The organism is Pseudomonas japonica, assembly GCF_013522925.1.
Classification (GTDB): Bacteria; Pseudomonadota; Gammaproteobacteria; order Pseudomonadales; family Pseudomonadaceae; genus Aquipseudomonas; species Aquipseudomonas japonica_A.
Map to the genome: position 1 here is coordinate 115344 of NZ_JAAMQU010000003.1, position 228299 is coordinate 343642.

202 protein-coding genes, 3 tRNA genes, 6 pseudogenes and 1 riboswitch (2 of these 212 cut by a window edge) are annotated in these 228299 nt (G+C 62.3%); of the genes and pseudogenes, 110 read left to right on the forward strand and 101 right to left on the reverse strand.

The genetic code is table 11. The annotated features are described in order from the left end of the window. From G7016_RS05675 to G7016_RS05685, 3 genes are all read right to left on the reverse strand, one after another. A protein-coding gene (locus tag G7016_RS05675) for an extracellular solute-binding protein (protein ID WP_181111873.1) crosses the window boundary here: on the reverse strand, positions 1–1415 show its 5' portion. Its footprint begins 436 nt before the window's first position; only the first 1415 of its 1851 coding nucleotides appear in the window; its start codon is at positions 1413–1415; its stop codon lies beyond the left edge, outside the window. Between the two features lie 131 nt (positions 1416–1546). Beyond that, positions 1547–1828, reverse strand: a complete 282-nt coding sequence (locus G7016_RS05680) for a peptidylprolyl isomerase (protein ID WP_181111874.1) — start codon at positions 1826–1828, stop codon at positions 1547–1549. Positions 1829–1902: 74 nt separating this feature from the next. Further along, on the reverse strand, positions 1903–2979 hold the full coding sequence (locus G7016_RS05685; protein ID WP_181111875.1) for a 3-deoxy-7-phosphoheptulonate synthase: 1077 nt from the start codon (positions 2977–2979) through the stop codon (positions 1903–1905). 522 nt (positions 2980–3501) lie between these two features. Between G7016_RS05685 and G7016_RS05690 the strand changes: the two genes are divergently transcribed. Next, positions 3502–3957, forward strand: a complete 456-nt coding sequence (locus tag G7016_RS05690) for a GNAT family N-acetyltransferase (RefSeq protein WP_181111876.1) — start codon at positions 3502–3504, stop codon at positions 3955–3957. 269 nt (positions 3958–4226) lie between these two features. Then, positions 4227–6314 (forward strand): putative bifunctional diguanylate cyclase/phosphodiesterase, encoded by a 2088-nt coding sequence (locus G7016_RS05695; RefSeq protein WP_181111877.1) that lies wholly within the window; start codon positions 4227–4229, stop codon positions 6312–6314. Between the two features lie 146 nt (positions 6315–6460). On the opposite strand, the gene G7016_RS05700 is transcribed toward G7016_RS05695, so the two are convergent. After that, the gene (locus G7016_RS05700) at positions 6461–7846 is read right to left on the reverse strand and encodes an MFS transporter (protein WP_181111878.1); all 1386 of its coding nucleotides are present in this window, start codon (positions 7844–7846) and stop codon (positions 6461–6463) included. Between the two features lie 189 nt (positions 7847–8035). Then, a complete protein-coding gene (locus G7016_RS05705) occupies positions 8036–8239 on the reverse strand; it encodes a hypothetical protein (RefSeq protein WP_181111879.1) in 204 nt (67 codons plus the stop codon). A 63-nt stretch (positions 8240–8302) separates the two neighbouring features. Between G7016_RS05705 and G7016_RS05710 the strand changes: the two genes are divergently transcribed. Further along, positions 8303–8803 (forward strand): MgtC/SapB family protein, encoded by a 501-nt coding sequence (locus G7016_RS05710; RefSeq protein WP_181112186.1) that lies wholly within the window; start codon positions 8303–8305, stop codon positions 8801–8803. A 7-nt stretch (positions 8804–8810) separates the two neighbouring features. On the opposite strand, the gene G7016_RS05715 is transcribed toward G7016_RS05710, so the two are convergent. The 4 genes from G7016_RS05715 to G7016_RS05730 all read right to left on the reverse strand — a co-directional run bounded on the left by G7016_RS05715 (position 8811) and on the right by G7016_RS05730 (position 12432). Then, complete coding sequence (locus G7016_RS05715) at positions 8811–9605, reverse strand: class I SAM-dependent methyltransferase (protein WP_181111880.1); 795 nt, start codon at positions 9603–9605, stop codon at positions 8811–8813. A 140-nt stretch (positions 9606–9745) separates the two neighbouring features. Continuing rightward, a complete protein-coding gene (locus G7016_RS05720; protein WP_181111881.1) occupies positions 9746–10654 on the reverse strand; it encodes an AraC family transcriptional regulator in 909 nt (302 codons plus the stop codon). 74 nt (positions 10655–10728) lie between these two features. After that, positions 10729–11634, reverse strand: a complete 906-nt coding sequence (locus G7016_RS05725) for a MurR/RpiR family transcriptional regulator (protein WP_181111882.1) — start codon at positions 11632–11634, stop codon at positions 10729–10731. 399 nt (positions 11635–12033) lie between these two features. Further along, complete coding sequence (locus G7016_RS05730; RefSeq protein ID WP_181111883.1) at positions 12034–12432, reverse strand: response regulator; 399 nt, start codon at positions 12430–12432, stop codon at positions 12034–12036. A 218-nt stretch (positions 12433–12650) separates the two neighbouring features. Between G7016_RS05730 and G7016_RS05735 the strand changes: the two genes are divergently transcribed. The 5 genes from G7016_RS05735 to G7016_RS05755 all read left to right on the forward strand — a co-directional run bounded on the left by G7016_RS05735 (position 12651) and on the right by G7016_RS05755 (position 19228). Next, a complete protein-coding gene (locus G7016_RS05735) occupies positions 12651–16136 on the forward strand; it encodes a response regulator (protein WP_181111884.1) in 3486 nt (1161 codons plus the stop codon). Positions 16137–16177: 41 nt separating this feature from the next. Then, positions 16178–16999, forward strand: a complete 822-nt coding sequence (locus tag G7016_RS05740; protein ID WP_181112188.1) for a CheR family methyltransferase — start codon at positions 16178–16180, stop codon at positions 16997–16999. 13 nt (positions 17000–17012) lie between these two features. After that, complete coding sequence (locus G7016_RS05745; RefSeq protein ID WP_181111885.1) at positions 17013–17591, forward strand: chemotaxis protein CheB; 579 nt, start codon at positions 17013–17015, stop codon at positions 17589–17591. Beyond that, on the forward strand, positions 17585–18781 hold the full coding sequence (locus G7016_RS05750; RefSeq protein WP_181111886.1) for a hybrid sensor histidine kinase/response regulator: 1197 nt from the start codon (positions 17585–17587) through the stop codon (positions 18779–18781). The genes G7016_RS05745 and G7016_RS05750 overlap by 7 nt, the downstream gene beginning before the upstream one ends. Positions 18782–18850: 69 nt before the next feature. Next, the gene (locus tag G7016_RS05755; protein ID WP_181111887.1) at positions 18851–19228 is read left to right on the forward strand and encodes a response regulator; all 378 of its coding nucleotides are present in this window, start codon (positions 18851–18853) and stop codon (positions 19226–19228) included. Positions 19229–19236: 8 nt separating this feature from the next. Here the strand turns inward: G7016_RS05755 and G7016_RS05760 are convergent, their stop codons facing one another. From G7016_RS05760 to G7016_RS05800, 9 genes are all read right to left on the reverse strand, one after another. Continuing rightward, positions 19237–20487, reverse strand: coding sequence for an ATP-binding protein (locus G7016_RS05760; RefSeq protein ID WP_181111888.1), 1251 nt, complete (start codon positions 20485–20487; stop codon positions 19237–19239). Between the two features lie 111 nt (positions 20488–20598). Next, positions 20599–21654: a tetratricopeptide repeat protein gene (locus tag G7016_RS05765; RefSeq protein WP_181111889.1), complete on the reverse strand. Its 1056-nt coding sequence runs from the start codon at positions 21652–21654 to the stop codon at positions 20599–20601. A 78-nt stretch (positions 21655–21732) separates the two neighbouring features. After that, entirely contained in the window at positions 21733–23358 is a 1626-nt protein-coding gene (locus G7016_RS05770) for an NADP-dependent glyceraldehyde-3-phosphate dehydrogenase (RefSeq protein WP_181111890.1), read from the reverse strand. Positions 23359–23426: 68 nt separating this feature from the next. Further along, positions 23427–24602 carry an MFS transporter gene (locus G7016_RS05775; protein ID WP_181111891.1) on the reverse strand — a complete coding sequence of 392 codons (1176 nt, stop codon included), beginning with the start codon at positions 24600–24602 and terminating at the stop codon, positions 23427–23429. A gap of 5 nt (positions 24603–24607) precedes the next feature. Further along, entirely contained in the window at positions 24608–25837 is a 1230-nt protein-coding gene (locus G7016_RS05780; protein ID WP_181111892.1) for a hypothetical protein, read from the reverse strand. Further along, the gene (locus G7016_RS05785; protein WP_181111893.1) at positions 25824–26942 is read right to left on the reverse strand and encodes an aminotransferase class I/II-fold pyridoxal phosphate-dependent enzyme; all 1119 of its coding nucleotides are present in this window, start codon (positions 26940–26942) and stop codon (positions 25824–25826) included. Before G7016_RS05785 ends, G7016_RS05780 begins: the two co-directional genes overlap by 14 nt. Next, positions 26939–27931: a C-terminal binding protein gene (locus G7016_RS05790; RefSeq protein WP_181111894.1), complete on the reverse strand. Its 993-nt coding sequence runs from the start codon at positions 27929–27931 to the stop codon at positions 26939–26941. The genes G7016_RS05785 and G7016_RS05790 overlap by 4 nt, the downstream gene beginning before the upstream one ends. After that, positions 27913–28515: a hypothetical protein gene (locus G7016_RS05795; protein ID WP_181111895.1), complete on the reverse strand. Its 603-nt coding sequence runs from the start codon at positions 28513–28515 to the stop codon at positions 27913–27915. Before G7016_RS05795 ends, G7016_RS05790 begins: the two co-directional genes overlap by 19 nt. A 72-nt stretch (positions 28516–28587) precedes the next feature. Continuing rightward, on the reverse strand, positions 28588–29049 hold the full coding sequence (locus G7016_RS05800) for a hypothetical protein (RefSeq protein ID WP_181111896.1): 462 nt from the start codon (positions 29047–29049) through the stop codon (positions 28588–28590). A gap of 218 nt (positions 29050–29267) precedes the next feature. Between G7016_RS05800 and G7016_RS05805 the strand changes: the two genes are divergently transcribed. Then, positions 29268–30692, forward strand: coding sequence for an aminotransferase-like domain-containing protein (locus G7016_RS05805; RefSeq protein ID WP_181111897.1), 1425 nt, complete (start codon positions 29268–29270; stop codon positions 30690–30692). A gap of 98 nt (positions 30693–30790) precedes the next feature. Continuing rightward, a complete protein-coding gene (locus G7016_RS05810; RefSeq protein ID WP_181111898.1) occupies positions 30791–31636 on the forward strand; it encodes an NAD-dependent protein deacetylase in 846 nt (281 codons plus the stop codon). Here the strand turns inward: G7016_RS05810 and G7016_RS05815 are convergent. Then, positions 31618–31859 (reverse strand): annotated as a pseudogene (locus G7016_RS05815) (DNA-binding protein). The gene G7016_RS05810 and the pseudogene G7016_RS05815 sit on opposite strands and share 19 nt — an antisense overlap. Positions 31860–31939: 80 nt before the next feature. On the opposite strand from G7016_RS05815, the gene G7016_RS05820 reads away from it, so the two are divergent. The 7 genes from G7016_RS05820 (at position 31940) to G7016_RS05850 (ending at position 36152) form a co-directional block, all read left to right on the forward strand. After that, the gene (locus tag G7016_RS05820; protein ID WP_181111899.1) at positions 31940–32296 is read left to right on the forward strand and encodes a helix-turn-helix domain-containing protein; all 357 of its coding nucleotides are present in this window, start codon (positions 31940–31942) and stop codon (positions 32294–32296) included. 97 nt (positions 32297–32393) lie between these two features. Further along, positions 32394–33038, forward strand: coding sequence for a response regulator transcription factor GacA (gene gacA, locus G7016_RS05825; protein WP_181111900.1), 645 nt, complete (start codon positions 32394–32396; stop codon positions 33036–33038). A gap of 3 nt (positions 33039–33041) precedes the next feature. After that, positions 33042–34865 (forward strand): excinuclease ABC subunit UvrC, encoded by a 1824-nt coding sequence (gene uvrC / locus G7016_RS05830; RefSeq protein ID WP_181111901.1) that lies wholly within the window; start codon positions 33042–33044, stop codon positions 34863–34865. A 32-nt stretch (positions 34866–34897) separates the two neighbouring features. After that, complete coding sequence (gene pgsA / locus G7016_RS05835) at positions 34898–35455, forward strand: CDP-diacylglycerol--glycerol-3-phosphate 3-phosphatidyltransferase (RefSeq protein WP_181111902.1); 558 nt, start codon at positions 34898–34900, stop codon at positions 35453–35455. 67 nt (positions 35456–35522) lie between these two features. Continuing rightward, positions 35523–35598, forward strand: a tRNA-Gly gene (locus tag G7016_RS05840). Between the two features lie 37 nt (positions 35599–35635). Continuing rightward, positions 35636–35709, forward strand: a tRNA-Cys gene (locus G7016_RS05845). Between the two features lie 260 nt (positions 35710–35969). Next, positions 35970–36152 carry a hypothetical protein gene (locus G7016_RS05850; RefSeq protein ID WP_181111903.1) on the forward strand — a complete coding sequence of 61 codons (183 nt, stop codon included), beginning with the start codon at positions 35970–35972 and terminating at the stop codon, positions 36150–36152. 69 nt (positions 36153–36221) lie between these two features. Here G7016_RS05850 and G7016_RS05855 read toward each other — a convergent pair whose 3' ends face one another. Continuing rightward, a complete protein-coding gene (locus G7016_RS05855) occupies positions 36222–37388 on the reverse strand; it encodes an MFS transporter (protein ID WP_308812144.1) in 1167 nt (388 codons plus the stop codon). Positions 37389–37639: 251 nt separating this feature from the next. On the opposite strand from G7016_RS05855, the gene G7016_RS05860 reads away from it, so the two are divergent. The 7 genes from G7016_RS05860 to G7016_RS05890 all read left to right on the forward strand — a co-directional run bounded on the left by G7016_RS05860 (position 37640) and on the right by G7016_RS05890 (position 45499). Further along, positions 37640–38533, forward strand: coding sequence for a LysR family transcriptional regulator (locus G7016_RS05860; RefSeq protein WP_181111904.1), 894 nt, complete (start codon positions 37640–37642; stop codon positions 38531–38533). A gap of 81 nt (positions 38534–38614) precedes the next feature. Continuing rightward, positions 38615–38995, forward strand: coding sequence for a MerR family transcriptional regulator (locus tag G7016_RS05865; protein ID WP_181111905.1), 381 nt, complete (start codon positions 38615–38617; stop codon positions 38993–38995). Positions 38996–39055: 60 nt separating this feature from the next. Further along, positions 39056–40237 (forward strand): isovaleryl-CoA dehydrogenase, encoded by a 1182-nt coding sequence (locus G7016_RS05870; protein ID WP_181111906.1) that lies wholly within the window; start codon positions 39056–39058, stop codon positions 40235–40237. Positions 40238–40269: 32 nt separating this feature from the next. Further along, positions 40270–41877: a carboxyl transferase domain-containing protein gene (locus G7016_RS05875; protein ID WP_181111907.1), complete on the forward strand. Its 1608-nt coding sequence runs from the start codon at positions 40270–40272 to the stop codon at positions 41875–41877. Between the two features lie 37 nt (positions 41878–41914). Further along, positions 41915–42718: an enoyl-CoA hydratase-related protein gene (locus tag G7016_RS05880; protein WP_181111908.1), complete on the forward strand. Its 804-nt coding sequence runs from the start codon at positions 41915–41917 to the stop codon at positions 42716–42718. Continuing rightward, the gene (locus G7016_RS05885; protein ID WP_181111909.1) at positions 42715–44616 is read left to right on the forward strand and encodes an acetyl/propionyl/methylcrotonyl-CoA carboxylase subunit alpha; all 1902 of its coding nucleotides are present in this window, start codon (positions 42715–42717) and stop codon (positions 44614–44616) included. The genes G7016_RS05880 and G7016_RS05885 overlap by 4 nt, the downstream gene beginning before the upstream one ends. Then, complete coding sequence (locus G7016_RS05890) at positions 44603–45499, forward strand: hydroxymethylglutaryl-CoA lyase (protein ID WP_181112193.1); 897 nt, start codon at positions 44603–44605, stop codon at positions 45497–45499. The genes G7016_RS05885 and G7016_RS05890 overlap by 14 nt, the downstream gene beginning before the upstream one ends. 38 nt (positions 45500–45537) lie before the next feature. Here the strand turns inward: G7016_RS05890 and G7016_RS05895 are convergent, their stop codons facing one another. Further along, the gene (locus tag G7016_RS05895) at positions 45538–45807 is read right to left on the reverse strand and encodes a helix-turn-helix domain-containing protein (RefSeq protein WP_181111910.1); all 270 of its coding nucleotides are present in this window, start codon (positions 45805–45807) and stop codon (positions 45538–45540) included. A gap of 100 nt (positions 45808–45907) precedes the next feature. Further along, positions 45908–45993, reverse strand: a tRNA-Leu gene (locus G7016_RS05900). Positions 45994–46218: 225 nt separating this feature from the next. On the opposite strand from G7016_RS05900, the gene G7016_RS05905 reads away from it, so the two are divergent. After that, the gene (locus tag G7016_RS05905) at positions 46219–47076 is read left to right on the forward strand and encodes an SDR family oxidoreductase (protein ID WP_181111911.1); all 858 of its coding nucleotides are present in this window, start codon (positions 46219–46221) and stop codon (positions 47074–47076) included. A gap of 111 nt (positions 47077–47187) precedes the next feature. Here the strand turns inward: G7016_RS05905 and G7016_RS05910 are convergent, their stop codons facing one another. Next, positions 47188–47412: a DUF6555 family protein gene (locus G7016_RS05910; protein ID WP_181111912.1), complete on the reverse strand. Its 225-nt coding sequence runs from the start codon at positions 47410–47412 to the stop codon at positions 47188–47190. 202 nt (positions 47413–47614) lie between these two features. Between G7016_RS05910 and G7016_RS05915 the strand changes: the two genes are divergently transcribed. The 4 genes from G7016_RS05915 to G7016_RS05930 all read left to right on the forward strand — a co-directional run bounded on the left by G7016_RS05915 (position 47615) and on the right by G7016_RS05930 (position 53156). After that, the gene (locus G7016_RS05915) at positions 47615–49861 is read left to right on the forward strand and encodes an ATP-binding protein (protein WP_181111913.1); all 2247 of its coding nucleotides are present in this window, start codon (positions 47615–47617) and stop codon (positions 49859–49861) included. 31 nt (positions 49862–49892) lie between these two features. Beyond that, positions 49893–50354 carry a response regulator gene (locus tag G7016_RS05920; protein ID WP_181111914.1) on the forward strand — a complete coding sequence of 154 codons (462 nt, stop codon included), beginning with the start codon at positions 49893–49895 and terminating at the stop codon, positions 50352–50354. A 20-nt stretch (positions 50355–50374) separates the two neighbouring features. Next, a complete protein-coding gene (locus G7016_RS05925; protein WP_181111915.1) occupies positions 50375–52777 on the forward strand; it encodes a response regulator in 2403 nt (800 codons plus the stop codon). A gap of 70 nt (positions 52778–52847) precedes the next feature. Further along, positions 52848–53156 carry a hypothetical protein gene (locus G7016_RS05930; protein WP_181111916.1) on the forward strand — a complete coding sequence of 103 codons (309 nt, stop codon included), beginning with the start codon at positions 52848–52850 and terminating at the stop codon, positions 53154–53156. Positions 53157–53207: 51 nt separating this feature from the next. On the opposite strand, the gene G7016_RS05935 is transcribed toward G7016_RS05930, so the two are convergent. The 4 genes from G7016_RS05935 to G7016_RS05950 all read right to left on the reverse strand — a co-directional run bounded on the left by G7016_RS05935 (position 53208) and on the right by G7016_RS05950 (position 60129). Beyond that, positions 53208–54635 carry an efflux transporter outer membrane subunit gene (locus tag G7016_RS05935; RefSeq protein ID WP_181111917.1) on the reverse strand — a complete coding sequence of 476 codons (1428 nt, stop codon included), beginning with the start codon at positions 54633–54635 and terminating at the stop codon, positions 53208–53210. Next, on the reverse strand, positions 54632–57817 hold the full coding sequence (locus G7016_RS05940; RefSeq protein WP_181111918.1) for an efflux RND transporter permease subunit: 3186 nt from the start codon (positions 57815–57817) through the stop codon (positions 54632–54634). The genes G7016_RS05935 and G7016_RS05940 overlap by 4 nt, the downstream gene beginning before the upstream one ends. Positions 57818–57829: 12 nt before the next feature. Beyond that, complete coding sequence (gene mexE / locus G7016_RS05945) at positions 57830–59065, reverse strand: multidrug efflux RND transporter periplasmic adaptor subunit MexE (RefSeq protein WP_181111919.1); 1236 nt, start codon at positions 59063–59065, stop codon at positions 57830–57832. Between the two features lie 182 nt (positions 59066–59247). Further along, complete coding sequence (locus tag G7016_RS05950) at positions 59248–60129, reverse strand: LysR substrate-binding domain-containing protein (RefSeq protein WP_181111920.1); 882 nt, start codon at positions 60127–60129, stop codon at positions 59248–59250. A 95-nt stretch (positions 60130–60224) separates the two neighbouring features. Here G7016_RS05950 and G7016_RS05955 point away from each other — a divergent pair, with 95 nt between their 5' ends. From G7016_RS05955 to G7016_RS05975, 5 genes are all read left to right on the forward strand, one after another. Further along, positions 60225–60674, forward strand: a complete 450-nt coding sequence (locus G7016_RS05955) for a PACE efflux transporter (protein WP_181111921.1) — start codon at positions 60225–60227, stop codon at positions 60672–60674. Between the two features lie 18 nt (positions 60675–60692). Continuing rightward, a riboswitch (cobalamin riboswitch) is annotated at positions 60693–60902 on the forward strand. 88 nt (positions 60903–60990) lie between these two features. Beyond that, positions 60991–62055 (forward strand): cobalamin biosynthesis protein CobW, encoded by a 1065-nt coding sequence (gene cobW / locus G7016_RS05960; RefSeq protein WP_181111922.1) that lies wholly within the window; start codon positions 60991–60993, stop codon positions 62053–62055. Between the two features lie 3 nt (positions 62056–62058). Next, a complete protein-coding gene (gene cobN, locus G7016_RS05965) occupies positions 62059–65835 on the forward strand; it encodes a cobaltochelatase subunit CobN (protein ID WP_181111923.1) in 3777 nt (1258 codons plus the stop codon). A gap of 1 nt (position 65836) precedes the next feature. Next, positions 65837–66838 carry an ATP-binding protein gene (locus tag G7016_RS05970; RefSeq protein WP_181111924.1) on the forward strand — a complete coding sequence of 334 codons (1002 nt, stop codon included), beginning with the start codon at positions 65837–65839 and terminating at the stop codon, positions 66836–66838. A gap of 89 nt (positions 66839–66927) precedes the next feature. Continuing rightward, positions 66928–67491: a vWA domain-containing protein gene (locus G7016_RS05975; RefSeq protein ID WP_181112195.1), complete on the forward strand. Its 564-nt coding sequence runs from the start codon at positions 66928–66930 to the stop codon at positions 67489–67491. Between the two features lie 75 nt (positions 67492–67566). On the opposite strand, the gene G7016_RS05980 is transcribed toward G7016_RS05975, so the two are convergent. The 3 genes from G7016_RS05980 to G7016_RS05990 all read right to left on the reverse strand — a co-directional run bounded on the left by G7016_RS05980 (position 67567) and on the right by G7016_RS05990 (position 69321). Next, positions 67567–68256 (reverse strand): DUF421 domain-containing protein, encoded by a 690-nt coding sequence (locus tag G7016_RS05980; protein ID WP_181111925.1) that lies wholly within the window; start codon positions 68254–68256, stop codon positions 67567–67569. A 37-nt stretch (positions 68257–68293) separates the two neighbouring features. Beyond that, on the reverse strand, positions 68294–68572 hold the full coding sequence (locus tag G7016_RS05985) for a hypothetical protein (RefSeq protein ID WP_181111926.1): 279 nt from the start codon (positions 68570–68572) through the stop codon (positions 68294–68296). A 212-nt stretch (positions 68573–68784) separates the two neighbouring features. Continuing rightward, complete coding sequence (locus G7016_RS05990; RefSeq protein WP_181111927.1) at positions 68785–69321, reverse strand: AAA family ATPase; 537 nt, start codon at positions 69319–69321, stop codon at positions 68785–68787. A gap of 229 nt (positions 69322–69550) precedes the next feature. Here G7016_RS05990 and G7016_RS05995 point away from each other — a divergent pair, with 229 nt between their 5' ends. After that, on the forward strand, positions 69551–70381 hold the full coding sequence (locus tag G7016_RS05995) for an undecaprenyl-diphosphate phosphatase (protein WP_181111928.1): 831 nt from the start codon (positions 69551–69553) through the stop codon (positions 70379–70381). Between the two features lie 182 nt (positions 70382–70563). After that, positions 70564–71601 (forward strand): alpha/beta hydrolase family protein, encoded by a 1038-nt coding sequence (locus G7016_RS06000; RefSeq protein ID WP_181111929.1) that lies wholly within the window; start codon positions 70564–70566, stop codon positions 71599–71601. 1 nt (position 71602) lies between these two features. On the opposite strand, the gene G7016_RS06005 is transcribed toward G7016_RS06000, so the two are convergent. The 3 genes and pseudogenes from G7016_RS06005 to G7016_RS24990 form a co-directional block, all read right to left on the reverse strand. After that, positions 71603–72799, reverse strand: coding sequence for an MFS transporter (locus tag G7016_RS06005; RefSeq protein WP_181111930.1), 1197 nt, complete (start codon positions 72797–72799; stop codon positions 71603–71605). 95 nt (positions 72800–72894) lie between these two features. Beyond that, a complete protein-coding gene (locus tag G7016_RS06010; RefSeq protein WP_181111931.1) occupies positions 72895–74481 on the reverse strand; it encodes an ABC-F family ATPase in 1587 nt (528 codons plus the stop codon). Between the two features lie 5 nt (positions 74482–74486). Then, positions 74487–74702: pseudogene (locus G7016_RS24990) on the reverse strand (site-specific integrase); the annotation flags it as partial. Positions 74703–74799: 97 nt separating this feature from the next. Between G7016_RS24990 and G7016_RS06015 the strand changes: the two are divergent. Beyond that, on the forward strand, positions 74800–75039 hold the full coding sequence (locus G7016_RS06015) for a hypothetical protein (protein ID WP_181111932.1): 240 nt from the start codon (positions 74800–74802) through the stop codon (positions 75037–75039). Positions 75040–75147: 108 nt separating this feature from the next. Here the strand turns inward: G7016_RS06015 and G7016_RS06020 are convergent, their stop codons facing one another. From G7016_RS06020 to ku, 6 genes are all read right to left on the reverse strand, one after another. Beyond that, positions 75148–76428, reverse strand: coding sequence for a TRAP transporter large permease (locus G7016_RS06020; RefSeq protein ID WP_181111933.1), 1281 nt, complete (start codon positions 76426–76428; stop codon positions 75148–75150). Beyond that, on the reverse strand, positions 76429–76956 hold the full coding sequence (locus G7016_RS06025; protein ID WP_181111934.1) for a TRAP transporter small permease: 528 nt from the start codon (positions 76954–76956) through the stop codon (positions 76429–76431). A 60-nt stretch (positions 76957–77016) separates the two neighbouring features. Continuing rightward, on the reverse strand, positions 77017–78000 hold the full coding sequence (locus G7016_RS06030; protein WP_181111935.1) for a TRAP transporter substrate-binding protein: 984 nt from the start codon (positions 77998–78000) through the stop codon (positions 77017–77019). 237 nt (positions 78001–78237) lie between these two features. After that, entirely contained in the window at positions 78238–78657 is a 420-nt protein-coding gene (locus G7016_RS06035) for a response regulator (protein ID WP_181111936.1), read from the reverse strand. Positions 78658–78807: 150 nt separating this feature from the next. Continuing rightward, on the reverse strand, positions 78808–79074 hold the full coding sequence (locus G7016_RS06040) for a hypothetical protein (RefSeq protein WP_181111937.1): 267 nt from the start codon (positions 79072–79074) through the stop codon (positions 78808–78810). A 130-nt stretch (positions 79075–79204) separates the two neighbouring features. After that, the gene (gene ku / locus G7016_RS06045; RefSeq protein ID WP_181111938.1) at positions 79205–80089 is read right to left on the reverse strand and encodes a non-homologous end joining protein Ku; all 885 of its coding nucleotides are present in this window, start codon (positions 80087–80089) and stop codon (positions 79205–79207) included. Positions 80090–80429: 340 nt separating this feature from the next. Here ku and G7016_RS06050 point away from each other — a divergent pair, with 340 nt between their 5' ends. Next, positions 80430–80702: a DUF1652 domain-containing protein gene (locus G7016_RS06050; protein WP_181111939.1), complete on the forward strand. Its 273-nt coding sequence runs from the start codon at positions 80430–80432 to the stop codon at positions 80700–80702. 172 nt (positions 80703–80874) lie between these two features. On the opposite strand, the gene G7016_RS06055 is transcribed toward G7016_RS06050, so the two are convergent. Further along, a complete protein-coding gene (locus G7016_RS06055) occupies positions 80875–81150 on the reverse strand; it encodes a peptidylprolyl isomerase (RefSeq protein WP_181111940.1) in 276 nt (91 codons plus the stop codon). Between the two features lie 66 nt (positions 81151–81216). Beyond that, a complete protein-coding gene (locus G7016_RS06060; protein ID WP_181111941.1) occupies positions 81217–83346 on the reverse strand; it encodes a hybrid sensor histidine kinase/response regulator in 2130 nt (709 codons plus the stop codon). A 106-nt stretch (positions 83347–83452) separates the two neighbouring features. On the opposite strand from G7016_RS06060, the gene G7016_RS06065 reads away from it, so the two are divergent. Then, the gene (locus G7016_RS06065) at positions 83453–84613 is read left to right on the forward strand and encodes a PilT/PilU family type 4a pilus ATPase (RefSeq protein ID WP_181111942.1); all 1161 of its coding nucleotides are present in this window, start codon (positions 83453–83455) and stop codon (positions 84611–84613) included. Positions 84614–84620: 7 nt separating this feature from the next. On the opposite strand, the gene G7016_RS06070 is transcribed toward G7016_RS06065, so the two are convergent. Both G7016_RS06070 and G7016_RS06075 read right to left on the reverse strand, forming a co-directional pair. Then, a complete protein-coding gene (locus G7016_RS06070) occupies positions 84621–85442 on the reverse strand; it encodes an aldo/keto reductase (protein WP_181111943.1) in 822 nt (273 codons plus the stop codon). Between the two features lie 18 nt (positions 85443–85460). After that, positions 85461–86366, reverse strand: coding sequence for a LysR family transcriptional regulator (locus G7016_RS06075; protein ID WP_181111944.1), 906 nt, complete (start codon positions 86364–86366; stop codon positions 85461–85463). A 115-nt stretch (positions 86367–86481) separates the two neighbouring features. On the opposite strand from G7016_RS06075, the gene G7016_RS06080 reads away from it, so the two are divergent. From G7016_RS06080 to G7016_RS06090, 3 genes are all read left to right on the forward strand, one after another. Continuing rightward, a complete protein-coding gene (locus G7016_RS06080; protein ID WP_181111945.1) occupies positions 86482–87180 on the forward strand; it encodes a CoA transferase subunit A in 699 nt (232 codons plus the stop codon). Between the two features lie 26 nt (positions 87181–87206). Next, entirely contained in the window at positions 87207–87863 is a 657-nt protein-coding gene (locus tag G7016_RS06085; protein ID WP_181111946.1) for a CoA transferase subunit B, read from the forward strand. 108 nt (positions 87864–87971) lie between these two features. Next, positions 87972–89390, forward strand: a complete 1419-nt coding sequence (locus tag G7016_RS06090; RefSeq protein WP_181111947.1) for a short-chain fatty acid transporter — start codon at positions 87972–87974, stop codon at positions 89388–89390. Positions 89391–89465: 75 nt separating this feature from the next. Here G7016_RS06090 and G7016_RS06095 read toward each other — a convergent pair whose 3' ends face one another. From G7016_RS06095 to G7016_RS06110, 4 genes are all read right to left on the reverse strand, one after another. Then, positions 89466–89627, reverse strand: a complete 162-nt coding sequence (locus tag G7016_RS06095; protein WP_181111948.1) for a hypothetical protein — start codon at positions 89625–89627, stop codon at positions 89466–89468. 12 nt (positions 89628–89639) lie between these two features. Then, positions 89640–89954, reverse strand: a complete 315-nt coding sequence (locus tag G7016_RS06100; protein WP_181111949.1) for a hypothetical protein — start codon at positions 89952–89954, stop codon at positions 89640–89642. Positions 89955–90122: 168 nt separating this feature from the next. Next, entirely contained in the window at positions 90123–91475 is a 1353-nt protein-coding gene (locus tag G7016_RS06105; RefSeq protein WP_181111950.1) for a GntP family permease, read from the reverse strand. A 3-nt stretch (positions 91476–91478) separates the two neighbouring features. After that, complete coding sequence (locus G7016_RS06110; RefSeq protein WP_181111951.1) at positions 91479–92072, reverse strand: gluconokinase; 594 nt, start codon at positions 92070–92072, stop codon at positions 91479–91481. Between the two features lie 238 nt (positions 92073–92310). Here G7016_RS06110 and G7016_RS06115 point away from each other — a divergent pair, with 238 nt between their 5' ends. From G7016_RS06115 to G7016_RS06145, 7 genes are all read left to right on the forward strand, one after another. Beyond that, the gene (locus G7016_RS06115; RefSeq protein WP_181111952.1) at positions 92311–93327 is read left to right on the forward strand and encodes a LacI family DNA-binding transcriptional regulator; all 1017 of its coding nucleotides are present in this window, start codon (positions 92311–92313) and stop codon (positions 93325–93327) included. A 133-nt stretch (positions 93328–93460) separates the two neighbouring features. Then, the gene (locus G7016_RS06120) at positions 93461–94102 is read left to right on the forward strand and encodes a hypothetical protein (protein ID WP_181111953.1); all 642 of its coding nucleotides are present in this window, start codon (positions 93461–93463) and stop codon (positions 94100–94102) included. Positions 94103–94146: 44 nt separating this feature from the next. Beyond that, complete coding sequence (locus G7016_RS06125) at positions 94147–94557, forward strand: phage holin family protein (RefSeq protein WP_181112197.1); 411 nt, start codon at positions 94147–94149, stop codon at positions 94555–94557. After that, entirely contained in the window at positions 94554–95429 is an 876-nt protein-coding gene (locus G7016_RS06130; RefSeq protein WP_181111954.1) for a DUF3618 domain-containing protein, read from the forward strand. The genes G7016_RS06125 and G7016_RS06130 overlap by 4 nt, the downstream gene beginning before the upstream one ends. Positions 95430–95700: 271 nt before the next feature. Further along, a complete protein-coding gene (locus G7016_RS06135) occupies positions 95701–97425 on the forward strand; it encodes a type I secretion system permease/ATPase (RefSeq protein WP_181111955.1) in 1725 nt (574 codons plus the stop codon). Beyond that, the gene (locus tag G7016_RS06140; RefSeq protein WP_181111956.1) at positions 97418–98770 is read left to right on the forward strand and encodes an HlyD family type I secretion periplasmic adaptor subunit; all 1353 of its coding nucleotides are present in this window, start codon (positions 97418–97420) and stop codon (positions 98768–98770) included. The genes G7016_RS06135 and G7016_RS06140 overlap by 8 nt, the downstream gene beginning before the upstream one ends. A 42-nt stretch (positions 98771–98812) precedes the next feature. Continuing rightward, a complete protein-coding gene (locus G7016_RS06145; protein ID WP_258195098.1) occupies positions 98813–100105 on the forward strand; it encodes a TolC family outer membrane protein in 1293 nt (430 codons plus the stop codon). 3 nt (positions 100106–100108) lie between these two features. Here G7016_RS06145 and G7016_RS06150 read toward each other — a convergent pair whose 3' ends face one another. After that, positions 100109–101098, reverse strand: a complete 990-nt coding sequence (locus G7016_RS06150) for a threonine/serine dehydratase (protein ID WP_181111958.1) — start codon at positions 101096–101098, stop codon at positions 100109–100111. Positions 101099–101274: 176 nt separating this feature from the next. Between G7016_RS06150 and G7016_RS06155 the strand changes: the two genes are divergently transcribed. After that, on the forward strand, positions 101275–101427 hold the full coding sequence (locus G7016_RS06155; protein WP_181111959.1) for a hypothetical protein: 153 nt from the start codon (positions 101275–101277) through the stop codon (positions 101425–101427). A gap of 19 nt (positions 101428–101446) precedes the next feature. Here the strand turns inward: G7016_RS06155 and G7016_RS06160 are convergent, their stop codons facing one another. After that, complete coding sequence (locus G7016_RS06160) at positions 101447–102505, reverse strand: hypothetical protein (protein WP_181111960.1); 1059 nt, start codon at positions 102503–102505, stop codon at positions 101447–101449. A gap of 361 nt (positions 102506–102866) precedes the next feature. Here G7016_RS06160 and G7016_RS06165 point away from each other — a divergent pair, with 361 nt between their 5' ends. The 4 genes from G7016_RS06165 to G7016_RS06180 all read left to right on the forward strand — a co-directional run bounded on the left by G7016_RS06165 (position 102867) and on the right by G7016_RS06180 (position 107560). Then, positions 102867–104216, forward strand: coding sequence for an MFS transporter (locus tag G7016_RS06165; protein WP_181111961.1), 1350 nt, complete (start codon positions 102867–102869; stop codon positions 104214–104216). Between the two features lie 23 nt (positions 104217–104239). After that, positions 104240–105793: a galactarate dehydratase gene (gene garD, locus G7016_RS06170; protein WP_181111962.1), complete on the forward strand. Its 1554-nt coding sequence runs from the start codon at positions 104240–104242 to the stop codon at positions 105791–105793. A gap of 114 nt (positions 105794–105907) precedes the next feature. Further along, positions 105908–107059 carry an MFS transporter gene (locus G7016_RS06175; protein ID WP_181111963.1) on the forward strand — a complete coding sequence of 384 codons (1152 nt, stop codon included), beginning with the start codon at positions 105908–105910 and terminating at the stop codon, positions 107057–107059. A 27-nt stretch (positions 107060–107086) separates the two neighbouring features. Continuing rightward, positions 107087–107560 carry a GFA family protein gene (locus G7016_RS06180; protein ID WP_181111964.1) on the forward strand — a complete coding sequence of 158 codons (474 nt, stop codon included), beginning with the start codon at positions 107087–107089 and terminating at the stop codon, positions 107558–107560. On the opposite strand, the gene qhpR is transcribed toward G7016_RS06180, so the two are convergent. After that, positions 107561–108610, reverse strand: a complete 1050-nt coding sequence (gene qhpR / locus G7016_RS06185; protein WP_308812138.1) for an AraC-like transcriptional regulator QhpR — start codon at positions 108608–108610, stop codon at positions 107561–107563. Between the two features lie 242 nt (positions 108611–108852). Between qhpR and eat the strand changes: the two genes are divergently transcribed. From eat to eutC, 3 genes are read left to right on the forward strand one after another with little or no spacing between them, the layout of a single operon-like run. Next, positions 108853–110214 carry an ethanolamine permease gene (gene eat / locus G7016_RS06190; RefSeq protein WP_181111965.1) on the forward strand — a complete coding sequence of 454 codons (1362 nt, stop codon included), beginning with the start codon at positions 108853–108855 and terminating at the stop codon, positions 110212–110214. 3 nt (positions 110215–110217) lie between these two features. Continuing rightward, complete coding sequence (locus G7016_RS06195) at positions 110218–111612, forward strand: ethanolamine ammonia-lyase subunit EutB (RefSeq protein WP_181111966.1); 1395 nt, start codon at positions 110218–110220, stop codon at positions 111610–111612. A 23-nt stretch (positions 111613–111635) separates the two neighbouring features. Continuing rightward, positions 111636–112472, forward strand: a complete 837-nt coding sequence (eutC, locus tag G7016_RS06200) for an ethanolamine ammonia-lyase subunit EutC (RefSeq protein WP_181111967.1) — start codon at positions 111636–111638, stop codon at positions 112470–112472. A 24-nt stretch (positions 112473–112496) separates the two neighbouring features. On the opposite strand, the gene G7016_RS06205 is transcribed toward eutC, so the two are convergent. After that, complete coding sequence (locus G7016_RS06205) at positions 112497–113159, reverse strand: HAD family hydrolase (protein WP_181111968.1); 663 nt, start codon at positions 113157–113159, stop codon at positions 112497–112499. 162 nt (positions 113160–113321) lie between these two features. Between G7016_RS06205 and G7016_RS06210 the strand changes: the two genes are divergently transcribed. The 4 genes from G7016_RS06210 to G7016_RS06225 all read left to right on the forward strand — a co-directional run bounded on the left by G7016_RS06210 (position 113322) and on the right by G7016_RS06225 (position 121363). Beyond that, a complete protein-coding gene (locus G7016_RS06210) occupies positions 113322–114974 on the forward strand; it encodes a VRR-NUC domain-containing protein (RefSeq protein WP_181111969.1) in 1653 nt (550 codons plus the stop codon). Beyond that, complete coding sequence (locus tag G7016_RS06215) at positions 114971–117241, forward strand: ATP-dependent DNA helicase (RefSeq protein WP_181111970.1); 2271 nt, start codon at positions 114971–114973, stop codon at positions 117239–117241. The genes G7016_RS06210 and G7016_RS06215 overlap by 4 nt, the downstream gene beginning before the upstream one ends. Before the next feature lie 81 nt (positions 117242–117322). Further along, positions 117323–118966, forward strand: coding sequence for a phosphoglucomutase (alpha-D-glucose-1,6-bisphosphate-dependent) (gene pgm / locus G7016_RS06220; protein ID WP_181111971.1), 1644 nt, complete (start codon positions 117323–117325; stop codon positions 118964–118966). 339 nt (positions 118967–119305) lie between these two features. Further along, the gene (locus G7016_RS06225; RefSeq protein ID WP_181111972.1) at positions 119306–121363 is read left to right on the forward strand and encodes a UvrD-helicase domain-containing protein; all 2058 of its coding nucleotides are present in this window, start codon (positions 119306–119308) and stop codon (positions 121361–121363) included. Positions 121364–121372: 9 nt separating this feature from the next. Here G7016_RS06225 and G7016_RS06230 read toward each other — a convergent pair whose 3' ends face one another. Then, positions 121373–121633: a DUF1652 domain-containing protein gene (locus tag G7016_RS06230; protein ID WP_181111973.1), complete on the reverse strand. Its 261-nt coding sequence runs from the start codon at positions 121631–121633 to the stop codon at positions 121373–121375. A gap of 326 nt (positions 121634–121959) precedes the next feature. On the opposite strand from G7016_RS06230, the pseudogene G7016_RS25490 reads away from it, so the two are divergent. Both G7016_RS25490 and G7016_RS06235 read left to right on the forward strand, forming a co-directional pair. Further along, positions 121960–122502 (forward strand): annotated as a pseudogene (locus tag G7016_RS25490) (MCP four helix bundle domain-containing protein); the annotation flags it as partial. Between the two features lie 21 nt (positions 122503–122523). Next, positions 122524–123585, forward strand: a complete 1062-nt coding sequence (locus tag G7016_RS06235; protein ID WP_375139681.1) for a methyl-accepting chemotaxis protein — start codon at positions 122524–122526, stop codon at positions 123583–123585. A gap of 36 nt (positions 123586–123621) precedes the next feature. Here G7016_RS06235 and G7016_RS06240 read toward each other — a convergent pair whose 3' ends face one another. Both G7016_RS06240 and G7016_RS06245 read right to left on the reverse strand, forming a co-directional pair. After that, on the reverse strand, positions 123622–123786 hold the full coding sequence (locus G7016_RS06240) for a hypothetical protein (protein WP_181112219.1): 165 nt from the start codon (positions 123784–123786) through the stop codon (positions 123622–123624). Positions 123787–123795: 9 nt separating this feature from the next. After that, on the reverse strand, positions 123796–124098 hold the full coding sequence (locus G7016_RS06245; protein ID WP_181111975.1) for a DUF1883 domain-containing protein: 303 nt from the start codon (positions 124096–124098) through the stop codon (positions 123796–123798). Between the two features lie 119 nt (positions 124099–124217). On the opposite strand from G7016_RS06245, the gene G7016_RS06250 reads away from it, so the two are divergent. From G7016_RS06250 to gorA, 3 genes are all read left to right on the forward strand, one after another. Continuing rightward, positions 124218–124571 carry a hypothetical protein gene (locus G7016_RS06250; protein ID WP_181111976.1) on the forward strand — a complete coding sequence of 118 codons (354 nt, stop codon included), beginning with the start codon at positions 124218–124220 and terminating at the stop codon, positions 124569–124571. Positions 124572–124715: 144 nt separating this feature from the next. Beyond that, on the forward strand, positions 124716–125552 hold the full coding sequence (gene galU / locus G7016_RS06255; protein ID WP_181111977.1) for a UTP--glucose-1-phosphate uridylyltransferase GalU: 837 nt from the start codon (positions 124716–124718) through the stop codon (positions 125550–125552). A gap of 69 nt (positions 125553–125621) precedes the next feature. Continuing rightward, complete coding sequence (gene gorA / locus G7016_RS06260) at positions 125622–126977, forward strand: glutathione-disulfide reductase (protein ID WP_181111978.1); 1356 nt, start codon at positions 125622–125624, stop codon at positions 126975–126977. Between the two features lie 8 nt (positions 126978–126985). On the opposite strand, the gene G7016_RS06265 is transcribed toward gorA, so the two are convergent. Then, positions 126986–127624: a response regulator transcription factor gene (locus G7016_RS06265; protein ID WP_181111979.1), complete on the reverse strand. Its 639-nt coding sequence runs from the start codon at positions 127622–127624 to the stop codon at positions 126986–126988. Between the two features lie 35 nt (positions 127625–127659). Beyond that, positions 127660–127902: a response regulator transcription factor gene (locus G7016_RS06270; protein ID WP_181111980.1), complete on the reverse strand. Its 243-nt coding sequence runs from the start codon at positions 127900–127902 to the stop codon at positions 127660–127662. A gap of 423 nt (positions 127903–128325) precedes the next feature. Between G7016_RS06270 and ahpC the strand changes: the two genes are divergently transcribed. The 4 genes from ahpC (at position 128326) to G7016_RS06290 (ending at position 131647) form a co-directional block, all read left to right on the forward strand. Continuing rightward, the gene (gene ahpC / locus G7016_RS06275; RefSeq protein WP_181111981.1) at positions 128326–128889 is read left to right on the forward strand and encodes an alkyl hydroperoxide reductase subunit C; all 564 of its coding nucleotides are present in this window, start codon (positions 128326–128328) and stop codon (positions 128887–128889) included. Between the two features lie 142 nt (positions 128890–129031). After that, positions 129032–130594, forward strand: a complete 1563-nt coding sequence (gene ahpF, locus G7016_RS06280; protein WP_181111982.1) for an alkyl hydroperoxide reductase subunit F — start codon at positions 129032–129034, stop codon at positions 130592–130594. Positions 130595–130792: 198 nt separating this feature from the next. Next, positions 130793–131065 (forward strand): DUF1652 domain-containing protein, encoded by a 273-nt coding sequence (locus G7016_RS06285; RefSeq protein ID WP_181111983.1) that lies wholly within the window; start codon positions 130793–130795, stop codon positions 131063–131065. Positions 131066–131317: 252 nt separating this feature from the next. Continuing rightward, positions 131318–131647, forward strand: coding sequence for a hypothetical protein (locus tag G7016_RS06290; RefSeq protein ID WP_181111984.1), 330 nt, complete (start codon positions 131318–131320; stop codon positions 131645–131647). A gap of 19 nt (positions 131648–131666) precedes the next feature. Here the strand turns inward: G7016_RS06290 and G7016_RS06295 are convergent, their stop codons facing one another. After that, positions 131667–132455: an SOS response-associated peptidase family protein gene (locus tag G7016_RS06295; protein WP_308812139.1), complete on the reverse strand. Its 789-nt coding sequence runs from the start codon at positions 132453–132455 to the stop codon at positions 131667–131669. A gap of 79 nt (positions 132456–132534) precedes the next feature. Between G7016_RS06295 and G7016_RS06300 the strand changes: the two genes are divergently transcribed. Continuing rightward, a complete protein-coding gene (locus G7016_RS06300; protein ID WP_181111986.1) occupies positions 132535–132771 on the forward strand; it encodes a hypothetical protein in 237 nt (78 codons plus the stop codon). Positions 132772–132776: 5 nt separating this feature from the next. Here G7016_RS06300 and G7016_RS06305 read toward each other — a convergent pair whose 3' ends face one another. The 3 genes from G7016_RS06305 to G7016_RS06315 form a co-directional block, all read right to left on the reverse strand. After that, positions 132777–133562 carry a sulfite exporter TauE/SafE family protein gene (locus G7016_RS06305; protein WP_181111987.1) on the reverse strand — a complete coding sequence of 262 codons (786 nt, stop codon included), beginning with the start codon at positions 133560–133562 and terminating at the stop codon, positions 132777–132779. A 272-nt stretch (positions 133563–133834) separates the two neighbouring features. Then, on the reverse strand, positions 133835–134785 hold the full coding sequence (locus G7016_RS06310; protein ID WP_181111988.1) for a LysR substrate-binding domain-containing protein: 951 nt from the start codon (positions 134783–134785) through the stop codon (positions 133835–133837). Between the two features lie 90 nt (positions 134786–134875). Beyond that, positions 134876–136363 (reverse strand): MFS transporter, encoded by a 1488-nt coding sequence (locus tag G7016_RS06315; RefSeq protein ID WP_181111989.1) that lies wholly within the window; start codon positions 136361–136363, stop codon positions 134876–134878. Between the two features lie 168 nt (positions 136364–136531). On the opposite strand from G7016_RS06315, the gene G7016_RS06320 reads away from it, so the two are divergent. Continuing rightward, on the forward strand, positions 136532–137746 hold the full coding sequence (locus G7016_RS06320; RefSeq protein ID WP_181111990.1) for a maltoporin: 1215 nt from the start codon (positions 136532–136534) through the stop codon (positions 137744–137746). Between the two features lie 4 nt (positions 137747–137750). Here G7016_RS06320 and G7016_RS06325 read toward each other — a convergent pair whose 3' ends face one another. Then, entirely contained in the window at positions 137751–139157 is a 1407-nt protein-coding gene (locus G7016_RS06325) for an MFS transporter (RefSeq protein WP_181111991.1), read from the reverse strand. Between the two features lie 313 nt (positions 139158–139470). On the opposite strand from G7016_RS06325, the gene G7016_RS06330 reads away from it, so the two are divergent. Further along, positions 139471–139752 carry a hypothetical protein gene (locus G7016_RS06330; RefSeq protein WP_181111992.1) on the forward strand — a complete coding sequence of 94 codons (282 nt, stop codon included), beginning with the start codon at positions 139471–139473 and terminating at the stop codon, positions 139750–139752. A gap of 88 nt (positions 139753–139840) precedes the next feature. On the opposite strand, the gene G7016_RS06335 is transcribed toward G7016_RS06330, so the two are convergent. The 8 genes from G7016_RS06335 to G7016_RS06370 all read right to left on the reverse strand — a co-directional run bounded on the left by G7016_RS06335 (position 139841) and on the right by G7016_RS06370 (position 147158). Then, positions 139841–140482 (reverse strand): PqiC family protein, encoded by a 642-nt coding sequence (locus G7016_RS06335; RefSeq protein ID WP_181111993.1) that lies wholly within the window; start codon positions 140480–140482, stop codon positions 139841–139843. Then, positions 140479–142152, reverse strand: coding sequence for a PqiB family protein (locus G7016_RS06340; RefSeq protein WP_181112201.1), 1674 nt, complete (start codon positions 142150–142152; stop codon positions 140479–140481). The genes G7016_RS06335 and G7016_RS06340 overlap by 4 nt, the downstream gene beginning before the upstream one ends. After that, positions 142121–142759, reverse strand: a complete 639-nt coding sequence (locus G7016_RS06345) for a paraquat-inducible protein A (protein WP_181111994.1) — start codon at positions 142757–142759, stop codon at positions 142121–142123. Before G7016_RS06345 ends, G7016_RS06340 begins: the two co-directional genes overlap by 32 nt. Next, positions 142756–143403, reverse strand: coding sequence for a paraquat-inducible protein A (locus G7016_RS06350; protein WP_181111995.1), 648 nt, complete (start codon positions 143401–143403; stop codon positions 142756–142758). The genes G7016_RS06345 and G7016_RS06350 overlap by 4 nt, the downstream gene beginning before the upstream one ends. A gap of 91 nt (positions 143404–143494) precedes the next feature. Further along, complete coding sequence (gene rarD, locus G7016_RS06355; RefSeq protein ID WP_181111996.1) at positions 143495–144376, reverse strand: EamA family transporter RarD; 882 nt, start codon at positions 144374–144376, stop codon at positions 143495–143497. A 42-nt stretch (positions 144377–144418) separates the two neighbouring features. After that, positions 144419–145993, reverse strand: coding sequence for an EAL domain-containing protein (locus tag G7016_RS06360; RefSeq protein ID WP_181111997.1), 1575 nt, complete (start codon positions 145991–145993; stop codon positions 144419–144421). Between the two features lie 122 nt (positions 145994–146115). Beyond that, positions 146116–146364 carry a hypothetical protein gene (locus G7016_RS06365; RefSeq protein WP_181111998.1) on the reverse strand — a complete coding sequence of 83 codons (249 nt, stop codon included), beginning with the start codon at positions 146362–146364 and terminating at the stop codon, positions 146116–146118. After that, complete coding sequence (locus G7016_RS06370; RefSeq protein ID WP_181111999.1) at positions 146361–147158, reverse strand: CSS-motif domain-containing protein; 798 nt, start codon at positions 147156–147158, stop codon at positions 146361–146363. Before G7016_RS06370 ends, G7016_RS06365 begins: the two co-directional genes overlap by 4 nt. A 248-nt stretch (positions 147159–147406) precedes the next feature. Between G7016_RS06370 and G7016_RS06375 the strand changes: the two genes are divergently transcribed. After that, positions 147407–149419, forward strand: a complete 2013-nt coding sequence (locus G7016_RS06375; protein ID WP_181112000.1) for a hybrid sensor histidine kinase/response regulator — start codon at positions 147407–147409, stop codon at positions 149417–149419. On the opposite strand, the gene G7016_RS06380 is transcribed toward G7016_RS06375, so the two are convergent. The 4 genes from G7016_RS06380 to G7016_RS06395 all read right to left on the reverse strand — a co-directional run bounded on the left by G7016_RS06380 (position 149401) and on the right by G7016_RS06395 (position 153808). Continuing rightward, complete coding sequence (locus G7016_RS06380; RefSeq protein ID WP_258195101.1) at positions 149401–150378, reverse strand: lysylphosphatidylglycerol synthase domain-containing protein; 978 nt, start codon at positions 150376–150378, stop codon at positions 149401–149403. The genes G7016_RS06375 and G7016_RS06380 overlap by 19 nt on opposite strands. Before the next feature lie 89 nt (positions 150379–150467). After that, on the reverse strand, positions 150468–151703 hold the full coding sequence (gene clsB / locus G7016_RS06385; protein WP_181112002.1) for a cardiolipin synthase ClsB: 1236 nt from the start codon (positions 151701–151703) through the stop codon (positions 150468–150470). Then, the gene (locus G7016_RS06390) at positions 151700–152512 is read right to left on the reverse strand and encodes an endonuclease/exonuclease/phosphatase family protein (protein WP_181112003.1); all 813 of its coding nucleotides are present in this window, start codon (positions 152510–152512) and stop codon (positions 151700–151702) included. The genes clsB and G7016_RS06390 overlap by 4 nt, the downstream gene beginning before the upstream one ends. A 381-nt stretch (positions 152513–152893) precedes the next feature. Beyond that, positions 152894–153808: a LysR family transcriptional regulator gene (locus G7016_RS06395; RefSeq protein ID WP_258195086.1), complete on the reverse strand. Its 915-nt coding sequence runs from the start codon at positions 153806–153808 to the stop codon at positions 152894–152896. 203 nt (positions 153809–154011) lie between these two features. On the opposite strand from G7016_RS06395, the gene G7016_RS06400 reads away from it, so the two are divergent. From G7016_RS06400 to G7016_RS06430, 7 genes are all read left to right on the forward strand, one after another. Beyond that, positions 154012–155034 (forward strand): zinc-dependent alcohol dehydrogenase family protein, encoded by a 1023-nt coding sequence (locus tag G7016_RS06400; protein WP_181112004.1) that lies wholly within the window; start codon positions 154012–154014, stop codon positions 155032–155034. Positions 155035–155215: 181 nt separating this feature from the next. Further along, positions 155216–156670: a hypothetical protein gene (locus G7016_RS06405; RefSeq protein ID WP_181112005.1), complete on the forward strand. Its 1455-nt coding sequence runs from the start codon at positions 155216–155218 to the stop codon at positions 156668–156670. A 15-nt stretch (positions 156671–156685) separates the two neighbouring features. After that, a complete protein-coding gene (gene lexA, locus G7016_RS06410; protein WP_181112006.1) occupies positions 156686–157306 on the forward strand; it encodes a transcriptional repressor LexA in 621 nt (206 codons plus the stop codon). After that, on the forward strand, positions 157303–157932 hold the full coding sequence (gene imuA / locus G7016_RS06415) for a translesion DNA synthesis-associated protein ImuA (protein ID WP_181112007.1): 630 nt from the start codon (positions 157303–157305) through the stop codon (positions 157930–157932). The genes lexA and imuA overlap by 4 nt, the downstream gene beginning before the upstream one ends. Positions 157933–157939: 7 nt before the next feature. Then, the gene (locus G7016_RS06420; RefSeq protein ID WP_181112008.1) at positions 157940–159355 is read left to right on the forward strand and encodes a Y-family DNA polymerase; all 1416 of its coding nucleotides are present in this window, start codon (positions 157940–157942) and stop codon (positions 159353–159355) included. After that, the gene (locus tag G7016_RS06425) at positions 159352–162429 is read left to right on the forward strand and encodes an error-prone DNA polymerase (RefSeq protein ID WP_181112009.1); all 3078 of its coding nucleotides are present in this window, start codon (positions 159352–159354) and stop codon (positions 162427–162429) included. The genes G7016_RS06420 and G7016_RS06425 overlap by 4 nt, the downstream gene beginning before the upstream one ends. Before the next feature lie 81 nt (positions 162430–162510). After that, positions 162511–163146 carry an HAD family hydrolase gene (locus G7016_RS06430; RefSeq protein ID WP_181112010.1) on the forward strand — a complete coding sequence of 212 codons (636 nt, stop codon included), beginning with the start codon at positions 162511–162513 and terminating at the stop codon, positions 163144–163146. On the opposite strand, the gene G7016_RS06435 is transcribed toward G7016_RS06430, so the two are convergent. Then, positions 163143–164492, reverse strand: coding sequence for a cation:proton antiporter (locus tag G7016_RS06435; protein ID WP_181112011.1), 1350 nt, complete (start codon positions 164490–164492; stop codon positions 163143–163145). The two genes, G7016_RS06430 and G7016_RS06435, sit on opposite strands and share 4 nt — an antisense overlap. Positions 164493–164541: 49 nt before the next feature. After that, a complete protein-coding gene (locus G7016_RS06440; protein ID WP_258195087.1) occupies positions 164542–165417 on the reverse strand; it encodes a bifunctional transcriptional activator/DNA repair enzyme AdaA in 876 nt (291 codons plus the stop codon). Between the two features lie 193 nt (positions 165418–165610). On the opposite strand from G7016_RS06440, the gene G7016_RS06445 reads away from it, so the two are divergent. From G7016_RS06445 to G7016_RS06455, 3 genes are read left to right on the forward strand one after another with little or no spacing between them, the layout of a single operon-like run. Further along, positions 165611–167050 carry an ATPase domain-containing protein gene (locus G7016_RS06445; protein ID WP_181112013.1) on the forward strand — a complete coding sequence of 480 codons (1440 nt, stop codon included), beginning with the start codon at positions 165611–165613 and terminating at the stop codon, positions 167048–167050. 19 nt (positions 167051–167069) lie between these two features. Next, positions 167070–167438, forward strand: coding sequence for a response regulator (locus G7016_RS06450; RefSeq protein ID WP_181112014.1), 369 nt, complete (start codon positions 167070–167072; stop codon positions 167436–167438). Between the two features lie 27 nt (positions 167439–167465). Beyond that, a complete protein-coding gene (locus G7016_RS06455; RefSeq protein WP_181112015.1) occupies positions 167466–169271 on the forward strand; it encodes a monovalent cation:proton antiporter-2 (CPA2) family protein in 1806 nt (601 codons plus the stop codon). Here G7016_RS06455 and G7016_RS06460 read toward each other — a convergent pair. From G7016_RS06460 to G7016_RS06480, 5 genes are all read right to left on the reverse strand, one after another. After that, complete coding sequence (locus tag G7016_RS06460) at positions 169268–169594, reverse strand: DUF202 domain-containing protein (protein WP_181112016.1); 327 nt, start codon at positions 169592–169594, stop codon at positions 169268–169270. The two genes, G7016_RS06455 and G7016_RS06460, sit on opposite strands and share 4 nt — an antisense overlap. Further along, on the reverse strand, positions 169591–169983 hold the full coding sequence (locus tag G7016_RS06465; protein WP_181112017.1) for a YidH family protein: 393 nt from the start codon (positions 169981–169983) through the stop codon (positions 169591–169593). The genes G7016_RS06460 and G7016_RS06465 overlap by 4 nt, the downstream gene beginning before the upstream one ends. 64 nt (positions 169984–170047) lie before the next feature. After that, positions 170048–170485, reverse strand: a complete 438-nt coding sequence (gene aroQ / locus G7016_RS06470; protein WP_181112018.1) for a type II 3-dehydroquinate dehydratase — start codon at positions 170483–170485, stop codon at positions 170048–170050. A gap of 74 nt (positions 170486–170559) precedes the next feature. Next, positions 170560–172575 (reverse strand): mechanosensitive ion channel family protein, encoded by a 2016-nt coding sequence (locus tag G7016_RS06475; RefSeq protein WP_181112019.1) that lies wholly within the window; start codon positions 172573–172575, stop codon positions 170560–170562. Between the two features lie 150 nt (positions 172576–172725). Beyond that, complete coding sequence (locus G7016_RS06480; protein ID WP_181112020.1) at positions 172726–173793, reverse strand: NAD(P)-dependent alcohol dehydrogenase; 1068 nt, start codon at positions 173791–173793, stop codon at positions 172726–172728. A 311-nt stretch (positions 173794–174104) separates the two neighbouring features. Here G7016_RS06480 and G7016_RS06485 point away from each other — a divergent pair, with 311 nt between their 5' ends. Together G7016_RS06485 and G7016_RS06490 are read left to right on the forward strand one after the other, a co-directional pair. After that, positions 174105–174530, forward strand: a complete 426-nt coding sequence (locus G7016_RS06485) for a response regulator (RefSeq protein WP_181112021.1) — start codon at positions 174105–174107, stop codon at positions 174528–174530. Positions 174531–174629: 99 nt separating this feature from the next. Then, positions 174630–175301 carry a DJ-1/PfpI family protein gene (locus G7016_RS06490; protein WP_181112022.1) on the forward strand — a complete coding sequence of 224 codons (672 nt, stop codon included), beginning with the start codon at positions 174630–174632 and terminating at the stop codon, positions 175299–175301. 11 nt (positions 175302–175312) lie between these two features. On the opposite strand, the gene G7016_RS06495 is transcribed toward G7016_RS06490, so the two are convergent. The 3 genes from G7016_RS06495 to G7016_RS06505 are packed head-to-tail and all read right to left on the reverse strand — an operon-like array spanning position 175313 to position 179152. Then, positions 175313–176677, reverse strand: coding sequence for an LLM class flavin-dependent oxidoreductase (locus G7016_RS06495; RefSeq protein WP_181112023.1), 1365 nt, complete (start codon positions 176675–176677; stop codon positions 175313–175315). A gap of 12 nt (positions 176678–176689) precedes the next feature. Continuing rightward, on the reverse strand, positions 176690–177907 hold the full coding sequence (locus tag G7016_RS06500) for an SfnB family sulfur acquisition oxidoreductase (RefSeq protein ID WP_181112024.1): 1218 nt from the start codon (positions 177905–177907) through the stop codon (positions 176690–176692). A 3-nt stretch (positions 177908–177910) separates the two neighbouring features. Beyond that, positions 177911–179152, reverse strand: coding sequence for an SfnB family sulfur acquisition oxidoreductase (locus tag G7016_RS06505; protein ID WP_181112025.1), 1242 nt, complete (start codon positions 179150–179152; stop codon positions 177911–177913). Between the two features lie 187 nt (positions 179153–179339). Between G7016_RS06505 and xth the strand changes: the two genes are divergently transcribed. The 3 genes from xth (at position 179340) to G7016_RS06520 (ending at position 180707) form a co-directional block, all read left to right on the forward strand. Continuing rightward, positions 179340–180116: an exodeoxyribonuclease III gene (xth, locus tag G7016_RS06510; RefSeq protein ID WP_181112026.1), complete on the forward strand. Its 777-nt coding sequence runs from the start codon at positions 179340–179342 to the stop codon at positions 180114–180116. A gap of 77 nt (positions 180117–180193) precedes the next feature. Continuing rightward, positions 180194–180550 carry a hypothetical protein gene (locus G7016_RS06515; protein WP_258195088.1) on the forward strand — a complete coding sequence of 119 codons (357 nt, stop codon included), beginning with the start codon at positions 180194–180196 and terminating at the stop codon, positions 180548–180550. Then, positions 180537–180707 carry a hypothetical protein gene (locus tag G7016_RS06520; RefSeq protein WP_181112027.1) on the forward strand — a complete coding sequence of 57 codons (171 nt, stop codon included), beginning with the start codon at positions 180537–180539 and terminating at the stop codon, positions 180705–180707. The genes G7016_RS06515 and G7016_RS06520 overlap by 14 nt, the downstream gene beginning before the upstream one ends. 45 nt (positions 180708–180752) lie before the next feature. Here the strand turns inward: G7016_RS06520 and modC are convergent, their stop codons facing one another. The 3 genes from modC to modA are packed head-to-tail and all read right to left on the reverse strand — an operon-like array spanning position 180753 to position 183287. Then, positions 180753–181838 (reverse strand): molybdenum ABC transporter ATP-binding protein, encoded by a 1086-nt coding sequence (gene modC / locus G7016_RS06525; RefSeq protein WP_181112028.1) that lies wholly within the window; start codon positions 181836–181838, stop codon positions 180753–180755. Further along, a complete protein-coding gene (gene modB / locus G7016_RS06530; RefSeq protein ID WP_375139682.1) occupies positions 181835–182518 on the reverse strand; it encodes a molybdate ABC transporter permease subunit in 684 nt (227 codons plus the stop codon). The genes modC and modB overlap by 4 nt, the downstream gene beginning before the upstream one ends. Continuing rightward, complete coding sequence (modA, locus tag G7016_RS06535) at positions 182514–183287, reverse strand: molybdate ABC transporter substrate-binding protein (RefSeq protein ID WP_181112030.1); 774 nt, start codon at positions 183285–183287, stop codon at positions 182514–182516. The genes modB and modA overlap by 5 nt, the downstream gene beginning before the upstream one ends. A 133-nt stretch (positions 183288–183420) precedes the next feature. Between modA and G7016_RS06540 the strand changes: the two genes are divergently transcribed. Next, positions 183421–184158 carry an alpha/beta hydrolase gene (locus G7016_RS06540; protein ID WP_181112031.1) on the forward strand — a complete coding sequence of 246 codons (738 nt, stop codon included), beginning with the start codon at positions 183421–183423 and terminating at the stop codon, positions 184156–184158. A 174-nt stretch (positions 184159–184332) separates the two neighbouring features. On the opposite strand, the pseudogene G7016_RS06545 reads toward G7016_RS06540, so the two are convergent. Beyond that, positions 184333–186792: pseudogene (locus G7016_RS06545) on the reverse strand (glycosyl hydrolase family 28-related protein); the annotation flags it as partial. A gap of 405 nt (positions 186793–187197) precedes the next feature. Here G7016_RS06545 and pvdP point away from each other — a divergent pair. The 6 genes and pseudogenes from pvdP to G7016_RS06570 all read left to right on the forward strand — a co-directional run bounded on the left by pvdP (position 187198) and on the right by G7016_RS06570 (position 194557). After that, the gene (gene pvdP / locus G7016_RS06550; protein ID WP_181112033.1) at positions 187198–188805 is read left to right on the forward strand and encodes a pyoverdine maturation tyrosinase PvdP; all 1608 of its coding nucleotides are present in this window, start codon (positions 187198–187200) and stop codon (positions 188803–188805) included. A 305-nt stretch (positions 188806–189110) separates the two neighbouring features. Next, positions 189111–190331 carry a putative DNA modification/repair radical SAM protein gene (locus G7016_RS06555; protein WP_181112034.1) on the forward strand — a complete coding sequence of 407 codons (1221 nt, stop codon included), beginning with the start codon at positions 189111–189113 and terminating at the stop codon, positions 190329–190331. Then, a complete protein-coding gene (locus G7016_RS06560; protein ID WP_181112035.1) occupies positions 190328–191197 on the forward strand; it encodes a TIGR03915 family putative DNA repair protein in 870 nt (289 codons plus the stop codon). The genes G7016_RS06555 and G7016_RS06560 overlap by 4 nt, the downstream gene beginning before the upstream one ends. Before the next feature lie 90 nt (positions 191198–191287). Continuing rightward, a pseudogene (locus G7016_RS25495) lies at positions 191288–192325 on the forward strand (HAMP domain-containing protein); the annotation flags it as partial. Between the two features lie 93 nt (positions 192326–192418). Next, a complete protein-coding gene (locus tag G7016_RS25500) occupies positions 192419–193180 on the forward strand; it encodes a methyl-accepting chemotaxis protein (protein WP_375139683.1) in 762 nt (253 codons plus the stop codon). Between the two features lie 90 nt (positions 193181–193270). Further along, the gene (locus G7016_RS06570) at positions 193271–194557 is read left to right on the forward strand and encodes an MFS transporter (RefSeq protein WP_181112037.1); all 1287 of its coding nucleotides are present in this window, start codon (positions 193271–193273) and stop codon (positions 194555–194557) included. A gap of 1 nt (position 194558) precedes the next feature. On the opposite strand, the gene G7016_RS06575 is transcribed toward G7016_RS06570, so the two are convergent. After that, positions 194559–194981 (reverse strand): DUF4124 domain-containing protein, encoded by a 423-nt coding sequence (locus G7016_RS06575; protein WP_181112038.1) that lies wholly within the window; start codon positions 194979–194981, stop codon positions 194559–194561. Between the two features lie 72 nt (positions 194982–195053). Here G7016_RS06575 and G7016_RS06580 point away from each other — a divergent pair, with 72 nt between their 5' ends. Then, a complete protein-coding gene (locus tag G7016_RS06580; RefSeq protein WP_181112039.1) occupies positions 195054–195800 on the forward strand; it encodes a DUF72 domain-containing protein in 747 nt (248 codons plus the stop codon). Positions 195801–195804: 4 nt separating this feature from the next. Here G7016_RS06580 and G7016_RS06585 read toward each other — a convergent pair whose 3' ends face one another. The 3 genes from G7016_RS06585 to G7016_RS06595 form a co-directional block, all read right to left on the reverse strand. Then, entirely contained in the window at positions 195805–196995 is a 1191-nt protein-coding gene (locus G7016_RS06585) for an MFS transporter (protein ID WP_181112040.1), read from the reverse strand. Positions 196996–197105: 110 nt separating this feature from the next. Further along, positions 197106–197378, reverse strand: coding sequence for a DUF3253 domain-containing protein (locus tag G7016_RS06590; RefSeq protein ID WP_181112041.1), 273 nt, complete (start codon positions 197376–197378; stop codon positions 197106–197108). Beyond that, the gene (locus G7016_RS06595; RefSeq protein WP_181112042.1) at positions 197375–198532 is read right to left on the reverse strand and encodes an aldose epimerase family protein; all 1158 of its coding nucleotides are present in this window, start codon (positions 198530–198532) and stop codon (positions 197375–197377) included. The genes G7016_RS06590 and G7016_RS06595 overlap by 4 nt, the downstream gene beginning before the upstream one ends. Before the next feature lie 207 nt (positions 198533–198739). Between G7016_RS06595 and G7016_RS06600 the strand changes: the two genes are divergently transcribed. The 4 genes from G7016_RS06600 to araH all read left to right on the forward strand — a co-directional run bounded on the left by G7016_RS06600 (position 198740) and on the right by araH (position 203296). After that, the gene (locus G7016_RS06600) at positions 198740–199630 is read left to right on the forward strand and encodes an SMP-30/gluconolactonase/LRE family protein (protein ID WP_181112043.1); all 891 of its coding nucleotides are present in this window, start codon (positions 198740–198742) and stop codon (positions 199628–199630) included. A gap of 126 nt (positions 199631–199756) precedes the next feature. Then, entirely contained in the window at positions 199757–200761 is a 1005-nt protein-coding gene (locus G7016_RS06605) for a substrate-binding domain-containing protein (RefSeq protein WP_225774054.1), read from the forward strand. 23 nt (positions 200762–200784) lie between these two features. Continuing rightward, on the forward strand, positions 200785–202335 hold the full coding sequence (gene araG, locus G7016_RS06610; protein WP_181112044.1) for an L-arabinose ABC transporter ATP-binding protein AraG: 1551 nt from the start codon (positions 200785–200787) through the stop codon (positions 202333–202335). Then, positions 202328–203296: an L-arabinose ABC transporter permease AraH gene (araH, locus tag G7016_RS06615; RefSeq protein ID WP_181112045.1), complete on the forward strand. Its 969-nt coding sequence runs from the start codon at positions 202328–202330 to the stop codon at positions 203294–203296. Before araG ends, araH begins: the two co-directional genes overlap by 8 nt. A gap of 9 nt (positions 203297–203305) precedes the next feature. On the opposite strand, the gene G7016_RS06620 is transcribed toward araH, so the two are convergent. Continuing rightward, complete coding sequence (locus G7016_RS06620; protein WP_181112046.1) at positions 203306–205921, reverse strand: GAF domain-containing hybrid sensor histidine kinase/response regulator; 2616 nt, start codon at positions 205919–205921, stop codon at positions 203306–203308. Positions 205922–206131: 210 nt separating this feature from the next. Between G7016_RS06620 and G7016_RS25335 the strand changes: the two genes are divergently transcribed. After that, a complete protein-coding gene (locus tag G7016_RS25335) occupies positions 206132–208699 on the forward strand; it encodes a M10 family metallopeptidase C-terminal domain-containing protein (protein ID WP_181112047.1) in 2568 nt (855 codons plus the stop codon). 50 nt (positions 208700–208749) lie between these two features. On the opposite strand, the gene G7016_RS06630 is transcribed toward G7016_RS25335, so the two are convergent. The 4 genes from G7016_RS06630 to G7016_RS06645 all read right to left on the reverse strand — a co-directional run bounded on the left by G7016_RS06630 (position 208750) and on the right by G7016_RS06645 (position 213227). Beyond that, complete coding sequence (locus G7016_RS06630; protein WP_181112048.1) at positions 208750–211260, reverse strand: ATP-binding protein; 2511 nt, start codon at positions 211258–211260, stop codon at positions 208750–208752. A gap of 20 nt (positions 211261–211280) precedes the next feature. Beyond that, positions 211281–211586 carry a DUF6482 family protein gene (locus G7016_RS06635; RefSeq protein ID WP_181112049.1) on the reverse strand — a complete coding sequence of 102 codons (306 nt, stop codon included), beginning with the start codon at positions 211584–211586 and terminating at the stop codon, positions 211281–211283. An 82-nt stretch (positions 211587–211668) separates the two neighbouring features. Continuing rightward, a complete protein-coding gene (locus G7016_RS06640; RefSeq protein WP_181112050.1) occupies positions 211669–212766 on the reverse strand; it encodes a tartrate dehydrogenase in 1098 nt (365 codons plus the stop codon). A gap of 131 nt (positions 212767–212897) precedes the next feature. Beyond that, positions 212898–213227, reverse strand: coding sequence for a hypothetical protein (locus G7016_RS06645; protein WP_181112051.1), 330 nt, complete (start codon positions 213225–213227; stop codon positions 212898–212900). A 483-nt stretch (positions 213228–213710) separates the two neighbouring features. Between G7016_RS06645 and G7016_RS06650 the strand changes: the two genes are divergently transcribed. After that, the gene (locus G7016_RS06650; protein WP_181112052.1) at positions 213711–215174 is read left to right on the forward strand and encodes an aminotransferase-like domain-containing protein; all 1464 of its coding nucleotides are present in this window, start codon (positions 213711–213713) and stop codon (positions 215172–215174) included. On the opposite strand, the gene G7016_RS06655 is transcribed toward G7016_RS06650, so the two are convergent. Beyond that, complete coding sequence (locus G7016_RS06655) at positions 215165–215614, reverse strand: acyl-CoA thioesterase (RefSeq protein ID WP_181112053.1); 450 nt, start codon at positions 215612–215614, stop codon at positions 215165–215167. The two genes, G7016_RS06650 and G7016_RS06655, sit on opposite strands and share 10 nt — an antisense overlap. 208 nt (positions 215615–215822) lie before the next feature. Between G7016_RS06655 and G7016_RS06660 the strand changes: the two genes are divergently transcribed. Both G7016_RS06660 and G7016_RS06665 read left to right on the forward strand, forming a co-directional pair. Further along, positions 215823–217235: a serralysin family metalloprotease gene (locus tag G7016_RS06660; protein ID WP_181112054.1), complete on the forward strand. Its 1413-nt coding sequence runs from the start codon at positions 215823–215825 to the stop codon at positions 217233–217235. Continuing rightward, the gene (locus G7016_RS06665; RefSeq protein ID WP_181112055.1) at positions 217228–217602 is read left to right on the forward strand and encodes an AprI/Inh family metalloprotease inhibitor; all 375 of its coding nucleotides are present in this window, start codon (positions 217228–217230) and stop codon (positions 217600–217602) included. The genes G7016_RS06660 and G7016_RS06665 overlap by 8 nt, the downstream gene beginning before the upstream one ends. Before the next feature lie 14 nt (positions 217603–217616). On the opposite strand, the gene G7016_RS06670 is transcribed toward G7016_RS06665, so the two are convergent. Beyond that, positions 217617–218804, reverse strand: a complete 1188-nt coding sequence (locus G7016_RS06670) for an MFS transporter (protein ID WP_258195089.1) — start codon at positions 218802–218804, stop codon at positions 217617–217619. Positions 218805–218988: 184 nt separating this feature from the next. Between G7016_RS06670 and G7016_RS06675 the strand changes: the two are divergent. Beyond that, positions 218989–219725: pseudogene (locus G7016_RS06675) on the forward strand (SDR family oxidoreductase). Between the two features lie 9 nt (positions 219726–219734). Here the strand turns inward: G7016_RS06675 and G7016_RS06680 are convergent. Then, positions 219735–220841, reverse strand: coding sequence for an SMP-30/gluconolactonase/LRE family protein (locus tag G7016_RS06680; protein ID WP_181112056.1), 1107 nt, complete (start codon positions 220839–220841; stop codon positions 219735–219737). 363 nt (positions 220842–221204) lie between these two features. Here G7016_RS06680 and G7016_RS25505 point away from each other — a divergent pair, with 363 nt between their 5' ends. Both G7016_RS25505 and G7016_RS06690 read left to right on the forward strand, forming a co-directional pair. Then, complete coding sequence (locus tag G7016_RS25505) at positions 221205–221396, forward strand: helix-turn-helix domain-containing protein (protein WP_375139222.1); 192 nt, start codon at positions 221205–221207, stop codon at positions 221394–221396. Next, positions 221386–222645, forward strand: a complete 1260-nt coding sequence (locus G7016_RS06690; RefSeq protein ID WP_181112058.1) for a type II toxin-antitoxin system HipA family toxin — start codon at positions 221386–221388, stop codon at positions 222643–222645. The genes G7016_RS25505 and G7016_RS06690 overlap by 11 nt, the downstream gene beginning before the upstream one ends. 226 nt (positions 222646–222871) lie before the next feature. Here the strand turns inward: G7016_RS06690 and G7016_RS06695 are convergent, their stop codons facing one another. After that, positions 222872–223867, reverse strand: coding sequence for a hypothetical protein (locus tag G7016_RS06695; protein WP_181112059.1), 996 nt, complete (start codon positions 223865–223867; stop codon positions 222872–222874). Positions 223868–223949: 82 nt separating this feature from the next. On the opposite strand from G7016_RS06695, the gene G7016_RS06700 reads away from it, so the two are divergent. Then, positions 223950–224294, forward strand: a complete 345-nt coding sequence (locus tag G7016_RS06700; RefSeq protein ID WP_181112060.1) for a hypothetical protein — start codon at positions 223950–223952, stop codon at positions 224292–224294. A gap of 437 nt (positions 224295–224731) precedes the next feature. Here the strand turns inward: G7016_RS06700 and G7016_RS06705 are convergent, their stop codons facing one another. Then, entirely contained in the window at positions 224732–225151 is a 420-nt protein-coding gene (locus tag G7016_RS06705; protein ID WP_181112061.1) for a hypothetical protein, read from the reverse strand. Between the two features lie 452 nt (positions 225152–225603). Between G7016_RS06705 and G7016_RS06710 the strand changes: the two genes are divergently transcribed. After that, positions 225604–228299: the 5' portion of a hypothetical protein gene (locus tag G7016_RS06710; RefSeq protein WP_181112062.1), read on the forward strand. 484 nt of this gene lie beyond the right edge of the window; the window shows 2696 of its 3180 coding nt (coding positions 1–2696); its start codon is at positions 225604–225606; the stop codon falls past the right edge of the window.

Here is a 228299-nt window from a genome sequence, read left to right on the forward strand (position 1 = left end):
TCGATGCGGCGGATTTGAAGGTCGATGCCGATTTGCGCCAGTGTGCGTTTGTACGGCAGTAGCAGGCGCTCGAGGCTGCTTTGGGCATTGAGAAAGGTAAACGTGAGGGGTTCGCCGCTGGCATTTACCAGCCGATCGCCGTCCGGGTGCCAGCCCGCGTCGGCCAGTAGCTGCAGCGCTTGCAATTGCTTGTCGCGAATGAAGCCTGTGCCGTCGGTTTTCGGTGCCTGGAACGCCGCCCCGAATACTTCGTCCGGCACTTGCCCGCGCAGGGGTTCAAGAATCTTCAGCTCGGCGGGCGTCGGCGGCTGGGTGGCTGCCAGAGGGCTGTTGGAAAAGAAGCTTTGCTGGCGGATGTACACGTTGCGCATCAGTTGACGGTTGCTCCACTCGAAATCCCAGAGCATGGCCAGCGCGCGGCGTACCCGGCGGTCCTGGAACACTGGCCGGTCGAGGTTGAACACGTAGCCCTGTGCCGGCTGTAAACCCTTGGGGGCCAGGTGTGCCCGTTGCAGGCGGCCATCGTCCAGGGCAGGCCCGGCATAACCGATGGTGTAGGCCGTGGCGGAAAATTCCCGGTTATAGTCGAAGCCGCCGCCGCGCAATACTTGCCTGGCAACTTCGATATCACCGAAGTATTCCACGCTGAAGTGGTCGAAGTTGTACATGCCGCGGGCCACTGGCAGGTCCTTGCCCCACCAGTCCGGATTGCGTTCAAAGGTGATGCTGCGGCCGTTGTCTACCTTGCCCACCCGATAGGGGCCGCTGCCCACGGGGGCTTCAAAACCTCCGCCATTGGCAAAATCCCGGGTTTTCCACCAATGCTCCGGGAACACCGGCAAAGCGGCCACGTCCAGTGGCAGCGTACGGCTGTCACGGTTCTTGAAGTCAAAGCGCACCTGGCGCTCGCCTTCCACCACTACCTCGCTTACGTCCGCGAACTGCGCGCGGTAACGCAGGCTGCCTTGGGTCATCAGCAGGTTGAAGGTGTAACGTACGTCTTCGGCGGTAATTGGCGTGCCGTCGGCGAAGCAGGCATTCGGGTCGAGGTAGAAGCGCAGGGTCAGGCCGTCGGGGCTCAGCTCCATCGCCTTGGCCACCAGGCCGTAAACGGTATAAGGCTCGTCCAGCGAGCGGGTGGCGAGCGGTGAGTACACCAGCCCGTCGATCTGGGAAACGCCGATGCCCTTGTCGATGTAGGGCATGAGGTGGTCGAACTGGCCGATGTCCGTGGCCGAGCGCCGGAAGCTGCCGCCCTTGGGCGGATCAGGGTTTACGTACTCGAAGTGTTTGAAGCCCGGAGGGTATTTGGCCGGTTCGCCGTAGACCGTCAGCGCTGGCGCGGGTGCTGCGAGGGCGGCATTGGCCGCACACAGCGCAAACATGCAAAGGAAGGAGATGAAAACCGATCGCATTGGCTACCTTGAGCGGGTCCGCGAGAAATGTCCGGTTGCCATCATGCACGTTCGTGTACAGAAACAAAACGGCTTGCCAGCGGCTTGCCAACGGCTCGCCGTTGGCGAGCCGTCATTCAGCGTAGCGGTGATCAGTCCTGGCGGCTGGTCACTTCCAGCAGGTGATAACCGAACTGGGTTTTCACCGGGCCTTGTACGGTGTTGACCGGGGCGCTGAACACCACGGTGTCGAACTCCTTGACCATCTGGCCTGGGCCGAACGAGCCCAGATCACCGCCCTGACGGCTGGAAGGGCAGGTGGAGTTGGCCTTGGCGACTTCGGCGAAATCGGCGCCGCCTTCGATCTGGGCCTTGAGTTCGTTGCACTTGTCTTCGCTGGAAACCAGGATGTGGCGTGCAGTGGCTTTGGCCATGGGGAAGTACCTCTCTATAAATGAACGCAACAGCCTAACCCGCGCGGGCCCCTGAGGCCAGCGCGATCAAGTGTTCAGCTTCGAACACATGCAGCCACCAGCGCGGCTTCGGTGGCTTCCCAGCCCAGGCAGCCATCGGTGATGGACACGCCATAGCGCAATGCGCCCCCCGTGCCTTGCGCGCCCTCGAACAGGTGGCTTTCGAGCATTACGCCGATCAGGTCGCGGTTGCCCTCGCGTCGCTGCCGGATGACCTCGGCAAGCACCTCGGGCTGACGCAGGGGGTTCTTGCCACTGTTGGCATGACTGCAATCCACCATGATCCGAGGCGCCAGGCCCGCCTTGAGCAGCTGCGCCCGGGCCGCTGCCAGGTGCGCCTCGCTGTAATTGGGACCGCCATGGCCACCGCGTAGTACCAGATGGCAATCCGGGTTGCCTTCGCTGCGCAGGATCGCCGGATGGCCGTGCAGGTCCAGGCCGAAGTGGCGATGCGGATGGGCCGCGCTGCGAATGGCATCGCAGGCTACGCCCAGGGAGCCATCGGTACCATTCTTGAAGCCCACCGGCAGCGACAGCCCGCTGACCATTTCCCGGTGCACCTGTGATTCAGTGGTGCGCGCGCCCACTGCGCCCCATGCCAGCAGGTCGTCGAAGTAGGGGGTGGCCATTGGTTGAAGCAGCTCGCCCGCCAGTGGCAGGCCAAGGTCCAGCAGGCCAAGCATCAATTCGCGAGAAAGTGTCAGCCCCAGCAGCATGTCGTCGCTGCCGTCCAGGCGGGGGTCGTACAACAGGCCTTTCCAGCCCACCGTAGTGCGGGGCTTTTCTATATACGCCCGCATCACAATCAAAAGGTCACCTTTCAAGGTTTCGGCGAGCCGGGCGAGGCGTTGGCCGTATTCAAGTGCGCAGGCGGGGTCGTGAAGGGAGCAGGGGCCTGTGATGACCAGAAGGCGGTTGTCGCGGCCGTCGAGAATGTCGCGCACCTGTTGGCGCTGCTCTGCCACGCGTGCGCCCAGCGCGCTGGAAAGCGGCAAGGCCTGGCGTAGCGCGTAGGCGCTGGGAAGTCGCTGGCCGACGCCTTCGTTGCGCTCGGCATCAAGCGTGGGGGCAGCCGTAAGGGCGGTAAGGCACGGGGTAACGAGGGTGTTCATGGGCGATCCTTTTGCCCGCTGCGTTTCAGGCACGCAAGCGGGTAGTCAACGGTGTTCGTAAGCGCAGGTTTGCGCGGGCAAGGGCTTCGCCACCTGATGTGGACCGGTCGGAGGCGGCGTGCTGTACCGAACGGGACGCGCTAAATCGCCAGGCGTAAACAGTGCTGGTGCGGTAGGTGGCGTAATACATGCTGTGAACTCCAAAGTTACAAGGGATGAAAAAGCAAAACCCCCGATCGGGTGGCCGACCGGGGGTTTCGAAAAACGTTGGCAGGCTACCCGGATGCTGGGCGCCTGTATCGGGGAATCAGGCGCGCGTTTGGCTAAACCAGTAACCAAAATACGAGCAGGCATAAGCGGCCGCGGCGCGCACGGCTACGCCGGCCATGATGGCAGCGTGAGCGACAATACGAAGGGCCTTGGGCATGCTAGTGTCTCCTGATGAGGTTTCGGAGCTTACTGGAGCCGATTGGCAATCGCAATGCCCGTAGTCTCTGTTACGGCCAGGCAGTGGAGCAGCGCATGATCGTCGAGTTTCAACCCGCGGCGGAAGCCGACCTGGCGTTCGCCCGCACATTGGCACGGCGCACTATGATGCCGTACTACACCCGTCACGGACTGCTATGGCGCGACAGCGACTTCGATGACGGCTGGGGCTGGCGGGAAAACTACATGCTCCATCATCAAGAGGAGTTGCTGGGCTTCGTCAGCCTCAGCGTAGATGCGCGTGCGTTGTACATCCGCGAACTGCATCTGTTGGAATCGGCACGAGGAAGGGGCGTAGGGTCGGCGGTGCTTGATCGAATGCTGGCGCTGGCCGCGCGCCGACACCTGGGGTTACTGCGCCTGATGGTGTTCAAGGACAACCCCGCGCAGAGGCTCTACGCCCGCAAGGGGCTGCAGGTGGTTGGCGAAGATCCGTGCTTCTGGCGCATGCAGAAGCGCGTGGAGGCACCCGGATCGGTGCTTTCGCTATAAGTGCGATACAAAATACTTCGGTGTACAGGTTGTCGCATTCTGTACAATTCTTGTCGCGCGCCGAGCGCTTTCAGCTACCCTTCAACCGACCGGTGACCCATGTCGCACATACAGTGCGGGCGACCGCGGCCGATAGTACTGATGTAACAAGTATGTCGTCGCGTTCATGTGTGCCGGTGGCTACCTGTTCGCACTGATGTCTGCGTTCCGGGAGCCTACCCGGATCACCGGGCAAGGATGCTTTTCATTTCAGGTTGTCTGGTAGCCGCATGTTGACAGGTATTTATTCTCCCGCTTTGGTGGCGATCTCGTTCGCGGTCGCCATGCTCGCAGCCTACACAGCGCTGGACCTCGCCGGCCGTATCATCAGCACTCACGGCAAGGCCGCTCTGCTCTGGATGGCAGGCGGCTCGTTGGCCATGGGCGTAGGCATCTGGTCCATGCATTTCATCGGCATGCTGGCGTTTCGTTTGCCGATCGAGCTGGGCTATGACCTGGGCCTTACTCTGATTTCCCTGCTGATCGCGATCGGCAGCTCCGGTTTTGCGTTGTGGATGGTCAGCCAGCCAAGCCTGCCGTGGCCGCGACTGGCCTGCGGCGCGTTGATCCTGGGGGCAGGTATCGCGGCCATGCATTACACCGGCATGGCCGCCATGCGTTTGCAGCCGGGCATCGATTATGACCCGCTGCTGCTCGGTGCTTCGTTGGTGATTGCCGTCGGGGCTTCGGCGGCGGCGCTGATCATTGCCTACCGTTTGCGGCGCCACACGCCTTATGTACGCCTTGCCCGGGCCGGCGCTGCGGTGGTGATGGGCTTTGCCATCGTGGGCATGCACTATACCGGCATGGCAGCGGCGCGGTTTCCGGAGGGCTCCTGGTGCGGCGCGTTGGGTGGCGTAAGCCTTACCGGCGACGGCCTTGCCTACCTGGTAGTGGTGACCTCGCTGAGCGTGATTGCCATCGCCCTGCTGACCTCCGTGCTCGATGCGCGCCTCGAAGCACGCACCGCCGACCTGGCCAGCTCCCTTACCGCGGCCAACAAGAAACTCACTCGCCTGGCCCTCCACGATAACCTCACGGGCCTGCCGAACCGTGTGCTGCTGGGTGACCGCATCGCACAGGCCATGCAGAGCGCCAACGAGGCAGAGACGTGCTTTGCGCTGATGTTCATCGACCTGGATGGTTTCAAGCCAATCAACGATGCGTTCGGCCATCATGTGGGCGACCAGTTGCTATTGGGCGTTGCGGAGCGGCTGCGTGCGGGGCTGTCGGCCCAGGACACCCTGGCCCGGATCGGCGGCGATGAGTTCGTGCTGCTGGTCCCGCTGCGTCGGCCGGACGACGCGGTTTCGGTAGCGGCCGCCCAGGTGGCGTTACTTGCAGAGCCTTTCCGCGTCAGCGAGCATGATCTGCAGGTGTCCGCCAGCGTTGGGGTGGTGCTGTACCCCGGCTGCGGCATCGATCAGCATCAGCTGTTGATCAACGCTGACGCCGCGATGTACCACGCCAAAAGCAGCGGCAAGAATAACTACTGCTTCTTTGATGTCTCCATGAACAGCAACGCGCGCAAGCAGTTGCAGCTCATTCAAGACTTACGCATGGCCGAGGCCCGGGGTGAGTTCCGGCTGTTCTATCAGCCCAAGTTCGACGCGGCCAGCGGCCGGCCCGTTGGCGCCGAGGCACTGCTGCGCTGGCAGCATCCTCAGTTGGGGTTGCTTGGGCCGGACAAGTTTATCGAGCTGGCTGAAAAGACTGGCATGATCATCCCCATCGGGGACTGGGTGCTCAACGAGGCTTGCCGCCAGATGGCGCTCTGGGTTCGCGAAGGCTATGACGACTGGCGTGTGGCGGTGAACCTTTCGGCGTTGCAGTTCTGCCATGGGGGCTTGGTGGAAAGCGTGGCGCTCGCGTTGTCCCGGAACGGGTTGGAAGCGCGCAACCTCACGCTGGAAATCACCGAAACCACTGCCATGAGCGATGCGGACGCCAGCATGACGGTGCTGCAGCGGCTCTCGGATATGGATGTGGACATTTCCATCGACGACTTCGGCACCGGTTATTCGAGCCTCATGTACCTCAAGCGGCTGCCAGCGAACGAGCTCAAGATCGACCGGGGTTTCGTTCGCGACCTGGAGCAGGACAGCGACGACGCCGCGATCGTGTCCGCCATCGTGGCACTGGGGCAAGCGCTGGGGTTGCGCATTGTGGCCGAAGGCGTGGAAACCGACACCCAGCAGGCATTTTTGACCCGGCTGGGGTGTGATTCCCTGCAAGGCTACTTGCTTGGCAGGCCGCAACCGGCGGATCGGTTCATCACCGAGATACGCGAGAAAGAGGTTGCGCCGGAGCGGGCTTGAGCCCTGTAGCACAATGGCGAACCCCTTAGGGCCAGCCATGCTCCAGGCGCTGCTCGATCCAAGGGGTGCTCCCGCTAACCTGCAAATAAAGCCCAATAAAAAACGCCGGCATCGAGCCGGCGTTTTTCTATGTCGCGGGAAAGGTATTACACGCGTGGTGCAGCCTGAGCGCGCATTGCGTCGTAGTCGCGTTTTTCCAGCGGTACCGCGTTACGCTTGCCCAGTTCTTCCATCGGGATGCGATAGGTTTCACGAGCGGTATAAGCGGCGAGGGCGGCCACCGCGGTGACGGCGAACGCGATGCTGCCGACGGTCAGCGGGATGTTGTCCGAGCCCGGTGGTGCAACAGCGGCGAACAGCGCAGGGAGCAACGCAGTGATCATGGTGCCCACGTTCTGAGAGATGGCCATCGCCGATACACGGTAACGGGTCTGGAACAACTCAGGATAGAAGCTTGGGAATACCGCGTTATACCCCTGATAAATCACGCCCCACATCAGCAGCGACATGGCAAAGGCCAGCGGTACGCTATGAATGCTGATCGCATACAGGTAACCGAAGGACAACAGGCCTGCGCCCAGCGCGCCACCGATGATCATCGGACGACGGCCAACCCGGTCGGACCAGTTGCCCACGAACGGGATGACCATCACGGCTACCAGGTTGCCTACTACAGGAATCCACAGGTAAACGCTTTTCTCGAAGCCGATGCCGTAGGCCGGTTGCACCGCATAGGCTGCACCAAACACTGTAGCCACTACCGGGATCACGTTCATCAACGCCATACAGGTGACCAGGCCCATGTTCTGCCAGTTTTTCTGGAAGGCTTCTGCAATGGGGGATTTGGTGACCGCACCCTTGGCCTCGGCCTGGGTGAACGCTGGAGTTTCGTGCACTTCGCGGCGGATGATATAGCCGGCGATCAACACGATTGCGCTGAGCAGGAACGGAATGCGCCAGCCCCAGCTATTGAAAGCCTCATCCGGCATGAAGTAAGCCAGAGGCAAGAAGATCGCCGCGGCGAAGATCTGGCCCGCTTGCACGCCCTGAAGAGTATAGCTGGCGTAGTAACCTCGCCGCCCGAAGGGGGCGTGTTCCAGAATCATCGAACTGGCGCCCGAGATTTCACCCGCAACGGCAAAGCCCTGGATCAAACGCAGCACCACCAGCAAGGTAGGGGCAAGCATGCCGACCTGGCTGTAGGTGGGCAGCAGGCCCACGGCCATGGTGGCGAAGCCCATCAGGAACATGCACATCAGCAGTACGTTCTTGCGCCCGCGCGTGTCACCCAAGTGACCCAGCACGAACGCGCCAATTGGGCGCGCTACGTAGCCCACACCGTAGGTTGCAAGGGACGCTACGATTGCTACCTTTGGGTCTGTAGAGGGGAAGAAAATCTGTGGAAAGATCAGCGCCGCCGCTTGGGCATAGATGAAGAAGTCGTAGTATTCCAGGGCGGAGCCGACCCAACCGCTGGCGGTGGCCTTCTTCGTCTGTTGTGAGCCTTGCGAATGGATGTCATGGCTAGCCATGTTTGTCTCCGTTGTTTTTATTATCAAGCGTGGCCGTCGTTGTGCCGGGAGGCAAAACTAACCGGGTGGTACATGAATATCAGCCGCCTTGCGGGGCGTCAACCAGCCCAGGGCGAGGCGCCTGAAATGCGTTCGATTAACGAACGAGGCATTGTGCCAAAGACCCAGGCCCCATACATCCGATTTTGCTTAATTTCCTCGCCCGTCCCGGGCGCCCGCCGCCAACAGGCGTTCCGCCAGTTCTGCAGATACAGGGGCCTCCAACCCGCCCATCTGGGCGCGGAGGTTGGCATCGCTACCTAGCACGCGCACTTCATGAGCGTCGCCAGGCGATAGCTCACCAATGATGTCGATACGGGTAAGGCCTTCATCTTCAAACAACGTAACTGGCATGGGCGCCTCGGCACTTAGCGGTACGGTAGGGAGTCAAACGCAATCATGGCTTGGGATACATACATGGACGGCTGGTGGACAGAAGTACTCAGTGCCCTGCAGGAGGAGTTTGCCGATATCACCGACGTCGAGCAGCTCACCAAGGTAACTGCTCGGCTGCTGATTGCGGCATTGCTTGGTGGCATTCTGGGCTTCGAGCGGGAGAACAAAGGCAAGGCTGCGGGGGTGCGCACGCATATGCTGGTGTCCATCGGCGCCGCGCTTTTTGTGCTGGTTCCGCAAATGGCGGGCTCGCAAGCCGACGCCCTGAGCCGAGTGGTGCAAGGCATTGTTGCCGGTATCGGCTTTCTCGGGGCGGGCACCATACTCAAGGGCAATCGCCTCGATACCCACGATGTGAAAGGTTTGACCACCGCTGCAGGCTTATGGATGACCGCAGCCATCGGAATCGCCGCAGGCATGGGCCGCGAAGCGACCGCTGTTTTGAGCACGGTGCTCGCCTGGGCGGTACTGGCGCTCGGGCCGCTCCTGCTCGAGCGCAGCGAGCACAAAGACGATAAATAAACAGTATTCACGGCAGAATCTTCACCGTCCTTACGGCTCGGGTTTCATAGGGCACGCTTATCTCGGCCTTGCCCGCGAGCTCCGGGTGTTCGGCGATCAGCTTGCGGACCCGCTCCATGATCTGGGTTTTCTGCGGCTCGGGCGCGGCCGCGATGAAGCTGATGGACTTGATCCGGCGTACGATGACGTCTTCAGGGCTGCCGGTGTGCAAGTGTTTCCACGTCGCTTCTTTGAGCGGCGCATAACCGTGCCTGATGCCGTTGTTCAAAGGTTCGCGCCACTTGTTGTCATAGTAGCGCGGGTGGTCGCCGGCGAATTCGTTGACGATTTCCGCCAGCTCATGCACCCAGCCAACGCTGGCATCCCTCACGTTCCAGAACAACCCGAGGTGGCCACCCGGTTTCAGCACCCGGTGGATTTCCCGCATGCTCTGCTCACTGGCGAACAAGTGGAACGACTGTGCGCACACTACGGCATTCATGCTTTGCGACGGCAATGGGATCTCATCGGCGGTGCCGGAGAGCAGGGTGATACCGGGCAGGTTCTTGTGAAAGCGTTCGGCCATGCTCGGCTCAGGCTCTACTGCCGTGACATTGGCATGAAGATCCACCAGCAACCGCGTGAATTTGCCCGTACCTGCGCCCAGGTCCAGCACCGCGGTCTGGTTCTTGATTTCCATTTCTGCGGTGAGCCATTTCTTGATCTCCGGCGGATAACCCGGGCGGCCCTGGTCATAGGTGTCGGAAACAAGGCTGAAACCGTGAAATTTCGGCAGGTGAAGAAACTCAGCGACGGTTTTCATGGTGGTTCCTCGAGCAACTGAGCACAGGCTGCTAACAGCCCAGGCGGAAACGGCGCGACGCCTGATTCAAGCGTAGCGCACCTGCCGCCAGGTGTGAGGCGAGCGACAGCCGCACGTCGCCGCTACCAGCCATGGCGGGCTCAAGCGTGCCGGTTCTGCTCGGTAAGGCGCTGCACCGCAAGACGGCGATAGTGGCTGGGAGTCATGCCCTTGAGTTGTTGAAAGCGCCGATTGAAGTTGGAAATATTGTTAAAGCCGGATTCAAAACACACCTGAGTAACCGGTTTGTCGCCATCGGCGAGCAGCTCGCAGGATTTGCTGATGCGCAGGCGGTTCACGAACTCGACAAAACTTCGCCCGGTTGCTTGTTTGAATACCCGTGAAAAATAAGTGGGCTTCATGCTCAAATGCTCGGCCACTTCTTCCAGCGACAGCTCGCGGCCATAGTTGGCAAAGATGAAGTCGACGGCTCGGTTGGTCCGGTCGACGTTATTCTCGTCGGCCAGGTCGGTGGCACTGGTGGCCGACAATAGAAGGTAATCTTCACTCGCGGCCAATGTTTCCATCAGGATAAGGAAATAACCCAGCCGGGTGACTCCCGTGTGGGCGGCGATCAACTCCATAAGCCGAGTGGCTTCGGCAATAAGGGCGCGATCCCTGAATTCGATGCCATAGCGCGCCCTGTCCAGAAGCGGGGCGAGGGTTTTGAGCTCCATGAATACCAGGTGGCCGGATTCAAACAGGCCGTCGGTGAAATTCACCAACATGTCCCGCTGCGGATAGTGCTCGTTACCGTCTACCTGGCTAATCCAGTTATGAGGGAGGTTGGGGCCCGTCAGGAACAGGCTGCCAGGGTTGAAGTTGCCGATGTAGTCCCCGATGAACACCTTTCCGGAACTGGCTGTGATCAGGTGCAGTTCATATTCCTTGTGAAAGTGCCAGCGAACGAGCGGGCACGGGAAACCGTGTTGCCGATAGATAATCGACAAACCCTCATGGTCATCCATCAACTCATAGGAGGGTTCGCTGCCGCGGGCGGATCTGCTCATCACGGGGCCTGGTCTTGTTATTGATGGCCTAGTTTCCAATATTTACCACGCATTGCAACGTGGTTGTCCAGGCGTCACGACGCAGCGGAGCCCTTGGGCGATGGTTGGCGCAAGCTGTTGACGGCTTCCTGCGCCTGGCGCAGTGCCTGGCTGGCTTTTCCCTCGCACCGATGACGGATAGTGGCTGCAAGCGCTTCGATAAGCGCCACTGCGCTGGTAGTGCTTTCGCCTAGAACAGGGTGACTACCGGGCGCATAAAGTGTAAGGCTTGCATGGCGAGCAAGCGGTGCCGCAGGAGAGTCGGTAATAGCCAGCACCGTGGCCTTCTGGCGCAATGTGTACCGGGCCAGCGCGGTGACTTCCTCGTTATAGGGCGGCAACGCCACTGCCAGCAATGCATCCTGGGGGCCGATCCCCGCCAGCCGATAGGCCGCCGCTTCGCTGCCGCCTTCGTTACTGACCGACATTGCATGGTGGCACACCGGCAAGAAGGCTGTGGCCGCCAGGCTTGCCAGATGATGACAAATACCGAAACCGAGGGTGTACACCCGGTTGGCGCTGACCAGCGCATCGGCCATCCCGTTGAACGTGCTATCGGCATTGGCTGCCAGCGTCGCGTCCAGATTGCCTTTGGAAATTCTCGCCTGTAATTCCAGGGCGAAAGCACGGCCAGGGCGTTGTGCCAGTTCGCTTCGAACCTTGTCTGCGGGCGAGATCAGTGCCAGCAAGTTTTCCACGAGCGCGGCACGAAGGCCGGTGAAACCGGCAAGGTCAATGGCATGAGCCAGCCGATTGACCGCAGCAGTGGAAGCCCCTGTGGCAAGGGCGATTTCATCAATGTTCATAGTGGCCGAGCGCATCGGATTACGCAGGATGAAATCGGCGACCTTTCGCAGGGCGGGCTTGAGTGAGGGAGTGACAGTGACGAGCTTGCGCATGACAGGCGTTTCATAAACCAGGCTGCCGTTAACATTAAGCATGGTCTTACCCTGTGGATGGAACAACTGTGTAGGAAATTTCTACAAGAGTGTAGAGGTAATTCCTAACGGATCCAATAGTGGCGCTCTGAAAGCGAGCTGCTATTGCCATGCTGATAATGCCCCCGCCGTACCCCGCAATCAGGGAAGGCTGGAGACCAAAGGCACTTCAAGGTAAAACTTACAGAGGCATAATCTCAGCGATATCAAGCACTTGCCAGGAGACGAAGGGTGATTTCGGTTCACCGGAAAGGAAGCGCCCGCTAGCCAATCCGGCCAAAAGGCTTATAGCGGAAACATCTTGAACAGAATTAAATGATCGTAGCGGCCGATCAAAGGCGAGGCTGACGAGGAACCACGTAGGGTGCATGGCTCCTGCAATTGTCCACGTCTTGTATAAGGTTAAACGCTGGCGGTGCGTTTTGGCGCTAGTGAATCCTGCACAGTGTCGCGCAGCGTGTCGATGCTGAAAGGCTTGCTAAGGAGTTTTGCGCCATCGGGCAGCGTCAAAGTGTTGCCATAGCCGCTGGCAATAAGCACTGGTATGCCTGGCCGCAGTGTCATGGCTTCCTGAGCGAGGTCGAGCCCGGTTCGCTCTTTCGCATCGCTCAACCCTACGTCCGTGACCAGGAGATCGATAGCCTGGTCATCGGTCAGTGCCGCGATTGCCAGGTCCCAGCCGTCCGCTTCGATGACCTTGAACTTGAGTTCTTCAAGTACGTCCACCATGAGCATACGGACGATGTCGTCGTCCTCGACCACAAGAATGGTATGGTCGGATGGAAGGTCGGATGAAGACATGGATACATCCCATAAAGTGAAGAAACGCTACACGGCCTTAGCCTGGGGGCAACCGGCCACACGAACTGGATGCGAAAACGCAAGGGCCACCGCAGGGGCGTTATCCTACGCCAATTCCCGGCCACGCTTAAGAATTTTCATTGAAGAGGCAAGGAAACGGGACCCGTGGCAAAATTTCCGGCAGACTTCCGCTGTTGTCCTCAAGCCAGGCCATGGATATGACCAAACCGTTTTCCCTCGACGAATTCGCCTTCCGCAAGATCCTGATGCGCAACGTAGCGCTCCCCCTCGGTGTTGGGATAGTCAGCGTGCTCGTGTTCGCCGCGCTGCTCAGCTACCTGATGAATGTCATTGGTTGGGTGGACCATACTGACCGGGTGATCAACAACGCCAACGAAGCGGTCAAGCTTTCGGTGGACATGGAAACCGGCATGCGCGGGTTTCTGCTGACAGGTGACGAGCACTTCCTGGACCCCTATGAAGTTGCCAAACCACGCATAAAGGCAGAGCTCGAAGGCCTAAAGGGGCTGGTGGGCGACAACCCTCAGCAAGTTGACCGGCTGAACCGCCTCCAAGCCCTGCAGGACGCCTGGAATCAGTTCGGCTCGGAAATGATCACCATGCGCCGGCAGAACCTGGATTTTCGCAGCGCGGTACAGGCCGGTCGAGGCAAGCGCCTGACGGATGAAATCCGCAGCGAGTACGACGGCTTTGTCGCGATGGAGCAGCAGCTTCGCATTCAGCGCAGCGAGGAAGTCACCCGGACCACATGGGTCGCGATAACCGTCTACCTGTTGTTCGTGATCATGCTCAGTGGTTTGCTGGCATACCGCGGCCGCCGGGACCTGCTCAATCTTTCTGACCAGTACGGCGACATCCTTGATGCCCAAAACCGCAGCGCTGAGCGTCTGGAGGCTCAGGCTTGGCTGCGCACCGGGCAGACCGAACTGGCGGAGCAGGTGTTGGGGCAGCTTACCGTGCAGGCACTGGGCACTAATGTGCTGAGGTTTTTCTCGCAATACCTGGGGTGTGTGGTGGGCGCGCTTTATGTACGCGACGAGCAAAGTAACCTTCGTCGCGTAGCCACCTATGGGTTTTCCCGCGAACAGGAGGGCCGTGACCATGTAGTGCGAGGGCCGGAGGGTATTGTCGGGCAAACCGCGCAGCAGGGCCGGCTGCACCGGCTGGACGATGTACCCGAGGATTATTTCCGCGTGAGCTCGGGCCTTGGCGAAGGCTTGCCGCGCAGCGTGGCGGTGGTACCGGCCATGAACGACGGCCAGGTCAATGCAGTGATCGAGCTGGGCTTTCTGCGCCCCCTGGGTGATCGAGACATCGCGTTCCTGGAATTGATTGCCGGCAATGTGGGCACGTCCGTTGAAGCCGCCCGCTATCGCCAGCGCCTGCAGGAGGTGCTCGCTGAAACCCAACAGCTTAATGAAGAGCTGCAGGTACAGCAGGAAGAGCTCAAAACGGCCAACGAGGAACTGGAAGAACAGTCCCGGGTGCTGAAGGAGTCCCAGGCGTACCTCGAAACGCAGCAGGCCGAGCTGGAGCAGACCAACGAGCAACTGGCCGAGCGCACCGAAGCCCTGGCCAAACAGCGCGACGCACTGGAGCATGCGCAGATCCAGCTGGAGGAGCGAGCCGATGAACTGCAGCGCTCCAGCCGCTACAAGTCCGAGTTCCTGGCGAACATGTCCCACGAGCTGCGCACACCGCTCAACAGTTCGCTCATTCTTGCCAAACTCTTGGCCGAGAACCCGGACGGCAACTTGTCCAGTGATCAGGTGAAATTCGCCGAATCGATCTATTCGGCGGGCAATGACCTGCTCAACCTCATCAACGACATTCTGGACATCTCCAAGGTGGAGGCGGGCAAGCTCGACGTGCGTCCGGAGAACACCAACGTACACCGGCTTGCGGACAGCTTGCGGGTGATGTTCCAGCCGTTGGCGGCAGACAAAGGCCTGGACTTCCAGGTACGGGTAGACGAGCTGGCGCCGGTTTCGCTGTTCACCGACCGCCAACGGGTGGAACAGATCGTCAAGAATCTGCTTTCCAATGCGCTCAAGTTCACCGAACAGGGGCAAGTAAGCCTGACCGTTACCCGCGAGGGCGAGGACAATATCGCCTTTATCGTGAAGGACTCGGGTATCGGCATTGCGCCGGACCAACAGCAGATCATTTTCGAAGCGTTCCGCCAGGCCGATGGCACCACCAGCCGCCGTTATGGCGGTACCGGCTTGGGGCTGTCCATTTCACGCGACCTCGCCACCCTGCTGGGAGGTGCAATCAGCGTCAGCAGCACGCTGGGCGGTGGAAGCACATTCACGCTGGTGCTGCCGTCGCACTTCGAGCCCGGGGCGCTGCCTACCGTGGGGGCACCACGGATTGCCGCGCATACCGTGCCCGTTGCGCCTGTGGCCGCTCCAACCGCGCCAGCTGCGGCGCCTTCCGTGCAGGCGCCTGTCCGGCCGCCGGCGTTCCCGGATGACCGCGAACTGGCCCCTTCCGATCAGCGCTGCATCCTGGTGATCGAGGATGAGCCCAGCTTTGCGCGGATCCTCTACGACCTTGCCCATGAGCTCAATTACCGCTGCCTTGTCGCCCACGGCGCGGATGAGGGCTTCCTGCTGGCCGAGGAATTCTTACCCGACGCTATCCTGCTGGACATGCGCTTGCCGGACCACTCCGGGCTGACGGTGCTGCAGCGGCTCAAGGAACAACCCGAAACCCGGCACATACCGGTTCACGTGATTTCGGTGGAAGACCGGGTAGAAGCCGCCATGCACATGGGTGCGGTGGGCTATGCCGTGAAGCCGACGTCGCGAGAAGAACTCAAGGCCGTGTTTGCCCGCCTTGAAGCCAAGCTCACGCAAAAGCTCAAGCACATCCTGCTGGTAGAGGACGATGACCTGCAGCGCGACAGCATCGCCCGGTTGATCGGTGACGAGGACATCGAGATTACCGCTGTGGCGTATGCCCAGGAAGCGCTGGACCTGCTGCGCGAGAATATCTACGACTGCATGATTATCGACCTGAAACTTCCCGACATGCTTGGCAACGATTTGCTCAAGCGCATGTCTACGGATGAGATTCGATCGTTCCCCCCAGTGATTGTGTACACCGGGCGCAATCTCACCCGCGAAGAAGAAGCCGAGCTGCTCAAGTATTCCCGCTCGATCATCATCAAGGGCGCACGCTCTCCCGAGCGGTTGCTGGACGAAGTGACCCTGTTCCTGCACAAGGTCGAATCCCAGCTGTCCCACGAACGGCAAAAAATGCTCAAGGCAGCCCGCAGCCGGGACAAGGTGTTCGAAGGTCGCAAGATTCTGGTAGTGGACGACGACGTACGTAACATCTTTGCCCTGACCAGCGCGCTGGAGCAGAAAGGGGCAGTGGTCGAGATCGGCCGTAACGGCCGCGAGGCCATCGAACGCTTGAATACGATTGACGAGATAGACCTGGTGCTGATGGACGTAATGATGCCGGAAATGGACGGTTTCGAGGCCACGCGGGAGATCCGCAAGGACCCACGCTGGCGCAAGCTGCCGATCATCGCCGTGACGGCCAAGGCCATGAAGGATGACCAGGAGCGGTGCCTCAACGCTGGCGCCAATGATTACCTGGCCAAGCCTATCGAGCTCGATCGCCTGTTCTCCCTGATACGCGTGTGGCTGCCACAACTGGAGCGGATTTGAGTGTGCAAGAACGTCCGGATCGCACCGAGGGCGCGCCGTCCATGACTGGCGAGCGCACCCGCGACATCGAGATCAAGCTGTTGATCGAGGCGATCTACTTAAGGTACAGCTACGACTTCCGCAATTACTCCGGCGCTTCCATCAAGCGCCGGATACTTCATGCGCTGCGCCAGTTCGAGTGCCCCAGTATCTCGGCGCTGCAAGAGCGGGTGTTGTACGACCCGGGTGTGTTCACCGAGCTGCTGCAATACCTCACCATCCCGGTCAGCGAGATGTTCCGTGACCCGGAACATTTCCTGGCCATCCGGCGGGATGTTGTGCCACTGCTCAAGACGTATCCTTCCCTCAAGCTGTGGATCGCTGGCTGCAGTACCGGGGAGGAGGTGTATTCGCTGGCCATCCTTTTGCGCGAAGAAGGCCTGCTGGAGCGAACGCTCATCTATGCGACCGACATCAATCCGGTTTCTCTGGAGCGGGCCAAGCAGGGGATCTACTCCCTGGAAGCTATACGTGCCTACACGGAGAACTACCATCGCGCGGGTGGCAAACGCAGCTTTTCGGACTATTACACCGCCGCTTACGATCACGCTATCTTGGATAGCACGCTGCGCGAGAACGTGACCTTTGCCGACCACAGCCTGGCAACGGACAGCGTGTTTTCAGAAACGCATATGATAACCTGTCGCAACGTATTGATTTATTTCAATAAAATCCTTCAGGATCGCGCGTTCGGGTTGTTCCATGAATCCCTTTGCCACCGAGGTTTTCTCATGCTGGGGGCCAAGGAGAGCCTGGATTTTTCCGGCTACGCCGACCGCTTCGAGACCTTGTCCCGACAAGAAAGGATCTACCGGAAGTTATGAAAGGGCCGCTCGCATGAGGCCTGCCTGCGAGGCCGTGGTGGTCGGCGCGTCGGCCGGTGGCGTGGAAGCGCTGCTTACCGTTTTCGGTCACTTGCCTCCCGCCTTCGAACTACCCGTGGTCGTGGTGCTTCATCTGCCGGAGCGGCGCCCCAGCGAGCTGCCGATGGTGCTCGAGCGACGCTTGCGGCGGCCCGTGCAGGAAGCGCGTGACAAGGCGCCGGTGGAGCGGGGCCTGATTTACGTGGCTGGCCCCAGTTATCACTTGTCCATCGAGCGAGACCGTAGTTTTTCCCTTAGCCTGGAGCCCCGCGTGCACTTTTCACGCCCTTCCATCGACCTATTGTTCGACTCCGCCGCCGATGCCTATGGCCCGGCGCTTACGGGTGTGCTTATGACCGGTGCGAGCGAAGATGGCGCGCGTGGCCTCGCCGCCATCCGCCAGGCCGGTGGCCGAACTGTGGTCCAGGACCCGGCCGAGGCCAAAATCGCAACCATGCCCGAGGCAGCGCTGGCGTTGTTTCGGCCTGACCACATTCTTACTTTGCACGGCATCGGCAAGCTACTGGCCGATCTGGAAACAGGCACATGCTAAGTCAAACCCCCGCCAAACTGCTGATTGTCGACGACTTGCCAGAGAACCTTCTGGCGCTCGAAGCCCTGATCAGCCGAAGCGACCGTGAGGTCTACAAGGCGCTCTCGGCCGACGATGCGTTGTCGTTGTTGCTGCAGCACGAGTTCGCCCTGGCCATCCTGGACGTGCAGATGCCTGGCATGAACGGCTTCGAACTGGCAGAGCTGATGCGCAGCACGGAGAAAACCAAGCATATTCCGATTGTCTTCGTGTCAGCTGCTGGTCGGGAGCTGAATTACGCCTTCAAGGGTTACGAAACCGGCGCCGTGGATTTCCTGCAAAAGCCGCTGGATACCTTGGCGGTGAAGAGCAAGGTCAATGTGTTTGTCGACCTGTACCGTCAGCGTAAAACGCTGAACGAGCAGCTCGAAGCGCTCGAGCGCAGCCGGCGACAGCAGGAAACCTTGCTCAAGCAATTGCAGGCGACCCAGGCCGAGCTGGAGCACGCCGTGCGGATGCGCGATGACTTCATGTCCGTGGTTTCCCATGAGGTGCGCACGCCGCTCAACGGCCTCATCCTGGAAACCCAGTTACGCAAGATGCATATCGCCAAGGGCAATGCCGAGGCGTTCTGCCTCGACAAAATGCGCGGGATGGTGGAGCGCGACGAGCGTCAGATTCAAAGCCTTATTCGCCTGATCGAGGACATGCTTGACGTCTCACGCATCCGCACCGGCAAATTGTCGATCCGCCCGGCCAGGTTCGACCTCGCCCAGTTGGTAGGCAATGTGGTCGATCGCTTCATGCCCCAGGCGCTCAACGCGGGTATGGAGATCGAATACAGTGCGGCGGCACCGGTCATAGGAAACTGGGACGAGTTCAGGATCGAGCAGGTGGTGGCCAACCTGCTGACCAATGCCCTCCGATATGGCGGCAAGGGAAAGGTCGAAGTGGCCGTTCGGGCAGAGGGCGACTGGGCTTGCCTGACCGTTCGCGACCATGGGGCCGGTATCAGTGAAGAAGATCAGCGACGTATCTTCCTTCAGTTCGAGCGTGCGTCGAATCGCCATGGCATCGCCGGCCTCGGGCTTGGCTTGTTCATTTCCGAACAGATCGTGTCGGCCCATCAGGGGCGTATCGGCGTGCAAAGTACGTTGGGCGAAGGCGCCTTGTTCAGTGTCCATCTGCCCCGGATCACTGGCGTGGAATAATGAAGCAACCTCTTGTTTTGGCTGCGGTCACATAGGCAGCCCGACATAACATTTTATATAGGCATTGCAATGAGTGGAGACGCGCAAGACGTCGTATTGATCGTCGAGGATGAGCCAGTTATCCGGCAGGTCCTCAACGATTACTTGCGGGGGGAGGGGTATCATGTGCTGGAAGCGGAGAATGGCGTGGAAGCCTTCGGTATCCTTGCCACCAAGCCGCATCTGGATCTGATGATCACCGATTACCGCCTGCCTGGTGGTATTTCAGGTGTGGATATTGCCGAGCCGGCGGTAAAGCTGCGCCCGGAGCTCAAGGTCATTTTCATCAGCGGCTATCCGCAGGAAATCCGCGACAGTACCCACCCCATCGCTCAACGCGCACCCGTGCTGGCCAAACCGTTCGAATTGGACGACCTGCACGCGGCCATTCGCAAGGAACTTGCTTGAGCGCGCCGTCAGGCGCGTGGGAAGTAGAGTTCTACCCGGCTGCCGCGACCGGCCTCGCTGCGCAGGGTGACATGCCCGCCTGACTGCCGGGCGAAGCCATACACCATCGACAGCCCCAGGCCGGTACCCAGCCCCGGGGGCTTGGTGGTGAAGAACGGGTCGAAGGCCCGCCCCAGGGTCTCCCGGTTCATGCCACAGCCGTTGTCTTCCACGCCGATGACAATGTAGTCGCCGGCGGGCAGCGCATGGCTCATGCTGGGTTGGTCTATGCCGACACGCCGATTGGCTGTATCGATCACCAGTCGCCCGCCTTCAGGCATGGCATCCCCGGCGTTGATCACCAGGTTGAGCAAGGCGCTTTCCAATTGCCCGGGGTCTATGCAGGCCGGCCATAAGCCCTCGGCAGGGCGGAATTGCAGTGAAATTTTTCCACTGAGGCTACGTCCCAGCAGCCCGAGGCCCGCTTGTATCAAGCTGTTGACGTCCAGTAGCCGGGCATCGAGGGTTTGCCGACGAGCGAACGCCAGCAGGCGATGGGTGAGGTGCGCTGCCCGTTCGGCCGAGGTAGCACTCAGGTCGAGCAGGCTCTCCAGCTTTGTGTATTGGCCGTTGGCCAGCCGTCGGCGGATAAGGTCCAGGCCGCCGGTGATACCTGTGAGCAGGTTATTGAAATCCTGGGCAATCCCGCCGGTAAGCCGACCGACTGCCTCGAGGCGGGTAGGGGATTCCACGCATTCCGGAGCATTGGGGTCTGCCTGGACACTGTGAAGCTTGTCCCTCATCTGGTATTGCTTGGTGCGGTTGGCCAGGCTGGCCTCAACCAGCATTTCCAGCGAGGCAGGATGGTAGGGACGTTGCAACACCCGCACATTGCCGAGCGCTGCCAGGGACGGCGGTGGAGCGAGCCGGCGCCCGCCGGTCGCGGCAGTCAATACCAATACTGGCAGGTCGGACCACTCTGGCTGGTTCTCTAGCCACGCTTGCAGCGGCGCAAGATCGCCACAGGCCAGGGTTTCGCTGGTGGTAATCAGCAAATCCCCGCCGCGTTCAAGTGTGGGAAACAACTCAGCGGGCGCCACCAACTTATACTCACCGCCTGTGCCGCTGGCGAGCACGGCACACAACTGGTCTCGATCCGGGCCCGGGGCGGCGCACACTAACAGGCTGATGCTGCTGGCTGCGGTTGCACTGGTGCCGTCCAGCGACCAGTGCCCTCTATCGTCGCGCCAGGCGCGGCCACTTTCTGGTTTTGCTGTCATCACCGTTGCCGCCCCCGTCCATGCGCTGTAGTCGCGCCGCAGGCTCCTGAAATTACCGGCGCTAGTTTCTGGACAGCAGGCGCGCCTCGGGGTTCATCCGTGAATCGATTGCTACAACCCTTGCTGGACAGCCGGGTCGTCCGGGTTCTGTTGCTCGAGCTCGGCCAACAGCACCTGAACGTTCTGCAACTGCCCGGACTGTTGCCAATAGTCGATCAGGAGCATGCGCGCCTTGCGGTTCTCCGGGTGGCGGCGCACCAACTGATCAAGCTGGGCCTGGGCGGCGTCTGGCTGGTCCAGGCTATGCAGCGTGGTGGCCAGGTCAAAGCGATAATCGGCGACCTCCGGCGCAAGCTCCACGGCTTTTGCCAATGCCAGCAGCGCAAAGGCCGGTTCGCCATGGCCGAGCAGCCACAGGCCCAGCTCGTGCTGAAGGAAGGCATCGTCAGGGTGCTGGCGCAGAGGTTCGGCCAGCACCGCGCGGGCTTCGTCCGGCTTGCCACGTTGGTCAAGCGCTCTCGCCAACAATACCCTGGCAGGCAGGTGGTCGGGGTGTAGCGCCAGCACCGTACGCGCAGCGGTTTCAGCTTGCTCCGGCGCCCCACGTTGCAGCAGCAGGCGCGCCAGTTGTAGTTGGGCGCTGTAATCGTGAGGCATTGATGCCAACTGGCCAGCCCAGGTATTGAGTACCTCGTCCAGCCGATGTGCATATTCACCAGTGCCCGCCGCTCCCAGCTCGAGCAAAGCCTGAGCCGCGGCTGTACGCACGCTCTCGTCAGGGTCACTGAGCAGAGGGCCGAGGGCGTCTGCCTGGGCGGCGGTGGGCAGCAACCTGACAAGGGCTGTCAGCGCGGCATGCCGAACGACCGGCGCCGGGTCGGTCAGGCCCTGGTGGGCGAATACCAGTGCTCGAGGGCTGGGGTAGTCCGGCAACGGCCCATACAGCGCGGCACGGGCGCCTGGCGCAAGGTCGTCGCGGGCCAGCTGCTGGTATAAACGCCGGGCGGCACCGGGTTCTCCCCCGCGTGCCGCGCGCAGGGCTTCGGTGTAGCTGCGGGGCGCGAGCGATTGAACCTGGGGCTGGGGCGGGGCGGAAAGGAGCCAGATAACCGCGCCTGCCAGCAGGGCCAGGCCAATAATCGAAGACAAGCGTGAGGCGCGGGTCATGCGTGGGTCCGCCAATGCAGGGCCCACAGCTTCGGGCACAAGCCTTGATGAGTCAAACCAAGGCGTTGATCCCGTGGGTCAGAAGATGTAATCGGTACTGAGAAAGCCCGAGCTGCGCGCCTGGATGATGTCGCTGACCAGTTGCTTGTTCGCCCCGTTGAAGCGTGTTGCGACCAGGGTTCGGATGGAAAAGCTGCGCAGGGCATCATGGACGGAAAGCGTGCCCTCGGCCGAATCCTTGCGGCCGTTGAACGGGTACTGGTCGGGCCCCCGCTGGCATTGAGTGTTAAGGTTGATTCGCCCCACCTGATTGGCAAAGGTATCCACCAGACGGCCCAATGTCATTGGATCGGTGCCAAACAGGCTCAGCTGTTGGCCATAGGTGGAGTCCAGCACATAGTCGATCACCTCTTCGATGTCGTCGAAGGGCACCACAGGCACCACCGGCCCGAACTGTTCCTCCACATAGACGCGCATGCCCGGCCCGACGGGGTAAAGCACTGCAGGTTGAAAGAAGGAAGCGCGGGCAGTGCCGCCGCCGGGATTGATCACCTTGGCGCCGTGGGCCTTGGCATCCTCGACCAGGCCGGCCAGGTAGGCCACCTTTCCGGGCTCGGGCAATGGGGTAAGGGTAACGTCGGGGTTCCACGGCATCCCGGCCACTAGCGTGTTCACCCGGGCGCTGAACCGGCCGAGGAAGTCCTCGGCGACGCTGCGATGAACGAAGAGAATCTTCAGCGCCGTACAGCGCTGGCCATTGAACGACAACGTCCCTGTAATGCATTCGCTAACGGCATTGTCCAGGTCGGCATCGGCAAGAATGATGCCGGGGTTCTTGGCATCCAGGCCCAGTGCCGAGCGCAGGCGGTGCGGTTTGGGGTGCAGCTTTTTCAGTTCCGCTGCCGCCTTGTGGGTACCAATGAATGCAAAGATGTCTATCTTGCCGCTTGCCATCAAAGCGCTGACCGTTACCCGACCACTGCCGTAGATGACATTGATCACCCCCGCCGGGAAGCTGTCCCGGAACGCCGCCAATAGAGGACGGATCAGCAACACGCCAAACTTCGCGGGCTTGAATACCACCGTGTTGCCCATGATGAGCGCGGGGATCAAGGTAGTGAAGGTTTCGTTCAGTGGGTAGTTATAGGGCCCCATGCACAGCGCCACACCCATGGGCACGCGGCGGATCTGCCCCAGCGTGCCTTGTTCCAGCTCGAAGCGGCTGGAGCGGCGGTCGAGCTCTTTCAGCGCATTGATCGTGTCGACGATGTAGTCACAGGTGCGATCGAATTCCTTCTCCGCATCCTTCAAAGGCTTGCCGATCTCCCACATCAGCAACTTGACGACCTCGGTGCGTTGTTCGCGCATTCGCGCCAAAAAGCCCTCAACATGATGGATACGTTCGGCTACGCGCATCATCGGCCACACGCCTCGCCCTTTGTCATACGCCCTTACCGCGGCGTCCAGTGCTTGCATGGCGGCTTCGGCATTGAGCCGCGGCGTGCTGCCCAGTTCGGCATGCTGATCGCCCTGCTCGGTGGCTAGGCAAAGAGGGCTCACAACCGGCGCCAGCGGACCTTCCCAGCGTTCGAAGCGGCCGTCGATCAAGTACTCCCGCTGCTCCTGCGGTTCACCGAATTGCCAAGCCGGGGGAATATCGCCAGGCGCAGGAAAGAGTTGAGGCGGAAGAAGGGCGTCGCTCATGGGGCACTCCACTGGAGGGAAAACCCGAACTTTAGCAGCCTGCGCCCGGCCCGCCACGTGAGGCATGTTTAATGCCTCGCCGCCAATGATCGCCCCATCGGCACGCTCGCACCACCGCGCAGGCACAAGAGCGCGATCGTGGCTACCAGCAAACAAGCCCCCGCCGCCAGGGCGAACGTGAGCCAGGCATGGCCCTGCGCCACCAGGTACAGCCCGGTGCCTGTCGCAAGTGCTTCGGCGAGTGCCCAGGTCAAGGTCAACACGGCCATGGCAAACGCGGGCCGGCCTGGGAACAGGCTCAGCGCCATCACCTGATACAGCGGGCCGAACACCATTTCTGCCAGCGTGAGCAGCAGTACAGCCCCTAATGCGACTGCCGGAGTGCCGCTCGCATGAAACAAGGCAAGCATGCCGATACCCATCAGCAGGTTGGAACCTACCATCAGCACACCGCGCCGCAGCCCGGCGAGCAAGCGGGTGAGGGGTAACTGAAGCACCACGATCAGCCCGCTACTAAGGGCGAACCACAGACCTATTGCTTCCGGATCAAGACGCGGCTGGGCGTGTAGCGGAAACACGTTATAGAAATGGCTGAATGCAAAGAACGACAGCGCGTTGATAGCCAGGAACAGGGCCACGCCTGCCGCCGACCCTGCCTTGGGCGTTTGAGAATGGCGCTCGCGTTCGCCATTTTGTTCGCCTTTGGGTGCGCCCAGGCAGAGGCAGAGCGCAACCGTGGCCACGCAATACAGCAGTGGAAACAAGGGGTAGTAAATGGGCCAATGCTTGAGAATCAATGCCGAGGCATACGGCGTAATCCCGGCGCTGAGGTTCAATGCAACGTTCTCCAGCGAAAACGCCTTCACGTGGTCGCTGCCGGTGTGGCCTGCGGCGATGTACGTCAGCTGCGCCAGGGATGCCAGGGAATGCCCCAGGCCGTACAAGCACACCAGCGGCAGCCAGGCAGCAAGGGAATAGTTGCGGGCCGCATGCAGCAGGTAAAGCCCGGCAATTGCAAGGCTGATCAGCGATTGGGTCAGTACCAGCAGATAGCGTATTTCCGTGCGCGCAACCCACCGCACGAACAGCAACGAGCCGGCGCGGTTGCACAGGGCAATGCTCGCCCCCAGCATGCTGATCGCACCTGCCGAAAACGGCGACTCTTCCGACAGCCACACGGCAAAGAAGGAGAACAGCAGGCTCCAGCTGCCCCAGGTGGTGAAGCGGATAAGGTAAATGGCCATTGCGCTCAGTCCAGGTTGTAGGCGGGCAATGCCGGGCCGCGGTCGGTGTAAAGCCGTAGCGTGGCCAGGCTGGCCAGCACTTCCGCCTCCTGCCCGCTGAGCATGCCGACCCAGGCGTAGTCCGAGGTGCCTATGGCCGGAACAGATGCGCCATCCACTGCAAAGCGGGTATGGCGCGCCGAGCAGCACACTACTTCTATACCGCTCAAGACCGCCGCTTCCGGCAGCCCGTACCACACACCAAGGGTGCCCTTGAGCGGCTCGCTCCACCGGGGCAGCGCCGGATAAAAGTGAGCAAGCGGCAACAGCAGCACATGGCCCAGCAGTTCTGCTGGCATCACGTTGCACGCCAGCGCTACCTGCTCCAGTACGGTCGCGCCGCCAATACGGCCCGCATTGGCATCCACCAGGTGAAGCCCGGCGGGGCCGACGATGCACTCGCAGTGAAACCACCCATCCCGGCAACCGCTGCGCTCGAACAGTTGCGTAAGGGAAGCCCAGCCCTGCGCCAGCTGCTCCGGGGCCAGGCTGGCATTGGCGGGAAAACGGTTGGCAACCTCGGTCAGGCCGATGCGGCTGCGGCGCGATACCCCAACCGGGTTCAAACGCCCACCTTGCAGGTAACCCTCGAAGCTGACGAGCACACCTTCAAGCCGCTGCTGGAGAATCCAGCGCTCGGCGTTCAGGTGAAAATGGCGCGCCAGATGCACCCTGATCTTGCCCACGGCGCCCATGCCGCCCGTGATGTGCCCCACAGCTTGGCCACCGGAGCCGCAAGCAGGCTTCACTACCCAGTCGAGCCCCGGCACGGCCAGCACATCCGCCAGTGCTTCCGGGTCACAGGCTGTGAAAGCATGGCTTTGCGGGGACAATTCACCTGCCAGCTCCGCTACCACTGCCTTGTCGCTAAGCCGTGCCAGTGCGGAGCCGGGGTAATCCCAGCCATGCGCCTTCGCAACCGCTTCAACCAAGGGGAACAATTCATCGAACAGCGTTGTAACCGCGCAGATGCTTTCAGCCAGGCCAGCGTGTTGTCGCAGGTACCGCTCCACGGCAGCGTACTCCAACGCCACATCATGGAAGCGCGACAAGGGGAGGTTGTCCCACACTTCGGCCGGCCGCCCGAGGCGATCGCCGAATACCACCGGCTGCAACCCATAGGGCGCCAGTGCTTGTTCGAGGTATTTCAGAGCCACATTGCCTATGCCCAGGATCAGGAGTTTACGGTCGGTCATGGCAGCAACCCCGAAAGCGGAAAAGAATGTCAGCGAGCACCGGGTTGAACAGCTCGGGCTGTAGCGAAACCCTGGCGATGTGGACGTGCCCATTGAGGGCACCCAGGTACAGGCTTGCACCCTGCGCCAGTAGTTGGGTACGCAGGTTTTCGCCGGCCTGCCTGTCGGGCAAGGGGACGGTAACGAAATTGGCGGCCGAGGGAAGGCAGCGAAGCCCACTGGCCGCGGCTTGTTCCAGGAACCAGGCCTTCAGTTCCTCCGTCGCGGCAATCACCGACCGGTGATGCGCCTGGTCGTGGAGGGCCGCCAGCGCCAGGGATTGGGTGACCGTACCGACGCCATAGTGAACCCGAGCGCGATTTGCGACCTCCAGCAGTGCCGGCTCCGCGATGGCGTAGCCGACGCGCATCCCCGCAAGGCCGTATGCCTTGGAGAAGCTGCGCAACCGCACCACGTTGGGCAGGGGATACGCACAATGCTCGCTGCCAAAGGCCTCGTAGGCTTCATCCAGCATCAACAGCGTTCCCGTCGGCAGCGCCGCAGCGAAGGCTTCGATCGCTGCTGCACCATGCTCGCTGCCAGTGGGGTTATCAGGGTTGGCCAGGTACACCACGCGCGCCCTCTGGCGTTTTGCTTCGGATGCCAGGCTTGCCAGGTCCACCTGTGCGCTGCCTTCTGCCACTGCATAGCTCACCGAGTACGGGCGAAGCCCCAGGGAGCGGGCGAAATAGGCCACGGTGGGGTAGGTGCCCGCCGCATGAATCACCACACTGCCTGGATCAGCGAACGCGCGCAGGAAGAGAAAGATCAGCGCGTCGGCGCCGGCATCCACCAACGTAGAACCCACAGGCACCCCATGGTGCACCGAGAGGGCCTCGCGCAGCTCGAAGGCAGCCGGGTCGGGATAACGTCGTGCCTGCTCCAGCAGGGCTTGGCCGTACCGCGCGGTCAGGCCCTGGCTATAGAACGGCAGCGCTTCGTTGGCGCTTAGCCGCGCGGTAACCGGGGCGCCAAGAGTACGTTCGAGCGCGGCAATACCCGGGAACGGGTTGCTACCCGTCGATGACCGTAACGGCCTTGCAGGATGGGGCATCAGAGGGTTCATAGGCGATTCCGATGTTGGCCACTGACCAACAATGTTTTCAGGCAAGCAGCCGCCTTGCGCCGCAGCTCGGGCAGCGCCTGCTCCGAGTAGAACGCGGCATGGGGCGACCACAGTACTTCAGCGGCCATCAACGCCGCCGGCGGTGGGTGTTGTTCGTCCGCGTAGACATCCAGCGCGACGCCCGCCAGTTGGCGCGCACCCACCGCTTCGCACAACGCGGCGGGGTCGATCAGGCCCCCGCGAGCGGTGTTCACCAGGTACTTGCCCTGCAGCCAGCGAAACTCGGCTTTGCCGATGATGTGCTGTGTACGTGGCGTCAGCGGAGCATGCAGGCTAACCAGATCGGCCTCCCGGAGCAGGGCTTGGAGGCTTTCCCTGCGTTCGATTCCCAAGCTTTTTTCCCACCCGCTGTCGCGGGCAGGATCGAAGAACAGCACGCGGCAGCCAAACGCCTTGAAGCGTAATGCCACCGCAGCGCCTATCCGGCCCAGGCCCACCAGGCCAATGGTCAGGCCGCGCAGGCGGGGCACACGGCCCACCTCGCGCCAGTCCCAGCTACCGCCCCGCACGGTGGCATCCGCGCGGGGCAGTCGGCGGATCAGCGCAAGCGCCATCGCCAACGTGTGGTCGGCCACTTCGTCCGTGCCGTAGTCCGGAACATTGGCAATGGCGATGCCCTGCAGCCGCGCTGCTGTCAGGTCTATGTTGTCGACCCCTACCGCTGCCCGCACGATCGCTCGGCATTGGCTCAACCGCGAGAGGGCATCGGCGGGAAGTGGCACCAGGTGCCAGCTGATCGCACCGTCACAAGCCAGTGCTGTGATGGGAAGGTCCGCCACTGTGTCCACATGAACCAGCGTTACCTCCACCCCAGGGCCAAGCACCTCGGCCTCGATGTCCGGCGTGTCCACATAGCTGTTACGGGCAGAATCCAGCACAAGTACCCTGGTCCCTTTCAAACGGTCGCCGACTACTGAGGGAACACGCATGGCTCGCCCTTCCAATTGGTGAAGTGAATGCACTCATTACCTTGGGCGTCCACTTCGAGGCGCGTTGGGGTAGCGCCCAGCTCCAGGGGCACGGTGTGCTTGCCACTGAGGTGGGGTATCACGAATTCGGGGACCGCCAGGTTGGACACGTGGCGCTTGAGTTGCCGCAGGAGGGTGAGCGCGTGTTGAATGGAGGCGGCATAACGGCGGTGCCCAGGAGAGAACGGCATGAACTGGTACAGGTAGTGAGGGGTGACCCCGCCGCGATACAGCCCCATGCAGAGGCCGCGCAACGTAGCCAGTTGATCGTTGACGCCGGCCAATAAAGGAATATTGGCGAAGAGTAGCGGCACGGCGTTTTGCAATACCGCTACGGCAGTGAAAAAGGCTTCCGTCAGCTCGCGAGGGTGAGCCACGTGCAGCCCCACCGCAGTCACCCGATGGCGCGCCAGGGATTGTGCCAAGGCAGGAGTAATCCTGTACGGGTTGAAGGTCAGTGCTCGGGTATGCAGCCGGATCACGATGTCCGGGCGGCACTGGCGGATGCTCTGCAGCAGCCCCTCCAGGCGAGCATCGGACAGCATCAGAGGTTCGCCACCGCTCAGGATCACTTCCTCAACGCCCGAATGGCTGGCCAGATAATCCAGCGTTGCCTGTCAGTCGCTTTTGCGCAGGGCGGGTTTGCCCGGCTGCTTTTCCAATGTGCGCAAGGCTTCGTAGCAGAATTGGCAGTAGGCGTGGCACACGTTGGCGGCACGCACGATCACCCGATTGTCATACTTGTGCTGGCAGATACCAGTGACCATTTCGGCATCGAGCTCCCAATTCTCGGTGCTGCCGTCGTATTCGAAAGCGCTGGCCTGGGTGAACTCCGGGATGGTCTGCGCCCAGATGGGGTCGTTCTCGACCGGGCGCTGCGAGTCATCGCTTTCGATGAGCGCCAGGGCATAAGGGGTGAGCGAAACCTTGCGGGTATCGAACGCCCCCCGAAGGTTTTCAAGCCGTTCACTGTTGGCCAGGCCAGGGAACGCCTGAACCAGCTCTTCGAGTGTGGACACGCTGTTCTGTTGTTGCCATTTCCAGTCGAACCAGCAGGGCTGCGGGATGGCCTGGGTCATAACGCGCCTCCTTGGGCAATGGTGCATTCCTTGTGACGATGAGAAGTCTATGGCGCCGGGCGAGTTGGCGGCCTAACAGCTTGGGCCCCACAACGCCTAACTGTTAGCAAAACGCACCTAACAGCGGCACAACGGGGCTATTTCCCCTGGGGGGGTTATGACCGTTGTGCCCAAAGGGGTACAGTCCGGGGAACACGAGCAAGCGGAACGGCGGGTAAATGATTGCAGGCAGTGGCGACAGCCCAGCGCACAGGGCTTTTCTGGAGATCAGCGAGGCGCTTGCCAGCGGTACTTTCCAGCCAGGCCAACAACTGCCTTCCATCCGCCGATGGGCCTCACGCCCAGGTTTGAGCTTCCATGGCGTGGTACGTGCCTATGAACGCCTCGAAGCGCTTGGGCGCGTGGTTGCAAACCCTGGCCGGGGTTACTTTATGGCTGCGCAAGGCATGGGCGTCGAGGGAATGGCAAGCGTGGGCATGGCGGGTGAGGGCACCGGTTCGCTCATGGCCGCGCCACCAGCCCGGGCGAGCACGGAGATGGACCCGTTCTGGGCCCTTTTCCATGCCTCGGGCACTTCGATGAAGCTGGGTTGTGGTTGGCTTCCGCCAGAATGGACAGACACGCGCTCGCTGGCCCGGGTTATCCGCCGTACCGCGACTTTTGCCCGCAGTTCGCTGGTGGAGTATGGCGATCCTGCGGGCTACCTGCCGATGCGAGAAGCACTGGCCTGTCATCTACGAGGGCGCCACTGCCTGCCGGTAACCGCCTCCCATATCCTCACTACATTGGGTGCGACCCAGGCACTGGACCTGATCATCCGGCTGCTGGTATCGCCCGGCGACCGGGTGCTGGTAGACGACCCGTGCAACAGTAACCTTATCCGCCTGCTGCACTTGCGCGGCGCTGAGGTGATTGGCATAACCCGCCTGAACGACGGCCCAGACCTGGACGCTGTGCGGGCCCGTCTGCAGGAGGGGGCGGTGCGAGCCTTCTTCATCAATGCGCGGCTGCATAACCCGACGGGCACGTCCGTAAGCCCCCGGCAGGCCTGTTCGTTGCTTAAACTGAGCGCCGCGCATGGCATGCTTCTCGTCGAGGACGACGTCTACGGGGATTTCTGTTCAGGGCCGGCACATCATCTGGCCAGTCTCTCGGGATTAACGAACGTGGTGTATGTGGGCAGTTTTTCCAAAACCCTATCGGCCAACCTGCGCGTGGGCTACGTGGCCGCGCCTCCCGGGCTGATTGCTCGGCTGGCAGACCTCAAGCTCTTGACCAGCGTGGCCGTACCCGGGTTTTGCGAGCGTTTCATCGGCGCGATCCTTGCTGATGGCAGCTATGAGCAGCATGTGCGCAAGGCCCGCTTACGGCTGCAAACCGCGCAGGCCACTACCCGCGCTGCGCTTGAGCGGTGGGGCTGGGAGCTCTATTACCCTCCCCGCGAGGGTATGTTCGTGTGGGTACGTCACCCTCGGCTGACATGCACGCAAAGCCTGATCGAGGCGGCGCTCGCGCACCAGGTATTGCTCGCGCCAGGGCGGCTGTTCAGCGCCGACGGCAGGGAAACGCCCTGGTTGCGTATCAACGTTGCGCATTTTGACCTGGCCCGGGCCCAGGCAGTGTTCGAAGCGCTTGTCGATTAAGGGTGTTCGTCGCAATCACCGGCTAAATCGCGCAGCCTGGTTTACCCTTCTTCACTACCCGGCAGGCCTGGTGCCGGGCGTGTCATTGGAGGTTGCGTATGGATCAGACCCAAGCCCTCGAGGCACTTTCCATGCTGTGCCGCAGACTGGCCGGCGCCCCCGTCCTCGCGCTGACCGGGGCAGGCATCAGCACCGCTTCAGGCATCCCGGATTACCGTGATACCGAGGGCGTGCGCCGCGGCAATGCCCCCATGATGCATCAGGAGTTCGTAAGTTCGCTGCAAGCGCGCAAGCGTTACTGGGCCAGGGCGATGGTAGGCTGGCATGGGGTGGAGCAGGCGCGGCCCAACCCTGCCCATGAAGCGCTGGCGCGGCTGCAGGCGGCGGGCCATGTGGTGTCGGTGGTCACTCAGAACGTGGATGGGCTGCACGAGCAGGCCGGTAGCCGCGATGTGATCGAGTTGCACGGCAACCTGCACCGTGTGGTGTGCCTGGATTGCGCCGATACGCTGTCCCGCGCGGCAATGCAAACGGCGCTCGAAGAAGCGAACCCGTCCCTCCAGGACGTGCGCGCGGTGCTGGCTCCGGACGGTGACGCCCAGCTTGCGGCCAGGTTTCTTGAACAGTTCACCTTGCCGCTCTGCCCTGCGTGCGGCGGCAACAGGCTCAAGCCCGACGTAGTGTTCTTCGGTGACGGCGTGGCGACGCATACGGCACGGGCCGCCCTGGAGGCGACCGAGCGCGCCGCAGTGATGCTGGTGATTGGCTCATCACTTATGGCCTATTCCAGTTACCGGCTGTGCCTGGAGATGTCGCGTCAGGGCAAGCCCCTGCTGGCAATCAACATGGGCCGTACCCGCGCTGATGCCTTGCTGGCGCTCAAGGTTCGCCAGCCCTGCGAAGGGGCCTTGCCCTGGCTTGCGGATCAGCTGGGCGCCGCGTGAACATCCCGCCGGGAGGCCTCCATATCGCCAGGTATCACGCCGTCCTTCATGCCAAGCAGTACCGCTACTTGTGAGCCTCCCCCCGTCGGCCCTTCTTGCGCCCTGACAGCACCTGGTAGGTGGTGGCGGGGTCTACATTGTGCTCACGGGCAAATTGTTGAACCGATTTCCCCTGATGATCCAGCCAAGCTCTCGCTTGTGCGGCAGTCCGTATACCGTGCATAGTTCAAGTCCGTTTTTCTAGATTTAATAGTGTTGGATTCCACACCGCTTTGGGTGTTTCGGAAAGGATTATACATTCAAATGACTGCAATTGGTTCTCGCATCCGCGAGGAACGTGAACGCCTGCGACTCACTCAGCGAGCGTTCGGCGAGATAGGCGGGGTAGAGCCTAATGCCCAGGGAAAATACGAAAGCGGGGAGCGCTGGCCCAAGGCCGATTACCTGGCCGCGGTGGCGGATCACGGTGTGGATGTGCTGTACGTGCTTACCGGAGCGCGCGCGGCCGAACCCGCCGATCAACTGAGCGAGGACGAAGCCAGCCTGCTGAGGGGCTATCGCTCGCTGCCGGCACCTGCCCAGGCCGCGCTGGCGGGCATGGCAGAGGCCCTGGTGGCGCTGATACCGGCCAGAAACGCCGATGGCAGGCGAGGGCGCTGAGACCGCCGGTACGCAGTTTTCGTTTAGGCCTAGGTTCGCGTGGTGGAACTTTGTTAATGTACCGTTCTGAATGTAAAGCGTAACGAGAGGTGTCTGCTTGATTAGGGTGCTAGTGGTCGACGATCACGATCTGGTACGCACAGGCATTACTCGCATGCTGTCCGACATCGACGGGCTTCAAGTGGTCGGCCAGGCGGAGTCGGGGGAAGAAGCGCTGAAGGCTGCGCGGGATCTGAAACCAGACGTGGTACTGATGGATGTGAAGATGCCTGGCATCGGCGGGCTGGAAGCCACCCGCAAGATGTTGCGCAGCCATCCGGACGTGAAGGTTGTGGTAGTGACGGTGTGCGAGGAAGATCCGTTCCCCACGCGGTTGCTTCAGGCAGGTGCCGCAGGGTACCTCACCAAAGGCGCTGCGCTTGGCGAGATGGTTCAGGCCATTCGCCTGGTGTTTGCCGGCCAACGCTATATCAGCCCACAGATTGCTCAGCAGTTGGCGCTCAAGTCGTTCCAGCCACAGACCACGGCGTCCCCGTTCGATCTGTTGTCAGAGCGGGAAATCCAGATCGCCCTGATGATCGTTGGGTGCCAGAAGGTGCAGAATATCTCGGATCGGCTTTGTCTCTCGCCAAAGACGGTGAATACCTATCGGTACCGCATTTTCGAGAAGCTTTCCATTACCAGCGATGTCGAGCTGACCTTGCTGGCCGTTCGCCACGGCATGGTCGACGCCAACGCGTAAAACATGACTCAGACTTTCGATCCGTCCGCCTTCCTGGCGACCTGCAGTGGCCGCCCCGGCGTTTATCGGATGTTCGACGAGGGCGGGCGTCTGCTGTACGTCGGCAAGGCTCGTAACCTCAAGAAGCGCCTGGCGAGCTATTTCCGCAAAACCGGCCTGGCGCCCAAGACCGCCGCCCTGGTGGGCCACATCGCCCAGGTGGAAACCACCATCACGGCCAACGAGACCGAGGCGTTGCTGCTCGAGCAGACACTCATCAAGGAGTGGCGGCCGCCTTACAACATTCTTCTGCGCGACGATAAGTCCTACCCTTACGTTTACCTGTCGGACGCCGAGTTTCCGCGGCTGAGCATCCATCGGGGCGCGAAGAAGGGCAAGGGCCGCTATTTCGGCCCTTATCCCAGCGCTGGCGCGATCCGCGAAAGCCTCAGCCTGCTGCAGAAAACCTTCCAGGTTCGCCAGTGCGAAGACAGTTACTTCAAGAACCGCACACGCCCGTGCCTGCAATACCAGATCAATCGCTGCAAGGCGCCTTGCGTGCGAGCCGTGGAAACCCCGGAGTACGCCGAGGACGTGCGCCACTCGATCATGTTCCTCGAGGGGCGCAGCCACCAGCTCACCAATGAGCTGTCTGAAACCATGGAGCGGGCGGCCATGGACCTGGATTTCGAAAAGGCCGCAGAGCTGCGCGACCAGATTGCTGTGCTGCGCCGCGTGCAGGATCAGCAAAGCATGGAGGGCGGCACCGGCGATGTGGACGTGATCGCCGCGTTCGTGAACCCGGGCGGGGCCTGCGTGCACTTGATCAGCGTGCGCGGCGGGCGAGTGCTGGGCAGCAAGAACTTCTTCCCGCAGGTAGGTATTGAAGAGTCCCTGGACGAGGTAATGTCGGCATTCCTGTCCCAATACTACCTGGGCAGTTCCGAACGTGAGCTGCCCACAGAGCTGATCGTCAATACGCTCCCGGAAGACATCGAGGCACTGGTGGAGGCCGTCGCAACCCTGCGAGGGCGTGAACTTGCAGTCAGCCACCGCGTGCGTGGTACCCGGGCGCGCTGGCAGCAGCTGGCCGTGACCAACGCCGACCAGGCACTGGCCGCGCGGCTGGCGAACCGGCAGCACGTGACCGCGCGGTTCGATGCCCTGGCCGACGTGCTGGGGATGGACGAGCCACCGCAGCGGCTGGAGTGTTACGACATCAGCCACTCCAGCGGTGAGGCCACCGTCGCCTCTTGTGTGGTGTTCGGCCCCGAAGGCCCGATCAAGTCGGATTACCGCCGCTACAACATCGAAGGCGTGACCGCGGGCGACGACTACGCTGCGATGCACCAGGCCCTTACCCGCCGCTTCAGCAAGATCAAGAACGGCGAGGGCAAGCTACCGGATGTGCTGCTGGTGGACGGCGGCAAGGGGCAGCTGAACATGGCCCGCGATGTGTTGCAGGAATTGGAGGTGCCCGAGCTGATCCTGATTGGGGTGGCCAAAGGCGTGACCCGCAAGGCCGGTTTCGAAACCTTGTACCTCAATGACGTGGCCAACGAATTTACGTTGAAGGCTGACTCGCCCGCGCTGCACCTGATTCAGCAGATTCGCGATGAAGCACACCGTTTTGCAATCACCGGCCACCGTGCGCGGCGAGGCAAAGCGCGGCGTACGTCAACGCTCGAAGGGATCGACGGGGTAGGGCCCAAGCGCCGCCGCGACCTGCTTAAACACTTTGGAGGGCTCCAGGAATTGTCACGTGCCAGCATCGACGAAATTGCCAAGGCACCTGGCATCAGCAAAAAGCTGGCGGAGTCGATTTATGCCAACCTGCACAGCGAGTAGAATGGCCGCTCAACCCGCTGCCAGTCGTGCCGATGAATATTCCTAATATCCTAACTGTGTTGCGCGTCGCGCTGATCCCGATCTTCATTCTGCTGTTCTACCTTCCGTACCACTGGAGCTACTTGGCGGCGAGCAGCGTGTTCGCCATTGCCGCTGCCACGGATTGGCTCGACGGTTACCTTGCCAGGCGCCTCGAACAGAGCACCCCCTTCGGCGCGTTCCTCGACCCGGTCGCAGACAAGCTCACGGTGGCGGTGGCGCTGGTGCTGCTGGTGCAGGCCCACGCCAATATCTGGCTTACCCTTCCCGCCGCAGTGATCATCGGCCGGGAAATCGTAGTGTCGGCCCTGCGTGAATGGATGGCCGAACTCGGCGCCCGTGCCCAGGTGGCCGTTTCCAGCCTCGGTAAATGGAAAACCGCCGCGCAAATGGTTGCGTTGATCATCCTGCTCGGCAACCCGCCTGCGCTCACCCTCATCGTGCTCGTTGGCTACGGCCTGCTGTTGATCTCCGCGGCGCTCACGCTGTGGTCCATGGTCAATTACCTGCGCGCCGCGCTGCCTCACCTGAGTACTGATGTAAAAAAATAAAACTATTTTTGAATCAAAGGCTTGACGGCCTGCGCCGTTTAGATAGAATGGCGCCCGTCAACACGACGCGGGAATAGCTCAGTTGGTAGAGCACGACCTTGCCAAGGTCGGGGTCGCGAGTTCGAGTCTCGTTTCCCGCTCCAGTTTTCGCATCGGGCAGGTTCCTGTCAGGTGTTTTGAGGCCGAGTAGCAAAGTGGTTATGCTGCGGATTGCAAATCCGCCTACGCCGGTTCGATTCCGACCTCGGCCTCCATCATTGAAAGCCCCGCAGATCAACGGTCTGCGGGGTTTTTCTTTTGTGCTTTCGAAATGCTTTCAGGCTGACATGGGCCAGATCGGGGACACCCCCGCAAGCTGCCGCGTGCGCCTCGGCGTTGATCACGTCACAAGATTTTCAGAGCGCGCTATGCTGCAAGGGTCGTAGGCAATGCCCGCTTGGGCATAGATCATGTACGAAACCTGACCAGCGAGAAGCTTATGGATACTTTGATAGTCCAGCTCCGAGAGGCCAGGGTGAACGGTCGTAATGTATCGCACATTGTAGTTAGGACACCCCCTCTCTGGTACCGCATCGCACTCGATCCGCTGACAGACCGCCAACCCGACGGTATGGCGTTCCTGGGCGTGCCGGTGACCTACCACGAGGCAGAAGAGGAGGGCGACGTCAGCGAATTCAGCCTTGTATTCGAGGAGTAGCGGCATGCCGCTGTGCCAGGCGGGCCCAGGTCAACGGCCCGCCCGGCTGCGGACGCAACCAGGCGGCAGTCAGTTGCGGGCCGCGCGGGCGGCCAGTACAGTGAAGCCCGCAGCGATCACAAGCAGGGCCACGCTCAGGCCAAAGGTGGCCTGGTAGCCGCTGGCGTCGTATAGCAACCCGCCGAGGGTCGCGCCCAGCATGATCGCCAGTTGCACGATCGCCACCATCAGGCCGCCGCCTGCTTCCGCGTCGCGAGGGAGGGTTCGCGACAGCCACGTCCACCAACCCACCGGGGCGGCGGTCGCCATCAGGCCCCATACCCCCAGCAGCACCGCACTGGTACCGAGTGAGGCGCCAATCCAGATCAACGCGCCAGCGATGGCAGCCATCACTACAGGGATCACCACCAGTGTGCCGTACAGGCTCCTTTGCAAAATGCTGCCGATCATGGCGGTACCGGCGAAGCCTGCCACTCCCATCACCAGCAATATCCCCGAAACCGTCTGAACATTAGCGTGGCCTGCCGTTTCGAGGAACGGGCGCAGGTAGGTGAACAGGGAAAATTGCCCCATGAAAAACAGGCTTACGGCGATCATGCCCAGCGAAACGGCGGGCCGTTTCATCAGATGCCATAGTGCCCTTGCCCCTGCGCTACCTTGAGATTGAAGGGCGGGCAGGCTCAGTAACTTCCATACGAACGCGACCATCGCAACGGGGACGACAGCGAAGAATGCCCAGCGCCACCCTATGATCGCGCCCAGGTAACTGCCGAGGGGCGCGGCAATGACCGTCGCCAAGGCGTTCCCCCCATTGACGATAGCCAGTGCCTTGGGTACCTGATGGTCCGCCACCAGGCGCATGGCGGTTGCCGCTGACATGGACCAGAAGCCGCCGATCGCCACGCCGATCAGCGCCCGGCCAACCATGAAGATGCCGTAGTTGGAAGCAGTGGCCACCACGGTGCCGGAGATCACCATCAACAGTGTGAGAGACAGCAGCAGTAGCTTACGGTCCACCCGGCCGGCCAAGGATGAAATAGACAGGCTGGTGATCAGCGCGAAAGCGCCGGAAATCGAGATGGCCTGGCCCGCCGCGCCTTCGGTGATATGAAGGTCGGTAGCAATAGGGGTGAGCAGGCTGACCGGCATGAACTCGGACGCCACCAGGGCGAACGCCCCCAAGGCTAGCGCGAACACCGGGGCCCAGCTGGCTGAGGGTTCGCGTGGCCGGGCAATACCGGGCAGGGAGGGGTGTTCAAGGGTATCTGACACGGTTCGGTCTCAAGCAAGGACGAAGCAGCCATGCTATAGGGGCATACCTTGGAAAAAAATTGCGTGCCCGTTGATGCACTGCTGAATAATCCTCACCAATTGCATGCGTCGTCTGCTTGTCAGTCGCCTTTCACGATCGACTAGGCGCAGCTGACAGCACGGATTACCATCGCCTCGGCGGGTACTCCCTAATCAATCGTGAAGGCAGATCAATAATGGCGCTTCCCAAGATCAGCGACTTGCAAGCTTTTGTGGCTGTGGCCCAGGACCAGAGCTTTACCAAGGCTGCTGCGCGGCTGGGCGTCACGCCTTCTGCGCTCAGCCATACCCTCAGGGCACTGGAAGCTCGGCTGGGTATTCGCTTGCTCACCCGCACCACCCGCAACGTGGCGCCCACCGAAGCAGGGGCCAGGCTATTGCAGGCAGTGGCCCCGCTGTTCGATCAGATTGCCGAGGAGGTGTCGGCGCTGGGGGAGCTGCGCGACAAGCCGTCCGGCAGCATTCGCATAACCTGTTCCGACGACGCCGCGGAACGGTGTATCCGCCCGATGCTGGCGGGCTTTCTGGCTGAGTACCCTGACATCCAGGTCGAGGTCAGTATCGACTACGGCTTCACCAACATAGTGACGGAGCGATTCGACGCCGGCATCCGCCTGGGGGAATCCATCAGCAAGGACATGATCGCGGTGCGCGTGGGCCCGGACTGGAGGCTGGCCGTGGTAGGGACGCCGGCCTATTTCCGCCGGCACACCGCACCGGTACTGCCACAAGACCTGACACAGCACAGCTGCATCAATATTCGCCACTCGGCCAATGGTGCCTGTTACGCCTGGGAATTCGAAAAGGATGGACGCAAGCTCACGACACGGGTGAGCGGTCAGTTCACGGCCAACAGTATCGTGCATGTGATGAATGCGGCGCTTGACGGCATCGGGCTGGCGTATGTCCCTGACTTTCTCGCCCAGCCCTACCTGGAAAGCGGCCGGCTGGTCGAAGTGCTCGCCGACTGGAGCCCCACGTTCGACGGCTTCCACTTGTATTACCCGCACCGCAGCCACGCATCTCCGGCCTTTGCAAAGTTCGTGGAAGCCATCCGATTCCGCGATTGACCAAGGCTGCTGTGGCTACCATTGACAGCACCTCGACCTTACCCTTACGTTAACGTAAAGCAATTGGCTGGAAGCGCTTCCTTGACCACCACCTATACGATTTCCGAGCTGGCCCGTGTGCTGGACGTCACTACCCGAACCATCCGGTTCTATGAAGAGCAGGGCATGCTGACGCCTGAGCGGCGTGGCCAGGAACGGATCTTCTACCCCCGCGACCTGGTGACGCTCAAGTTGATACTCAGGGGCAAGCGAATCGGCTTTTCGCTGGCCGAATGCAAAGAGCTGATTGACCTGTACGACCCCGCTGGCAACCGGCGGCAGCTTGCGCGTTTCCTTGAAAAGATCGAAGAGCGGCGCGGCCAGCTCAAACAACAGATGCTCGATATCGAGCAGATGCATCTGGAACTGGACACTGCCGAAGGGCGTTGCAGAGCTGCATTGGACCAAGCCCCTCTGCCCTGACGCAGCCCCGAAGCGCGCACCTGCACCTCCCAACAATTACAAAAGAGAGAGAGCACAGCGATGACCCCCTTGCCCGGCCTTGATTTTTTTCTCGGCGAAGACATCAACATGCTGCGCGATTCGGTCGCAGGCTTTGTAGCGGCCGAGGTGGCACCGCTTGCGGAGCAGGCCGACCGTGACGACGCGTTCCCCATGCACTTGTGGCGCAAGTTCGGGGAGATGGGGCTTCTGGGCCTCACGGTACCCGAAGAGTATGGTGGCGCCGGCATGGGCTACCTGGCCCACATGGTCGCCATGGAAGAGGTGTCTCGCGGTGCGGGTGGCATTGGCCTCTCCTACGGCGCGCATTCCAACCTGTGCGTGAACCAGATCAACCGCAACGGCACCCATGAACAGAAAATGCGTTTCCTGCCGAAGTTGATTTCAGGCGAGCACGTGGGCGCGCTGGCCATGAGCGAGCCCAACGCCGGCTCCGATGTGGTGTCCATGCGGCTGCGGGCCGACCGTGAGGGTGACCACTATGTGCTCAACGGCACGAAGATGTGGATCACCAACGGGCCGGACTGCGACGTGCTGGTGGTGTACGCCAAGACAGACCCGGCCGCAGGAGCGAAGGGCATCACGGCGTTTATTCTTGATACCGACACCCCCGGCTTCTCCGTAGCGCAAAAGCTGGACAAGCTGGGGATGCGTGGCTCGCACACGGGCGAACTGGTGTTCGACAACGTGGAGGTGCCCCTCGAGAACGTGCTTGGCCAAGTCAACCAGGGCACGGGCGTGCTGATGAGTGGCCTGGACTATGAGCGCGCCGTGCTCTCCGGTGGACCACTGGGGCTTATGCAGGCCGCCATGGATGCGGTGGTGCCTTACCTGCACGACCGCAAGCAATTCGGCCAGAGCATCGGCGAGTTCCAGCTCATCCAGGGCAAGGTGGCGGACATGTACACCACCCATCAAGCCTGCCGCGCTTACATGTATGCCGTGGGCAAGCATCTGGATGCCCTCGGCAGCGGCCATGTTCGCCAGGTTCGCAAGGATTGCGCCGGCGTCATTCTGTACGCGGCGGAAAAAGCGACCTGGCTTGCTGGTGAGGCCATCCAGATCCTCGGGGGCAACGGCTACATCAACGAATTCCCGGTGGGCCGTATCTGGCGCGACGCCAAGCTGTATGAGATCGGTGCGGGCACCAGCGAAATACGCCGCATGTTGATCGGCCGTGAGCTGTTCAACGAAACCCGCTGAGGGCGCTTCTTTCGCATATAAGGGACGTTCACATGAGCATTTTGAATTCCGCGATCAGCGCCCAGGCGGCCGACTTCAAGGCCAACCAGAGCGCTATGCTCGAACAGGTAGGTGTGCTGCGCCAGTTATTGGACCGGGTGCATCAGGGCGGTGGGGAAGTAGCGCAGGCACGGCACACCGCCAAAGGTAAGTTACTGCCGCGCACGCGCATCAACCTGTTGCTCGACCCCGGTTCGCCTTTTCTTGAAGTGGGCGAGCTGGCGGCCTTCCAGGTGTACGACGAGGAGGTTGCCGCAGCCGGGCTTATCGCCGGTATTGGCCGGATCGAAGGCACCGAATGCATGATCATCGCCAACGATGCCACGGTGAAGGGTGGCTCGTATTACCCACTTACGGTGAAAAAACACCTGCGCGCCCAGGCCATCGCGCGGCAGAACCGCTTGCCCTGTGTGTACCTGGTGGATTCAGGTGGCGCCAACCTTCCGCGTCAGGACGAGGTATTTCCGGACCGCGAGCACTTCGGCCGCATTTTCTTCAACCAGGCCAACATGAGCGCCGAGGGGATTGCGCAGATCGCCGTGGTGATGGGGTCCTGCACCGCCGGCGGCGCCTACGTGCCGGCCATGAGTGACGAAACCATCATGGTCCGCGAACAGGCGACCATCTTCCTGGCCGGCCCACCCCTGGTGAAGGCCGCTACCGGCGAGGTGGTCACCGCCGAAGCGCTCGGTGGCGCCGATGTGCATTGCCGCACGTCCGGGGTGGCCGATCACTATGCGGAAAACGACGAGCACGCGCTGGCCATTGCCCGGCGTTGCATCGCCAACCTCAACCATAAGCCTGCCCAGGCCGTCACGCCAGCTACGCCCATGGCCCCGCGTTATCCGGCCGAGGACCTGTACGGCATCGTGCCTGCCGATCCTCGCCAGCCCTTCGAGGTGCGCGAGGTGATCGCTCGCCTGGTGGACGACTCGCGCCTGGATGAATTCAAGGCGCTGTTCGGGACCACCCTGGTCTGTGGTTTCGCGCGCATCAACGGTTACCCGGTCGCGATCCTCGCGAACAATGGCATCTTGTTCGCCGAGGCGGCGCAAAAGGGCGCGCACTTTATCGAGCTGGCGTGCCAGCGCAAGGTGCCGTTGCTGTTCCTGCAGAACATCACGGGCTTTATGGTGGGGCAAAAATACGAAGCGGGCGGTATCGCCAAGCACGGCGCCAAGTTGGTCACCGCGGTGGCCTGCGCCCGGGTGCCCAAGTTCACGGTGATCATCGGCGGCAGTTTCGGGGCCGGGAACTACGGCATGTGCGGCCGCGCCTATGACCCCAATTTCCTGTGGATGTGGCCCAACGCAAAAATCGGTGTAATGGGCGCTGCCCAGGCCGCCGGGGTGCTGGTGCAAGTGAAGGAAGAACAGGCTCGCCGCGCCGGGCGTGAGTTTGATGATGCGCAAGCGGAGGCGCTCAGGCAGCCACTGATCGCGCAATACGAGCAGCAGGCCCACGCGTTCTATTCCAGCGCGCGTTTGTGGGACGACGGGGTGATCGACCCCGCGCAAACCCGGGACGTACTGGCGCTGGCCTTGGCCGTGGCGGCCAACGCACCTGTGGCCGATACCCGCTTCGGCGTGTTCCGCATGTAATCACGGCGCCGGCCACACCTTCGAAGAGCACACAACAATGACAAACTTTTCGACCGTAACCCTCGAACAACACACCGATGACGTTGCCACCTTGTGGCTGAACCGACCTGACAAGAACAACGCCTTCAATGCCTCGATGATCAGCGAGCTTCGCGAAGCCTTCCGGCTGATCGCTGCAGATACCCATTTGCGCCTGCTGATCCTGCGCGGGCGTGGCCGACACTTCAGCGCCGGTGCTGATCTGGCCTGGATGCAAGCCAGCGTAAACCTCACCTTGGACGAAAACCTCGCCGACGCACGAGCCCTTGGCGATATGCTCGAAGCCCTCCATACCCTGCCGGTACCGACCCTGGCGGTGGTCAACGGTGCCGCTTTCGGCGGCGCGGTGGGCTTGGCGTGTTGCTGCGACATGGCCATCGGTACGCAGGATGCGCAATTCAGCCTGTCGGAGGTTCGACTGGGCCTTGCGCCTGCGGTAATCAGCCCCTACGTGACACAAGCCATTGGTGCCCGCGCCACTCGGCGCTACACCCTTACGGCGGAGCGCTTCGATGCCACCCGGGCGCAGGCGCTTGGGCTGTTGGCGGAAGTGTATGCGCCTGAAGCCCTCGAGGGCGCAGTGGAGCAGTGGGTTGCCAATGTGTTGAATAACGGCCCCACAGCCTTGCGTGCGAGCAAGGCGCTGCTGCTGGAAGTAGGCGACGGCGCGGTCAGCGACCCCCTGCGTCGTCGCACCGAAGAGGTGATCGCGCAGCTGCGCAGTGGTGCCGAGGGGCAGGAAGGGATCGCTGCCTTCCTGGAGAAACGCTCCCCCAACTGGCAGGCGAGGGCTGGCGCATGAGCACACTTGACCGGTTGTTGATCGCCAACCGTGGCGAGATCGCGTGCCGCATCATGCGGACCGCCCAGGCGTTGGGAATCGAATGCGTAGCGGTGTACAGCGATGCGGATCGTCGGGCCCGCCATGTGCGCGAGGCGGACGTCGCCATTGCTTTGGGCGGCACCAAACCCGCCGAGAGCTACCTAAACATCGACAAAGTCATCGCCGCAGCGAAGGCCAGCGGCGCCCGGGCGGTACACCCGGGGTACGGCTTTTTGTCCGAGAACGCCACGTTCGCGCGTGAGTTGGAGGAAGCAGGGCTGATATTCATCGGGCCACCGGCTTCGGCCATCGACGCCATGGGCAGCAAGGCCGCGGCCAAGGCGCTGATGGAAATTGCACAGGTACCGCTGGTGCCGGGCTACCACGGCGAGGACCAACGCTACGAAACCTTCCGCGCCGCCGCCGAGCGTATTGGCTACCCCGTGCTGCTCAAGCCCAGCGCGGGTGGCGGCGGCAAGGGCATGAAGGTAGTTGAAAACGAGGCGGGCCTGGCCGACGGTATTGAATCAGCGCAGCGGGAGGCCCGGTCCTCCTTCGGCGACGCTCGCCTGCTGGTGGAAAAGTACGTACTTTCGCCGCGCCACGTGGAAATCCAGGTATTCGCGGACCAGCATGGCCATTGCGTGTACCTCCATGAGCGTGACTGTTCGATTCAGCGCCGTCACCAAAAGGTCATTGAAGAAGCACCGGCCCCGGGGCTTACGGCTGAATTACGCCAGGCCATGGGGGAGGCAGCAGTGCGTGCGGCCCAGGCGATTGGCTACGTAGGCGCAGGCACTGTGGAGTTTTTGCTGGACGCCCGGGGCACGTTTTACTTCATGGAAATGAACACACGGCTACAAGTGGAGCACCCGGTGACCGAAGCCATCACCGGGCTGGACCTGGTGGCCTGGCAACTGCGTGTGGCGCGGGGCGAGCCGTTGCCCCTCACGCAGGACCAAGTGCCGTTGCGCGGCCATGCCATCGAGGCACGTCTGTATGCCGAAGACCCGGACACTGGCTTTCTTCCTGCCAGTGGGCGCCTTTCGGTTTATGAAGAGCCTGCAGCCGGGATCGGCCGCCGTGTGGACAGCGGGGTACAGGAAGGCGACGACATTTCACCGTTCTACGACCCCATGCTCGCCAAGCTGATCGCTTGGGGGGAAACCCGTGAAGACGCACGGCTGCGGCTGATCGCGATGCTGGCAGAAACCACCGTGGCCGGGGTGAAGACCAACAGGCATTTTCTACAGCGCTTGCTGGGCCACGGAGATTTCGCCGATGCCCGGTTGGACACGGGATTCATAGGCCGCCATGAGGCCGCACTGCTCCCGCCGGCCGAACCACTGGACGATGCCTTCTGGCAGCAGGCCGCCAGGCTGTACCTCGCTACGTCCGAAAAGCAGACAGAGCCTTCCCCCTGGGCTGCTCCCTCAGGCTGGCGACATGCAAGGCCCGCCGAAGCCGTGTTATCCCTGCAATGTGGCGAACAGCAGCGCCTGGTCACCTTCGACCCGGCCGAGCCGCAGGCATTTGCGATGGCAGGCGTGCGCCGTGCTTCGGCGTTGCATGTGCAATGGCAAGGGGCGCAGTACGAAGTGCATGCGGTGGACCCGCTGGCGCAAAGCAATGCCGCCCATGCTGCCCCCGGCAGCCTGGCAGCGCCCATGAATGCAAGCGTCGTCTCCGTGTTGGTAACCGTAGGCGATCATGTGGCAGCGGGCGCCAGCCTGGTGGTGCTGGAAGCGATGAAAATGGAGCACACCCTTCGAGCGCCGCGCAGTGGGCTTGTGACCGCCATCAACTGCGCCGCCGGCGATCTGGTAAACGAGGGCGCGGTGCTGGTCGCCGTCGAGGAGGTCGATAATGCTGCCTGAGCGCGTACGCATTGTGGAGGTGGGCCCGCGTGACGGCCTGCAGAACGAAGCGGCGGTGGTGCCGCTGGCGCAGAAAGTAGAGCTGATAAATGGCCTGACCCGGGCGGGGCTGGACTACATCGAGGTCGGCAGCTTTGTGTCGCCCAGATGGGTGCCACAGATGGCGGATACACCGGCGGTGTTCAGCGCCATCGAGCAGCGCCCGGGCGTGACCTATGCGGCACTGACGCCCAACCTGCGCGGGCTGGAAAGCGCGCTCGAGGCGGGGGTGAAGGAAGTTGCCGTGTTTGCCGCCGCGTCCGAAAGCTTTTCGCAACGCAATATCAACTGCTCCATTGCCGAGAGCATCAAGCGCTTCCAGCCGGTATTGGAGCTCGCCTCAAGCCGGGGCGTGCGCGTGCGAGGGTATGTGTCCTGCGTTCTGGGTTGCCCTTACGAGGGCGAGGTACGCCCTGAGCAGGTACGCGAAGTCGCAGGGGCGTTGATCGAGCTCGGCTGTTACGAGGTGTCCTTGGGGGACACAGTGGGCGTAGGCATCGCCCAGGCTACGCGGCGTTTGATCGAGACAGTGAGTGCAAAAGTGCCTCGGAGCCAGCTCGCCGGCCACTTCCATAACACCTACGGGCAGGCGCTGGTGAATGTCTACGCCAGCCTGCTCGAAGGTATCACGGTGTTCGACAGCTCCATCGGCGGGCTTGGCGGCTGCCCTTATGCCAAAGGCGCCAGCGGGAACCTGGCCACAGAGGACTTGCTGTACCTGCTCAACGGCCTGGGTATCGATACCGGAGTCAGCCTGCCAGCGTTGATAGCGTTAAGCGTCGGTTTCAATGCTTCGCTGGGCCGACTGCCGGATGCCAAGGTCAGCCGCGCGGGGGGAGCGTGATCTGGGCCTCAAAAGGGCGACCCCTCGACACCTGCATCTTAAAGATCCAGGAGTGCCTCAGGGACGCCCAAGGCGGCGGCGATCTTCTGCCGTGTGGCCTTGCGAGGCTTCGCAGCCTGCTCCTGCTGAGCGTAGGCGGGCTGGGAAATTCCGATCCGGGCTGCAACCTCCGCTTGCGACAAGCCAAGGTGTTTGCGCCAGGCAGCGGCAGGGCTCAGGCTTTCCCTCACCATGTGACCGACCACCTCGTTCGGTATCAGATCTTCGATTGGGTGGTTCTTGATGTATTTGGTGTAGAGGATGGCCATAGATGTTGAGAGCCGGAAGAGGTAGCTGATACCGACTAGAAATACGAGGGCGGAGGACGGCCGAGGGAGGAGCGTGATGCCAACTTCGCGGGAAAACAGATGGTGCCCGAACCCGGGGTCGAACCGGGACGCCCAGAAGGCGAGGGATTTTAAGTCCCTTGCGTCTACCAATTTCGCCATTCGGGCGGTAGCGCTGGAGTGTGAAGCGCGCTGATAAGCCATTGACGGCAAAGCATAATCAGCGCAAGGCCAGAATATATACAGCCTGCGCGGTACAGGCAAGAACAAAACTCGCTCGGTGCCGCAACCCGCGTGGTCCAGGCGCCACGCAGTTCGGCAAAACGACTGAACTGGCTCCTCGGCGGGGTGGTCGCTATTTCATATCGACCTAACGACCACGGGAGACCTAGCATGAAAAACTACCCAACGCCGCCATTCCCCAAGCAAGCCCAGCCAGTGCCTGGCAGCCAGGCGAAGATGAACCCTTTGCCAGACTGTGGCGAGGAGAGCTACAAAGGGTCGGGCCGCCTCGAAGGCAAAGTTGCACTGATAACAGGCGCGGATAGTGGCATCGGCCGCGCTGTGGCGATTGCTTTCGCACGCGAAGGCGCGGACCTGATCATCGGTTACCTGGATGAGCATGAAGACGCCCAGGCGACCGCAAAGATTGTAGAAGCGTCGGGCCGTAAATGCGTGCTTGTGCCAGGAGATCTTTCCAGGCGGGACGCCTGTCTTGAACTCGTAGACAAGGCAGTAGCGGAGTTTGGTCGGATCGACGTACTGGTGAACAACGCCGCCTTCCAGATGACCCATCAAAGCCTCGATGAAATTCCCGATGAGGAATGGGTGCATACGTTCGATGTAAACATCACGGCCATGTTCCGGATCTGCAAAGCCGCTGTGCCGCACATGAAGCCGGGCTCATCGATCATCAATACCTCGTCGGTGAACTCAGACAACCCCACGCCGCAGTTGCTGGCGTACGCCACCACCAAGGGCGCCATTGCCAACTTCAGTGCTGGCCTGGCCCAATTGCTTGGGCCCAAGAACATACGGGTCAACAGCGTGGCACCAGGGCCGATCTGGACCCCGCTCATTGTTGCAACCATGCCGGAAGAGCAGGTGACGCAATTCGGCTCGCAAACCCCGCTGGGTCGCCCGGGTCAGCCGGTGGAAGTGGCGCCTATCTATGTGATGCTGGCGTCGGACGAATCCAGCTACATCTCCGGCACGCGATTCGGCGTAACGGGCGGCAAGCCCATCCTTTAAGGGATGGGCCTATGGCTTGAAGTACCCCCGGGCAGCAAGCAAGGGCTGCCCGGCCAGCAAGCCCGTACACGTTGTACAAGCTGATAGGAATGCAGGGGTACGCCAGCTCCGTTACGACAATTCGCGAAACCCCACGTCGCTGACGCCGGCCTGCTCGGCAATCTGCCTTACGGCAGTAGCGGTGCCTTGAAGCGCTACTTCATATAGCCCGGCCCCGGCATGCAGCGAGGCGTAGTACCAGGCATCGGCTGTCGACATGCGTGAATCCCGCTGGCCAAAGCGTCGTGCCTTGCCCTTGTAGCGATAGCGAATCTCGTACTGCTTGTGCGATTCCATTGCGTACCTCCTCCTCGTGCCGAGGTATCGGACCCGGGTAGGATCCAACAGTTCCTTCTCGCCGACGAAAAGTTAGCCTTTTCTGCATGGGTGCACGGCTTTTTCCGGGATATTTAGTTAAACCAGGCTGTCCCAGATGCCGAGGTTTGTACAAGTCTGTTAAGGTATTGTCCAATTTATCAATGGTTACACGGAGCGTTCAGTGAGCCCACCCGAATCGGAACAGGCCCTTGCCGCCGCCATCGAGCAATGCGCGCGGGAACCTATTCGGATTCCCGGCAGCATCCAGCCTCATGGTTTCCTGCTGGTGCTCGATCCTGTCGATTTCACTGTCCTTCAGGCCAGTGAAAACGTTCGTGCCTGGCTCGGCCTGGACGCACAGGCGTTGATTGGTCAGCAGTTTGCTGCCTTGATCGCGTCCCCGGAGCCCATGCTGCAACGCCTTGCCGCAGCGCCGGCCGAAGACCCGCATCCGTTCCATGTGGGCGATGTGAGTTTCAGCGCGCCAGGTACCGCTGGGCCCTATGCAATGCTCGCCCATTGTTGGGACTCGGTGCTGATTGCCGAATTTGAGCCGGCCACGGATGTCAGCGCGGTCTACGGGCAGCTCTATCCGCTGGTTCGCGCGTTCGTAACCGGGCTGCAGGAGTTGGAAGGGGTCACCGAGCTGTGCCGTCGCGCGGTGAGCGAAATCAAGCGTATTACCGGCTTCGGCCGGGTAAAGGCCTATCGCTTCGATGCCGCCGGCAACGGGACCGTGTTGGCCGAAGAGTTGGACCCACAATACCCAAGCTATCTGGGCATGTGCTTCCCCGCCAGCGACATCCCCGCGCAGGCAAGGGCGCTTTATTGCACCAACCGCATTCGGGTCATCGAAAACGCCGACTACCAGCCGGCATCGTTGGTGCCCGCGCACAACCCGGCTACCGATAAGCCGCTGGACCTCAGTTATTCGGCCCTGCGCAGTGTTTCCCCGGTTCACCTTCAGTACATGCGCAACATGGGCACGCTCGCCTCGATGTCCATCTCTATCGTGGTGCGAGGCAAGTTATGGGGGCTGGTGTCCTGTCATAACGCGGAGCCGCGCCGGGTGAACTTCCAGGTACGTACGGCCTGTGAACTGTTGGGTAGCGTGTTGTCCTTGCAGATAGAAGCCCGTGAAGCGCATGCCGATACCCAGCGGCTATTGGGGCTGCGCCAGCATGTAGTAGAACTGTTATCGGCGATGGCAGACCGCGACAGTGTCACCGAAGGGCTGCTGGCGGTGCCCCAGAAGTTTGTAGGCTTTGCGGCCGCCAGCGGTGCCGCGATCATCAGCGACGATCGCTGCGAAACCATTGGCCAAGTTCCGCCGCTGGCGTCCATCGAGGCGTTGGTGCAGTGGCTCGGACGGGACGGGGCCGACGACGTGTTCCATACGGACAACGTTGGTCGGGATGTGCCTGATCGCTGCGGGATCGAAGAGCATGCGGCAGGCGTGCTTGCCATTGCGATTTCCAAGATCCACAGCCATTACCTGATCTGGTTCCGCCCCGAACAGGCGCGTACGGTGACCTGGGCCGGGCGCCCCGAGAAGAACGTCGCACCAGGCGGTTCGCTTCACCCGCGGCACAGTTTTGCCCAATGGCGGGAAGAAGTAAGCGGGTACTCGGTGCCGTGGGATCCTCTCGAAGTCGAGGCGGTCATCGAACTGCGTACCGCGGTATTAGGTATCGTGCTGCGCAAGGCCGAGGAGTTGGCTGCACTTGCAGGGGAGTTGAAGAAATCCAACAAGGAGCTGGAGGCGTTCTCCTACAGCGTGTCCCATGACCTGCGGGCGCCCTTGCGGCATATCGCGGGATATACCGAACTGCTCACCGATTTTGACGGGGACAAACTGTCTGATCGGGGCTTGCGCTTCCTGGAGCACATCGGTGACTCAGCGCGCTTTGCTGGCACCCTCGTCGATAACCTGCTGAGTTTTTCCCAGATGGGCCGGGCCGCCCTGCGGCACTCCGACGTGAACCTAGGGGCGCTGGTGGACGCTATCCGTGAAGAGATGCTTCCCGACTATGAAGGCCGGAACGTCATCTGGAGGGTCGCCCCCCTGCCAGCCGTGCTGGGTGATGCGGCCTTCCTCCACCTGGCGCTGCGCAACCTGATCTCCAACGCCCTTAAGTACAGCCGTCAGCAGGACCCTTCGATCGTCGAGATCGGTGCCTTGCGTAACGAGAGAGCCGGCGAAACCGTGATCTTCGTCAAGGATAACGGCGTCGGCTTCGACATGGCCTATGCGGGCAAGCTGTTCGGCGTGTTCCAACGCTTGCATCGCATGGAGGAGTTCGAAGGTACCGGGATCGGCCTTGCCAGCGTGCGGCGGATCATCGAGCGTCATCAGGGAAGGGTGTGGGCGGAGGGCACGCTGGGCGAAGGTGCAACCTTCTATTTCGCTTTGCCCGATCAACAGTAATCGGCCGGCGTATCTACTCGAGAGGTATTAAATGCTCAAACCCATCCTACTGGTGGAAGACAATCCGCGTGACCTGGAACTGACCCTGGTCGCATTGGAAAGAAGCCAGCTGGCCAATGAAGTGATCGTGCATCGGGATGGTGCCGAGGCGCTCGACTACCTGTTCCGCCGTGGCAGCCACGCAGGGCGCCCAGAGGGGAACCCTGCGGTGCTGCTGCTCGACCTCAAGCTGCCCAAGGTTGATGGCCTCGAGGTGCTCAAGGCCGTGCGCGCCAGCGATGAACTGCGCAGCGTACCAATCGTGATGCTGACCTCCTCGCGGGAGGAACCGGACCTCACCCGCGCCTACGAGCTGGGGGTGAACGCTTACGTGGTCAAGCCGGTCGAATTCAAGGAATTCGTGGCTGCCATTTCCGATCTCGGGATTTTCTGGGCCGTGCTCAACGAGCCGCCTCCCGGGTCGTTGCGGCTGCAGCGGCGCCCCACGAACTGACTTGTCGAGATTACCTGCCCGTGCCCAACCCAGCGCCCCTCAAGCTGTTGCTGATCGAAGACAGCAATCGCGATGCCGAACTGACGCTGTTCGCCCTTGAGCGCAGCGGGTTGCGGCTTGAACCGCACCTGGCGTATCACCATCGCGACGTGGCGCGCCTGCTGGATGCACATACGTTCGACCTGATTTTGAGCGACGTGGTGCTGCCCGGTTCATCCGGCGAGCAGGTGCTGGCGATCGCCAGAGAAAAAGCACCCTCGGTGCCGCTTATATTCATTTCCGGGGTGTTCGGCGAAGAGCACGCCGTCAAGATGATGCGCCAAGGCGCTACGGACTACGTGCTCAAGCAGAGCCTGCCATTGCTGCCCGCCGCCGTGAAACGCGCGATGGCGGAGGTGCATGAGCGGCGTCAGCGGGAACTGGCCGAGCGCAACCTCCACGAAGCTGAGTCACGCGCCCGTATCGCCATCGAGGCAGCGCGCATGGGCACGTGGGAGCTCAACCCGCAGACCGGCGTGCTTAACTGGGACGAGCGCATGCGGGTGATGTACGAAGTGCCCGCCGGCGCGCCGGTGACACTGGAGTTGTTTTATTCCACCATCGTGCCCCACGACAGGCCTCGTGTCCGCGAGCGCGTGGAGGCCGCCCTGGCCGCCGGGGCCGACCACGGCTATCAGGTGGAATATCGGGTGCGCCTGCCCAGCGGCGCCGAACGGTGGTTTTCCAGCAGCGGCCGTTCCAGTTTTGTAGATGGCCAGTGCGTGCGGTTCAGTGGGGTGCTGCAAGACATCACCAGCCAGAAAGAGGCGACGGAATCCCTTGAACGGCTTAACGACCTGTTGGGCGACCGGGTACAGAAACGCACCCGGGAACGGGACCGCACGTGGGAGTTGTCCCGGGAGCTGCTGGCAGTACTTCACTTCGACATGCAGCCAGCTGCCCTCAACCCTGCCTGGGAGGCCACGTTAGGCTGGCCCCGCGCCGAGCTCGCGCATATGGGGTTGTGGGGGCTGGTGCATCCGGACGACCTCGCGGCTACCAGCCGTGAAGTGGAAGACGTGGCCGAGGGTATCGTTTCCAGCCGCTTCGTGAACCGCATGCGCCATGCTGATGGCGCGTACCGCTGGCTGTCCTGGACCATCGTCCCCGACCAGGGAATGATGTACGCCGTGGCCCGGGACATCACCAGCGAGCGGGCGGTGCTCGACGAACTCGCCGCCACCAACGAGCGGCTGCGCGAGCAGATCCGCGAGCGCGAACGGATCGAAGCGGCGCTGCAGCAGATGCAGCGCCTTGAAGCGGTGGGGCAGCTGACCGCCGGCGTCGCGCATGACTTCAACAACCTCCTGACGGTAATCCTGGCGAGCGCCAATTTTCTTATCCGCGACCTGGCCAGGGGCAACTACGCCCGCTTCGAGAGCCGTTTGCACAGTATTCAGGAAGCCGCCGAGCGTGGCGCCCGTCTCACCAGCCAGTTGCTCGCGTTCTCGCGCCGACAACGTCTTGAGCCCGCCGCAGTCAGCTTGAACGACACAGTGTCTGGCATGCTCGACCTGCTGCAGCGCACCTTGGGCGGTAGCATCTGGATTCAGACTGAAAAGGCACCCGGCCTGTGGAATGCGCTGGTGGACGCCACCCAGACCGAAATGATCATCCTCAACCTGGCAATCAACGCCCGTGATGCCATGCCCAATGGGGGGACGCTTCGCCTGACCACGGCCAACGAAACCGTGACCCGGCCGCCAAGCCGGCCGGAAGATCCGGACGTGGGTGATTATGTGGTGCTTACCATTCGCGACTCCGGTTGCGGCATGCCACCGGAAGTACTGGCCAAGGCCTTCGAGCCATTCTTCACCACCAAGGATGTGGGCAAGGGCTCTGGGCTGGGCCTGGCTCAGGTGTTCGGCTTTGCCAAGCAGTCGGGTGGGGGCGTTGCGATCGAAACCGCGGAGGGCGAGGGCACGGCCGTTAAGGTGTACCTCCCCGGGATGCGAGCACCGAGCCTGGAGCTGACGCCGGACGGGCCCACCGAGGCCCTGCTGCCGCCCGATGGGCTTCGCCATCGCATACTGCTGGTCGACGATGACCCTAACGTACGTCAGGTCACGGCTTTGTTGCTTGATGCGCTGGGCTACAGCGTGGTAGAGGCCGACGGTGCTGCCCGGGCGCTGGAGCAACTGGACGACGAGGTGGACTTGCTGCTTACCGATTATGCGATGCCAGGCGCAAACGGTGCCGAGCTCGCCCGCGAGGCCCGCAAGCGATACCCGCACCTTCCCGTGGTCTTCATTACCGGTTATGCGGAAGTGGGTGGCCTGGATGATGGTCAGTACTTGATCGTGCAGAAGCCTTTCCGGGAGGAGGAGCTCACGCAGAAACTGCGCCTGGCCCTGGCAGCACCGGTACCCGCGCCCTTGGCCTAATGAACCAATGGCCCCTGTGGTGTGTCTTTTGTCCATACACCACCGAAACCCAGGCAATAGGGGAAGCAACATGGCACATGGACACGAAAACGAGGATTGGCTAGGTAGCGACCACTCGCCGCGGGAACACACAGAAACCCTCGCCAACGGCACAAGCATTCACGTGTTGGTGAGGCAACTGGCAGCTGATAAATACGAATCGGACGTTCGCGTGCTCGACAGCGATGGCAAGGAATTGCGCCACGTGACCAAGATGCGCGAAAACGATCCGGGGCCGGCCGCCGAAGTGCTGAAGTTTGCCATCGACGAAGCCAAGCGTATTGCAGGTGGCCACCGCGGCGCGCCACTCGACAACCACCACCAGAAAACCCCGATTTAAGCACTTCAAGGTGTAGCGCCCCCGTCCTGCGGAGTAGGGGGCGCCCTACTGTCAGCGTGTCGCCAGGCCTTGCTCGCCGCCGGTGCCCAGCCCGCCCCCTAGCGCCTTATAGATCGCCACGATCCCGTGGTACAGGTCTACTTCGCCTTGAGCTTGTTGGTCCTCGGCACTCAGCCGTTCACGCTCGGCGTCGAGCAGCACCAGGTAGTCTGCAGTGCCTTCGCGATAGCGCACGCGAGCAAGGTCGGCCGCGGTGCGGCTCGCTTCGCTCTGGCGAATCAGTGACACCAGCCGCTGCTGGCGCTTGCCGTAGTCGCTGAAGGCGTTTTCCGATTCTTCCAGTGCCAGCAATACCTGCTGCTCGTAGGTCGCCAGCGCGCCTTCCGCATCGGCGTTGGCGCCTCTGATGCGCGCCCGCACGCTGCCCAGGTCGAACGCTGCCCAGTTGATGCTTGGCGCCAGGCTCCACGCCTGAGCGGCGGCCGAGCCGATTTGCGAGCCACGCCCGGCGGTAAAGCCTAAAAAGCCCGTCAAGCTCACCCGTGGAAACAGATCTGCAGTGGCCACGCCAATATCCGCCGTTGCAGCCGCCAATTGGCGTTCAGCCGCGCGGACGTCAGGGCGCCGCTGTAGCAGCTCGCCCGGGTCACCGATGGGCAACGCCTTGGCGATCGCCGGCAAGGGCTTGGGTGACAGGTCAATACTCAGCGCGTCGGGGCGCTGCCCCAGTAGGGTAGCGATCCGGTGGCGTGCCCTGGCCTGTTCGGCCTGGAGGAGCGGAATACTGGCTTCTACCCCCGCAAGCCGGCCATCGGCCCGCACCACGTCGAAGGCGTCGCCAACGCCAAGGTCACGCAGCTGCACGGTGATCCCGCGAGAGGCTTCCTGATTGCTCAGGTTGTCCCGGGCAATCCGCTCGCGCAGCTGGGCGCCACGGAGCTGCCCATAGGCATCTACCAGGTCAGCAATCATCGTCACCTGCAACTGCTGGAGCTGCGCTTGCGCTGCGCCTTCCTGCGCATCACTGGCTTCCAACTGGCGCTGGATACGGCCGAACAGGTCGACCTCCCACGCCATGTCCAGGCCCAGGTCATAGCGCTCAAGGTTCACCCGGTGGTCGGTTTGCCCGGGCACCTGGGCGCGGCCCACTTCGCTGCTGGCGCGGCTGGTCACCACCGGTAGATCATCGTTGGCCACGTCGTCGCGAATCGCTCGCGCCGCTTTCACCCGGGAAAACGCCACGCGCAGGTCGCGGTTGCCGGCCAGTGCTTCGTGCACCAGCTGATTGAGGGCCGGGTCGTCGAACTGCTGCCACCACAGGCTCTCGAAACGTGAACGGTCGTACTGCGCGTTGCCCTGGCCCTGCGCTTCGCTGAGCGCCGCTGGCGCAGGCTGCGGCGCCTTGTAATCAGGGCCAACCACACACCCGGCCAAGGCAAGCGTCAATAACGCCGGGGCGAAACGGAACAAAGCGGTCATGGCTGCGCCTCCAGGCGAGCAGGGGAATTGGCCGATGCGCGCGCGGCTTGGCGGCGCTCCACGAATCGGCGAATCAGGAAGAAGAACACTGGGGTGAGCAGCAGGCCGAAGAACGTTACGCCAAGCATGCCGGAGAACACCGCAACACCCATGGCATGGCGCATTTCAGCGCCAGCGCCAGTGGAGAACACCAGGGGTACCACGCCCATGATGAAGGCAAACGAGGTCATCAGGATCGGCCGTAGGCGCAACCGGCAGGCCTCCAGTACCGCGGCGAGCGGGTCCAGCCCTTCGAGCTGTTTATCCTTGGCGAACTCCACGATCAGGATCGCGTTCTTGCATGCCAGCCCCACGAGTACGATCAACCCGATCTGGGTAAAGATGTTGTTGTCGCTGCCCGCAATGATTACCCCGGCAATGGCCGACAATAGCGTCATGGGCACGATCAGGATCACCGCCAATGGCAGGCTCCAGCTTTCGTACTGAGCCGCCAGCACCAGGAAGGCCAACAGCACGCACAGCGGGAACACAAACAGCGCCGTGTTGCCCGAAAGGATCTGCTGGTAGGTCAGCTCGGTCCACTCGTAACTCATGCCATTGGGAAGCTCGGTGCGCAGCAGTTTTTCCATCGCGGCCTGGGCCTGGCCAGAGCTGTACCCCGGTGCGGCGGCACCGTTGATCTCAGCGGTCACAAAGCCGTTGTAGTGCATCACGCGGTCTGGCCCGGCGGAATTTTCCACCTTGATCAACGTGGCCAGCGGGATCATCTCGCCGCGGTCGTTGCGCACCTTCAACTGGCCGATCTGCTCGGCGTCCAGGCGGAAGCGTTGATCGGCCTGCACGTTTACCTGGTAGGTACGGCCAAAGCGGTTGAAGTCGTTGGCATACAGCGAACCCAGGTACACCTGCAGCGTGTCGAAGATGTCACTGATAGCCACGCCGTGGGTCTTGGCCTTGTCGCGGTCGATGTTGGCGTCTACCTGCGGTACGTTCACGGTGTAGCTGGTGAACAGCGCAGCCAGCTCCGGCACGTTGTGGCTCTTGGCGATGATGTTCTGGGTTTCCTTGAACAGCTCGTCATAGCCCAGGTTGCCACGGTCTTCCACTTGCACCCTGAACCCGCCGATCGTGCCCAGCCCCTGTACAGGCGGCGGCGGGAAGATCGCCATGTAGGCTTCCTCGATGCCGGCGAATTTACCGTTGAGGGCGCCGGCGATGGCACTGGCGGATTCGCTGGGGTCCTTGCGCTCGTCGAAGTCCTTGAGGGCAACGAACACCACGCCGCTGTTGGGGCTGTTGGTGAAGCCGTTGATGGACAGGCCCGGGAAGGCGATCGCGTTGGCCACGCCCGGTTGCTCCATCGCCATGGTGGACATGCGCTTGATCACCGCTTCGGTGCGGTCCAGGCTGGCCGCATCCGGCAGCTGGGCGAAAGCCACCAGGTATTGCTTGTCCTGCTGGGGCACGAAGCCGGTCGGCGTATTGGCGAAGCCGAACCAGGTGAGCACGATAAAGCCCGCGTACACCAGCAAGGCGATACCACTGCCGCGAATCACCCGGCGCACGGTGCCGACGTAGCCATGGCTGGCCTTCTCGAACAGGCGGTTGAACGGGCGGAACAGCCAGGCCCCGAACAGCTTGTCCAGCACCCGCGAGAATCGGTCTTTGGGTGCGTCGTGGCCCTTGAGCAACACTGCGGCCAAGGCGGGCGAGAGGGTGAGCGAGTTGAAGGCCGAGATCACCGTGGAAATCGCAATGGTGAGTGCGAACTGCTTGTAGAACTGCCCCGTGAGGCCCGAGATGAATGCAGCCGGTACGAATACCGCGCACAGCACAAGCGCCGTGGCGATGATCGGCCCCGTCACTTCTGTCATGGCGCGGTGAGTCGCGGCCATAGGGTCCAGGCCCAGTTCAATGTTCCGCTCCACGTTCTCCACCACCACGATGGCGTCGTCCACCACGATCCCGATGGCCAACACCAGGCCGAACAGGGAGAGCGCGTTGAGTGAGAAGCCGAACATGTGCATCACGGCGAAGGTACCGATCAGCGACACCGGCACAGCGGCGAGAGGAATGATCGATGCGCGCCAGGTTTGCAGGAACAGCACCACCACCAGCACCACCAGGATCAGTGCCTCGAACAGGGTGTGTACCACCGCTTCGATCGAGCCACGCACGAAGATCGTGGGGTCGTACACAATGCTGTAGTCCATGCCTTCCGGGAAGCTCTGCTTGAGTTCCTGCATCCGGTTGCGCACCTGGTTTGAAATGTCGATCGCATTCGAGCCAGGGCGCTGGAAGATCGGGATTGCCACGGCAGGCTGGTTGTTGAGCAGCGAGCGCAGGGCGTACTGGCTGGAGCCCAGCTCCACCCGAGCGATGTCTTTGAGGCGGGTGATCTGGCCGTCGGCGCCGGCGCGAATGATGATGTTCTGGAATTCCTCCTCGCTGACCAGTCGGCCCTGGGTGTTGATCGACAGCTGGAAGCTGCTGGCATTGGGGGCGGGCGGTGCGCCGAGCTGGCCGGCCGCGACCTGGCGGTTCTGCTCGCGGATGGCATTCACTACGTCAGTGGCGGTGAGGTTGCGCGACGCGGTCTTGTTCGGGTCCAGCCATACGCGCAGCGAGTAATCGCCCATGCCGAACAGCTGCACGTCGCCCACACCGTTGAGACGAGCGAGCTCGTCCTTGATGTTCAGCACCGCATAGTTGGACAGGTACAGCATGTCGTAGCGCTGATCGGGCGAGGTAAGGTGCACCACCATGGTGAGGTCGGGTGACGCCTTGTCCACCGTGATACCGATGCGGGTCACCTCTTCAGGCAACTTGGGCTCGGTACGGGTCACACGGTTTTGCACCTGTACCTGGGCGTTGTCCAGGTCAGTGCCCAAGGCGAAGGTGATCGTCAGCGTGAGCTTGCCATCGGCGGTGGCCTGGGAGCTCATGTACAGCATGTTCTCGACGCCGGTGATGGCCTGCTCCAACGGGGAAGCAACGGTTTCGCCGATTACCTTGGGGTTGGCGCCCGGGAAGTTGGCCCGTACCACCACGGTAGGCGGTACAACCTCGGGGTATTCACTGATGGGCAGCTGGAACAGCGAGATCGCCCCGCCGATCAGAATCAGCAACGAGAGCACGGCGGCGAAGATCGGCCGTTTGATGAAGAAATCGGAAAACGTCATGGCGCTGATCCTTTAGCCGCGTGGGCTGGCGGTGCTTGCCAGTTTCTGTTGGGGAGCGTTGGCGGGCCGGTTATTCGCTTCCAGCGCCTGGCGCTGGCTGGCGAGCGCGGCGAGGGTTTCACTGCTGGCCATGGGCACGGTTTGTGGGTCGACCGTGGAGCCTGGGCGCACGCGCTGCAGGCCATTGACTACAATGCGGTCGCCCTTGGCCAGGCCACCTCGCACAATGCGCAGGCCTTCGAGTTTCGGGCCAAGTTCGACGGAGCGGTAAGTCGCCTTGTTGTCCTTGTCCATTACCAGCACGAACTTCTTGCCCAGGTCGGTGCCTACGGCTTCATCCTTGATCAGCACGGCTTCATACACGCCACTGCCTACCAGCTTGAGCCGTGCATACAGGCCCGGGGTGTACTGTCCATCGCTGTTGTCGAACACGGCGCGGCCACGAATGGTGCCGGTTTGCGGGTTCACCTGGTTGTCGAGGAAGTTCAGCTGGCCCAAGTGGCTGTTGCCGTCCTCGTTGGACAGCCCCATGTACACCGGTGCCGCGCTGCTTACCCGGCCATCGCGGGTGAGCTGGGTGTATTTGAGGAAAGCACGCTCGTCGGCGTCGAAGTAGGCATACACCTTGTCGGTGGACACTACGCTGGTGAGCAGGCTGCTGTCGGCGCTCACCAGGTTGCCGGCAGTGATCTCGGCCCGGCCCACGCGGCCACTGATGGGCGCGGTGACACGGGTAAAGCTCAGGTTGAGGCGGGCGAGGTCCAGTTGGGCCTGGATCGCGGCCACCCCGGCGCGGGCGGCGAGTGCCGCACTGTTGCGGCCGTCCGCCAGCTCTGCAGAGATGGCATTGGCGCTGCGCAGGCGTTCGCCACGGCTGGCTTCGTTCTCACTGTTGGCGGCATTGGCGCGGGCTTGTTGCAGCTGGGCTTCCAGGCGGTGCACCTCGGCCTGGAATGGCCGCGGGTCGATCTGGAACAGCAGGTCGCCCTTTTTCACCAGGGCGCCCTCGGTAAATGCCACGGTGTCGATCTGGCCCGATACGCGCGGGCGGATCTGTACGGTTTCTGGTGCCTCGAGGCGGCCAGTGAACTCGTCCCATTCATTCACCGGCTGATCCAGCACTTCGGCAACGCTTACCTTGGGGGCCTGCGGTGCTTGAGCGGTTTCAGGCGCTTTGCCGCAGGCGGTGAGCACAGCGAGCGCCAGCACGGCCACGGGGTAATGCAAGGGTTTGAATGACTGTTCCATGAGAAGCCCGCCCATTATGTTTATCAGGATGGACGGATTCTGGCGACACGCGCGACCATCGACGAATCGAATGGTTCGAAGGTAACTATCATTGCCAGTGATTCAGGTTATTCAAAAAATTTCGGGCCACACCCTTGTAGACCCGGCGACGTCGGTGAACCGTTCGCGGCCTTGACCGCCCCCTACGCGCCGGCTGTTTCCAAGGCCCAATCCATGAACATCCGCACGGCCGGCAACCGCTCGCGCCCTGGCAAGCAGCTGAGCCGATACGTAGCGGCAGGCAGCCGCAGGTGCGGCAGGTACGGCTGCAGCAAACCCTTGCTCACGCTGTCAGCCACCAGCACGTCGCTGGCCAGCACCAGGCCGTGGCCGGAGATGGCCGCCAGCAGCCCGTGCTGTTCATCGGCATAGGAGCGCCGCCCGGGCCGTGACAGCCAGTGCTGGTGCTGGGCCATGGCGCACCATTGGGGCCAGTCGGGCGTACCCGGCACGCTGCTGGCCCACGGCATGTCGATCAGCACCGGGGCCTGGGCGACCGACGGCGACCAACCGTGCGGGGTATACACCGCGAAGTGCTCTTCGAATAGCGTGACCTGGTACAGGTCCGGCTCGGCATTGAAGGTCGCCCGAATAGCCAAGTGCACTGAAGCATCCCGGGCCAGGTCGGTCAGCGCCTCGGCCGTTTCCACGCGCACGTTCAAGTGTGGGCAGCGTGCGTAGAAGTCGCCCAGGCGTGGGATCAGCCACAAGCTGGCGAAGGCTGGGGTGGTGGTGATTACCAAGGTGTTGGTGGCTTCATCCGGCAGCAGCGGTAGCACGGCGCCGTTGAGGCCAACAAACGCCTGATGAAGGCCCGTATGCAGCCGCTTGCCCGCATCGCTCAGCCGAACCCCTTGGCCGGTGCGCTCGAACAGTAAGGTGCCCAGCCACTGCTCCAGGGATTTGACCTGATGGGAAATGGCCGCCGGGGTGACCGACAGCTCTTCCCCGGCGGCGGCGAAGCTGCCGAGCCGGGCGGCGGATTCAAAACCGCGCAGGGCGGTGAGAGGAAGGTGGGCAAACACCGGGTTTAGCCTCATTAGGGGTGGGTCAAATCTACTTGCTTGCACCGCCGGGCTCAACCATCGAAGCTGCGCGCACGTTCAAGGGAGTTTTGACCATGCAAGGCGCGAAACGCAAAATCGTCCAGGCGGTGCTCTACGAAGCGGGCGCTCTGATATTCGTGGCACCGGCGCTGGCCCTGCTGTTCGGCCAGGGGATGGGACACTCCACCGTGCTGTCGATAGTAATCAGCACCGTTGCGCTGGGCTGGAACATGCTGTTCAACCATCTGTTTGAGGGGTTCGAGCGCCGTAGGGGCTGGCACGCACGTACGCCCTTCAGGCGGCTGCTGCATGCGGTGGGCTTCGAAGGTGGCCTTACGGCCATTCTCACCCCGGTAATGGCCTACGGCCTAGGCGTCGACCTGATCACCGCTTTCCTCACTAATGTAGGGCTGTTTGCCTTCTTCTTCATTTATGCCTACGGGTTTCAATGGGTGTTCGACAAGGCCTTCGGGCTGCCACGGCAAACAACGTTCAACCCCGGCGCCTGCCCCAGCGCGGATTGACCTGTGGGCCGGCACTGCGTAGGCTTGCCCCCTCGAGGTGCTTCCAGGGGCAATGCCTGCTGAAGCTAAGATGGGAACGCGGTAACAAGCCGCGGCTGCCCCCGCAACTGTGAGCGGTAAAGCCTGGCCAATGCCACTGCCTTCGGGGCGGGAAGGCGCCAGGCCGCCATTGGGCATATTGCCCGGGGCGCCGCAAGCCAGGAGACCTGCCTCGTGCCGATCCTTTTTTCAACCGGGCGGGGTGATCCGGTGCGAACCTGCCCAGGCGCCGCCTGCGGTGCCTTCGCGCCTGCCCGCCACAGTGCCAGGGCCACCCATGAAAACGCTCAGCAAGCTCCCCGTTACCATCGTTACCGGCTTCCTTGGGTCCGGTAAAACCACGCTGCTTCGTCACATTCTCGATAACGCCGAAGGCCGGCGCATTGCGGTGATCGTGAACGAGTTCGGCGAGCTGGGCATCGATGGCGACCTGCTCAAGCAGTGCAGCATCGGCTGCACCGAAGAAGAGGCCGTAGGGCGCGTGTTCGAGCTGGCCAACGGTTGCCTGTGCTGCACCGTGCAAGAAGAGTTCTTCCCGGTGATGCGCGAACTGGTACAGCGCCGCGGCACCCTGGACCACATCCTGATCGAAACCAGCGGCCTGGCGCTGCCCAAGCCGCTGGTGCAGGCCTTCCAGTGGCCAGAGATTCGCAACGCATGCACGGTGGACGCGGTAATTACGGTAGTCGACGCACCCGCAGTGGCAGCCGGTACCTTCGCCGCTTTCCCTGACGCTGTGGACGCGCAGCGCCGGCAGGACCCGAACCTGGACCACGAATCCCCACTGCACGAGCTGTTCGAAGACCAACTGGCCAGTGCCGACTTGGTGATCCTGAACAAGGTCGACCTGATCGACGCCGCTGGCCTTGAACGCGTGCGTGCCGAGGTGAGCGAAGAACTGCCCGCCGCGGTGAAAGTGGTCGAAGCCAGTGCCGGGCAGCTTCCGTTGGCGGTACTGCTGGGCCTGGGCGCCGAATCCGAAGTGCACATCGATGGCCGCGTTACCCACCATGATCAGCACCATGATGGCGAAGAAGCGGACCACGACCATGACGCCTTCGATTCCATCTGGGTCGAGTTGCCGGAAGCGCCAGAAGCTGCATTGATGGCGGCGCTCGACAGCGTGGTTCAGCGGCACGACGTACTCAGGGTGAAAGGCTTTGCCGCCATCCCCGGCAAACCCATGCGCTTGCTGGTGCAGGGCGTGGGCAGCCGGTTCGATCGGCATTTCGACCGGCCATGGGCCGCGGACGAGGCCCGGGTGAGCCGGTTGGTATTGATCGGCCAGGCGCTGGACGGTGCCGTGCTGCGCGATGAACTGACCCAAGCGTTGCGCGGCTGACCGATGCACCTGCTACGCACCCAGCCCGGCGGTTTCGTTCCGGACGACAGCATTGCCGATCTGGGCCAGAGCCCGGCCGAACTGGTGATCCTGTGCAGCGGCGATTCCCATCTGGCCCTGCTGGCCGAAGCGGCAAACGGCCTGCCGGGTGACTACCCGAGCGTGCGCCTGGCCAACCCGATGCAGGTTCAGAACCACGCCTCGGTGGACCTGTATGTGGATCAGGTGCTGCGGCACGCAAAAGTGATCGTGTTGTCGCTGCATGGCGGCGTGGGCTATTGGCGCTACGGCGTTGAGCAGCTGGCGCAGCTGGCGGAACAGGGCGTGCTGATTGTCGCGGTGCCCGGGGACGACCGGCCAGACCCGGAGCTGGGTGCGCTGAGTTCCGTAACGGCCGAAGTCGCCCAAAGCATCTGGCAGTACCTGCGCCAAGGTGGCATGGGTAACGCCCGCTCGCTGTATGCCTACCTCGCAGCACAATTTTTCCCTCAGGCACTGGCGCAGCCCCTGCCATGGCAACCGCCCGCGCCGCTGCCCCGAGTGAGCCTGTATCACCCGGTATCCGGCACCACAAACCTCGAGCAGTGGCAGAGCTGCTGGCAGCCCGGCGCCCCTGTGGTGCCGGTGGTGTTTTACCGCTCGCACCTGCAGGCCGCCAATACGGCGTTCATCGATGCCTTCTGTGACGTGCTTGTCACGGCGGGGTTGAACCCGATGCCGGTGGCGGTGGCCAGCCTGAAGGAAGCCGAATGCCTCGCGCAGCTTGAAGCCTGGATGGATGAAGCCCAGGCAGCGTTGGTGATCAATACCACAGGCTTCGCGCTGGCCAGCCCCGATGCCCCTCGGCAACGCCCGTTGCGCCGCGACGTACCGGTGATTCAGGCCATTTGTGCCCAGGATAACCAGCCCATGTGGGAAGCGAGCCCTCAGGGCCTGGGCCCGCGGGACCTCGCCATGCATGTGGCATTGCCCGAATTGGACGGGCGCATCATAAGCCGGCCGATCAGTTTCAAGGACCTGGCCTGGCGCAGCGAGCGCAGCCAGAGTGACGTGGTGTGCTACCGCGCGCACCCCGAGCGTATGGCATTCGTGGCGCAGCTGGCGGCTCGCTGGATTGCCTTGGGCCGCACACCTGCGCAGGGCAAACGCGTGGCGTTGATACTTGCCAATTACCCTACGCGGGACGGCCGCATCGGCAATGGCGTAGGCCTCGATACCCCCGCAGCTGCCTTGAATATCCTTCGCGCGATGCAGGGGCAGGGGTATGCCGTAAGCCAGTTGCCGGAGACCGGCACCGCGCTGATTCAGGCGCTGCTGGGCGGTGTGAGCAATGACTTGGAGCACCTTGACGCCCGCCCTTGCGCGCAAAGCCTTGAACTGGGCGCGTACACCGAGGCGTTTCTGAGCCTGCCTGAAGCCTGCCAACAGGCCGTGACCGATCGCTGGGGCGCACCCGACGCCGACCCGATGTTCCGTAGCGGGCGGCTGATGATCGCCGGTCTGCGGTTCGGCGAAACCTTCGTCGGCATTCAGCCAGCCAGGGGCTACCAACTTGATGCCAGCGCGGTGTACCACGACCCGGACCTGGCGCCCCCGCACGGCTACCTTGCCTTCTACTTCTGGCTGCGGCTGACGTATGGGGCCCATGCCGTCATTCACGTAGGCAAGCATGGCAACCTGGAATGGCTGCCGGGCAAGGGCGTAGGCCTCTCCGCCAGTTGCTGGCCGGACGCGCTGCTCGGCCCGCTGCCGAATATCTACCCGTTCATTGTCAATGACCCGGGCGAGGGTGCCCAGGCCAAGCGTCGCACCCAAGCGGTGATCATCGACCACCTGATGCCACCGCTCACCCGCGCTGAGAGCTACGGGCCGCTACGGGACCTGGAGCGGCTGGCGGACGAATACTATGACGCTCAGTTGCTGGACCGCCGTCGCGCGCTGGAGCTGCAGGGGGAAATACTGGCGCTGGTGCGCGCCACCCAGCTGGACCGAGAACTGAGCCTGAGCGATGCGGCCTTGAGCGATGCCGATACCTGGTTGCCGCGCCTGGACACCTACTTGTGTGACCTGAAGGAATCGCAGATCCGCGACGGCTTGCACGTGTTCGGTGAGTCCCCTGCGGGGCGCCTGCGCATCGACACCCTGTGCGCGTTGTTACGTGTACCGCGTGGGGCAGGCAAGGGCGCCGAGGCCAGCCTGCCAAGGGCGCTCGCCACGGCCCTTCGCCTGGGCTTCGATCCGCTCGACTGCGTATTCGGCGACCCTTGGCAAGGCCCTCGCCCACGCCTTCTGGTTGATGTAGAGGCCGGCCTCTGGCGCACCCATGGCGATACCCGCGAGCGCCTTGAACTGCTTGGCGCTCAGCTTGTGGAAAGCGCCTTGAATGGACGCTGGGCGTGCCCGGCAGGGGCAGAGTGGGAGGGTGTTGCAGCCATTGTCGAGGGGCTGCTTGCCAAGGTAGCGCCCGCGCTGGACGCCTGCGGCCCGGCGGAAACTGGCAGCCTGCTGGCCGCGCTTGAAGGCCGCTTTGTCGAACCCGGCCCTAGCGGCGCGCCCAGCCGGGGGCGCCTGGATGTACTGCCCACCGGCCGTAACTTCTACAGCGTGGACGTACGCAACCTGCCTACCCCCACGGCCTGGCGACTGGGCTTCGCCTCGGCCAACCTGGTGCTCGAGCGCCACTTGCAGGACCACGGCGATCACTTGCGTGCACTCGGGCTTTCCGTCTGGGGCACCGCGACGATGCGCACGGGTGGTGACGACATTGCTCAGGCCATGGCCCTGCTCGGTGTACGCCCGGTCTGGGCCACCGGCAGCCAGCGGGTGGACGATTTCGAGATATTGCCGCTCAGCCTGCTGGATCGGCCCCGGGTGGACGTCACCTTGCGTGTGTCGGGGTTCTTCCGTGACGCCTTCGGCAACCTCATTCGATTGTTCGATGCTGCGGTCCAGGCGGTAGCGGCGCTGGACGAGCCGGAAGACATGAACCCTCTCGCCGCGCGGGTGCGCAGCGAGCAGGCGCAGCTGCTTGCCGATGGTGTCGAGGCCGAAGAGGCTCGGCGCCAGGCCGGCTGGCGAATATTCGGTGCCAAGCCAGGGGCCTACGGCGCCGGGGTCCAAGGGGTGATCGAGTCCCGGCAATGGGCCGACCGCGGCGATCTGGCCGAGGCATACCTCAATCACTCCGGTTATGCCTACGGCGCTGCCGATGAAGGCGCCCCCGCGCGCACGGAACTGGCCCGCCGCCTTGGCCAGGTGGAGGCGGTGCTGCAAAACCAGGACAACACCGAACACGACCTGCTCGATTCCAACGATTACTACCAATTCCAGGGCGGCATGCTCGCGGCGGTGCATCAACAAAGTGGTCGCGAAGCCGCCAGTTACCATGGCGATCACAGCCAGGCGGACGTACCGCGCATTCGCACGCTCAAGGAAGCCCTCAACCGGGTAGTACGGGCGCGGGCGGTGAACCCCAAGTGGATCGACGGCATGCGCCGCCACGGCTACAAGGGCGCCTTTGAAATGGCCGCTACCCTGGACAACCTGTTCGGCTTTGATGCGGCTACCGGCCTGATCGAAGACCACCAATATGCGTTGCTGGCCGAAGCGTACGTGCTGGACGCGCAAAACCGCGACTTCCTTCGCGAGCATAACCCCCATGCGTTGCGGGACATGGCCGAGCGCCTGCTGGAGGCGCAGCAGCGCGGCCTGTGGCAACAACCCGGCGACTACCGCCAGGCACTGGAAGATGTGCTGCTGGACAGCGAAGAAGAGGGCTGAGATGACGTTTCACTATCCGCTGAGCGCGGTCGTTGGCGCCGAGCCGCTCAAGCTGGCGCTGTGCCTGGCCGCGATTGATCCGAAGATCGGCGGCGTGCTGATTGAGGGGCCGCGTGGCATGGCCAAGAGCACCTTGGCCCGCGGGCTGGCTGACCTGCTGGAGGGGGCGCCTTTCGTGACCTTGCCGCTGGGCGCCAGTGAAGACCGCGTTGCCGGCACGCTCGACCTGGACGCCGCGCTGGGGCAGGGGCAGGTCCGCTTCTCGCCCGGTGTACTGGCGGCCGCCGACGGGGGTGTGCTGTACGTCGATGAAGTGAATCTGTTGCCTGACCCGCTGGTAGACCTGTTGCTGGATGTCGCCGCCAGTGGAGTGAACCGCGTGGAGCGCGACGGCATTTCTCACCAGCATCCGTCGCGTTTCGTGTTGATCGGGACCATGAACCCGGAAGAGGGTGAGCTCAGGCCGCAACTGCTGGACCGCTTTGGCTTGAACGTCGCGCTGGAACAGCGGCCCGAGCCCGCCGAGCGTCAGGCCATCATCCGTCGGCGCCTGGCGTTCGACAACGACCCGGCCGGCTTCTGCGAACACTGGGCGAGCGAGCAGGCCAACCTTGGCCAACGCTGCCGCGAAGCACGGGCGCGGTTGAATGACATACCGTTGGATGACGCTGCATTGTCGAGCATCAGCGAGGCCTGCCATGCCGCGGGGGTGGACGGCCTGCGCGCGGACCTGGTGTGGCTGCGCGCCGCCCGTGCCCACGCGGCCTGGCGCGGTGGGGCGGGTATCGAGGACGTGGACATTGATGCAGTGGCGGAGTTTGCGCTGCGTCACCGTCGGCAGAGCCCCGCGCCGCTGACACCCCCGGCAAGTTCAAGCGCCCCACAACCTCAGCAACCGCAACAGCCCCGGCAAGGGGCGGCGGGTGACTGGGGGCAGATGCCCGCGCAAGTGGTTGCCACAGGCCCACGTACGGGCCTGCCGGGGTGGCCAAAAAAGCATTGAGCCCCCGCTTGGCCCAGGCGGGGGCGAAGCGCACAAGCGTTGTGGGCAAAGCCAGTCAGCGGAGCGGGCGCCGGGGCCATAGTGGGCGCATCGCCTGGGTGCCCACGCTAGCGAAGGGCCGCCCCGCAAGCCGAGCGGATGTGCAGTGGCAAGCCGGCCCGGCCCATGCGCCGCCGCTGTGGCTGATCGTGGTGGATACTTCGGCATCCACCCGCCGTCACGGCGCACTGTCTCGCGCCAAGGGGTTTTTACAGGCTTTGTTCGACCAGGCTTACCGCCAGCGGGCGCGGTTGGCCCTGATCACCGCCAGTGGCGCTGGCGCTCAATGGCAGCGCCATGGCCTTAAAGCCTCCCGCGCGCTGGGGCCCTGGCTTGATCAGCTCGGTGCCGGCGGCGGCACGCCGCTACCTGAAGCGCTCAGCGAAGCAAAAACCTGGCTGGCCCGGCAGCAATCGGCCGACGCCGGGCGTGTTTACCGCTGCGTGGTGATCACCGACGGGCGTTTGAAGACAGTGCAGGGTATACAAAGTGTGGGGTGTGACACCTTGCTGGTGGACATGGAACTGGGCGGGGTGCGGCTGGGCAAGGGGCGTGAGCTGGCCAGGCTTCTGGAGGCGGAATACGTGCATCTTGACGCCTTGCCACCGGGTTGAAAAAAACGTTGGACTCTGTGGGAGTAGGCGAAAGCCTGCGAACATTCTCCCACAGTAGCCAGCGCGGTCTCACGGCTATCCAGCCCTTGGCCGGGTGATGGCCTGGCTCCAGACCTTGCGCTTGCAGCGGGGGCAGTCCAGCTTTTGGTGGCCTGCCAGCCGCTGCACGCCGCCGCAGTGCTCACAGGCATACAGCCCGCTCGCCTCGGGCGCTTCGGAAGGTGAGCGGAACTCCCGCGGCAGGATCGACAGCCCTGGCTGCACTTCATCCCGTTCATAGAAGTACACGCTGACGTCGCCGTTCACCTCGAGTAACGCCAGGCGAATCTGGCCCAGATGCTCAGCCCCATGCAAGCGCAGCTCCATGAGGAACTCGTCGTGGGTAACGTTACCCTTGTCCAGGGTTTCGAGCTCGAACACGCCGTCACGAATAATGAGAATCGCGCGGCCTTCCAGCCATTCACCGAAGCGGCTGCTGCGTTCGATCACAAAGGTTGTGAAGCGGTACAACAGCGTCATTACCAGAAACACTGTGAGCACCGGCAGCACAGGTACATCGTCGTAAAACGTAACGTCGCCGGCCGCGGAGCCGAGCGTGAGGATGACCACCAGCTCGAACAGGGATAGCTGGCGCACGCCCCGCCGGCCGGCAATCTTCAGGAAGACGAAGACCACTGCATAAGCCAGCAGCGTGCGCCCGGCCACTTCCCACAGAAAGGCCAGTGACTGCTTGTCCAGCAGCACCCGCTGCCAGTCGATAGACATTACGCGCCGTTTCGGCGATTACGGCCGGTCACGGTAATCAGTGGGCAAAAGCCGGCATGCTCCAGGGTTGCAGGCTATAGCCATGACGAGACAGGCCGGCACGCACTTCTTCAAGCGCGCTGGCGAGTTGCTGCGGGTCGGAGTAGGCACTGGCCGACAGCTGAGCGCGGCACAGGTTGTGACTGGTGTGGTCATCGATCACGGTAAGGCTAAGGGCGCCATCACCGTCTTGCTGTGTCCAGGCGACACAGTGGAAGGGTTCGAAAGCGTTGCCGGCGATCAGTAGGGCTTCGTTCACACGCAGCGTTGCGTCCATGAGTTGTTTGCTCTCTCGAAATGCACGTCAGGTTGACATCGCCGCGTCTTTTGAGGCGGCAGTTGAAATACTGATGCCCTGACGCGACCAGCGAGTCACAAAGGCGGCCACAAATTTTTGTGAAGTATTCCGTTATCACAAGCGGCACCCTTTGCAGCCGTAAGACTTCATCAAAGAGGTTGAATTCCCGCCACCCGATCGCCGGTGTGTACTCATGGACGGGCGGTTGCCCCGAAAATACGGGCGATGGCGGCATGCGCTTGTGCCTCTCGGGCTGCCCAGTCCCCGGTAAGCACAATAAAAGGCTGTTCATTTTTCACAAGCCAGTTCAAGCAAGCGTCGAAAAATGCGCGACGATCTGTCACATCTGGCTGGCAGCGCTGGCCGTCGGCTATCCAGGGTACTCCTTCGGGAGAAAGCAGGAGGTGAAGGTCATAACGCCGGTCCAGTAACGCTATGTCGAGCCATGCCGGGTAGCTTCCGAACAACAGGTTGCTCCACAAGATGTTGCTGAGCAGGTGAGTGTCCAGCCACAACCAGTCGGGGTTGGCCATCCGCGCGGAGTCTTCCATGGCTAGTTGGCCACGCGCGATAGTGGGAATGTCGTCCAGCGAGGTTTCCCTTTGGTGGGTATCGATGAACTCACGCACGTATTCCGCGCAGCGCAGCCCCCCATAGCGCTGCTGCAGGCGCAACGCCAGCGCGCTTTTACCTACGGACTCCGGCCCGGTCAACACCACCACATTCATCTTGCCACGCCCGCCTTTTCTTCAATGTTGGGTGCACATCCTAACCCGTGCCGTTACAACCCTCACGCAGGTGTGCTGGCGTTGCTGTCAAGCATCAGTCAGAATCGCCGGCGCGGGCGCTCAGCTGCAGGGAAATGCTTGAAAAAACTCAGGAACTTGCGCCTTTGTCACCAAAGTGTGTGCCTAATCATTCAAACCGTCATAGAACGGCCGGATCTGGGGGAACTGTATGGACATGTGGACGGCCGCGTCGGCCATGGTGCTGGGGATTGTCGAGGGGCTCACCGAGTTCCTGCCGATCTCCAGCACCGGGCATCAGATCATCGTGGCAGATTTGCTCGACTTCGGCGGGGAGCGAGCGATGGCATTCAATATCATCATCCAGCTGGGGGCAATCCTTGCAGTGGTGTGGGCGTTTCGCGGCAAGATCATCAGCGTGGTCGGCGGTTTGGGCACCCAGCCCGAGGCACGGCGCTTCACCGCGAACCTGCTGATCGCGTTCCTGCCGGCGGTGGCGCTCGGTGTGCTGTTCTCGGATGTGATTCACCACTACCTGTTCAACCCGATAACCGTGGCCTGCGCGCTGATCGTAGGAGGGGTGGTGATGTTGTGGGCGGAAAAGCGAAACCATCAGGTGCGTATCGAGCATGTGGACGACATGCACTGGACCGATGCCTTGAAGATCGGTTGCGCCCAGTGCCTGGCAATGATTCCGGGCACATCACGCTCTGGGTCCACGATCATCGGTGGTCTGTTGTTCGGAATGTCGCGTACAGCGGCCACTGAATTCTCGTTCTTCCTGGCCATGCCGACGATGGTGGGGGCTGCGGTTTATTCCGGCTACAAGTATCGGGATCTGTTCCAGGCCTCGGACCTGCCAGTGTTCGCGCTCGGTTTTCTGGTGTCCTTCCTGTTCGCGATGATCGCGGTGCAAGGCCTGCTGAAATTCATCGCCCATCACAGTTATGCCGTGTTTGCCTGGTACCGGGTGGCGTTTGGGCTGCTCATTTTGCTGACCTGGCAATTCCATTGGGTCGATTGGTCCACGGCTCAAGGGTAAACGGCTGAACTCCGCCCTCAACCGCTCAGTCGAACTGGGATGCGCCCGCGTATGCTCACCGGCACGAAGGAGTTGGCGCAACTTGTGCTAGGGACCATCAGGTTCCCCGCACAACCGCATGGGGCAAGAAGGCTAGGGGCGCCGCCTGTAATGCGCCCTTGAGACGGTTCGAGGGCGTAGGGATGAAGCGTCTGTGTACAGCTTTGGGCCTTTTGGTGCTTCTGGGCCTGTTTTCGGTGCAACTTCAGGCCGCCCCACGGGCACACTGGGGCGTGGGCGTGCATCGCTTGACCTTCTCGGACCCGCTGGACGGCAAGCCAATGCATGCCTATGCGTTCTATCCCTCCAGCGTCACCGGGCACACAGCCCGGGTAGATGGCTATCTGGTCGATGCGGACGAAGACGCGCCTATCGCAATGGGGCGTTTCCCGCTGCTGATGCTGTCCCATGGCAATACCGGAACGCCCCTGGCGCTGCATGACCTGATCACTTCCATTGCGGGCAAGGGGTTCGTGGTGGTGGCCGTGCTCCATCCGGGTGACAACTACCTGGACCAGAGCCGGCTGGGCACCCTCAGCAACTTGTATGGCCGGCCATTGCAAATCTCTGCGGCGATTACCTCCGCGCTCGACGAGCCTATGCTATCGCCGTTCCTTAATGCCGAGCAGGTGGGCGTGATTGGCTATTCAGCCGGCGGCGAGACGGCGCTGATTCTCTCTGGTGCCCGGCCGGACCTGTCCCGCCTGAAGGCCTACTGTATCGAGCGGCCCCACGACACCGACGCCTGCAAGGGCCACGGCGAGCTGGTTGCCGACCGCAAGGACCTCACGGCCCAGGCAGATCCGCGTGTGCATGCGCTATTGCTGATGGCGCCCTTGAGCCTGATGTTTGGTCGCCATGCACTGGCCACGGTACAGGTACCCACGCTGATCTACGCCGGCGACAACGACCAGTTGGTCGCGGTCGACAAGAACGCCGAGGCCTTGGCCCGCAAGCTTCCGGTGAAGGCGCGCTACCATCCGTTGGCCGGCGCTGGGCACTTCGTGTTCATGGCGCCCTGCACGGAGGAGCAGGAACGGGAACTGCCAGCACTGTGCAAGGACGCTCAAGGCGTGGATCGCGCGGGCATCCACCGGACGATGATCGACGAAGCCGGGCGTTTCTTCGCCCAGGCGCTGGGCCGGCCGACCCGCGCTGGATGGCAGACCGCCGATCAATGACTCAGCGGCCGCTGCCTTCCCGCGACAGCCAGCCGATCAGCGCCAGCCCTACGACAGACAAGCCCGACGCGCAGAGGAAGATGGCTGCGTAACCGGCATTGGCCGCCAGCGCGCCCATCAGCGGCCCGGCAATGGCCAGGGCAATGTCGAAGAACACTGCGAACGCCCCAAGCCCCGAGCCGCGGCTGCCAGGGGGCACCTGCGCGATGGCCAGCACGCCCAGCGCCGGGTACACCAGCGACAAGCCGAACCCTGCCAGGCTGGCCCCGATCAAGGCGAACACGGGCGATGGCGCCAACCACAGGAATACAAACCCGACCGTCTCGACGCTGAGGCAAGCGAATGCCACGGCGAACCCGCCATAGTGGTTGATCGCGTTGATGAACAGCAGCCGAGCGAGGATGAAGCAGGCCCCGAAGGCCGTCAGGCAGAACGCCGCACCTGCCCAGCCTTGTTCCAGGTAATACAGGGTGATGAACGTGGTGAGGGTGCCGTAGCCGATCGAAGCCAGGCACAGGCCTAGCCCGTATGGCGCGACGCGGCCGAACGCCGACCAGAACGGCAGGCGCTCGCCGCCGCGTATCACCGGTACCGATGGCCGCTTGCGCAGCATGAACAGCGCGAACGCCGCCAGGGCGAACAAGGCAATGCCCAGGGAATGGAAGCCCAGGTCGCTGGTCATCACTACGCCCAAGGGCGCCCCGATAGCGATCGCCCCGTAGGAAGCGATACCGTTCCAGGAGATCACCTTGGCCGTATGCTCAGGCCCCACCTGGCCGATGCCCCACGCGCTGGTGCCAACGCCCACCATGCCCTGGCCCACCCCCAGCAGCAGGCGCGCCACCAGCAACACGCTCAGGCTCAGGGTGTTCCATTCATGCAGCAATGTTGCCAGCAGCGTGAGCGCACCGCTGCCGGCAATGGCGTACAGGCCATAGGTGATGGTGCGTTTGGTACCCAGGCTGTCGGCCAGACGGCCAGCGAGCGGGCGGATCAGCAAGGTGGCGAAATACTGGGCGGCGATCACCACACCCGCCATCACGGCGCTCAGGCCCAGTACGTCGTGGACGTAGCCCGGCAGCACCGCAATCGGCAGGCCGATGCAGAAGAACGCGATGAAGGTGTAGAACACGATGGACAGGATTTGCAGCGTAACTGCGCCGGAGCGCGGGGGGAGGGTGCTCGAAGGGGTGGTCATCGGTGCGCTCGCGGGCAGTGGGGCTACACCTATGATCGCCATCGAGCGAGAAAATTAAAAGCAGGCTAATGATTTTCTCGCCCGATGCGGGCCGGTTACACCACGCCTTGGCTGCGCAGGTATTCGTCGTAGGTGCCGCTGAAGTCCACCACGCCTTCAGGCGTAAGCTCGATGATGCGAGTGGCCAGCGAAGACACGAACTCGCGGTCGTGGCTCACGAACAGCAAGGTGCCTGGGTAGTTCTCCAGTGCCAGGTTCAGCGCTTCGATGGATTCCATGTCCAGGTGGTTGGTGGGTTCGTCCATCACCAGCACGTTGGGCTTTTGCAGGATCAGCTTGCCGAACAGCATGCGGCCCTGTTCACCCCCGGAGATCACCTTCACCGACTTGTTGATCTCGTCGCTGGAGAACAGCATGCGGCCCAGGGTGCCGCGCACAAGCTGCTCGCCGCCTTGCGTCCACTGGCCCATCCACTCGAACAGGGTGGCATCCTGCTCGAAGTCCGAGGCGTGGTCCTGGGCGTAGTAGCCCAGTTCGGCGCTGTCGGTCCACTTCACGCTGCCCTTGTCTGCCTGCAGCTCACCCATCAGCATACGCAGCAGGGTGGTCTTGCCGGCGCCGTTGGGGCCGATGATCGCTACGCGCTCGCCGGCTTCGACCTGCAGGCTCAGGCGATCGAACAGCTGCTTGCCGTCAAAGCCCTTGCTCAGGTTGTCCAGGGTGACCGCCTGGCGGTGCAGCTTCTTGTTCTGCTCGAAGCGGATGAACGGGCTGACACGGCTGGAAGGCTTGACCTCGGCCAGCTGGATCTTGTCGATCTGCTTGGCTCGCGAGGTAGCCTGCTTGGCCTTGGAGGCGTTGGCCGAGAAGCGGCTGACGAAGGTCTGCAGCTCGGCGATCTGGGCTTTCTTCTTGGCGTTGTCGGCCAGCAGTTGCTCGCGCGACTGGGTGGCGGCGGTCATGTACTCGTCATAGTTGCCCGGGAACAGGCGCAATTCGCCGTAATCCAGGTCTGCCATGTGGGTGCATACGCTGTTGAGGAAGTGACGGTCGTGGGAAATGATCACCATGGTGCTGTTACGCGCCGTGAGGATGGTTTCCAGCCAGCGAATGGTGTTGATGTCCAGGTGGTTGGTCGGTTCGTCGAGCAACAGCACGTCCGGGTCCGAGAACAGCGACTGGGCCAGCAATACCCGCAGCTTCCAGCCGGGGGCAACTTCGCTCATGGGGCCGAAATGCTGCTCCAGTGGAATGCCCAGGCCCAGCAACAGTTCACCGGCGCGGGATTCGGCTGTGTAGCCGTCCATTTCCGCGAACTCGGTTTCCAGCTCGGCGACTGCCATGCCGTCGTCTTCGGTCATTTCCGGCAACGAATAGATGCGGTCGCGCTCGGCCTTGACCTTGTACAGCTGCTCGTGGCCCATGATCACGGTATCGATCACGCTGCAGGCCTCGTAGGCGAACTGGTCCTGGCGCAGCTTGCCGAGCCGCACGTTGGGCTCCAGCATCACCTGGCCGCCACTGGGCTCCAGGTCGCCGCCAAGGATTTTCATGAAAGTGGACTTGCCACAACCGTTCGCCCCGATCAGGCCGTAGCGGTTGCCGTTGTTGAATTTGACCGAGACGTTCTCGAACAGCGGCTTGGGGCCGAACTGCATCGTGATGTTGGCGGTGGAGATCAAGAGCCTTACCTATCAGTAACTTGCGATGTTAATTCTGCGCTTGATACCAATTTGGTACCAATCAGGAGTTTTTCCAGCTCCGGCCAGTCCGTGGGCTTGATTCGACGTGCATGAGCCCCAGGGAGCTGTGCACGCTATGCCCGAGCTGTGGGGCGATGAATGCGGGGGTTGAGACCAGACATTGCGCATATTGTGGCATAGGTCTGCCGGCAGTTATACGGGTGCGGCGCGTGTTCGGGGCTTGTACAAGCCGGATGGAACTGGTTGGGCCGGGCCGGACGTACTAACCTCACCTGACTATGCTGCGGAGCATCGGTCATGAGAACAAAAATAATTTATTTCCATAACGAATACCGCATCGAAACCAACCCCGAGTACAGGCAGGCGACCTTGCTGGAGCGGGTGTATGACCGTTATAGCGATGCGTACATTCCCGAGCCTGGCAAGGGCATCTCGATTCAGCAGGGCAGCAGGGTGTCGGGGTTCAGCGTGGAGAGCGTGCAGGTGCGCCTGGAGGCGGATTTCGATGTGTTCCTGGTCCATCTCCGGGATCACTGAGCCGGCGGCTTACTCAAATTTATCGTGCAAGGGGTATAAGCCTTGCCGCACTGGCCCGGCATACGCGCCGGGCCAGCAGGCAGGGTGAGGGGAGCTTGCGCCAGCGGCTTACAGCACCACGCTCGGCAACCACAGCGAAATTGCCGGAATGTACGTTACCGCCATCAGCACCATGAACAGCACCACGTAGAACGGCAACAACGCCTTTACCGTGGCCTCGATGGTGACCTTGCCTACGGCCGCGCCCACGAACAGCACCGCGCCAACGGGCGGGGTGATCAGGCCGATGCCAAGGTTCACCAGCATGATCATCCCGAAGTGCACCGGATCAACGCCCAGGCCTGTGACCACCGGCAGCAAGATCGGGGTCAGGATAAGAATCAGCGGTGCCATGTCCATCATCGTGCCGAGTATCAGCAGCATCACGTTGATGCACATCAGGATCACGTAGCGGTTATCCGACAGCGTCAGGAACGCGGTGGTGATCTTGGACGGGATTTCCATCAGCGTAAGGATGTAGCCGAAGCTGGCAGCGAAGCCGATAAGGATCATCACGATGGAAACAGTTCGCACGGCCCGGTGCATCAATTTGGGCAGGTCGCGCCACTTGTAGTCCCGATAGATGAACATGGTGACGAAAAATGCCCACAGCACCGCGATCGCCGCTGACTCGGTGGCGGTAAACACGCCGGACAGGATCCCGCCCAGGATGATCACCATCGCCATCATGCCCCACAGCGCTTCAGCGGCAATTTTCAACGCCTTGCGCAGTGGAATGACTTCGCCTTTGGGGTAGTTGCGTTTGCGCGCGAAGATCATGCACATGACCATCATCACTGCACTGAGCAACAGTCCCGGGCCGATCCCCGCCATGAACAACGCGGCGATCGACACCGTGCCACCGGCAGCCAGCGAGTAAAGCACCGAGTTGTGGCTAGGTGGGGTGAGCAGCGCCTGTACCGAACCGCTGACGGTCACTGCGGTAGAAAAGTCCCGAGGGTAGCCGTTGCGCTCCATTTCCGGGATCAGTACCGAACCCACCGAGGCGGTGTCCGCAACCGAGGAGCCGGAAATCGCGCCGAAGAAGGTGGACGCCACGATGTTCACCAGGGACAAGCCACCGCGGACGAAGCCCACCAGCACCCCGGCAAAGGCTACTAGCCGACGGGACATACCGCCTTCGGCCATGATTGCGCCTGCCAGCACAAAGAAGGGAATCGCCAGCAGCGAAAACTTGTTCACGCCCCCCGCCACCTGGATCATCAGGGCGTCGAACGGAATCTCGATCCACCAGGCGCCCACCAGCGCCGCCAGGCCCAGCGCATAGGCAACCGGCATGCCCACCACGATTAGAAATATAAAACTGCCCAGCAAGATAAACGCGTCCATTCAGGCAGCCTCTTCGCTTTCTTCGATCAGGTCGAAACGCACGGCCCGGCGGTGGCTCTGGTCACCGAGGAACAGCCGTTCCAGCACAAAAATCAGGGTCAGTACGCCGCCGATGGGGATCGGCAGGTAGGAAATGCCCACCCGTAGCCCGGGCATTTCGCCCAGAAACTGGTTCCAGGTATTAAGGCACAGCTTCATGCCTTTCACTGCCATGAACACGCAGACCAGTGCCATCAGCAGCTGCACAAGGATCGCCGCCCCGTGGCGCAGGGCAGGGGGCATGCGTTCAGTGGCCATGTTCACCGCCATGTGCGCGCCGGCACGGTAGCTGGCGGCGGCGCCGAAGAAGGTGAACACCACCATCAGCAGAATGGCAGTGGGCTCTGGCCAGCTCGAACCCGAGCCCAGCACATAGCGAGCGAAAATACCCCACGGGATGATCAGTGCCATGGTGAGCATGGACAGCCCCGCAATGCCGATGCACAAGCGGTACAGCCCATCATTGATGTGTAAAACTGTGTTTTTCATACGCACACCCTCGGCCAGCGGGCGTGAAGCCCGCTGGCTTGGCATTAAATGGCCGCAGCCTTACTGAACAGCTTCGATGCGAGAAATGAGGTCCGCGTAGGGTGCGCCGTACTTGGCACGCACGCTGGCCGTGGCGTCGTAGAAGGCTTTCTTCTGCTCCGGCGTCAGCGTGATGAACTCCACGCCAGCCGCCTTGAGCTTGGCTTCGCTATCCGCCGATTTCTTGTCCCACAGCACCCGCTCTTCGGCCTGCGCCTCTTTGGCCAACTTCTTGACCAGCGCCTGCTGTTCGGGGCTGAGCTTGTTCCAGGTTACCTTGGAGATCACTACCGGCTCAGGCAGGATCAAATGCTGGGTGAGGGTGTAGAACTTCGCGTTCTGGTAGTGGTTGTGTTCGAGCATGGTCGGCGGGTTGTTTTCTGCCCCGTCGATAACACCGGTTTGCAGCGCGCTGAAGATCTCACCGGTGGCCATGGCGATACCGTTGCCGCCCATGGCATTGATGGTGTCGATAAACACCGGGTTGCCCTGAACGCGGATTTTCATGCCTTTGAGGTCGGCGATGTCACGCACGGGCTTCTTGGTGTAAAGGTTGCGCGTACCGCCATCCATCCACGCCAGGGCCACCAGGTTAAATTCGGAGTTGGTGATCTTGTCGAGAATTTCCTGGCCGATGTCGCCATCGATAACCTTGCGCATATGCGCATGGTCACGGAACACGAAGGGGAGGTTGAACACGTTCACATCAGGGACCACCGGGCCGACGATGCCCAGGCTTACCCGAGTCATCTGGATGGCGTTGGCTTGTACCTGTTCCACCACCTCTTTCTCGGAGCCCAGTACGCCCCCTGCAAACATCTTGAAGCTGATCTCGCCCTTGCTCTGCTCCTCGAGCTTCTTGCCCATCTCCTGTTCTGCGACAACCGGGGGGTACCCGGCTGGATGCACTTCGGCAAACTTGATCTTGACCTCTGCCATAGCCGCAGTGGACATGCAGAAAACAAGGGGGAGTGCCGCAGTGAGCAGCTTGCGTTTGAAGTCCATGGTGTCTCCGTTCGTTATTGTTTTTGTCAGCAGGGGCCCGCAACGACCTCACGGAGGAGTTATCCGTTGTCGTACGTCTTGAGGATTATCGACATGCGTCAAAACATTTGTCAACGCGACTTAAGTCGGTTGAGAAACGGAAACGGCGGGAAGAGGGCAGGGCTTGCGGGCGGACATGTCCGCCACGAAATATTTAGTAAGGGTAAGGAAAGCGAGCGAGAGGCATTGAGAGAAGTATCAGCGCTGTTGACGTCGCTGGATGGCTGCTACGGCTGAACGGATAAGGTCAGTGAGTTCGCCGATCTGCCAAGGCTTTTGCAAAAAGCGTATGTTGCCTTCGCTTTCACCAGCCGAGCCAGTAGTAAGAATTACCGGTACTTCCGGCCATTTCCTGCACACCTGCTTGGCGAATTCCCACCCGTCGAGCTCCCCCGGCATGATGTAGTCCGTTACCACCATGGACACCTCATCGGGATTGGCGCGCATGTAGGTGATGGCCTCGTCGGCGCATTCGAAGCTGACCACACCCAGCCCAAGTTGCTCTACAACTTCTTCTGCGATCCATCGTAGAAGCTCGTCGTCTTCTGCAATCAGCACCTTCAGGCGGGCTGGCTCTGTAGCCAATGGCACTCCCGTCACAGCATCGAACTCCCTCATGGCTATAAGCATCCCCTGGCTGACAGCCTTGGCATTTGCGCTCGGCCAACGCGGCGCGCAAGCCTATGACCGCAAAAATTCCAAGGGTTCCGCGCGCTTACGCAAATCCGTGTAACAAGCGTGTGAAGATTCAGCGAATCCTGCGCCCGCTCAGGTCGAAAGATCGGCGCCCTGCGCAGGCTGTACTGCAGCCGCTTTGAAGTGCCCCGCCTGGACGTCTTCGGCATACCGCTTGAGCCGTGCCTCGCCACGCTCGAACACCGTGATCATTCGCAACAGCGCCTGAGCATCCGGCTGGTTGTGGCTATGCTCGAGCCGCTGGGCGATACCCTTTAATTCGACTGCAGACCATTTCAAGTCCGAGGCGATGTTTTCAAGTTCACGCTTGAGGTCCTGTTCGGTCTTGCCAAGGCTCATTTGCTGCTACGCCTCCATTGCGATTCTGGCCGGCCTCGATCATTTGCCAAGGCCTCCATGGCATCATCCGCAAGGCTGAAGAAGCTGGCAAGTCCCGGCGACAATCGGAAGCGCAGCGGCGGGTTCAGCCCTACGATGCTTTACGGGACTTGCGAGGGGTACGTGACTTGGACGGCTTGGCCGTGGCAGGTTTTTCCTCGGTGGCTTTCCCGGCCGCCTTGGGCGCCGTTTTGCCCCCCAGGCTACGCTTGAGCAACTCGGTAAGGTCGATGACGTCGGCCCCTTGCTTGCCGGTGTCTTCGGCGGTTTCCACTTCTTCGATCTTGCCCTCGTGGGCCTTGCGGTCCACCAGTTCCATGATCTTGGCTTCGAACTGATCGGTATACTCCTCCGGGCTCCAATCTCCGCTCATGTCTTCCACCAGCCGCTTGGCCATCTCCAGCTCGCCTTTCTTGAGTTCTGCCTTTTTGGCCTCGGCACTCAGTTCCAAGGTATCGAGGCTACGCACTTCCGCCGGCCAACGAAGTTTTACCAATACCAGAGCGTCGTCCAGTGGCATCAATGCGGACAGGTACTGGCGTGTGTGCAGGACGACAAGCGCCAAGGCCACCTTGTTGGTTTGCCGAAGGGTTTCCCGCAACAGCGCATACACTTTTTCGCCGCGTTTATCGGGGGCGAGGTAGTAAGGCGTGTCGATATTGGGCAGTGGGATCTGCGAGCTGTCCACAAACGAGAAAATCTCTATGGTCTGGGTGGACACCGGGTGCGCTGCGCGAATTTCCTCTTCGCTGAGTACAACATAGCGACCTTTCTCGTACTGCACGCCCTTGACGATGTTCTCGCGGTCCATTTCCTCACCGCTGACCTTGTTGATGCGCTTATAGCCCACGGGGTCCATGCTGCGCTTATCGAGCCAGTCGAAATCCACCCCTTTGGAGGCGGTAGCCGAAACCAGCGCAACGGGGATATGAACCAGGCCGAAACTGACGGCGCCTTTCCAGATAGCACGGGGCATGAGGCAAACCTGCAATCAAGCGGGGAGATCCTTAAAGGACCGATGCTGACGCAGCTTAGTTCAGTGCACGCATCCGGGCAGGGTCGTGCAGTTTGCAGGCAGGTGCGACACCTTTTCGGGCATTGCGCATGGTAGCTTTTCAGGTGTTTGTGAAGACATCAGCCTAAGTGATTGATAAACAAGCCCAGACGGACGGTGCCAAGGGCGGCATGGAAGGTGCTCTTCGTATAGGAGCCCGGAAACGCCGGATCATGATGAACCGGTCACCTGACGATGTGGCTTCAATCCGAAGCCTGCAGGCGAACGTTCGGGGCGCTAACTGTGACGAGGGAGAGGCGCGATGCTGTCTACACTTGAACTACGCAATATCATTGAAAGCAGCTTTCTTCCCCAGCGGTGCCAATGCACCCAGGGGCCGGATCAGTCGCTCACCGTCAAGGTTTTCGAAAAGGGCTCCGACCGCCCGGATTTCATGGTCACCGGTATCAATACTCGCGAGCTCAACAGCAGCCGCGCGATCTCCAACCTGATCGCCGGCCTTCGACGTGATCTGTCGACGCGGCAGGGGATGAATCAGGTGGAACAGCGCCGCCGAGCCAGCGCCAGCTTGTAGAAATGTCCCGGCGCTCGGTGATGCTGCGTTAAAAGCAGGCTCGGAATGCTCATTTACACCTAGTAAACTCCGCTTCCTCGCCTGCTTTTGCCTTGCCTGACCTTCGCGCGAAACATTTCCCGTTATCTATTTATTTATACGACCCGCACCGCCTCAGGCCGTGCGGGTTTTTTTAATCCCGGTAGAACACCTGCACCAGATGATAGCCGAAGCGGCTTTTGACGGGGCCGTGGATCACTTTCAGCGCCTTGCGGAAGATGATCTGGTCGATTGCGCCCACCATTTGCCCGGGGCGTACTTCCCCGAGGTCACCGCCGCGCTTTGCGGAAGGGCAAGTGGAGTGCTTGCGCGCCAGTACATCGAATGGCTCGCCCTTGGCCAGGCGCTGGCGAAGGGTTTCTGCCTCTTGGGCGGTGCGAACGAGTATGTGACGGGCCTGAGCTTTCATGGATAGTGCTGAAATAACGGAAACGGGCGCGCATGGTACTGCCTGAACGCCAGCGCGCCCACCCCGCTAGTCGCCGATCATCTGGCGCACCTTGCTGGCCAGCATTTCCAGCGTGAACGGTTTGCTCACGATGTCCATGCCTTCCTCCAGGTACGTGTCGCGATCCGCCGCCTTGTCGATATAACCCGTCATGAACAGCACCTTGAGCCCCGGCCGACGGTCGCGGGCGATTTCGGCCAGTTGCCGGCCGTTCATACCGGGCAGGCCTACGTCGGTCACCAACAGGTCGATCCGCAGCGCGGAGTCGAGCAGGGGCACGGCTACTTCCGCATCGGCGGCCGGGTGGCCCCGGTAGCCCAGTTCATCCAGTACGTTAAGGATGAGCATGCGCACAGCGGGGTCGTCCTCGACCACCAGCACGCTTTCACCCTCCTGTGCCAGCGGCGGAATGCACTCGGCTTCAAGCGTTGCCTGGGCGGCATGTGGTTCCAGATAACGCGGCAAATACAGACACACTTCAGTCCCTTGGCCTAGCTCGCTCACCAGGCTTACGTGCCCGCCGCTTTGTTGGGCGAAGCCATAAATCATCGACAAGCCCAGGCCGGTACCTTGTCCTGTGGGTTTTGTGGTGAAGAACGGGTCGAACGCCTTGGCCCGGGTGGAGGCGGACATCCCGCTGCCAGTGTCTTTCACGCACAAGGTTACATAATGGCCGGGCCGCACCGGCTCCATGGGCGGGTTTTCACGGGGGTCGTCAATCAGCTGGTTGCCGCTGGTGATCAGCAGGCGCCCACCGTCTGGCATGGCGTCGCGAGCATTGATCACCAGGTTGAGCAGCGCGCTTTCCAGCTGATTAGGGTCGGTATGCACCGGCCAGACGTCGGGCGCGAGCTCCAGGCGTAGCTCGATCTGTTCGCCGGTAGTGCGTGCCAGCAGGTCTTCCAGCGAAAGCACCAAGGTGTTGAGGTCGATGCGTTGACGATCCAGCGACTGCCGACGGGAAAAGGCGAGCAGGCGGTGGGTGAGGGCGGCCGCGCGCTGCGCCGAGGACAACGCGGCGTCGGCGAACCGGCCGATTTCCGCGCTGCGGCCTTTGGCAATGTAGCGGTTCATCAAGTCCAGGCTCCCCATGATGCCGGTGAGCATGTTGTTGAAGTCGTGGGCGATGCCGCCAGTCAATTGCCCCACGGCCTCCATCTTCTGTGCATGGCGCAGCAACTCCTCGGCGCGTTCACGCTCCTGCGCTTCGGCCAGAAGCCGGCGGTTGGCATCGATCAGTGCGCGAGTACGTTCAGCCACGCGCTGCTCGAGCGTTTCGTTGAGCTCGCGAAGCGCCTGTTCGGCCAGCTTGCGTTCGGTAATGTCGATGGACGCCCCAATGAAGCGGGCGGGGCGCCCGTGATCGTCACGGAAGCACCGCCCTCGGGCGAACACCCAGCGCCAGCCGCCATCCGCCTGAAGCAGGCGGTACTCCTCTGCGAATTCACCGCTGCCGTGCATGCAGGCCTTGATCCGACGTGCCACGAACACGCGGTCTTCGGGATGGACTGCCGCAAGATAATCGCCTATCGGCCGTTGGCCTGCCTGAACAGGATCGACATTGTGCATATATGCGAAGTGGGCATCGGCGATAAACCGATCCTCACGTATATACCAGTCCCAGGTACCTACCGCGTGGGTCGCATCCAGGGCAAGCCTCAGCCGCTCTTCAGAGGCTTGATGAGCCCGCCGTTGTTCGGCAAGGCGAGCCTCGAGCACGCCCTCGTTGACACCCGTGGAAGGGTCGGCGAGCACCGTGAGCCAGATTCCGATGACCATGCCTTTATCATCGCGCACCGGTGCGAAGTGGGCGCTGAGGCGGGCCGAAACGGATGTGCCGGATGCGGGCCTTAAACCGGGTACCACGGAGCGATCGCCCTCGCTGGCTGCCTGCAGCGCCACGGCGAGGGGGTAGTCGGGCTCCGGTAGCAGATCACGCAGGGCTTGACCGGGGCGCGGTATGGGCAACCCCAGCGCCTCAACCAGGGCAGGGTTGGCAATCAGTTGGTGGTGTGCACCCCACAGCACAGCGGTGGGCACTGGCGCATTCAATGCGATGTCTACCGCCATGCGCAGCGCTGGCGGGCATTGCGACAGTTGTTCCAGGCGCGCTGCGCTGTGGGGTGCCAGCGTAGTCGCCGGTTTGGTAACTGTCATCGGCTTACCTTTGCTTGCCATTCGATTTGCACCACAAGGCCTTTCCCAGCCAAGCTATGCGCCTTGGCGCTTATTGATCTCAACGTATTATTGGCGGACTGCATTCATGGATCTCCCGGCCCTGCTCAAACTGCTTGCCACCCAGGACGGTTCCGACCTGTACCTTTCTACCGGCGCGCCGCCCTGCGCCAAGTTCAATGGTGTGCTGCGGCCCGTGGCCGCCGAGGCGCTGAAGCCAGGGGAGGTGGCGCAGATCGCTGCGAGCATCATGGATGCCGAGCAACGGGTGGACTTCGAGCGAGAGCTGGAAATGAACCTGGCGCTGTCGCTGCCCGGCGTGGGCCGGTTCAGGGTGAACATTTTCAAACAGCGCAACGAGGTCTCCCTCGTAGCCCGTAACATCAAACTCGACATCCCATTGTTTGACGACCTCAAGCTGCCCCCCGTACTGCTGGATGTGATCCTGCGCAAGCATGGCCTGGTACTGTTCATCGGCGCGACGGGCTCGGGTAAATCCACGTCCCTCGCGGCCTTGATCGACCATCGCAACCGTAGCAGCAGTGGCCACATCATTACTATCGAAGATCCCGTGGAGTATATCCACCGCCACAAGAAGTGCATCGTGAACCAACGCGAGGTGGGTGTAGACACACGAAGTTTCCGCGCGGCGTTGAAAAATACCCTGCGCCAGGCACCCGATGTGATCCTCATCGGGGAAATCCGTGACCGCGAAACCATGGAGCATGCGCTCGCCTTCGCCGACACGGGCCATTTGGCAATCTCCACTCTTCACGCCAACAACGCCAACCAGGCACTGGACCGGATCATCAACTTCTTCCCGGAAGAGCGGCGGCCGCAATTGCTCCAGGATCTGGGTAATAACCTGCAGGCCTTCGTGTCGCAGCGGCTGGTGAAAACCGTGGATGGAAAGCGGCGCGCCGCCGTGGAGGTCATGCTCGGCACGCCGACCATTCGGGACCTGATCCACCGCAGCGAATTCGGCGAATTGAAAGGGATCATGGAAAAGTCAGTGAACCTGGGCATGCGTACCTTTGACATGGCGCTGTTCGACCTGGTTGTCGAAGGGGCCATCAGCGAAGAAGAAGCCCTGAAGAACGCCGACTCGGCCAACAATTTGCGCCTGCGCCTTAAACTGCAGCGCGACAATCCGGCCGAACGCAGTACTGCGCCGGCAGCCCCGGCGGGTGCAGCGCGGCCGGGCAAACCGGATTGGGGCCTGGTAAGTGACGAGGATGGCCACGGCTGACAGCGGGTCACACCATTCGCAGGCGCTGCTTGCGTGTGGGCGGGGGGAAGGCGACGTCCAGTTCCGCGAGGTCCTGCGGGGTCAACTGCAACTCGGCGGCGCGCGCGTTCAGGCGCACGTGCACGGGGTCCACTGCTTTAGGGATGGCCATTACATTGCCGCTGCGGATCACCCAGGCCAGGCACACTTCCGGCGGCGTTACCTTGTGCCGCACGGCGATCTGCTGCAGGGCCGGGTGGTCAAGAAAGCGCCCGCCCTGGGCGAGCGGGCAGTACGCCATGATCGGCTTACCTTGCTCGGCCGCCCAGGGCAACAGGTCGTATTCGATCCCGCGGGCTTCCGGGTTGTACAGCACCTGCTGAGTCGCGCAGTTGTCCAGCGGCGTGCCCTGGAGGTCCGGCAGGTCAAAGTTGGACAACCCCCAGGCGCCGATCTTGCCGGCCTCACGCAATTGCTCGAAGCCTTCGATGGTTTCTTCAAGCGGGTACTCCCCTGGCCAGTGCAGCAGATAAAGGTCCAGACGTTCCACACCCAGGCGTTGCAGGCTGCGTTCACAGGCGGCGATCACGCCATGACGGCTGGCGTTATGCGGGTACACCTTGCTCACCAGATACAGCGGTTCGGTATTGCCGCGAAGGGCTTCGCCTACCACCCGCTCGGCCTCGCCTTCGCCGTACATTTCCGCGGTATCGATCACCTTCAGGCCCAATTCCAGGCCCAGGCGCAAGGCTGCAATTTCATCCTGCCGGCGGCTTGGGTCCTCGCCCATGCGCCAGGTGCCCTGGCCGATCGGAGGAAGGGCCTGGCCGGCCAGTGTTACAGCTCGCATAGTGATCTCCTTGCGGGGTCATGAAAGGGCGGGATCTGCCGGAACGGCCAGCGTGGCCAGCAGCACATCCCCCAATACCTGGGCAGCGCTGGACAGCTGGTGGTCAGCAAGCCGCATCATTCCGATTCGCCTTTCAATCCGAGGTTCCTCCAATGGAAGGCAATGGGCGCCCGACTCTTCCATCTGCTGGCTGCACAATGCCGGCACTGCACTTACGCCCAGGCCGCAGGCTACCATCCGGCCTACGGTGCTCAGCTGATGGCTCTCGAACGCTACGGCCAGGCCACCGTGGCGCTCGCGCAGGTCGGCCTCGAGCAACAAGCGCACCGCGGACGGCCGTTGAAGGGTAATGAAATCCGCTTCCAGCAGTTCGGCCCACGTCACGCTGCTCAGCCGGGCCAAGGGGGAGTCCCGCGGCACCACGGCGACGAAGCGGTCTGTGAACAGCGGCTGAAATACCAGGGAGCGCAACGACTCAGGCTCGAATCCGATACCCAGCTCCACGCGGCGCTGGCGAACCATTTCCACCACTTGCTCGTTGACCACGTCATGGACGGCTACATTGACGTTAGGGTGCAGGTCCTTGAAGCGACGCAGGGCCTTGGGCAGGAGATTTCCGGCAAAGGAGGGCATGGCTGCGATGGAGACTTTTCCTCGCTGCAGTGTGAAGTGCTGGCGCATCAACTCTTCGGTGTTGTCCCAGTCGGCAAGCAGCCGCCGTGCCAGCGGCAGCAAGGTTTCGCCCTCTGGCGTAAGCCGTACGCTGCGCGTGCTGCGAACGAGCAACGGGCCGCCAAGGTTTTCTTCCAGCGCTTTGATGGTCAGGCTAAGGGCCGGCTGGGACAGGTGCAGTCGCTCGCCGGCCTGAGCGAAGCTCAGAGTTTGGGAGATGGTGACAAACGCACGAAGCTGCCGGGGATTCATTAAATTTCCATATCAATGGATCAGTAAATCAAACTTATCAAATCAGCCAGCGGGGCGGAAGATAAGTCAGCGCCAGCCCCTCGGCAATCAATAACAACAGTAAAGGCAAACCTCCATGGCCGGACTCGATAAACGGGTATACAGCTACGAAGAGGCCCTCGCAGGGCTTACCGACAACATGACCGTGCTATCCGGCGGCTTCGGCCTGTGCGGCATTCCGGAGAATCTCATCGCCCAGATCAAGCGTATGGGCGTGCGCGGGCTCACGGTGGTGTCCAACAACTGCGGCGTCGATGGCTTTGGGCTAGGCGTGCTGCTCGAGGACCGCCAGATCCGCAAGATGATTGCCTCTTACGTGGGCGAGAACGCGCTGTTCGAGCGCCAGTTGCTCGATGGCGAGCTTGAAGTGGAGCTTACCCCTCAAGGTACCTTGGCTGAAAAGATGCGCGCCGGCGGCGCGGGCATTCCTGCGTTCTATACCGCAACCGGCTACGGCACGCCGGTAGCCGAAGGTAAGGAAGTACGCGAATTCAACGGGCGGCATTACATCCTCGAGCAAGCCATCACGGGCGATTTCGCCATTGTGAAGGGCTGGAAAGCGGACCATTTCGGCAACGTGGTTTACCGCCACACAGCTCAGAACTTCAACCCCCTGGCGGCCACGGCCGGCCGCATCACAGTGGTGGAAGTAGAGGAAATCGTGGAGCCCGGCATGCTGGAGCCCAGCCAGATTCACACCCCGGGCATCTTCGTGGACCGAGTGATACAGGGCCAATTCGAAAAACGTATCGAAAAACGCACCCTGAAGGCGTGATCGCACCCTATACGAGGCTCTGTAACATGGCACTTACCCGTGAACAAATGGCGCAACGCGTCGCTCGCGAACTGCAGGATGGTTTTTATGTAAACCTGGGGATTGGCATCCCCACGCTGGTCGCCAACTACGTGCCCGAGGGCATGGATGTAATGCTGCAATCAGAAAACGGCCTGCTGGGGATGGGAGCGTTTCCCACCGAACAAACCGTGGACGCTGACATGATCAATGCCGGCAAGCAAACCGTGACCGCGCGCACAGGTGCATCGATTTTCGATTCCGCCACCTCCTTCGCGATGATTCGCGGCGGCCATGTGGACCTTACCGTGCTGGGCGCCTTCGAGGTGGATGTCGAGGGCAATATCGCCTCCTGGATGATCCCCGGCAAGCTGGTGAAGGGTATGGGCGGGGCCATGGATCTGGTGGCCGGCGCGGACAACATCATCGTGACCATGACCCATGCGTCAAAGGACGGCGAATCCAAGCTGCTGCCGCGTTGCAGCCTTCCACTGACTGGCGCGGGTTGTATCCGCAAGGTGCTTACCGACCTGGCGTGGCTTGAGATCGAAGACGGCGCGTTCGTTCTGCGCGAGCGCGCACCGGGCGTGAGCGTGGAAGAAATCGTAGCCAAAACCGCTGGCAAACTGATTGTGCCCGCTGAAGTCCCCGAAATGGTGTTCTGAAGCGCTACCCTGTTGTCGTGAGCGCGTCGCTACCCAAGGGCTCCACGCCGCCCTCGGGTAGCGGCGCGTTCACGGTTTTACCCATAACGACAATAAAAGGTTCTGCCCATGCCTGCTTCGCTGGAAGACAGCCGTTTCGCCCGGTTCGCCCTTCGGTGCTCGCACTTCGCCGAGCGCTGGTTTCCCGATTCTTATGTGTTTGCCGCGTTGGCGGTGGTCGTTGTGGCTCTCGCCGCGCTGGCCATCGGAGGTACGCCCACGGCGACCGCCGCCGCGTTCGGTGACGGCTTCTGGAGCCTGATCCCCTTTACCATGCAGATGGCCTTTGTGGTGATCGGTGGCTACGTGGTTGCCAGCTCGCCGCCGGCGGCGCGGCTGATCGAGCGCCTGGCGCGCCTGCCCCGCAATGGCCGTTCAGCCGTGGCCTGGGTGGCGCTGATCTCGATGGTGGCCTCGCTGCTGAACTGGGGGCTGTCGCTGGTATTCGGCGGCTTGCTGGTGCGTGCGCTGGCGCGCCGTGAGGACCTGCGCATGGATTACCGTGCCGCCGGGGCCGCTGCCTATCTGGGACTGGGCGCGGTGTGGGCGTTGGGGCTGTCATCGTCAGCGGCCCAGCTTCAGGCCAACCCGGCCAGCCTGCCCCCGTCGATCCTGGCAATTACCGGTGTTATTCCGTTCACCCAGACGATTTTCATGTGGCAATCCGGATTGCTGTTGCTGGCATTGGTCGTGGTGTCTCTGGTAGTGGCCTACGCTACGGCACCTGGCCCGGCAACGGCGAAGGATGCGCGTGCATGCGGTGTCGAGCCGGTCTTCAGCCTGCCCAAGCTACCGAAGCGGGAGCGCCCGGGTGAATGGCTCGAATACAGCCCCGTGCTGACCTTGATCCTGGTGGTGCTGGCCGGGGGATGGTTGGCGAAGGAGTTCGCCAGCAAGCCGGCGATCACGGCTATTTCCGGGCTGAACACCTACAACTTCCTGTTCATCATGCTCGGCGCGCTATTGCATTGGCGGCCGCGCAGCTTCCTTGATGCCGTGGCCCGGGCAGTACCGACCACCACGGGGGTGCTGATTCAGTTCCCATTGTATGGCTCTATTGCCGCGATCATGACAACGGTAAAAGGCAGTGATGCCCAAACCGTGGCCCACCACATCTCGACGTTCTTTGTGCAGATCGCAACCCATGACACTTATGCGTTGCTGATGGGCGTGTACTCGGCGGTGCTGGGCTTCTTTATTCCGTCCGGGGGCGGGAAGTGGATCATTGAAGCACCTTACGTGATGCAGGTTGCCAATGACCTGCAGTATCACCTGGGCTGGGCCGTACAGATCTACAACGCCGCCGAGGCGCTGCCTAACCTGATCAACCCTTTCTATATGCTGCCCCTGCTGGGCGTACTGGGGCTCAAGGCGCGGGAGCTGATCGGCTTCTCCTTCGTGCAACTGCTGGTGCATGCGCCGCTGGTGTTGCTGCTGTTGTGGCTGCTCGGCGGAACGTTGGCCTATGCGCCACCTGTGATGCCCTGAAATGACACTGCCCTCGCGATGCGAGGGCAGTGGGGCAGGCCAGGGCCTATGTCACACAATCAGCAAGAGGTAGATCTAGCCGCCATCGGTGTCGATGTCGGCATCCTTGGGCTTGTACAGCTTCTCCTCATCCTGCTCGGGCTCAAAGTCCGGGCTGAAGGTGTTCCCTTCCGGCGTTGAAGGGTCATCGCTTTCAGGCAGGCCTGAAGTGCGATCGTCAGGTTCGCGGGTGGTCATCATTGCCTCCGCTTACTTATCGGTGCCAGTGCCTTCAGAGCCAGTGCCGCCCATTCCCGTCTTGCCATTGGTGGGCTTGGTATCACTGCCCTGAGGCGTCGTTACATCAGCATTGCTGCCTGGCTTGGGCGAGGTCGCGGTGGAGCCATCGGTGTTGCGGTTCGGCAGGGCGCCGGTGCCGGTTCCGGTTGCGCCACCTTTATTGGCAGGCAAGGTCCCCGGGGTGGTGGGGTCGGTGGTGCCAGTGCTGGAATCGGCCAGGGCGAAAGTACTGCCAGCGCCCAGAGCGGCGGCCAGGAAAAGAGTAGTAAGGCGTTTGCTGATCATGTTCGTCTCCAGTATGAAAGACACATGACTTAAGGCGATCAACGGAGCGCAAGGTGCCAGCGAAGCGACGAATGGTCGGTGGCTGGGCGCGCGGAGGAGGGCAAAAATCAGTTCGCAAGCTACGCCCTCTTGCCTGTGAGAGCCGCAGGCGTAGCTCGCGAATGGGGGTCAGACCACCATCGACAGCAGCATGATCAGGATGATGCCCACCACCGAGAGGATGGTTTCCATCATGCTCCAGGTCTTGAAGGTTTCTTCCACGGTCATGTTGAAATACTGCTTCACCAGCCAGAAGCCGGCATCGTTCACGTGCGACAGGATCACCGAACCGGCGCCGGTGGCCAGTACCAGCAATTCGCGGTTCACGTCCGGGATCAGCGTTACTACCGGGGCGACGATGCCCGCGCCAGTGATGGTTGCAACGGTCGCCGAACCGGTAGCCACGCGGATCACCGCCGCCACCAACCAGGCCAGCAGCAGCGGGTTGATCTGCGCGTGCACCGCCATCTGGCCGATTACGTTACCTACGCCGGTATCCACCAGCATCTGCTTGAAGCCGCCGCCGGCGCCCACGATGAGGATGATCGCCGCAGTGGGCGCCAGGCTCTGGTCGAGCAGCTTCATCACTTGCTGGCGAGAGAAGCCACGGGCGAAACCGAAGGTGTAGAAAGCCAGCAGTAGCGCGGCGAGGAGGGCGGTGATCGGGTGCCCGATCAGGTCCATCCAAACCCGTACCACATGGTCTGCGGGCAGTACCACGTCGGCAAAGGTCTTGAGCAGCATCAAAAATACAGGCAGCAGCACAGTAACCAGGGTCACGGTGAAGCTGGGCAGGTCCCGCGCAGTGGATTCCTTGGCGATCTGGTCCATCAACTCCTGCGAGGGGTTGCCCGGCACGTAGCGCGAAATGAAGGAGCCAAACAGCGGGCCGGCGATCATGGCGGTGGGCAAACCGACCAGCAGCCCGTAGAAAATGGTCTTGCCGATATCAGCGCCAAACACGCCAATGGCCAGCAGCGGGCCCGGGTGCGGCGGCACCAGGCCATGCACCACCGACAGGCCCGCCAGCAGCGGAATACCCACCTTCACCAGCGACACCCCCGAGCGGCGGGCGACGATGAACACCAGCGGGATCAGCAGCACGAAGCCGATCTCGAAGAACAGCGGAATCCCGACCAGAAACGCCGAGAACATCATGGCCCAGTGCACGTAGCGCACGCCGAACCAACGGATCAGGGTTTGCGCGATCTGGTCAGCACCGCCCGAATCCGCCATCAGCTTACCCAGCATGGTGCCGAGCGCGAGCACGATACCAACGAAGCCAAGCACGCCACCAAAGCCGTCCTGGAACGACTTCATCACCTTCGCAACCGGCATGCCGGAGGTAAGGCCAAGGAAGCCGGCGGCCAGGGTAAGCGCCACGAAGGGGTGAACCTTCAGTTTGGTGATCAGTAAGATCAGGCCGACGATGGTAACCAGCGCGTCGATCATCAAAAAGGTATCAAGGGGCAAACCAAACATGGTTCAGGGCCTCGTATTGTGATTATTAAGGGCACAGAAGGGGGCGCCAGCGGTATCGCAGCCGGCCTGGCTGTGATCGTCGGCACCGTTTTCCCGCAGCCAGCCATCGACGTGCTCTGCAAGCTCGGCAATCGGCTCTGCAGCGTTGACGGTCAGGGTGAAGGCTTCGCCGATGGGCGATTCAAGTGTGGCGAACTGGCTGTCCACCAGGCTGGGCGGCATGAAATGGCCCGGCCGGTGAGACACCCGGTAAGCCGCTTCCTCGCGGGTCAGTTCAAGGAACACGAAGCCCAGTTCCGGAACCGCCGCGCGCAGCGTCTCGCGATAACGGCGTTTGAGCGCTGAACAGGTCAGCACCGGGCGTTCGCCCTTGGCGACCCAGGCCGCCAGCTCTTCGCCGAGCCGTTCGAGCCAACCGGCGCGGTCGGCGTCATCCAGGGGAATGCCAGCGCTCATTTTTTCTATGTTGGCGGCGGGATGAAACGCGTCGCCTTCGATCAGCCGGCCGCCGCTGCGCTCGACGATAGCCGCGCCCACGCTACTCTTGCCGCAGCCGGACACGCCCATCACCACCAGCGCGCTGAGGGGAGAAACCATCTTTACCTCCAGCGGGGTAGCGCTGTCTCGGAAGAGGTCGACAACCGTTCCGCTGACGCCACACCCAGTTTTGTTGTTGGTATTGTCAAAGCGGTATGACAGCTTCGACCGCGGCAGGGGCACGATTGTGCATTGCTCCCCGCCTGAGACAGCGCTACCTTAGCCAAATTCCTACAATTCGCAAGCGTAAATTCCTACACTGCGCCTCCTGACGTCGTTGCTACCCGGAACCCGCACCATGGCCCGCCCCGGCACCCGTACTACCGGTCGTCCCACGCTTACTGAAGTCGCTCGCTTGTCCGGCGTCTCTCCCATCACTGCATCAAGGGCCCTGCGCGGGGTGAGTACCGTGGCGCCAGAGCTCGCCGAGCGTGTACGGCATGCGGCGACCAGCCTGGGGTACATCGCCAACCCGGCCGCGCGCGCGCTGGCCTCGGCGCGAAGCCATTCGGTGGTGGTGCTGATCCCTTCGCTATCCAACCACCTGTTCATCGATACCCTGGAAGCCATCCATGAGGTGCTGCGGCCCCGCGGCATGGAAGTCCTTATCGGTAACTTCCATTACGACGAGAGCGAGGAAGAAAACCTCATTCGCAATTACCTGGCCTACCAGCCAGCAGGAATGCTGCTCACGGGTGTGCAGCGCAGCGAGGCGAGCCAGCGGATGCTCGCGGCCGCCAACGTGCCTTGCGTGCACATGATGGAGCTCAGCGGCGATGACAACCTGGCCTGCGTGGGTTTCTCCCAGGAGCAGGCGGGCGCCGTGGCGGCGCGGCACCTGCTTGGCCGCGGGCGAACCCGGTTGGCGTATGTAGCAGCGCAGCTGGACCCGCGGGTAATGCGCAGGGCCGACGGCTTCCGTAGCGCATTGGCTGCTGCTGGGCTGCACGATCCAGCATTGGAGCTGATGTCGCCGCTGCCCTCGTCGATCGAGCTGGGGGGCGCGCTGTTCCGCCAGTTGCTTGAGCAACATCCGGAGGTGGACGGAGCGTTCTTCTGTAACGACGACCTGGCTCAGGGCGCCATTTATGAGGCCCAGCGCCTGGGCGTGAAAATTCCCGATCAGGTGGCAATGGTGGGCTTCAACGACCTGCCGACCTCCGCGCACATGGTGCCGCGGCTGACTTCCATCCGTACGCCTCGCGCCGAAATTGGCCGCCAGGCTGCCTTGCTGCTGCTGGCAAGGCTGGACGGCCAGCCGCTGCAAACGGGCCCCCAGGACCTCGGTTTTGAGTTGATTGTCAGGGAAAGCTGATGACCGGTCACCGGAACGCCGGTGATTTCAGTGAACTCCGCTCCAGATCATTGCGTCCTCAATAGTGTAGGGCGATGTGAGCTCGCTACAGGCAGCGCGCATCAACAGTCCACTTCCTTTGAGGAGCGACATGATGACCATACCAAACCAGTCACCGACGCCGAAGGGCGCGGACCGTGCACAAGATCACCTGCATAACCTGAGCGAGGAAGCCAGTTCTGCAGTGGGCGACCTGAAAGAGCAGGGTACCCAGAAGTACGAACAGTACCGTGACCTGGCCGCCGATCAGATCGAAGGGCTGGTGGAAGGCGCACAGTCTGCCGCCTCCGCGATGGAGGGGCATGACACGTTGGGGCTGTCGCAGGGCCTGGCGGATGTCGCTACCAGCCTGGGCGAATTTGCCGAGCGCATGCGCAACAAGAGTGCCGAGGAGCTGTTGCAGGAAGGCGCTCGTGTAGCCCGGGAGAACCCGGTGCTGTTCCTGGCGGGTACTGTAGCCGTTGGTTTTGCGCTGTCACGTTTCCTGCGCGCCTCGGCGCCAGCCCCTACCGCTTCGGATAGCGACGATGGGCTGGGTGCAATGGCACCGACCCCGGCCGAAGCCTATGGCGCCTCGGACCCGTACGAAACATCGCAACCGGTGCAGAGCGCCGTTCCGCCTGCCCGCAGCACGGCCATCGACCCGCTGCCTGCAGCAGACCCGCTCGGCGAGGCCGCCACGTACCCCACCCTGGACAAGCCCGTGGACCCGCTCAATAAAGGAGGCCTGGTATGAACGTAGACACTCGCACGACGAACCAAACGGCCCAGCCTACGCAAATGCGCCGTGACGGTACCGTACACACCCCGGAAGGGGACGCCAGCGTAATCGGCTTGCTGCGCCAGCTGACCCATGAAGTGCCAGCGCTGTTCACCAAGGAACTGGCACTGGCCAAGGCCGAGATGGAAAACAGCCTCGGTACCTTGAAGGCTGGCATTGCCGCCGTGGCTGGCGGGGCGATTGTACTGCTCGCCGGCTTTATCGTACTGCTGATGGCGGCGGTATACGGGCTTAGCACTGTGCTTGAGCCCTGGGCTGCAGCGCTGATCGTGGGCGGTATCGTGGTAGTGATCGGCTTTGTGATGATCCAGGCGGGTAAGAAGCAGTTCGAGCCTTCTCACTTCAAGCCCGACCGCACGCTTAATGCCTTGGACAAGGACCAGCAAACCCTGCGGAGTAAAATGCCATGACTTCTTCGATTACCGCGCAGTCGCACAAAAGCCCGGAAACGCTTGAGCATGAAATTGACCAGCAGCGGGCCAATATCAGCAGCATCGTCGACGCCCTTGAGAGCAAGCTGACCCCCGGCCAGTTGTTTGACCAGGCTTTGGCGTACACCAAGGGCAACGGCGGGGAGTTCTTCCAGAACCTCGGTACCACCGTGAAAAACAACCCAATCCCCACGGTGCTGGCAAGCCTGAGCCTGGCGTGGTTGGCAATGAACCAGAACCGCCCGATTGCCCCAGCGCGGGTGCACACCGGCCCAAGCCTGATGGACCGCGCCAGCGCCGCCGCAAGCAAGGTAGGCCAGGCAGTGGACAGCGCCAAGGAACAGCTCCGCGGGGCAGCCGACACGGTGACTTCGCGTGCCTCGTCCGTGGCCGACAGCGTGACCGCGCGAACCTCGGCTGTGAAAGACAAGGCAGGCAACTGGCGTGACGGTGCGAGTGAGCGCTTGGCTGACGGCAGCGAACGGCTCGGCCGCAATGCCCATGACCTTACCGCTCAAGCGCGGGAGACCGGCGCTCAGGCGAAAGGGCAGTTCGAACATATGCTTCGGGAACAGCCGCTGGTATTGGCCGCTATCGGCCTGGCCCTTGGGGCTGCGGTGGGTGCGGCACTGCCTTCGACGCGCCATGAGGACCGCCTGCTGGGTAAAACCAGCGACCGCTTGACCGACCAGGCCAAAGCCAAGGCTCGTGAGGTGAAGGAAACCGTTACCGCCCAGGCCAGCACCGTAGTTGACGAAGCCCGAGGGCATGACTCGGCTAGCAGCACTGTTAACCCGCCGTACAAAGGTGAGGACACCGACCTGTCGCGTGGCTTGGGTACTCATCACTGAAAGCGTTTCATTCTGGTTTCTAACGCCCGGTTGCCGATTGGCACCGGGTTTTTTTTGCCTTCAGGTTATTATCGTCAAAATCCCGACGCTAATGGGCGGCGTTCGGCGCGTCGACCTTGCTTTCCGCCAATTTATATACCAGTCTCCCTGCGTGCGTTCCCGAGGCTGGGGCAAGGATGCACATAAAAATGACAGCAAATGGCCGGTAGTGGCGGAATGAAATCGAACTGCTACGGTCTGAGACTCGGTTTTCACACTTGGTAACGCCTTAATGCGCCTGACACTTGATCCTCGCAATGACATCGACGCGGCTCTTCTGAAGTATCGGCGGGTTTTCTGGTCACTGGCGATCTTCAGCGGCGTCATCAACCTGTTGGTACTCGTCCCGTCCCTTTACATGATGCAGGTGTACGACCGGGTACTCACCAGCCGTAACGAAACCACGTTGCTGATGCTCACGCTGATTGCGATCGGCCTGTTTCTGCTCAGTGGGGTGATCGAATGGCTGCGTGGGCAGGTGATGATCCGCATGAGCGCCGGGATTGATGCCAACCTTGCGCAGCGCCTGTTCGACGCCGCGTTTACCCGTAGCCTGCGCAAAACCGACAGCAACCCGGCGCAGGTGTTTGGCGACCTCACCCAGGTGCGGCAGTTCATCACTGGCCAAGGCCTGCTGGCCATGCTCGATGCCCCGTGGCTGCCAGTGTTCATGGTGATTGCCTTCCTGTTCCACCCTTGGTTCGGTGTGCTCTCCCTGGTCGTGGCCCTTACCTTGGTGGTGCTTGCCTTGTGGGGTGAACTGTCCACGCGGCCCAGCCTGGCACAGGCCAATGCCCTGTCGATGAAGGCCAACCTCTATGTGAACAGCAGCTTGCACAACGCCGAGGTGATCCAGGCCATGGGCATGTTGCCCGCCTTGCGCAAGCGTTGGGGCTGGCTGCAACAAGGGATGATTGCCTCCCAGGCCGTGGCCAGCGATCGCGGTGCGCGGATCAGCGCCATGACCCGTTTCGTGCGGATCGCGGCGCAATCCCTCTCGCTCGGGTTAGGGGCGTTGCTGGTGCTGGAAGGGCAGATCTCTGGCGGCATGATGATCGCCATGTCCCTGTTGTTGGGCCGGGCGCTGGCACCGGTAGAAGTAGCCATTGGCTCGTGGAAACAGTTCGTCGGCGCGCGCCAGAGCTATCGCAGGCTCAGTGACCTGCTGGCCGAGGAGCCCGTTGCCGTGCCGCCCATGGCGCTGCCTGCACCTACCGGCGCGCTGAAGGTCGAGCAACTGCAAGTGGCCGCGCCGAACTCGCAAGAGCCGATCATTCGCGGGCTCGATTTCGAACTGGCCAAAGGCGAGATCCTGGCCGTTATCGGCCCGAGCGCATCGGGTAAATCGAGCCTGGCGCGGGCCCTCGTGGGCATCTGGCCACCGCTTGCAGGAGCCGTGCGCCTCGATGGTGCGCCGTTGGATCAATGGGCGCCCGAGGACCTGGGCCCTTATCTGGGCTATCTGCCGCAGGACATTGAACTGTTCGATGGCAGCGTGGCCGAGAACATCGCCCGCTTTGGTGAACTGGACTCCGAGCCGATCATCCAGGCCGCACGCCATGCCGGGATTCACGACATGATCCTGCGCTTCCCGCAGGGCTACGACACGGTGCTGGGCCCAGGTGGGCAGGGGCTGTCAGGCGGGCAGAAGCAACGCATCGGGCTGGCGCGGGCCGTGTTCAAGCAACCGGCATTGATCGTGCTGGATGAGCCCAATTCCAACCTCGATGAAGCCGGCGAGAAGGCGTTGGTGCATGCGCTGCGCGCGCTGAAAAACGCTGGCAGCACCATCATCATGATCACCCACCGGCCCAGCGTGCTGGGCGTGGTCGACAAAATCCTGGTGCTTAACGAAGGGCGGCAGCAGCTGTTTGGCACCCGTGACCAGGTGCTCAAGGCGGTGCTCCCGCCGGCCAGCGCACCTTCACCGGTAAGAGAGGCACGTTCCGATGCGTGATGTCACTGCGCGGCGCCCCTTGGCGCCGGTTACTCCGATCAGCTCCGAAACCGCCAATGCCGATGCCGCCAGTACAGCGCGCAAGGGGCTGTGGTTTCTGCTGATCGCTTTGGGCGGGTTCTTCCTGTGGGCGTTTCTTGCCCCGCTGGACCAAGGCATGGTGGGGCAGGGCAAGGTGGTAGTCGCCGGGGAGCGCAAGACGGTACAGCCGCTGGTGGGCGGCGTGGTCGAGAAAATCCTCGTCAACGAAGGCGACCTTGTAAGCCCGGGGCAGCTGCTTGTGCAGCTCAATACCGTCCAGGCGCGATCCCAGCTTGAGGTCACACTTGGCAAGCTGCTCAATGCGCGGGCCACGGAAGCGCGCCTCACGGCTGAACGGCTACGCCAGGACACGATCGAGTGGCCCCAGGACTTGCTGGAACATGCAGCCGACCCCCGGGCGAAGGCCGCCATGGCTCTGCAGCAAAACCTGTTCCTCACGCGCAAGGCGGAGTTGGCCAGCCGCCAGGGGATCGTGGACCACGAGGTGACGTCCCTCAGCCAGCAGCTGCGGGCATATCGCCAGGTGAAGACCAACTACGACGCCCAGATGAGTTTCCAGCAGGAAGAGCTCAACGGGCTGCGCGACCTCGCGCAGGAGGGCTACGTGCCGCGGGCCAAGCTGTTCGAGGCCGAGCGCAATACCGCCCAGCTGTCGGGCCAGATCGCCTCGGCCATTGGCGACATCGGCAAGACCGAACAGTCCATCAACGAGAGCAAGCTCAAGGCCATGCAGCAGGAGCAGGAATTCCGCCGCGACGCGGAAAGTCAGCTCAGTGATGTGTCGGCGGAGGCCTCTGGCTACGCCGATCAGATCCGCGCCTTGCAGTTTGAAGTGGACAACGGTTCGCTGCGCGCGCCGGTGGCCGGTGAAGTGATGAACCTAACCGTGCATACCATCGGCGGTGTAGCCACGGCCGGCCAAGCATTGATGGAAGTGGTGCCGGTAGGCACACCGCTGGCGATCACCGCCCGGTTCCCGCCGATGCTGGCCAACAAACTGCGGCCCGGGTTGCCGGTGCAGGTTCACTTCACGGCCTTGCAGCGCGTGGACACACCTACCGTGACGGGCACGGTCATGACCGTTTCCGCCGACCAATTGATCGACGAGCAGACCCATCAGCCGTACTTCTCGGCGAAAGTCGAAATACCGGCCGACACGTTGCCCAAGCTACAAGCCAAAGGCTTGCCGGTGAAGCCGGGGATGATGGCGGACGTGACGGTAATCACGGGCGAGCGCACCTTGGTCAATTACCTGATGAAACCCTTGCGTGAGCGTTTGCTCGCAGCCTTCAAGGAAGAATGAATGAGGAACCGCTGGCTTGCGTTAACCCTTTTGTGCCTGGCCATGCAGGCCCATGCTCAAAGCCCTGAAACCGACCATTTGACCCTGATGCAGCTGTATGACGCCTCGCGGCTCAACGACCCCGTGATGCGCTCGGCGGACTTCTCCCACCGCGCGGCGCAAAACGAGGAAGCCATCGGCCTCGGCGGCCTGCTACCGCAATTGTCGCTCAGCTCACGCTACGGCAAGGGTGGCCGTACCGACGGTGGCACCGATGAAAGCTACGTGGACAGCGACGACTACCAGTCAAACAGCATGTCGCTGATCGCCCAGCAGCCGATCTACGACAAGGGCCGTTGGGCGGCCTATCAGCAAGGCAAGGCCCGCGGTGAACTGGGTGAGGTGCAATACGATGTGGCCACTCAGGCGCTGTTCGATCGCGTGGCCAAAGCCTACTTCGCCGTGGCGAGGGTGGAAAACGAGCTGAAGTTGATCGCGCAACAAAAGGCGGCCATCGCCGGGCTGGTGAAGCAAAGCCAGCGGCTGCTCGACAAGGGCCAGGGCGCAATCACCGACGTGGACGAAGCGCAGGCGCGCTATGACCTGGTGGAAGCTCAGGAAGCCGAGAACCAGGCGCAGCGGATAGCCGCCCTGCGTACGCTATCTGGCCGCGGCAGCCTGCCCCTGCTGGAAATCACGCCTATGCGCGAGTTGCCCCCGGACACCAACCCATTGAGCGATACCCAGGACCTTGGGTACTGGACAACCCTGGCCCGAGAGGCGAGCCCGGAACTCGCGGCCCGGATGGCGCAAGTGAAAGTGGCCGAAACCCAAGCCGACTCGGAAAAGGCCGGGCACTACCCGACGCTGTCGCTGACCACACAGTTGACCCGCCGGGACAATACGCAATATCAGGACCTCTCGCCTCGCCAGGACAGTTACTACGTAGGCCTCGCGCTGGACATCCCGCTGTATCGCGGCGGTGCCACCAGCGCTTCGGTGCGCCGGGCAACCGAAGCATTGGCCGGGGCCCAGGCAGACGCTGATGCGCAACGTCAGCAACTGAGCGAAGACGTGGAAACCGCGTACGCCGGTGTAGTTGCCGGGTTCGCCAAATGCCGCGCCACGCAGCGGGCAGTGGAGTCCAACCAGCGGGCGCTGGTGTCTACCGAAAAGGGTTTCCAGGGCGGTGTGCGTTCTACCGTGGATATCCTCGACGCCCAGCAACGCTTATTCGAGGCCCGCCGGGACCTGTTGAACGCCAAGCTGGACATGCTGCAGAGCTACGTCACGCTGCATGTTCATACCGGCCAGATGGACCGCGCCGTGCTGAGCCACGTGGAGGCGATGTTCTGATTGTCAGGACACCGCTTCCAGAAACACCGGCCAGTCGACGTTTCGGCCGCACAGCACCACCGCCAGCCGTTTGCCCTTCAGGCTACGCGCGACCTTGAGGGCGCCCGCCAGCGACACGCCGGCGGCGCCTTCGATGATCCAGTGTTCATCCACGGCCACGGCGCGCATGGCCCAGCGGATTTCTTCTTCTGTCACCAGCACGCTGCGGTCCAGTAGCCGGCGGCAGAGGTCGAAGGTTACGGCGCCTGGGTAGATGCCGCCGATATTGCTGCTGCAGATGCTGAACTCTTCAGGCACCGATACGATTTTTCCGGCTTCCAGGGACCGGTACATGGGGGCCGATTGCTCAGGCCAGCAACCGATAATCTCCGCGCCAGGGTTAAGCCGTGACAGGGCCGTGCCCAGCCCGGAAACCAGGCCACCTCCACCGACCGAGGCGAACACGGCGTCGAGTTCCGGTAGCTGCTCGTTCAGCTCTACCCCCACGGTGCCTTGGCCCGCAATCACCGCAAGGTCATTGTAGGGTGATACGTAAGTCTTGCCCTGCTGGCTTGCCTGCTGCTCCGCCTCCAGCTCGGCGTCCAGCGACGTCCCGGGCACTGTTATCACGGTAGCACCCAGCGCCCGCATGGCTTCCACCTTGTAAGGTGAGGTTTTGTTCGGTGTGTAGATCGTAACCTCCACGCCTGCAACCCGGCCTGCCAATGCCACGCCCCCACCATGATTGCCCGACGTGGCGGCGATCACCCCCTGGGCACGCTCCGCTGGCGAAAGTAGCCTGAGCTTGTTAAACGCGCCGCGGTACTTGAATGAACCGGTATGCTGCTGATGCTCGCATTTGAGATACACCTCGCAACCGGTGGCGGCCGATAAGCGCTGGCTGAATGTCAGTGGGGTCACGGCCACCGCCGGGCGCATGGCGGAATGTGCGGCGATGATGTCCCGGTACAATTTGTCGAGCAGTGCGTCCGTGCTTTCAGTCGTCTCGGTCATTCTCGCTCCAGGGGAATAAACGCTCAGGTGAATAGTCAGCCTGCGCCGCGCCAGCGGTGAGGAAGGGCCTCGGCAAGGAAGAGTGTAGTGGCCCTTCTCGGGTTCAGCCGCAAGCAGAGTGAACCCTGCGAGTGCGGGGCGCCTCGAATGAGCGTGAACCCTGAAGGAGAGCAGTAATGAACGATCCACGGCAGCAGCAACATCCTGGCCAGACGCCCGCCGATTACGATGAATACGGCGATGAACCGCAGCGGGACGAACCGGGCCATGAGGATACCGGGGACTCATCGCCCCTCAAGCCAGACGAGGCGCTGACAGACCCGGCTTGAGCCGACGGGCTTGAGCCAGCTAGAAGGCGAACGATTCGCGGCGATCGGGCACTGGCAGCCGGATTTCGGCATTGCGTAGTGGGTTGCGGGGCGTTGCCTCGGCCTGGGCTGGTGCCTCTACCTCTGCCTCTGCGGGCGGGACCTGGGCGGGCGTGCGCCGGCTGGCCTTGCGGACCGAACGCTTGGGTGGTGCCAGGGGCTTGACCGCAGCCAGGGCGCTTGCGCTGTCACTCATGGGCGTTGTGCGCCACGAAGTGCTCAGGCTCCTGGCCTGCGCAACCAGGTCGGCCACGCCGCCCGAGCGGATAATCCCTCCTGCACCATTGGCCAGTACATCTACCCCACAGGCGCTATGGCTAGCGATTGTGCGATTCTCGTCTACGGCGATGGTTTGCACGAAATTGGGATCGGCCACGGTGACAGTAAAGCGCTGCTGCGCCAGTGGCGCGCTCAGGATGGTCAACGTAGCGGTGCGGCAGGCGGAATAGAAATACAGGCTGCCAGTACGCTGCAGGTCCAGATGACGGGTTTCGATGGCATCGGCTGGCACTGGGTCGAAGACGATATCAAACGCCAGCTGGCGGCCCGCACCTTCGACGATGCCGGACATTGGAACCCGCTCTGGGCGGGCGCTGGGCAACAACGCCTGGGTGTCGATGGTGAATGCAAGGCCGGTAAACGCCGGGCCGGAAGCGGGCAGGGCGAGAGGCACTGTTGCGTTGTCGCTTGAGCTGGCGCGCGCGGTAGGGTGCAAGGCCAACGAGCTTACCAGGTTGCTATTCCCGATCTTGGTGAGCTGCAGCGCAGTGCCTGCGGTGCCAGGCACCTCTCGGATACCGAAATCAGTGCCATCGCCCACGGCTTCCGAGGGCACGGAAGTCACTTGCGCTCGCTCGCCTGCGCTGGCTTGCACGAGAAGCAAGCTACGTGCGAGGGTAAATTTGGTCAGCCCGGCGTAGTCGCCCTGTGGAGCGCTACCGCCGTCCGAGAACGCAGTGTATTGCAGGGGCGGGCCTTGCACGCATCCGCTCAGCAATGGATAGCCCATGACGAGCGCCAGCACCGATCTGGTTCTCATGATTGTTCACCTCTAATGCAATCCAATTGCGCCGCGACGCCTCCATGGCGCCGTTCGACTGAAGGAAACATATCCTTGCCGGTCGTCGCTGTCCAGTGACAAAAGCCGGAACTGGAAACGTTTTCTACTGTCACGTTCCAAAGTGACCGGTTAGTCCATTTTGCCATCACTGAGTGCTCGAGGGCCCTGTCGGACAACTGCAGTAAGCCATCGCCCCAAAAAGCGGGATGGAAAGCAAGTAGTAGCAAAAAAATCCGCCAGCGGGTGCTGGTGCTGGCATAGCTTGTACGATAACGTAGCACTATCTGCCGCCGACCTGATGTGGCAGCCCGCATAATGATAAGAAGTGGGAGTGCTCAGCATGCATGCCAGCAAGAAAACGCATGTGCGTTATCTGATTCTGTTCCTGTTGTTCGTAGTGACCACGATCAACTACGCCGACCGGGCGACCATCTCGATCGCCGGTTCGAATATCCAGAAAGACCTTGGTATCGACCCGCTCACGCTCGGCTTTATCTTCTCCGCTTTCGGTTGGGCCTATGTGGCCGGGCAAATCCCGGGGGGCTGGCTGCTCGACCGCTTCGGCTCCAAGAAGGTGTATGCCGCCAGCATCTTTACCTGGTCGGTGTTCACTATCCTGCAGGGCTTCGTAGGCTTCATGCCCGTCGCTACCGCGGTCATGGCTTTGTTTACGTTGCGCTTTCTGGTGGGGTTCGCCGAGGCACCGTCGTTCCCGGGTAATGCGCGGATCGTCGCCGCCTGGTTCCCCACTGCGGAACGCGGCACGGCGTCGGCCATCTTCAACTCGGCGCAATACTTCGCCACCGTATTGTTCGCGCCGCTGATGGGCTGGATCGTCCATGCCTGGGGCTGGGAACATGTGTTTATCGTGATGGGCGGCCTGGGCGTGGTATTCGCCGGCATCTGGATGAAATTCCTCCACAACCCCGGCCAGCACCCGATGATCGGTGAAGAGGAGTATCGCCACATCGCGGACAACGGCGGGTTGGTCGACATGGACCAGCCCGGCCAGAAGCGCGCCGGGCCGCAGTGGGGCTATGTGCGCCAACTGTTGTCCAGCCGCATGATGCTCGGCATCTATCTGGGCCAGTACTGCATCAACGGCATTACCTATTTCTTCCTTACCTGGTTCCCGGTGTACCTGGTGCAGGAGCGGGGGATGACTATCCTGAAGGCAGGGTTCGTGGCTTCGCTGCCGGCCATCTGCGGCTTTATCGGCGGAGTGCTGGGCGGAGTAATCTCGGACTGGCTGCTGCGCCGAGGCCACTCGCTGACCTTCGCCCGCAAGTTGCCAATCGTATGCGGCTTGCTGCTCTCGACCACTATGGTGCTGTGCAACTACGTAGAGCTCGATGCGCTGGTGGTCGGCTTCATGGCGCTGGCCTTCTTCGGCAAGGGCGTGGGTGCGCTGGGTTGGGCGGTGATGTCCGACACCTCGCCCCGGCAGATCGCCGGTATCAGCGGCGGCCTGTTCAATATGTTCGGTAATGTGGCCTCGATCACTACCCCCATCGTGATCGGCTACCTGATCTCCACCACCGGCTCGTTCAAGTGGGCACTGGTGTATGTCGGCGCCAACGCGTTGGTGGCCGTGTTCAGTTACCTGATGATCGTAGGGCCTATCCGCCGCGTGCAGTTGCGCGATGCTGAAGGCCGCCCATTGCTCGAATCACAACCCGTACAAGCCTGATGACATTACAAGGGGCCAACCCCATGCAGTTGATCGAACATTCCGATTCCCCACGCTACGTGCGCTTGCACGAAGCCGACAACGTGGTAGTCGTGGTCAATGACCAGGGCGTTGCCGAGGGCAGTGTATTCCCGGACGGCCTGGTGACCGTCGAAGGCGTGCCGCAAAGCCATAAAGTGGCGCTGGTCGATATTCCCGAGGGCGGCGAAGTACGCCGCTACGGGCAGATCATCGGCTACGCGCTGGAGCCGCTGCGCCGTGGCAGCTGGGTGAAGGAAACCCAGCTGGCCATGCCATCGGCGCCGCCACTGGACAGCCTGCCCATGTCCGATGCCGTGCCGGCGCCATTGCCGCCCCTGGATGGTTATACCTTCGAAGGCTATCGCAACGCGGACGGTACTGTCGGCACGCGAAACATCCTTGGCATCACCACCACCGTGCAGTGCGTGACCGGTGTGCTCGATCACGCTGTGAAGCGCATCCGTGAAGAGTTGCTGCCGCGCTACCCCAACGTAGACGACGTGGTGGCGCTCACCCACAGCTATGGCTGCGGCGTGGCGATCAACGCCCGCGACGCCTACATTCCGATCCGTACGGTGCGAAACCTGGCGCGTAACCCGAACCTGGGAGGCGAAGCGCTGGTGATCAGCCTGGGCTGCGAGAAATTGCAGGCCGGGCAGGTGATGCATGAGAACGACCCGTCGGTAGACCTGAGCGAGCCCTGGCTGTATCGCTTGCAGGACGCCAGCCATGGCTTTGGCGAAATGATCGAGCAGATCATGGCGCTGGCCGAAACCCGCTTGCAGAAGCTCGACCTGCGCCGCCGCGAAACCGTACCGGCCTCTGAGTTGATCCTGGGCATGCAATGTGGTGGCAGCGATGCGTTTTCGGGCATCACCGCCAACCCTGCGCTGGGTTACGCCTCTGACCTGCTGATACGTGCGGGCGCCACCGTGATGTTCTCGGAAGTGACCGAGGTGCGGGACGCGATCTACATGCTGACCTCGCGCGCCGAGACCCAGGACGTGGCTCAGGCCTTGGTCCGCGAAATGGATTGGTACGATAACTACCTCGACCGCGGCGCGGCGGACCGCAGCGCTAACACTACGCCCGGCAACAAGAAGGGCGGGCTGTCGAACATCGTCGAAAAATCCCTGGGCTCAATCGTCAAATCCGGCAGCTCTGCCATCAATGGCGTGGTAGGGCCAGGCGAGCGCGTAACCGGCAAAGGTTTGATCTACTGTGCCACGCCGGCCAGCGACTTCGTGTGCGGCACCTTGCAACTGGCTGCGGGCATGAACCTGCATGTCTTCACCACTGGCCGCGGCACCCCCTACGGGCTGGCGATGGCACCGGTGGTGAAAGTGTCCACCCGCACCGAGCTGGCCCAGCGCTGGCCGGACCTGATCGACGTGGACGCCGGCCGTGTCGCAACTGGGCGCGCCACCATCGAGGAGCTTGGCTGGGAGCTGTTCCACTACTACCTGGATGTGGCCAGCGGGCGCAAGCAAACCTGGGCCGAGCGGCACAAGCTGCATAACGACATCGTGTTGTTCAACCCCGCGCCTATCACCTGATACGGCGCGATCACGGTCGCTCGCGGGAACCTTCCCCGTGAGTGGCCGTCGCCTTGCTTTTGCCTTGGCGCATCGGCAAGGTACGGGTTTCGCCGTCGGGATCCACGTACCGCCATGACCGCCAGTTCTACCTTTGCCACCGCCTCGGTGGGCCGTCCGCAGCGTATCTCAACGCGTGTCGCATTCTTCATCGCGGGTTTCGTGATGGCCGCCTGGGCGCCCATGGTGCCGCTGGCCAAGGCCCGCGCCGGGCTGGATGACGGCACCCTCGGGCTGCTATTGCTTGGCCTGGGAGGCGGGTCGATTCTGGCCATGCCTTTCGCCGGTTACCTCACTGCACATCGCGGTTGCCGCTGGACCATCGTGCTGGCGGCGCTGCTGCTGTGCGCGCTGTTGCCACTGCTGGCCATCGCGCCCTCTGCCGCCACGCTCGCCATTGCCCTGGCGCTGTTTGGTGCCACTATGGGTACCCTCGATTGCGCCATGAACATTCAGGCCGTGCTCGTGGAGAAGGCCAGTGATGAAGCCGTGATGTCCGGCTTTCACGGGATGTACAGCGTAGGCGGGATCGCTGGCGCGGCGGGCATGACGGCCTTGCTCAGCACCGGCCTCGGGCCTTTCCCGGCCACGCTGGTTGTGGTCGCGGTGGTGCTGGTGGGGCTGTGGTATGCGGCGGGTTCGCTGCTGCCCGAGGGTACCGAGCGTGATGGTCCACTGTTCGCTGTGCCTCGGGGGATTGTGCTGTTTCTCGGCGTGCTGTGCTTTATCGTGTTCCTCACCGAAGGCGCTGTATTGGACTGGAGCGCGGTGTTTCTCGTGTCCTCGCGGCAAATGGAGCCGTCCCTCGCGGGCCTTGGGTATGCTGCCTTTGCCGCCACCATGACCATCGGCCGACTCACCGGCGATGCCTGGGTGAACCGGCTCGGGGGTATGCGCGTGGTGTTGCTGGGCGGTGCTTGCGCGGCCGCGGGCCTGGCTGTGGCCCTGCTGTTGCCCGGCTGGCCCGCAGCCCTGGTGGGCTTCGCACTGGTGGGGGCGGGCTGCTCGAACATCGTGCCGGTGTTGTTTTCCGCTGTGGGCCGCCAGCGCCGTATGCCGCAAAGTGCGGCCATTCCGGCGATGGTCTCGTTGGGCTACGCCGGCATTTTGTTGGGCCCGGCGGCCATCGGTTTCATTGCTCACTGGGCTAACCTGTCCTGGGCGCTGGCCAGCCTGATCCTGTTGTTGCTGTTCGTGAGCGCCAGCGCGCGCTACCTCAAGGCGTAATCCATCACACCCTGCGGAGGATGACCCATGCACCTGGAAGGTTCCTGTCACTGCGGCGCCGTACATTTCAGCCTCGACAGCCCGCACCCGTATCCCTATCAGCGCTGCTACTGCTCGATCTGCCGCAAGACACAGGGCGGGGGCGGCTATGCGATCAACCTCGGCGGCGATGCCCGCAGCATGAAGGTGACCGGCGAGGATTCAATCAATGTGTATCACGCCCGCATGCCCGATGGCTCGCGGAGTACGGCAGAGCGGCACTTCTGCAAACACTGCGGGTCCGGCTTGTGGTTGTTCAGCCCAGAGTGGCCTGAGCTGATCCACCCGTTTGCCAGCGCCATCGACACCGATTTGCCGGTGCCGCCAGAGCATACGCATTTGCTGCTGAACTCGAAGGCCAGTTGGGTAGAAGTGCAAGGGGGGCCCGAAGACAAGCGTTTTGAGGAATACCCGGAGGAATCCATCGCGGACTGGCACCAGCGCCTCAAACTCGAGCAGTGATCAGCCCAGGCTGCGCCATTGCCGCGGGCTTACGCCATGCCAACGGCGGAAGGCGCGGGAGAATGCGCTGGTTTCCGAGTACCCGAGAAGCCCCGCAAGCTGTGTGACCGAGGTAATGCCTTCGCGCAGGTAACGTTGCGCCAACCGCTGGCGAACCTGTTCCACCATCTGCGTAAAGCAACAGCCGTGTTCGCGCAGGCGGCGCTGCAAGGCCGTGGGGCCGAGATCCACTGCCATTGCCACCGCCTCAAGGCTGGGCTCGCCGCTTCCAAGCTGGTCAGTGATCACGGCTTCCACGCGCAGGGGCAGATCACCTTCCGTAGGATCGCCGCTGAGCTGGCGGATCGCGTCTTTCACCAACATCAAGAGGATGGGATCGCTGCCGGGCATCACTCGCCCGGCGATGTCGGCTTTGGGAATCAATAGCCCGTTGCAAGGTTGATCGAAGCGCACCTGCGCGCCGAATACCTGCCGATGCTGGTCGCCACTATCAAGCCGGCTGTGTTCGAACAGCACCTCGCGTGGGTGCCACTGATCGCCCAGCACGTGACGCACCAGGTTCATGGCCATGCCCATGGTCAACTCGGCATCGTGGCGCCTTTCGCGAATAGAGGCGTGGCGGATCTGGTAGTCGAAGCGATAGCACTCACCGGCATCCACCAGCTGAATCAGCGTGTTGTGCTGGTGAAACGGGAACGCTTCGGCGAAGTTCACCAGGGCGGCTTCCAGTGTGGGTGAGCACAGCCCGACGTAGCCCAGCAGGCCCAACGCCTGAGGCTTGAACTGTTCACCGTAGCGCAAGCCAAAGTGTTCACATCCGGTTTGCCGCGCGGCTTCTTCCAGAACCTGGCAGTAGTTGGGCAAGGCAAGGCTGAGGGTGGGGTGTGCGAGTTGCTCGGGGTTGATGCCGGCGTGGCCGAACACCCGGTCCAGGTCGCCGCCGTGGTCGGTAATGAACGCATCAAGGCCACTGGCTGCCGCCGACAGCACGCCGTGGTGGTGCCGTGGGCCGGAGGATGAGGGGGCTGGATAGGCGTGAGTACGCGTCACGGTCAGTTACCTGCGAGGGCTATATCGCTTGAGCAAGCAAAAGCCATTCCCGCCAGAGCCGCCGTTACGTACCTGTATCGGCGCCAGCCTGGTGCAGCAGCCCGTCAAGTCGCCCAATGGCGGGGCGTCAGGGTGAATTTGACCGCAGGCGCTTCGCGTTCGACCTCTGCGGTCAAGTTTTGCCGGCAGCAGGTGGCTAAGCTCGGGAAAAGCCATTTGCGGCCAACACTGGAAGGTGACTGATGAGCGCGAACACACTCAAACCCACCCTGGGCACCTTGCACCTGTGGGGCATTGCCGTGGGGCTGGTGATCTCCGGCGAATACTTCGGCTGGAGCTACGGCTGGGGTACCGCGGGAACACTGGGCTTTCTGGTGACCACCCTGTTGGTGGCGGTGATGTATACCTGCTTCATCTTCAGTTTTACTGAACTCACCACTGCGATTCCCAACGCGGGTGGGCCGTTTGCCTACAGCCTGCGGGCGTTTGGTGTTACGGGCGGTACCATTGCGGGGCTGGCCACACTGATCGAGTTCGTGTTCGCGCCTCCGGCCATTGCCATGGCCATTGGGGCCTACCTCAACGTTCAGTTTCCTGGGCTGGAACCCAAGTGGGCGGCCGTTGGCGCCTACGTGGTGTTCATGACCCTCAATATTCTGGGGGTAAGCATCGCGGCCACGTTTGAACTGGTGGTGACCGTGCTGGCCGTCGCCGAACTGCTCGTATTCATGGGCGTGGTGGCGCCGGGCTTCAGTTTCGCCAACTTTGCCCTGGGCGGCTGGGCGGGCGAAAATACCTTCAGCACTGGCGCGCTTGCGGGCATTTTCGCCGCCATTCCCTTCGCCATCTGGTTCTTCCTCGCCATCGAAGGCGCGGCCATGGCAGCCGAAGAAGCCAAGGACCCCAAGCGCACGATTCCCAAAGCCTATATCGCCGGCATCCTGACCCTGGTGGTGCTGGCGATTGGCGTGATGGTGTTTGCTGGCGGCGTAGGCGACTGGCGTGCACTGAGCAACATCAATGACCCGCTACCCCAAGCCATGAAAGCGGTGGTGGGCAACGACAGCAACTGGATGCACATGCTGGTGTGGATCGGCCTGTTCGGCCTGGTCGCCAGCTTCCACGGGATCATCCTGGGCTACTCCCGGCAATTCTTTGCACTGGCAAGGGCCGGCTTTCTGCCACCGTCGCTGGCGCGGCTGTCCCGCTTCCAGACGCCGCATCGCGCTATCCTTGCAGGCGGCGTGGTAGGGATCGCGGCGATCTTCAGCGATGGCTTGATCAACTTGCAGGGCATGAGCCTTACCGCAGCCATGATCACCATGTCGGTATTCGGGGCTATCGTGATGTACATCGTGAGCATGCTCAGCCTGTTCAAGCTGCGTCGCAGCGAGCCAGGCCTTGAACGCAGCTTCCGCGCGCCAGGCTACCCCGTGGTGCCCGGTATCGCGTTGGTGCTGGCGGTGGTGTGCCTGATCGCGATGATCTGGTTCAACTTCCAGGTGGGCCTGGTGTTCCTCGCGCTGATGGTGCTGGGGGCGATCTTCTGCAAGCTGGTGCGAAATCGCACCCCCAACCTGACCGTCGCGGTCACCGAGGGCTGACACATGGGGCAGTACAGCCAGACCATCGGCAGCCTGAGCTGGCACTTCGAAGACCTGCGCACGTTGCTGGCTAAGGCAAGCCCTGCACGCTCCGGCGATGCCCTGGCTGGCATCGCGGCGGCCAGCGATGCGGAGCGCGCTGCGGCGCAGATGGCATTGGCGGAGGTGCCACTGACGCGCTTTCTCGAAGAGGCGGTGATCCCGTACGAAACCGACGAGGTCACCCGTTTGATCATCGACGGCCACAATGCCGAGGCCTTCGCGCCGGTTCGCCACCTGACGGTAGGTGGCTTCCGGGACTGGCTGCTGAGCGAGGCGGCCAGCGGCCCGTTGCTGTCCGCGCTGGCACCTGGGCTTACGCCAGAGATGGCGGCGGCGGTGTCCAAGCTGATGCGGGTGCAGGACCTTATTCTCGTAGCGCGCAAGCTGCGCGTGGTGACGGCCTTCCGCGGCACCCTGGGGTTGCCCGGCCGTATGTCTACCCGGCTGCAGCCCAACCACCCCACGGACGACCCCGCCGGTATTGCCGCCAGCCTGCTCGACGGGCTGCTGTACGGCAACGGCGATGCGATGTTCGGGATCAACCCGGCCAGCGATAGCCTGCCAGCGATCATCGAGCTGCTGAAGATGCTCGACGGTGTCATTCAAAGATACGAGATCCCCACCCAGGCCTGTGTGCTCACTCATGTCACATCGTCGATCGCCGCCATCGAACGCGGCGCGCCGTTGGACCTGGTGTTCCAGTCCATCGCCGGCACCGAGGCCGCCAATGCCAGCTTCGGCGTTAGCCTGAATGTGCTTCAGGAGGGGTACGAAGCCGGGCTGAGCCTGAAGCGCGGCACTTTGGGGCAGAACCTCATGTATTTCGAAACCGGGCAGGGCAGCGCGCTGTCGGCCAACGCGCACCACGGCGTGGACCAGCAGACCTGCGAGGCCCGGGCCTACGCGGTGGCGCGGCGGTTCGACCCGTTTCTGGTGAACACCGTCGTAGGGTTCATCGGCCCCGAATACCTCTACAGTGGCAAGCAAATCATCCGCGCAGGCCTTGAAGACCATTTCTGCGGCAAGTTGCTGGGCGTACCCATGGGCTGTGACATCTGCTACACCAACCATGCCGAAGCCGACCAGGACGACATGGACACCTTGCTGACCCTGCTGGGCACCGCCGGCGTGAACTTCATCATGGGCATCCCCGGCTCGGACGACGTGATGCTCAACTACCAGACCACCTCGTTCCATGACGCGCTGTATGTGCGCCAGGTGCTGGGGCTGCGCCCCGCGCCGGAGTTCGAGGCCTGGCTGGCCCGCACGGGTATTCTTCAGCAGCAGGGCGGGCACGTGCGCCTGGGCGCCGATCTGCCCGTGGCGTTCGCCGGTGCGCTGGCCCACATTCGATAAGCGCTGTTGGATAAGGAAGTGGTATGAGTGACGAACCCCGTACCCCCGCCCAGGCCGATCCGTGGCAGGCCCTGCGCTCGCTGACCCCGGCCAGGATTGCCCTGGGGCGGGCCGGCACCAGCCTGCCCACGTCGGCGCAGCTCGATTTCCAGTTCGCCCACGCGCAGGCCCGGGATGCCGTGCATGTACCGCTGGACGTGGCCGCGCTGACAGCCGATCTGGCGGCAGAAGGGCTGCAGGTGCTCACGGCCCACAGTGCGGCCAGTGACCGGCTCGTCTACTTGCAGCGCCCCGACCTTGGCCGACAGCTCGATGCGTGCAGTGCGGCCAGCCTGGATACCCTGGCGGCCACGAGCGGGCAGGGTTTCGATCTGGCCGTGGTAATTGCCGATGGCCTGTCCTCGCTGGCCGTGCAGCGACATGCCGTGCCAATGGTGGGCCGCATCGTTGCGCTGGCAAAGGAGGAGGGCTGGCGCCTGGCACCGCTCGTGGTGGTCGAGCAAGGCCGTGTAGCGGTCGCCGATGAAGTGGCGCAACGGCTGGGCGCGCGAATGGTGGTCAACCTGATCGGCGAGCGCCCTGGCCTGAGCTCGCCTGACAGCCTGGGGGTGTACTTTACCTTTGCCCCGCGGGTAGGGCTTACCGATGCGGCGCGCAACTGCATCTCCAATGTACGGCCGCAAGGGCTGAGCTATGCGACCGCCGCACACAAACTGGCCTATTTGATGCGCGAAGCCTGCAAGCGCCAGCTCTCCGGCGTGAGCCTAAAGGACGAGGCCGAGGTGCCGGTAGTCGGCAACCACACGGACCCGGGCCCGGGTAATTTTTTGCTGGCGCCGACACGGCCAGACGGGCCATAGGAGCCTTGTGGGAGGCGGCGGGTTTCAGCCCCGATACCGCGCCTTGATCACTTGCCACAGCCTTGCATCGGTGAAGTCGTCGATTACCAGGTCCGCGCCGGCAGCGAGCAGGGCGGCTTCGCTTTGGCTGGTGGCCAGGCCCACCGTGAACAGGCCAGCGGCCTTGGCGGCGGTCAGGCCCGGGATCGAATCTTCAAAGGCCAGGGCTTGCTCGCTGCTGGCGCCAAGGCGCTCCAGCCCAGTGAGGTAGGGCAGCGGATCAGGTTTGGCGCGAGGCAACTCTTCGGCGACCACCACGCTGGCGAACGCCTCCTGCAAGCCGAGCGCGGCCAGCATATGGTCGGCGTTGGCCCGTGGCGCGTTGGTCACCACGACGCGTCCCACTGCGTGTTCCTGGGCCCACGCCAGTAAATCTTCCAGGCCGGCGATGGGTTCCAGGGTTTGGGACAACGCTCGGAATCGGGCTTCCTTTCGATCCGCAAACGCGCGATGGGCTTCGATGCTGCGCTCCGGGAATAACAGGGCGCACAGCTCCGGGTTCGCACGGCCGCTGCACAGCACTTCGAACTCATCTTCCGTGAAAGGGCGGGCATCTTCTTCCCAAAGCAGCTGTTGAATGGCTACCAGGTGAAGCTTGTCTGTGTCGGTCAGGGTTCCATCGAGATCGAACAGCAGGGCAGTGAGCATGAGCGCATCCAGGGCGAGAAAAGCGCGAGGGTAGCAGGCTCTGGCCGGCAGGCTCAAACTGGCCAGGCGCTTGCCGCCCTTCGTCACCGGTCGGCGGGTGGCGGTTGAAGCCAAACGCGACTGTATGTATAACCAGCGTCACGGCGACCTGGACACTGTGGCGTGACTCCCCTCGACAATCCCCTGTATTACCTTCACAACTTCGAGCAGGCACTTGCCTGGCTACGCCTGCGGTACGCAGACGTGTTCGATAGCGAAGAACAGCACTTTGTAGATACGTTTCAAGGGTTGCCCCAGGCCGCGCGGTGCCTGCTGGTGCGGCTGATCATGCGCAAGGGCGAGCGGTTTCGCCAAGGCAAGCTGGTGTATAGCGAAATCGGCGATCCGGCAGCGGCGGCACAGCCGTTGCTGGCCCTGGGTTGGCTGGTGGCAGAGGTGCCCCTGGAGCTTGCGGACCTGTTTGCGTTGTTCGGCAAACCGGAGTTGCGCCAGTGCTTTGCCACGCATCCACTGCCTTCGGCTGGGCGCAAGGATGAGTGGTTCGACGTTCTGGCCCCGCTTCACGACCGAAAGGCGCCATTGCGTGAGTGGTGGCCAGCCTGCGAGGAAGAAGTGTGGGCATTGGCCATCCGGCCACTGTGCGAGCGATTGCGCATGTTGTTCTTCGGCAACTTGCGCCAGGATTGGTCCCAGTTCGTACTGGTGGAGCTGGGTATCCAGCGCTTCGAACAGGTGGACTTCCCTTTGAGCTCCCGGGCCATCCGTCACCGGGACGATCTGCAGATCGCGCTAGGCCTGGCAGAGTGCGCCCAGGCCCTGGAGGAGGGCATGGATACCCAAGTGTTGCTGCAGGCCATGCAAGCCCTCGGCTCGGACAACCCCTGGCTGGCGAGCCGCCGGCAGAAGCTACTGTTCCGCCTGGGCCAGCGCTGCGAGCGTGCCGCCGAATGGGACCTCGCGGCGAGCCTGTACGCGCAGTGCGCCTGGCCAGGCGCCCGGCTACGCAGGATGCGCGTACTGGAGCGCACCGGGCAATTTACCGAGGCATTGGCCCTGGCGAACCTTGCCAGCCAGGCGCCGGAAAGCCCCGCCGAAGTACAAGGCCTGGAGCGGCTGCTGCCGCGAGTGCGTCGTGCGCTGGGTGAAGCGGTGAAAGTGCGTCGCAGCGCTGCCACTATCGAGCGGTTGGACCTGTGCCTTCCTCGGCACGCCAGCGTGGAGCGGGCAGTGTGTGAAGCACTGGGGGCCGCAGACGCGCCGGTGGCCTACGTGGAAAACACGCTGTTCAACGGGTTGTTTGGCCTGCTGTGCTGGCCAGCGTTGTTCGCGCCGGTGCCTGGGGCCTTCTTTCACCCATTCCAGGTTGGCCCGCTGGACCTGCACCAGCCCGACTTTGCCCAGCGCCGTGCAGCTTTGTTCGAGCGCTGCCTGGCAGAGCTGGATAGCGGAGAATACCGGGTTACAGTGCTTGAGCGTTTCAGGGCCAAGTACGGTTTGGCGAACCCGTTTGTCCACTGGGGCGCCATGGATGAAGCATTGCTGGAAATGGCCCTGGCATGTATTGCGCCCACTCATTTGCGTGCCTGCTTCGAGCGCCTGTTGCAAGACCTGAAAGCCAATCGCACGGGCATGCCAGACCTCATCCAGTTTTATCCGGCCAGTGGCAGCTACCGGATGGTTGAAGTCAAAGGCCCGGGTGACCGCTTGCAAGATAATCAGCTGCGCTGGATAGCCTTCTGCCAAACCCATGGCCTGCCTGTAAGCGTGTGCCATGTGCGCTGGCAAGCCCATGCCGAAAGCCCTGAGCCGGCATGAACCAGGCCGTTGCCGTGCGCGCCCTGTGCGAGTTCACTGCCCGCGAGGGCGACCTGGACTTACGCTTCACCCCATCCCCCAGCGCACTCGAAGGCATCGTCGGGCATCAACGGGTCGGTGAGCGGCGCGGCCCTGGGTACCGCAGCGAGGTGCCACTGGCCGGTAGCCACCTGGGCCTGCGAGTGCGCGGCCGGGCCGACGGGTTCGACCCTGTGCGCCAGTGCCTGGAAGAGATCAAGACCCACCGGGGCGATTTGACCCGCCAGCCCGCCAACCACCGGGCGCTGCACTGGGCTCAGGCCAAGGTGTACGCCGCGTTGATGTGCGCCAGCGAAGGCCTGGCTTCGCTGAAGGTGGCCCTGGTGTACTGGCATGTGGACCTGGAGCGCGAAACGCGCTTTGAAGTGGAATTGACCGCCGAAGCGCTACAGGCGTTTTTCCAGCAGCAGTGCGACGCCTACCTGGCCTGGGCCGCGAGTGAAGAAGCGCACGGCGCCGCCCGTGACGCTGCGCTGGAACACCTCACATTCCCCTATGCGGTGATGCGCCCCGGCCAGCGTCATCTGGCGGAAACCGTTTACAAGGCTGCCAGCACTGGCCGCTGTGTGCTCGCCCAGGCACCAACGGGTATCGGCAAAACCCTGGGCACCTTGTTTCCTCTGCTCAAGGCAATGCCGCGGCAGGGGCTGCAGCGGATTTTCTTCCTTACCGCCAAAACCCCGGGGCGCAAGCTGGCCCTCGATGCCCTTCGCCAGTTGTATCCGGCCCGTGGCGCCGCCCAGCCGGTTCGCGTGCTGGAACTGATCGCCCGGGAAAAAGCCTGCGAGTACCCCGGCACCGCTTGCCATGGCGATGCCTGCCCGCTGGCCAAGGGTTTTTACGACCGTTTGCCTGGCGCCCGCATCGCTGCTGCCGAGCGCGGCCTGCTCGACCGCGAAGCCCTGCGAGAGCTGGCGCTGGCCCATCAGGTATGCCCGTATTATCTGAGCCAGGAAATGGCCCGCTGGGCGGACGTGATCATCGGCGACTACAACTACTATTTCGATCTCAGCGGCTGGCTGTATGCGCTGGCTCAGGCTCAGGAATGGAAGTACGCGGTGCTGGTGGACGAGGCGCATAACCTGGTGGACCGCGCGCGAAGCATGTATAGCGCCAGCCTGGACCAGCGAGTGCTGGCCACGTTGAAGGAAACGCCCCTCGCAGGTACCAGTGGCGCCCTGCGTACCTTGAGCCAGCACTGGGCCGCGCTCGCCAAGGGGCAGGGCGAGGGGTACCACAGCTTGCCAGGTGTGCCCGGGCAGTGGTTGCTGGCGCTGCAGCGCTGCATGAGCCTGATCGGCGAACGGCTGAACCTGGAGCCCACCGCAGTGCCGCCCGCCTGGTTGGACTTCTATTTCCAGGCGCTGCAGTTCTCTCGCATCGCCGAACTGTTCAGTGACGCTTATGTGTGTGATCTGGAGGTTTACCCGGTCAAGAAGCAGCTGCGCGCCAGGCTCAACCTGCGCAATGTAGTGCCCGCGCCCTTGTTGGCCCCCCGTTTCACCAGCGCGCGTAGCTGTGTGTTGTTCTCGGCCACCCTCAACCCCGCGCACTATTTCGCCGACCTCCTGGGCCTGCCCAGCGGGTGGGCGTGGCTGGAGGTCGCGTCACCCTTTAATGCCGGCCAGCTACAGGTGCGGTTGGCGGCCGATGTCTCCACGCGGTACGCCGACCGTCAGCAGTCACTGGCCAACGTTGCGAAGATCATCGCCGAGCAATACCACGCCCGGCCAGGCAACTACCTGGCCTTCTTCAGCAGCTTTGATTACCTCAATCAAGTGGTTGAACGGCTGGGCCAGGACTATCCTTCAGTACCGCTGCGCTGTCAGCACCGGGGCATGGACGAACAGGATCGCCAGGCGTTTATCGAAGGCTTCGAGGCCAGCGGCCGTGGGGTGGGGTTTGCAGTACTCGGCGGGGCATTCGGCGAGGGTATCGACCTGCCCGGCGCACGCCTGATCGGCGCTTTCGTGGCCACGCTCGGGCTCGCGCAGGTGAACCCGGTGAATGAAAGCTTCAAGCGGCGCATGCAAGCGCGGTTCGGTAGCGGGCACGATTACGTTTACCTCTATCCGGGGCTGCACAAGGTAGTGCAGGCTGCGGGCAGGGTAATACGCAGCGAAGCCGACAAGGGCACGATCGTGCTTATCGACGACCGTTACGCGCAGGCCAGGGTGCAGCGCTTGTTACCGGGTTGGTGGCCAGCGGCCCAGCCGATCCAAGGCTAGCCGCGCGGGGGATCATTCCCGTCGCAAGGCGGTCGAATCGTCAGTAAACTGTCACTGTTTGATACCTATTCGAGGTTTTGCATGACGCACAGTCCGCTAGCGGGCAAGCCGGCACCGGCCGAATTGCTGATCGATATTCCAAGCCTGGTAACCGCCTACTTCTCCAGGAAGCCAGACGCTTCGGTCGCCACGCACCGCGTGGCCTTCGGTACCTCCGGGCACCGTGGCAGTTCCTTCGACAACAGCTTCAATGAAGATCACGTGTTGGCGATCAGCCAGGCCATTTGCTTGTACCGCAAGGCCAAGGGTATCGACGGGCCGCTGTTCATGGGCATTGATACCCATGCGCTGTCGACTCCCGCCGGGATCAGCGCGCTGGAGGTGTTCGCCGCGAACGGTGTGGACGTCATGCTCGCTACCGATGACGAATACACACCCACTCCGGCGCTGTCCCACGCCATCATCTGCTACAACCGCGGCCGCACGTCAGGCCTGGCGGACGGGGTGGTAATCACGCCGTCCCATAACCCGCCGCAAAGCGGTGGCTTCAAATACAACCCACCCAACGGCGGCCCCGCGGACAGCGACGTTACCAAGTGGATCGAGGCCAAGGCCAACGAGTTGCTGGAGGGCAAGCTTGCCGATGTCCAGCGCATGCCATACGAGCGCGCGCTACAGGCAGCCACTACCCACCGTCACGATTTTCTCAATACTTACATGGCAGACCTCGAGAACGTTATCGATTTCGAAGCAATACGTGGTGCCGGGCTGAAATTGGGTGTGGACCCATTGGGCGGCGCCGGAGTGCGCTACTGGCCTGCCATCGCCGAGCGCTACAAGCTGGACCTGGACGTGGTCAATCGCTTCACCGACCCTACGTTCCGCTTCATGAGCATGGACTGGGACGGCCAGATCCGCATGGACCCGTCCTCCCGCGACGCCATGCAGGGGCTGATCGGGCTGAAGGATCGCTACGACGTGGCCTTTGCCTGCGATCCCGACCACGATCGCCATGGCATTGTCACCCGCAGCGGTGGCCTGATGGCTCCGAACAACTACCTGGCGGTGTCCATCGACTACCTGTTCCGTAACCGGCCGCAATGGCGCGCCGACGCGGCCGTAGGCAAAACCGTGGTCAGCAGCGGGTTGATCGATCGCGTCGCTTCCCGGCTGCAGCGCACCCTGTACGAAGTGCCGGTAGGTTTCAAATACTTTGCGGCCGGGCTGTTCGAGGGCTCGCTGGGCTTTGGCGGCGAAGAAAGCGCGGGTGCATCCTTCCTGCGCCGTGATGGCAGCGTGTGGACCACCGACAAGGATGGCTTGATCCCGGGACTGCTGGCGGCAGAGATGACGGCGCGCCTGGGCAAGAACCCGCATCAGCTGTACCTGGAAATGATCGCCGACCTGGGCGAGCCCTTCGCGACGCGCGTGGATGCCAAGGCCGACCCCCGGCAGAAGGCCGCGTTGGGCAAGCTGTCGCCAGAGCAGATCACTTCGACTACCCTGGCGGGGGAGCCAGTGGAGCGCATCCTCAGCAAGGCGCCCGGCAACGACCAGGCAATCGGCGGCCTTAAGGTGATGACGGCCAACGGTTGGTTCGCCGCCAGGCCGTCGGGCACCGAAGACATCTACAAGATTTACGCTGAGAGCTTTACCAGTGAAACGCACCTGAAACAGTTGGTGAGCGAAGCACAGCAGTTGGTGGATAGCGCCATCAGCGCCTGATACCGCTGTGATGACCCGGCTCCGGTCGGGTTATTTTTTGCTTCAAGCATACCGTATAAAGATTCTAGATAAATCCTGTAAGCCACTGATAAATAAGACTCTAATCGCGTGATCTCGAAATTACATGAAGTTCTGCGGCGTTGGTTTCCCCGGTGGTTGGGCGTAGCCCAGGCACCGTCGGCGCTGCGACAAAAGCCTGCTTCGGCTCCTCGCCGCACCCGCAAGGCGCCCCTGCCGAAAGCGCCCGCGCCGAAGCAACCTGAGGGTGAAAGCCCATTGTTGTTCGCAGACCGGCCACTGAATATCACGCCAGCCATACGCAAGCGAATGAGGGCCGACGTGGCTCGCCTTATAGCGCCACAGGCTCAGCCCACGGGCGCGCAATGGAAGATGATTTTCAGCGGGGCAATCACCACCTGTGTGGTGGCGGGTGCCGGGTCAGGAAAATCCAGCTCACTGGCCCTGCGAATCGTGCTGCTGACTCAGTACCTCGGAGTGCCCCTGAGCGATATCAGCGTTGTCACGTTTACGCGTGCATCGCGGGCGGATTTTGCCGAGCGGCTGGTGCGGCTGTTCAAATTGTGGGGGCAGGCACTCAGCATGGCCGAGGCATATGCGCGGGTAACTACCTTCCATGCGATGGCATTGGCATGGGCCAGGACAATGCCGGGGTTTGCGCAGCTGCGAGCCTTCGAAAGCCTGGGTGAGGGAGAAGGCGCGGGCGATGCCTTCCAGCTGAAGGTGAACCCGGCTCAGCGTGACCAACTCAACGGGTGCTTTCAGCGCTTGGTGGAAACCGACCACGAATTCGCGTCAATCATACGAGCGCTTCGGTTAAAAGCTAGCCGAATGGCGCCGCTTCCTGAGGCTCATCCCGAAGTGCAACGGCGGCTAGTGGCATTGATTCCCGCCGCGGAACGTGACGCTGTGCTATGTGACCTTATCGAAGCTCATTGGCGTGAAGCCGGTCACTGGCCGCTGCCAGGTGTTTCGGCAACGCGCAGCGAGCACCGCATCCATGGCCAGGTATTTCTATGTCATGGCTATAACGAAGCTCAGCAGGCCTGGGTGATGCTGGGTGCCGACCCGAGCATAGGCGATGCGAGCCGCCCCGGGGCACGTTTGCCTGTACGTGCGGAATGGGCTGTAAAACGCACATTGTTTCAAGCTTTCTTCGATAAACCATTGATATGGCTGGATTCATTTTCAGAAGTTGATGTTGATTCTGAAGTACTGCAAGGGGCTGGTATCGACTACAAGCTCAGCGGCGAAAACAGTGCTCAACCCTTGCTCGATGCCTTCGTTGCAATAGCAGGCTTTATAGAAAATCTAGGGCTGGAAGTCCCCACTGCCGTCGCGTCGTTGGAAAACGGCGAGGACGGCTTGTTCTTCCAGGCGCTGAGGCGTTATTGGCCGGCGCTGGAGAAGCAGCTATTAGGGCTGACGCCACCGGTACTCAGCTACAACCGCATGTTTGCGATTTTCAGCGCCCCACAGGGCAGTGCGTTAAGCCGCCTCCCCGAGGCAAAGCTCCACGCCATACGCCATCTGCTGGTAGACGAGTTTCAGGATATCTCGCCCCAGATTGCTCGGTGGCTGCAAGCTGGGCTGGCGGAACGGCTGCGCCGAGACGCAGCTACCAGCGCCACCCTGATGTGTGTAGGGGATGATTGGCAGTCCATTTATGGGTGGCGGGGTAGCTCACCAGCGTTCTTCATGCGCTTTGCACAGGCGTTCCCGTCCCCAGGTTTTCGGCGGCTCATGCTCAAAGAAAACTTTAGAAGCAACCCGCAAGTTATTGAGGCCGCAGAGTTTCTTGTGGGAGGTATCGAAGCGATCCCTGGCAAGAATGCGGTGGCAGCCGGTGCTCGGCTCGACATCGAGGGAGCCTCAGGCGTGCATATACATGTCAGAAACGACGACACCATTGCCCGTATCGCCCAGGAAGCGCTGGATACGGGCGCGACGGTATTGCTGTTATACCGCCAAGCCAGCGATGACCCTCGAAAGGCGCCTGCGGTGCAGTCGATGCTGCAGGCCCAGTCGAAACTTGCCACTGAAGCGCGGCGACTGCGGTGCATGACAATCCACGCGTCCAAGGGGCTGGAGGCACATGTGGTGCTACTGATTGGGGATTGCGCGGCGCGGCCGGCGGCCCCGGCACGCAACCAGCTGTACACTTTGGCGGGGCTAGGTAGTGAGGGGGCCGTGGCGCCTTACGATCAGACTCAGGCTGAAGAAGCGTTGCGCCTGGCTTATGTCGGCATTACCCGAGCGGCGAAGGCCGTGCACTGGTTTCTCGAGCCCACTGCGGCCGCTCGCGCCCCTGGAGGCGCAGCTGCCCGCGCTACAAGCGCAAGGCAACTGTTCCAGCCCGCAATAACGACCGACGCGTGAGCAGCGCAATTACCCGCAAGCGCAAAGCGACTGGGGCGGGATAAACGTCTCGAGCTCGGTTTCGACCGCCTCGATCATGCGCTCCACATCGGTGGCGTTCATCACCGTGGCGCAAGGAATGCCCGCAATGGCGATCAGCGTTTCGCCTGTGCTGCGGTCGAACAGGCGGGCGACCATACTGCTCGGGGCGTCCATGTTGCCCTCGAAGCCCAGCGGATGAAAATGCCAGCGCATGACTTGGCAGGCATTGGGAAAGGTCATTTTGTTCATGGTGCGTACCTCTGCATCATGCAATGTCCATTTGCCGAAGTCGCAATTGAGTCGGGCAGTTGGCCGGTTCAAGAAACATAGCATCGCCATGCTTGATCTGCGGATTTTTTTCTGTACGAAGTGGCACTTTTTCCAATTATGTTGATCCCCGTCACGCTCGCCGCTGAACAGTGCTGACAAGGCTCCCGGACTTGTACCGTTTCAGCTTAAAGTTTCGATAGCCCACTTCAGTTTCCATTGCCCCACGCCGATAGCTTCGACAAGGCGGCGCTTCGCGACCTGCCTTCCGTCACGCGGCAGGTCGCTGCGGTCAATCGAGAAACGCCATGGCCACAAGAAGCCTCACCATTGCCCCCCGTGCCTTTATCGGCTTCGCTTTCATCGCTTGCCTGCTCATCGGGCTGGGCGCATTCGCCGTGGACCGTATGGCGGTGATCCGGGGGGCTGCGTCGGACATGGAACAGAACGAACTGCCCAGCATCGGCTATATCGGCGACTTGATGGAAAACGTGTTGCGCCTGCGCATTACCTCTTTCCGCGTATTGGTAAATCGCGAGCCCGCCGCATTGGCTGAGACAGGCACTCGCATCGCGTCGCTGATGGACAAGGTGGCTGAAGCCCGCAAGCAGTATTCACTGATGCCCAAGGGCGAGCGGGAGGCAGCGGTATTCCGAGAGTTCGAGGCTACGTTGACCGATTACCTCGATGCTCAGCAACGCATGCTCGCCTTGTCGCAGGACAACCGGCTGGAAGAGTTGCGCGCGCTGATCAATGGCCGAATCAAAGCGGGCACCGACAAGATGGGCGATCAACTGCGCGATCTGGTCACCATCAATAAACAGGATGCGGTCACTGCCAGTACTGCCGCCGGCGCGCAATATCATCAGGCTATCTGGACGGTGATCACTATTGCTGCGGTCGCCTGCTTGCTTACCGTGGTACTCGCGCTGTGGCTCACTCGCAGCATCGTCGCCCCGTTGGCGCACGCTGTACGTATTGCCGACGGCATTGCCGGGGGGAACCTGGGGCAGACAATCGACACCACGGGCGATGATGAGCCAGCACGGGTGATGGGGGCCCTGGCCCGCATGCAATCGAGCCTACGCAACACCATTGAGGAGATTGCCGGTTCGGCCACCCGCCTGGCCGCCGCAGCCACGCAGTTGACCGCGACCACCGCTGAAGCCAACCGGGGCCTTGGGCGCCAGCACGATGAGATCGAGCAAGCAGCCACGGCAGTGAACGAGATGACGGCAGCGGTGGAAGAGGTGGCGCGCAACGCCGTTTCCACCTCCGAAGCGTCGGAAGATTCCAGCCGGATCGCCGATCAGGGACGAGATCGCGTGAGCGAGACGGTCCAGGCCATCCAGGCCATGACCGGCGAGGTTGAATCCACGGCCCGCCTGGTAGAGGGGCTGGCTGCGCAGGGGCGTGACATCGGGCAGGTGTTGGACGTCATCCGTGCTATCGCCGAACAGACCAACCTGCTGGCACTCAACGCGGCCATCGAAGCGGCGAGGGCGGGCGAGGCGGGCCGTGGCTTTGCGGTGGTGGCTGATGAAGTGCGCGCACTGGCGCACCGCACTCAGCAATCCACCCGCGAAATCGAACAGATGGTCGCCGGGATTCAGACCGGCACCGGTAATGCCGTGAGCGCCATGCAGTCGAGCACCCAGCGCAGCCAGCATACCTTGGAAAAAGCTCGCGAAGCTGGTGCCGCGCTTGGTCAGATAACCTCGGCCATCGCTCAGATCAACGAGCGTAACCAGGTTATCGCCAGTGCTTCGGCCGAGCAGGCGCAGGTGGCACGGGAAGTGGACCGCAACCTGGTGAACATCCGAGACCTGGCCAGTACCACTGCCAATGGCGCGCGGCAGACGTCACTTGCCACCGAGGACTTGTCGCGCCTGGCCGAGGCCTTGAACGGGCTGGTAGCGCGTTTTCGCACCTGATGCGGCCATTGCGCCGCAGCTGCCTGACACCCGGAGCTAAAGTGCCCGGGTGACTCGAATGTCTTTCAGGCTGTCGGCATGTTCCTGCCCATGGATGGCTAGCAGCGCGGCAAGGGCCTCTTCGGGGGTGCCTTGTTCGAGCTGCGCAAAGTCCCAGCGGCGCTGGCCGTCGAGGGTGTAGTGAATGACATAACGGGTCACGGACAAACCTCAGCTGAAGGAAGAAGGCGAACGGCGGATCAGTTTGATCGAGTGCTTGAACGGCGCTTTTTTCGCGGCGGCATTCAGCTTGCTGCCTGCGGTGTCCAGCGTGATGTTCCAGTAGCCGGTGCTCGGCACGGTAATGCGGGCGGGGAAGCGGTCGAATTCGCCACCGTGATAGGTGTGGCGTGCGCCGTTCTTGAAGGCGCGAAAGTTGGCATCGCTCATCAGCCGGATATTGCAGCGCTGGGAACACTCGATCACGACCACGTCGTCCTCGTTCAGGTGTTCACGCTGGTGTACGAATTTCATGCTGGCTCCAGGTATCGGCAAGGCGCGAACCATAGCACGCCGGCCGCACGCCCCCCAAGCACGGCGCCGCGAACGTTCCTGAGCGGCCACGGTCCTAGCTTCTTTTTGTGGAGGTACACATGAAGGTAGCCGGGCTGTTGCTGGCCGTTCTCTCGCTCGGTGGCTGTGCCACGGTCGCAGAGATCGAGAACACGCACGAAACCATGGACGTGATGTCGGGCAAGGATCCTCAAGCCTTTACCGAGTGCCTGGCCCGCAAGCTTGCGGCCACGCGTGGCCCGGCTACGCTGGTGAAGAACGGAAGCGGCTACAAGGTTATCGTGCCGCGCAAGCTGTCTTCAGGGCCTGCGGCAGTGGTGGATGTGCAGGAGCGCTCTGGCGGCAGCACGATCAAGGTTCATGAACGGTTGTCGAATCTCCCGCTACGCTTCAAGGACGTGCAGGCATCCGTTACCGAATGCATCTCCGGATGATTCGGGCACAGCGAAGCGGAACTTACACGTAAGGTTTTTTTCTATTAGTGCAGCAGCCGCTCGAGGCGCCCATTGTAAGCCTCGATGCGCGTGATTAGACTGCGCCGAACCTGTACGTAACGCCCTAAGAATCAAGGACACTTCATGATCAAGAAATGCTTGTTCCCGGCAGCCGGCTACGGTACCCGCTTCTTGCCGGCTACCAAGGCCATGCCCAAGGAAATGCTGCCAGTGGTCAACAAGCCGCTGATCCAGTATGGCGTCGAAGAAGCGCTGGAAGCAGGTTTGAACGGTATTGCGATCGTTACCGGGCGTGGCAAGCGGGCACTCGAAGACCACTTCGATATCAGCTATGAACTGGAAAACCAGATCCGCAACACCGACAAGGAAAAATACCTGGTCGGTATTCGCAAGCTGCTGGATGAGTGCACCTTCTCGTACACCCGCCAGATCGAAATGAAAGGCCTGGGCCATGCCATTCTCAGCGGTCAGCCGCTGATCGGCGATGAACCCTTTGCCGTGGTACTGGCCGATGACCTTTGTGTGAACCCGGAAGGCGACGGCGTGCTGCAGCAGATGGTCAAGCTGTACAACCAGTTCCGTTGCTCGATCGTGGCGATCCAGGAAGTCGATCCTCAGGAGACCAGCAAATACGGTGTGATTGCCGGCGAGATGATCCGTGACGACATCTACCGGGTCAACAGCATGGTCGAAAAGCCCAAGCCAGAGGACGCGCCGTCGAACCTGGCGATCATCGGCCGCTACATCCTTACCCCGGACATCTTCGACCTGATCAAGAACACCGAGCCAGGCAAGGGTGGCGAGATCCAGATCACCGACGCGCTGATGAAGCAGGCGCAGAACGGCTGTGTGCTGGCCTACAAGTTCAAGGGCGAGCGCTTCGACTGCGGTAGCGCGGAGGGTTACATCGACGCCACCAACTACTGCTTCGAGAACTTCTACAAGAAAGGCCAGTTGTAACCGACAACCGGTTAGACTCGAACGCCGCCATTTCCAGTAAATGGCGGCGTTTTCGTATGAGGAGTTTTCATGGCTTACGATTTTGACCTCTTTGTTATTGGCGCAGGCTCCGGTGGCGTGCGTGCCGCCCGTTTCAGCGCCGGGTTCGGCGCCAAGGTAGCCGTGGCGGAAAGCCGTTACCTGGGCGGCACCTGCGTAAACGTAGGGTGCGTACCGAAGAAGCTATTCGTGTATGGCGCGCACTTTCATGAGGATTTTCAAACTTCCCAGGGCTTTGGCTGGGCACCTGGCACGCCATCCTTCGATTGGCCCACGTTGATCGCCAATAAAAACCGGGAGATCGAGCGCCTCAACGGCATCTATCGCAGCCTGCTGGGCAACAGCGGGGTAACAGTGATCGATGGACATGCGCGGATTCTCGATCCACATACAGTGGAAGTGGCCGGTACCCGCTACAGTTGTGAGCGCATTCTCATTGCCACGGGCGGTTGGCCCTCAATCCCCGATATTCCCGGGCGCGAATACGCTATCAGTTCCAATGAAGCCTTCTTCCTCGAGCAACTGCCCAAGCGGGTGATTGTGGTAGGCGGGGGTTACATCGCGGTCGAGTTCGCGGGCATCTTCCACGGCCTGGGCGCGCAAACCACCCAGCTTTATCGTGGTGACCTCTTCCTCAGAGGGTTCGATGACGGCGTGCGCAAACACCTCGCCGGGGAACTGACCAAGAAGGGCCTGGACCTGCGCTTCAATACGGATATCGCGCGTATCGACAAAGATGGCGAGGTATTGACGGCCACCCTCAAGAGCGGCGAAGTGCTCGAAGCCGACTGCATACTGTATGCGACAGGCCGGCGCCCGATGCTGGACAACCTGGGGCTGGAAAACACAGGCGTGCGACTCGACGACAAGGGTTTCATTGCAGTGGACGAACATTATCAAACTACGGAACCGTCGATTATCGCGCTCGGTGATGTGATCGGCCGCGTGCAGCTCACGCCGGTGGCCCTGGCGGAGGGCACGGCCGTGGCGCGTCGCCTGTTCAAGCCTGAGCAATACCGCCCGGTGGATTACGCCAATATCCCCACTGCCGTGTTCAGCCAACCCAGTATCGGCACCGTTGGCCTGACCGAAGCCCAGGCGCAGGAAGCGGGCCACAGCGTGCGCATTTTTGAAAGCAGCTTCCGCCCCATGAAACTGACGCTGACTGACATTCCCGAGCGGGTGTACATGAAGCTGGTGGTCGATAGTGCGTCGGATAAAGTGCTCGGCTGCCATATGGTTGGGCCCGAGGCAGGAGAAATCATCCAGGGCCTGGGCATTGCCTTGAAGGCCGGGGCGACCAAGACCATGTTCGATGACACCATCGGCGTGCATCCGACGTCTGCGGAAGAGTTCGTGACCATGCGAACTGCGGTCGGTGAGTAATGTGGCTGTTACCCCGGCGCGAGCGTAGGTACCGAATCGGGGTTCAAGCCCAGTTTGTCCAGCGCTGACCGGCGCTGTCGACTGATGGTTTTCTCGCTGCGCTTCAATTGCGCGGCGGTCTGCCGGCCCGTATACCCCGCGGCGATCAGGCGCATGACTTCCCGCTCCCGAGGGGTAAGCGCCTGATGGTTTTCCTGGCCCCAGTGATATCGGGTGAGGTAATGGCGCTCAAGGACGCTTTCCAGGCTTGGGCTTACGCAAAGTTTGCCTTGTGCAGCCTGATTGAGGATGCGAGGCAGCTGGCTGCTGCACTCTCGTTTGTCGTACAAACCCTTTGCCCCGGCTGCCAGGCTGGCCGCCAACACGGCAGGCTGTTGCGAAGCGGTCATTACCACCAAGGCGGTCTGCGGGAAGGTCGTACGCAGCCGTACCAGCAACTCACGCCCCGACGGCCCACGTTCGGGCGGCATGTACCAATCGACCAGTGCAAGGTCGCAGCCTCTACCGCGAAGGCTTCGTAACAACGCCTGCCCTCCCTCCACAGCATCGGCGATGACGAAGCGGCTGCGTGGAGCGTTTTCGAGCAGCCGCCGCAGGCCATACAGCACGGCAGGATGATCATCTGCGATCAGGATAGTGAGGGCCATGGCCGGTCCTTTGGATAGAAAGGTAGATGTTGCAACTAGAGGTCTATCAGGTTGTGCTCCAGCGCGAGCAGAACCGCAACATGGCGGGACTTCACGCCGAACTTGCGGCGAATATTGCAGAAATGGAAGTTGATAGCCGACTCACTGCATCCCAGTATTCGTGAAATTTCCCACGAGGATTTGCCCCGCGCACTCCACTCCAATGCAGCCACTTCCCTTTTGGTCAGATAAATCGGCTCGGCATGTTGCGCGCGCCCGTTGAGGCTGGTGTACGACATCACGATGCTCCCTGGTGAACATGTAAGGCTCGTAAGAGTGGAAGCGCGGTGGCTTCAAGGGTTTCCAGCGCTGTCCACTGTCCGATACCTTAATGCGCCTGGTGAGTAAGCCGTGTAGGAAAAGGCGATGAAAGAATGCTGAATATTCAACGGGTTAACCCGAGGGGTGAAAGCCGCAGCTGGGTACAGGGTGGAGGGAAAAAGATCGTACAGGGAGCAACGCGACGTTTTCGGATCCGTTTTGAAAGCAGCTTTACGGACCGCCGGTAGTGTTATACAAAGCTCCGCTGCTGCGTTTTCGTATGGCCCACGTGCTGGCCATAGCCAAAACCAATGGCCAGCATGTGTATTGCCAATGAGCATGCTAACGATTTCGTAGCTAGGATTGCTCCAGTCAGATTTACCTACCCAGGAGATTCACCGATGCCCATCATCAACAGCCAGATCAAACCCTTCAAAGCCCAGGCTTTCCACAACGGCAAATTCGTTGAAGTGAGCGAAGCGGACCTGAAAGGCAAGTGGTCTGTGGTGTTTTTCTACCCAGCTGACTTCACCTTCGTGTGCCCAACCGAGTTGGGCGACCTGGCCGATACGTACGCTGAGTTCCAGAAGCTGGGCGTTGAAATCTACAGCGTTTCGACCGACACCCACTTCACTCACAAAGCCTGGCACGACACCTCGGAAACGATCCAGAAGATCCAGTATCCGATGATCGCCGACCCGACTCACGTGATCTCCCGCAACTTCGACGTGCTGATCGAAGACGCAGGCATCGCTGACCGCGGTACCTTCGTGATCAACCCGGAAGGCCAGATCAAAGTCGTTGAAATCACCGACGGCGGTATCGGCCGCGACGCGCTGGAACTGCTGCGCAAGGTCAAGGCTGCTCAGTACATCGCCGCTCACCCGGGTGAAGTCTGCCCAGCCAAGTGGCAAGAAGGCGAGGCCACCCTGGCTCCGTCCCTCGACCTGATCGGCAAGATCTAAGATCGTGACCCGGTCTGCGGCGGTGAGCCGCCTTTCTTAAGCGACACCACCGCCCACAAAAGCGCCCGGGCGACCTTCGCCTGGGCGTTTTTATTTGTGCCGGTTGTTCTGAATCGAATGCTAGTAAAAGGAAATCGCCCGTATGTTGGAAGCCAATCTTAAATCCCAGCTCAAGTCGTACCTGGAACGGGTCACCCAACCGATCGAGTTGATCGCTTCGCTCGACGACGGTGCGAAATCCCGTGAAATGCTGGAGCTGCTGAAAGAGATTGAAGGCCTGTCTGCGCTGATCACCCTGCGCGACGATGGCATGGACGCGCGCAAGCCGTCCTTCAGCGTCAACCGCCCGAACGGGAACATCAGCCTGCGCTTCGCCGGCATCCCCATGGGGCATGAATTCACGTCGCTGGTGTTGGCTTTGCTGCAAGTGGGCGGCCATCCGTCCAAGGCCAGCGCAGAAACCCTGGAGCAGATCGCCAACCTTCAAGGCGAATTCCGCTTCGAAACGTACTTCTCGCTGTCCTGCCAGAACTGCCCGGACGTGGTACAGGCACTGAACCTGATGGCGGTGCTCAACCCGGCTATCCAGCACGTGGCCATCGACGGCGCGCTGTTCCAGGCCGAGGTCGAGCAGCGCCAGGTGATGGCGGTGCCTAGCGTTTACCTCAATGGTGAACCCTTCGGCCAGGGCCGCATGGGCCTGGAAGAGATTCTCGCCAAGCTCGACACCAATGCTGGTGCCCGTCAGGCTGAAAAGCTCAACGCCAAGGCAGCCTTTGATGTGCTGGTCATTGGTGGTGGGCCTGCTGGCGCCGCAGCGGCGGTGTATGCGGCACGTAAGGGCATCCGTACCGGTGTAGCCGCCGAACGTTTCGGGGGCCAGGTGCTCGATACTTTGGCAATCGAGAACTTCATTTCCGTGAAAGAAACCGAGGGCCCGAAACTCGCAATGGCCCTCGAAGAACACGTCAAGCAGTACGACGTGGACATCATGAACCTGCAGCGGGCAGAGCAGCTGATTCCGGGCAGGCATGGCGATTTGCACGAGGTACGCTTCGCTGGCGGTGCTTCGCTCAAGGCAAAATCGGTGATCATTGCTACGGGTGCCCGCTGGCGCGAAATGAACGTGCCGGGTGAGCAGGAATACCGTAACCGTGGCGTTGCCTACTGCCCACACTGTGACGGCCCGCTGTTCAAGGGCAAGCGCGTGGCGGTGATCGGTGGCGGTAACTCTGGCGTAGAAGCCGCGATCGACCTGGCCGGTATCGTTTCCCACGTAACGCTGATCGAGTTCGACAGCCATCTGCGTGCCGATGCGGTACTGCAGCGCAAGCTGACCAGTTTGCCGAACGTCAAGGTGATCACCAGTGCGCTGACCACCGAAGTGAACGGAGATGGCCAGAAGGTAAACGGCCTGACCTACAAGGATCGCCAGACCGGCGACCTGCACAAGATCGAGCTGGAAGGGATCTTCGTACAGATTGGCCTGCTGCCCAACACCGACTGGCTCAAGGGCGCGATCGAGCTGTCGAACCGTGGTGAAATCATGGTCGACGCGCGAGGCGAAACTGACCTGCCGGGGATCTTTGCTGCGGGCGATGTGACCACCGTGCCTTACAAGCAGATCATCATCGCCATGGGCGACGGTGCCAAGGCGTCGCTGGCGGCGTTCGATCACCTGATCCGGAGCTCTGCACCCGCTTGACTCATTGGGGGGGCTTGCTCCTCTTTGTGATCAATGCCGAAGCCGGCTGTTCTCTCGCGAGAGCAGCCGGCTTTTGCGTTTGTGGAGAAGTCTGAAGCCCGTTCGGCTTACGGAACGGCGAGCCCCCGGCGTACTCTTATGTAGCCTACGGAACGGTGAATTGGCAGCTTCGCGCGGCACGGCAAGGGAGTATCGCAGGTGATTCCAAAGCATGAGGTCTTAAAGATCATCCAGTCCAGCTTCCTGCCACTGCATTGCACCTGCATGCTGCACGATGGTGGGACCATGACGATCGAGGTTACCGATCCCGCCAACGGGCATATCGACCTGCTGGTGGTGGGTGTGCCGCTGGCGCCCCTTACCAATATTCGTGCGATTTCGAACCTGGTGGCCGAATTGCGCCAGGAGCTGCAAGCCAACCAGGAATGGTTCGCTGGCGACCAGCGCAAGGGTGTATGGCCGCGCCGTTAGGTCAGCGGCTTTCCTTGTGGATCAGATACATCACGTAGCCGAAGGAACCGAGAGTACCCGCCACGATGGCGACCATGATAAGACCGTCCATTTACCTGCCCTCTGAAAGAAGTAGAGGGTTGCATGATGCGCGGATGAGCTTGTGCATAACAGCAGCAGATTGATAGGAAAAAAGCGGATCAGAATAAGCGCAGCGCCGAATATTCGAGCGCCTGCTAGAGTGCAGTTACCATTATCAAATGAGGGAACGAGATGCGTCGGCTGATGGCAATAATAGGGATAGCGCTGCTGGCGGGGTGCGCCGGGAAGGCGGTGGACCCGAGGGCACCGTTGGATGAAACAACCAGTAAATCAGCACAGAGCTATGCGGAGTGCCTTGCACCCAAATGGGCGGCGTTCAAGCCGGTGCGCCAGACAGATACCGAAACGGGCTACAAGCTCACGGTGGAGGCCGCTTACACCGCTGCCCCTGCATGGGCGCAGGTCGACCGCGCTGGCGAGGGCGCTCGGGTGCAGATCTTCCTGCCGCCGGAGTGGGCTGAAACCAACGGGTGGACCGACATGGCCAAGGACTGCCTCTGACCTGCAAGCGTAACGACATTCAAAACCCCGGCCCTCGGTCCAGCGGTAATATCAGCTGAGGGCCCTCGTTGCGAACGTTGCCCACGGCGCGGTCTACCGGATACCACTCAAAGGCTTCTGCGGGTAGGGCATGGTTCAAGACAATGTCCTGGGCGCGCTCTGGCGTGGTATCTATGGCTACCCATTCGCGCGCTAGCGCTGGCGATAATACGATCGGCCGGCGGTCGTGGATGTCAAGCAAGCCCCCTTTGGCGTCGGCGGTGAGTATGACAAAGCCATCGCTTTGGCCAGCCTCACCTCCATCGTGGGAAAACTGGCCGATGGCCGCCATGAACATGGATTCGCCCCCGCGTAAACGGATGAACCATGGCTGCTTGCGCTTGGGGTTCGCCGGATCGTGAACCCATTCGTACCAACCGTCGGCGCTTACCAGTGCGCGGTTGGGCCAGATGCTTTTGAAATATTTGCCGCCCGCCACGGTTTCGACACGGGCGTTGATGGGTGGGGGCATCCGTCCCACCGCCCAAAAGGGCTGCCATCCCCATTTTACAGCTGCGACGACAATGCCGTTCACTACTTCTCGTATCACCTGGACACGGCTGGTGGGCGCCACGTTGTAGCGAGCCAACGGTATATCGTCATAACCCGACAATATGGGGGCATCACTATCGAGCGTAGCCAGATACGCCGCTACCCCTTTGTACTGAGCGATCCGACCACACATCGTCGTGCGGGCCTCCCTGGTATGCAAAGCTTGAGCATACCGTACCTGCCCACTGGCGGCGGCGAGGCTACCGACCACTGGCATGCCACTAGGTTATTTCCAGGCCTTGCTGTACGCTCCGCGTGGACAAAGGACGCGACCGGGGCAGTCAAGGAGGGCGTGGGTGAAGTTGAGTAACGACGAGAATCGCGCCGGCCACCAGCGTATGGCCGAGGAGCTCGCCGAATGGGGCCGCCAGTGGCGCCTCGAGGCTGACATGGTCCGCTGCCCCTATTGCCACAGCGTTCAGATCGCCAGCCAGGCCGATCGCTCATTCCTGCACGACTCCACCTGCGCCGCCAGTGCGCTTGGAGAGCAATACCCCTGGCGTAGCCTGGCCTGGATACTTCGCTCGCTTTAAAGAGCCTAGTACAGGAGCTTGAGCCCGATCAGGCCCAGCATCACGGCCAGGCACGGCCGCAACACGTTATCGGGTACCCGCCCTGACAAATGACTGCCCAGGTAGATCCCTGGCAACGAACCGATCAGCAAATGGCCCAGCAGCGGCCAGTCCATGTTCCCCATGCCAGCATGCCCTAGCCCTGCCACCAATGTGAGCGGGACGGCATGCGCGATTTCCGTGCCTACCAGGCGGCGCGTTGCGAGAAATGGGTACAGCATGAACAGCGCAACCGTGCCCAGTGCGCCTGCGCCTATGGACGTCAGCGACACCATGGCCCCAAGTATCACGCCAGTAAGCAATGTGAAACCATTGAGCGCGCGTGGGCTGAGGCTGTAACGGTCGCCTGCGTGTCGGCTGGCAAACGCCAGCAGGCGGGAGCGGAACAGGATTGCCAAAGCCGTGAGGAATAGCACGTAAGCAAGGGATGTCTTGATGACCGCATTCAATGCCTGGGTGTCGGCATGCAGGCTGTTGAGCGCCCATAGCGTAAGCGCGGCCGCTGGCACGCTACCCAGTGCGAGCCACCCAGTGATGCCCCAGTCGATATTGCGATTACGCCCGTGAACCCAGACGCCGCTGCATTTGGTGACGGCGGCGTACAGCAAGTCGGTACCCACCGCAGTGGCGGGGTTGATGCCGAACCACAACAGGATCGGGGTCATCAGCGAACCGCCACCTACGCCGGTCATGCCTACGATGAAGCCTACGATCAGCCCCGCGATACTGAAGCCCAGAAAGCCTGAATCCATGTTGCGCACCGATTGCCTATAACCGAACTGGCGCGCAGCATAACCACAAACTATATAGCCGACTATAACGTTATCGAATTTGCTTATTCGACCTGGTTATTAGCTAATGAATGGGTGAACTCTTGGTCGCAGGGTCCGCCCAATGTGTATCGGTAGAGGAGATCACCATGAGCGACGATGACAAGAAACAGGATGAAACCCCGGCCCATTCCACCCCTGAAGAGCAGGAACGCCTCAAGGACTACAACAAGGACGGTATTCCACCCGGCAGTTCATGATATGAAGGGCTCCGCGATAAAGCTGGGCTCCATGGCCGGTGCGGCCTCACGCATCAGGTCTGCCAGCTTGCCGCGTAGCCACCGTTCGGCGGGGTCGGTATCCAAGGCTCCCCGCCAGGCCATGGAGACCTCGAACTGCGGTGCATGGAAGGGCAGGGGTTCTGCCCGTACCCCGCCATGGGCCACCATGGCTTCGGCTACGTACCCCGGCACGGTAGCGACCAGCTCACTGCCAGTGAGTAAAATCGGCAATGAGCTGAACTGAGGGACCGCTAGCTTGACCCGCCGCGTGCGCCCCAGCTTCTCCAGCTCCGTATCGATAAACCCGCACAGGTCCCCGGCATACGACACCAAAGCGTGCGGCCGTTCACAGTACTGGTCCAGTGTAAGTGGCGGGCTGCCGTCCTCAGAGCGCAGCAGCGTAGGCCGCTGATAGCGCAAAAACTTGCGTTTTGCGTTTGCGGGGAGGTCCCGGGTGTAGCTTACGCCTACTGAAATCTCACCCGAAGCCAGTAGATGCGGCATCTGCCAGTAATCTACCCGGCGGACGACCAGGGTGATATCAGGCGCCTCTTCACGCAGTTGCCGCATGCAGGCCGGCAGCAGCCCGTACTCTACGTCGTCGGATAGCCCGACACGGAACGTAGCCTGGCTGGTGCCTGGATCGAAACCTGAACTGCGACTGAGGGCGGACGACATGGCATCCAGTGCGGGCGACAATTGCACGAGGATCTCTTCTGCGCGGGCCGTGGGTTCCATGTAGCGACCGGTGCGGATAAACAGCGGGTCATCGAACAACCCGCGAAGGCGGTTGAGCGCCGCGCTGATCGCCGGCTGTCCTAGAAACAGCTTTTCAGCGGTTCGGGTTACGTTGCGCTCGTGCATGAGCGTTTCAAAGACGATCAACAGGTTGATGTCGGCGCGGCGCAGATCATTGCGATTCATGGCGGTCCCTGCGTTCCAGGCGAAGGTCCCGCGAATGATGCCAGTGCGCTGGCTGCTTCGCCAGCGCTTGTGGCAGCGAAGATGCGTTGCTTACGCAGGCTGCGCCTGGGACAACGGCTTGGCCACCTGTTCCAGTGGTTGGCGTTCGGCTGCGACGCCGAACACGGCTTGCACCAACCCGGCAAGCGCCATCAGCGCCGCGCCGATCAGATAACCGATCAGCACATTGCTGCGGTCATGGCTTTCGATCAAGGCCCCGAACAACGTAGGGCCGATAATGCCGCCCAGGCCCGTGCCAAAGGCGTAGAACACAGCGATGGCCAGGGCGCGGATCTCCAGAGGGAAAGTCTCGGCCACGGTAAGGTAAGCGGAGCTGGCGGCTGCGCTGGCAAAGAAGAAAATCACCATCCAGGCAATCGTCTGTTGCACCACGGTAAGCATTTCCTGTTGGAACAGGTATCCGGAAATCGCCAGCAGCACACCGGACAGAATATAGGTGGTACTGATCATGACCTTGCGGCCGACCACGTCGAACAGGCGCCCCAGAAGCAGCGGCCCACAGAAGTTGCCCAAGGCGAACGGCAGCACGTACCAGCCGATGTGCTCCGAAGGCACGTCATAGAAATCGGTCAATACCAGGGCGTAGGTGAAGAAGATCGCATTGTAGAAGAAGGCCTGGGCGGTGAGCAGTGTGAGCCCTACCATAGCCCGGCGGCGATGGTCCACGAACAGGCTGTGGAACACTTCCTTGAGCGGCGTGTGATCCCGGGCATGCAGGCGAAGGGGCTTGTCCGCCGGAGGGGGCAAGTCATAGCCCTGGTCGCGGAAGTGTTTCTCGATGCTCTTGACGATACGCTCGGCTTCTTCGGGCTGGTTATGGATCATCAGCCAGCGGGGGCTTTCCGGCACCCACAGGCGCATGAACATGATGATCAGCCCCAGCACCGCGCCGATACCGAAGCACAGGCGCCAGCCCAGGTCGCCGCCCACGATGGTCGGGTCCAGCAGGATCAAAGAACCCCCCGCGCCCAGCGCGGCGCCGATCCAGAAGGTGCCGTTGATGGTGAGGTCCACCCAGCCCCGATAGCGCGCCGGGGTGAATTCCTGAATGGTCGAATTGATAGCCGTGTATTCACCGCCGATCCCCGCGCCAGTCAGGAAGCGGAACAGCAGGAAACTCCACAGGTTCCAGGAGAACGCGGTTAGTGCGGTGGCGCCCACATAGAGGAACAGCGTAATGAAAAAGAGTTTGCGCCGGCCCAGGCGGTCGGTCAGCCAGCCGAAGAACAGCGCGCCCAGTACCGCTCCGGCGATGTAGACGGCGCCCGCCAGGCCGATATCGGCGTTGCTGAGGTGCAGCGCCGGGCTGCCTTTCAGTGCGCCGGACACTGACCCCGCGAGGGTGACTTCCAGCCCGTCCAGAAGCCAGGTGATACCCAGCGCGAACACCAGCAGGGTATGGAACCTGCCCCAGGGTAATCGGTCGAGCCGAGACGGCAGATCGGTTTCGTAGATGCGCTCCTCTGTGTTGCTTGCATCTGCTGGCTGACCCTGAACCGGCACTTCCCGACTTGTCATCGCTCACTCCTTTCACGGCCACAGGCGCCGCGCACTGGTTAACCCGTAGGAGTGGATCCGCTCTGGCAGAGTTCAAAAAGCTCGGATGGCACTTTTTAAAGCTGGCCCGGTCATTCTGGAGGTGCAGCGGCCATGCCTTTGGGTCGCTCAGACAAGGAGTTTTCACCGATGCGATCAAGGATGAGCGTGCTGCTCCCCATGGCCTCGTTACTGGCGTTGGCCAATCCCACTCCAGCAGCAGCCTTGCAGTTTTCAGGCTATGGGCGTATCGGCGTTGGCGATGCTACCAGCGGTGGCAAGCAATCCTGTTTCCAGCTGCCGGGTGCACCGATGAAATATCGCTTGGGCAACGAGTGCGAAACCTACTGGGAACTGGAGCTCAACCAGGAGGTGTATCGCGGTGCCGATGGCACGGTGATCAAAGTCGATGGGATGGCCAGCCTCGTGGAGCAGTACAACCATGCGCCAACGTTCAGCGGAGAGTATGGCGATATTCGCCTGCCCCAGGCCTGGGCCAGCATTCAGTCGCCGGTGGTGAACGACGCCACAATCTGGGCAGGCCGACGCTACTACAAACGCCATGACATCCATATCGGCGACTTCTACTACTGGAACCCAAGCGGCACCGGCGTGGGCATCGACAACTACAAGCTGGGCCACTATTTCCTGAGCTATGCCTTCACCCGCGAAGACACCATCGATCAGCCCGACAAGGCCAACCGCCACGATTTCAACCTCGGGGGTATCCAGACCAACGACCATGGCGACCTTGAGTTGGGCCTGAGCGTTATCCAGAAAGCCGGGCAGGTGGAAGGCGCCCACAGCGGATGGTCGTTCACCGCCGAGCACGACCAGGATGGATTTCTCGGTGGCGAAAACCGCTTCGTGATGCAGTATGGCGAGGGGCCGGGGATCGGGCTGGGCCAGACCGGCGATCTCACGGCCTCGCGGGGCACCCACACCTGGCGTGTACTGGAGTCGCCCATGTGGCAAGTCACGCCCAACTTCGGTGGCATGCTACTGGCGGTAGTACAGAAGACCAAAGCACCGGACAACGCGGGGCTCACGTGGTACTCCTTCGGCATACGGCCGTCGTATGCCTTCACTGACCACTTCAAGCTTGTGGTGGAGTTCGCGCACGATCAGATCAACCCGGACGCCGGCGCCACTCGCAAGCTGGACAAATTCACCGTGGCGCCCACCCTAAGCATGGGCAAGGCCTTCATGGCCCGCCCCGAGCTGCGCCTGTACTACACGTATGCAAAGTGGAACCGCGCCGCGCAGGCTGCCGCCGACCCTGGTACGGCGCTGTCCGACAGCGGTGCGTTCGGTTCGCAGCGGCACGGCTCCAATGTGGGCGTGCAGCTGGAAACCTGGTGGTAACGGTTCAGCCCGCGATGTCTTCGAGCGCGAGGTTGCGGGTGCGCGGGCCAAATATGCCGATGGTTGTCATCACGATCAGCATGCTGGCCACGATGAACGCCAGCACACCCGGCGTGCCCCAGTGCTCTAGAAAGAAGCCGATGATCAGGCTGCTGAATACGGTGGACAATCGGCTGAACGAATAGCAGAAGCCTACTGCCCGTGCGCGGATGGCCGTAGGGAACATTTCGCTCTGGTAGGCGTGATAGCTGAAGGTGAGCCAGGCATTGGCAAATGTCACCATGATGCCGCAGATCACCAGCCCTATCGCACTGGATTGGTAAGCGAACAGCGATCCGAAGATCACCGTACATAACGCTGAACCGACGATCCCCCATTTGTTCTCCAGCCTGCCGGCCAGGCGCATGCACAACAGCGGCCCCAGAGGGTAGGCGAGCGTGATGATGAAAGCGTAGCCAAGGCTATGGGCCGTAGCCATGCCCTGGCCGTTGAGCAAGGCGGGCAGCCAGTTGCCAAAGCCGAAGAAGCCGATGGCCTGGAAGATGTTGAACACGATCAGCATCACGGCGCGGCGCCGGTAGGGCGGCTGCCAGATATCGCGGAAGCGGCCCTGCCGGGCCATGCTCACCGTGTGGGCCTCGGCGGGAGGCAAGGGCGCGCCGAGGTCGGCCTGACATCGCGCTTCGATCGCAGCCAGCGCCTGCTCGGCTTCGGCCAGGCGGCCACGCTGGGCCAGCCACCTTGGGGATTCTGGCAAGCGCTTGCGCAGCCACCACACGAACAATGCGAAAACGGCGCTTGCCAGTACTACCCAGCGCCAGCCGGCCACGCCCCATGGCGCCTGCGGCACTAGCCACCAGGACATCAACGCTACCGTGGGCACCGAAAGAAACTGCACAAAGAACGCGAAGGCGAACGCCGGGCTGCGAAGGCGCTTGGGCATGAGTTCGCTCAGGTAGGTGTCGATAGTGACCAGCTCGATGCCCAGGCCGATCCCTACTACGAAGCGGCAGAGAATGATGCCCATCGCGGTGCTCTGAAGGCCCATCAGCACGGTTGCCAGGGTGTACCAGATCAAGGCAAAGGTAAAAATCGCGCGGCGGCCAAACCTGTCTGCGATGGGGCTTAGCACGCTCGCCCCCAGGAACAGCCCCAGAAAGGTGGACGAAGCAAAGGCCGCCTGATCCGAGACACCAAAGGCGCCTTCGTCACCCTTGTGGAAGATACCCGCATCGAACAGCCCCGGGCTGATATAGGCGGTCTGGAAAAGGTCGTACAGCTCGAAGAATCCACCAATCGACAGCAGAGCGATGAGCTTCCACAGCGTTGCGACTGAGGGCAACCGATCGATACGCGCGGAAATGGCCGCCGCGTGGGCTTCAAGGGCAGGGGAGGAGATGGCGGAAGTCATGCGCGTCAGGTCCGAGGATCAGGAGCTAACAATGCTAGCCAAGTCAACGGAATAACGTTTGCAAGTTATGTCCGAATCAATGCTTCAGTCGCAATTTTATCGCGCTTAAGGGGCGAGGCCGCCTGAATTCTGCTCGCATCTGTTAACCGCGTGCTGCAGACAAGGGCCGGGGCAAGGGGAGGGCGAAAGGTTCGCCAGGTATGTATCAATTCTGATGATTCTTAACATCGCCTCAATGAAATTCCGTATTTCGGGCATGCGCGTAGCATTGGCTACACAAACCCTTAGACACCCCTGCAAAGGAAGCCAGATCATGAAACGCCAACTAGTTTTGAGTATTGCACTGACCCTGATGGCTAGCACCAGCGCCTTCGCACGTTCGCATGCTGAACACCCGCTTGATCGTGTAAGCAGCGCGGCCCAATCGACCTATAGCCAGAGCGTTGCCCAGGATGGCGCCGAGCGTCAGCTGAACACTGTGGCTCAGGATGGCGCTGAACGTCAGTTGAACTCGGTGGCTCAAGACGGTGCCGAGCGCCAACTGAACACCGTTGCCCAGGATGGCGCAGACCGCCAGTTGAACAGCGCCAGCTGATCATCACGCTGTTCTCCGAACCAGCCCGGCCTTTGTGCCGGGCTCGGCTGTTCACAGCCTATTGCCAGTTCCCTTAGCAATCAACCAATCAGACCCCTCCAGTGGCCGCCACGCTCGGGCAGCCGGCAGTGGTATCGGCCACCCAGTGATTTGCCGTGCCTGCAATGGTCGCAGACAGTCGATCAATAAGGTGTTGGTGCGCCAATACCAGCTCATCGAGGCTGCCCGCAGAGGCTTGCTGCAGTAGCGTGGAGCACGTCAGGTTACGGCGGCTTTTGCTGGCGGTATCGGAAAGCCCCAGGCTCCACACCACATCCACGAGGGCATATTGCCCAGGCACTGTCTCGAACCGGCGCACGTCGGCGCGTAGCGACAACACAGGCAACCCCGGGGCGCGCGGCAGGCCGGCGATGTCGCGGGTGCCCAGGCGCTGCTCCAGCCGCTGAGTGAGGGCGTCGTGGAACTCATCAGCCAGGGGGGCACCCCAGCGTTCGCTTTCCAGGATCGCCAGGCTTCCCTGGCCCTGGCGCACCACTAACTGAGGTTGATCTACCTGCACCGGCATGCGCACCTGTTGCATTTCGAACTGGTATGCCGGGGCGGCCACGGGTTGCCTGTCGGGCACGGCCTGCGGCGCCAGCAGCGTGTGGTAACCCGTGGGGGCCGAAGAGCATGCGGCCAGGGCCAGGGGAGCGAACAGCGCCAAGGTGTACTTAAGCGTGGCTTTCATCGGGCTTCGGATTCCCTGGAAGTCGGTGAGGTAGTGCGGTAGGCGTCCGGCTGGCCTTCGCGTGTACGCCCTCGTATGAGGGATTCAGGGTGTCGGCCGAGATAGTCGGTCAGGGCCCGCACAGATTTCGCGGTGCGCTCGAGTTCGCCCAGCGTGTCACCGAGCTGCTGACGCTGTGGAGAATCCTCACCCAGCGTTTGCTCTGCCGCGGCGAGGGTCTTGCGGGTTTGCTCCAGCGTATCGTTGAGCTGCGGCAACATGCTGGTATTGACCTGGCGAAGGGTCTTGTTCATTTCTCCCAGGCTGCCGTTTAGGTTGCCGGCAATCTGGTCCAGCGGCAGTTTGCTGAACTTGTCCACCATGGCTTGCAGCTGTTCCTGAAGCTTGTCCAGGCTGCCAGGTACGGTCGGGATAAGCAGCGGCCGTGCCGCCGTGTCGAAGTTCACCGGCGCGGCGCGGGGAACGAAGTCCAGCGAAATGTACAGCTGGCCGGTGATGAGGTTGGCGGTGCGTGCCTGCGCCCTCAAGCCTTGCTTGACGAACGCTGCCATCAGCTGCGCCGAGCGCGCGTCGTCTTCCGCGCCCCACTGGGACAGGATCTTTTCGTGTGCCTTGCCCAGGCGAGCGGGGTAGATCACCGCGCCTACCATGGTCGGGAAGGTCCGTTTATCCATGTCGTAGTCCAGGTCCACTGAGACGACGCGCCCCAGGGTTACCCCGTGGAATTCCACCGGTGCGTTAACCGTCAAGCCCCGCATAGGCTGTTCGAAGCGCATGCGAATGTAGCGAGGTTCGCCATCTGGCGGTGCCAGGGCGGCTTCCTGGTCCGTGTACAGCTGGAACTGCGCGTGCTCGTTGGCGGGGGTGGCGTCCGGGCTCCAGCGAGGCTCCACGAAAGCGATCCCGCCGGCCAGGATCGCCGACACCGATTGTGTATTGACCTTCAAGCCGTTTGCCCCAAGGGACACGTCCACGCCGCTGGCGTTCCAGAATCGGCTATCGGAGGTCACGTACTTGTCGTTCGGCGCGTTGATGAATACCTGGATGTCCACGCCCTTGCCATCCTCGGCCAGTTCGTAGGAGATCACCTGGCCTACCTGGATTCGCCGGTAATAGACAGGCGAGCCAATGTCCAGCGAGCCAAGGTCTTCGGTGTGCAGCGTGAAACGCCGCCCCTGCTGGCCATAGGTGATCGCCGGCGGCGTTTCCTGGCCTACGAAGTCTTTGCGGGTTTCCTTGGCCGAACCGGCATCCGCGCCAATGAAGGCTCCCGACAGTAGGGTATCTACTCCGGAGATACCCTGCGCACCAATCCGCGGCCGCACTACCCAATAGCTGGAATCCGCGGCGGTGAAGCTTTCGGCCGAGGCATTCAGCGCCACGCTGGCGACCACATGGGTGCGGTCGGGCGCCAACTGGATGTCCGTCACCCGGCCGATGACCACGTTCTTGTATTTGACCTGGGTTTTGTTGGCCTCAAGGCCTTCTGCAGTCTGGAACTGCACCGTGATCTTCGGGCCAGCCGAGAGGGTGTCGTGCACCAGCATCGAAACGCCGACCAGCGCCGCGGCAATGGGCACCAGCCATACCAGCGATACGTTGAAGCGGCGGCGGCGCACCGCAGGTGTCGGCACGCCGTCAGGCCTGGTCGGGTGTGCTTGCTCTGTCATCATCTACCTCTGCATCCCAGATCAACCGGGGATCGAAACTCATGGCGGCGAGCATTGTGAGCACCACCACCAGGCCAAAAAACAGAATGCCGAGCCGCGCCTGGATGGAGCTGAGCGAGTCGAACTGGACCAACGCGGTCACCAGGGCGACCACCAACACATCGAGCATTGACCAATAGCCGATCAGCTCGATGAAACGAAACAGTTTGGAGCGCTCGCGCATGGCCCATTGGCTGCGCCGTTGAGCGGTGATCAGCAGTAACCCCAAGGCAAAGAACTTCAAGCAGGGCACGACCACGCTCGCAAAAAAGATCAGCAGCGCGATGTCCCACGAGCCACTCTCCCAGAACTCGATGACCCCGCTCATGATGGTGTTTTCGCTGGCATTGCCGAACATCTGGGTGTTCATCACCGGCAACAGGTTGGCCGGTACATAAAGGATCAGCGCCGCGATCAGGTACGCCCACGTGCGGCCCAGGCTGTGCGGCTTGCGCGAATGCAACGTGCCGTAACAGCGGGGGCAGCGCTCATCGGCCTGCGCGCAGGCACGGCCACAGACATGGCACAGCAGCAGGCCGGCTTCGCTGGCATAGGGTAGGCGGTTCATGTCAGGCGGCCGTCAAAATCGTCCCAGAGGTAGCGCACTTCACGCCCGCCCAGGGTAATCAGCAGGACCGTCAGCATGGCCAGGGCCCACAGGCCCACGCCTGCATGCACGTCGAGCATGCCGCCCAGCTTGATGATCGCCACCAGAATCCCCAGCAGGCACACCTCGAGCATGCTCCATGGGCGCAAGTGTTCCAGGGTGCGCATGCACAGCCTGAAGCCTGGCGCTACCTGATCCCTGCAGGCGAATACCAGTACCCAGCACAAGAGAGTGACCTGCAGTAGCGGGGCGAGGATGATCGTCAGGGCGGTAACTGCGGCCATGGGTGTGATACGGCCATGGTTCAGCGCCTGGACGGATTGAAAGAGTGTAGCGGCGTTGCTGAGGCCTTCGAGGCTGATGGAGATGACCGGAAAGGCGTTGGCGAAGATAAACAGAATCGCCGCCGTGATGGCCAGGGCCAACTGCTGTTGCACTGAAAGGCGCCGCGCACGCTCGAGCACCGCGCCGCAACGCAGGCAGGTAGTCGCCTCGCCGCGGCGCAGCGCTACGGGCTGATAAAGGGTGTCGCAATGCTCGCAGATGAGCCAGGCGGAGGAGCCCGCCGGGGCATTTCGAGGCTGCGCGCTAGGGGTTGATTGCATGGGGGTGCATTCTCGTCAAACTGGCCTGGCCTGTCCACATCGGGCCTTGCTTTGTGCTTGGAAAGCAGCGGCCTGGGAAATATCCGCGTGGCTAGCCGATACCTCGCTTCAGCAGATGACGTAGCCCCTCAAGCACCAGTACGCCCACTGCCGCCCAGATTGCAGCGTAGGTAGGCCATTGCTCGGCGGAAATGGTTTCGCCCAGCATCAGGGAAACCGCCACCAGCAGCACAGGCTCCACGTAGCTAAGAAGCCCGAACAGGCTGAACGGGAGCTGGCGGCTGGCCATGACGTAGCTCACCAGCGCCAGCGCGCTGATCATGCCCAGGCCCGGTATCAACGCCCATAGTGCAGGGTGTGCGGCCAGTTCGCCCGACGACAATGGGCCGGTTATCACGAAATACAGGGCCGCCGGGATCATCAACAGCATGTCGGTCCACAGGCCGCCGAGATGGTCGGTACGAAAACGCCGACGAAGGATGAAATAGACCGGGTACCCCAGTGTGACCAGCAGCGTTTCCCAGGCGAAGCTGCCATGCCTGAACAGCTCGTGGCCCACGCCGAGCGCCGCCAGGATAACGGCCAGGGTTTGCGCGCGCGACAGTGATTCGCCCCATAACAGCTTGCCGGTGAGCACCATTGCCAACGGCAGTAGAAAATAGCCCATGGACACTTCCAGGCTGCGGCCATGCAGGGGCGCCCACAGAAACAGCCACAACTGCACGCCCATGAGGCTTGCCGTGACCATGGAGCCCACGAGGCGTAGCGGTTTTTCCGTGATACGCCGTATCACGCCCGTAGCCAGCCGCCAGTCTCCGGTGGCCAACAGGAATAATGTGACGCAGGGCAGGGTGAGCAGCATCCGCCAACCGAAAATCTCTTCGCCACTCAGTGGCTGCAAAAGCGATGTGTAGTAATAAAGCAGGGCGAACAGCGACGATGCCAGTACGGATGCAGCGATGCCTCGGGACACGGGAACCTCAATCAGCAGCGGGGGCGCGGCGGGGCCGGAACGTTACCCTAGCTCGACCGCCGGCGCCAGCGGTAGCGCCAGGCCGCGTTCCTGGCAGGCCTGCACATGGCTGTTGAACAGATCAGCCGGCATCGGCCGCGCAAAGTAATACCCTTGCAGGTAGGCGACCCCATGGCTGGTCAGGTAATTGTGTTGTTCGCGGGTTTCGACACCTTCGGCCACCATGTCCAGTTCAAGCTTGCCGCACAGCTCGATGATGCTGTCCAGAATATGCCTGCCAAAGGCCTGGCTGCCGATCATGGCAACGAAGCTTTGGTCGATCTTGAGGTAGTCGACCTTGAATTGGTGAAGGTAGGAAAGGCTGCAATGGCCGGTGCCGAAGTCGTCCAGCGCAATTTTCACGCCCATGGCGCGCAAGGTACTGAACAGCTCCAGTGTCTGAGGCGTAGGCGTCACCAGTTCACGTTCGGTGATCTCCAGCACCAGCTGTACCCGGCCCGGCGCAAAGGCTGCCAGAAATTGCCGGCAATCCTCGACCAGCAGCGGATCCTCGCAATGGGCAGCGGCAATATTGATGCCCACGTGGAAGCCATCTGCAACGCCGTGCGCTATTGGCGCAAGCACTGTTGCGGTCTGGCGCATGAGGCTTCGGGTCATGGGTACGATAAGGCCGCAGGCTTCGGCATAAGGAATGAACAGATCGGGGCGCACCAGGCCTTCGCGGGGGTGACGCCAACGCATCAATACCTCCGTGCCGGTGCATTGCCCGTTCTGCGCAGCCACTACCGGCTGGAAGAAAGGCACGAATTCGCCCGCCGCGAGCGCCCTCGTCAGCTCCTGGCGCTGCGAGCCGGCTCGCCGTTGTTGCACGTAACACACGGCGCCAGCGCATCCGCCGAGTAACATCAGCAGCGCCAGCATCGGGTATTGCTGCAACATGCGGTGCCAGGGAACCGGCTCTGCGTAGCCTCCCCGGACCATGAACGGATAGCGCGCGGAGGCGGCGCGCGCCTCGCCGGAAGCGAAACGAGGCACAGGGCCCAAAGATACTTGCCCCTGGGCGGTCATCCAGGCGGAGCCGACCTGGAACAGCATCTGGTTGTCGACGTCGGAGGCAGTAAGTGCATTGGCCAGGTGCTGGCCGTCTACCGTGGCCAGTGCCGCGCCGGTTTGGGCAGCTTGACGGTAAACCAGCAGCGCGCGGCCGGGAGTGACAGTGTTTGCCTCGAAAAGGCGCAACCGCCCGGCGGCGAAGCCATCAAGGGAAAAGCTCTCGCTGAACGAGCCGTACAACGAGCTGCAGTACAGCCGGTTCTCGGCTACAAGGTTGGTGGATCGAACGTAGGGGTTGCCTGTGACCTGCTCTCGCAGCGCCAGGGTAACATCGGCGCAGGGTTTTCCTGCCAGGGGGGCCAAGGCCCGGGCAGCACCGGCAGCGTTATCCAGGATTGCTTCGAGGCGTTTGAGAGCAAGCGAAACGTCACGTGACGATTGTACCGCCAGGTTGCGTTCCGCCTGCCAGGCCAACAAGGGAAGGCCGAGGACCAGCGGCAGTAAGGTAACCATCACCACCCATGGCCATCGGCGAGCCCTCTGGGGGTTGGCGGGTAAGGACATGGCAACGCTCCTGGGGTCAGAGTGGGCCGGGGAGGCAGCCCTTCAAGCCTGAACCCGGCGCCGCTATTGCCAGGGTCGAGGTTCGATGGCTGGCAGCAGCATAGCCCTGTCCCGAGGTTGGATCACTTTTTCTGTTCGTCCTTTTGTTGCATCTGTACGGAAGCCGGGCTGCTGTCAGTATTTTGCTGTGTCGTGTTTTTTTCACTGCTGTCGAAACAGCCAGCCAGTAATACAAGGCTTGCAGCAAGGACAGCGGTCGATAGGGCCTTCATGAATAACACGCTCCAAGAGTAATGGGTTCGATACTGTGACCCGGCCTGCGCCGCATGGTTGCGGTGATGTGCTTGTGTACCCTCAACCAGAGACGTCACTTGCGACGCTCCGGTCGGCTGATCAACCAGTGGCAAAGCCCGCCGCTGAAAATCGAGAGCATCATCACCGGGCCGAGTATCAGTAGCAGCTTGCGCGTGATGAGGTTGAGGACATCTTCGCCAGACAGGCTGCTATGGATCGCATAGCTGAACTGCGTGGAGGGCACCAGAACACGGTAGCGAGGGTTCTGTCGAAGCTCACCGCGCAGCACCGAGCCATCGTCCCAAAGATAGGTGCCGGCAACATGCAGCGCTACGTCGGCGCTGCCGCTGATCAGTTCAAGCTGTTCGGTTATCACCCGATTATCAATCCTCACGGTCAGCGAATACTGGGCATTGCCCTTGATCAGAAGTAACGAGCCGAAGCCTTCGGACATCGCGTCCGGCCGCTGCAATTCAAGGGTCTGGTAGTCGAAGGGACCGGCCACGGCCACAGGCGCGCGGGCCGATCCCAAGCTTCCGGAAACCGTGTTGCAATAGGGCACATTCTTGTGTGCATAGGAGGCTGACCGTACCCATGGTGCTTGCGCTACCGCCCGGCGCATTGCGCTCAAAACGGTCTGGCAACGTTTGCCGGCCATAGGCGATAAGACGTCGGCGGTGTCAGAGGCGGCGCTTAATATCTTGTCCATGTGCTCGACAGCGGCCTGGCCGATACGCACATTTTCCTCATTAAGCGCGTGATCCGAGAGCTTGAGCGTCAACCCGACGCCGGCGACGAGGGGGATGGCCGCGGCGCCTATCGAAAGAAGTGCCGCGCCGAGGGCCGAGCGTTGTTTGTCTGTCCGTGACATAAATGATCCTGTTGGTATGAGCCCGGCGGCAGGTTAGCCGCAGCATTGGCCCAGGCCACGGACCGCTGGGGGATTGGTTGGGTAGGGGGCGCACCGTTACGGTGTAGGAAAGAGGGCAAAGACGCTTTTGATAGGATCCTATCCGTTGCGGTCAGTACGGGGATGATCAAGAATGACCGGGTTTATCGCGCGCAGAGCCGGTCATGCCCTACACAGAACAGCTGTCGTTTCCATATTCACAGGGGGTCATGAGTGATCGCATTCGGCATTATCCGTGGCAGGGTAGTGAGCCGGGCCCGTGGCAACACTGGCCTGAAGTCGTTCGGTGCAGCCTGATCAACCTCCTGGGTTGCCGGTTCCCCCAATGCCTCATCTGGGGTGCGGAGCAGCACATTTTCCATAACGATGCGTTCGCAGACCTGCTGGGGCACGGAGCCCCCGTAGTCGAACGCACGCTTGAGCGGCTCTGGCCGCACGCCGGGGCACGATTGGCCCCCGCAGTGCAACGGGCATTCGCCGGGGAAGCTTGCCACGGGCTCAATCATTGCCTGCCCGTCGAGCGTAACGGGCGTCGGGAACCCGCGTGGTACACCTTTTGTTTCAGCCCCCTGCGCGATGGGCACGGTGTCGTGCTCGGGGTATTGGCGACCATCATCGAAACCACGGCAACGGTACAGGCCGAGGGGGAGCTTAAAAGCCTGGCCCATCGCTTCGAGCGAGAGGTTGCAGAGCGCACCGCCGACCGCAATCGCCTTTGGCAATTGTCCACGGACATCATGCTGGTGACGCGAAGCGACCTTACGATCACGGCCGCCAACCCTGCATGGCAAACAGTACTGGGCCGGCCGGAGCTGGAGCTGCTCGGCATGAATGTGCTTGAGCTGCTTCATCCCGAAGACGTTGCGGTTTGTGAACAGGCCGCACGCGACCTGGCTGCCGGCCATCCTTTGCGGGATATGGATTGCCGCTTGCGGCACAAGCGTGGCGGCTATCGCTGGATCAACTGGGCGGCTGTGCCGGGCGGCGGATTTTTCAATGCCGTGGGGCGCGACGTCACGGTGGAGCGCGAGCGTGCCGCCGCGTTGGAGCAGACCGAGACGCTACTGCGGCACAGCCAGAAGATGGAAGCGGTCGGCCAGCTGACAGGTGGGCTGGCTCATGACTTCAATAACCTGCTTACCGCCATTTCCGGCAGCCTTGAGCTTATGGACCGGCGTATCGAGCAGGGGCGTGTGGATCAGCTCGGGCGCTATATCGCCGCAGCCCGGGGCGCTGCGGACCGGGCGGCCACGCTGACCCACCGGTTGCTGGCGTTTGCCCGCAGGCAAACACTGGATGCCCGCCCCGTCGCCGTGCCTGCGTTGATAGAAGGTTTGGAAGCCCTTATCCGGCAAACATTGGGGCCTCACATCCACTGCGAGCAAGCATTCGGCCATGAGCCTTGGTGTGTACTGGCCGACCCTAACCAATTGGAAAGCGCGCTGCTCAACCTGTGCATCAATGCCCGCGACGCCATGCCGGAGGGTGGAACACTCACGCTCGCGTGTACTGCGCATGCACAGGTGAGCACGTCGGCGGGTGTGGAAGCATTGGCTCCCGGAGATTACGTGGCCATCAGCGTCACAGACACCGGCCACGGCATGACGGCAGACGTACTTTCGAAGGTGTTCGATCCGTTTTTCACCACCAAACCCCTGGGGCAGGGTACCGGCCTGGGGTTGTCGATGGTGTATGGCTTTGCCCGTCAGTCAGGGGGTACCGTGAGTATCGCTTCCAATCCTGGCAAGGGTACCCGGGTGAGTATCTATCTACCTCGCTACAGCGAAGCACTGGCACCCGCACCTGAGGAACCTTCGGTAGCGATGGCGCAGCCGACTGCGAAAGGCGAATGTATCCTGCTCATTGATGACGAAGCGGCCATTCGTGATCTGGTAAGCGAAACGCTGGAGGGGTTGGGGTATCACGTAGTGTGCGCCGAAGACGGTGCCGGTGGCCTTGCCGCATTGGGCCGCACGCCGCAGGTGGCCTTGATGATCACCGACATTGGCCTGCCTGGCGGGCTGAATGGGCGTCAGGTCGCCGAAGCGGCCCGCGCCATAAAACCTCACCTTCCGGTGCTTTTCATTACGGGGTACGCAGAACAGTCCGCCCTGGGGCCCGCGCTGCTCCGGTCGGGCATGGAGATCATCACCAAGCCCTTTGTGCTTAACGATTTTGCCCGGCGGGTTGCGCAGATGCTCCGTCAACCCGCTGCGGAATAACCCTTGCCTTTGTCTGGCGCAGCGGCGGTTTCCTTGCCGGGCTGTTCATCGTTGTCCGCAGGTTCGGGCGTTCCGCCGCGGCGGGTCTTGCGCTCCAGCACCAGATACACCAGGCAGGCGATTGCCAGCGGTACCAGAAAATACAACGCCCGGTAGGCAATCAGCGCAGCCAGAAGCGCACCCTTTGAATACTGCCCCTGCAGCAGGGAAATGAAGATGGTTTCCAGTACTCCCAGCCCGGCGGGTATGTGGGTAATCACTCCGGCAATGCTGCTGATCAGCAGGATGGCCAGCACGGTGAGGTAGTCAACCTTTTCTGGCAGCAGGGTAAAAATCAGCGCCCCCATCAACGACCAGTTCAGTGCACCGGTAGCGGCCTGGAGCGCTGCGAAGCGGAAGGACGGCAGCGTGACCTCCTGCTTGCGTATCGTCCACGTGCGCCGTTTGGCGAACCGGCAAGCCAGCAGGTAAGCAACGCCAGCCGCGACCATTGCAACGCCGATCAGGCGCAGCCCGGTAGACCCTATTTTCACGCTGTCCGGAAGCGCCGGCAGCCCCATTGCGAAGACCACACCGCCCAGTAGCAGGTAGCCAAGCCAATTAATGATCAGGCCCAGGCTAAGTATCTTCGTAATGGTCGCGACGCTCAGGCCCAGCTTGCCGTATAGCCTGTAGCGCAGGGCAATGCCTCCGACCCAGGAGCTGAGGTTGAGGTTGAAGGCGTAGCACACGAAGGCCAGGGGCAATACCTTGGTCGTGGGCAAGCGGTGGCCGGTATAACGTCGGGAAAGCAGGTCGTAGCTGCTGAATACCATGTAGCTCACCAAGGCCAATGCGCCACCGAGCAACAGCGTGCTCAGCTTGTAAGACTTGAGCGCATGCACGACTTCCTGCCAATCAAGATTACGTACAAGCATGAACAACAGCACAGGCACCAGGATGAAGCAGCTCCAGGTCATCAGGCGCTTGGTCCATAACCATACCTTGGAGCGACGTTTAGGCTGGCCATCCCGTACCTCAGGAGTGGCTGCGGGATCTACGGAGGGGTTCATGCGCTTTTCTCCGCGTTCAGTGGGGTATCGCCCGGCGCCGTTTCATTTACGGTTGTCCAGGGTTTGAGCCGGGGGGAGTGTGCAGGCAGCAGGCCGATCCAGGCAGGGAAATGGCGCAGGAAGTGAAAACTGAGGAAGATCAAAGGCGCGCGCCACCAGTAACCGCGCAGCACCCGTTGCAAGGTAATGCTCTTGGATTCTTCTTTGGCGAGCTGCGCCAGGTGGGTGTAAAGGCGCTCGTTGAATGCGGTGTCATCAATCACCAGGTTGGCTTCCAGGTTGAGTGACAGGCTGAGCGGGTCGAGATTGCTGGAGCCGACCGTTGACCAGTGGTGGTCGACCAAGGCCACCTTGCCATGCAGTGGGCGAGTGGTGTACTCGCGAATCACCACCCCATCGCGCAGGAGGTAGTTGTACAGCAGCCTTGAGCACAGCCGTACCAGCGGCATATCAGGCATGCCCTGAAGAATAAGCGTCACTTCTACCCCGCGACGGGCCGCATTGCGCAGCTCGCGAAGCACACGGTAGCCCGGGAAGAAATATGCATTGGCGATGACGATTCGCTCACGGGCGGCTTTGATGGCGTTGAGGTAGTGGGTTTCGATATCGTCGGTGTGGTTGTTGTTGTCGCGGATGCTCAGCAGCATTTTTGCGTGAGCACTGTCGGGTTCCAACGGCACCCGTTCGGTCAACCAAGGCTTGTGGCGCCGGGTGATACGGCTGGTTTCGTCCATCAGGGCCAGCGAGGCCTTGTGCAGGTCGGCAACAATTGGCCCACGTACTTGCACGGCGTAGTCCTGCTTGGCCATGGGGCCGAAGTCGCCCAGGTGATCCGCGCAGAAATTGATACCGCCAACGAAACCGATCTCTCCATCGACGACCACAATCTTGCGGTGAAGCCGACGGAACAGGTTGGTTCGCATGCCCAGCATGGGCTTGCTCGGGTCAAACGCCAGCACCCGCACGCCGGCTTCCGAAAGGGCGCTCAGGGTAGAAGGCGACAGGTCCGCGCTGCCATAGCCGTCCACCAGCACCTCGATTCGCACTCCACGGGCGGCTGCCTCGGTGAGCACCTGTTGCAGCTCCAGCCCCACCTTGTCGTCACGCAGGATGAAGGTTTCGATCAACACTTCCTCTCGGGCTTGGGCGATGGCCTGGAATACGCTTGGATAGAATTCTTCCCCGTTGATCAGCAGCTGTATCTGGTTGTTGCTCCGCCATTGCTCGGTCACAGGCGTACCTCCACAGCCAGGGGCACATGGTCAGACAAATGCGACCAGGGTTTGCGAGACAATGCCAGCGGCGCATGCGCTGTGGCGTTACGCAGGTAAATGCGGTCCAGGCGCAATAACGGCAGCCGCGCCGGGAAACTGCGCGCCGGCGAGCCATGGGCCTCAGCAAAGGCCTCACGCAAGCCGCAGCCAGCCAACAGCTTGCTGGCCTGTTGACGCCAGTCATTGAAATCACCAGCGACGATCACGGGCTCGTTTTCCGGCAGGCCCTCGAGTAATCGACACAGCAAGCGGAGCTGTTCCTGACGCTGTTGCTCGCGCAGGCCCAGGTGAACGCAAATGGTGTGCACCGGCGGTTGCCCCGGCACGGCCAGTACAGAATGAAGCAGCCCGCGCTCTTCCTGGCCGGCGACGCTCACGTCGTGGTTCTGGTAATGGAGGATGGGGAATTTGGACAGGAGCGCATTGCCATGGTCGCCGTCCGGGTACACCGCATTACGCCCATAGGCGAACACAGGCCACATGCTGTCGGCCAGGAATTCGTATTGCGGTACATCGCTCCAGTTATCGTAGCGCTCGCCATGCCGCCGGTGCACGCCCAGTACCTCCTGGAGAAACACCACGTCGGCAGAGGTCGCGCGCACCGCTTCGCGCAGCTCGGGCAGTACGAAGCGGCGATTCAGTGGGCTGAAACCCTTGTGCATGTTCACGGTAAGGATGTGCAGCGCATGCACCGGCGGGGCTTCCTGTGGAAGCACGTCCGCAGCCGTGACCTGCTCATCCAGCGGCCGGAAATCCTGTGTCGCCATCGGCCAAGCTCCCCAAATCCTGGTTGAAAAGTCCTCATAGTCGGACTTTCAGGGGGATGGATGGTTCAGCGCGGGGCGGGAGGTAGGGCGCGGCGCTGGCGTTCCAGGAGCAAAGGTGGAAAGGCGTGGCTCCGGTAGCCAGGTGCCGAGCAGGCGTAGTCAGGCAAACGACTCTCCTTTTTAAATGCCATATATCGTGATTTAACTGCCATTTCTGAGCTTAAGGTCGCTTATGTTGGATTTAAGCTTTAGTAAGCCTGACGAGGAAAGGATGCAGAGAAACTATTCAGTGCCGCATCAGGTAAAACGGTGTTCTACTTCGCTGAAGTCATGCCAGCCCCAGCTGGATGCTGTCCGTCAGACGTGACTATTCAAGCCCGTTCACAGGCTATCCGGATCCCCAAAGAACATCTGCAACCGCGAGCGTAGCCAGCGCTCGCTGGGGTCGTTGTCCTGCGACCCACGCCAGGCCATATGAAGCTCGAAGGTTTCCATTTCCATAGGCAGTTCCTCGGCGCGCAGCCCGCCCGCTGCGGTGAGCGCATCGGCGGTGTAGTCCGGCACGGTGGCCACAATATCCGTACCGGCCAATAAGGTACCCAACCCATTGAACTGAGGCACGGCGAGCACCACATGGCGCTTGCGCCCCAGCTTTTCCAGGGTGGTGTCGATGAAGCCGCTGAGGTCGCCCGCATAGGACACCAGTGCATGGGGCCGGTCACAGAAATCATCCAGGCTGATCGGCCCCGGCATGGTGTCGGCCCTCAGCAGGCGTGGCTTGCTTCGGCGCAATACCTTGCGCTTGGCATTGGCGGGCAGCTCGTTGGTGTAGCTCACGCCCACCGAGATTTCCCCGGAAGCAAGCAACGCCGGCATCAGAATGTAATTGACCCGCCGCACTACCAGCACGATGCCCGGTGCTTCTGCCCGCAAGCGCTTGAGCAGTTGCGGCAGCAATGCAAATTCAACGTCATCGGATAAGCCCACCCGGAACACTGCCGTGCTGGTGGCCGGATCAAACTCGGCGGCGCGGCTTACTGCCGTGGAGATCGAATCCAGGGCTGGGGACAGCAGCCCGAAGATTTCGGTGGCGCGCGCCGTGGGCTCCATGCTGCGGCCGGTACGCACGAACAAGGGGTCATCGAAGAGGCTGCGCAGGCGCGAGAGGGCAGCGCTGATGGCCGGCTGGCCGAGAAAAAGCTTCTCCGCGGCGCGGGTTACGCTGCGTTCATGCATCAGGGTTTCAAAGACAATCAGTAAATTGAGGTCGACGCGGCGAAGGTCGTTACGATTCATCTGGATCGCTCAGGCAGAGGTCGGGGCGCTGGAGATAGTACGGGGAATGATTGCCGTGGTGTACGTCAAATATTAAATCGCCGCTATAGAGATTGAATCGAGGATCAATATTAGGCATGTTGACTATCAATTTCCCTCGGTGGTGATGTGGGCAAAGCCCGGATAACCTACGTGGTAATAGAAGTGATCAGACGAGGTTAGCGATGTCCCGCACAATCCGTTTTCACAAGTTTGGCCCCGCCGACGTGCTCAAGTGCGAAGCGCTCGAGCCTCGGCTACCAGGGCCGGGCGAGGTGCAGGTACAGGTCGCTGCCATTGGCATATCGTGGTTTGACGTGCTTTGGCGGCAGAATCTGGCCCCCTCCCAGGCACGCCTGCCAGCTGGCATTGGCCATGAAATGGCCGGGGTAGTCAGTGCCGTCGGCACCGGCGTGACCGAGTTCAAGCCAGGCGATCGCGTGGCAAGCTTCCCCGCCACCAGCGCCAACGACTATCCGGCGTGCGGTGAGCAGGTGGTCATGCCCGCGGCAGCACTCACCCGATACCCGGACCTGCTGACGCCGACGCAGGCGGCCGTTCACTACACGCCCTTGCTGGTCGCCTGGTTCGCTTACGTGAAGCTGGCCCATGCCCAGCCTGGCCAGACCGCGCTCATCACTGATGCCAGCCATTGCTCGGGCCCGGCGTTCGTGCAACTGGGCAAGGCGCTGGGTGTGAATGTCATCGCGGCCACCCGCAATGAAACGCAGCGCGAAGCATTGCTGGCGCTGGGTGCGCATAAGGTGATCGTCACCGATGACCAGGACCTGCTCATGCAGATCAACAAGTACACCGATGGCAAAGGCGTCAATATGGTGTTCGACGGGCTGGGCGGGCCGCAAATGTCTCTGCTCGGCGATGTATTGGCACCGCGCGGTACGCTGGTGCTTTATGGCTTGCAAGGCGGGAACCAGACCCCGTTCCCGGCGTGTGCGGCGTTCCAGAAGAACATTCAGTTCCATGTGCATTGCCTGGGTAATTTCACCGGTAAGCCGGAGCTGGGGATCCCTCAGGATGCTGAAGCAGTGCGCCAGGCCCTTGTACAGATCAACCAGCTCACTGCTGATCGCGTGCTTACACCTCAGCCAACTCGGGTGTTCGCGTTCGAGCAGGTAGTGGAGGCCCACCGCTATATGGACGACTGCCCGTGCAGTGGCCGGGCTGTGTTGGAAATAACATCCGCGTAATGCGTGACTCCTGCCGGGCTGCCATTGCAGCCCACTGCCGAGTGTCGGCTTCTCCTACAGTCTCTTGAGATTTTTCCTTCAGTAATCTTCCGGTTCGACCCGCTGCCCGGGCGGGCCGGTATGGCTATCCTTCGGCGCGCTGAATCCGCTACCAAGAAAGCGGGTCGCCTGCGGAGGACTCATGAGCGAAATACACCAACAAGCCCTGGCCAGCATCTATCGCCAAGTGTTGCAGCGCCTTGTCAATGCCCATGGCGAGGCACAACGGCAGGCAATGCTGCGGCTGGCCGAATGGTTGGGTCGCCGCTTCCCCCAGTTGGAGCAGGCTCGCCTGGTGGTGATGTGCTCGGGTGATCGGGATGGCTTGCTCACAATGGCGCTGCTGCGCGGGGCCCAGTTGCTGTTGGCCGAGGCGCAGGGGCAAACGTTCCGGTTGCGCGTGGCCGTGCCCTTGCACCCGGGTATGAGTACCGTCGACCACGGCAACGTACAGCGCGCCTGCGCCGCACTTTTCCTGCATGAAGATGAACGGGTCGAAGTACTGGCAGTAGATGGCACGGCCTTGCACCCCTACGATCGCACCGAACCGGGCCGTGTGGCGCACGTAGGTAATGCAAAGGCCTTGCTGGGTTCGGTCCATGCGGGCCCGGCCGGCATTGGTCTCGAACGCAAGCACTGCCTCATCGGCACTGCTCGTTTGCTGCTGCTGGCGCTTGAGGGTAGTCAGCGGTCCAGCGTGCTGGTAATGGCCCAGCCGCTCGCCAGCCTGTTGCGTCAATACGCTCGAGCCCGGCGCTTGTTGCGCAAGGCAGGGGGCCTTGGCCCTGGTGAGCGCCACCCGGTGCCAGCCTGGTTGCACAGGGTGGCTGGGCTGCTGGAAGGTGCTTCGCCACGCCAGCCCCCGGAACAGGCCGTGGCCGCCCCCTTCAACGTGCAGGCGTTTCTTTCCACCAGCCCGAAGGTGCGCTGGGAACAGGCGACGCAGTGCCTTGGCATGCAGCTCGACCCTTTTTCCCTGCGACGCGATGCACTGGACTGCAGGGATTACCTGCTTGGGGCTTATCTGTCTGCCTTGGCGGCCAAATACCTCAAAGGCGAGGATGCCGCTTCAGGGCTTGTGGAGTGGTTACGGCCCCGATTCGATCGTTTGCGCAAGGAAGGGGTGCCTGTACGCAAAATGGCAGGGTTGCGTGCCGCTTGCCTGGGTGAGCGTGCCATCGACAGCCAGGCGTATCGCCTGCAGCTGCATACGGAAGAGCGTTATGGCATGAACGAAGAGCAGCTGTGCTGTTTGATCTTCAAGCCGTTCGTTGGCCGGGGTGCAGGTTTGAAAGCATTTCTGGAATGCTGCCACCCCGATAAGCTGCATCGTGAAAGTCAGCTACGCCAGGCCCTCGAAGGCCAGATCGGCTCCGCCGAGGCTGTAGGGTGGCTGCAGCGGGTATCCGGTTTGCCACTGCCGATGTTACGTCAACTTTATGCAAGCGTTGCCAAGGGAAGTGGGCAGCATGGCCGCCCGGGCGCAGTGCTGCCTGGCCCCTGCAGTTGCCATGCCGCCCCGCTGGCGGGGCGAACTACACACGGCCTTGGCTCAGGGCGGCAGGGGCAATCGACAAAAGGGGCTGGTCACGGATAACCCGCTGGAGTACAAATGTACTCCATGAAAACAAACATTCTTTCCCCACGTCGCCGCGCCGTCCTTGCCTTCATTCGTGAGCGCATCACTTTGCACGGTCAATCACCCAGCCTCGCCGAGATAAGCGAGGCCTTTGGCTTTGCCTCGCGTAGCGTTGCCCGCAAGCACATTGTGGCGCTGGCCGAGGCCGGGCATATCGAGGTCCAGGCCCATCAGGCGCGCGGTATCCGGCTGGTAGCGCAGGCCGGCCGTGCCGAACTTGTCCAGGTACCCTTGATGGGGCGTGTCGCGGCGGGGTTACCGATCGATCCGGATGTGGGTGTGCATGACCACCTGGCTTTGGACGTGCGGCTGTTCTCGCGCGTGCCGGATTACCTGCTGGAAGTGCAGGGCGATTCGATGCTTGAAGACGGCATTCTGGACGGAGACCTGGTGGGTGTGCAGCGGCTGCAGGAGGCTCGCAACGGGCAGATCGTGGTCGCCAGGCTGGATGGCGAGGTCACCATCAAGCGCTTCGAACACAGCCTTGAAGGTGTGAGGTTGTTGCCCCGCAACCCTGCCTATACGCCAATTGAAGTAGCCCCCGATCGCGATCTGGTGATCGAAGGTATCTTCTGCGGGTTGGTGCGGCGATGAGCGCGGCGGTTGTAAGCCTCGATGGCCTGCTGGGCACGCGCCGTGTCTGGAAAGGCAGCAATACCCAAGGCGAACAGCCCACAACGCCCGCCCAACCCACAGGGCATGCCCAGCTGGATCAGGCCTTGCCCTCAGGCGGCTGGCCGCCCGGGGCCTTGAGCGAAATCCTTATCCCGTTCACCGGTTGCGGCGAATTGCAATTACTGTGGCCAACCCTGGCCCGCCTTACACAGGCCGCCGAGCGCGTGGTATTGGTCGCGCCGCCTTTCATACCCAACCCCCAGGCCTGGCTGGCCGCCGGGGTAGACCTGGGCTGGCTGACTCTGGTGCGGGCTGAAGGCAAGGAAGCGTTGTGGGCAGCTGAACAATGCCTGCGCTCCGGTAGCTGCGCGGCAGTCATGTGCTGGGCGGGGCAGGTCGATGATCGCGCCTTGCGTCGGCTGCAGGTAGCCGCCGAGGCAGGCCAGGCGCTGGGGTTCATATTGCGCGGCAGCCAGGCGGCGGCCAATCCGTCACCGGCCGCGCTTCGCCTGGCGATCGCCCCGGAGCCTGCTGGCTGGACCATTCTCAAATGCCGCGGTGGTTTGCCGCCGGCTCGCCCTATCCCTTGGTTGGCCAACGCCTGAGGTCGCCATGCTCTGGGCCTGTATCCTGTTTCCCCAGTTGGCGCTGGACGTGGTGTTGCGCCATCAACCCGACCCGCTGGCGCCTCTGGCGTTGGTCAGTGGCCCTTCCCAACGCCGCGTGCTGCGCGCGGTCAACCCCTCGGCCCGGGCGCTTGGCCTGCGCCCTGGGCAAAGCTTGAGCGCGGCGCATGCGCTGAGCCGTGATTTTCATCTGGTGGACTACGACCTCAGCCAGGTAAGCCAGGCCCAGCAATTGCTCGCCGCCTGGGGCTATCGCTACAGCTCGCAGGTAAGCCTGCATTTTCCTCGCGCACTGTTGCTGGAGGTCGCCTCAGGCATGGGGTTGTTCGGGCCATGGCCGGCATTCGAGGCAAGGTTGCGCAGTGAACTGCGTGCCATGGGGTTCGCGCACCGTATCGTGCTGGCTACCAACCCCGTGGCCGCGCGAATGCTTGCCAATGTTCACGATGGCCTTGCGGTCACGTCCCCTACCCAGCTGCAGGCCCTATTGGCCCAAATGCCTGTAGACCGGATTGGCCTGGCCAAAGAGCAGGCAACGGCGCTCATGCGCATGGGGCTGCGCAAGGTTGGCCAATTGCTGCGGCTTGAGCGCGCAGCGTTGGCACGACGGTTCCCGGCCCAATTGCTCATGCAGCTGGATCTGTTGCAGGGGCTACGGCCTCAGGCGATGGAGTTCTTCGCGTTACCAGAAGGTTTCGACTGCCGTATAGAGCTCAATTTCGATGTGGAATCCACCGAGGCCTTGCTGTTTCCATTACGGCGACTGATCAGCGACCTGGGCGTGTTTCTGGCCAGCCGTGATGGCGGGGTGCAGCGTTTTGTGGTTCACCTTGAACACGCCGAGGGCGCGGATACCCAGGTTCCGGTAGGGCTGCTCACGGCGGAACGGGACCCCAACCTGCTGTTCGAGCTCACCCGTGGCCGCCTGGAGCCGGTGCAGGTTACCCGGCCGGTACGCAATGTGCGCCTGGTGGCCCGAGAGCTGCCGGCGTATGCCCCGGTGTCACATGGGTTGTTCGAGGCGAGGCTGGCCGCCGGGCAGGGCTGGGAACAGCTGCGTGAACGCCTGCGCGCCCGCCTGGGTGACGACGCCGTGGCCTGCCTTCGTTACCTGGCCGACCATCGCCCCGAGCGTGCCTGGGCACTGGAGGACACCCCTGGGCTTGTGCTGAACGCTGGCCCTGCGCCCTTGCGGCCTGGCTGGTTGTTGCCCAGCCCGGAGCCACTTCCCGACGGGCGCTGGCAATCGCTTTCCGGCCCGGAACGGATTGAAAGCGGATGGTGGGACGGTGGCGATGTGCGTCGCGACTACTTCCGCTTGCGCCTGGCCTCGGGGCGGCAAGCGTGGGCCTACAAGGCTGTGAGCGATGACAGCTGGTGGTTGCAGGGGTGGTTCGGATGACTGCGTATGCCGAGCTGCACTGCCTGTCCAGTTTCAGCTTTCAGCGGGGCGCCTCTACCGCCCTGGAGCTGTTCACTCGCGCCCGCCGGCATGGCTACCGCGCGCTGGCTATTACTGATGAATGCACCTTGGCCGGCATTGTTCGGGCATGGCAGGCGGCCCGGGAATGCTCGGTGCCCTTGCTGGTGGGCAGCGAGATCCAGGTGGACAACGGTGCGCGGCTGGTCGTACTGGTAAGCGATCTGGGCGGGTATCAAGCGTTGTGCCACTTGATCACTTTGGCGCGGCGGCGGGCCGAGAAGGGCAGTTACCGTTCCCTGGCCAGTGATTATCAAGAGGTGGACCTGTCCGGGCTATTGGCCCTGTGGCTGCCTTCGCCTGAGTTGAAGATCGAGCACGGCCAGTGGCTGCAACAGCTGTTCGGCGATCGCTTGTGGCTGGCGGTGGAATTGCACCGCAGTGCCGATGACACCCAGCGCCTGGCGCATCTGCAGGCCTTGGCCGCCAAGCTGGGCATCCGTTGCGTGGCCAGCGGCGATGTGCACATGCATGCTCGCGGGCGGCGGGCGCTGCAGGATACCCTTACCGCCGTGCGTCATCATGTCAGCGTCGCCGAAGCGGGCCAGTGGCTGTTTCCCAATGGCGAGCGTCATTTACGCAGCCTGGCGCAGCTCGCCGAGCTGTATCCACCAGCCTTGCTGGCCGAAACCGTGCACATCGCCGAGCGATGCCGCTTCGACCTCGGCCAGCTGCGCTACCAGTACCCCCATGAAGTGGTGCCCGCTGGCCAAACCCCCACGGCATGGCTGCGTACCCTGACCGAGCGCGGCGCGACCGAGCGCTGGCCAGAGGGTATCCCGGCGCTGGTGCGAACCATGCTGGAGCGGGAGCTGGAGATCATCGCCGACCTTGCCTATGAATCCTATTTCCTGACCGTGCATGACATCGTCGACTTCGCCAGGCGCCAAGGCATCCTGTGCCAGGGGCGGGGGTCAGCCGCGAACTCTGCCGTATGCTTTGCGCTAGGCATTACCGCGATCGACCCGGCCCATACCAGCATGTTGTTCGAACGCTTCATCTCACGCGAGCGCAACGAACCGCCAGACATCGACGTGGATTTCGAGCATGAGCGGCGTGAAGAAGTCATCCAATACGTGTTCAACCGGTATGGCCGCCATCGGGCCGCGCTCACGGCCATCGCCAGCACCTACAGGGCTGCGGGGGCCGTGCGGGATGTGGCCAAGGCCCTTGGGTTGCCCCCGGACCAAGTGAATGCGCTGGCCAGTTGCGTAGGGCGCTTCAGCGACGCACTGCCATCGCCAGAGCGGCTCGCCGAAGCCGGTTTCGACCCTGCCAGCCCGGTGCTGCGCCGGGTGCTCACCCTCACCGGCGAGCTGATAGGCTTCCCTCGCCACCTGTCTCAGCACCCTGGCGGTTTCGTGATTTCCGAGCACCCGTTGCAAACCCTGGTGCCGGTGGAAAACGCCGCCATGGATGACCGCACCGTCATTCAATGGGACAAAGACGACCTGGACATGGTTGGCCTGTTGAAGGTCGATATCCTTGCCCTGGGCATGCTGACCGCGATCCGTCGCTGCTTCGACCTGGTAAAGCACTACCGCGGCCGCCACCTCACCCTGGCCTCGGTGCCCGCCGATTGCGCGGCAACCTACGACATGATCGGCAAGGCCGATACGGTAGGGGTGTTCCAGATAGAATCCCGGGCGCAGATGGCAATGTTGCCCCGCCTCAAGCCGCGCAATTTCTACGACCTGGTGATCGAGGTGGCGATCGTGCGCCCCGGCCCCATACAGGGTGACATGGTGCACCCGTACCTGCGCCGCCGTAATCACGAAGAAGAGGTCACCTACCCGTCGCCAGAATTCGAAGCGGTGTTCAAGCGCACGTTGGGCGTGCCGCTGTTTCAGGAACAGGTGATGCAGCTGGCTATTCTTGCGGCCGATTACACCCCGGGCGAGGCTGACCAGTTGCGCCGCTCAATGGCGGCCTGGAAGCGCCACGGCGGGCTGGACCCGCACCAGCAGCGCCTGCGTGAAGGCATGTTGCGCAATGGCTATAGCGAAGCTTTTGCCCAACGTATCTTCGAGCAGATCAAGGGCTTTGGCAGCTACGGGTTTCCTGAATCCCACGCCGCCAGTTTTGCCTTGCTCACCTATGCCAGCAGTTGGCTGAAATGCCACGAACCCGCAGCGTTCGCCTGCGCCTTGGTCAACAGCTGGCCCATGGGCTTCTACAGCCCGGATCAGGTGTTGCAGGATGCCCGGCGCCATGGCATCGAGGTGCGGCCGGTAGATGTGCGCTACAGCGACTGGGATTGCACGCTCGAGCCTTGCGCAGAAGGGCAGCCGGCCATTCGCATGGGCTTGCGGATGATTCGCGGGCTTGCCCGGCAGGCCGCGCAGCGCGTGAGTGAAACCCGCGAGGCAGCGCCATTCCCCAGCGTGCAGGACCTGGCATTACGGGCAGGGCTGGACAACCGCGCGCGCGAGCTGCTGGCCGATGCAGGCGCCTTGCGTGGCCTGGTCGGGAACCGTCACCGCGCCCGCTGGGAAGTGGCCAGCGTAGAGCGGCAATTGCCCCTGTTCGAAGGGGTCGAACCTGTACCTGATGCGGACGTTTGCCTTCCGGTGCCTACTGCGGGCGAAGACTTGCTGGCCGACTATGCCTCCATCGGTACTACCTTGGGCAGCCACCCCCTGGCCATGCTGCGCGGTGCATTGGCCAAATGGCGCTGCCGCAGTTCCCGAGACCTTGCTACTGTGGCCCATGGCCGCGCGGTCAACGTGACCGGGCTTGTCACCAGCCGACAACGCCCCGGCACGGCCAGTGGTGTCACGTTCGTTACCCTTGAGGATGAATTCGGCATGGTCAATGTGATCGTGTGGCGCGATCTTGCCGAACGGCAGCGCAAGGCTCTGGTCGGCGCCCGGTTGCTACAGGTGCAAGGCCGGTTCGAGCGCCAGGGTGAGGTGTGCCATCTTATTGCGCGTAACTTGCTGGACATGACGCCTCTGCTCACCGGGCTGGATGTTCGCAGCCGGGACTTCCATTGAAGCGGGGCGGTGGGCCCGCTTCGCAACACCGACGCCGTACCGTTGTCATAGCTCACTGGCCAATGAAGGAGAGCCCAGCGCGTGAATATTGATGGTGTGATTTTCGATTCGGACGGCACCCTTGTGGACAGCGAGCGCATCGCCGCAGGCCTGTTGTGGGAAATGCTCGTGGAGCGAGACATCCATTTGCCCCAGGAAGAGGTGTTGGCGCGCTTTCGTGGTGTGCAGTTCAAGGTCTTCACGGCGCGTCTGGTCCAAGCGTACCCCTGGCTTGAGGCCGAACCGTTCATGGCAACGTTCCGCGAGGTCAGCCTGGCAAGGTTCGCGCAAGGCATGCAGCCCATGCCCGGCGCGTTGGCGTTCGTGCGCCAGCTTCACCTGCCGCGTTGCGTGGCGTCCAATGGCCCGCGCAACAAGATCGAGACCTGCCTGGGCAGTGCCGGGCTGCTCGACTATTTCGAAGGCCGGATTGTCAGCGCTTATGAGGTGAACGCCTGGAAACCAGCGCCGGGCTTGATACTGGCCGCCGCTGAGACATTGGAGCTTGCACCCGAGCGCTGCCTGCTGGTGGAAGACAGCCATGCCGGGGTGGAGGCCGGGTTGGCTGCGGGTACCTGGGTGGCCGGGTATGGCGAAGAGGATTTCAGTGCCTACGTCGGCGAGCCGCGGTTCCACCTGGCGCCAACCTACGACGATGTCGCGCGTTTACTGGTTTAGTCCACCGACTGGTTGTTGCGACGCTCATAGTGATCCAGCAGGGGCTGGGTGCTCACACCATGCACGACGATGCTCAAGGCCACCACGGTGAGTGTCAGGCTGGTGCAGGTTCTGGCCACTTCATCGGCCAGCCCGTGCTGGAGGGCGAAGCACAGGTAGTAGATCGAACCGATGCCGCGTATGCCGAACCAGCCCAGCAGCACACGTTGATGGCGGCTGAGGAGGGTGCGGCCACCCCCCAGCCACCACACGGCCAGCGGCCGGATGACGCAGAACAATACCAGGCCAATCCCCACGCCACGCCAGTCCCAATAGTCCCATAGCAGCGCACCAAGCAGCGTGATCAGCAGCACCTCCATTGACCTTTCCACCAAACTGCCAAAGGCCATGATATCGCCCATCATCACCCCGGCGGCCAGTTGAGGCGGTGCCAGGCTATCTATGGGCTTGGCCACCGCGTGTTCCACCGGCAACTGATGGTGGCCAATCACGGGATGCGTCAGCTGCTCAGCCGGCACTTCGGAATTGGTGGAATGTGCCTCGGCCTGGCGCAGCCCCAGCCCGGCGGCGAACACCGCCAGAAAACCGAATGCACCTACGTACCACGCGGCCGAATACGCCAGCGCGATCAGCGCAAGGGCCAGAAAGTCGTTGGGCGACAAGGTGCTGTCCTGATGGCGCACCCTGAGGAAGATCATCAATTGCCCGATCAGCCTGCCCAGGCCGTAGCCGATCAGCAAACCCGCGCTTACGCCCCAGATCACGTCCTTGAGTACCCACCGGGTGAGCCATTCGCCTTCGAATCCGCCGTGCCCGATCAGCAGCAGGCCAAACAATACAAAGGGGAAGGCCGTGCCGTCGTTGAGCCCGGCCTCACCGGAGAGGCCAAAACGCACACGGTCGAAATCCTGCGCGCTATTGACCTGCACCATGTTGGCCAGCACCGGATCCGTGGGGGCGAGCATTGCGCCGACCAGCAGCGACACGCCCCAGTCCAGGTTCAGGACGTAATGGATAAGCACCGCCACGCCGATGATAGAGGCCACCATGACCGGCCCCGCCAACAGGTAGGCGCAGCGCCACGCACTGCGGCCAAACGAAAGGCGCAGCTTGATCCCGGTACCGAACAGGGAGAACAGCACCGCCGCTTCAGTAAGCCGTTCCAGCCAGGGGGTAGATTCACGAATATCCAGGCTGACGACCCCCAGCCCGACCGGGCCGATGGCCAGGCCGACCAACAGGCAAACGGCAGACGTGGTAACAGGCAGCCAGCGCAGGTAGGCGGACGCGAGGGCCAGCAACAGCAGGACCGCGCCGAGAATGGTGATCGCAGTGATAAAACTCATCAGGTCTCAATCGAAACGGTATGTAGTTTTGTGACTGCGTGTTGCGCTGTTAGTTGGAACGGATTCTGGAAACCAGCCCGTTCGTTTCCAGCTCAAGCAAGGCCTGCTTGCGCTCCACACCCCACCGGTAGCCCGATAAACCGCCGTCGCTGCGAACCACCCGGTGACAGGGAATGGCCACGGCCAGGCTGTTGGCCGCGCAAGCCCTGGCCACCGCGCGTACCGCCGTGGGTGCGCCAATGCGCCGCGCCAGCTCCGCATAGCTCACGGTCTCGCCAATGGGGATGTCCTGAAGTGCTCGCCACACACGCTCCTGGAACACCGTGCCGCGCAAGTCCAGCGGCAGGTCCAGCCCCAGCCCCGGTGCTTCCACCAGGCCTACCACCTGAGCCACCACGGCCTCGAAGGCTTCGTCCGCGCCAATAAGCCGTGCCTGCGGAAAACGGTCCTGGAACTGCTCGAGCAGTGCCTGCGGGTCATCCCCCAACAGAATGGCGCACAGCCCCCGGGGGCTTTGGGCCACCAGTATCGCGCCCAGGCTGCATTGCCCTACTGCGAAGTGAATATCGGTTCCGGTGCCCCCATTGCGCCACGCACTAGGGGTCATGCCTAGCCGCGCCGGAGCGCTTTCGTAAAAGCGCCCGTTGGAATTGAAACCCGCTGCGTAGATGGCCTGAGTGACATTACCCGCGCTGTCGAGCTGTGCCTGGGCCCTGCGCGCCTGGGCTGCCTGGGCGTAGGCCTTCGGGGATAAGCCGGTGACGGCCTTGAACACCCGCTGGAAATGGCCCGGGCTGAGCCCGGCCTGTTCTGCCAGGTCGTTCAGCAGGGGCGCTTGCTCGCTGGCATCGATGCGTCGGCAGGCTTCGGTAACCAGGGCAATGTGACGTTGCCGGAGGGCAGAGGGGAGGGTATCGGTGCTCATGCTGAGGGCTCTGGCTGGCGGGTACAGGCCTAATATCGCCCGGAAGGGCAAAGCCATACACTCCGTTTCTTGTGACGTGCGGTATTAAAGTGTGTTCCCGCCCGGCTCAGTATAGAATTCATCATCTTACACCGGCGGGGCGCGCCTTCCGTCCGGTCGGCACCGTGTACCTCATATACAGGCAGGTTTGAACTTGGAACAGCTAAAACGCCTAGCGACTGGAATAGCAGGCCTGGACGCCCTGCTTAAGGGGGGGCTGGTAGCGGGTGCCTCCTACATCGTTCAGGGGCGGCCAGGGTCGGGCAAGACCATCCTGGCCAACCAGCTGAGCTTCAACCATGCCCGCAACGGGGGCAAGGTGCTGGTGGCAACCTTGTTGTCCGAATCGCATGAGCGGCTGTTCCAGTACCTGTCCACCTTGAAGTTCTTCGACCCCTCGCGCATTGGCGAGCAGATCCAGTTCGTGAGCGCGTTCGATACGTTGCAGAGCGAAGGCCTGGAGGAAGTGGTCAAGTTGCTACGCCGCGAAATAGGCCGTCAGAAGGCAACCGTGCTGGTGGTCGATGGCTTGCTCAACGCGCGTACCAAGGCCGAGTCCCAGCTGGACACCAAAAAATTCATCGCCGAACTCCAGGGCCACGCCGCTTTTGCGGGTTGCACGGTGCTGTTCCTCACCAGCGCCCGGCTCGATGACGGCAGCCCCGAACACACCATGGTCGATGGCGTGATCGAGATGGGCGAAGAGCTGATCGGCTCTCGCTCGGTACGCCGCATCCAGCTGCGCAAAACGCGCGGCAGCGGTGCGTTGTCCGGCCTGCACGATTGCGAAATCAACGACGAAGGCCTGGTGGTATACCCGCGGCTTGAAAGCCTCTACAGCCACCCTTCACGCCAGGATCCTGCCGATAGCACCCTGGTGAGCTGCGGCGTGAAAAGCCTGGATGAAATCATCGGTGGTGGCCTCGCGCGGGCCTCGGCTACCCTGGCTCTGGGGCCTGCCGGCGTAGGCAAAACGTCGTTGGGTATCCAGTTCCTGGCTCAGGCCACCCCCGAGGAGCCCGCGCTGCATTTCGGCTTCTATGAAACACCCCAACGCCTGGCCCTGAAGGCCGCAGCATTGGGCATCGACTTCCCGCGCATGCAGCGCAGTGGCGCGCTGCACGTGAGCTGGCAGCCCACCACGGAAGGGTTGCTCGACGGCCTCGGTGCGCGGCTGCTCGAACAGGTTGAAACATACGGCATCAAGCGCGTATTGATCGACAGCCTGGGTGGCATGACCCGGGTGACCACCAACCCCGCCCGGCTGAGCGACTTCTTCAGTGCCCTCACCGGTGAGCTGCGGGCGCGCGGCGTGACCATCCTCGTGACTTGCGAGATGCAAGGGCTGATTGGCCCGGAAATCAACTCGCCGATGCCGGACATGTCCAGCGTCGTGGACAACATCCTGGTCATGAGGTTCGTGGAATACGCGTCTGAACTTAAACGAATGATGACCATTCTTAAAGTCAGAGACAGCATTTACGACCCGACATTGCTGGAAGTCGTGATCGACGCGAAGGGGCTGGATTTCAAAAAAGCGTTCAAACATGCCGAGGCAGTGCTGACGGGCAGCGCCTCGTCCACAAGCCACTGAGTGATCGAGTCAAATTGAAATGACGACCATCCTTATAGTCGACGACGAGTATTTGATCGCCGATATCCTCGGGTTCGCCCTCGAGGACGAGGGGTACATGGTCGTCAAGGCCGGCAATGGTCGAAAAGCCCTCGAGGTGCTGGATCGCGAGCGGCCGAGCCTGGTGATCACCGACTTCATGATGCCGGTGATGGATGGCCTGGAATTCGCTCGCGAAGTGCGCAAGCGCCCGCTGTTTGCCAGCCTGCCGCTGTTTCTCATGAGCGGCGCCCAAGGCAGCATCGGCCGGGCAAGCCCGGATCTGTTCGCAGTGGTGTTCGACAAACCCTTCGATATCGAACAGGTCATCCGTGAAGTCGTCGAGTTCGTCGGGCGGCCTGTAGAGTAATCAATACCGTAATGAAAGAGGTTTCGCATGCCGCATGACGGCAATCTGTTAGGCGCCGCTGTTGTATTTCTTCTCGCCGCCGTTCTGGCGGTTCCCCTGGCTAAAAGGCTTCAACTGGGTGCCGTACTCGGCTATCTGCTGGCCGGTGTTGCCATCGGCCCGGCGGTGCTCGGGCTGGTGGGCAACAGCCAAAGCCTGAACCACCTTTCCGAACTGGGCGTGGTGCTGTTGCTGTTCATCATCGGCCTGGAGCTGTCGCCCAAGCGCCTGTGGGTGATGCGCAAAGCGGTGTTCGGCATCGGCCTGGCGCAGGTGGCGCTGACCGGCTGCGTGATTGGCGCGGTTGCCATGTACCTGTTCTCACAGCCCTTCAACAGCGCGGTGATCCTGGGCCTGGGCCTGGCGTTGTCGTCCACGGCATTTGGCTTGCAAAGCCTGGCCGAGCGGCACGAACTGCATAGCCCTCACGGGCGCCTGGCGTTCGCGATTCTGTTGTTCCAGGACATTGCCGCCATTCCATTGATCGCATTGGTACCGTTGCTCGCCGGTGGCTCCGCCGAGCGGCCGCCACCAAGCCTGGAGCATGGCCTGCAGGTATTGGGCAGTATCGCCTTGGTAGTGGTGGGCGGGCGCTACCTTCTGCGGCCTGTATTTCGCGCGGTCGCCAAGACTGGCATACAGGAAGTGTCTACCGCCACGGCATTGCTGGTAGTGATCGGTACCGCCTGGTTGATGGATCAGGTTGGCGTATCCATGGCGCTGGGGGCGTTCCTGGCAGGGCTGCTGCTGGCGGATTCGGAATACCGGCACGAACTGGAAGCGCAGATCGAGCCCTTCAAGGGCCTGCTGCTGGGGCTGTTCTTCATCAGCGTGGGCATGGGGGCCAACCTGGGCCTGTTGCTGGCCGAGCCGGTGACCGTGATCGGGCTCACCCTGTTGCTGCTTGGGCTCAAGCTGCCCTTGCTGGCGCTGCTGGGTAAGCATGCCGGTGGCCTGCAGCCTGGTTCCGCGTTGCGGCTGGGGCTGGTACTAGCCACGGGCGGTGAGTTTGCTTTCGTGGTGTTCAAGCTGGGTCGCGACAACGGTTTGTTCGACGCACGCCTGTACGACCTGCTGGTGCTTGCCATTACCTTGTCCATGGCCGTCACGCCCCTGTTGCTGCTAGGCGCAGGCCGCCTGTTGGCCCGCAAGGAACGCCCGGAGCCGGTACCGGAGGCGTATCGAAACATCGACGCGGATGCGCCACGTGTGGTCATCGCTGGCATGGGCCGTATGGGGCAGATCGTTGCGCGTATTTTGCGCGCCCAGAAAATCCCCTTTGTGGCCCTCGATACTTCGGTAGAGAGTATCGAACTGTCGCGTAGCTTCTCGGGATTGCCAGTGTTCTATGGTGACCCTTTGCGGGCTGAAATCCTGCGCGCGGCCAAGGTGGACCAGGCTGAGTATTTCGTGATTGCCACCAACGATCCCGACACCAACATCAAAACCGCCGAGCTGGTAAAGCGGCTGTACCCGCACCTCAAGATCATTGCGCGCGCACGCAACCGCCAGCACGTTCACAAGCTCACCGACCTGGGCGCGGACTCCGTGCGTGAAACCTTCTATTCGAGCCTTGAGATGACCCGGCGCACGTTGATCGGGCTGGGCTTGACCGAAGCACAGGCGCAGACCCGCATACGCCGGTTCCAGCACCACGACCAGGTGGTGCTGCGCGAGCAACACCTCGTATACGACGATGCCGCCAAGGTGATCCAGAGCAATCAGGAAGCCCGGGCAGAGCTGGAACGGCTGTTCGAGGCCGATGCCCAGCGCGAAGCGAACGAGCCGGGCTAGAACATCAGCACGCCGTAGAGCCCGAGCGCGCCCAATGCCACGCAGGCAACCGCCAGGGCAAGCACCTCAAGCACTGGCGGTGCCGCGCGGCCATCGTTGATCGCGGCAATGCTCTGGCGGTAGCGGCGTTGCTGGCCCAGCCCGATCGCCAGTGCGGCCAGCAAGGCCAGCGCCACTAGCACGAACGCGAAGCGGCCATGCTGTGGTACCCAACGCAGGCATAGCAGGCTGGCGGCCACCAACGACAACAGGGTGCGCCGCCAGGCCATCCACGTACGTTCAGGCTGCAGGCCGGCATCGGAATGAGCGCGGGTGAGGTTCATGCCGGGCGCAGGGCAATGAATACCAACAGCACGGCCGTCGCCAGCGCGCCGCCGAACGACAGCAAGGGGACCAGCAGAGGTAGCGGCAGGGCACGGCCATGGCGCATGGCGCGTTCCACGTTCAACCAGCGAACGCCAGCAGTGGCGCTCAGGATCAACCCCAAGGTCAGCAGCAGCACCGCCAGCACTTTGCGCGCGTCCGGCGCGAACACGTCACCGGTGAAAGCCTCCACGGCGATCCCTCCAGCCATCAGTGCCAGTGAGGTGCGTATCCAGGCCAGGAAGGTACGCTCGTTGGCCAGGGTGAACCGAGGATCGGGCTCGATTCCGCCGCCGAGCAGCTTGTCCCGCATTGGCGTGCGAGGCGGGGTGGAAGACGGTGATGTCATGGGTCGATCCCGTGGACGGGTAGGCGATAACGCCGGGGCGCAGCCGGTGAGGGCCGCGCCAGGCTCATTTCAGCAATTTGGCGAAGTGGTCGATGGCCAGGGTGTAGCCATGCGTGCCGAACCCGGCAATCACCCCTACTGCCACCAAGGACACATAGGAGTGGTGGCGGAAGGATTCACGCTTGTGCACGTTGGAGATGTGCACCTCAAGCACCGGCACTTCAGCCGCCACCAATGCATCGTGGAGCGCGATGGAGGTGTGGGTCCAGGCGCCCGGGTTGATCACGATCCCGGCGATCCGGCCACGGGCCTGATGTACCCAGTCGATCATCTGGCCTTCATGGTTGGTTTGCTGAAACTCCAGCGCCAGCCCATGCGCATCGGCGGTGGCGCGGCATTGCGCTTCCACATCGGCAAGGGTTTCCTTGCCATATACGGTGGGCTCGCGGGTGCCGAGCATGTTCAGGTTGGGGCCGTTCAAAACCAGCAAGGTGGTTGCCATCAGGTGCGTCTCTCTCTGCAGCAGGCAGGCGGGGCTGCCATGGTAATAGCCCCACCGGATGGCGCGCTACTGCCTTATGCCTTCACGGGCACAGGGGGCAGGTAATACTGGGCGAAGCGCACGTTGTCCACGCCATCCACCAGCTTCTTGAGCTTTTCGTTGAAGGCACGGCCTACTGCATACTGGCCGCCGGAGCTGGTGCGGAACTGCGCCGTCAGGGTGATACCGTTGAGGTCCATCTTGTCCACGCCGAACACTTGCAGCGGGCCTTGCAGGTTGGTCTTGAGCAGCAGGTCTTCGGCGATCTGGTCTGCGGCTTGCTGAATCAGGGCCAGTGCTGTGTCGATATCACTGTCGTAGGTCACCTGTACCGAGAAGAACGCGTTGGCGAACTGCCGAGACTGGTTGGTCACTGCCTTGATCTGGCCGAAGGGCACCGAGTGCACGAAGCCCTTGCCGTCCCGCAGGCGCAGGGTGCGAATGGTGAGGCTTTCCACGGTGCCGGCATGGCCCGAGTCGAGCACTACCCAGTCGCCGATGGCGATGGTGTCTTCGATCAGGATGAACAGCCCCGTGATCACATCCTGTACCAGTTGCTGCGAGCCAAAACCGATCGCCAGGCCGACCACACCGGCACCCGCCAGCAGCGGAGCCACATTGATGCCCAGGTTGGCCATCGTGGTGATGGTGCCGATCACCACCAGCACGATCTTGGTGGCGTTGCGCAGCATCGGCAGGATGGTCTTGATCCGGGTGCTGGGCTGGCGGCTGGCGCGCCTGCCTACCGCAGGCTTGAGCGCTTGCTGGATAGCGGTGTCGATGACCACCCACACCAGCCAGGTGACCAGCAGGATCAAACCGATGCTGCTAAGGGAATTACTGATGGCGCGGCCGACACTGTTGCGGGCCGCGAACTCCAGCACGGAAACGCCCCACGTACGCGCCAGGAGTTCGATGAACACAATGGCGATAATGATCCGCGACAGCGCGTGGCCAAGGCTGCGGAACAATTCTACATAGGGGCGAGGGCGGTCCGGGTCGACTGCGGCCTGGGGTTTGAGCACATGGTGCATGACAGTGCTGAGGAACACCGCGCCGATCAGTAGCACAGTGCTCATCAGTGCCCGCTGCAATGCTTGCTGGCTTTGCTCGCCGGCGCCGATCAAGTGAATGGCCGACACCAGAATCATCAGCAGGATCGGCAGGTACCAGACCGCCGCGAATACCCGCAAGGTTTCCTGCACCGCGCGATGGTCGTGCCGCTGGCGATAACCACGGTTGCGGATGAGTTGGCCCACGGGGCGACGCATCTTCAATACCAGCACGGCGAAGGTGAAGGTAGCCATCAGCCCCACGAACACGGCAATGCTGCCAGTAAGGTTATTGCCCAGCTGCCGGGCAATCTGGGGGCTGGTGAGGGCATCGCCCAGGGCCGCCAGGAAGCCGATCACAAACAGCGGCCGGGGGGCGCCACGCCGCAGCACGTTGACCGCTGCACGCTTGTGACCAACGTTGAACAAGGTGATGGCGCACAGAATCATGGTGGTGGAGAAGATGCCGCTGCTGGTGGCGTAGGCCAGGCACAGCGCCAGGGCCCGGGCGTCGGACGGGGCCAGGTGGCGGCTGACCACCAGCGCCATGCCAAAGCTCAGAAGGGCCGGCACGGTGAACCGCAGCAGGTAACCCAATACGCCGTGCAGCCTGGGCCTGCGGTGAAGGAAACCTTGGCGCCCCACCCGCGACCATGCCACCCGGGCAAGGGTGTAAAGGGCGAAGAAGGTTGCGATCCAGGTAAGGCTCAGCACTGCGAAGTCGCGGGCCAGTTCCCAGCCTGATGCGGCCGCCTGTTGGTCGAACAACCGTCCCGCCTCGGCAGCAGCGCGATCGGTGCGCAAGCGCCAGGTGTCCACCAGGTGTTCATTGAGGTCGAGCTTGTCCTGAACGTTATCGAGGCTGGACGTCAACGTCCCCAGCAGCCCACCCGCTACCAGTACCTCCTTTTCCGCCGGGGCTTGTTCGGGGGCTGGAGTGTCGGCGAAGGCAGGGAGGGCAAGCAGCGTGGCGAGTAACAGAATGACGAGGCGTGGCACGGGGGCAAGGCTCCACAAAGGTTCTCCTCACAGACCCCCACTGCCCGGGAATGTTCGCCCCGCCGGGGAATGAGCGCGTCAACGCTGTCGCCAAACCACAAATGCAAAGGCCCGGCATAAAAGCCGGGCCCGGGTCTGGCAAGCCAAGGGTCACGCCGCGGCGGCGTCCTTTTTCAAGCTGGCCATGTCGATCACGAACCGGTACTTCACATCGCTTTTGAGCATGCGTTCATAAGCCTCGTTGATGCTCTGAATGTCGATCATTTCGATGTCCGAAACAAGGTTGTGCGTGGCGCAGAAGTCCAGCATCTCCTGCGTCTCCCGTATGCCGCCGATCAGCGAACCCGCAAGGCTGCGGCGTTTGAAAATCAGGTTGAACACGGTTGGCGCAGGGTGTGGATGCTCCGGCGCACCGACCAAAGTCATGGTGCCATCGCGCTTGAGCAGGTTAAGGAAAGGATCGAGGTCGTGCTGGGCGGCCACGGTGTTGAGAATGAAGTCCAAGCTATTGGAATGGGCTTGCATCTGCTCGGGATCCTTGGACACCACGACCTCTTTTGCGCCCAGGCGCAGGCCATCCTCGCGCTTGTTGGGAGAGGTAGTGAACAGCACCACATGAGCGCCCATGGCCGCGGCAATCTTTACGCCCATATGGCCAAGCCCACCCAGCCCTACAATGCCCACCTTCTTGCCAGGGCCAACTTTCCAGTGGCTCAGCGGCGAATACGTGGTGATACCCGCACACAGCAACGGCGCGACAGCAGCCAGGTCGCCTTCGTCATGGCTGATACGCAGCACAAAAGCTTCCTTCACCACAATGCGTTCGCTGTAGCCGCCATACGTGTTCTCACCCCCGAACACTGGGCCGTTATAGGTACCGGTAAAACCGTTTTCGCAATATTGCTCGTCGCCTTCGGCACAGGGCGCGCAGTGTTGGCAGCTGTCGACCATGCAGCCCACCCCGGCGAGGTCGCCGACCTTGAAACGGGTGACAGCGCTGCCTACCGCGCTTACGCGGCCAACGATTTCGTGGCCAGGGACGGACGGAAAGAGGGTGTTTTGCCATTCATTGCGGGCCGTGTGCAGGTCGGAGTGGCATACCCCGCAGTACAGAATCTCGATCTGTACATCGTCGGCGTTGGGCGCCCGTCGTTCGATCGCATACGGCTTGAGTGTGTCGGAAGCGTTTTGCGCGGCATAGGTAAGGGTCTTGCTCATTCGAGATCTCCTTATGAAGTTATTAAGGCCGACAGCTCGGTCGCCTGGAACGTTCGACGGGACGGACATCCGGGAAGAAACGGTTTAGCACAAACCGAGCCGGTGCCAAAGCAGCAGGCGCCATCATTCTGTTGAAACCCCGGCTGGCAAAACTCGAACGCGCTAAGTAATTGCTACGCAAGGCACTGATAGCCAAACGAAAGCATAACCGTCCGTCGATTAACCCCCCCTGAGGGGCGAATCATCTTGGTTTCTGGTTGACGAAGGGAATATGGGCGGTAGTGCCCCGACTTAATGCCAAGGACACCAAGATGCTCAATGCCCCATCTCAAACCAACACTGCCAGCCCCGCCGAGCCACGACAAAAAATCATGGTGGTGGAAGATGAAGTCATCATTCGCGAGTTTGTCTGCGAAATTCTTGCTTATGAAGGCTTTGACACGGTTGAATTCGGCACCGCCGACGACGCCTGGAAAGCCTTCGGAGACGGGCTGCATGTAAACCTGCTGATTACTGACATCCGCATGCCCGGCGAGATCGACGGCGCTCAGCTGACGCGGCGCGTGCACAGCGAGTGGCCCGAGTTGCCGATCATTGTGATGTCCGGTCATGAAACCCCTGAAACCGCAGATATCGGCGAAGATATCGCCTTCCTTCCCAAGCCTTGGACTATCGGCAAGCTGACCGAGGAGGTGATGCGAGCCATTGTTGCCGAAGAGGCCAAGCTCGCCCGTTGAGCAGCATCGCTGCGTTGGCGGGTTTCTGCCGGTAATTGGCAATTGCCGCGGGCGGGTACCGACTAGTGTGAAGGCGACTACTTACCCCGGAGCGTCTTCATGCATATCGGTTACCTCGTTTTCCCCGGCGTACAGCCACTTGACCTTGTCGGCCCATTCGACGTATTCGCGCACTTTCCGGATGTGCACCAACACCTGATCTGGAAAGATACCGCCCCCGTGAGCGCAAGCGGTGGCCTGACATTGCAAGCCAGTACCACTTTCGCGGACTGCCCCCCGTTGGACCTGCTCTGCGTACCCGGTGGGGGTGGGGTGGAAGCACTGCTCGAGGATGCCGCAGTGCTGGCGTTCCTACGAGCACGCGCGCCCAGTGCCCGCTTTGTCACGTCGGTGTGCACCGGCGCCCTTGTACTGGGGGCGGCGGGCTTGCTGGCAGGCAAACGTGCCACCACCCATTGGGCCTATCACGAGCTGCTGGAGCCCCTGGGCGCGTTACCCGTGCATGAGCGGGTGGTCACGGATGGCAACTTGATTACTGGCGGCGGTGTAACGGCCGGGATTGATTTCGCGCTGGCGGTGGCCGCCGAATGGTTCGGTCACGAGCAGGCCCAGCGGGCACAGCTGGCGCTGGAATACGCCCCCGCGCCGCCATTTGCCTCAGGGGACCCCACTCAGGCTCCCCCGCAGGTGCTCCAGGCCCAGCGCGAAGCCGTGGCGCCCTCCGTGGCGCGGCGGGCCCAGGTAGTCGCACGGGCCGCGGCCCGGCTTTGATGCTGTACCGCTCAAGCTGATTCGAACCGATACGCCGCTCCGGGATGCTCCCCGGGCAGGCGGTTGCCGGCACCAAACAGCTTGTGGCGCAGGCTCCCTTCACTGTAAGCGGTCTTGTAGCGCCCGCGGGCTTGTAGCTCCGGGACTACCCAGCGGATGAAATCCTCATAGCTTTCAGGGGTCACCGTGCGGGTAAGGTTGAAGCCATCCAGCCCAGTGGTGTCGATCCAGTCCAGCAGCTGTTCGGCAACGGCCGATGGGCTACCTACCAACGCTGGATAACGGCCGCCCAGCGCGTTCTGTTCGAGGATGCGCCGTACGCTCCACTCACCGTTGCGGGTGAGCGCCTTGGCAGCCGATTCAATGGCATTGGTCTGCTGTGGCAGGATCGGCTCGTCCAGCCCGTAGCGGGACAGGTCGATGCCCGTAGAGGCGGCGTAATGTGCCAGGCCCGCCTCGGGGCTGGCGTACCGCAGGTACTCGGCGTGTTTCTCCCGAGCCTCCTGCTCGGTAGCGCCCACCACCACGGTAACCCCCATAAATACTTTGAGGGCCTGCGGGTCGCGCCCGGCAGCCTGGGCTGCGGCGCGCAGGCTGTCCACTTGCCTGCGGACGCTTTCCCGGTCCTGCCCCATGATAAATATGCACTCGGCATGCTGCCCGGCGAAGCGTGAGCCGCGTGGCGAAGCACCGGCCTGGAACAATACGGGCGTACGCTGCGGCGAGGGCTCGCTGAGGTGGTAACCCTCCACCTGATAGAATTCGCCCTGATGGTGTACCGGGCGCACGCGCTCGGGCCGGGCATAGATCCGGCGCTCCCGGTCCGCGATCACCGCATCGTCCGCCCAGCTGCCTTCCCACAGCTTGTACAGCACCTCCAGGTATTCATCGGCCTGATCGTAGCGCCGGTCGTGGACGGCTTGCTCGCTGCGGCCCATGGCGCGGGCGGCGCTGTCGAGGTAACCGGTCACGATGTTCCAGCCCACGCGGCCGCGGCTCAAATGGTCAAGCGTGGACATGCGGCGAGCGAACAGATAGGGCGCCTCGTAGCTGAGGTTGGCGGTGATCCCGAAGCCCAGGTGGCGCGTACTGGCCGCCATGGCCGAAATGAGCAGCAGAGGGTCGTTGACCGGCAGCTGGATGCTCTCGCGCAGGGTGAGGTCCACATTGCCCTGATAAACGTCATACACGCCCACGATGTCCGCCAGGAACAACCCGTCGAACAGCCCGCGCTCCAGCAGCTGAGCGAGCTCGGTCCAATACTCCACGCTGTGGTATTCGCTGGAGCGGTCCCGGGGGTGAGCCCAGAGGCCGTGATTGATATGGCCCACGCAGTTCATGTTGAACGCGTTGAGCAGAACCTGTTTGCGTGCCATGGGCCGCTCCTGTCAGAGGTAACCCTTGCGCGGCGGCAATTGGTCGTTAAGGTGGTAGTTGCCGATGGCGTGGTATTTCCAGCGCACCGGGTCGTGCAGGGTATGGACCCGCGCGTTGCGCCAGAAACGGTCCAGGCCGTCTTCGGCCAAGGCTGCGCGCGCGCCGCCCAGCTCAATCAGCTTGTTGCCCGCTAATAGCGAGACGTCGGTGCCCAACGCCCTGGCTGTGGCCACACTCAGGGAAGCCGCGGCCACGCTCTGGGCGTCCGGTGCCGCGCGGGCAATGTCCAGTTGGGCACCGGCCCTGGCCAGTACGGCTTCGGCGGCATGCAAGGCAATGGCCACGCGGCCTATGTCGTAGATCGTCAGCGGGTCTTCATGGGCCGCGCTCACTCCGCTGTCTGGCCAAGGCCGGGCGCGTTCGCGGACAAAAGCCCGCGTGGCCTCGTAAGCGCCACGGGCAATGCCGATGTCGATCGCCGCGTGCAGGATCTGCGCGAACGGCCCCACACTGGTAGGCCGTTCGAACGATGCCTGGAACGGCACCACGTCTTCGGGCGATATGGGAACGTTATTCAGCAGTACGCTGCCACTGCCGGTGGTGCGTTGGCCGAAGCCGGACCAGTCGTCGATCACTTCCAGACCTTGTGCATGGCGGGGCACGAACGCCATGTACTGCACCCCATGTTCATCCACCACGGAGGTGGGAATGCGCTGGGCGAACAGGGCGCCGGTCGCGTAGAACTTCTGGCCTTGGATGGTCCAGCCATCCGGGCCCTTGCGAAGGGTAGTGGTACGTTGTTGCGAATCCTTGGTGGCGAACTCGGCGAGCGCATTGCCAAAGCGCCTGCCTTGCAATGCTTCGCTGAACAGCCGCTGTTGCTGGTCTTCGCTGCCGTTCACGCGCAGCACTTCAAGGGCGTAGAAATGGTTTTGGGGGATTTGCCCAAGGGAGCCGTCGGCCTGCGCGATACGGGCGATCACTTTGGCCAAGGTAGCGCTGGACACGTCCGCGCCACCGAAGCGCCGGGGCACGGTGATGCCCCACAGGCCCGAGACACAAAAGGCATCCAGCTCGGCATAAGGCAGTCGGCGCTCGCGGTCACGGCCGCTGGCGCCTTCGGCAAAGCGCAGGGCCAGAGCGTCGGCGACCGCGAGCGCTTCAGCGTCATCGCGGATGATGGCGGCATCAATGTGCGCCGGTACGGAAGCGAGGGTGAGCGTGTTCATGGGTCAGATCCAGGAGTGGCGAGCGGGATAAGTGCCATTGAGGTGAAAGCTGCCGACTGCGTGAACCTTCCAGCGCACTGGGTCGTGCAGCGTGTGCACGCGGGCATTGCGCCAGTGACGATCGAGGTTGTGCTCGCCCAGGGTGGCCCGGCTGCCGGCCAGCTCGAATAGCTTTTCGCTCGCCTTCAAAGCGATCTCGGTGGTAAGCACCTTGGCCTCGGCTACCGCGATAGAAGCACGGGCCGCGCTGTGCTCGTCCACAGGCAAGGCATTGACCTCGTCCAGGGTGGCCGCGGCGCGTTCGAGCAGGGCATCAGCGGCTTCAAGCTCTACTTGCAAGCGGCCTACCTCGGCGATCACATAGGGTTCCAGGCGGGCCGCTTCGACCTTCGCATCCGGCCACGGGCGCGCGCGTTCCCTTACGAAAGCGATAGCGTCGGCTACGGCGGCGTGGGCGATACCGGCATCAATCGCGGCCTGGATAAGCTGGGCATACGCGCCTTGGGTATTGGGGCGCTGGCCCAATGCGCCGTTGCGCACGATGTTCTGCGCCGGCACGGGCACGTTGTCCAACAGTACGGTGCCAGAGGCGGTGGTGCGCTGGCCGAAGCCCGACCAGTCGTCGATCACCCGGAGCCCCGGGGTTCCACGCGGCACGAAGGCCATTACCTGTTCGCCATCGTCGTCCAGGGCCTTCACGGTAATCCAGTGAGCGAACAAAGCACCCGTGGAATAGAACTTCTCGCCGCTGATGCGATAGCCGTTGCCCTCGCGGCGTGCCCGGGCGCGCAATTCCAGGGTGTGCCGGCTGTTGCGTTCCGGCCCTGCGTTGCCGATCCGATGGCCCCGCAGCACGCTGCCTAGCAGGCGCTGTTGCTGCTCAGGCGCGGCGGCCAGTTCGAGCACGCGCAGGATGCCAAAGTGGTTCTGCGGGATCTGCCCCAGCGCGGGATCAGCCGCGCAAATAAGCTTGAACACTTCGGCGATGGTCACGTGGCTCACGCCCGGCCCGCCGAAGGCCCTGGGTACACCAATGCTGCCCAGGCCACTGGTAGTGAAGCGTTCGAGCTCGGCCCAGGGCAGGCGCCGTTCGGCGTCTCGCTCGGCTGCGTGGGTGGCGGCGAAGGCGGCGAATTCCCGGGCAACCCGCAGGGCCTGGGCGTCGTCCTCGAGTACGCGGGCTGGCAGCAGCGGCGGGGCTGTATCGAGCCCGGGGATGGACAGTGATGCGGTTGGATGTGTCACACGAACCTCGCAGACGATAACGAGGCACGCCCCGGCATCGATCAAATGATAAACAATGATGTCCGGTGGTCCGGTGGCGCTACCCTAATGCGGAAGGCCGGGGGCGGTGAAATAGCATTTTGGTCTATGGATAAAACCCAGCGCCGCACTGCGTGGTCCCACAGTAAAACCAGGGGAAAGCCCACCGATGAAAATTGCTACGTTCAATATCAATGGCATCCGTGCGCGGCTGGATGCGCTGCTGGCCTGGCTTGAAAAAGAGGCCCCCGACATCGTTTGCCTGCAGGAACTCAAGGCCGCCGATACGGCGTTCCCTCGGGAGGCGATCGAAGACGCGGGCTATGGCGTGATCTGGCACGGGCAAGCCAGTTGGAACGGCGTGGCCATTCTCTCGCGCGGCAGCGATCCGCTGGAAATCCGTCGAGGGCTGCCTGGCTTCGAAGATGACACTCACAGCCGCTATCTGGAGGCGGCGGTGCAAGGCGTGGTTGTAGGGTGCCTCTACCTGCCCAACGGCAATCCGCAGCCCGGGCCGAAGTTCGACTACAAGCTGCGCTGGTTCGAACACTTCATTACCCATGCCCAGGGGTTGCTCGACAGCGGCCATCCGGTTGTGCTGGCAGGGGACTACAACGTGGTCCCTACGGATTTCGATATCTACAATCCCAAATCCTGGCGCAAGGACGCGTTGCTCCAGCCTGAAAGCCGGGAGTGCTTCCAGCGGTTGCTCGACCAGGGATGGACCGACGCTTTGCGTGCGCACTTTCCGCAGGAGCAGGTGTTTACCTTTTGGGATTACTTCCGCCAGCACTGGCAGCACAACTCGGGGCTGCGTATCGACCACCTCTTGTTGAGCAAGGACTTGGCCCCTCGCCTGGAAGACGCCGGGGTGGATCGATGGGTACGCGATCAGCCTCACGCCAGCGACCATGCGCCTACCTGGGTGCGCTTGCGCCAAGGCTGACGCCTTTGGTCCCGGCAGCGGCACCGCCGGCTTGCGCAGCGGTCCATCGACTATCACCCACGTAACGGAGCGCTCCGATGGACACCAATCCCCACTACAAGGGCGGGTTGCAAGGCGCCGACCTGTCCGCCCCCACTGGCGATGAGCTGATGGCCAACGACCCTGCCCAGGCCACGCTGTATCGCCACAGGGTGAGTTACCTTTATAACGAACAGCCGCGCAATCTGGAGCTGGAATACGAGCAGGCGCATATCCCGCCCGAGGTTGTGGCGCTCCGGCTGCTGGAAATTCACTACGGCGATGCTGAAAACAGCCTGCTGATGCCTGCGGCTGACGACTCCCCCCAGGAGGTGATGGACCAGGCCCAACTGATGGGCATCACCATGATCGAAATTCAAAGCCACGGCAGGGTGATCAACGATGTCAGCGAATGAGAACGATCCCAATCCCACCCCGGAATGGCCACTCAATGCGCCGAGTGATCCGGTGGAGCTCAACGACACCGGCTTCGACCCGGCCCGCGACCCACTGGACGATGCTGCGGCGGATGATAGCGGCCTGGACCCGGATTTAAGCGAACCGGACGCGTAGGAATCTCCCAACCTGAAGGAAGCGGCGGGGCCGGAGCGGGAAAGGTTATCCCAGCACGGCCACACCTTTGATCTGAGCCCACACCAAAGTGCCTGGTACCAACCCGAGGTGGTCGACGGAATAGCGGGTAAGCCGGGCGAGCAGGGGGGTGCCTTGGCAATCCAGCCTAACCAGCACATCCCCTGAAGCGGTGGCGTCGGCTTGTGGGCCGATCACCGCCGGCAGCCGGTTCAATATGCTGCTGTTGCTGTCTGCATCCAGGCTCAGGCTTACATCCTTGGCCAGTACCCTTACGCGCAACCGGCTACCGGTCGGGCGTTCGCCATGAGGCACGCGCAAGGTGCTTCCTCCAGCGCCCAGGCTCAGGTGCAACAGCCGCCATTGCGGGTCGTAGCCGCTGACTACGCCTTCGATGATTACGCCGGCATCCAGCCCCTTTGCCAACGGCAGGTCGAGCCGAGTAAGCAGTGTGTTCAGTGGCCCGCTCGCCAGTACCCTGCCGCGCTCCAGTACGACCAGATGGTCTGCCAGCCGCGCGATTTCCTCCATCGAATGACTCACGTACACCACAGGGATCGCCAGTTGCTCGCGTAGCCGTTCCAGGTACGGCAATATTTCGCCCTTGCGGTCATTGTCCAGCGAGGCCAGTGGCTCATCCATCAGCAACAGCCGGGGTGCGCGCAGCAGTGCTCGGGCGATGCCCACCCGCTGCCGTTCACCACCAGACAACCCGCCCGGGCGCCGTTCCAGCAGGTGTTCGATGCCCAGGTTGCGGAGCAGGCTGTCGCGGTCGAGCGTGCGTTGCGCGGCAGGCAGGCGGCGCCAGCCATAGGCCAGGTTGTCGGCCACGCTCAGGTGCGGAAATAACCCCGGCTGCTGGAACACATAGCCAATGGCGCGGCGGTGGGCAGGTACCAAGCGGCGGGAGGTGGTGTCTTCCCACACCTCGTCACCTACCTGTATGAACCCTTCGTCCGCACGCTCTAGCCCGGCCAGGCAACGCAGCAATGTGGTTTTGCCCGACCCGGAGGGCCCGCTCAGGGCATTTACGCCTTCGCCGGGCAAGCTGAGGTCCACATCGAGAGAAAAGTCCTGTCGCGCCAGGCGAAGGCGCAGCTCGAGCGCACTCATTCGTCCTCCCCCTGTACAGATGAACGCTTGCGGTACAGCAGCACCAGCACCACCAGGGAAAATGCCACCAGCAGTGCGGCCAGCCCGTGGGCCTGGCCGTATTCCATGGCTTCCACGTGATCGAAAAGCTGCACCGAGACCACACGCGTCTTGTCCGGGATGTTGCCGCCGATCATCAGCACCACACCGAACTCACCTACCGTGTGAGCGAAGCCCAGCACAGTGGCAGTGAGTATCCCGGGCCGGGCGAGCGGAAGCGCCACCGTGATGAACCTGTCCAGCGGCGAGGCGCCCAGCGTGGCCGCAACTTCCATCGGCCGAGTGCCCATGGCTTCGAAGGCGTTTTGCAGCGGCTGCACCACAAAGGGCAGCGAGTAGATCATCGAGCCCACAACCAACCCCGCAAAGCTGAATACCAGGGTGCCCAGCCCGAGGTTGGAGGTCAGTTGGCCCAGCCAGCCCTGCGGCCCCATCAGCACCAGCAAGTAGAAACCGATGACCGTGGGCGGCAACACCAAGGGCAGTGCAACGATAGCGCTGAACACGGGCCGCAACCGCGACCGGGTATGAGCGAGCCACCAGCTGACAGGTAACCCTATCAACAACAACATCACGGTGGTGATGCTGGCCAGCTTCAGCGTAAGCCAGATGGCGCCCAAGTCGCTGGGCGACAGGTCAATTAGGGGAGGCATCGAGGGCGTAGCCGTAAGACGTGATGAGCTGTGCGGCTTTTGGCCCCCGCAGGTAATCGACGAATGCTTTGGCCGTGGCGTTGTGCTCGCCTTTCGCGAGCACCACCGCGTCCTGACGAATGGGTTCGTACAGGCTTTGCGGCACCACCCACGCAGAACCGCCGGTGATCTTGCCATCCTTGTACACCTGGCTCAGCGCCACGAAGCCCAGTTCGGCGTTACCGGTTTGCACGAACTGGAAGGCTTGGGTGATGTTCTGGCCCTCCACGATCTTGGCCTGCGTGGCCTCGGTCAGCTTGAGCTTCGCCAATACCTGGGTGGCGGCCAACCCGTATGGCGCGGCCTTGGGGTTGGCGATGGACAAGTGCTGGAACGCGTTGGCCTTGAGTACCTCGCCATTGGCGTCCACATAGCCGGCCTTGGGCGACCACAGCGCAAGCGTGCCGATTGCGTACGTGAAGCGCGAGCCTTTGGCCGTAGCGCCTTCGCTTTCGAGCCGAGCGGGGGTGGTGTCATCGGCCGACAGAAACACCTCGTAGGGCGCGCCGTTCTTGATCTGTGCGTACAGCTGGCCAGTGGCGCCCGGGGAAGCGACCACATGATGGCCGGTGTCCTTCTCGAAAGCGGCGGCGATTGCGTTCAACGGGGCGGTGAAGTTGGCAGCGACAGCAACCTGAACGTCATCGGCAAGCGCGTGAAGGCTGAACAGGCTGGCGAGTGTAAAAAGCGAGTAGGGCACGGCGCGGATAACAGACATGGAGCATCCTGATAAGTGGCGTTATGCAACGAACTATATAGCGCTAGCCCCAGGGAAGCCAATCACCGGGGCTGAAGCCATGCAAGCGGCAGTGGTACCCTCTGGGGCGACCTTTTTCAGCGAGAGCCCTGCAATGACGAAGTGGTTAGCCGCCCTGTTGTTTCCCCTGATCGCAAGCCTGGCCCACGCCCAGCCGGTGCTGCAGCACGACCTGCCGTTGAGCTACCTCGCTCAGGCGGGTGCCAACCCGCAAGCGCACCCTCTGATCATCTTCCTCCATGGCTACGGTGCAAACGAAGAGGACCTGTTCGAAATTCACGAGCGCCTGTTCCCGGACTTCACCTACCTGTCGGTGCGCGCGCCAATGCCGTTGGGCGAGGGGCGCTATCAGTGGTTCAGCAAAACCCCCGATAACGGGCCGTACGAAGGCGTTCCCGCAGAAGTGCAGCGCAGCCTGGAAACGTTGCGCGCTTTTGTCACCGAGGCCGGGCGCAAGTACAAGGTGGCGCCCAGGCGCATCTACCTGGTGGGATTCAGCCAGGGCGCAATGATGAGTTATGAACTTGCGCTGCAGTACCCCGATTCGGTCGGGGGTATCGCGGCGCTGAGCGGCAAGCTCACATCAGGCATGCGCCAGCGCCTGGCTCCGCTGCCGGGGCTGGCCCAGCTGCCGGTGTTCATCGGGCACGGTACCGCAGACCCGATCCTCCCCTATGCCGAGGCGACGCAGGCCAACGAAGCGTTGCTAAAAGTGGGGATAAAGGCGGATTTTCATGCCTACCCAGGCATGACCCACGGCGTGAGCAAGACCGAAGTGGATGACCTGGCCAAGTGGTTGTTCCAGGTCACGGGGATAGCGGCCTCGCACTGACGGCCGCCGGGAGAAAGGCCCCGCCGCGCTGGGCGGCGAGGCGTGGCCTCAGGCCGTGGTGGTGTGGTGCTCGGTGTCGGTGGTGGTACCAAGGATCACCACTTCAGTGGCCGTGGCGCTCGTGCCCGCAGCAGTTGTATCCACGGTAGTGGTGCTGGCAGGGGTGGTGCTGGCGAACACGAAGTTGGCTGCGGTCAGGTCCGTGCTGTGGTTGCCCGACAGCGCCACTTCGAAGCGGTTGCCGTTGGCATCGGCGTCCAGGTCCTTGATGTAGGTGCGGTCGGTGGTGGCGTTGTACACGATCGATAGCGTATCGCTGTGACCATCGCCCAGGCCTGTGAAGCCCAGCGCGGACACGTCGATCTTGTCCTCACTGGCATTGAAGTCCAGGATCTGGTCGTCGAAGCTGCTGCTGGCTGTACGGTAGCTGTCAGTAAGGTTCTCGAAGCGGAAGGTGTCGGCGCCATCGCCACCGGTGAGCTTGTCCAGGCCCGCGCCGCCGATAAGAATGTCATTGCCTGCGGTGCCGGTGAGCACATCGTTGCCGGCGGTGCCTTGCAGCGTGGTGCCAACCACCGGGGTAGCGAACACAAAATTATCCGCCGTCAGGTCGGTCAGGTGGTTGCCTTCGATGGCAACCTCGAAGCGGTTGCCGTTGGCATCCACGTCGCGGCTTTTAATGTAGGTGACGGTGCCAGCGCTGTTCAGCACGACCTGAATGGTGTCGTCATAGCCGCTGCCCAGGCCGGTGATGCCCAGGGCTGACAAGTCGATCTTGTCAGTGGTCACGTCGAAGTCGACGATCTCGTCGCCTTGGTCGGTACCGCCAGTGTTGTAGTTGCGGAAGCTGTCGCTTACCGACGTATACACGAAGGTGTCCGAGCCCGCGCCGCCGCTAAGCGTATCCGCCCCCGCACCGCCGTAGATAATGTCATTGCCGGCACCGGCATTGATGGTGTCTGCGCCGCCCAACCCATAGAGGGTTTCACTCAGCCCGGTACCCGTGAGCGTTTCGGCGCTGTCGGTGCCCTGGACCACGTACTTGAACACGAAGTTATCCGCAGTAAGGCTTGCCGTCAGGTTCCCAGCCAGGGTCAGCTCGAAACGGTTGCCGTTGGCGTCGGCGTCCAGGCTCTTGATGTAGGTGCGGTCGGTGCTGCTGTTATAGACGATGCTCAAGGTGCCGTTGGTGCCGTCGCCCAACCCGGTGAACCCCAGTGCAGCAACGTCCAGCTTGTCCTGGCTGGCATCGAAGTCTGTGATCAGGTCCGTGTAGGACGTGGTGCTGCTGCGATAGCTGTCGGTCAGCGCATCGAAGCGGAAGGTGTCCGCGCCGTCACCACCGGTCAGCGTGTCCTTGCCTGCACCGCCCACGATCACGTCACTGCCGCCCGCGCCGTTCAGGGTGTCGTTGCCCTCGCCGCCGAGGATGAGGTCGGCCACGACGGTACCGGTGAGGGTATCCTTGCCAGCGGTGCCGTCGATTTCATGCAAAGGCACTTGCGAGCTCACATAGCTGCCGTCGCCGTACAGCAAGGTGGTGGCCTTGGTGGTGCCAGTAATGGTGTTGCCGATCACCGCGTTGCCGTCGGTGCCGTCTTCGTTACGCTCGGCCACCCCATAGGTGGAATTGCTGCCGCCCGTGATGGTGTTGCTCTCGATCACGTTGCCGCTGCCCGCGTAAAATTCGCCCGACACCCCGTTGGTGTCATCGTAGGACTGGATGATGATCTCCGGCACCGGATTGTTCTGGCCGTTGGCGGTCAGGGTGTTGTCCACCACGGTCACATCAGAAGAACCATAGATGCGGATACCAGCGCTGCCGTTGTTGTAGATGTCCACGCCGCTGATGGTCACGTCGTCGGACATCTTCACCAGGATGCCCTCGGCGGCGTTGTCGTACACCGCGCCCCCGGTAATGGTGATGTCGGTAGGCGAGGGGATATCTTCACTGCCACGCTGCACCACGATACCGCCGCCCCCGTTATCGTAGGCCACGTTGTCCACCAGGCTGAAGCTGTTGGTGCTGGTAACGATGTTGAAACCATGGCGGTCGTTGTCGTAGGCCACGTTATTGATGAAGGTGCTGTCGATCAGGTAATCGGCTACGAAGCCGTCCAGGCCGTTGCCATGGGAGATGCAGTTTTCGATGACCATGTTCACGGTCTGCTCGTGCGGGTCGAAGCCGTACCCGGAGCAATTCATGATTTCCACGCCATCGAGGGTGACGTTCGAATCTTGGCCTTCCTGGCCTGGGATGTAACCGTTGAACCAGCCGTCCACCTTGCCGGTGGTGTTGTCACGGTTGCCGTCGATGGTCAGGTTGCTGAGGCCGAAGTTGGTGGTTTCTTCGCCGTAGGCCGAGCGCACGATGCCCGTGATTTCCTGATCGGAGCCGTCGGCCAGCTTGAGGGTGGTTTCGCCCGCGCCGTCGCCCGACATATACACGTTGCTCTTCAACATGAGGCAGCCGTCCGACGCTTCCTCACCCCCGGACACGATATACGTGCCGGTGGGGATGTACACCTGGCCACCACCGGCCGCAGAGGCGGCATCGATGGCGGCCTGAATCGCCGCGGTGTCGTCGGTTACGCCGTCACCTACGGCGCCATAGTCTTTAACGTTGAAGATCATCGCTTGCTCCTTATCCATTGCTCGACGGCGGGCGCCGATCAGGGCTCGCTGTCAATCCTGTAGTGTCAATAGTTTGTCGTTTGGAATACTGCAAGGTGCTTGGCGCGCCCACACCCTGTGACCAAGCGCAACGGCGATAGTTTGGCGCTGCGGCCAGCGTAGGTGAAAAATGTTCGTGCCGTCACATTAAATTTTCCCTGTAACGCCCGCGATACAAGGGCTGTAGCCCCTAAGCGCAACGGAAGATTTCATCTTTGAAATGAGCTGAAAAGGCCCACGGGTATAGGGCAATCTGCTACTGTCTCTGTCAATCAACTGGCTCTTTTTCCGAATTTCTGCCGGACGCAGAGGTAACACGTTGATACAAAAGAAGTATTCGACAGCGTTTAGCATGGACACCAAGCGATGCGGATGACACGGCGCACTATCCTTGCGGGGGCTGCCCTGGGCGGTTTGATGGTTCCGGTGGGTTATGAAGGGGCCCGCCGATGGAAAAAGTGGTGGGCGGAAGGAGGCACGCCCAGCGAAGCCCGGGTGGAGTTGGCAGACTTGCCCACACAACGGCTGGCTGACTTGCTGCGCGGGGTGTGGCAGGTGGACGCGCCGGGCGTTCCGGCCTTGCACGGCACTACCTTGCTGCTTGATGCCGGAGAGCGCGGCCGCGGCTTGCGGGGTTACGTAGATACCTACGAGCGCCTGGCGAGCAATGAGTACCCACGCTTCAAGGTGATCGGCGACCTGGTGGGGGCCAACGCGTCGCAGGTACGCTGGCGGCTTATGGAACATGATCCGGCGCCGGGCGCCCCGGGCTACTGCCTGAAGGTGAAGCTCACCGACTTGTGGGGCGGGGTAGGCGTTGCGGATAACGACCTGCTCAGCGGCAACGTGACTGAGCTCCACCCCGACGGCGGCAAAACGTCCACCGCGTTCAATGCCCGCAAGTTGGCGTTCCCCGAGGCGCGCGAGCGCATTCCCCTGGCGCCGGCATTTGCCCAGTGGCTGGTCACGCCACAACACCGCCTGGCGCACCAACTTTGGCACACCGTGCGAGACAAGTGGCACCTGATCGGGGAAGACCGTCGGCAGGCCTTGCGCGGCCTGGGCTGGCAGCCAGGCCCGCGCAATGAAGAACGTGATTCGCGCGGCCGGTACAAGGACCGTAATGGCTCGGGCATCGACTTCCTTTATATGCACCGCTACATGCTGGGCGAAGCGGCCAAGCTGGGCGCGCCCACGCCTTGGCGGTATTTCCCCTTGCCACGCCCGGCAGTGGAAACCGATCGGGTAGCGTTCATTCGGTATTTCGAGAACGAAGATGGCCGCGCCATTCCGCCCACCTGGCTTGCGCCCGGCGACGAAAGCTATAGCCAAGGCATGGCGGCGATCAAAAGCCGGGACACGTACGATGGCAACTTCCAGGTATGGGAGTCCCGTTATCGCGACCCGGACTACCTGGCCAAAATGACCCTGGGGCAGTTCGGTTCCGAACTGGAGCTAAGCCTGCACGACTGGCTGCATATGTGCTGGGCGAGCGTGGCCCGGGCGCCCACAGACGGCCGGCCGATGCCAATGGCGCGCCAGCCCACGGACTTTGCCGAGCCCTGGTTCGACGCCAGCAACGACTTCCTCGGCGATCCGTTCTCCTCCCATGTGCATCCGCTGTTCTGGGGCTTCCACGGCTGGATCGACGCGCGCATAGACGACTGGTTCGCGGCGCACCGGCTGTTCCATCCCGGCGAGGTGAGTGTCGCTGAGATTAGGGGCGTACAGTGGTTTGCCCAGGGTAAATGGGTGGAGCAGGACAATCCCTGGATGGGCCCGGTGAGCCATGCTTGCGCCGATGGCCCGGGTATCTGGATGGGCACCGCGCTGGAGAGTGATCTGGAGATGATGAAGATCGCCTTGCGCTTGGCAGTGGAGCCGCGGGCGACCTTGGGCAATGCGATCGACCAGGCTCAGGAGCGGCCCTGGTATGCGCGGAATCTGCCGGGCACTCCGTTGCAAAGGACCTGACGTGAGCCTGCGCCTGTCGGCGGTATAGCGAATGTCTTACAGCGCGGCGCAGCGTTTCGCTCTCGCCACCGGGCGCCGTGCAACGTATTCTTAATCCATCAACTGAAGCGCAGGATTGGCCTTCAGCGATAAAGGAAGATCGGCCATGGCCCAGGACGGCTACCGGCAGGATGCTGGAATGGCAATGAAAAAAGACCCGCTTCGGCGGGTTTTTGTTTTTCCGCGCCTGACTACCTCCGACCAAGGGTGCTTGAGGTTGTACATCCAACCAGATACTGTACAAAAAACCAGTAAGCGGGCGCGTTATGGAGTTGATCGACAAGCTGAGCATCCTGGCCGACGCCGCCAAGTACGACGCGTCGTGTGCCAGCAGTGGCGCTCCCAAGCGGAGCTCCGAAGGCAAGAGCGGCCTGGGCTCCACCAATGGCATGGGCATCTGCCATAGCTATACACCGGACGGCCGCTGTGTATCTCTGCTCAAGGTGTTACTTACCAACTTCTGCCTGTACGACTGCCAGTACTGTGTAAACCGGCGCTCCAGCAATGTGCCGCGGGCGCGGTTCAACCCGGAGGAAGTGGTACGGCTTACGCTGGACTTCTACCGGCGTAACTACGTAAGCGGCCTGTTTCTCAGCTCAGGCATCATCCGCTCGGCCGATTACACCATGGAACAATTGGTGACCGTGGCCCGTACGCTGCGCGAGGTTCACGAGTTTCGTGGCTATATCCACCTCAAGACCATCCCGGATGCTGACCCCAGGTTGATCGAACAGGCTGGGCAGTACGCGGACCGCCTCAGCGTGAACGTAGAGCTGCCTACCGGCGAAAGCCTGCGCAAGCTTGCGCCCGAGAAACAACTGATCACTATTCACCAGGCCATGGACACGATCCACCAGGGCCAGCAGGCAGTGGCGGGAGAAGCCCGCGCGCCGAAATTCACCCCGGCGGGGCAAAGCACGCAGATGATCATCGGTGCCGACGCCACCGATGACAGCACTATCCTGCGCAGTGCCGAATCCCTCTACGGTAATTTCAAACTCAAGCGCGTGTATTACTCGGCGTTCAGCCCCATTCCGGACAGCCCGGGCAGTGTGCCGCTGGCCCCGCCGCCCTTGCTGCGCGAGCACCGCTTGTACCAGGCCGACTTCCTGCTGCGAGGTTATGGGTACGAGGCGAACGAGCTGCTGAGCGGGCCGGGCAACCTGGCGCTGGATATCGACCCCAAGTTGGCCTGGGCACTGGAGCATCGCGACATGTTCCCGCTGGACCTCAACCGCGCCGAGCCGGCGATGATCGCCCGGGTGCCGGGCATCGGTATTCGCACCACCAAACGGATTGTCGAGCTTCGCCGCCAACGGCGTATCCGCTATGCCGACCTTGCACGCCTGCGCTGTGTGCTGGCCAAGGCCAAGCCGTTCGTGGTCACGGCCGATTATCACCCTCCGCAGGCAGACACCAGCAGCCAAGCCTTGCGCCTGGCCATGGTCGAGCGGCCGCAGCCTCAACAGCTGGGGTTGTGGGGATGATTTGCCTGGAGTGCAACGGTCAATTCAGCGAATGGCGCCAGCAGGCGCGGTGGTTGCTCAGCCATCAAGTGGACCCTAGCCAAGTGAGCTGGAATGGCGAGCGCGAAGCCGACCTGTTCAGCGCGCCCCATGGCTTGCCAACGGAACCGGGGCCTTGCCAGTCGCGTATTCCGCAGGCGCTTCCGCCCTTGCTCGAAAGCGCCTCGCAATACCTGGGCGAGCAGCGCTGGAGCCTGCTTTATGAAGTGCTGTGGCGGGTGAGCCACGGGGACCGCACGGCGATGCTGGCAGGAGATGCGGTGGGTAGTGAATTGCACCGTCGCATCAAGCAGGTAAGCCGGGAGGCCCATCATCTGCACGCCTTCCTGCGTTTCGTGGAGCGAACAGAAGCTGACGACGGGCCGGCTTATGTGGCCTGGCACGAGCCGGCTCATGACATCCTCGCGCGCGCCGCCGAGCATTTCGTGGGGCGCATGGGGCGGCAGCGTTGGCTGATCGCCACCCCGCGTGACGGGATCTACTACGACGGTGAAGCCCTGCATTACGAGCGCGTGTGCCCACCGGCCTGGGCAGCGCTGGCGCGGGGGCAGGGCGATGCCACCCATGCGTTGTGGCGGGCCTATTACGCACACACGTTCAACCCTGCCCGGCTGAACCCCGGGATCATGCAGGGGCACATGCCTACGCGGTTCTGGAAGCTGCTGCCCGAGGGCGACCTGATCCCAAAGCTGGTAACCCAGGCGCGGCATGGCAAACAACGGGACGGGCAAGCGCAGGCGGTATCGGAACGGGCGGGCAAGGCTATTTCCCGGCCGGGTGAGCGGTTGGGAACGGCTTCGCGCACGCCTGCGACCAGCGGCAAGTAAAACTTCGAAGTTTTTTGTCACATTGCCTTAACAAGCGAGCCGGGGCGCCGATACAGAGGCTACCAAGCCCTCTACAGATAGCGCCCGGTCATGACCCGAAATCTCAAGTTCAGCCACAAGATCCTCCTGGCCGCCTCCCTCGTGGTGGTGCTCGCGTTTACCTTGTTTTCGCTCTACAACGACTATTTGCAGCGGCACGCGATCACCTCGCAGCTCAACAGCTACCTGGCCGAAACCGGCGAAAGCGCGTCGGCCAACGTGCGCAACTGGTTGTCCGGGCGCATCCTGCTGGTAGAAGGCATGGCTGAAGGCCTGGCCGCGACGGCGGATGACGATGCCGCCAGCCAATGGATGAAGCAGAAGACGCTGCTGGCGACTTTCATGAACGTGTACATCGGCCGCGCCAATGGCGTGTTCGTGATGCAGCCGCCGGATGAAATGCCCGCTGGCTACGACGCGCGCACCCGGCCCTGGTACAAGGGTGCCGTGGACGCTGGCAAGACCACGCTCACCGAGCCCTATACCGACGCGGTCACCAAATCGCTGATCATCACCATTGCCACACCGGTGAAAGGGCCGAACGGCCAAGTGCTCGGCGTGGCAGGCGGCGATCTCACCCTCGATACGCTGGTCAAGACCATCAACGCGCTGGACTTCCATGGTAATGGATACGCGTTCCTGGTAGACGCAACCGGGCAGATTCTCGTGCACCCCGACCAGGCACTGGTAAACAAAAACCTGAAGGACGCCTATCCCCAGGCGACGCCACAACTGAGTGCAGACATCAGCGAAGCCGATCGCGCTGGCCACACCGAGGTGCTGACCTTTGCTCACGTCGATGGGCTGCCCTCGGTGAACTGGTACATCGGCCTGGCCGTGGACAAAGAAAAAGCCTACGAAAGCCTCAGCGACTTCCGCACCTCTGCGGTGGTCGCGACCTCGGTCGCGGTAGTGGTGATCATCATTCTGCTGGGCATGCTGATTGCCGTGCTGATGCGCCCCCTGAACGTGATGGGCCGCGCGATGCAGGACATTGCCGCCGGTGAAGGCGACCTTACGCGTCGGCTGGAGATTCAGAATCAGGACGAATTCGGCCACCTGGGCACCGCCTTCAATCGCTTTGTGCAGCGGATTCACGACTCTATGCGGGAAGTGTCGTCCTCGACCGTGCAGCTCAATGAAGTTGCGCTGCGAGTGGTAAGCGCGTCGAACTCGTCGATGATGAATTCGGATCAACAAAGCAACCGCACCAACAGCGTAGCGGCCGCTATCAACCAACTGGGCGCTGCCGCCCAGGAAATCGCCCAGAACGCAGCGCTGGCAAGCGAGCATTCGAGCGATGCCAGCAACCTGGCGGCCAACGGCCAGGCGGTAGTGCAGCAAAGCATCGACGCGATGAATCGCCTGGGCGGCAAGATCAGCGGGGCGTGCGAAAAGATCGAGCAACTAAACCTGAAGACAGCGAACATCGGCCAGATCCTTGAAGTGATCACCGGTATCTCCCAGCAAACCAACCTGCTGGCGCTCAATGCCGCCATCGAAGCGGCCCGGGCGGGCGAGGCAGGGCGTGGCTTTGCGGTGGTGGCGGATGAAGTGCGTAACCTCGCTCACCGTACCCAGGAATCGGCCCAGCAGGTTCAGGGCATGATCGAGGAGCTGCAAGTGGGTGCCCGTGAGGCGGTGGCCATCATGAACGAGAGCCAGCGTGAAAGTGATCAAAGCGTGACCATTGCCAACCAGGCGGGCGAGCGGCTCACCAGCGTGACTCAGCGCATCGGTGAAATCGACGGCATGAACCAATCGGTCGCCACGGCCACCGAGGAGCAAACCGCAGTGGTGGAGGCCATCAATGTGGACATTAACGAAATCAACACCCTGAACCAGGAAGGGGTGGAAAACCTTCAGGCAACGTTGCGGGCTTGTACCGATCTGGAACAGCAGGCAGGCCGTTTGAAGCAGTTGGTAGGTAGCTTCCGGATCTGACGCCGGCGGGGTGCCGACACACATTGACACAACCTCCCGGAGCGAAGATTATGACGGCCATCATATCAAGCGGATTTCCTGGAGGCGTCAATGGTGTCCGGCACGCTGGCGGCGGCCCTCGGGCGGCGTAACCTCCATTACGGTTGGGTGGTGGTAGCCGCCACCTTCCTGGTGATGCTGGTGGCCGCCGCCGCCATGGGTGCGCCTGGGGTACTCATTGTGCCCCTGCAGCAGGAGTTCGGCTGGTCCACCTCTGAGATTTCCGTCGCGCTGGCCTTGCGCCTGGTGCTGTTTGGCCTGCTCGGGCCCTTCGCAGCGGCGCTGATCAACCATTTTGGTCTTCGGCCTGTGGTCGTCACTGCGCTGGGCTTGATCGCCGCGGGCTTTCTGGGCTCGCGGATGATGACCGAGCTGTGGCAGCTGTTGCTGTTCTGGGGCGTGGTCGTGGGGGTGGGGACCGGCATGGTCGCCATGGTCCTGGCCGCAACCGTGGCCACTCGCTGGTTCAATCACCGGCGCGGCTTGGTACTGGGCTTGCTGTCGGCCAGCTCCGCGACCGGGCAGCTGGTATTTCTGCCGCTGATGGCGCAACTCACCGAGCGCTACGGTTGGCGCGCTGCCCTATTGTTCGTCTGCCTGATGCTGATGGCGACCTCGTTGGTGGCACTGCTGTTGATGCGCGATCGGCCGGCCGACCTTGGCTTGCCCGCTTACGGCGATGACACTGTTGCCCCGGCGGTACCGTCCGCCAGCTTCCTGACCCACCTGCGTTCTCCTCTGGTGGCCCTGCGCGACGCCAGCGGCGACGCCACCTTCTGGGTGCTGGCGCTCAGCTTCTTCATTTGTGGCGCGAGTACCAACGGGCTGATTCAAACCCACTTCATCAGCCTGTGTGGTGACTTCGGCTTGCCTGCAGTCGGCGCGGCCAGCGTGTTGGCGCTGATGGGCATTTTCGACTTCATCGGTACCGTGGGCTCTGGCTGGCTGTCGGACCGCTACGACAACCGCTGGCTACTGTTCTGGTACTACGGCCTGCGAGGGCTGTCGCTGCTGTTCCTGCCGTCTACCGACTTTACGTTCTATGGGCTGTCGCTGTTCGCGGTGTTCTATGGCCTGGACTGGATTGCCACGGTGCCGCCCACCGTCAAGCTGATCGCCGAGCGTTTCGGCCGGGAGCGGGCCGGGCTGGTGTTTGGCTGGGTGTTCGCAGCGCACCAGCTGGGCGCGGCCAGTGCCGCCTATGGGGCGGGGCTGTCGCGTACCCTGCTGGCAAGCTACCTGCCAGCGTTTTACGTGGCTGGGGCCCTGTGCCTGGTCGCCGCGCTGTCGATGCTCATACTACGCCGCTATACCGCTCGGGCAGCCGCGCTCAGTTGAATCAAGGGCGCGCCAGGCCGTCGCAGGCGGTGTGCCCGGCCAGCTGCTGGCAGCGCATGGGTTTGGCCTTGGGCGGTGGCTTTTTCTCCGGCGCCGGTGCGCCACCCGGAAGGTAGTGCACGGTGTAGCGAACCTTGGTCCGGTAGCTGGCTTTCAGAATGTCCGTGGCGCGCTTGTTGATCACGTCGGGTTTGGCATCCTCGGGGTTCACGCTTACCCACTGAGCCTGCTCGACCTTGCGCGCCCATTGCGTGTCGCCGCGAGTGACCGGGCAGGGCACGAAGCTGAAGCTCACGCGGCCGTTTGCACCCGTGCATTTATAGGCATCAGCCAAGGCGTAAGGTGTGGAGCAGGCGAGGGCAGCGCAGAGCAGCAATCCGAAGCGCATCAGGTCGTCCATAATGGCGATGAGACATCGGCGCATTCTAAAGCCATCGGGTACCCCCCACAACGCATGCCGACGGAACGCCAACACCCAGCCGTCAGTCCCACCTGCATGACTGCCACGACCCATCCACCGCTGTACATCGGCTGCGCCGGCTGGAGCTTGCCGCGCGAGCAATGGCCGCGCTTCAGTACCGAAGGCAGCCATCTCGAGCGCTACGCCAGCCGGTTTGGCGGCGTGGAAATAAACAGCTCGTTCTACCGGCCGCATCGGCCAGCGACCTATGCACGCTGGGGCACTTCGGTACCCGAGAGGTTCCGCTTCTCGGTAAAGGTTCCTCGGCAGATTACCCATGAGCAGCGGCTCGAAGGCTGCGAGCCATTGCTGGCGGCCTTTCTGGACCAGTGCAACACCTTGGGTGATCGCCTGGGTTGCCTGCTGGTGCAACTGCCGCCTTCGCTGGCCTATGACCCCAGCACGGCGGGGCCTTTTTTCGAAGCGCTACGCCGGCTTTACAGCGGTGCGGTAGTGCTGGAGCCCCGACACCCCACCTGGCTCGCAGCCGATGCACTGCTGCAAGCCTGGCAGGTAGGTTGGGTAGAAGCCGACCCGGCACCGCTTGGCGAACCCGCGCCGCTCGGCTGGCAAGGCATCGCTTACCTACGCTTGCACGGCAGCCCGAAAATCTATTATTCGGCCTATCCCGAGACCGTACTGGCCGCGCTGGCTGAGCGACTACGCAATCGTGCCGTGCCTACGTGGTGCATCTTCGATAACACCGCCGCCGGCGCTGCGGTGCCCGATGCCTTGGGGGTGGTGGAGCGGTTGGGGCTGGGCTCGCCGCCTCACGCCAGGTAATGGATCAAGCGGGCCTCACCACCCGAGCCGGCCGTGCCCTCCAGCTAAACACCGCCAGCCCGGCCAGCAGCAGGCTGGTCAGCCAGAACACCGAACGCATGCCGTAATGCCCGCCCATGAAGCCACCGGCCAAAGGGCCGAGCACCTGGCCTACGTACTGGCAGGACGTTGAATAGCCCAGCACGCGCCCCGCTACACGGTCCGGCACGGCATGGCGGATTACGCTGGCAATACAGGGCAACAGCCCGCCCAAGGCCAGCCCCATGGCCAAGCGCAGTACTACCAGTTGCCAACCTTCGGTAACCAATGCCTGGGGTATCAGCAGCAGCGCGGCCGTGGCCAGGCAACCGCTGAGCACGGGCCAATGGCCAATGCGATCAGCCAGCTTGCCAAGGCGGGAGGCCGAAACAATGCTGCCCAGCGCCGTGGCGGCCATGGCCAGGCCGGCCATCCAGGTGACCTCGTTCACCTGCAGTTGCTGGAAGTACACCGTGATGATCGGCTCGATGGACATGGTTGCGAACATCAATGCCGCCGCGGTGATCAGCATGCTGATCGACTGGGGATTGAGCGCAGCCTCGCCGCCGTTGGCTGAATTTGAGGTATGGGCTTTCGGTACAGGGGTTTCCTTGAGCAGAAACGTAGTGGCAAGGAACGCGACGAAAATGGCGCCGCCACACAAGAAGAACGTATTACGGATACCCACAAGCGGCGGCAACGCTCCTCCCAGCAACGGCCCGGCGAGGTTACCTGCCATGATTCCTGAGGCAAGCACGCCCAGTGCCCAGCCCGAGCGGGCTTTGGGGGCTTGGGTGGCCACCAGGATGGTCGAGCCCGAGGCATAGCCGCCGAGCAACCCCGCCAGCAAGCGCAAAGCAACCAGCTGCCAGGCACTTTGCGCCAGCCCGATCAGCGCCATGGCAACGGCCATGCCCAGGCTGGCACGTATCAGCATCAGCTTTCGGCCATAGCGGTCGCCCAGGCGGCCCCACAACGGCGCAGTGAGCGCTGCAGAAAAAAACGTGGCGCCGTAGGCTGCGCCCGACCATTGCACGATCGCGGCCGTATCGGTAACGCCCAGGTGTTCAACGTACAACGGCAGGAAGGGCAGCAGGATGGTCATGGCCACGATGGTGGTGAACGAGCCAAATACGCATACCCACAGGTTGCGCTGCCAATGTGGTTCAGGTGCCATGCCGGTGTGCCTCTATCGCAGGGGAATACCCCTACGGTAGCGCCCACTTAGGCATAAATAAAATTCATGTTTAGAATTTACTGGATTCCTTGAAGGAATCCTTAGGCAATTCAGCGTGCGTCGAATGCCGGGCCTCTGCGCAAACGGATCGGCCCTTTCACGGGGGCGGCGGGGCCCACAACCTGCTGCCCTTGGGTAATCACTACAACGCCTCTTTCCGCCAGTGCCCTTGCTACGTCACGCACGGGCTCCATCAACGCCCTCCACCCATCGGTATCGCTCGCCAACGTTCGAGCGACATCCGACGGGCAGATGGAAGCGTCCGGGCTTCGCGCGGCGAGCAGCTCAAGCATGCGCGCCTCGATCAGCCCGGCCTGATTCATTGCGCGCTGAAGCGGAACAGCGTGGTCTGGGTGTAGGTTTTCTTTGGATCGAGCCGCGTGCTGGGGAAGTTCGGTTGATTCGGCGCGTCCGGGTAGTGCTGGGTTTCCAGCGTGAAAGCACCCCAGTGCGGGTAGGTCTTTCCACCTTTGCCGGTGAAGCCCTTCAGGAAGTTACCGGTATACAGCTGCACCCCCGGCTCGGTGGTGTACAGCTGCAGCCGCCGCCCCGAACCTGGGTCGAACACATCGGCCGCCAGCTTGCTCAGGTCGCCTGCGCTGTCCAGCACCCAGTTGAAGTCGAAGCCGCCTTGCTTGGGTTCGGCGAACTTCAGCTGCTCGTGGTCGTCGCGGATGTGCTTGCCGAACGCCACGGGCTTGGTGAAGTCCATGGGGGTACCGGTCACGGGGGCCAGTTCGCCGGTGGGGATCAGTGTGCTGTCGATAGGGGTGTACTTGCTGGCATACAGGGTGGCGACCTGGTTGAGGATGTCACCTTCGCCGGCACCGGCCAGGTTGAAGTAGCTGTGGTTGGTGAGGTTAAGCACAGTGCTGTGGTCAGTGGTGGCTTTGTAGCGGATACGCAGCACGTTATCTTCGTTGAGGCTGTATTCCACCTCCACGTTGAGGTTGCCCGGGAAGCCCATTTCACCGTCGGCGGAATGGTAGCTCAGCGTTACGCCCACCCAGCCTTTTTCGTCGGTTTCGCGGGCCTTCCACACATGCTTGTCAAAGCCCTTGGGGCCACCATGCAGGGCATTGGGGCCGTCGTTGAGTGGCACCTGGTATTGCTTGCCATCCAGGGTGAACTGCCCTTTGGCCAAGCGGTTGCCGAAGCGGCCGATGGTTGCGCCGAAGTACACATCCCCATGGGCCTGATAGCCCTGAACGTCATCGAAACCCAGCACCACATCGGCAAGCTGGCCTGCGCGGTCGGGCACCAGCAACGATTGCAAGGTCGCCCCGTAGGTCAGAATGCTCGCCTGCATGCCGTGGCCATTGCGCAGTACATAGCGCTCTACGGCCGTTCCGTCTTCAAGGGTAGCGAAGCTGGCGTGTTCGCGGGTAAGGCCTGCCGCCTGAGCCGAACTGGCTGCCAGGCCGAGCGCGAAGGCGAGGCCAGCGGCCTGACCGCTGCGCGCGAGAAAGGGTTTCATGAGCTATCTCCATACGGTTGTTGTTATAAATGGATGCATCGCCGAGCGCGACCCCTTGAATATAGTCATACCAATTTCAACATCAAGTCGCGTGTTGCGATGATTCAAGGGGCTTGAAGTCCAAATAGTAATATTATTTAATGCTGAACACCTGCCAACCTCGATTGGCCGGCGAACACACAACAACTAATAAAAACCGGAGGCGCCGTGCACTGGCAGCCTGTTTCGCCCGATCGCTTCAAGCTGGCGGAAGGCCCGTTCTGGGACGCTTCCACCCAGGCACTCTACTTCGTGGACATTGCCGGCCAGGCCGCCTGCCGTTTGAGCAGTACTGGCCTTGAACGCTGGCAGCTTGCAGAGCCGGTATCCGCCTGCATTCCTACAACCTCTGACGATGCGTTGGTGACCTTGCCCAGCGGTGTCTACCGGCTGAGCCTGGCCTGTTCCAAAGACAGCCCCGAACTGCGCTTGTTCAGCACAGTGGATCCGCTTGACGGCAACCGTGCCAATGAAGCCCGCTGCGATCCCCACGGCCGCCTTTGGCTGGGCACCATGCAGAACAACCTTGGCCCTGCCGGGGAGGACATCCCTGTCACGCGTGACAGCGGAGGGTTGTTTCGCATAACGGCGGGTCATCCCGGGCAACCCCCGCAGGTCACACCGCTGCTCGAACGCCTGGGCATTCCCAATACATTGGAGTGGAGCGCCGATGGCCGCTTCGTCTATTTCGCTGACAGCCGTGCGGGGCAGCTGTACCGCTTCCCCCTGCAGGCTGACGGCAGCCTCGGCCCCCGTGAAGCCTGGGCGGCGGATGGCCCTGGCGTACCTGATGGCTCCGCGCTCGACAGCGAAGGCTACTTGTGGAACGCCCGCTGGGGTGGCGGATGCCTGTTGCGTTTCGCGCCGGATGGGCGAATCGATCGGCGCGTCGACGTGCCGGTGAGCCATCCCACCAGTTGTGTATTCGGCGGGCCGGACCTTCGTACGCTGTACCTGACATCAGCGATACCGGCCCACGGCGCCACAGCCCTGGACGGGGGTGTGTACTACGCGCAGGTGAACGTGAAAGGCACGCCGTGCACCCGCTTTGCTGGATGAAAAAACCGCGCCGTTAATGGGTGACACTTCGTTACATATTGGATCGGCGCGCTGTGCTTGACTGAACTCGCGGTATTCGGCCCCGTCGGTACCGTTCGGCTTTCTAACAAGAACAAGGAGTGAGCCATGCCCCTTACCAAAGGGTTTCGCGTCTTTTGTGGCGCTGTAGCAACCACCGCCGCGCTGAGCTGGGCAGGCCAGGCACTGGCCGCTGACCCGGTCAAGATCGGCTTCCTGGTCAAGCAACCCGAGGAGCCCTGGTTCCAGACCGAATGGGCGTTCGCTGAAAAAGCGGCCAAAGAGAAAGGCTTTACCCTGCTCAAGATCGCCGTTCCCGACGGTGAAAAAACCCTCGCGGCCATCGATAGCCTTGCCGCCAACGGCGCCAAGGGCTTTGTGATCTGTGCCCCGGACGTGTCCCTGGGCCCGGCCATTGTTGCCAAGGCCAAGGCGAACGATCTGAAGGTAATGGCGGTGGACGACCGTTTCGTGGACGCCAAGGGTAACTTCATGGAAGACGTGCCGTACCTGGGCATGGCCGCCTTCGAAGTAGGCCAGAAGCAGGGCGCGGCCATGGCCGGAGAAGCGAAAAACCGCGGCTGGGACTGGAAAGACACCTGGGCTGTGATCAACACCTACAACGAGTTGGACACCGGCAAGAAGCGCACCGACGGTTCCGTGGACGCCCTGAAGAAAGCCGGGTTGCCTGAAGACCATATTATCTTCGCCCCGCAGAAAACCCTCGATGTGCCAGGCAGCATGGACGCTACTAACTCCGCGTTGGTGAAACTGCCCTCTGCGGCCAAAAACCTCATCATCGGTGGCATGAACGACAACACGGTGCTGGGCGGCGTGCGCGCCACCGAAAGCGCCGGGTTCAAGGCGGCCAGCGTGATCGGGATCGGCATCAACGGCACTGACGCGATCGGTGAACTGAAAAAGCCTGACAGCGGCTTCTTCGGCTCCATGCTGCCTAGCCCGCACATCGAAGGCGAGAAGACGGCCACCATGGTGTTCGAGTGGGTCACCACCGGCAAGGAACCCCCGAAATACACGGCCATGGACGAAGTGACCCTCATCACCCGGGCAAACTTCAAGCAAGAGCTTGAAAAAATCGGCCTGTGGAATTGAGCCAGGCGACGAGGACTTTCCCGATGTTGTCGACCGTTTCGCAACCCGGCGCTGCCCAGGCGCTATCCTTCAAGGGCATCGGCAAGCAGTTCCCGGGCGTACGCGCCCTGGCCGATATCAGTTTCACCGCTTACCCAGGGCAGGTACACGCCCTGATGGGCGAAAACGGCGCGGGCAAGTCCACGTTGCTGAAAATCCTCGGGGGCGCTTACACGCCCTCCGAGGGTGAACTGTGCCTGGGGGAGCGCAGCCTGAAGTTTCGCAACGCCGCCGACAGCCTGGCCAGCGGCATCGCGGTCATCCACCAGGAGTTGCACCTGGTACCAGAAATGACCGTGGCCGAGAACCTGCTGCTCGGGCATTTCCCCTCGCGCCTGGGGATCGTCAACCGGCGCGCCATGCACAAGCGGGCGCAGGAGCTGTTGCAAGGCTTGGCCGAGGAAATCCATCCGCAGACGCGGCTCGGCGATTTATCGCTGGGGCAGCGACAGCTGGTGGAAATCGCCAAGGCGTTGTCACATGACGCTCGGGTGATCGCTTTCGACGAGCCCACCAGCAGCCTCTCCGCGCGGGAGATCGACCGGCTGATGGACATCATCGGCCACCTGCGCGACGAGGGCAGGGTGGTGCTGTACGTATCCCACCGCATGGAAGAAATTTTCCGTATCTGCGACGCGGTGACCGTCTTCAAGGATGGCCGCTACGTGCAAACCTTCGAAGACATGGCGGTGCTCAGCCACGACAAGCTCGTGACCTGCATGGTCGGCCGGGATATCCAGGACATCTATAATTACCGCGAACGCCCCCATGGCGAGCTGGCGCTGGACGTGGATCGCCTGCTGGGCCCCGGCCTGCGCGCGCCGGCCAGTTTCTCTGTTCGCCGCGGTGAAGTGCTGGGCTTCTTCGGGCTGGTCGGGGCAGGGCGTACGGAGCTGCTGCGCCTGCTCTCGGGGCTGACTCCCGCCAGCGCCGGCACGCTCCAGCTGGACGGCAAGCGGCTGAAGCTGGCGAGCCCGCGGGACGCCATTCAAGCCGGCATTCTGCTATGCCCCGAGGACCGCAAAAAGGAAGGCATCGTGCCGCTCGCCAGCGTGGGCGAGAACATCAACATCGGTGCCCGCCCCCGGCATGTGCGCCTGGGTTGCCTGTTGCGGGGGCGCTGGGAGCGCGACAACGCTGAAAAGCAGATTCGCGCGCTGAACGTCAAAACCCCTTCAGCCGACCAGGCGATGCTCTATCTGTCCGGTGGCAACCAGCAAAAGGCAATTCTTGGGCGCTGGCTGTCCTTGCCCATGAAGGTACTGCTGCTCGATGAGCCTACCCGTGGCATCGACATCGGGGCCAAGTCAGAGATCTACCAGATCATTCATAACCTTGCCGCCGATGGCGTAGCGGTGATCGTGGTGTCCAGCGACCTGATGGAAGTGATCGGTATATCGGACCGTGTGATCGTGATGTGTGAAGGCGAGATCACGGGTGAACTGCCCCGCAACCGGGCGAACGAATCCAGCCTGCTGCAACTGGCCCTGCCCGGCGCCCGTACAGCTCCAGAACAAGAGGTGAACCATGGCTAGCGTACCCCACACTCCGTTGATTTCCGCGCACCGCCTGAACATGCGGCGCTTCCTGGATGATTGGGTCATGCTGCTGGCCGCCGTCGCCATCTTTGCCTGCTCGGCGATCTTCATCGACAACTTCCTTTCGCCCTTGAACATGCGTGGCCTGGGGCTGGCGATCTCGACCACCGGGATCGCCGCCTGCACCATGCTGTTCTGCCTGGCCTCGGGGCATTTCGACCTGTCGGTGGGGTCGGTGATCGCCTGCGCCGGCGTTATCGCCGCCATCGTGATGCGGGAAACCGACAGCGTAGTGTTTGGTGTGGGTGCAGCCCTGGGCATGGGGTTGGTGGTGGGGCTGATCAACGGCATCGTGATCGCCAAGCTGCGTATCAACGCACTGATCACTACCCTGGCGACGATGCAGATCGTACGCGGCCTGGCCTACATTTTCTCCAACGGCAAGGCCGTGGGCGTGATGCAGGAGGATTTCTCGATCTTCGGCAATGGCCAGCTGTATGGCGTGCCTGTGCCCATCGTGATCACGCTGCTGTGCTTCCTGTTCTTCGGCTGGCTGCTGAACTACACCACCTACGGCCGCAACACCATGGCCATCGGCGGTAACCAGGAAGCCGCGCGGCTGGCCGGGGTATCGGTAGACCGTACCAAGATCATCATCTTCGCGGTACATGGCGTGATCGGTGCGCTGGCCGGCGTGGTGCTGGCCTCGCGCATGACCTCTGGCCAACCGATGATCGGGCAGGGCTTCGAGCTGACCGTGATTTCCGCCTGTGTACTGGGCGGTGTGTCTCTGGCGGGCGGCATTGGCATGATGCGTCATGTGATCGCCGGTGTGCTTATTCTGGCGATCATCGAAAACGCCATGAACCTGAAGAACATCGACACCTTCTACCAGTACGTGATCCGCGGCACCATCCTGCTGCTGGCCGTGATCATCGACCGCCTCAAGCAGCGCTGAGGCGCTCGTCTATCCGCCGGTGACCTTGTTCACCATCTCCACCAACCGCGCCTGGGAAAACGGCTTTGCCAGGCGCGGGAGGTCCGGCGCCTGACCCGGCATCATGTCGGCGTAGCCAGACACCAGAATCACCGGCATCTGCGGCCGCTGCGCCAGTACCTGAACGGCCAGTTGCGCGCCGGTCATGTGCGGCATGGCATGGTCGGTGATCAACAGGTCGAAGGCCTGCTGTTCGAGCCAGCCCATTGCCTCTCGCGCCGAGCTCGCGGGGCGAACCTGGTGGCCCAGCTCCCGCAGCATTTCCACGGTATTGGTCAGTACCAGCTCGTCGTCATCCACGGTAAGGATGTTCAATACCTTGCCGGGCGCCACAGCGTCAGGTGGCTGTGCCAGGGCGGCTGACTGTTCTTCGGCGCCAGGTGCGGGGCTTGCCGGCAGCCATACTTCGGCCGTGGTGCCACAGCCCGGGTTGCTGCGCAGGCGCAAGGTTCCACCACACTGCTCCGCCAGCCCCAATACCATGGACAGGCCAAGCCCGGTACCCTTGCCCACCCCTTTGGTGGTGAAAAACGGTTCGGCGGCGCGCTTGAGCGTTTGCTCGTCCATGCCCTCGCCGGTGTCGGTGACGCACAGGCACCAGTAGTCGCCCGCAGCCAGCTGGGGGTCGCCGGCCGACACGTGCTCAAGCCGGGCGCCAAGGGTGATACGCCCCTGGCCACTCATGGCATCACGGGCGTTCACGGCCAGGTTCAAGAGTGCGGCTTCGAGCTGGTTGGCGTCGGTGCGCACCCAGGCGGGTGTCGCGGGGAAGTCGGTGTCCAGTTCGATGGTGGGCCCTAGCGAGCGCTGCAGCAGCTCGTTCATGCCGGCAATCAGTTCGCCCAGCTCCACCGTTTCAGTGCGCAGATCCTGCCGCCTGGCAAAGGCAAGCATGCGTGCGATCAGAGAGGCACCGCGTTCTGCCCCTGCCTTGGCGTTGTCCAGCAGGCGCAACAGGGCCGGATCGGCCGGCATGCGCCGACGCAATAGCTCCAGGCTACCCAGAACGGCCATCAGCAGGTTGTTGAAATCGTGCGCGATGCCACCGGTGAGATTCCCTAGCGCTTCCATTTTTTGCGCTTGCTGCAACGCCTGCTCGGTGCGCCGGATGCTTTCCTGGCTCAACCGCAAGGCCTCGGTTCGCTCGATCACCCGGGCCTCGAGATCCCGGCGGAACCGCTCCTCGGTCTCGCGCCGCTGGATCTCTGCCCGCACACGTTCGATGTGGGCCCAGGAGCGCTCGCTGACCTCGGTCAACAATGAGAGCTCCTGCGAAGTCCACTGGCGCGGCACGCGGTCATGGATGGCCATGAGCGCGGTGAGTCGACCGTCTTTCACCAATGGCATGCAGATGGTGGCGGCCAGCCCGATGCTCAAGAACGCCTCGGCTTCGCTGGCGGCGAGCTGGGCGGCGTTGTCTTCGAGAATCAGCGGCAGGCCTGCGTGAAGGTTTTTCAAGGCAAGCCGGCCGAAGCTGGCGAGGCTGTAATGCCCGACAATGCTGGGCGAGCCTGGGGCGCTCCAATCCCCGCGTATGCTGAAGCCGTCCTGATCGGCATCCATGTCGGCATACGCGCACACTGATACGCCAAGGTGCTCGCCGAGCAGGCGAGTGGTGATCGCCATGATCAGATCGGCGTCGGTGCTACGAGCGGTTTCCCTGTTCAGCGTATCGAGGAAGCGCAGCCGCCGCTCGTTGGCCCGCAGGGTTTCTTCAGCCTCGCGCCGGGCGCTGATATCGGTTGCCGCGCCGAACCACTCGAGTATTTCGCCGCGCTCGTCCAGCAACGGTACCGCGCGTGAGTGGACCCAGCTGATACCGCCATCCAGGCGGCGAACCCTGTGTTCCATGTTGAAACTGGCCGTTGCGCGGATCGCCTCGTCGATGCCCTGGCGCACGCGGGGCAAGTCCACGGGGTCCACATAGGCCGGCAGCCAGCCCCGGGTGGGTTCCAAGGTGTCCTGAAGCAGCCCCTGGCCGTCCAGCTGCCACATTTCTTCCCAGTCCGGGGACAGCCGATAGATAAGGTCGGCCGTGGAACTGACCAATGTGCGCAGGCGCTCTTCGCTGTGCTGCAGATGGCGCTGGGCGAGCACCCGCTGAGTCGTTTCCACCACGATAGCGATCACTCCGGCAGGCTGCCCGCTTTCGTCGTACACCGGCGAATAATCCAGGTCCATCCATACCTGTTCCGGTTGCCCGTTGCGGTGGAGTGTGAGCTCCTGGTCCTTGTAAGCCAGCGTACGGCCAGCCAGGCCCACCCGCATCACGTTGTCGTTGAAGTCAGCGACTTCCGGCCACCCCTTGCGTACTTCGGAGCCCAGCAGCCGCGGATGGCGGCCGCCAGCAAAACCGGAGTAGGCGTCGTTGTAGATCATGATGCCTTTCATGCCCCACAGCAGCACGATGGGTACGGGCGAAGCCAGCAACATGGCCGTGATGGTCTTGAGGCTTTGCGGCCAGGTAGCGGTGGGGCCCAAGCCGCTGGCGGCCCAGTCATGCTCGCGTATCAACCGGCCGAGCTCGCCTCCCGCATGGAGGAATTCGGGGCTGTCGGAGGATAGAGCAGTAGTGTCCGGGGTCATCTAAGCGCATGTCCGTTCAGGGCAGGAATGCAGACGCGTGTCTCGCGCGCGCATCATAGCAGGCGCGTGGCCACGAATCTGACGCTTCGTTCGTCTGGAAGTTGCCTATGCTGAGCCAACTAAGCACGGATTCCCGGGTCACAGGCTTCTCGCTGAAGCGATTCCGGGAACCCCGGCCCCAGGCTTACAGTACCCAGACAGGAGCAGTGCATGACCCAGGTTTTCGATGTTCGCGATTATGGCGCCAAGGGCGACGGCAGTACCGATGACACCCAGGCGATCCAGAAAGCGATAGATGCAGCCGCCGCAGCCGGCGGTGGCAAGGTGTATGTACCCAGCGGAACCTGGGTGGTGTCTGACAGCGATGGCTCGGGCAATGCCCTGGCCGTGAAAAGCAACGTAACCCTGACCGGCGACGGGGCGGGCGATACCGTGCTCAAGCTGGCCGACGGCGGCGCCAGCGGCACCACGTCGCTGTTGGGCGTTACGAGCGCAAGTACGGTACGCGATGCAGCGGTGAGCAATCTCACCCTCGATGGCAACCAGGCCAACACCAGCGGGGAGGTCAGTGGCTGGTCGCAGGCTGGCGCCAACAGCGTGACCAACCTGGTGATCGATGGCGTGACCGCCACACATTTCAGCGGCAGCGGGTTCGACCTTACCGCCCCGGCAGTAAACCTGACAGTGCGCAACAGCACCGCGCAGAACAACACCCTGGATGGCTTTACACTGGGCGGCGACTTATCCGCCGCCACCTTCCAGGACAACCACGGGGTGGATAACGGTCGCAACGGTATCAATGTCACCCTGGGTGGTCAGGCGTTATCACTCACCGATAACATCGCGTCCGGCAACGCTGGCGACGGCATCTTCGTACACAACGAAAGCGGCGTGGACACCGGTTACTTCAGCGTGATCGGTGGCGACGTCTACGACAATGCCGGTGACGGTGTGCGCGTGCGTGGGATCGAGTACGCCGGCATATACCGCGTGGACATCCACGGCAATGGCGCGTCCGGAGTGAACCTGCAAGGCACGACCCACGTGGAGGTCTCGGACAACATCATCCATGACAATGCGCAGACCACTGACACCGCGGAAGTGGCCATACGCAGCCTGGGCAGCACAAACGGCACGCAGAACTTCGTGTATGACAACATCATCACCGGCGGCGCGCAGTCCACCTGGGGCGTGGCAGAAATTCCGTCCAGCACTGCGGGCGTGGACGGCAGCGTGATCTTCGGCAACGTGATCAACGGCACCCAGGCCGGTGACATCAATGCAGTAGGTACCGAGACCCAGGTCTACAACAACAGCGATGTGTTGATCCTTCGCGGCAGCGCCTCGGCCGATACCCTGACCGGCACCCGTTCGGATGAACTCATCAGCGGGGACGAGGGCCGCGACCGTATCGATGGCGGCGCGGGCAATGATGTGATCACGGGCGGCGCTGGCGCCGACAACCTTACCGGGGGTACCGGCAACGACGTCTTCCGCTTCACTGCCCTGAGTGATAGCTACCGCACTGCGACTACCTCGTACAGCGACCGCATCACGGACTTCAATGACGACACCGACCGCCTTGACCTGACGGCATTGGGACTCACAGGCCTGGGCAATGGGCATGACGGCACGGTCAAGGTGACGTACAACGCAACCACCGATACCACCTACCTGTCGAGCCTGGACGCCGACGCTCAGGGCAATAGGTTCCAGCTCGCGCTCAGCGGTAATCACCTGGCCACCCTTGGCGCCGATAACTTCTACACCCTCACCTCGGGAACCTCTCACAACGATCAGCTCACGGGTACAGCAGCGGACGACACCCTGGCGGGAAATGCCGGCCGCGATACGCTGTCGGGCGACGGTGGCGCCGACCGCTTGTTGGGCGGCAGCGGTGGCGACACGCTCACTGGGGGCGCTGGCGCGGATACCTTCGTCTATACCAGCACAAGCGACAGCCTGCGTAACGATGCCAGCGGCAGCTATGCCCAGCGTGACCTGATCGTGGACTTCAACAGCAACGGGCATGACCGCATCGACCTTACCGCACTTGGCTTTACTGGCCTGGGCAACGGCTACGACGGCACCCTGAAGGTGGTCCTGAACCTGGCGGGCGATTACACCGCGCTCAAGTCACTGGAACCGGACGCCGACGGCAATCGGTTCGAGATCCTGCTCAAGGGCAACCATCTCTACGACCTTACGGCCACGAATGTCCTGTTCGCAAATCCCGATCCCACACAAACCGATACGTCCCAGCCAATCCCTGAAGTGAACGTCACAGGCACCGCTGGCGTGGACACTCTGTACGGCGATTGGGGCAACGATACGCTGCAGGGGCTGGCCGGCAACGACGAGTTGGCCGGTAGCGTGGGCGATGACCTGATTGTGGGTGGCGCGGGTAGCGACCGGCTTACCGGTGGTTCGGGCGCAGATACGTTCCGATTCGACAGTGTGAACGACAGCTACGTGGGGGCCGCAGACCTGATCACTGACTTCTCCACCGGCCGTGATGTGCTGGACGTTTCCGCGTTGGGCTTCACCGGGCTGGGCAACGGTACCGACGGCACCTTGAAAGTGACCTACAACGCCAGCAGCGACCGCACCTACGTGCGCAGCAGCGAAGCGGACAGTGAGGGGCACAAATTCCAGGTGACCCTTGCGGGGGACTACAGCCACACCCTGAACGCGGATCAGTTCGTGTTCGCGCCGGCGGATTCCACCGCCGAGGTCCAGGTGCTAGGCGTAGCCGCTCACACTGACCACACCGTCTGACGGCGTATCACCGATGCAGGAGGGGGCGAAAGCCCCCGAACCGCCTGGAATCATCGCTGCTCGATTAACCCGCGCACTCGCCTGGCCAGGCTGTCCACCGAGAACGGCTTGGTCAGCACATGCATGCCGTCCTGGGCATCGCCGTTTTCGAACACGCTCGATTCGGCGTACCCGGTGATAAACAACACCTTCAGGTCGGGCCGGTGAACGCGTGCGGCGTCTGCCATTTGCCGCCCGTTCATCCCACCGGGTAAGCCGACATCGGTAATCAACAGGTCGATCTTTACCCCGGAGTTGAGAATCTGCAGCCCGCCGCGTCCATCCGCTGCCTCGATCGCATGGTAGCCAAGGTCTTCAAGCACCTCGGTGACCATAATGCGCACGGTAGGCTCGTCGTCCACGATCAATACAGTTTCGCCCAGCTCTGCACGGGGCGGGGCTCCTGGTTTCACCAATGAAGGCTCGCGCACTTCGCCCAGGTGCCGCGGCAGGTAAAGGGTCACCACGCAGCCTCGCCCGGGTTCGGAGTGAATGCGGGCCTGGCCTCCGGATTGGCGGATAAAACCATAGATCATCGACAGCCCCAGCCCGGTGCCCATGCCGATGGGTTTGGTGGTGAAGAATGGCTCGAACGCCTTGGCCGCTACTTCAGGCGCCATTCCGCTACCGGTATCGGACACCGCGAGCGCCACGTATTCGCCCGCAGTGAGGTCGAATGTTTGCGCACCCAGCGCGTCAATGGTGCGGTTGCGACTGCTGATGGTGAGCGTACCGCCGTCAGGCATGGCGTCGCGGGCGTTGATGCACAGGTTGAGCAGCGCGTTCTCCAACTGGTGCGGGTCGATCAACACACTCCAGAGGTCAGTGCTCAGGTCGCTGATGATCGACACCGAGGGCCCCATCGTGCGCGAAATCAGCTCCTCCATGCCTTTTACCAGACGGTTCACGTGGGTAGGCTTTGGCGCCAGGGTCTGCCTGCGGGAGAACGCAAGCAACCGGTGGGTGAGGGCGGCGGCACGGCGGGATGCGCCTTGTGCGGCGTTGATATACCGATCCAGATCCTGGATGCGCCCCTGTTGAATTCGGCTTTGCAACAGTTCAAGGCTGCCCGAGATTCCAGTCAACAGGTTATTGAAGTCATGGGCAATCCCGCCTGTAAGCTGGCCCACGGCTTCCATTTTCTGGGATTGCCGAAGCTGCTCTTCCGAGCGCAACAGCTCGCGGGTGCGCTCGGCTACCAACTGTTCGAGCCGTGCATTGAGCTCCTGCAACTGGTGCTCGGCGCGCCGCCGCTCGATCGCCGTACGGGTGCGCTCTCCCAGCTCACGTGTGAACTCTATGTCTTCCGAGCTCCAGTGCCGGGGGTGTTGGCTGTCAGCGAACATCAGCGCCACCAGCCTATCGCCTTCCATCAAGGGTACGTTCAGAAATGCCCGGGCCTCGAACTGCTCGAAACGCTCCGGCGCCGTCACCCGAGAATCGGCCCGTACGTCGCTGACGGCAATCACGTTACCGGCGAACAGGTCGTCTACGTAGCTGCCCAGTTCTCTGATGTTATGAGGGCCTGCCAGTGAAGCGCGGCCGTCATTGGACCAGTCACGCTGAACTTCGATGATTCCCGAGGTGGCAGCGATCAGGGAATAGCCGGCACGGCCGGCCTCTAGCACGTTGCCGAGGATTTCTGCGGCAACTCCTGCGATATCGTCGGGCGAGTCCATGGTACGCAGGCGGTCACTGAGGTGCAGCAAACCCTCGCGCCGCTGGGCGGCCCGACGTAGCTCACTTACATCCTGGAAAATCACCATGAAACGGTCGCCAGGTAGCGGATGCAACCGCCCCTCGTACCAGCGGCGCACATCATCCAGAGGCCGAATGAAAGGGCGTGACTGACCGCTTTCAGCCACACGGGCCGCGTCGGAAATCCAGCCCGGCGCGAGGCCCGGGAACAGCTCGCGCAGCGTACGTGCCCGGACTGCATCGGCCGGGCGGTCGAGCAACCGGCAGCAGGCCGGGTTCACGTCAAGGAAGCGCCAATCGACCGCTTCGCCCTCTTCATCGCGGATTACCTCGGCCAGCGCAAAGGCTTCATCGAAATGCTCGAACAGGCCGCGCCAGTGTCGTTCGCTTTCCGCCAGGGCCTGCTCGGCCAGCCGGCGCTTGGTGATGTCGGTGAACAATACTGAAACCCGGCGCAGGGCAGGGTCGCCGATTCGCGCCGCCTGGACCATGAAGTACCGGCCTAGGGCAGTAGCGTCGTTCTCGAACTGCAGCGGCTCGCCGGTGAGGGCTACACGCCCATAGACCTCGAACCAATGATCTTCATGGTCCGGCACCAGATCGCGCATCCAGCGCCCTTCGGCATTGGCCAGGCCTGTGTGTCGGGCGAATGCACGGTTAACGGTAAGAAAGCGATAGTCGTCTGCCTTGCCCTGCGCATCGAAATGCATTTCGATGATGCAGAAGCCGATGTCACTGGCGTCAAATACATCGCCTTTGAGGCTCTCGAGCTCAGCCCGCAGCGAGGCGTTTTCCGCCAGCAACTGGTCGCGTGTTCCTTGCACCGCGCGCACGTCCATAGGTATCAGAGGCTGCTATGTAGGGGGATCTGCTCCCTGGAATCGGTGGGGCCGCTGTCCTGGCCTACCATTTCGTCGTACACCGCCGGCTGCACCAGATACAGCGGCACAGTATCCGGCACGTTTACGAGCAACTTGCGCGCCTGGTCCACCGATGCCACATGAAGGGTTTCGCCTTGCGCGTTGAGCACCCGTTGAGACGTTCCCTCAACCAGAGCGTGGAGCGTGTACGAGCCGCCTTCCACGGACACCAGCCGCAGCTCCTGGATGTGGCCTGCCTTTACCTTGCTGGCGAGATCTTCAACCTTCATGCGATTGCCTCCAATTCAGGGTCTTCATCATTCGAGGTGGGCCTGCGCCACGAGTTCAGTGGCGCTTGCGCGAGGCAAACCGTCAGCCACGGCCGGCGCGCTTAACCTGCTCGGCGATGGCAGTGCCCAGCGCCAGGGTGCCGGCGCTGCCGCCCAGGTCCGGGGTGAGCGGCGACTGGTCCGGGCCGCCGGCCAGCACCGTCTCTATTGCCCGTACCAGCGCGGCGCCCGCCTCGAAGTGCCCCAGGTGTTCGAGCATCATTGCGCCGCACCAGATCTGCCCGATGGGGTTGGCGATGCCTTTGCCGGCGATGTCCGGAGCCGAGCCGTGCACGGGTTCGAACAGGCTGGGGAAGGTGCGTTCGGGGTTGATGTTCGCTGAAGGCGCTATGCCGATGGTGCCGGTACAGGCCGGGCCCAGATCGGAAAGGATATCGCCGAACAGGTTGCTGGCCACCACCACGTCGAACCAGTCGGGGTGCAGCACGAAATGGGCGGCGAGGATATCGATATGGAAGCTGTCCACCTTTACCTGCGGGTAGGCTTCGTGCATCGCCTTCACCCGTTCGTCCCAGTAGGGCATGGTGATGGCGATGCCATTGGATTTGGTGGCGGACGTCAGCGAGCGGCGAGGTCGACGATTGGCCAACTCGAAGGCGAAGCGCAGGATCCGGTCCACACCCACCCGGGTCATCACGGTTTCCTGTAGCACGATTTCGCGGTCGGTGCCGGGGAACATGCGGCCGCCAACACTCGAATACTCACCCTCCGTGTTTTCCCGCACCACATAAAAGTCGATATCGCCCGGCTTGCGTCCAGCCAGGGGCGAGCGTACGCCCGGCATCAGCCGGCACGGCCGCAGGTTCACGTATTGATCGAAGCCCCGCCGGAACTGCAGGAGGGATTCCCACAGGGAAACGTGGTCAGGCACTACCGCTGGCCAGCCCACCGCGCCGAAGTACAGCGCGTCGTAGCCTTTGAGCAATTCGAACCAGTTGTCCGGCAGCATTTTGCCGTGCGCCAGGTAATAGTCGGCGCAGGCAAAATCGAAATGGTCCCATTGAAAGTGAAGGTCGAACACCTCGGCGACAGCATCCAATGCGCGGATGCCTTCAGGCATGACTTCAGTGCCGATGCCATCGCCTGCGATGACGGCGATGCGGTGAGGTGACTTGCTCATGCCGATGCTCCCTTCAATGGCTGCAGGCATTGTGCCGCCTCCGGGGAACCACTACCAGCGAATGCGCAAAAAGAAAGCCCGGCGCGCAATGGCCGGGCGAAGTGGCGAGGGCGCCAGGGAGCGCCGCACACTCAGTAGTAGCGGTCAATCACATGAATGCCCGAAGCGCCCTGGGCGGCCTGCCACTCGTGTTTGAGGGTATGCAGCATCCGGCTCACGAACTCTCGGTCAGCGGCGGCCTTTTTGCCGACGTAGCCCAGGCCCCGGCGGTAAGTGCGCAACCGGGCGCGCATGCTCGGCCGCTGGCTCTCGAACTGGGCCTCTTCGGCGTGGGCGCCCAGGCCTTCGACATGAACGTTGCCAGCTTCGCATACCCAGAGGATATGGCTGTCGTTGCGGTCCTTGCGGGTAGCCAGCAATTGGGCCAGTTGGTCGATCGTCGGTTCGTCGTTCAGATTCATGGTCATGGTTCCTATACCGCTCATTGGTCTGTCTGGAGGTTGGTATGAACCTGATGTAGCGATGACAGGAGGGCACTACACCTGAACGCTGGGCATGGGCGAGGGCGCAATCGGGATGCGGAAGGGGATGACGGCAGGTTCACCCACAAGTCTCTCGATAACGCGCCAGGCGCCAACCCGGTGTTCGGGGAAGCAGCTTTCCGGCCAATCTGCCTTGTGGGCAGGTACATCAGGAACAGCCCGGCGGCTTGCCGGACAGGCACAAAGTCGTTTACCAGCTCTCCCGATCGGGGAGACGTCTGCATAATGCAAGGGGGAAATGCTGCCGTCAACGGTTTTGTAGTGAAAATATTCAGGCACTACATATTGTCTGACAATTCAGCAAATCCGCCCTTGAAGCGGTAGCCGAGGCCTATCGAGGCTCCCCGGATGGTTGTTATTTCCCGCGCCCGTGGGGATGATTGCCGGCGAAGGAGAAACCCGATGGCGCACAAGCTCAAACGCTATGAACAGCTGGCAGAACAAATCGCGGACATGATTCGTACCGGCGTGCTGGCGGCCCACGAACGGGTGCCGTCGGTGCGGCAGGCCAGTGAGCGGTATGGCGTAAGCCCAGCCACGGTGTTTCGCGCGTACTACCTGCTCGAGGACCGAGGCCTGATACAGGCCCGCGAACGCTCCGGTTATTACGTTCAGCCACAAGGGCGCCCCCGGCTGGCAAAAGCCCCGGCCGTATCTGCCCCCAGCGCCGCTACGGAGGTGGCAGTCAGCGAACTGGTGTTCAGCGTACTGGGCTCCTTGCGCGACCCGGCCACAGTGCCGTTCGGCTCGGCTTTTCCGGCACCGGGGCTATTCCCGCTCGGGCGCCTCGGCCGGTCCATGGGCCGGGCGGTGCAACGCTTGTCACCGCACGCAATCATCGCGGACATGACCGCCGGCAACCCCGAGCTGGCCCGGCATATCGTCCAACGGTATCGCTTGAGCGGCGTACAGCCAGCCGAGGATGAGCTGGTTATCACCAACGGGGCCATGGAGGCGCTCAACCTCTGCCTGCAGGCCGTGACCCAGCCCGGCGACCTGGTGGCAATCGAGTCACCCGCCTTCTATGCCTCCTTGCAGGTACTGGAGCGGCTCAAGCTACGGGCCGTGGAAATACCGGTACGCCCGGGCAATGGCATCGACCTTGATCACCTGGAAGCCACGCTGGGCCGCCTGCCGATCAAGGCCTGTTGGATAATGAGCAACTTTCAGAACCCTTTGGGCGCGTCGCTCGATGATACGGACAAGGCGCGGCTGTGCGCGCTGCTTGCCAGCCGTGAGGTGCCGTTGATCGAGGATGATGTGTACGCCGAACTTTACTTCGGGACCGTTCCGCCAAAGCCTGTGAAAAGCTTCGATCGTGAAGGCTGGGTGATGCATTGTGGCTCGTTTTCCAAAAGCTTGGCGCCAGGCTACCGGGTGGGATGGGCCGCAGCCGGTCGCTTCGCCGGTGCGGTGTCGCGCCTCAAGTTGATGACCACCATTTCACCGTCAGTGCCTGCGCAGGCCGCCATTGCGGACTATCTGCAGTACGGCGGCTACGACCGGCACTTGCGCAAGCTGCGGCACTGCCTGGAAGACCAGCAGCGGGCCATGCTAGCGGCAGCGGCCCGGTATTTCCCTGCCCAAACCAGGGTGACACAGCCCCAGGGCGGGTACTTCCTGTGGTTCGAGTTCCCACGTGAGGTGGATGCTTTACGGCTGTTTCGCCAAGCGGCAACAATGGGTATCAGCCTGGCGCCCGGGCCTATCTTTTCGGCCACCCAGGGGTTCACCCATTGTGTACGGCTTAACTGTGGCCACCCATGGGATGCCCGCAGCGAAGCCGCGGTGCAGACCCTCGGTGAACTACTTGCGGAGCAACTCGAACCCGCGATAGCGCGCACTCAGCCTGTAGCTCAGCCCTGATTGGCCAGGCTCAGCGGCAACAGCGCGGCGCGCAATGAGGCGGGTAAGGTACTCAGGGGCCGGCGGCTGGCCCCCTCTACGTACACATGCACAAATTGCCCTTGCGCCGCTGCCACAGGGCTGTCCAAGGCAAACACTCCAAGTTCGTAGCGCACACTGCTGGTGCCTTGGCTGGCCACCCGCAGGCCGATCTCCAGTGCCTGGGGGAACGCCACTGACGTGAAGTAATCGCAGTGGGTATGCACCACCAGGCCTAGCCAATCGCCGCCCGGTTTCATATGGGCTTGCTCCAGAAGAAACCGGTTCACGGCGGTATCGAACCAGTTGTAATACACCACGTTGTTCACGTGGCCGTAGCAATCGTTGTCGGCCCACCGTGTTTGAATCGGTTGCCAGTATGAAAAGGCGCCGCGAGGCAAGGGCGTGCTGCGAGCAGTCATGGTCTATCCTTTTTTCGCTCGAGAGTAGCCACAGTTTTACCGCTCGGCCAGCCGTCGAGGGAACAGGGCCCGCAACGTCATCTGGCGCTGCGGCGCCTTTCGTCGCGTCTGCCAACAGCGTTATGGCGGCCATGCCAGACATGTGCCAGCTTGGATACATCAGGCTGCGCCTGATCACGCTCGCCATAATTACAGTAGGGTTATCGAGATGTCTGACCTTGAGCTTGCCGCTGCCGCCACCGACCTGTCCAAACCCAGCAAGGCTTACCAACGCCTGGACGAATACCGCCATGCCTCCGACCGCGGGACGGGTAACATCGATGGTCACCCGTCTTACACCGTGGACGAGGCGGCCGCCCAGATCGACCGCTATGGCTACCATTACACCGACACGAACGGCAACGGCACGGTCGCGCTGACCTACAGTTTCACCGAACGGGAGCCCTCGGACTTCGACAGCAGCCTGGGGGATTTCATCGCCTTCAACGCGCAACAGCGAGCCCAGGCCAAGCTCGCGATGCAGTCCTGGGCCGATGTGGCGAACCTGACCTTTACCCAGGCGGCGAGCGGGGGCGAAGGCCATCTGTCCCTCGCCAGTTATTCCACTTCCTACGGCGAGGCGGCATTCGCCTATTACCCCACCGGCGGCAGCCGGGATGGGCAGTCCTGGTATTGGGTGAGCGACAGCTATCAATACAACGCTAAGGCGGCCATCAACACCTATGGCGGCCAGACCCTGGTGCACGAGATCGGCCATAGCCTGGGGCTCGCACACCCGGGCGACTACGACGCCTGGAACGGCGTGCTTGGCTACGAAGACGATGCGGCCTACGCCGAGGATTCGCGCGCCTACAGCGTGATGAGCTACTGGGACGAATACAACACTGGGCAGGATTTCAATAACGCCTATGCTTCGGCGCCGCTGATGGACGACATCGCCGCCATGCAACTGCTTTACGGCGCCAATGAAGACACCCGTTCGGGCGGTACGGTGTATGGGTTCCATTCCAACAGCCACCGCGCGGAGTCAACGGCCACGTCCTCTTCCAGCACCCTGATCTTTTCCGTGTGGGATGGCGGCGGTATCGACACCCTGGATTTCTCCGGCTACACCATGAACCAGAAGATCGACCTTCACGACACGAGCTTCTCGGATGTGGGTGGCCTGATCGGCAACGTGTCCATTGCCCAAGGCGTGACGCTGGAAAAAGCCTTCGGTGGCAAGGGCAATGATTACCTGATTGGCAATGAAGTGGCCAACGAGTTGAAGGGCAATGCCGGTAACGACTTGATCGCGGGCGAGGGTGGTGCGGACAAGCTGTGGGGTGGGGCGGGTGACGATAGCTTTGTTTTTTTCAAGGTGTCTGACTCCTCGGCTGCCGCGGCGGATCGGCTGATGGATTTCGTCAGCGGGCATGACCGTATCGACCTGTCGGGGTTGCCTACCAATGGCTCCGACACCATCCATTTCACCAAAACCCTGGACGGCACTGCCGGGGCCGCTGTGCTTCGTGATGCCAGCTACGGCACCAACCTGTCCATTGACTTCAATGGGGACCACAGCGCGGATTTCGTGATCAAGATCCTTGGCGAAGCCCACACCAGTGACTTTCTTGTCTAAAGCACGCACGGGCGCACTGCTGGTCACGGTGATGGTCGGCAGTGCGCTGCTACCTGCCGCTGCCACCAGCCTGGCGCCTGCGAACACCCAGGCCGTCGCCGGCGATTGGATGTTGTTTCCCGAGGGGCAGCCAGCGCGCGGCTGCCGCCTCACCCTCACCCAGAACGGCCAGGTCGACAGCAACGGCGAACGCTGCGAAAGTCAGTGGCTGGGCGCTCAAACGATCGCAAGCTGGGCCAGCAAACCCGACGGCATCACCTTCGCCAGCCGTGAACGTCGCACGCTGCTGATGCTCACGCCGATTGGCCCGGACCGGTTCCGCGGGCGCAGCCGGGAAGGGCAGGTGTTATGGCTGGAGCGTCAGTAACGAGGTACGCCTGGCTACCGCGTGCTGATCAGCCGAGCCAGCCACAGGCTCAACCCGAACGCGATCAGGGCGAGCATCACCATCAGGTCGATCATGGCTTCGGCGCCCCAGTGTGCCAACAGATACCCGCAGGCTACGGGCGCCAGTGCCTGTGCAATCAGCGCCGGGCGGGCCATGCGCCCGGCGACCACGGCGTAGTCCTCCGGTTGCACCACCAGCAGCGGCAGCGTGCTCTTCACGATTGCGCGCAGGCCATTGCCCGCGCCGTACGCGACCAGCCCGAGTGCAACGGCAGCGGGCGCGAAGTCCACGAGCAACAGGCCCAATGCGGTAAAGCCGCTGGACAGCAATGCGGTCGTCAGAGGCGCCTGGCGCTTGGCGACCAGGTCAACCACCCGGCACAGCACCTGGGCCGGACCGATCAGCGCACCCAAGGCAATGGCTGAAGCCAGGCTATGCCCGCGGGCCTGCAGCACCGTGATCAGCACCAGTGACAAGCAGGTCATGAGCGCCGCCGCGATGGCGAACAATACCGTCATGGCCCAATAGATCGTCGGCGGCACGGCATGCGAGTTACCGGTTGTGGACCTGGCGTTGGCAACACGAGGCGGCGGCGCGGTAAGGGCATAACGGTACAAGGGGTACAACGTAACCAGCGCCACTATCGCGTACACCCCACAGGTCAGCCGCCAGCCCAGGGTATGCACCATGAAAGCGAGAAGAGGCCAGATCACTGTGGTGCAGAAGCCGGAAATCAAGGTGACGCCTACGATCACCGGCCGCGCGCCCAGCCCGTAGGTCGCGCCAAGGGAGGTAAACAGCGCGTCGTAAAGGCCCGCTGCCATAGCGACGCCAATGATCACCCAGCCCAACCAGTAAAGGGGAAGCGAGGGGGCAACCGCCAACAGACCCAGGCCTGCCGCCAGAAAAAAACCGTGACCGGCGAGCACCCTGCGACCGCCCAGCCTGGCAATCAGCCGGCCGCACCACGGTGCCAGCAAACCCGCGACCAGAAGCCCGATGGAAGCGCCAGCCAGCACCGCCTGATGCGACCAGCCGGTACTTGCGGCAATGGGGTCTGCAAGTACACCGAGGAGGTAGAACGACCCGCCCCAGGACAGGATCTGCAACAGGCCCAGCACGATTATCTTGCGGGTGTCGGGCTTTGGTATGGGCAACGGAGTGGATGTAGAGCTGTTCAACGAGGCCTCGCAGGCGGGCTGACCGATCAGGGCGCAGATGATAGCGGCTCAACCTCAGCGTTCGAAACAGCTTTACCGGCAGCAAAAGGCAAGCCTGCCGCAGGAATCGACTAATTCAAGGCAGGCGGTGGGAGGTAGGCTTTCTTCCATGCCCATTCTTCAGGGCAATTACGGAGGGAACAGCATGCTGAACATTCAAGGCAAGGTTGTAGCGATTACAGGCGCCAGCAGCGGCATCGGCGAGGCAACGGCCAGGCTGCTGGCCAGCCGAGGTGCGCGCGTGGTATTGGGCGCGCGCCGTACCGATCGGCTTGAAACCCTCGCCGCTGATATCAAGGCCGCCGGGGGTGAGGTGGCGTATCGCGCCCTCGATGTGACCCAGCGCGAGCAGGTGCAAGCATTCGTGGAGCACGCCGTTGCCACGTTCGGCCGAATTGACGTGCTGGTGAACAATGCCGGGGTAATGCCTTTGTCGCGGCTCGATGCACTAAGGTCGATGAGTGGGACCGGATGATCGATGTGAATGTCCGCGGTGTACTGCACGGCATTGCGGCGGTATTGCCGCGGATGCAGCAACAAGGCAGCGGGCAGATCATCAACCTTGCCTCCATCGGCGCCTACGCGGTCAGCCCCACTGCAGCCGTGTACTGCGCCACCAAGTTCGCTGTGCGGGCGATTTCCGAAGGGCTGCGTCAGGAGGTAGGTGCGGCCGTTCGAGTGACGGTTATCTCCCCTGGCGTGACCGAATCTGAACTCGCCGACAGCATTTCCGACCCCGGCGGCCGTGATGAAATGAAGGCCTTTCGCAAAGTCGCGATCCCGGCAGAGGCTATCGCGCGTGCCATTGCTTATGCCGTGGAGCAGCCCGACGAAGTAGACGTCAGTGAGTTGATTGTGCGCCCCACGGCCAGCCCGTACTGACCTCCCGGTTCAGCCCTGCTTGAAGGTGGCGTCCCGGGTGTTTACATACAGCGCATACAGGGAGTGGGAGCTGGTCATGAACAGCCGGTTACCTGCGGCGCCACCAAAGCAAAGGTTAGGGCAGCGTTCGGGCAGATGAATATGCCCGATCGCCTTGCCCTGCGGGTTGAACACCCTCACCCCATCGAGCTGCTCGGGCTTGGCTTCACGGGCGCCAGAACTGCCCCAGCCACACCAGAGGTTGCCGTCCTCGTCGCATTTCATCCCGTCCAGCGCGCCGAACTCCAGGGCCTCGATGTGCATGCGACGCTCGCCCAGGGTGCCGTCCGCGTTGACGGTGTAAGCCCATACCAGGCGGTTGGGCTTGGCGCGCCCCTCGACCACGTAGAGCGTTTTTTCGTCCGGCGAGAAGCACAGCCCGTTGGGCCCCGAGAAGTTCTCGATCACCCGGGTGATCTTCAGGGTTTGGCCGTCGATGCGGTACACCGCATCTGGCAGCTCCGGGGTGATCTTGTGGCCTTCGTAGTTGTTGCCGGTCTGGAAGGGCGGGTCGGTAAACCAGATCGAGCCGTCACGTTTCACCACCACGTCATTGGGCGAGTTGAACCGCTTGCCGTCGAACCCGTCCGCCAGCACGGTGATGCTGCCGTCGGGCTCGGTGCGGGTCACGCGGCGGCCTTCCGTGGACGTGGTCGAACCCTCGCACACGATCAACCGGCCCTGGCGATCGCGGGTCAGCCCGTTAGAGAAATTGGAGTTGTAACGGTATACACCCAGGGTGTCGCTGATCTCGTCCCAGCGCATGATGCGGTTGTTCGGCACATCGCTGAACAGCAGGTAGCGACCATCGCCGGACCATACCGGGCCTTCAGGCCAGTGCAGGCCGGTGGCAAGTTTTTCCACCCCTGCGTTGAACACGCGATAGCTCATGAAGCTATCGTCCAGGACCTCGATCAGCGGGTCAGGATAGCGTTGGCTGAGGGGCTCGGCGGCCAAGCCCGTACGCGGTAGCGCCGTTACGCCGGCGACCATGGTTGCCAGTGCCGCTGATTGCTTGAGGAACGAACGCCGAGAGTTGGTAGCCGGTTGTCCCACAAGTTGTTCGGTGTTACCCATCTTCGATTCTCCTACGATTGTTTTTATTGTGTGCGAAGCGAGTGCGGGGCCGCTTGCCAGACGCCTTTACGGGCTAGCGAAAGCGAACGCTGCGGTCGGAGGTTAGCACGGGATAGTCATAGGATGTCATACAGAGCATTAGCAATGGGATGACCTTGCTCGACGCAATATTCCCGATCGGGAATATTATCGGGTATTCGATGCAATTATCTGCAAATGTTCCCGATCGGGAACATAATGCATTGATCAGCACCTTCTTTGGGCGGTATATTCCCGATCGGGAATATTGAGGTGGCCATGACAGCGTTTGATACGACCGAGCAGCTAGGCACCGCCATAAGGGTTGAGCGCAAGACCTTGGGTATGACTCAGGAGGCGCTCGCGATGGCAGCCGGAGTCGGGTTGCGCTTCGTGGTAGACCTTGAAAGCGGCAAATCCACCGTACGCCTCGGTCATGTGCTGAGGGTTATTGAAGTACTGGGTTTGCAGCTTGAACTGACCGGGCAACATCAGCTGCCCCCGTTTGGGCCAGAGGGGCCTGTATATGGCTCATGAGCTCAACGTGTGGCTTGGCGAGGCCTGCGTAGGAACCCTTTATCTCGCGGGCGGCCGGATGAATTTCAAATATGACGCCCAATGGCTCGCAAGGCCAGGTGCCCATGCGGTGTCGAACATACTGCCGCTACAAAACGCTTCATTTCCGGACACTATTGCCCGCGCTTTCTTTGCAGGCCTGCTACCTGAAGGGCACGCCAGGTTGATGCTCGCTCGGCAATTACAGGTGTCTCGGCAAAACGACTTCGCGCTACTCGACCGCATCGGTGGAGACTGTGCCGGCGCGCTGACATTGCTACCTTCCGGCCAGTTGCCTGAGACGTCCAGAAGACACGTGCGATGGCTGGATGAAAAGGGCCTGTCTGCCGTGCTCGCCCAGTTGCCCATGCGGCCCATGTTGGCGGGTGAAGAAGGCCTGCGCTTATCTCTGGCTGGCGCTCAGGACAAACTTCCCGTGGTATTCGACGGTCAGCGCATCGGGCTGCCGCTGGGCTCTCAACCCAGCACGCATATCATCAAGCCGGCGATCGAAGCTGTGGAAGACAGTGTCGCTAACGAGCACTTCTGCATGTCGCTGGCGAGGGCCATGGGTTGGTTGGTAGCGGATACTCAGATCCAGGAGGCCTCAGGCCAAAAGTTTTTGCTGGTGACGCGTTATGACCGCGCGGGTCCGGACTGGCAGCAGCTTACCCGTCTTCAGCAGGAGGACTTCTGTCAGGCACTAGGGATTGTGCCGGAGATGAAATACCAGAACGAGGGCGGGCCAGGCTTTGCCGCATGCTTTGACATACTCAGGCAGGCAGCCCGGCCAAGCGCACCTAGCGTATTGAGACTCATGGATTACGCCGTGTTCAATGCATTGATTGGCAATCACGATGCGCACGCCAAGAATTTTTCGTTATTGCTCAGCCCTCGGGGCTGGGTGTTGGCGCCTCTGTACGATGCTCTTTCCACGGCGATCTATCCCGTGCTCAGTTCTAAAATGGCGATGAAGATAGGTAGCCGCTACAAATTCACAGAATTGGAGCTTCGCCATTGGCAAGCATTCATAGCTGGGGCCGGATTCAGTTGGGCATTGGCCCGAAAACGCATATTGGAAATCGCCCGCACGCTTCCTGGACGGGCTAGAGAACTGGCTACCACAGCCCCGCATGCGGGTAATACCGTTGTAGGCCGCATCGTTGAGCTCATCGAACAACGGGCCGTCCTCACCCAACACCGCCTCGCCCAACACGCACGTACTGTGTAGGCAATCGCTTACACCGCAGCGGTAGAATCGCCTCTGTTGCCGCCTCGTCGATAGCCGTAATCTACACACATCCAAACGGCGCCACGGAACAGGTGCCGGGTATCAAGGATGATCGACCAGAGGCCTTGGAGGCCGCCAACAGGACGTTGGATGGTCTGGAATGAAAACCCGCCCCGGCTTTGGCTACGGCGGGTTTTTTATTGCCCTCGATTCGCCGCGCGCCCGCTCACGGCAATGTACCCAGCTCTCGCTGGCTTCGCACGTCGTTCAAGATATCGCTCACGATGAAGTACCACTGCTCGGGCAGTAGCCCGGCGGTTCCCACGTCCGCCTGCCGCATGAACGGGCAGATCACCAGTTGGCTGCACAGAGGGTTTTGGTCCACCGCGCCTGACAGCTGGCCACCGAGCCGATCTACATAGCCGAACAATTCTTTCCAGTCCGCCCGGTTGGGGCCGCTGGAGGTCTTGGCAGGGTAGTCCTGGTCAGCGTACAGCGCCTGCGAAGGCGTGGGATGAAAGTAGATCACTACGCTGGAGAAGTTTTTCAAACCCGGCGGCACAGCGACCCCGAACCAGTCGGGGCTTACAGCTGCGCCGTTGCCCTGCAGCTCATAGAGTAACGCCGAGTAGTTCACACGCCTGGCGCCAAGATCAAACGGCAGGTTATTGCCTTCTACATCAGGCACGGCGCTTAGCAACAGCTGTTTCTCGAACGCATGTGTTCCCGTCCCCCGTGTGTACCTCGCGCGTGGCTGCGGGGTAGGCGCTTGCAATGCGGTGTCGTTACGCACCGCCGTGAATTGCCGCGTGGCCTGAGAAACGGCCGCTTCCGTACCGCCCTGGGTGGCATCGTCACTGCGTGCGGCATCCAGGAACATGAAATCGCGTATCAGGTGGTGCAGGAAATTAACCGAGCCCACCGCATCTTTGTTGTTGTTCCCACTGGCCCCGCCTACGGCGCTATTGGTCGCGAACGGGGGCAGCGGCGGCACTTCCGCGAGCGTAGTGGCCGGCGTGTAGTTGACCCAGCGGGCCCGGGGCCCACGTACGATGACGGTTTCATCGCCCAGGCTGAAGGATGCGCTTTGATAGTACGCCCGCTTCCCCACACCGGGCGGCGCGACCGGGAAGGCGTTGGTGTCGGTCACGAATTGTGTGGGGTTGGCAGGGTCGGGGGTTTGGCTGATTTCGCTGTCGAAATCCCAGATGCCTTTAAGCATCAGGCCGAGCACATTGAGCGCGTTCTTTTCCCGGGCGATAAAGTTGTTGATGTAATGCCCGGCATTGCTGGCGCTGGCCAGGATGACCCGGCGCAGCGCAGGCGCCGAACTGGAGCTGGAGCTGCTGCTTGAGCTGCCGGAGCTTTCGCTGGACGAGCTTTCACTGGAGCTACTGCTGGAGCTGGACGGCACGCTGCTGCTCGACGACGAACTGCTGCTGGGCGGCGGCGAACTGCTCGAGGATGAACTGCTGCTGGGCAGCGACGACCTGCTGCTGGAGGACACGCTGCTGCTCGATGGCAATGAGCTGCCGGACGAAGAACTACTGCTTGGCCGTGAAGAGCTACTGCTCGATGAGCTGCTGCTGGAGGGAGGCTGTGGTCGGCTGGGCGAGCTGCTGCTCGACGATGTTGGCGAGCAGGGGTAAGTCGGCGGCGCGCAGCTGGCTTGTGCGGGCGGATAGGGCGGATAAGGTGCGTAGGGTGGGTACGGAGGATAGGGCGGGAAGGGTGGAAACGGCGGGTATGGCGCGCAGGGCGCAGGCTGGCCTTGCGACCCGCATACGTGTTCCACCTCTTGCGCCAGGCACGCAACCGTGCGGCACAAGGCGTCGAGAAGCTTCAGGCGTTCATGGCGCAGCCCCTCATCGCACGCCTGTGAGCAGAGGTACGCTTTGATCCGATGCAGCTCCTCCTGCACCGCGCGGTTATCCTGCGAACAGTCAGCCGCAGGTGATCGACGGCTGTCGCATAACTGCTCCAGCTCCTCTCGAAGGCGCCCGATACGGCGACGCAGATCGGGCTCGCGCGGTGGTTCACGGTACGGCATGTCGATAACCTCCTGATCGCCCTTCCGGGCAGGGTGTTACCGGATCACGCTGGACGGGGCCGAGGAAGCGGCCGGCGTCGACGTCGGAGATCGGGTGGGGGAAGGTGCAGCCGCCGGGGCTGGCGCGGGTGCAACCGGCACGCAATTGATAGGCGTACAACCACAGGCCGCCATGGGCGGGTAGGGCGGAAACGGCGGAAAAGGTGGGTAAGGCGGGTACGGCGGGTAAGGCGGGTAAGGCGGCATCATTGGATGGCCGCTGGAGGCGGGGCTGCACTCAGCCTGCTTTTCACCGAGCGTGCACTGCAGTTGCGCGAGCGATTCGGCCAGGGCGCACAGGGCCTGATCCATGCAGCGATCCGCTTCCCCCTGCGCCTCGAGGTAGCGACGCACCTCGATCAGGGTGCCGAGCAGTGCATCGTCACAGCGTTCATCGTCATTGCCATAAGCAGCCACGGGATTTTCTCCGTGAGGACAGGCGGCGCGCGCCCGCGGCTGCCTCACGAAACTCTAGCAGTTCCTCCAGAGATGGCTAATCTGAAGTGGCCGCCCTCGGGTGAGGGCCGTTCGCATGCATTTCGCGGCTTGTCCTCTTGAACCTCAGGAGACGTTGCGTGAAAGCGCCAGGCCCTCGACTCAGCCGTCGCCCCCCCGGTAATGCGCACCTGTCCGGCGGGGCCGCGTGGCCGCCCTATCCGCCGTACCCACCTTTTCCGCCCTTCCCGCCGTATCCTGCGTACCCGCCTTATCCACCCTGTGCACCGCAGCCAACGCCGTGCACCGACACGCTTGCGGGCGACCATTCAGGCGAAAGCCCCGAAGACGGGGTACCGCAAGCGGAAGATGAGACGGCTACGCCCCTCCGGTTCCCGGCCCAGATCGAGGTTCGACGGCCCGACGACCTGTTGGTGTGTACCCTGACCTTCAACGGGCTGGCCTTCTCCGAAGGGCCGGCACGCCTGGAGCGCGCCGCCCCCGAAGCCTTTATCACCGTTACCTTCCCGCCGCAGAGCTTTGGGGAAGAGGCGTTCCTGCAAACGGCACAGCAGAGCGATGGCGCCACGGTACAGCCTCTTGAAGTGACGACCGACGCGCACTATCCGAAGCAGAACGTAGCGGGCACTGATGACCGGATCCCGATCACATTGCCATTGGCCAGGATACGCATGGCCGGGGCCAGCCGGATCGTGGTGGCGATGCCGCCCGAGGTGTCCGCCGTGGCATTCGACTTGCCCAGTGTGCTGGCGGCGCTGCGTGATTGGCCCATGCAGTTGGCACCTGGCGCGGTGCCCGAGCCCTCCAGCCTGGCGATTTCTGCCGTAGTGGTGCCGGTCGGTCTTCCAGACGGGGCCGTCACGCCGGCACCGCCGCCGCCTGCGCTGCGGCTGCCGCCACAGAGGCCCGCCGCTCACGTTACCGCGCTGGAGTTGCCTTACCGCGTGCTCAGCTCACCTCTGGCACCCGCACGTTGGCGGCACAGCCCTTGGCCGGTAGTGCACCAGGGCCGCACTGAGCTATGGCATACCCGCTTGGCCGGGAACGATGCGCCCAGTGGCCCGGAAGGCCCCAGCCGGTTCAGGGCGATATGGTCCGAGGATTACCGGCCGCTCACCCGGCTGAGCGAACTCTACGCCCTGATGAGCCTGCCAGGGCCGCCGCCCCCTCGGCGCAACCCTGCCTTGATCCGCATGCCTTTGGACCTGGTCGACCGGGCGATGCTGGTGACCCTCATGGCCGGCTTCGATGCCACCCGCGCCAATGGCCGCGCTTATGTGCCTCAAGGCAGCGAGGCGAAACGGCTGCACTTGTCAGCGCTTGGCGCGTTGCTGGATGCCGAAGGCCACTGGGATACCCGGCCGCAAGGCATCGACCTGCAACAGTGGCGGCACCAGGCCACGCTTGGGCGCGACCATCAGGTGCGCGTGGTATACGCCGGCTGGCTGTGCCCGTTCCGCCATCCGGCCTCGCTGGTAAAGGTGACCGAGCGGCAGTTCCAGTCGATCAACGGCTTCGGTTCGGCGCGGGTGGCCGTGCTGCGCCAGCGATTTTTTGTGGTGGTGCGCCAACAGCGCATGGCTTATACCGGCGCGGGCCATACCCATCACGGGCATGACTTTCCGTTCACTGAGGTCGAGGTACTTACCCGAGCGACGCCTGACCTCGTGGAGCCAGGGTTCGGCCTGAGCGCGCTGGCCGCTTCGGCAACAGCTGGCGACCCTTATCAGGCGGCGAGCATCGCGCCTCGGATGCTGTTCTGGCCGATGACCGTTGCCAGCGGCGCGGCTCAGATGACCGATGTTCGTTTCGATCTTGCAGCTACCGACCTGGTGGGCAATCGGGTCACCTTCTCCATGCCACTGTTGTTTGTGGGCGAGCCCGCCAACCAGAACCCCTTGGCAAGCGCTGCACTCAAGGCTGCCTACAACGACGCGCCGGTGAAGCTCAAGCGCCGGGCATCCCTGGGCGGCAGCCCGGTGGCCTATGCGCCGGTCGGCGAAGGCAATGCGGGGGATACGCGACTTTCCACTGAGGACATTACCTTCCAGGCCGGTAATACCAACGCCAGCGCGGAGCCGGCGTTTTATCCAGAAATCGAACGCGCGACCGTGGCGATCAATGCGGTGCAGAAGCTGCTGGGCAAGCCGGGATTCGTCTCCGAGGTCGCATATCCCGATGTGTATGCGCAGAAGGGCTTTGACGCGGGTGCCAACGCTGGCCAGGTGTTCCTGCAACTCACCTCGGCGCTGCCGTTGAGCTTTGGCGGCAAACCCAGCGACGCCAAAAGCGACGCCTTGGGCGCGCTGGCCTCGCCGCAAATGAACCTGCTGGGGCTGTCGCGCCTGGCGGGACCGGTCGCGGGGCAGGCGGTGAGTGGCGTGGATGACGTGCGCCAGGCGCTGACCAATGCTGTGAACTCCAAGTTCGATCCCAAGGATTTTTTTGGCGACGCCACCCTGCTCGGTGGTATCACGCTGAGCGATATCGTTCAGGCGAGTGCCTCGTTGGCCGGAGGTGAAGTGCCAAAAATGCTCACCACGCAGCTGCCTGATTACGCCGAAGCACGCTTCGACTGGGAGAGCGTGATTTCGGTAAGCGACGGCCGCAACCTGATTATTCCCCGCGCCGACCCCAGTGGGCCCGAGACGCGCCTGACCATGAGCGGCCTGGTGCGCACACCGCTCAACCCTGCCGCGCAGCCCGCGTGTGAGGCGCGGGCAACGCTCAACAATTTCAAGATCAACCTGTTCGGCTTCGTGATCCTCTGGTTCGAGCACCTGAACTTCACCGCCCAGCGCGGGCGCAAGCCTGATGTATCCGTACAGCTGCGGCAGGGCGAAGAAGCCGTGACCTTCGGCGGGCCACTGGAATTTGTCAACGGCCTGCGATCGCTGATTCCAGGCGGCGGGTTTTCAGAGGGCTCGGGCATCGCGGTTACGCCCAGCGGCATCAGCGCGGCGTATTCACTCACCCTGCCGGCGGTTGAGGTGGGCATATTCGCCCTGGCCAACGCCTCGCTGAGCGCCAGCTTTAACTTGCCGTTCGATGGCACCCCCGCGCGGGTGAATTTCTATTTCTCGCGCCGTGAGCAGCCGTTCAGCCTCAC

What these genes read in the sequence shown, in the direction of transcription:
- G7016_RS06070 (WP_181111943.1), bottom strand. Translation starts at nt 85,442, where the DNA reads ATGCGAGCTGTAACACTGGCCGGCCAGGCCCTTCCTCCGATCGGCCAG.
- G7016_RS06110 (WP_181111951.1), bottom strand. Translation starts at nt 92,072, where the DNA reads ATGGTTTCTCCCCTCAGCGCGCTGGTGGTGATGGGCGTGTCCGGCTGC.
- ahpF (WP_181111982.1), top strand. Translation starts at nt 129,032, where the DNA reads ATGTTGGAAGCCAATCTTAAATCCCAGCTCAAGTCGTACCTGGAACGG.
- G7016_RS06575 (WP_181112038.1), bottom strand. Translation starts at nt 194,981, where the DNA reads ATGCGCCGATGTCTCATCGCCATTATGGACGACCTGATGCGCTTCGGA.
- G7016_RS06375 (WP_181112000.1), top strand. Translation starts at nt 147,407, where the DNA reads ATGAGTGATCGCATTCGGCATTATCCGTGGCAGGGTAGTGAGCCGGGC.
- G7016_RS06100 (WP_181111949.1), bottom strand. Translation starts at nt 89,954, where the DNA reads ATGATCAGCAAACGCCTTACTACTCTTTTCCTGGCCGCCGCTCTGGGC.
- G7016_RS25500 (WP_375139683.1), top strand. Translation starts at nt 192,419, where the DNA reads ATGAATTCGGATCAACAAAGCAACCGCACCAACAGCGTAGCGGCCGCT.
- G7016_RS05730 (WP_181111883.1), bottom strand. Translation starts at nt 12,432, where the DNA reads ATGTCTTCATCCGACCTTCCATCCGACCATACCATTCTTGTGGTCGAG.
- G7016_RS06160 (WP_181111960.1), bottom strand. Translation starts at nt 102,505, where the DNA reads ATGAGAACCAGATCGGTGCTGGCGCTCGTCATGGGCTATCCATTGCTG.
- G7016_RS06405 (WP_181112005.1), top strand. Translation starts at nt 155,216, where the DNA reads ATGAGCGAAATACACCAACAAGCCCTGGCCAGCATCTATCGCCAAGTG.
- galU (WP_181111977.1), top strand. Translation starts at nt 124,716, where the DNA reads ATGATCAAGAAATGCTTGTTCCCGGCAGCCGGCTACGGTACCCGCTTC.
- G7016_RS06265 (WP_181111979.1), bottom strand. Translation starts at nt 127,624, where the DNA reads ATGGCCCTCACTATCCTGATCGCAGATGATCATCCTGCCGTGCTGTAT.
- G7016_RS06090 (WP_181111947.1), top strand. Translation starts at nt 87,972, where the DNA reads ATGCCTGCTTCGCTGGAAGACAGCCGTTTCGCCCGGTTCGCCCTTCGG.
- G7016_RS06690 (WP_181112058.1), top strand. Translation starts at nt 221,386, where the DNA reads ATGGCTCATGAGCTCAACGTGTGGCTTGGCGAGGCCTGCGTAGGAACC.
- G7016_RS06115 (WP_181111952.1), top strand. Translation starts at nt 92,311, where the DNA reads ATGGCCCGCCCCGGCACCCGTACTACCGGTCGTCCCACGCTTACTGAA.
- G7016_RS05735 (WP_181111884.1), top strand. Translation starts at nt 12,651, where the DNA reads ATGACCAAACCGTTTTCCCTCGACGAATTCGCCTTCCGCAAGATCCTG.
- xth (WP_181112026.1), top strand. Translation starts at nt 179,340, where the DNA reads ATGAAAATTGCTACGTTCAATATCAATGGCATCCGTGCGCGGCTGGAT.
- G7016_RS06440 (WP_258195087.1), bottom strand. Translation starts at nt 165,417, where the DNA reads ATGAGCACCGATACCCTCCCCTCTGCCCTCCGGCAACGTCACATTGCC.
- G7016_RS06515 (WP_258195088.1), top strand. Translation starts at nt 180,194, where the DNA reads ATGGACACCAATCCCCACTACAAGGGCGGGTTGCAAGGCGCCGACCTG.
- G7016_RS06700 (WP_181112060.1), top strand. Translation starts at nt 223,950, where the DNA reads ATGACCCGGCGCAGCGCAGGCGCCGAACTGGAGCTGGAGCTGCTGCTT.
- G7016_RS06485 (WP_181112021.1), top strand. Translation starts at nt 174,105, where the DNA reads ATGCTCAATGCCCCATCTCAAACCAACACTGCCAGCCCCGCCGAGCCA.
- G7016_RS06580 (WP_181112039.1), top strand. Translation starts at nt 195,054, where the DNA reads ATGACTGCCACGACCCATCCACCGCTGTACATCGGCTGCGCCGGCTGG.
- G7016_RS06420 (WP_181112008.1), top strand. Translation starts at nt 157,940, where the DNA reads ATGCTCTGGGCCTGTATCCTGTTTCCCCAGTTGGCGCTGGACGTGGTG.
- G7016_RS06345 (WP_181111994.1), bottom strand. Translation starts at nt 142,759, where the DNA reads ATGAACCGCCTACCCTATGCCAGCGAAGCCGGCCTGCTGCTGTGCCAT.
- G7016_RS06645 (WP_181112051.1), bottom strand. Translation starts at nt 213,227, where the DNA reads ATGAATCTGAACGACGAACCGACGATCGACCAACTGGCCCAATTGCTG.
- G7016_RS06135 (WP_181111955.1), top strand. Translation starts at nt 95,701, where the DNA reads ATGCGCCTGACACTTGATCCTCGCAATGACATCGACGCGGCTCTTCTG.
- G7016_RS05990 (WP_181111927.1), bottom strand. Translation starts at nt 69,321, where the DNA reads ATGAATGTGGTGGTGTTGACCGGGCCGGAGTCCGTAGGTAAAAGCGCG.
- G7016_RS06290 (WP_181111984.1), top strand. Translation starts at nt 131,318, where the DNA reads ATGCGTCGGCTGATGGCAATAATAGGGATAGCGCTGCTGGCGGGGTGC.
- aroQ (WP_181112018.1), bottom strand. Translation starts at nt 170,485, where the DNA reads ATGGCAACCACCTTGCTGGTTTTGAACGGCCCCAACCTGAACATGCTC.
- G7016_RS06305 (WP_181111987.1), bottom strand. Translation starts at nt 133,562, where the DNA reads ATGGATTCAGGCTTTCTGGGCTTCAGTATCGCGGGGCTGATCGTAGGC.
- G7016_RS05880 (WP_181111908.1), top strand. Translation starts at nt 41,915, where the DNA reads ATGACAAACTTTTCGACCGTAACCCTCGAACAACACACCGATGACGTT.
- G7016_RS05795 (WP_181111895.1), bottom strand. Translation starts at nt 28,515, where the DNA reads ATGCTGTCCGATGCTCGCCTGGAGGGGCTGCTGCAGAGCATCCGCCAG.
- G7016_RS06065 (WP_181111942.1), top strand. Translation starts at nt 83,453, where the DNA reads ATGGATCTCCCGGCCCTGCTCAAACTGCTTGCCACCCAGGACGGTTCC.
- G7016_RS06175 (WP_181111963.1), top strand. Translation starts at nt 105,908, where the DNA reads ATGACCGCCAGTTCTACCTTTGCCACCGCCTCGGTGGGCCGTCCGCAG.
- G7016_RS06130 (WP_181111954.1), top strand. Translation starts at nt 94,554, where the DNA reads ATGACTTCTTCGATTACCGCGCAGTCGCACAAAAGCCCGGAAACGCTT.
- eat (WP_181111965.1), top strand. Translation starts at nt 108,853, where the DNA reads ATGAGCGCGAACACACTCAAACCCACCCTGGGCACCTTGCACCTGTGG.
- G7016_RS05750 (WP_181111886.1), top strand. Translation starts at nt 17,585, where the DNA reads ATGCTAAGTCAAACCCCCGCCAAACTGCTGATTGTCGACGACTTGCCA.
- G7016_RS06570 (WP_181112037.1), top strand. Translation starts at nt 193,271, where the DNA reads ATGGTGTCCGGCACGCTGGCGGCGGCCCTCGGGCGGCGTAACCTCCAT.
- G7016_RS06555 (WP_181112034.1), top strand. Translation starts at nt 189,111, where the DNA reads ATGGAGTTGATCGACAAGCTGAGCATCCTGGCCGACGCCGCCAAGTAC.
- G7016_RS06495 (WP_181112023.1), bottom strand. Translation starts at nt 176,677, where the DNA reads ATGGCACGCAAACAGGTTCTGCTCAACGCGTTCAACATGAACTGCGTG.
- G7016_RS06295 (WP_308812139.1), bottom strand. Translation starts at nt 132,455, where the DNA reads ATGCCAGTGGTCGGTAGCCTCGCCGCCGCCAGTGGGCAGGTACGGTAT.
- G7016_RS06455 (WP_181112015.1), top strand. Translation starts at nt 167,466, where the DNA reads ATGCCGCATGACGGCAATCTGTTAGGCGCCGCTGTTGTATTTCTTCTC.
- G7016_RS06650 (WP_181112052.1), top strand. Translation starts at nt 213,711, where the DNA reads ATGGCGCACAAGCTCAAACGCTATGAACAGCTGGCAGAACAAATCGCG.
- G7016_RS05780 (WP_181111892.1), bottom strand. Translation starts at nt 25,837, where the DNA reads ATGACCGACCGTAAACTCCTGATCCTGGGCATAGGCAATGTGGCTCTG.
- G7016_RS06080 (WP_181111945.1), top strand. Translation starts at nt 86,482, where the DNA reads ATGGCCGGACTCGATAAACGGGTATACAGCTACGAAGAGGCCCTCGCA.
- G7016_RS05905 (WP_181111911.1), top strand. Translation starts at nt 46,219, where the DNA reads ATGAAAAACTACCCAACGCCGCCATTCCCCAAGCAAGCCCAGCCAGTG.
- G7016_RS06330 (WP_181111992.1), top strand. Translation starts at nt 139,471, where the DNA reads ATGAAACGCCAACTAGTTTTGAGTATTGCACTGACCCTGATGGCTAGC.
- G7016_RS06590 (WP_181112041.1), bottom strand. Translation starts at nt 197,378, where the DNA reads ATGAATCAGGCCGGGCTGATCGAGGCGCGCATGCTTGAGCTGCTCGCC.
- G7016_RS05690 (WP_181111876.1), top strand. Translation starts at nt 3,502, where the DNA reads ATGATCGTCGAGTTTCAACCCGCGGCGGAAGCCGACCTGGCGTTCGCC.
- G7016_RS05725 (WP_181111882.1), bottom strand. Translation starts at nt 11,634, where the DNA reads ATGCTTAATGTTAACGGCAGCCTGGTTTATGAAACGCCTGTCATGCGC.
- G7016_RS06150 (WP_181111958.1), bottom strand. Translation starts at nt 101,098, where the DNA reads ATGACCGAGACGACTGAAAGCACGGACGCACTGCTCGACAAATTGTAC.
- G7016_RS06465 (WP_181112017.1), bottom strand. Translation starts at nt 169,983, where the DNA reads ATGACATCACCGTCTTCCACCCCGCCTCGCACGCCAATGCGGGACAAG.
- G7016_RS06315 (WP_181111989.1), bottom strand. Translation starts at nt 136,363, where the DNA reads ATGACAAGTCGGGAAGTGCCGGTTCAGGGTCAGCCAGCAGATGCAAGC.
- araH (WP_181112045.1), top strand. Translation starts at nt 202,328, where the DNA reads ATGGCTAGCGTACCCCACACTCCGTTGATTTCCGCGCACCGCCTGAAC.
- G7016_RS06660 (WP_181112054.1), top strand. Translation starts at nt 215,823, where the DNA reads ATGTCTGACCTTGAGCTTGCCGCTGCCGCCACCGACCTGTCCAAACCC.
- G7016_RS06180 (WP_181111964.1), top strand. Translation starts at nt 107,087, where the DNA reads ATGCACCTGGAAGGTTCCTGTCACTGCGGCGCCGTACATTTCAGCCTC.
- pgsA (WP_181111902.1), top strand. Translation starts at nt 34,898, where the DNA reads ATGAATATTCCTAATATCCTAACTGTGTTGCGCGTCGCGCTGATCCCG.
- G7016_RS06540 (WP_181112031.1), top strand. Translation starts at nt 183,421, where the DNA reads ATGACGAAGTGGTTAGCCGCCCTGTTGTTTCCCCTGATCGCAAGCCTG.
- G7016_RS06085 (WP_181111946.1), top strand. Translation starts at nt 87,207, where the DNA reads ATGGCACTTACCCGTGAACAAATGGCGCAACGCGTCGCTCGCGAACTG.
- cobW (WP_181111922.1), top strand. Translation starts at nt 60,991, where the DNA reads ATGAAAACGCTCAGCAAGCTCCCCGTTACCATCGTTACCGGCTTCCTT.
- G7016_RS05870 (WP_181111906.1), top strand. Translation starts at nt 39,056, where the DNA reads ATGACCCCCTTGCCCGGCCTTGATTTTTTTCTCGGCGAAGACATCAAC.
- G7016_RS05740 (WP_181112188.1), top strand. Translation starts at nt 16,178, where the DNA reads ATGACTGGCGAGCGCACCCGCGACATCGAGATCAAGCTGTTGATCGAG.
- G7016_RS06390 (WP_181112003.1), bottom strand. Translation starts at nt 152,512, where the DNA reads ATGGCGACACAGGATTTCCGGCCGCTGGATGAGCAGGTCACGGCTGCG.
- G7016_RS06370 (WP_181111999.1), bottom strand. Translation starts at nt 147,158, where the DNA reads ATGTCACGGACAGACAAACAACGCTCGGCCCTCGGCGCGGCACTTCTT.
- G7016_RS06105 (WP_181111950.1), bottom strand. Translation starts at nt 91,475, where the DNA reads ATGTTTGGTTTGCCCCTTGATACCTTTTTGATGATCGACGCGCTGGTT.
- G7016_RS05895 (WP_181111910.1), bottom strand. Translation starts at nt 45,807, where the DNA reads ATGGCCATCCTCTACACCAAATACATCAAGAACCACCCAATCGAAGAT.
- lexA (WP_181112006.1), top strand. Translation starts at nt 156,686, where the DNA reads ATGTACTCCATGAAAACAAACATTCTTTCCCCACGTCGCCGCGCCGTC.
- G7016_RS05970 (WP_181111924.1), top strand. Translation starts at nt 65,837, where the DNA reads ATGACGTTTCACTATCCGCTGAGCGCGGTCGTTGGCGCCGAGCCGCTC.
- G7016_RS06620 (WP_181112046.1), bottom strand. Translation starts at nt 205,921, where the DNA reads ATGACCCCGGACACTACTGCTCTATCCTCCGACAGCCCCGAATTCCTC.
- G7016_RS06450 (WP_181112014.1), top strand. Translation starts at nt 167,070, where the DNA reads ATGACGACCATCCTTATAGTCGACGACGAGTATTTGATCGCCGATATC.
- G7016_RS05700 (WP_181111878.1), bottom strand. Translation starts at nt 7,846, where the DNA reads ATGGCTAGCCATGACATCCATTCGCAAGGCTCACAACAGACGAAGAAG.
- G7016_RS06020 (WP_181111933.1), bottom strand. Translation starts at nt 76,428, where the DNA reads ATGGACGCGTTTATCTTGCTGGGCAGTTTTATATTTCTAATCGTGGTG.
- modA (WP_181112030.1), bottom strand. Translation starts at nt 183,287, where the DNA reads ATGTCTGTTATCCGCGCCGTGCCCTACTCGCTTTTTACACTCGCCAGC.
- G7016_RS05810 (WP_181111898.1), top strand. Translation starts at nt 30,791, where the DNA reads ATGGATCAGACCCAAGCCCTCGAGGCACTTTCCATGCTGTGCCGCAGA.
- mexE (WP_181111919.1), bottom strand. Translation starts at nt 59,065, where the DNA reads ATGGAACAGTCATTCAAACCCTTGCATTACCCCGTGGCCGTGCTGGCG.
- G7016_RS06395 (WP_258195086.1), bottom strand. Translation starts at nt 153,808, where the DNA reads ATGAATCGTAACGACCTTCGCCGCGTCGACCTCAATTTACTGATTGTC.
- G7016_RS06605 (WP_225774054.1), top strand. Translation starts at nt 199,757, where the DNA reads ATGCCCCTTACCAAAGGGTTTCGCGTCTTTTGTGGCGCTGTAGCAACC.
- G7016_RS05885 (WP_181111909.1), top strand. Translation starts at nt 42,715, where the DNA reads ATGAGCACACTTGACCGGTTGTTGATCGCCAACCGTGGCGAGATCGCG.
- G7016_RS05805 (WP_181111897.1), top strand. Translation starts at nt 29,268, where the DNA reads ATGATTGCAGGCAGTGGCGACAGCCCAGCGCACAGGGCTTTTCTGGAG.
- gorA (WP_181111978.1), top strand. Translation starts at nt 125,622, where the DNA reads ATGGCTTACGATTTTGACCTCTTTGTTATTGGCGCAGGCTCCGGTGGC.
- G7016_RS06005 (WP_181111930.1), bottom strand. Translation starts at nt 72,799, where the DNA reads ATGACCACCCCTTCGAGCACCCTCCCCCCGCGCTCCGGCGCAGTTACG.
- G7016_RS06050 (WP_181111939.1), top strand. Translation starts at nt 80,430, where the DNA reads ATGCTGTCTACACTTGAACTACGCAATATCATTGAAAGCAGCTTTCTT.
- G7016_RS05995 (WP_181111928.1), top strand. Translation starts at nt 69,551, where the DNA reads ATGGACATGTGGACGGCCGCGTCGGCCATGGTGCTGGGGATTGTCGAG.
- G7016_RS05935 (WP_181111917.1), bottom strand. Translation starts at nt 54,635, where the DNA reads ATGACCGCTTTGTTCCGTTTCGCCCCGGCGTTATTGACGCTTGCCTTG.
- G7016_RS06195 (WP_181111966.1), top strand. Translation starts at nt 110,218, where the DNA reads ATGGGGCAGTACAGCCAGACCATCGGCAGCCTGAGCTGGCACTTCGAA.
- G7016_RS06230 (WP_181111973.1), bottom strand. Translation starts at nt 121,633, where the DNA reads ATGAACAAAATGACCTTTCCCAATGCCTGCCAAGTCATGCGCTGGCAT.
- G7016_RS06155 (WP_181111959.1), top strand. Translation starts at nt 101,275, where the DNA reads ATGAACGATCCACGGCAGCAGCAACATCCTGGCCAGACGCCCGCCGAT.
- araG (WP_181112044.1), top strand. Translation starts at nt 200,785, where the DNA reads ATGTTGTCGACCGTTTCGCAACCCGGCGCTGCCCAGGCGCTATCCTTC.
- G7016_RS06015 (WP_181111932.1), top strand. Translation starts at nt 74,800, where the DNA reads ATGAGAACAAAAATAATTTATTTCCATAACGAATACCGCATCGAAACC.
- G7016_RS06075 (WP_181111944.1), bottom strand. Translation starts at nt 86,366, where the DNA reads ATGAATCCCCGGCAGCTTCGTGCGTTTGTCACCATCTCCCAAACTCTG.
- G7016_RS05800 (WP_181111896.1), bottom strand. Translation starts at nt 29,049, where the DNA reads ATGACCCAGGCCATCCCGCAGCCCTGCTGGTTCGACTGGAAATGGCAA.
- pvdP (WP_181112033.1), top strand. Translation starts at nt 187,198, where the DNA reads ATGCGGATGACACGGCGCACTATCCTTGCGGGGGCTGCCCTGGGCGGT.
- ku (WP_181111938.1), bottom strand. Translation starts at nt 80,089, where the DNA reads ATGCCCCGTGCTATCTGGAAAGGCGCCGTCAGTTTCGGCCTGGTTCAT.
- G7016_RS06425 (WP_181112009.1), top strand. Translation starts at nt 159,352, where the DNA reads ATGACTGCGTATGCCGAGCTGCACTGCCTGTCCAGTTTCAGCTTTCAG.
- G7016_RS05755 (WP_181111887.1), top strand. Translation starts at nt 18,851, where the DNA reads ATGAGTGGAGACGCGCAAGACGTCGTATTGATCGTCGAGGATGAGCCA.
- G7016_RS06640 (WP_181112050.1), bottom strand. Translation starts at nt 212,766, where the DNA reads ATGAGCAAGTCACCTCACCGCATCGCCGTCATCGCAGGCGATGGCATC.
- G7016_RS06310 (WP_181111988.1), bottom strand. Translation starts at nt 134,785, where the DNA reads ATGAATCGCAATGATCTGCGCCGCGCCGACATCAACCTGTTGATCGTC.
- G7016_RS06140 (WP_181111956.1), top strand. Translation starts at nt 97,418, where the DNA reads ATGCGTGATGTCACTGCGCGGCGCCCCTTGGCGCCGGTTACTCCGATC.
- G7016_RS06325 (WP_181111991.1), bottom strand. Translation starts at nt 139,157, where the DNA reads ATGACTTCCGCCATCTCCTCCCCTGCCCTTGAAGCCCACGCGGCGGCC.
- G7016_RS06360 (WP_181111997.1), bottom strand. Translation starts at nt 145,993, where the DNA reads ATGTCCTTACCCGCCAACCCCCAGAGGGCTCGCCGATGGCCATGGGTG.
- G7016_RS25335 (WP_181112047.1), top strand. Translation starts at nt 206,132, where the DNA reads ATGACCCAGGTTTTCGATGTTCGCGATTATGGCGCCAAGGGCGACGGC.
- G7016_RS05705 (WP_181111879.1), bottom strand. Translation starts at nt 8,239, where the DNA reads ATGCCAGTTACGTTGTTTGAAGATGAAGGCCTTACCCGTATCGACATC.
- G7016_RS05910 (WP_181111912.1), bottom strand. Translation starts at nt 47,412, where the DNA reads ATGGAATCGCACAAGCAGTACGAGATTCGCTATCGCTACAAGGGCAAG.
- G7016_RS06205 (WP_181111968.1), bottom strand. Translation starts at nt 113,159, where the DNA reads ATGCTCACTGCCCTGCTGTTCGATCTCGATGGAACCCTGACCGACACA.
- G7016_RS06060 (WP_181111941.1), bottom strand. Translation starts at nt 83,346, where the DNA reads ATGACAGTTACCAAACCGGCGACTACGCTGGCACCCCACAGCGCAGCG.
- G7016_RS06025 (WP_181111934.1), bottom strand. Translation starts at nt 76,956, where the DNA reads ATGAAAAACACAGTTTTACACATCAATGATGGGCTGTACCGCTTGTGC.
- G7016_RS06490 (WP_181112022.1), top strand. Translation starts at nt 174,630, where the DNA reads ATGCATATCGGTTACCTCGTTTTCCCCGGCGTACAGCCACTTGACCTT.
- G7016_RS05985 (WP_181111926.1), bottom strand. Translation starts at nt 68,572, where the DNA reads ATGGACGCAACGCTGCGTGTGAACGAAGCCCTACTGATCGCCGGCAAC.
- G7016_RS06695 (WP_181112059.1), bottom strand. Translation starts at nt 223,867, where the DNA reads ATGCTTAAAGGCATCTGGGATTTCGACAGCGAAATCAGCCAAACCCCC.
- uvrC (WP_181111901.1), top strand. Translation starts at nt 33,042, where the DNA reads ATGACTCAGACTTTCGATCCGTCCGCCTTCCTGGCGACCTGCAGTGGC.
- G7016_RS06270 (WP_181111980.1), bottom strand. Translation starts at nt 127,902, where the DNA reads ATGTCGTACACCAGCCTCAACGGGCGCGCGCAACATGCCGAGCCGATT.
- G7016_RS25505 (WP_375139222.1), top strand. Translation starts at nt 221,205, where the DNA reads ATGACTCAGGAGGCGCTCGCGATGGCAGCCGGAGTCGGGTTGCGCTTC.
- G7016_RS05720 (WP_181111881.1), bottom strand. Translation starts at nt 10,654, where the DNA reads ATGAGCAGATCCGCCCGCGGCAGCGAACCCTCCTATGAGTTGATGGAT.
- G7016_RS06400 (WP_181112004.1), top strand. Translation starts at nt 154,012, where the DNA reads ATGTCCCGCACAATCCGTTTTCACAAGTTTGGCCCCGCCGACGTGCTC.
- G7016_RS05940 (WP_181111918.1), bottom strand. Translation starts at nt 57,817, where the DNA reads ATGACGTTTTCCGATTTCTTCATCAAACGGCCGATCTTCGCCGCCGTG.
- G7016_RS05790 (WP_181111894.1), bottom strand. Translation starts at nt 27,931, where the DNA reads ATGCGTGTTCCCTCAGTAGTCGGCGACCGTTTGAAAGGGACCAGGGTA.
- G7016_RS05695 (WP_181111877.1), top strand. Translation starts at nt 4,227, where the DNA reads ATGTTGACAGGTATTTATTCTCCCGCTTTGGTGGCGATCTCGTTCGCG.
- G7016_RS06595 (WP_181112042.1), bottom strand. Translation starts at nt 198,532, where the DNA reads ATGAAACCCTTTCTCGCGCGCAGCGGTCAGGCCGCTGGCCTCGCCTTC.
- G7016_RS05745 (WP_181111885.1), top strand. Translation starts at nt 17,013, where the DNA reads ATGAGGCCTGCCTGCGAGGCCGTGGTGGTCGGCGCGTCGGCCGGTGGC.
- G7016_RS05875 (WP_181111907.1), top strand. Translation starts at nt 40,270, where the DNA reads ATGAGCATTTTGAATTCCGCGATCAGCGCCCAGGCGGCCGACTTCAAG.
- G7016_RS06335 (WP_181111993.1), bottom strand. Translation starts at nt 140,482, where the DNA reads ATGAAAGCCACGCTTAAGTACACCTTGGCGCTGTTCGCTCCCCTGGCC.
- G7016_RS06030 (WP_181111935.1), bottom strand. Translation starts at nt 78,000, where the DNA reads ATGGACTTCAAACGCAAGCTGCTCACTGCGGCACTCCCCCTTGTTTTC.
- G7016_RS06380 (WP_258195101.1), bottom strand. Translation starts at nt 150,378, where the DNA reads ATGACCTGGAGCTGCTTCATCCTGGTGCCTGTGCTGTTGTTCATGCTT.
- G7016_RS05710 (WP_181112186.1), top strand. Translation starts at nt 8,303, where the DNA reads ATGGACGGCTGGTGGACAGAAGTACTCAGTGCCCTGCAGGAGGAGTTT.
- G7016_RS05930 (WP_181111916.1), top strand. Translation starts at nt 52,848, where the DNA reads ATGGCACATGGACACGAAAACGAGGATTGGCTAGGTAGCGACCACTCG.
- G7016_RS06635 (WP_181112049.1), bottom strand. Translation starts at nt 211,586, where the DNA reads ATGAAGGTTGAAGATCTCGCCAGCAAGGTAAAGGCAGGCCACATCCAG.
- G7016_RS06120 (WP_181111953.1), top strand. Translation starts at nt 93,461, where the DNA reads ATGACCATACCAAACCAGTCACCGACGCCGAAGGGCGCGGACCGTGCA.
- pgm (WP_181111971.1), top strand. Translation starts at nt 117,323, where the DNA reads ATGACGCACAGTCCGCTAGCGGGCAAGCCGGCACCGGCCGAATTGCTG.
- G7016_RS06480 (WP_181112020.1), bottom strand. Translation starts at nt 173,793, where the DNA reads ATGAGCAAGACCCTTACCTATGCCGCGCAAAACGCTTCCGACACACTC.
- G7016_RS06250 (WP_181111976.1), top strand. Translation starts at nt 124,218, where the DNA reads ATGAAGGTAGCCGGGCTGTTGCTGGCCGTTCTCTCGCTCGGTGGCTGT.
- G7016_RS05820 (WP_181111899.1), top strand. Translation starts at nt 31,940, where the DNA reads ATGACTGCAATTGGTTCTCGCATCCGCGAGGAACGTGAACGCCTGCGA.
- G7016_RS06095 (WP_181111948.1), bottom strand. Translation starts at nt 89,627, where the DNA reads ATGACCACCCGCGAACCTGACGATCGCACTTCAGGCCTGCCTGAAAGC.
- G7016_RS06145 (WP_258195098.1), top strand. Translation starts at nt 98,813, where the DNA reads ATGCAGGCCCATGCTCAAAGCCCTGAAACCGACCATTTGACCCTGATG.
- G7016_RS05765 (WP_181111889.1), bottom strand. Translation starts at nt 21,654, where the DNA reads ATGACCCGCGCCTCACGCTTGTCTTCGATTATTGGCCTGGCCCTGCTG.
- G7016_RS06165 (WP_181111961.1), top strand. Translation starts at nt 102,867, where the DNA reads ATGCATGCCAGCAAGAAAACGCATGTGCGTTATCTGATTCTGTTCCTG.
- G7016_RS05980 (WP_181111925.1), bottom strand. Translation starts at nt 68,256, where the DNA reads ATGTCTATCGACTGGCAGCGGGTGCTGCTGGACAAGCAGTCACTGGCC.
- G7016_RS05760 (WP_181111888.1), bottom strand. Translation starts at nt 20,487, where the DNA reads ATGACAGCAAAACCAGAAAGTGGCCGCGCCTGGCGCGACGATAGAGGG.
- G7016_RS06520 (WP_181112027.1), top strand. Translation starts at nt 180,537, where the DNA reads ATGTCAGCGAATGAGAACGATCCCAATCCCACCCCGGAATGGCCACTC.
- G7016_RS06680 (WP_181112056.1), bottom strand. Translation starts at nt 220,841, where the DNA reads ATGGGTAACACCGAACAACTTGTGGGACAACCGGCTACCAACTCTCGG.
- G7016_RS06035 (WP_181111936.1), bottom strand. Translation starts at nt 78,657, where the DNA reads ATGAGGGAGTTCGATGCTGTGACGGGAGTGCCATTGGCTACAGAGCCA.
- G7016_RS06655 (WP_181112053.1), bottom strand. Translation starts at nt 215,614, where the DNA reads ATGACTGCTCGCAGCACGCCCTTGCCTCGCGGCGCCTTTTCATACTGG.
- G7016_RS05775 (WP_181111891.1), bottom strand. Translation starts at nt 24,602, where the DNA reads ATGGCCATTTACCTTATCCGCTTCACCACCTGGGGCAGCTGGAGCCTG.
- G7016_RS05860 (WP_181111904.1), top strand. Translation starts at nt 37,640, where the DNA reads ATGGCGCTTCCCAAGATCAGCGACTTGCAAGCTTTTGTGGCTGTGGCC.
- G7016_RS06320 (WP_181111990.1), top strand. Translation starts at nt 136,532, where the DNA reads ATGCGATCAAGGATGAGCGTGCTGCTCCCCATGGCCTCGTTACTGGCG.
- G7016_RS05770 (WP_181111890.1), bottom strand. Translation starts at nt 23,358, where the DNA reads ATGAGCGACGCCCTTCTTCCGCCTCAACTCTTTCCTGCGCCTGGCGAT.
- G7016_RS06125 (WP_181112197.1), top strand. Translation starts at nt 94,147, where the DNA reads ATGCGCCGTGACGGTACCGTACACACCCCGGAAGGGGACGCCAGCGTA.
- cobN (WP_181111923.1), top strand. Translation starts at nt 62,059, where the DNA reads ATGCACCTGCTACGCACCCAGCCCGGCGGTTTCGTTCCGGACGACAGC.
- G7016_RS06500 (WP_181112024.1), bottom strand. Translation starts at nt 177,907, where the DNA reads ATGAACACGCTCACCCTCGCTTCCGTACCGGCGCACATTGATGCCGCC.
- G7016_RS06435 (WP_181112011.1), bottom strand. Translation starts at nt 164,492, where the DNA reads ATGAGTTTTATCACTGCGATCACCATTCTCGGCGCGGTCCTGCTGTTG.
- G7016_RS05955 (WP_181111921.1), top strand. Translation starts at nt 60,225, where the DNA reads ATGCAAGGCGCGAAACGCAAAATCGTCCAGGCGGTGCTCTACGAAGCG.
- G7016_RS06245 (WP_181111975.1), bottom strand. Translation starts at nt 124,098, where the DNA reads ATGAAATTCGTACACCAGCGTGAACACCTGAACGAGGACGACGTGGTC.
- G7016_RS05715 (WP_181111880.1), bottom strand. Translation starts at nt 9,605, where the DNA reads ATGAAAACCGTCGCTGAGTTTCTTCACCTGCCGAAATTTCACGGTTTC.
- garD (WP_181111962.1), top strand. Translation starts at nt 104,240, where the DNA reads ATGCAGTTGATCGAACATTCCGATTCCCCACGCTACGTGCGCTTGCAC.
- G7016_RS06215 (WP_181111970.1), top strand. Translation starts at nt 114,971, where the DNA reads ATGAACCAGGCCGTTGCCGTGCGCGCCCTGTGCGAGTTCACTGCCCGC.
- G7016_RS06055 (WP_181111940.1), bottom strand. Translation starts at nt 81,150, where the DNA reads ATGAAAGCTCAGGCCCGTCACATACTCGTTCGCACCGCCCAAGAGGCA.
- G7016_RS06040 (WP_181111937.1), bottom strand. Translation starts at nt 79,074, where the DNA reads ATGAGCCTTGGCAAGACCGAACAGGACCTCAAGCGTGAACTTGAAAAC.
- G7016_RS06560 (WP_181112035.1), top strand. Translation starts at nt 190,328, where the DNA reads ATGATTTGCCTGGAGTGCAACGGTCAATTCAGCGAATGGCGCCAGCAG.
- modC (WP_181112028.1), bottom strand. Translation starts at nt 181,838, where the DNA reads ATGAGTGCGCTCGAGCTGCGCCTTCGCCTGGCGCGACAGGACTTTTCT.
- ahpC (WP_181111981.1), top strand. Translation starts at nt 128,326, where the DNA reads ATGCCCATCATCAACAGCCAGATCAAACCCTTCAAAGCCCAGGCTTTC.
- G7016_RS06350 (WP_181111995.1), bottom strand. Translation starts at nt 143,403, where the DNA reads ATGCAATCAACCCCTAGCGCGCAGCCTCGAAATGCCCCGGCGGGCTCC.
- G7016_RS06585 (WP_181112040.1), bottom strand. Translation starts at nt 196,995, where the DNA reads ATGGCACCTGAACCACATTGGCAGCGCAACCTGTGGGTATGCGTATTT.
- G7016_RS05685 (WP_181111875.1), bottom strand. Translation starts at nt 2,979, where the DNA reads ATGAACACCCTCGTTACCCCGTGCCTTACCGCCCTTACGGCTGCCCCC.
- G7016_RS06460 (WP_181112016.1), bottom strand. Translation starts at nt 169,594, where the DNA reads ATGAACCTCACCCGCGCTCATTCCGATGCCGGCCTGCAGCCTGAACGT.
- eutC (WP_181111967.1), top strand. Translation starts at nt 111,636, where the DNA reads ATGAGTGACGAACCCCGTACCCCCGCCCAGGCCGATCCGTGGCAGGCC.
- G7016_RS05920 (WP_181111914.1), top strand. Translation starts at nt 49,893, where the DNA reads ATGCTCAAACCCATCCTACTGGTGGAAGACAATCCGCGTGACCTGGAA.
- G7016_RS06000 (WP_181111929.1), top strand. Translation starts at nt 70,564, where the DNA reads ATGAAGCGTCTGTGTACAGCTTTGGGCCTTTTGGTGCTTCTGGGCCTG.
- G7016_RS06340 (WP_181112201.1), bottom strand. Translation starts at nt 142,152, where the DNA reads ATGACAGAGCAAGCACACCCGACCAGGCCTGACGGCGTGCCGACACCT.
- imuA (WP_181112007.1), top strand. Translation starts at nt 157,303, where the DNA reads ATGAGCGCGGCGGTTGTAAGCCTCGATGGCCTGCTGGGCACGCGCCGT.
- G7016_RS05785 (WP_181111893.1), bottom strand. Translation starts at nt 26,942, where the DNA reads ATGAACCCTCTGATGCCCCATCCTGCAAGGCCGTTACGGTCATCGACG.
- G7016_RS05680 (WP_181111874.1), bottom strand. Translation starts at nt 1,828, where the DNA reads ATGGCCAAAGCCACTGCACGCCACATCCTGGTTTCCAGCGAAGACAAG.